The organism is Streptomyces marinisediminis, assembly GCF_026262575.1.
Classification (GTDB): domain Bacteria; phylum Actinomycetota; class Actinomycetes; order Streptomycetales; family Streptomycetaceae; genus Streptomyces; species Streptomyces marinisediminis.
On the sequence record NZ_JAPKFL010000015.1, the window covers coordinates 1 to 162,081 of the forward strand.

Annotated in this window: 145 protein-coding genes, 1 pseudogene and 1 riboswitch; of the genes and pseudogenes, 92 read left to right on the plus strand and 54 right to left on the minus strand. The window is 74.8% G+C overall.

The annotated features are described in order from the left end of the window. Positions 1-98: 98 nt before the first annotated feature. Positions 99-1,325 carry a DUF349 domain-containing protein gene (locus OSB71_RS13910; RefSeq protein ID WP_265948087.1) on the minus strand — a complete coding sequence of 409 codons (1,227 nt, stop codon included), beginning with the start codon at positions 1,323-1,325 and terminating at the stop codon, positions 99-101. Between the two features lie 406 nt (positions 1,326-1,731). Next, a complete protein-coding gene (locus OSB71_RS13915; protein ID WP_265948088.1) occupies positions 1,732-2,544 on the minus strand; it encodes a peptidylprolyl isomerase in 813 nt (270 codons plus the stop codon). A 272-nt stretch (positions 2,545-2,816) separates the two neighbouring features. Here OSB71_RS13915 and OSB71_RS13920 point away from each other — a divergent pair, with 272 nt between their 5' ends. From OSB71_RS13920 to OSB71_RS13935, 4 genes are read left to right on the plus strand one after another with little or no spacing between them, the layout of a single operon-like run. Continuing rightward, complete coding sequence (locus OSB71_RS13920; RefSeq protein ID WP_265948090.1) at positions 2,817-3,530, plus strand: MBL fold metallo-hydrolase; 714 nt, start codon at positions 2,817-2,819, stop codon at positions 3,528-3,530. 14 nt (positions 3,531-3,544) lie between these two features. Next, positions 3,545-4,804, plus strand: coding sequence for a histidine--tRNA ligase (hisS, locus tag OSB71_RS13925; RefSeq protein ID WP_265948091.1), 1,260 nt, complete (start codon positions 3,545-3,547; stop codon positions 4,802-4,804). 59 nt (positions 4,805-4,863) lie between these two features. Further along, entirely contained in the window at positions 4,864-5,514 is a 651-nt protein-coding gene (locus OSB71_RS13930) for a vitamin K epoxide reductase family protein (protein WP_265948343.1), read from the plus strand. A gap of 41 nt (positions 5,515-5,555) precedes the next feature. Next, positions 5,556-6,911, plus strand: a complete 1,356-nt coding sequence (locus OSB71_RS13935; protein ID WP_265948092.1) for a replication-associated recombination protein A — start codon at positions 5,556-5,558, stop codon at positions 6,909-6,911. Positions 6,912-6,957: 46 nt separating this feature from the next. On the opposite strand, the gene OSB71_RS13940 is transcribed toward OSB71_RS13935, so the two are convergent. After that, the gene (locus OSB71_RS13940) at positions 6,958-7,839 is read right to left on the minus strand and encodes a DUF2470 domain-containing protein (RefSeq protein WP_265948094.1); all 882 of its coding nucleotides are present in this window, start codon (positions 7,837-7,839) and stop codon (positions 6,958-6,960) included. 55 nt (positions 7,840-7,894) lie between these two features. On the opposite strand from OSB71_RS13940, the gene rpsD reads away from it, so the two are divergent. The 15 genes from rpsD to nusB all read left to right on the plus strand — a co-directional run bounded on the left by rpsD (position 7,895) and on the right by nusB (position 22,097). Continuing rightward, the gene (gene rpsD, locus OSB71_RS13945) at positions 7,895-8,506 is read left to right on the plus strand and encodes a 30S ribosomal protein S4 (RefSeq protein ID WP_265948095.1); all 612 of its coding nucleotides are present in this window, start codon (positions 7,895-7,897) and stop codon (positions 8,504-8,506) included. A gap of 162 nt (positions 8,507-8,668) precedes the next feature. After that, entirely contained in the window at positions 8,669-9,106 is a 438-nt protein-coding gene (locus OSB71_RS13950) for a DUF948 domain-containing protein (RefSeq protein ID WP_265948096.1), read from the plus strand. A 9-nt stretch (positions 9,107-9,115) separates the two neighbouring features. Continuing rightward, positions 9,116-9,496, plus strand: coding sequence for a DUF6167 family protein (locus tag OSB71_RS13955; protein ID WP_265948098.1), 381 nt, complete (start codon positions 9,116-9,118; stop codon positions 9,494-9,496). After that, positions 9,483-12,161 carry an alanine--tRNA ligase gene (alaS, locus tag OSB71_RS13960; RefSeq protein ID WP_265948100.1) on the plus strand — a complete coding sequence of 893 codons (2,679 nt, stop codon included), beginning with the start codon at positions 9,483-9,485 and terminating at the stop codon, positions 12,159-12,161. Before OSB71_RS13955 ends, alaS begins: the two co-directional genes overlap by 14 nt. Then, entirely contained in the window at positions 12,161-12,625 is a 465-nt protein-coding gene (ruvX, locus tag OSB71_RS13965; RefSeq protein ID WP_265948102.1) for a Holliday junction resolvase RuvX, read from the plus strand. The genes alaS and ruvX overlap by 1 nt, the downstream gene beginning before the upstream one ends. A gap of 93 nt (positions 12,626-12,718) precedes the next feature. Continuing rightward, positions 12,719-14,560 carry an endolytic transglycosylase MltG gene (gene mltG, locus OSB71_RS13970; protein ID WP_265948104.1) on the plus strand — a complete coding sequence of 614 codons (1,842 nt, stop codon included), beginning with the start codon at positions 12,719-12,721 and terminating at the stop codon, positions 14,558-14,560. Further along, the gene (locus OSB71_RS13975; RefSeq protein ID WP_265948106.1) at positions 14,557-15,384 is read left to right on the plus strand and encodes a shikimate dehydrogenase; all 828 of its coding nucleotides are present in this window, start codon (positions 14,557-14,559) and stop codon (positions 15,382-15,384) included. The genes mltG and OSB71_RS13975 overlap by 4 nt, the downstream gene beginning before the upstream one ends. A gap of 109 nt (positions 15,385-15,493) precedes the next feature. After that, positions 15,494-16,678, plus strand: a complete 1,185-nt coding sequence (aroC, locus tag OSB71_RS13980) for a chorismate synthase (protein ID WP_265948108.1) — start codon at positions 15,494-15,496, stop codon at positions 16,676-16,678. Next, a complete protein-coding gene (locus OSB71_RS13985; protein WP_265948110.1) occupies positions 16,675-17,190 on the plus strand; it encodes a shikimate kinase in 516 nt (171 codons plus the stop codon). The genes aroC and OSB71_RS13985 overlap by 4 nt, the downstream gene beginning before the upstream one ends. Beyond that, complete coding sequence (aroB, locus tag OSB71_RS13990) at positions 17,187-18,278, plus strand: 3-dehydroquinate synthase (RefSeq protein ID WP_265948112.1); 1,092 nt, start codon at positions 17,187-17,189, stop codon at positions 18,276-18,278. Before OSB71_RS13985 ends, aroB begins: the two co-directional genes overlap by 4 nt. Further along, positions 18,275-18,745, plus strand: coding sequence for a type II 3-dehydroquinate dehydratase (gene aroQ / locus OSB71_RS13995; RefSeq protein ID WP_265948114.1), 471 nt, complete (start codon positions 18,275-18,277; stop codon positions 18,743-18,745). Before aroB ends, aroQ begins: the two co-directional genes overlap by 4 nt. A gap of 133 nt (positions 18,746-18,878) precedes the next feature. Beyond that, on the plus strand, positions 18,879-19,805 hold the full coding sequence (locus OSB71_RS14000; RefSeq protein ID WP_265948116.1) for an AAA family ATPase: 927 nt from the start codon (positions 18,879-18,881) through the stop codon (positions 19,803-19,805). Positions 19,806-19,911: 106 nt separating this feature from the next. Next, on the plus strand, positions 19,912-21,033 hold the full coding sequence (locus tag OSB71_RS14005) for a M24 family metallopeptidase (RefSeq protein WP_265948118.1): 1,122 nt from the start codon (positions 19,912-19,914) through the stop codon (positions 21,031-21,033). Positions 21,034-21,103: 70 nt separating this feature from the next. Beyond that, entirely contained in the window at positions 21,104-21,670 is a 567-nt protein-coding gene (efp, locus tag OSB71_RS14010; protein ID WP_265948120.1) for an elongation factor P, read from the plus strand. A gap of 1 nt (position 21,671) precedes the next feature. Then, positions 21,672-22,097 (plus strand): transcription antitermination factor NusB, encoded by a 426-nt coding sequence (nusB, locus tag OSB71_RS14015; RefSeq protein WP_265948122.1) that lies wholly within the window; start codon positions 21,672-21,674, stop codon positions 22,095-22,097. 209 nt (positions 22,098-22,306) lie between these two features. Here nusB and bldD read toward each other — a convergent pair whose 3' ends face one another. Beyond that, positions 22,307-22,807, minus strand: coding sequence for a transcriptional regulator BldD (gene bldD / locus OSB71_RS14020; protein ID WP_191208980.1), 501 nt, complete (start codon positions 22,805-22,807; stop codon positions 22,307-22,309). Positions 22,808-22,994: 187 nt separating this feature from the next. Between bldD and pyrR the strand changes: the two genes are divergently transcribed. The 14 genes from pyrR to OSB71_RS14090 all read left to right on the plus strand — a co-directional run bounded on the left by pyrR (position 22,995) and on the right by OSB71_RS14090 (position 39,828). Then, positions 22,995-23,576 (plus strand): bifunctional pyr operon transcriptional regulator/uracil phosphoribosyltransferase PyrR, encoded by a 582-nt coding sequence (gene pyrR / locus OSB71_RS14025; protein WP_265948126.1) that lies wholly within the window; start codon positions 22,995-22,997, stop codon positions 23,574-23,576. 102 nt (positions 23,577-23,678) lie between these two features. Continuing rightward, positions 23,679-24,707, plus strand: coding sequence for an aspartate carbamoyltransferase catalytic subunit (locus OSB71_RS14030; RefSeq protein WP_265948128.1), 1,029 nt, complete (start codon positions 23,679-23,681; stop codon positions 24,705-24,707). Continuing rightward, a complete protein-coding gene (locus tag OSB71_RS14035; RefSeq protein ID WP_265948130.1) occupies positions 24,704-25,996 on the plus strand; it encodes a dihydroorotase in 1,293 nt (430 codons plus the stop codon). Before OSB71_RS14030 ends, OSB71_RS14035 begins: the two co-directional genes overlap by 4 nt. Continuing rightward, positions 25,993-26,601 carry a PH-like domain-containing protein gene (locus OSB71_RS14040; protein WP_265948133.1) on the plus strand — a complete coding sequence of 203 codons (609 nt, stop codon included), beginning with the start codon at positions 25,993-25,995 and terminating at the stop codon, positions 26,599-26,601. Before OSB71_RS14035 ends, OSB71_RS14040 begins: the two co-directional genes overlap by 4 nt. Beyond that, a complete protein-coding gene (carA, locus tag OSB71_RS14045) occupies positions 26,598-27,740 on the plus strand; it encodes a glutamine-hydrolyzing carbamoyl-phosphate synthase small subunit (protein ID WP_265948135.1) in 1,143 nt (380 codons plus the stop codon). Before OSB71_RS14040 ends, carA begins: the two co-directional genes overlap by 4 nt. Beyond that, complete coding sequence (carB, locus tag OSB71_RS14050; RefSeq protein ID WP_265948137.1) at positions 27,733-31,044, plus strand: carbamoyl-phosphate synthase large subunit; 3,312 nt, start codon at positions 27,733-27,735, stop codon at positions 31,042-31,044. The genes carA and carB overlap by 8 nt, the downstream gene beginning before the upstream one ends. 152 nt (positions 31,045-31,196) lie before the next feature. Further along, positions 31,197-32,318, plus strand: a complete 1,122-nt coding sequence (locus tag OSB71_RS14055; protein ID WP_265948138.1) for a quinone-dependent dihydroorotate dehydrogenase — start codon at positions 31,197-31,199, stop codon at positions 32,316-32,318. Continuing rightward, positions 32,315-33,154: an orotidine-5'-phosphate decarboxylase gene (gene pyrF / locus OSB71_RS14060; RefSeq protein WP_265948139.1), complete on the plus strand. Its 840-nt coding sequence runs from the start codon at positions 32,315-32,317 to the stop codon at positions 33,152-33,154. Before OSB71_RS14055 ends, pyrF begins: the two co-directional genes overlap by 4 nt. 253 nt (positions 33,155-33,407) lie before the next feature. After that, positions 33,408-33,728, plus strand: coding sequence for an integration host factor, actinobacterial type (gene mihF / locus OSB71_RS14065; protein WP_265948141.1), 321 nt, complete (start codon positions 33,408-33,410; stop codon positions 33,726-33,728). 75 nt (positions 33,729-33,803) lie between these two features. After that, complete coding sequence (gmk, locus tag OSB71_RS14070; protein WP_265948143.1) at positions 33,804-34,391, plus strand: guanylate kinase; 588 nt, start codon at positions 33,804-33,806, stop codon at positions 34,389-34,391. 93 nt (positions 34,392-34,484) lie between these two features. After that, entirely contained in the window at positions 34,485-34,757 is a 273-nt protein-coding gene (gene rpoZ, locus OSB71_RS14075) for a DNA-directed RNA polymerase subunit omega (protein ID WP_219049669.1), read from the plus strand. 168 nt (positions 34,758-34,925) lie between these two features. Then, positions 34,926-36,161: a bifunctional phosphopantothenoylcysteine decarboxylase/phosphopantothenate--cysteine ligase CoaBC gene (gene coaBC / locus OSB71_RS14080; protein WP_265948148.1), complete on the plus strand. Its 1,236-nt coding sequence runs from the start codon at positions 34,926-34,928 to the stop codon at positions 36,159-36,161. A gap of 178 nt (positions 36,162-36,339) precedes the next feature. Continuing rightward, positions 36,340-37,548, plus strand: coding sequence for a methionine adenosyltransferase (metK, locus tag OSB71_RS14085; protein WP_265948150.1), 1,209 nt, complete (start codon positions 36,340-36,342; stop codon positions 37,546-37,548). 120 nt (positions 37,549-37,668) lie between these two features. Continuing rightward, entirely contained in the window at positions 37,669-39,828 is a 2,160-nt protein-coding gene (locus tag OSB71_RS14090) for a primosomal protein N' (RefSeq protein WP_265948152.1), read from the plus strand. Between the two features lie 63 nt (positions 39,829-39,891). On the opposite strand, the gene OSB71_RS14095 is transcribed toward OSB71_RS14090, so the two are convergent. Beyond that, positions 39,892-40,443, minus strand: coding sequence for a hypothetical protein (locus OSB71_RS14095; RefSeq protein ID WP_265948154.1), 552 nt, complete (start codon positions 40,441-40,443; stop codon positions 39,892-39,894). A gap of 327 nt (positions 40,444-40,770) precedes the next feature. Here OSB71_RS14095 and fmt point away from each other — a divergent pair, with 327 nt between their 5' ends. The 12 genes from fmt to OSB71_RS14155 all read left to right on the plus strand — a co-directional run bounded on the left by fmt (position 40,771) and on the right by OSB71_RS14155 (position 55,499). Further along, a complete protein-coding gene (gene fmt / locus OSB71_RS14100) occupies positions 40,771-41,703 on the plus strand; it encodes a methionyl-tRNA formyltransferase (RefSeq protein WP_265948156.1) in 933 nt (310 codons plus the stop codon). Positions 41,704-41,825: 122 nt separating this feature from the next. Next, complete coding sequence (locus OSB71_RS14105; RefSeq protein ID WP_265948158.1) at positions 41,826-43,268, plus strand: RsmB/NOP family class I SAM-dependent RNA methyltransferase; 1,443 nt, start codon at positions 41,826-41,828, stop codon at positions 43,266-43,268. Between the two features lie 34 nt (positions 43,269-43,302). Next, complete coding sequence (gene rpe, locus OSB71_RS14110; protein ID WP_265948160.1) at positions 43,303-43,977, plus strand: ribulose-phosphate 3-epimerase; 675 nt, start codon at positions 43,303-43,305, stop codon at positions 43,975-43,977. Between the two features lie 174 nt (positions 43,978-44,151). Further along, positions 44,152-45,168 carry a sugar-binding transcriptional regulator gene (locus OSB71_RS14115; protein WP_265948162.1) on the plus strand — a complete coding sequence of 339 codons (1,017 nt, stop codon included), beginning with the start codon at positions 44,152-44,154 and terminating at the stop codon, positions 45,166-45,168. A gap of 34 nt (positions 45,169-45,202) precedes the next feature. After that, on the plus strand, positions 45,203-45,718 hold the full coding sequence (locus OSB71_RS14120) for a cation:proton antiporter regulatory subunit (protein ID WP_265948164.1): 516 nt from the start codon (positions 45,203-45,205) through the stop codon (positions 45,716-45,718). 4 nt (positions 45,719-45,722) lie between these two features. Further along, positions 45,723-46,952 (plus strand): cation:proton antiporter, encoded by a 1,230-nt coding sequence (locus OSB71_RS14125; RefSeq protein WP_265948166.1) that lies wholly within the window; start codon positions 45,723-45,725, stop codon positions 46,950-46,952. Positions 46,953-47,106: 154 nt separating this feature from the next. Then, positions 47,107-48,546, plus strand: a complete 1,440-nt coding sequence (locus tag OSB71_RS14130) for a GuaB1 family IMP dehydrogenase-related protein (RefSeq protein WP_265948168.1) — start codon at positions 47,107-47,109, stop codon at positions 48,544-48,546. Between the two features lie 417 nt (positions 48,547-48,963). Beyond that, on the plus strand, positions 48,964-50,439 hold the full coding sequence (locus OSB71_RS14135; protein WP_265948170.1) for an amino acid permease: 1,476 nt from the start codon (positions 48,964-48,966) through the stop codon (positions 50,437-50,439). A 10-nt stretch (positions 50,440-50,449) separates the two neighbouring features. Beyond that, positions 50,450-50,905, plus strand: a complete 456-nt coding sequence (locus OSB71_RS14140) for an Lrp/AsnC family transcriptional regulator (RefSeq protein ID WP_265948172.1) — start codon at positions 50,450-50,452, stop codon at positions 50,903-50,905. Between the two features lie 205 nt (positions 50,906-51,110). Beyond that, positions 51,111-51,935, plus strand: coding sequence for a carbon-nitrogen hydrolase family protein (locus OSB71_RS14145; RefSeq protein WP_265948174.1), 825 nt, complete (start codon positions 51,111-51,113; stop codon positions 51,933-51,935). Beyond that, a complete protein-coding gene (locus tag OSB71_RS14150; protein WP_265948176.1) occupies positions 51,932-53,650 on the plus strand; it encodes a flavin monoamine oxidase family protein in 1,719 nt (572 codons plus the stop codon). Before OSB71_RS14145 ends, OSB71_RS14150 begins: the two co-directional genes overlap by 4 nt. Before the next feature lie 445 nt (positions 53,651-54,095). Beyond that, positions 54,096-55,499 (plus strand): uracil-xanthine permease family protein, encoded by a 1,404-nt coding sequence (locus OSB71_RS14155; protein ID WP_265948177.1) that lies wholly within the window; start codon positions 54,096-54,098, stop codon positions 55,497-55,499. Between the two features lie 109 nt (positions 55,500-55,608). Here OSB71_RS14155 and OSB71_RS14160 read toward each other — a convergent pair whose 3' ends face one another. Further along, complete coding sequence (locus tag OSB71_RS14160) at positions 55,609-56,871, minus strand: MFS transporter (protein WP_265948179.1); 1,263 nt, start codon at positions 56,869-56,871, stop codon at positions 55,609-55,611. Positions 56,872-57,072: 201 nt separating this feature from the next. Here OSB71_RS14160 and OSB71_RS14165 point away from each other — a divergent pair, with 201 nt between their 5' ends. Continuing rightward, positions 57,073-58,278, plus strand: a complete 1,206-nt coding sequence (locus tag OSB71_RS14165; RefSeq protein WP_265948344.1) for an ROK family transcriptional regulator — start codon at positions 57,073-57,075, stop codon at positions 58,276-58,278. Positions 58,279-58,339: 61 nt separating this feature from the next. Here OSB71_RS14165 and OSB71_RS14170 read toward each other — a convergent pair whose 3' ends face one another. After that, positions 58,340-60,685, minus strand: coding sequence for a chitinase C-terminal domain-containing protein (locus OSB71_RS14170; RefSeq protein WP_265948181.1), 2,346 nt, complete (start codon positions 60,683-60,685; stop codon positions 58,340-58,342). A gap of 408 nt (positions 60,686-61,093) precedes the next feature. After that, a riboswitch (FMN riboswitch) is annotated at positions 61,094-61,224 on the plus strand. A gap of 169 nt (positions 61,225-61,393) precedes the next feature. Between OSB71_RS14170 and ribD the strand changes: the two genes are divergently transcribed. From ribD to OSB71_RS14210, 8 genes are all read left to right on the plus strand, one after another. Continuing rightward, positions 61,394-62,500, plus strand: a complete 1,107-nt coding sequence (gene ribD, locus OSB71_RS14175; protein WP_265948346.1) for a bifunctional diaminohydroxyphosphoribosylaminopyrimidine deaminase/5-amino-6-(5-phosphoribosylamino)uracil reductase RibD — start codon at positions 61,394-61,396, stop codon at positions 62,498-62,500. Continuing rightward, positions 62,501-63,130 (plus strand): riboflavin synthase, encoded by a 630-nt coding sequence (locus OSB71_RS14180; RefSeq protein ID WP_265948183.1) that lies wholly within the window; start codon positions 62,501-62,503, stop codon positions 63,128-63,130. Then, positions 63,127-63,792: a nicotinamide mononucleotide transporter family protein gene (locus tag OSB71_RS14185; RefSeq protein WP_265948184.1), complete on the plus strand. Its 666-nt coding sequence runs from the start codon at positions 63,127-63,129 to the stop codon at positions 63,790-63,792. Before OSB71_RS14180 ends, OSB71_RS14185 begins: the two co-directional genes overlap by 4 nt. Continuing rightward, on the plus strand, positions 63,789-65,105 hold the full coding sequence (locus tag OSB71_RS14190; protein WP_265948186.1) for a bifunctional 3,4-dihydroxy-2-butanone-4-phosphate synthase/GTP cyclohydrolase II: 1,317 nt from the start codon (positions 63,789-63,791) through the stop codon (positions 65,103-65,105). Before OSB71_RS14185 ends, OSB71_RS14190 begins: the two co-directional genes overlap by 4 nt. 59 nt (positions 65,106-65,164) lie before the next feature. After that, positions 65,165-65,650 (plus strand): 6,7-dimethyl-8-ribityllumazine synthase, encoded by a 486-nt coding sequence (ribH, locus tag OSB71_RS14195; protein ID WP_265948188.1) that lies wholly within the window; start codon positions 65,165-65,167, stop codon positions 65,648-65,650. 76 nt (positions 65,651-65,726) lie between these two features. After that, positions 65,727-65,999 carry a phosphoribosyl-ATP diphosphatase gene (locus tag OSB71_RS14200; RefSeq protein WP_265948190.1) on the plus strand — a complete coding sequence of 91 codons (273 nt, stop codon included), beginning with the start codon at positions 65,727-65,729 and terminating at the stop codon, positions 65,997-65,999. A gap of 65 nt (positions 66,000-66,064) precedes the next feature. Beyond that, positions 66,065-66,913 carry an ATP phosphoribosyltransferase gene (hisG, locus tag OSB71_RS14205; protein ID WP_265948192.1) on the plus strand — a complete coding sequence of 283 codons (849 nt, stop codon included), beginning with the start codon at positions 66,065-66,067 and terminating at the stop codon, positions 66,911-66,913. Positions 66,914-67,033: 120 nt separating this feature from the next. Further along, the gene (locus tag OSB71_RS14210; RefSeq protein WP_265948194.1) at positions 67,034-67,501 is read left to right on the plus strand and encodes a PH domain-containing protein; all 468 of its coding nucleotides are present in this window, start codon (positions 67,034-67,036) and stop codon (positions 67,499-67,501) included. Positions 67,502-67,571: 70 nt separating this feature from the next. Here OSB71_RS14210 and OSB71_RS14215 read toward each other — a convergent pair whose 3' ends face one another. Beyond that, positions 67,572-69,560, minus strand: coding sequence for an AAA family ATPase (locus OSB71_RS14215; RefSeq protein ID WP_265948196.1), 1,989 nt, complete (start codon positions 69,558-69,560; stop codon positions 67,572-67,574). A gap of 426 nt (positions 69,561-69,986) precedes the next feature. Next, a complete protein-coding gene (locus tag OSB71_RS14220; protein ID WP_265948348.1) occupies positions 69,987-70,610 on the minus strand; it encodes a uridine kinase family protein in 624 nt (207 codons plus the stop codon). A 278-nt stretch (positions 70,611-70,888) separates the two neighbouring features. On the opposite strand from OSB71_RS14220, the gene OSB71_RS14225 reads away from it, so the two are divergent. The 3 genes from OSB71_RS14225 (at position 70,889) to qcrB (ending at position 75,120) form a co-directional block, all read left to right on the plus strand. Beyond that, complete coding sequence (locus OSB71_RS14225; RefSeq protein WP_265948198.1) at positions 70,889-72,274, plus strand: C39 family peptidase; 1,386 nt, start codon at positions 70,889-70,891, stop codon at positions 72,272-72,274. Positions 72,275-72,365: 91 nt separating this feature from the next. Then, positions 72,366-73,394: an SDR family oxidoreductase gene (locus tag OSB71_RS14230; RefSeq protein WP_265948200.1), complete on the plus strand. Its 1,029-nt coding sequence runs from the start codon at positions 72,366-72,368 to the stop codon at positions 73,392-73,394. Positions 73,395-73,440: 46 nt separating this feature from the next. Continuing rightward, positions 73,441-75,120 carry a cytochrome bc1 complex cytochrome b subunit gene (gene qcrB / locus OSB71_RS14235; protein WP_265948203.1) on the plus strand — a complete coding sequence of 560 codons (1,680 nt, stop codon included), beginning with the start codon at positions 73,441-73,443 and terminating at the stop codon, positions 75,118-75,120. Positions 75,121-75,320: 200 nt separating this feature from the next. On the opposite strand, the gene ctaF is transcribed toward qcrB, so the two are convergent. Both ctaF and ctaD read right to left on the minus strand, forming a co-directional pair. Beyond that, a complete protein-coding gene (gene ctaF / locus OSB71_RS14240) occupies positions 75,321-75,710 on the minus strand; it encodes an aa3-type cytochrome oxidase subunit IV (RefSeq protein ID WP_265948205.1) in 390 nt (129 codons plus the stop codon). Next, positions 75,710-77,392, minus strand: coding sequence for an aa3-type cytochrome oxidase subunit I (gene ctaD / locus OSB71_RS14245; RefSeq protein WP_441005703.1), 1,683 nt, complete (start codon positions 77,390-77,392; stop codon positions 75,710-75,712). The genes ctaF and ctaD overlap by 1 nt, the downstream gene beginning before the upstream one ends. 296 nt (positions 77,393-77,688) lie before the next feature. On the opposite strand from ctaD, the gene OSB71_RS14250 reads away from it, so the two are divergent. The 4 genes from OSB71_RS14250 to OSB71_RS14265 all read left to right on the plus strand — a co-directional run bounded on the left by OSB71_RS14250 (position 77,689) and on the right by OSB71_RS14265 (position 85,568). Further along, entirely contained in the window at positions 77,689-78,795 is a 1,107-nt protein-coding gene (locus tag OSB71_RS14250; RefSeq protein WP_265948207.1) for an enolase C-terminal domain-like protein, read from the plus strand. A 146-nt stretch (positions 78,796-78,941) separates the two neighbouring features. Then, complete coding sequence (locus OSB71_RS14255; protein ID WP_265948209.1) at positions 78,942-80,744, plus strand: thiamine pyrophosphate-requiring protein; 1,803 nt, start codon at positions 78,942-78,944, stop codon at positions 80,742-80,744. 4 nt (positions 80,745-80,748) lie between these two features. After that, entirely contained in the window at positions 80,749-82,488 is a 1,740-nt protein-coding gene (locus tag OSB71_RS14260; RefSeq protein ID WP_265948212.1) for a glycoside hydrolase family 15 protein, read from the plus strand. Positions 82,489-82,529: 41 nt separating this feature from the next. Next, positions 82,530-85,568 (plus strand): FAD-binding and (Fe-S)-binding domain-containing protein, encoded by a 3,039-nt coding sequence (locus OSB71_RS14265; RefSeq protein ID WP_265948214.1) that lies wholly within the window; start codon positions 82,530-82,532, stop codon positions 85,566-85,568. A gap of 60 nt (positions 85,569-85,628) precedes the next feature. Here OSB71_RS14265 and OSB71_RS14270 read toward each other — a convergent pair whose 3' ends face one another. After that, on the minus strand, positions 85,629-86,678 hold the full coding sequence (locus tag OSB71_RS14270; protein WP_265948215.1) for a glucose 1-dehydrogenase: 1,050 nt from the start codon (positions 86,676-86,678) through the stop codon (positions 85,629-85,631). Positions 86,679-86,951: 273 nt separating this feature from the next. Between OSB71_RS14270 and OSB71_RS14275 the strand changes: the two genes are divergently transcribed. Then, complete coding sequence (locus tag OSB71_RS14275) at positions 86,952-88,124, plus strand: acyl-CoA dehydrogenase family protein (RefSeq protein WP_265948217.1); 1,173 nt, start codon at positions 86,952-86,954, stop codon at positions 88,122-88,124. 526 nt (positions 88,125-88,650) lie between these two features. On the opposite strand, the gene OSB71_RS14280 is transcribed toward OSB71_RS14275, so the two are convergent. Next, the gene (locus OSB71_RS14280) at positions 88,651-89,028 is read right to left on the minus strand and encodes a hypothetical protein (RefSeq protein ID WP_265948219.1); all 378 of its coding nucleotides are present in this window, start codon (positions 89,026-89,028) and stop codon (positions 88,651-88,653) included. A gap of 211 nt (positions 89,029-89,239) precedes the next feature. Between OSB71_RS14280 and OSB71_RS14285 the strand changes: the two genes are divergently transcribed. From OSB71_RS14285 to fxsA, 5 genes are all read left to right on the plus strand, one after another. Beyond that, positions 89,240-89,680 (plus strand): Lrp/AsnC family transcriptional regulator, encoded by a 441-nt coding sequence (locus OSB71_RS14285; RefSeq protein ID WP_265948221.1) that lies wholly within the window; start codon positions 89,240-89,242, stop codon positions 89,678-89,680. A 72-nt stretch (positions 89,681-89,752) separates the two neighbouring features. Beyond that, positions 89,753-91,393 (plus strand): amidohydrolase, encoded by a 1,641-nt coding sequence (locus OSB71_RS14290; protein WP_265948223.1) that lies wholly within the window; start codon positions 89,753-89,755, stop codon positions 91,391-91,393. 448 nt (positions 91,394-91,841) lie between these two features. Beyond that, entirely contained in the window at positions 91,842-93,785 is a 1,944-nt protein-coding gene (lnt, locus tag OSB71_RS14295; RefSeq protein ID WP_265948225.1) for an apolipoprotein N-acyltransferase, read from the plus strand. Continuing rightward, positions 93,778-94,572, plus strand: a complete 795-nt coding sequence (locus OSB71_RS14300; RefSeq protein WP_265948229.1) for a polyprenol monophosphomannose synthase — start codon at positions 93,778-93,780, stop codon at positions 94,570-94,572. The genes lnt and OSB71_RS14300 overlap by 8 nt, the downstream gene beginning before the upstream one ends. Beyond that, a complete protein-coding gene (fxsA, locus tag OSB71_RS14305) occupies positions 94,559-95,230 on the plus strand; it encodes an FxsA family membrane protein (RefSeq protein WP_265948230.1) in 672 nt (223 codons plus the stop codon). The genes OSB71_RS14300 and fxsA overlap by 14 nt, the downstream gene beginning before the upstream one ends. A gap of 226 nt (positions 95,231-95,456) precedes the next feature. On the opposite strand, the gene OSB71_RS14310 is transcribed toward fxsA, so the two are convergent. The 3 genes from OSB71_RS14310 to OSB71_RS14320 all read right to left on the minus strand — a co-directional run bounded on the left by OSB71_RS14310 (position 95,457) and on the right by OSB71_RS14320 (position 98,291). Continuing rightward, on the minus strand, positions 95,457-95,831 hold the full coding sequence (locus OSB71_RS14310) for an RNA polymerase-binding protein RbpA (protein ID WP_265948232.1): 375 nt from the start codon (positions 95,829-95,831) through the stop codon (positions 95,457-95,459). 257 nt (positions 95,832-96,088) lie between these two features. Continuing rightward, the gene (locus tag OSB71_RS14315) at positions 96,089-97,435 is read right to left on the minus strand and encodes an MFS transporter (RefSeq protein WP_265948234.1); all 1,347 of its coding nucleotides are present in this window, start codon (positions 97,433-97,435) and stop codon (positions 96,089-96,091) included. Positions 97,436-97,523: 88 nt separating this feature from the next. Then, positions 97,524-98,291 carry a glycerophosphodiester phosphodiesterase family protein gene (locus OSB71_RS14320; protein ID WP_265948236.1) on the minus strand — a complete coding sequence of 256 codons (768 nt, stop codon included), beginning with the start codon at positions 98,289-98,291 and terminating at the stop codon, positions 97,524-97,526. Positions 98,292-98,537: 246 nt separating this feature from the next. On the opposite strand from OSB71_RS14320, the gene yczR reads away from it, so the two are divergent. Then, a complete protein-coding gene (gene yczR, locus OSB71_RS14325) occupies positions 98,538-100,043 on the plus strand; it encodes a MocR-like transcription factor YczR (protein ID WP_265948238.1) in 1,506 nt (501 codons plus the stop codon). Between the two features lie 34 nt (positions 100,044-100,077). Here yczR and OSB71_RS14330 read toward each other — a convergent pair whose 3' ends face one another. From OSB71_RS14330 to OSB71_RS14340, 3 genes are all read right to left on the minus strand, one after another. Continuing rightward, on the minus strand, positions 100,078-101,700 hold the full coding sequence (locus tag OSB71_RS14330) for a hypothetical protein (protein ID WP_265948240.1): 1,623 nt from the start codon (positions 101,698-101,700) through the stop codon (positions 100,078-100,080). Positions 101,701-101,717: 17 nt separating this feature from the next. Continuing rightward, positions 101,718-101,912, minus strand: a complete 195-nt coding sequence (locus OSB71_RS14335; RefSeq protein ID WP_265948242.1) for a hypothetical protein — start codon at positions 101,910-101,912, stop codon at positions 101,718-101,720. Positions 101,913-102,132: 220 nt separating this feature from the next. After that, complete coding sequence (locus tag OSB71_RS14340; protein WP_265948244.1) at positions 102,133-102,327, minus strand: hypothetical protein; 195 nt, start codon at positions 102,325-102,327, stop codon at positions 102,133-102,135. Between the two features lie 634 nt (positions 102,328-102,961). Between OSB71_RS14340 and OSB71_RS14345 the strand changes: the two genes are divergently transcribed. Beyond that, entirely contained in the window at positions 102,962-103,660 is a 699-nt protein-coding gene (locus tag OSB71_RS14345; RefSeq protein WP_265948246.1) for a phosphatase PAP2 family protein, read from the plus strand. Here the strand turns inward: OSB71_RS14345 and OSB71_RS14350 are convergent. Beyond that, positions 103,657-103,800 carry a hypothetical protein gene (locus OSB71_RS14350; RefSeq protein ID WP_265948248.1) on the minus strand — a complete coding sequence of 48 codons (144 nt, stop codon included), beginning with the start codon at positions 103,798-103,800 and terminating at the stop codon, positions 103,657-103,659. The genes OSB71_RS14345 and OSB71_RS14350 overlap by 4 nt on opposite strands. 309 nt (positions 103,801-104,109) lie before the next feature. After that, a complete protein-coding gene (locus OSB71_RS14355) occupies positions 104,110-104,472 on the minus strand; it encodes a DUF427 domain-containing protein (RefSeq protein ID WP_265948250.1) in 363 nt (120 codons plus the stop codon). A 155-nt stretch (positions 104,473-104,627) separates the two neighbouring features. Between OSB71_RS14355 and OSB71_RS14360 the strand changes: the two genes are divergently transcribed. After that, positions 104,628-105,848: a cytochrome P450 gene (locus tag OSB71_RS14360; RefSeq protein WP_265948252.1), complete on the plus strand. Its 1,221-nt coding sequence runs from the start codon at positions 104,628-104,630 to the stop codon at positions 105,846-105,848. Between the two features lie 146 nt (positions 105,849-105,994). Here the strand turns inward: OSB71_RS14360 and OSB71_RS14365 are convergent, their stop codons facing one another. The 6 genes from OSB71_RS14365 to OSB71_RS14390 all read right to left on the minus strand — a co-directional run bounded on the left by OSB71_RS14365 (position 105,995) and on the right by OSB71_RS14390 (position 111,466). Next, complete coding sequence (locus tag OSB71_RS14365) at positions 105,995-107,257, minus strand: cytochrome P450 (RefSeq protein WP_265948254.1); 1,263 nt, start codon at positions 107,255-107,257, stop codon at positions 105,995-105,997. Continuing rightward, positions 107,254-107,865: a GTP-binding protein gene (locus tag OSB71_RS14370; protein ID WP_265948256.1), complete on the minus strand. Its 612-nt coding sequence runs from the start codon at positions 107,863-107,865 to the stop codon at positions 107,254-107,256. The genes OSB71_RS14365 and OSB71_RS14370 overlap by 4 nt, the downstream gene beginning before the upstream one ends. Then, entirely contained in the window at positions 107,846-108,205 is a 360-nt protein-coding gene (locus OSB71_RS14375; RefSeq protein ID WP_265948258.1) for a DUF742 domain-containing protein, read from the minus strand. The genes OSB71_RS14370 and OSB71_RS14375 overlap by 20 nt, the downstream gene beginning before the upstream one ends. Continuing rightward, positions 108,202-108,621, minus strand: a complete 420-nt coding sequence (locus OSB71_RS14380) for a roadblock/LC7 domain-containing protein (protein ID WP_265948260.1) — start codon at positions 108,619-108,621, stop codon at positions 108,202-108,204. The genes OSB71_RS14375 and OSB71_RS14380 overlap by 4 nt, the downstream gene beginning before the upstream one ends. 133 nt (positions 108,622-108,754) lie before the next feature. Continuing rightward, positions 108,755-110,332, minus strand: coding sequence for a sensor histidine kinase (locus OSB71_RS14385; RefSeq protein ID WP_265948262.1), 1,578 nt, complete (start codon positions 110,330-110,332; stop codon positions 108,755-108,757). A 717-nt stretch (positions 110,333-111,049) separates the two neighbouring features. Continuing rightward, positions 111,050-111,466 (minus strand): CBS domain-containing protein, encoded by a 417-nt coding sequence (locus OSB71_RS14390; protein WP_265948264.1) that lies wholly within the window; start codon positions 111,464-111,466, stop codon positions 111,050-111,052. Positions 111,467-111,995: 529 nt separating this feature from the next. Here OSB71_RS14390 and OSB71_RS14395 point away from each other — a divergent pair. Beyond that, positions 111,996-112,835, plus strand: coding sequence for a SigB/SigF/SigG family RNA polymerase sigma factor (locus OSB71_RS14395; RefSeq protein WP_265948266.1), 840 nt, complete (start codon positions 111,996-111,998; stop codon positions 112,833-112,835). Positions 112,836-112,923: 88 nt separating this feature from the next. Here the strand turns inward: OSB71_RS14395 and OSB71_RS14400 are convergent, their stop codons facing one another. Next, on the minus strand, positions 112,924-113,325 hold the full coding sequence (locus OSB71_RS14400; protein ID WP_265948268.1) for an RNA-binding S4 domain-containing protein: 402 nt from the start codon (positions 113,323-113,325) through the stop codon (positions 112,924-112,926). Positions 113,326-113,436: 111 nt separating this feature from the next. On the opposite strand from OSB71_RS14400, the gene OSB71_RS14405 reads away from it, so the two are divergent. The 3 genes from OSB71_RS14405 to OSB71_RS14415 all read left to right on the plus strand — a co-directional run bounded on the left by OSB71_RS14405 (position 113,437) and on the right by OSB71_RS14415 (position 116,397). Beyond that, positions 113,437-114,846 carry an FAD-dependent oxidoreductase gene (locus tag OSB71_RS14405; RefSeq protein WP_265948269.1) on the plus strand — a complete coding sequence of 470 codons (1,410 nt, stop codon included), beginning with the start codon at positions 113,437-113,439 and terminating at the stop codon, positions 114,844-114,846. A 204-nt stretch (positions 114,847-115,050) separates the two neighbouring features. Further along, positions 115,051-116,025, plus strand: a complete 975-nt coding sequence (locus OSB71_RS14410) for an LLM class F420-dependent oxidoreductase (RefSeq protein WP_265948271.1) — start codon at positions 115,051-115,053, stop codon at positions 116,023-116,025. A 66-nt stretch (positions 116,026-116,091) separates the two neighbouring features. Further along, positions 116,092-116,397, plus strand: a complete 306-nt coding sequence (locus OSB71_RS14415; RefSeq protein ID WP_265948273.1) for a hypothetical protein — start codon at positions 116,092-116,094, stop codon at positions 116,395-116,397. 114 nt (positions 116,398-116,511) lie between these two features. Here the strand turns inward: OSB71_RS14415 and OSB71_RS14420 are convergent, their stop codons facing one another. Beyond that, complete coding sequence (locus OSB71_RS14420; RefSeq protein WP_265948275.1) at positions 116,512-117,486, minus strand: YihY/virulence factor BrkB family protein; 975 nt, start codon at positions 117,484-117,486, stop codon at positions 116,512-116,514. Between the two features lie 236 nt (positions 117,487-117,722). On the opposite strand from OSB71_RS14420, the gene OSB71_RS14425 reads away from it, so the two are divergent. After that, positions 117,723-118,232: a metallophosphoesterase family protein gene (locus OSB71_RS14425; protein ID WP_265948276.1), complete on the plus strand. Its 510-nt coding sequence runs from the start codon at positions 117,723-117,725 to the stop codon at positions 118,230-118,232. Between the two features lie 4 nt (positions 118,233-118,236). Here the strand turns inward: OSB71_RS14425 and OSB71_RS14430 are convergent, their stop codons facing one another. From OSB71_RS14430 to OSB71_RS14445, 4 genes are all read right to left on the minus strand, one after another. Further along, on the minus strand, positions 118,237-119,076 hold the full coding sequence (locus OSB71_RS14430) for an MBL fold metallo-hydrolase (RefSeq protein ID WP_265948278.1): 840 nt from the start codon (positions 119,074-119,076) through the stop codon (positions 118,237-118,239). A gap of 149 nt (positions 119,077-119,225) precedes the next feature. Continuing rightward, a complete protein-coding gene (locus tag OSB71_RS14435; RefSeq protein ID WP_265948280.1) occupies positions 119,226-120,446 on the minus strand; it encodes an FUSC family protein in 1,221 nt (406 codons plus the stop codon). A 528-nt stretch (positions 120,447-120,974) separates the two neighbouring features. Beyond that, on the minus strand, positions 120,975-122,210 hold the full coding sequence (locus OSB71_RS14440; protein ID WP_265948282.1) for a cation:proton antiporter domain-containing protein: 1,236 nt from the start codon (positions 122,208-122,210) through the stop codon (positions 120,975-120,977). Between the two features lie 263 nt (positions 122,211-122,473). Next, the gene (locus OSB71_RS14445) at positions 122,474-123,397 is read right to left on the minus strand and encodes a hypothetical protein (RefSeq protein ID WP_265948284.1); all 924 of its coding nucleotides are present in this window, start codon (positions 123,395-123,397) and stop codon (positions 122,474-122,476) included. A 678-nt stretch (positions 123,398-124,075) separates the two neighbouring features. On the opposite strand from OSB71_RS14445, the gene OSB71_RS14450 reads away from it, so the two are divergent. Beyond that, positions 124,076-124,981, plus strand: a complete 906-nt coding sequence (locus OSB71_RS14450) for an endonuclease/exonuclease/phosphatase family protein (RefSeq protein ID WP_265948286.1) — start codon at positions 124,076-124,078, stop codon at positions 124,979-124,981. A 527-nt stretch (positions 124,982-125,508) separates the two neighbouring features. Here OSB71_RS14450 and OSB71_RS14455 read toward each other — a convergent pair. Then, positions 125,509-125,868: a MerR family transcriptional regulator gene (locus OSB71_RS14455; RefSeq protein ID WP_265948288.1), complete on the minus strand. Its 360-nt coding sequence runs from the start codon at positions 125,866-125,868 to the stop codon at positions 125,509-125,511. 59 nt (positions 125,869-125,927) lie between these two features. On the opposite strand from OSB71_RS14455, the gene OSB71_RS14460 reads away from it, so the two are divergent. After that, positions 125,928-126,257, plus strand: coding sequence for a putative quinol monooxygenase (locus OSB71_RS14460; protein ID WP_265948289.1), 330 nt, complete (start codon positions 125,928-125,930; stop codon positions 126,255-126,257). A gap of 178 nt (positions 126,258-126,435) precedes the next feature. On the opposite strand, the gene tpg is transcribed toward OSB71_RS14460, so the two are convergent. The 3 genes from tpg to OSB71_RS14480 form a co-directional block, all read right to left on the minus strand. Beyond that, positions 126,436-126,993, minus strand: coding sequence for a telomere-protecting terminal protein Tpg (tpg, locus tag OSB71_RS14465; RefSeq protein WP_265948291.1), 558 nt, complete (start codon positions 126,991-126,993; stop codon positions 126,436-126,438). 9 nt (positions 126,994-127,002) lie between these two features. Continuing rightward, on the minus strand, positions 127,003-129,288 hold the full coding sequence (gene tap / locus OSB71_RS14470; protein ID WP_265948293.1) for a telomere-associated protein Tap: 2,286 nt from the start codon (positions 129,286-129,288) through the stop codon (positions 127,003-127,005). A gap of 322 nt (positions 129,289-129,610) precedes the next feature. Next, on the minus strand, positions 129,611-130,510 hold the full coding sequence (locus tag OSB71_RS14480) for a UbiA family prenyltransferase (RefSeq protein ID WP_416237260.1): 900 nt from the start codon (positions 130,508-130,510) through the stop codon (positions 129,611-129,613). Between the two features lie 6 nt (positions 130,511-130,516). Here OSB71_RS14480 and OSB71_RS14485 point away from each other — a divergent pair, with 6 nt between their 5' ends. Genes OSB71_RS14485 through OSB71_RS14495 form a run of 3 tightly spaced genes read left to right on the plus strand, consistent with a single transcriptional unit; the run spans position 130,517 to position 133,245 of the window. Further along, positions 130,517-131,692: a type III polyketide synthase gene (locus tag OSB71_RS14485; RefSeq protein WP_265948296.1), complete on the plus strand. Its 1,176-nt coding sequence runs from the start codon at positions 130,517-130,519 to the stop codon at positions 131,690-131,692. A gap of 9 nt (positions 131,693-131,701) precedes the next feature. Further along, complete coding sequence (locus OSB71_RS14490) at positions 131,702-132,217, plus strand: isoprenylcysteine carboxyl methyltransferase family protein (protein ID WP_265948297.1); 516 nt, start codon at positions 131,702-131,704, stop codon at positions 132,215-132,217. Then, entirely contained in the window at positions 132,214-133,245 is a 1,032-nt protein-coding gene (locus OSB71_RS14495; protein WP_265948299.1) for an NAD(P)/FAD-dependent oxidoreductase, read from the plus strand. The genes OSB71_RS14490 and OSB71_RS14495 overlap by 4 nt, the downstream gene beginning before the upstream one ends. 527 nt (positions 133,246-133,772) lie before the next feature. On the opposite strand, the gene OSB71_RS14500 is transcribed toward OSB71_RS14495, so the two are convergent. The 3 genes from OSB71_RS14500 to OSB71_RS14510 all read right to left on the minus strand — a co-directional run bounded on the left by OSB71_RS14500 (position 133,773) and on the right by OSB71_RS14510 (position 135,529). Continuing rightward, positions 133,773-133,913 carry a DUF6126 family protein gene (locus OSB71_RS14500; RefSeq protein ID WP_265948300.1) on the minus strand — a complete coding sequence of 47 codons (141 nt, stop codon included), beginning with the start codon at positions 133,911-133,913 and terminating at the stop codon, positions 133,773-133,775. 4 nt (positions 133,914-133,917) lie between these two features. After that, positions 133,918-134,586 (minus strand): helix-turn-helix domain-containing protein, encoded by a 669-nt coding sequence (locus tag OSB71_RS14505; protein ID WP_265948302.1) that lies wholly within the window; start codon positions 134,584-134,586, stop codon positions 133,918-133,920. A 214-nt stretch (positions 134,587-134,800) separates the two neighbouring features. Beyond that, positions 134,801-135,529, minus strand: coding sequence for a TetR/AcrR family transcriptional regulator (locus tag OSB71_RS14510; protein WP_265948303.1), 729 nt, complete (start codon positions 135,527-135,529; stop codon positions 134,801-134,803). A 123-nt stretch (positions 135,530-135,652) separates the two neighbouring features. Here OSB71_RS14510 and OSB71_RS14515 point away from each other — a divergent pair, with 123 nt between their 5' ends. The 4 genes from OSB71_RS14515 to OSB71_RS14530 all read left to right on the plus strand — a co-directional run bounded on the left by OSB71_RS14515 (position 135,653) and on the right by OSB71_RS14530 (position 138,091). Beyond that, a complete protein-coding gene (locus OSB71_RS14515) occupies positions 135,653-136,102 on the plus strand; it encodes a nitroreductase family deazaflavin-dependent oxidoreductase (RefSeq protein ID WP_265948305.1) in 450 nt (149 codons plus the stop codon). A 470-nt stretch (positions 136,103-136,572) separates the two neighbouring features. Beyond that, positions 136,573-136,728 (plus strand): hypothetical protein, encoded by a 156-nt coding sequence (locus OSB71_RS14520; RefSeq protein WP_265948307.1) that lies wholly within the window; start codon positions 136,573-136,575, stop codon positions 136,726-136,728. Beyond that, positions 136,725-137,279, plus strand: coding sequence for an RNA polymerase sigma factor (locus OSB71_RS14525; protein WP_323055290.1), 555 nt, complete (start codon positions 136,725-136,727; stop codon positions 137,277-137,279). The genes OSB71_RS14520 and OSB71_RS14525 overlap by 4 nt, the downstream gene beginning before the upstream one ends. Continuing rightward, positions 137,276-138,091: a hypothetical protein gene (locus OSB71_RS14530; protein WP_265948308.1), complete on the plus strand. Its 816-nt coding sequence runs from the start codon at positions 137,276-137,278 to the stop codon at positions 138,089-138,091. Before OSB71_RS14525 ends, OSB71_RS14530 begins: the two co-directional genes overlap by 4 nt. Positions 138,092-138,203: 112 nt before the next feature. Here OSB71_RS14530 and OSB71_RS14535 read toward each other — a convergent pair whose 3' ends face one another. After that, positions 138,204-139,280, minus strand: coding sequence for a chitinase (locus OSB71_RS14535; RefSeq protein WP_265948354.1), 1,077 nt, complete (start codon positions 139,278-139,280; stop codon positions 138,204-138,206). 802 nt (positions 139,281-140,082) lie between these two features. Here OSB71_RS14535 and OSB71_RS14540 point away from each other — a divergent pair. Then, positions 140,083-140,991, plus strand: coding sequence for a hypothetical protein (locus OSB71_RS14540; protein ID WP_265948309.1), 909 nt, complete (start codon positions 140,083-140,085; stop codon positions 140,989-140,991). Positions 140,992-141,536: 545 nt separating this feature from the next. Here OSB71_RS14540 and OSB71_RS14545 read toward each other — a convergent pair. The 8 genes from OSB71_RS14545 to OSB71_RS14580 all read right to left on the minus strand — a co-directional run bounded on the left by OSB71_RS14545 (position 141,537) and on the right by OSB71_RS14580 (position 149,650). Further along, positions 141,537-142,448 (minus strand): NAD-dependent epimerase/dehydratase family protein, encoded by a 912-nt coding sequence (locus OSB71_RS14545; protein ID WP_265948311.1) that lies wholly within the window; start codon positions 142,446-142,448, stop codon positions 141,537-141,539. Beyond that, positions 142,445-143,608, minus strand: coding sequence for a cytochrome P450 (locus OSB71_RS14550; RefSeq protein ID WP_265948313.1), 1,164 nt, complete (start codon positions 143,606-143,608; stop codon positions 142,445-142,447). The genes OSB71_RS14545 and OSB71_RS14550 overlap by 4 nt, the downstream gene beginning before the upstream one ends. 20 nt (positions 143,609-143,628) lie before the next feature. After that, positions 143,629-144,405, minus strand: coding sequence for a glycosyltransferase family 2 protein (locus OSB71_RS14555; protein ID WP_265948314.1), 777 nt, complete (start codon positions 144,403-144,405; stop codon positions 143,629-143,631). Next, positions 144,402-145,880, minus strand: a complete 1,479-nt coding sequence (locus tag OSB71_RS14560) for a class I adenylate-forming enzyme family protein (protein WP_265948316.1) — start codon at positions 145,878-145,880, stop codon at positions 144,402-144,404. The genes OSB71_RS14555 and OSB71_RS14560 overlap by 4 nt, the downstream gene beginning before the upstream one ends. Next, positions 145,880-146,620 (minus strand): glycosyltransferase, encoded by a 741-nt coding sequence (locus tag OSB71_RS14565; protein ID WP_265948317.1) that lies wholly within the window; start codon positions 146,618-146,620, stop codon positions 145,880-145,882. The genes OSB71_RS14560 and OSB71_RS14565 overlap by 1 nt, the downstream gene beginning before the upstream one ends. Continuing rightward, complete coding sequence (locus tag OSB71_RS14570) at positions 146,617-147,645, minus strand: 3-oxoacyl-ACP synthase III family protein (protein ID WP_265948318.1); 1,029 nt, start codon at positions 147,643-147,645, stop codon at positions 146,617-146,619. Before OSB71_RS14570 ends, OSB71_RS14565 begins: the two co-directional genes overlap by 4 nt. Before the next feature lie 359 nt (positions 147,646-148,004). Continuing rightward, complete coding sequence (locus OSB71_RS14575) at positions 148,005-148,139, minus strand: lasso RiPP family leader peptide-containing protein (RefSeq protein WP_265948320.1); 135 nt, start codon at positions 148,137-148,139, stop codon at positions 148,005-148,007. 446 nt (positions 148,140-148,585) lie between these two features. Further along, complete coding sequence (locus OSB71_RS14580) at positions 148,586-149,650, minus strand: serine hydrolase domain-containing protein (RefSeq protein ID WP_265948321.1); 1,065 nt, start codon at positions 149,648-149,650, stop codon at positions 148,586-148,588. Positions 149,651-149,979: 329 nt separating this feature from the next. Here OSB71_RS14580 and OSB71_RS14585 point away from each other — a divergent pair, with 329 nt between their 5' ends. The 6 genes and pseudogenes from OSB71_RS14585 (at position 149,980) to OSB71_RS14610 (ending at position 154,663) form a co-directional block, all read left to right on the plus strand. Further along, positions 149,980-150,834, plus strand: coding sequence for an aminoglycoside adenylyltransferase family protein (locus tag OSB71_RS14585; protein WP_265948323.1), 855 nt, complete (start codon positions 149,980-149,982; stop codon positions 150,832-150,834). Between the two features lie 678 nt (positions 150,835-151,512). Continuing rightward, positions 151,513-151,893 carry a VOC family protein gene (locus OSB71_RS14590; RefSeq protein ID WP_265948325.1) on the plus strand — a complete coding sequence of 127 codons (381 nt, stop codon included), beginning with the start codon at positions 151,513-151,515 and terminating at the stop codon, positions 151,891-151,893. A gap of 1,166 nt (positions 151,894-153,059) precedes the next feature. Beyond that, on the plus strand, positions 153,060-153,380 hold the full coding sequence (locus OSB71_RS14595; protein ID WP_265948327.1) for an ArsR/SmtB family transcription factor: 321 nt from the start codon (positions 153,060-153,062) through the stop codon (positions 153,378-153,380). Further along, positions 153,377-153,768: pseudogene (locus OSB71_RS14600) on the plus strand (VOC family protein). The gene OSB71_RS14595 and the pseudogene OSB71_RS14600 overlap by 4 nt, the downstream one beginning before the upstream one ends. Before the next feature lie 383 nt (positions 153,769-154,151). Next, positions 154,152-154,424: a hypothetical protein gene (locus tag OSB71_RS14605; RefSeq protein ID WP_265948328.1), complete on the plus strand. Its 273-nt coding sequence runs from the start codon at positions 154,152-154,154 to the stop codon at positions 154,422-154,424. Then, positions 154,421-154,663 carry a hypothetical protein gene (locus OSB71_RS14610; RefSeq protein WP_265948330.1) on the plus strand — a complete coding sequence of 81 codons (243 nt, stop codon included), beginning with the start codon at positions 154,421-154,423 and terminating at the stop codon, positions 154,661-154,663. Before OSB71_RS14605 ends, OSB71_RS14610 begins: the two co-directional genes overlap by 4 nt. A gap of 232 nt (positions 154,664-154,895) precedes the next feature. Here the strand turns inward: OSB71_RS14610 and OSB71_RS14615 are convergent, their stop codons facing one another. The 5 genes from OSB71_RS14615 to OSB71_RS14635 form a co-directional block, all read right to left on the minus strand. After that, positions 154,896-156,203 (minus strand): ABC transporter ATP-binding protein, encoded by a 1,308-nt coding sequence (locus OSB71_RS14615; RefSeq protein WP_265948332.1) that lies wholly within the window; start codon positions 156,201-156,203, stop codon positions 154,896-154,898. A gap of 49 nt (positions 156,204-156,252) precedes the next feature. Beyond that, positions 156,253-156,609: a hypothetical protein gene (locus OSB71_RS14620; protein WP_416237261.1), complete on the minus strand. Its 357-nt coding sequence runs from the start codon at positions 156,607-156,609 to the stop codon at positions 156,253-156,255. Positions 156,610-156,911: 302 nt separating this feature from the next. Then, positions 156,912-157,568, minus strand: a complete 657-nt coding sequence (locus tag OSB71_RS14625) for a lytic polysaccharide monooxygenase auxiliary activity family 9 protein (RefSeq protein ID WP_265948336.1) — start codon at positions 157,566-157,568, stop codon at positions 156,912-156,914. 94 nt (positions 157,569-157,662) lie between these two features. Then, a complete protein-coding gene (locus tag OSB71_RS14630) occupies positions 157,663-158,058 on the minus strand; it encodes a DoxX family protein (RefSeq protein WP_416237262.1) in 396 nt (131 codons plus the stop codon). A gap of 151 nt (positions 158,059-158,209) precedes the next feature. Then, positions 158,210-160,435, minus strand: a complete 2,226-nt coding sequence (locus OSB71_RS14635; protein WP_265948339.1) for a family 49 glycosyl hydrolase — start codon at positions 160,433-160,435, stop codon at positions 158,210-158,212. A 920-nt stretch (positions 160,436-161,355) separates the two neighbouring features. Here OSB71_RS14635 and OSB71_RS14640 point away from each other — a divergent pair. Beyond that, positions 161,356-162,081, plus strand: a 726-nt coding sequence (locus OSB71_RS14640) for an ROK family transcriptional regulator (RefSeq protein WP_265948341.1), incomplete at its 3' end; no start/stop codon positions are given.

The following is a 162,081-nucleotide window of genomic DNA, read 5'->3' on the forward strand; positions in this document are numbered from 1 at the left end:
GGGCCGGGGGGGGCCCCGGGGCCCCCCCCCCCCGGGGCCCGCCGCGTCGTCTCCGCGCGGGGCCGGCCCGCCGACGGACGGCGGACCGGCCCCGGCCGTCAGCCCAGCTCCTCCAGGCCCTTGAGCGCCTGGTCCAGCAGCGCCTTGCGGCCGGCCAGCTCCTTCTCCAGCTTCTCCGCCTTGGCGGTGTTGCCCGCCGCGCGGGCGGACTCCGCGTCGGCGCGGAGCTTGTCGACCGCGTCCTGGAGCTGGCCGGTGAGCCCCGCCGCGCGGGCCCGCACCTCGGGGTTGGTGCGCCGCCACTCCGCGTCCTCGGCCTCCTGGATGGCCTGCTCCACCACACGCATCCGGCCCTCGATGCGGGGGCGGGCGTCCCGCGGGACGTGCCCGATCGCGTCCCACCGCTCGTTGACGGAGCGGAACGCGGCGCGCGCCGCCTTCAGGTCGGTGACCGGCAGCAGCTTCTCCGCCTCGGCCACCAGCTCCTCCTTGCGGGTGAGGTTCTCCCGCTGCTCGGCGTCGCGTTCGGCGAAGACCTCGCCGCGCGCCTGGAAGAAGACGTCCTGCGCCGCGCGGAAGCGCTGCCACAGGTCCTCCTCGTGCTCCCGCTGGGCCCGCCCGGCGGCCTTCCAGTCCTGCATCAGCTCGCGGTAGCGGGCCGCCGTCGCGCCCCAGTCGGTGGAGCCGGACAGGGCCTGCGCCTCGGTGACGAGCTTCTCCTTGCGCTGCCGGGCCTGCTCGCGCTGCGCGTCCAGCGCCGCGAAGTGCGCCTTGCGCCGCTTGGAGAAGGCGGAGCGGGCGTGCGAGAAGCGGTGCCACAGCTCGTCGTCGGACGTGCGGTCGAGGCGGGGCAGGCCCTTCCAGGTGTCCACCAGGGCCCGCAGCCGCTCACCGGCCACCCGCCACTGGTCGCTGCGCGCGAGCTCCTCGGCCTCGGCGACCAGCTCCTCCTTGGCCCTGCGGGCCTCCTCGGCCTGCCTGGCCTTCCTCGCCTTGCGCTCCTCCTTGCGGGCCTCCACCCGCTCGGTCAGCGCGTCCAGCCGCGTGCGCAGGGCGTCCAGGTCGCCCACGGCGTGGTGGGCGTCCACCTGGTCGCGCAGGTGTCCGATGGCGGCCAGCGCGTCCTTGGCGGACAGGTCGGTCGTCTTCACCCGGCGTTCCAGGAGGCCGATCTCCACGACGAGGCCCTCGTACTTGCGCTTGAAGTAGGCGAGGGCCTCCTCGGGGGTGCCGGCCTGCCACGACCCGGCCACCTGCTCGCCGTCGGCCGTCCGCACGTATACGGTCCCCGTCTCATCGACGCGGCCCCACGGGTCGCTGCTCACAGCGCCTCCTCCACATGACGCCCGACGGGGCACCGCGCGCCCCCGGCATCGTCCACGGTTTTCGTCCGGCATCCGATGTTCACCGTGCTGGTCACCTGGCCGGAGCAGGAACCCTGCACACCGCCAACATAGGCGAGAGGGGGGCGGGCTGTCCGCACCCGGAGCCGAACAGCCTCCCCCGCGCACGGTGTGTTCCATGGCGGAGACGGAAGCCGGCGTCCGGCACGGGCCCGGCCGCGCGCACCCGCCCGGGGTCCGCGCGCACCCGCCCGGGGTCCGCGCGCACCCGCCCGGGGTCCGCGCGCACCCGCCCGGGGTCCGCGCGCACCCGCCCGGGGTCCGCGCGCACCCGCCCGGGGTCCGCGCGCACCCGCCCGGGGCGCCCGCGCACCGCCCGGCGGCGTCGTCAGCCCTCGCGGACGACGGCGTCCTCGATCACGACGGTGGCGCGCGGGACGGTGGCCTGGATCTGCGGGTCCGGCTCGGAACCGGCCTGTGCGATCTCGGTCAGCACGTCCATGCCCTCGGTGATCTTCCCGAACGGCGTGTAGTCGGCCGGCAGCGGGCTGTCCTGGTACACCAGGAAGAACTGGCTGCCCCCGGTGTCCGGACCGGCGTTGGCCATGGCCACCGTGCCCGCCGGGTAGGTGCCGTCGGCGACGTCGGCGTCGTCCAGGTTCTCGTCCGGGAGCGAGTAGCCCGGACCGCCCTGCCCGTTGCCCTGCGGGTCGCCGCACTGGAGCACGAAGATGCCCTGGTCCACCAGGCGGTGGCAGCGGGTGTGGTCGAAGTAGTCCTCACCGGCCAGGAAGTGGAAGGAGTTCACGGTCTCGGGGGCGTGCTCGGCGTCCAGGGCGATCTCGATGGAGCCGCAGGTGGTCTCCAGCGCCATCGTGTAGGAGGCCGAGGTGTCGATGGTCAGCTCCGGCTTCTCCTCCCACTGCTTGCCGTTCGGCTCGCCCTCCGCCGGCTTCTCGCAGGGGTCGTCGAACGGGCTGGGCGACGCGGTGGGGGCGGCGGTGTCGTCGCGCTCCCGCCCGTCGTCACCGCCCAGGGCCAGCGCGACCACGGTGCCGCCCCCGCCCACGACGAGCACCAGCACGACCGCGATGACGGCGTTGCGCAGCTTGGCCCGGCGGTCGGCGGTGGCCCGCCGTTCGAGCTGCCGCCGGCGTTTGCGCCGCGCCAGTTCCTTGCGCCGCTGCTCCTTGCTGACCACGTGCGTGTCTCCTTCCGCTTCGCCTAGCCCGGCCGCCGCGTCCTGCCCGCGCCGCCGCGCCGGGCCCGCGGCCCGCGCGCCGCGCCGGACGGCCGCGCTCCGCGCCGGGCCGGGCGCCGCCAGGCCGTACCGTATACGGGTTCGCGGCCCGCGCCACCGCGCCGGTAGGCTTCGTGCCGACCTGTCCCGCGCCGCCCGAGGGCCGAGGACCGGCGGGCGAACGCCCGACGGCCGACGCCCGAGGACCGGCACCCGACGACTGAAGGACGATCGTGCTCATTGCCGGGTTCCCCGCCGGGGCCTGGGGGACCAACTGCTACCTGGTCGCCCCCGCCGCAGGCGAGGAGTGCGTGATCATCGACCCCGGCCACCAGGCCGCCGACGGCGTCGAGGAGGCCATCGCCAAGCACCGGCTCAAGCCCGTGGCCGTCGTCCTCACCCACGGCCACGTGGACCACGTCGCCTCGGTGGTGCCCGTCTGCGGCGCCCACGACGTGCCCGCCTGGATCCACCCGGACGACCGCTACATGATGAGCGACCCGGAGAAGGCGCTCGGCCGCTCGATCGGCACCCAGCTCATGGGCGACCTGACCGTCGGCGAGCCCGACGACGTGCGCGAGCTGAGCGACGGCGCCCGGCTGAGCCTGGCCGGCCTCGACCTGTCCGTCGCGCACGCCCCGGGCCATACCAAGGGGTCGGTGACCTTCGCGATGCCCGGACAGGCCGACGTCCCCCCGGTCCTCTTCTCGGGCGACCTGCTCTTCGCCGGCTCCATCGGACGCACCGACCTGCCCGGGGGCGACCCGGACGAGATCATGCAGTCGCTGGCCCGCGTGTGCCTGCCGCTGGAGGACTCGACCGTGGTGCTCGCCGGGCACGGCCCCCAGACCACCATCGGCCGCGAACGCGCCGCCAACCCCTTCCTGCGGGAAGCGGCCGCCGGCAGCGGAGCCCCGGGCACGGCGGCTCCCCGACGAGGAATGTGAACCAAGACCTCCCCATGAGCACCTTCTCGGCCCCCAAGGGCACCTACGACCTGCTTCCGCCGGAGTCCGCCGACTTCCTGGCCGTGCGCGAGGCCATCTCCGCGCCGCTGCGCCGCGCCGGCTACGGCTACGTCGAGACCCCGGGCTTCGAGCACGTGGAGCTCTTCGCCCGCGGGGTGGGCGCGTCCACCGACATCGTCACCAAGGAGATGTACACCCTCACCACCAAGGGCGGCGACGAGCTCGCGCTGCGCCCCGAGGGCACCGCCTCCGTCCTGCGCGCCGCGCTCCAGGCGAACCTGCACCGCGGCGCCCTGCCCGTGAAGCTGTGGTACTCCGGCTCCTACTACCGCTACGAGCGCCCGCAGGCCGGCCGCTACCGGCACTTCTCCCAGGTGGGCGCCGAGGCCCTGGGCGCGGAGGACCCGGCGCTCGACGCCGAGCTGGTCATCCTGGCCGCCGACGCCTACCGCTCGCTGGGCCTGCGGAACGTGCGGCTGCTGCTCAACTCCCTGGGCGACGCCACCTGCCGTCCCGTCTACCGGGCGGCGCTGCAGGACTTCCTGCGCGGCCTGGACCTGGACGCGGAGACGCTGCGCCGCGTGGAGATCAACCCGCTGCGCGTGCTGGACGACAAGCGGGAGTCGGTGCGCGGCCGGCTCGCCGGGGCGCCGCTGATGCGCGACCACCTGTGCGCGGCGTGCACGGACTACCACGAGCAGGTGCGCGAGCTGCTGACCGCGGCCGGGGTCGCCTTCGAGGACGACCCGCGCCTGGTGCGCGGCCTGGACTACTACACCCGCACCACCTTCGAGTTCGTCCACGACGGGCTGGGCGCCCAGTCGGCCGTCGGCGGCGGCGGCCGCTACGACGGGCTGTCGGAGATGATCGGCGGCCCGGCCCTGCCGTCGGTGGGCTGGGCGCTCGGCGTGGACCGCACCGTGCTGGCGCTGCGGGCCGAGGGCGTGGAGCTGGACCTGCCCGCCCGCACGCAGGTGTTCGCCGTGCCGGTCGGCGAGGAGGCCCGGCGCGCGCTGTTCGGCGTCCTGACCGCCCTGCGCAGGGCGGGCGTGGCGGCCGACTTCGCCTACGGCGGCAAGGGCCTGAAGAACGCGATGAAGTCCGCGGGCCGCTCCGGCGCCCGGTACGCGCTGGTGCTCGGCGAGCGGGACCTGGCCGAAGGCGTCGTCCAGCTCAAGGACCTCGACAGCGGCGAGCAGACCCCCGTGCCGCTCGATGCGGTGGTCACCGAGGTCCGAACGAAACTGGGCTGACCGGCCCTTCGTTGGTGCACAATGAGCAGCAGATCACCGACGACGGGACCACGAGCGCGATGATGACCGAGACGGCACCCCCCGCAGCGGACGGCACCGCACACCACGGCAGCCCCAAGGGCACCGTCGCGGCCACGCGCGGCTACGCCTGGACGCTGATCGTCAGCGCCCTGGCGGGCCTGCTGGCCGCCTGGGTCATCACGCTGGACAAGATCAAGATCATGGAGGCGGAGCTCGCGGGGGAGACGTTCACCCCCGCGTGCAGCCTCAACCCGGTCGTCTCCTGCGGCAATGTGATGGAGAGCGCGCAGTCGGAGGCGTTCGGCTTCCCGAACCCGATGCTCGGCCTGGTGACGTACCCGGCGGTGCTCACCATCGGCGTCGCGGTGCTGGCCGGGGCCCGGTTCGCGCCCTGGTTCTGGCGCGGGCTGCTCGGCGGCACCTTCTTCGGCGTCGCCTTCTGCACCTGGCTGATGTACCAGTCGCTGTACCACATCAACGCGCTGTGCCTGTGGTGCTGCCTGGCCTGGGTCGGCACGCTGGTGATGTTCTGGTACACCCTCGCGCACACCCTGCGCCACCGCCTCGTCCCGGCTCCGGAAGGGCTGCGCCGCCTGGTGCTGGAGTTCCCCTGGGTGCTGCCCGTGGCGCACGTGGGCGTCATCGGCATGCTGGTCCTGACCCGCTGGTGGGACTTCTGGCTGCGCTGAGGCCGGCGGGGTTGTCGGTGGCGTGACCTAGGCTCGGGGGCGTGGAGCCCGATCTGTTCACCGCCGCCGCAGAGGAACGCCAGTCCAAGGACCCGGCAGCCAGCCCGCTCGCCGTGCGCATGCGCCCGCGCACACTGGACGAGGTGGTGGGCCAGCAGCACCTGCTGCGCCCCGGCTCGCCGCTGCGCCGCCTGGTGGGCGAGGGCGCGGGCGGCCCGGCGGGCGCGTCCTCGGTCCTGCTGTGGGGCCCGCCCGGCACCGGCAAGACGACGCTGGCCTACGTGGTCAGCCGGGCCACGGACAAGCGGTTCGTGGAGCTGTCGGCGATCACCGCGGGTGTCAAGGAGGTGCGCGCGGTCATCGACGGCGCCCGCCGCTCCTCGGGCGCCTACGGCAAGGACACCGTGCTGTTCCTGGACGAGATCCACCGCTTCTCCAAGGCGCAGCAGGACTCCCTGCTGCCGGCCGTGGAGAACCGCTGGATCACGCTCATCGCCGCCACCACGGAGAACCCGTACTTCTCGGTGATCTCCCCGCTGCTGTCCCGCTCGCTGCTGCTCACCCTGGAGCCGCTGACGGACGAGGACGTGCGCGGCCTGCTGCGCCGCGCCGTGGCCGACGAGCGGGGCCTGGCCGGCGCGCTCACCCTGCCCGAAGACGCGGAAGGGCACCTGCTGCGCATCGCCGGGGGCGACGCGCGCCGGGCGCTCACCGCGCTGGAGGCGGGCGCGGGGGCCGCCTCGGCCAAGGGCGAGGAGGCCGTCACCCTGGCCACGCTGGAGGAGGCCGTCGACCGCGCCGCGGTCACCTACGACCGCGACGGCGACCAGCACTATGACGTGGCCAGCGCGCTGATCAAGTCCATCCGGGGCTCGGACGTGGACGCGGCGCTGCACTACCTGGCGCGGATGATCGAGGCGGGGGAGGACCCGCGCTTCATCGCCCGCCGGCTGATGATCTCCGCCAGCGAGGACATCGGCCTGGCCGACCCCACGGCCCTGTCCACCGCGGTCGCCGCCGCCCAGGCCGTCGCGATGATCGGCTTCCCCGAGGCCCGCATCACGCTCAGCCAGGCGACGATCGCCCTGGCCCTCGCGCCGAAGTCCAACGCCGCCTACACCGCGATCGACGCCGCGCTCGCCGACGTCCGGGCCGGGCACGCGGGGCCGGTGCCGGCCCACCTGCGCGACGGCCACTACGGCGGCGCCAGCAAGCTCGGGCACGGGCAGGGCTACCAGTACCCGCACGACCTGCCCGGCGGCGTCGCGGCCCAGCAGTACGCGCCCGACGCCGTCCACGGCAAGCGCTACTACGAGCCGACCCGGTACGGGACCGAGGCGCGCTACGCCGAGGTGGCGGACCGCGTGCGGGCGCGGCTGCGCGGCGAGAACCCCTAGCCGCCCGGGCGCCGCCTTGCCCGGGCGCCGCCCCGGTGGGCGGGCGTCAGTCCACGCCGGCCGCGTCGAACAGGCCGTGCATCGCGTGGCGGAGCTGCGCGACGTCGGTGACGGCCTGCGGGAAGGGGAAGTGCGCGTCGAACGCCGCGGAGGCGCCCGGCGCGGCCGTCGGCCCGGTCGGGCAGTAGCGCACGCGCAGCCCGAAGCGGTCCAGCGCCAACGGCACTCCGCGCAACCCGGCCGCGCACCGCTCCGCCCGCTCGCCCAGCAGGGCGCACAGGGCCAGCACCTGGTCCCCGTGGGCCGACGCGAGGTGCTGGAGCAGCTCCGCCTCGTGGGCCGCGAGCGGGTCGGGCCGGGCGGCGGCGAACTCCTCCGGCTCCACGTGGCCCTCCCCCCACAGGTCCTCGACCACGGCCTCGCCGAACTCCAGGCGCAGCATCACCCGGTCGGGACCGAAGGGCAGCGGACCGTAGGGCTCGCGCTCGCGCAGCAGCGCGGCGGCGGCTTCCCCGGCGTCGGCGTCGGCGCCGGCGTGGGCGCCGGCGGGGGAGGCCGTCAGCCAGCCGGCGACCTGGGCGCGGCCGCGGATGCGGTGCGGCACCGAGACAGGCGCCACATCGGTGATCTCCATCACAGCGGCCACGTCGTCGCCGGGTGCGTGGACGGCCGCCCGGGCGACCGGGGAGTCGGCGCTGACCAGCACAATCACGTCTCCCCGCGGGGTGACGGCCCGGGCCGTCGAGGTGGTGGCGGCGCCGGAGGACTCGGCGCCCGCGATGCTGAGCCGGGCGGATACGCTGGACTCCACGAGGGTTCGTACGCGCTCGGCCGCTCCAGGCCGACCGGCGCTTTCTTCCACGGGACGCGGCTGATCCGTCCCGGCCTCAGCACGGGCGCCGGGCACGGGACTCCCTGGTCGAAACATGCGTTCTCCTCCGCTAAGGTAAGCCTCACCTAACTTACACGGAGGTTCGTTCAACGTGAACCAGTCGCGTCCCAAGGTCAAGAAGTCGCGGGCGCTCGGCATCGCGCTGACCCCGAAGGCGGTCAAGTACTTCGAGCAGCGCCCCTACCCGCCGGGCGAGCACGGCCGCGGCCGCAAGCAGAACAGCGACTACAAGGTCCGTCTGCTGGAGAAGCAGCGGCTGCGCGCCCAGTACGACATCAGCGAGCGCCAGATGGTCCGCGCCTACGACCGCGCGCAGAAGGCCGAGGGCAAGACCGGCGAGGCGCTGATCGTCGAGCTGGAGCGCCGACTGGACGCGCTCGTGCTGCGGGCCGGCCTCGCCCGCACCATCTACCAGGCGCGCCAGATGGTCGTCCACGGCCACATCGCGGTCAACGGCCGCAAGGTCGACAAGCCCTCCTTCCGCGTGCGTCCCGACGACGTGGTGACGGTGCGCGAGCGCTCCCGGGAGAAGTACCCCTTCCAGGTGGCGCGCGAGGGCGGCTACGCGCTGGACGGCGAGACCCCGCGCTACCTGGAGGTCAACCTCCAGGCGCTGGCGTTCCGCCTGGACCGGGACCCCAACCGCAAGGAGATCCCGGTCATCTGCGACGAGCAGCTCGTCGTCGAGTACTACGCGCGCTGACGCCGCGCACGGCTACGGCGGGCCCCGGAGGACCGGGAGCCCGCCGTCGGCGTCCGCGGCCCGGGCAACACCCCCGCGGCACGGCACAATCCGGTACGGCACACCGATCGCGGCGCGATAGGGTCGGTCCCTGGACTTGAACCCCAAGGGAAGCGGTGCGTCGTGTCCGGTGGAGAGGTGGCCGGCCTGCTGGTGGCCGTGTTCTGGGCGATCCTGGTGTCGTTCCTCGCCGTCGTGCTGGTGCGGCTCGCGCAGACGCTCAAGGCCGCCACCGAGCTGGTGGCGAACGTGACGGAGCAGGCCGTTCCCCTGCTGGGCGAGGCCTCCGCCACCGTGCGCTCGGCGCAGTCCCAGCTCGACCGGGTGGACGCCATCGCCTCCGACGTGCAGGAGGTCACCGCGAACGCCTCCGCGCTGTCCTCCACCGTCTCCACCGCGTTCGGCGGCCCCCTGGTCAAGGTGGCCGCGTTCGGGTACGGAGTGCGCCGCGCACTCGGCCGCAAGGGAGAAGCGCCCCGCACCCCGGCCACCGTCGTCGTGGGCCGCTCCGTGCCCCGCGCCCGGCGGGGCGGCTGGCGGCGCCGGGGCGGAAAGGACTGAGCACCCCCCATGTTCCGCCGCACGTTCTGGTTCAGCGCCGGCGCCGCCGCCGGCGTGTGGGCCACCACCAAGGTCAACCGCAAGCTGCGCAGCCTCACGCCCGAGTCGCTGGCGGCGCGCGCCGCCGACCGGGCCGTCGACACCGGGCACCGGCTGCGCGAGCTGGCCGTCGACGTCCGGGCGGGAATGGCGCAGCGGGAGCGCGAGTTGACCGAGGCACTGGGGCTGAGCGCCGCGCCCCCGGAGCCCGGTCCCGCGCCCGCGTCCCCCGCGGCCCGGACGCTGCCCGCGCAGGCCGCCCGCCCCCGCGTCACCGGAACCGACCGGCAGGCCGAACTGGCCCGCCCCACCACAGGAACGGAAAAGAGGACCACTGATGGAGTCGGCTGAAATCCGCCGCCGCTGGCTGAGCTTCTTCGAGGAGCGTGGGCACGCCGTCGTGCCGTCGGCGTCGCTGATCGCGGACGACCCGACGCTGCTGCTCGTCCCCGCGGGCATGGTCCCCTTCAAGCCGTACTTCCTCGGTGAAGCCAAGCCGCCCTACCCGCGGGCCGTGAGCGTCCAGAAGTGCGTGCGGACCCCGGACATCGAGGAGGTCGGCAAGACCACCCGGCACGGCACCTTCTTCCAGATGTGCGGCAACTTCTCCTTCGGCGACTACTTCAAGGAGCGCGCCGCCCAGCTCGCCTGGGAGCTGCTGACCTCCTCCGTCGCCGACGGCGGCTACGGCCTCGACCCGCAGCGCCTGTGGATCACCGTCTACAAGGACGACGACGAGGCCGAGCGCATCTGGCGCGACGTCGTCGGCGTCCCCGCCGAACGCATCCAGCGGCTGGGCAAGGCCGACAACTTCTGGTCCATGGGCGTGCCCGGGCCCTGCGGCCCGTGCTCGGAGATCAACTACGACCGCGGCCCGGAGTTCGGCGCCGAGGGCGGGCCGGCCGTCAACGACGAGCGGTACGTGGAGATCTGGAACCTGGTCTTCATGCAGTACGAGCGCGGCCCGGGCACCGGCAAGGACGACTTCGAGATCCTCGGGGACCTGCCCGCCAAGAACATCGACACCGGTCTCGGCCTGGAGCGCCTGGCGATGATCCTCCAGGGCGTCCCGAACATGTACGAGACGGACACCCTGCGCGTCGTCATCGACAAGGCCACCGAGCTGACCGGGGTGCGCTACGGCGCGGACGTGGACAGCGACGTCGCGCTGCGCGTGATCGCCGACCACCTGCGCACGTCCGTGATGCTCATCGGGGACGGCGTCACGCCCGGCAACGAGGGCCGCGGCTACGTGCTGCGCCGGATCATGCGCCGCGCCATCCGCAACCTGCGCATCCTCGGTTCCACCGAGCCGGTGATCGGCACCCTGGTCGACGTCGTCGTGGACACGATGGGGCTGCAGTACCCGGAGCTGGTCACCGACCGCGAGCGCATCCAGGCCGTCGCCCGCGCCGAGGAGGCCGCCTTCCTCAAGACGCTGCGGGCCGGCACGAACATCCTGGACACCGCCGTCAGCCAGGCCAAGGCCCAGGGCGGCACCGTCCTCTCCGGCGACCAGGCCTTCCTGCTCCACGACACCTGGGGCTTCCCCATCGACCTCACCCTGGAGATGGCCGCCGAGCAGGGCCTGACGGTGGACGAGCCCGGGTTCCGCCGCCTGATGGCCGAGCAGCGCGAGCGCGCCAAGGCCGACGCGCAGGCCAAGAAGACCGGCCACGCCGACCTGTCCGCCTACCGCGAGGTCGCCGACGCCGCCGGGGCCACCGAGTTCACCGGCTACCTCCACACCGAGGGCGAGGCGACCGTCGTCGGCCTGCTGGTCAACGGGGCCTCCGCCCCGGCCGCCCACGAGGGCGACGAGGTGGAGGTCGTGTTGGACCGCACCCCGTTCTACGCCGAGGGCGGCGGCCAGCTCGCGGACACCGGGCGCGTGCGGCTGGAGAGCGGCGCCGTCATCGAGGTACGCGACGTGCAGCAGCCGGTGCCCGGCGTCAGCGTGCACAAGGGCGCCGTCCAGGTCGGCGAGGTCGTCGTGGGCGCCCGGGGCTACTGTGTGATCGACGTCGTGCGCCGCCGGGCCATCGCCCGCGCCCACAGCGCCACCCACCTCACCCACCAGGCGCTGCGCGACGCGCTCGGCCCGACCGCCGCCCAGGCCGGGTCGGAGAACGCCCCCGGCCGCTTCCGGTTCGACTTCGGCTCGCCCGCCGCCGTCCCCGGCACGGTGCTCGGGGACGTCGAGCAGAAGATCAACGAGGTGCTGGCCCGGGAGCTGGACGTCACCGCCGAGGTGATGTCGATGGACGAGGCCCGCAAGCAGGGCGCCATCGCGGAGTTCGGCGAGAAGTACGGCGAGCGAGTGCGCGTGGTGACCATCGGGGACTTCTCCAAGGAGCTGTGCGGCGGCACGCACGTGCACAACACCGCCCAGCTCGGCCTGGTGAAGCTGCTGGGCGAGTCCTCCATCGGCTCGGGCGTGCGCCGGGTGGAGGCGCTGGTGGGTGTGGACGCCTACCAGTTCCTCGCCCGCGAGCACACCGTGGTCTCCCAGCTCACCGATCTGGTCAAGGGCCGTCCCGAGGAGCTGCCCGAGAAGATCTCCGGCATGCTCGCCCGGCTGAAGGACGCCGAGAAGGAGATCGAGCGCTTCCGCGCCGAGAAGGTGCTCCAGGCCGCCGCCGGACTCGCCCAGGGCGCCGCCGACGTCCGCGGGACGGCCGTGGTCACCGCCCGGGTCCCGGACGGCACCGCCGCCGACGACCTGCGCAGGCTGGTGCTGGACGTGCGGGGCCGCATCCCCGGCGACCGGCCCGCCGTCGTCGCGCTGTTCAGCGTCGTGAAGGGCCGCCCGCTCACCGTCATCGCCACCAACGAGGCCGCCCGCGAGCGGGGCCTGAAGGCCGGCGACCTGGTGCGCACCGCCGCCCGGACGCTCGGCGGCGGCGGTGGCGGCAAGCCCGACATCGCGCAGGGCGGCGGCCAGGACCCGGCCGCCGTCGACGAGGCGCTGGCCGCCGTCGAGCGGCAGGTCGGCGAGAGCCTGGTGGGCGGCTGATGCGCCGTGGTCGGCGGCTGGCCGTCGACGTCGGGGACGCCCGCATCGGGGTCGCCTCGTGCGACCCCGACGGGCTCCTGGCGACCCCGGTGGAGACGGTGCCCGGCCGCGACCGGCCCGCCGCCCACCGGCGGCTCGCCGAACTCGTGGCCGAGTACGAGCCACTGGAGGTCGTCATCGGGCTGCCCCGGTCGCTCAGCGGCGGCGAGGGGCCGGCGGCCGAGAAGGTGCGCGCCTTCGCCCGGGAGGCCGCACGCCGCGTCGCGCCGGTACCGGTGCGGCTGGTGGACGAGCGCCTGAGCACCGTCTCGGCCGCGCAGTCCCTGCGTGCCTCGGGGGTGAGCGCCAAGAAGGGGCGCTCGCGCATCGACCAGGCCGCCGCCGTCGTCATCCTGCAGAGCGCGCTGGAGACTGAACGGGTGTCGGGGGAGCCGCCTGGGCAGTGCGTCGAAACGGTTGTCTGATCGACGTACGGTAACGTTCCGCGCGTTACGGCCCCGCCAGGAGAGCGAACGCCGTACGCGCACGGGCACGCTGCCGACGCGGCAAGGGGAACGATGACTGAGTACGGCCGGGGCTCCCAACCGTGGCACCCCGAGGACCCGCTCTACGGAGACCGGGAGTGGGACGGTGCCACCGCCGCCCCGCAGCCGGAGGGCTGGGACGCCTACGGGCAGCAGCCGCACTACCCCCAGCAGCAGGACGCCTACGGGAACTGGCAAAACCCGCACCCGCCCCCGCCCCCCGGGCTCGGCGAACCCTACGGCCAGCAGTACGGCCAGCAGCCGCCGCAGCCCTACGGCGACCCCGCCGACTACGCGGGCTACCCCGACTACTCCACCTACTACCCCGCGCCGGACGCCTACCCGCCCCCCCAGCCGCAGCACACACGCCCCCCGGAGCACCCCGGCGGCCCCGGCCACCCGGGCCAGGGTCCCGGCCACCCCGGCCAGGGTCCCGCTCACCCGGGTCAGGGTCCGGGCGCGGGCTGGGGCCAGGCGGGCCCCGGCCCGGGCGGCCCGGGGCAGGGCCCTGGTCCGGGCTGGGACGAGGCGGCTCCCGACCCCGGCGGCCCACCGCACGCTCCAGGCCACCCGGGCCAGGACACCGGCGCGGGCTGGGACGACGCGGCGCCCGACGCCCCGGACACGGCGTGGGGCCAGGCGGGTCCCGACGGGGCCGGGCACGCCTTCTTCGAAGCCCAGGACGGCGACGAGACCCTCGACGACCCGCAGCCGCGCGGCGGCGGCCGGGGCCCGGACGACGACGAGGAGCCGCGCGAGCCGTCCACCCGGGCCGAGCGCCGCACCGCACGCGGCCGGCGCGACGGCGCCAGACGCCGCAACCGGGCCGCCTGCCTCATCGTCGGCCTGGTCCTGGTCGGCGGCGGCGCGGCGGTGGCCTACGGCGGCTACAGCTTCTACCAGAGCCGCTTCGCCTCGGCGCCCGACTACTCCGGCGCCGGCACCGGCGAGGTCACCGTCACCATCCCCGAGGGCGCCATCGCCGCGGACATGGCCAAGATCCTGGCGGCCGAGGACGTGGTGAAGAGCGAGGCCGCCTTCATCGAGGTGAGCAACGCGGACGAGGCGTCGAAGTCGATCCAGCCCGGTATCTACACGCTGCGCCAGCAGATGTCGGCCGCCGAGGCGCTCAAGCTCATGCTCGACCCGGCCAGCCAGACGGGCCTGATCATCCCCGAGGGCCTGCGCGCCACGCGCATCTACGAGCTGATCGACGAGCAGACCGGCTCGGCCGAAGGCACCACCGAGAAGGTCGCCGAGAGCGCCGACCTGGGCCTGCCGGAGTGGGCCGACGGGAACGTGGAGGGCTTCCTCTTCCCCTCCCGCTACTCGGTGAGCGAGGACTCCGACCCGGAGGCCGTCCTGAAGGAGATGGTGCAGCGGGCCAAGGACGAGTTCGCCGGCGTCTCGCTGGAGGCCGAAGCCGCCAAGGTGGACCGCACCCCCTACGAGGTCCTCATCATCGCCTCGCTCATCCAGGCTGAGGCCCAGGAGAAGGACGACTTCGGCAAGGTCTCCCAGGTGATCTACAACCGGCTCCAGCCGGACAACACGGCCACCAACGGCAAGCTCGACTTCGACTCCACCATCAACTACGCGCTCGATCGCTCCACGCTGGACGTCTCCGTCGACGACACCAACATCGACCACCCCTTCAACACCTACAAGTACCCCGGCCTGCCGCCCGGCCCCATCGACAACCCCGGCCACCAGGCCCTGGAGGCCGCGCTCAACCCCACCGACGGGCCGTGGTTCTACTTCGTCACCGTCAAGCCCGGCGACACCCGCTTCAGCGAGTCCTACGAGGAGCACCAGGAGCACGTGCTGGACTTCAACGCCGAGCAGGCGAAGAAGCGCGAGGAGGGGGGCGAGTGACGCGGGCCCGCACGCGCGCCGCGGTGCTGGGCTCCCCGATCGCCCACTCCCTCTCCCCGGTGCTCCACCGCGCCGCCTACGCCGAACTCGGGCTCACCGGCCACACCTACGAGCGGTTCGAGGTGGACGAGGCGGGCCTGCCCGCCTTCCTGGACGGTCTGGGACCGGGCTGGGCGGGCCTGTCGCTGACCATGCCGCTCAAGCGCGCCGTCATCCCGCTGCTGGACCGGGTCAGCCCCACGGCCGTCGCCGTGGAGGCCGTCAACACCGTGGTCTTCACCGAGGACGGACAGCGGCACGGGGACAACACCGACATCCCGGGCCTGGTGGCCGCCCTGCGCGAGCGCGACGTGGCCGAGGTGCCCTCGGCGGCCGTGCTCGGCGCGGGCGCCACCGCCTCGTCCGCGCTCGCCGCCCTGGCCCGCGTCTGCCCCGGCACGGTGACCGCCTACGTGCGCAGCGCCGCGCGCGCCGAGGAGATGCGCGGGTGGGGCGACCGCCTCGGGGTGCGCGTGCGCACCGCGCCGTGGGAGCGGGCGGCCGAGGCGCTGCGCGAGCCCCTGGTGATCGCCACGACCCCGGCCGGCGCGACGGACGCCCTGGCCGCGCGGGTGCCCGAGCGCCCCGGCACGCTGTTCGACGTGCTCTACGAGCCGTGGCCCACCCCGCTGGCCCGCGCGTGGCAGGCGGCGGGCGGGCGCCTGCTGGGCGGCCTGGACCTGCTGGTCCACCAGGCCGTGCTCCAGGTCGAGCAGATGACCGGACGCGCCCCCGCGCCGCTGGCGGCGATGCGGAAGGCGGGCGAGGCGGCGCTGGGCGGGTAGCCCGCACGTCCGCTGCCGGGCCCCGGCGGTCCGCAGGCTGGACCGGCGCGATACGCCGCCCGGCGCCCGTGGGAAGATCGGTGCAAGCACTGGCGATTGAGGAGCACCGTTGAGCAGGTTGCGCTGGCTGACGGCCGGGGAGTCACACGGTCCCGCACTCGTGGCGACACTGGAGGGCCTGCCCTCCGGGGTGCCGATCACCACGGAGGTGGTGGCCGACGCCCTCGCCCGGCGACGGCTGGGCTACGGCCGCGGTGCCCGGATGAAGTTCGAGCGCGACGAGGTCACCTTCCTCGGCGGCGTCCGGCACGGGCTCACCCTCGGCTCCCCGGTCGCGATCATGGTCGGCAACACCGAGTGGCCCAAGTGGGAGCGGGTGATGGCCGCCGACCCGGTGGACGCGGCCGAGCTCGCCGAGCTCGCCCGCAACGCCCCCCTCACCCGCCCCCGCCCCGGTCACGCGGACCTCGCCGGCATGCAGAAGTACGGCTTCGACGAGGCCCGCCCGGTGCTGGAGCGCGCCTCCGCCCGGGAGACGGCGGCCCGCGTGGCGCTGGGCGCCGTCGCCCGCTCCTACCTCAAGGAGACGGCCGGGATCGAGATCGTCTCGCACGTCGTGGAGCTGGGCGCCGCGCGCGCGCCCCACGGCACCGTGCCCGTGCCCGAGGACGTCCCCCGCCTGGACGCCGACCCGGTGCGCTGCCTGGACGCGGCCGCCGGCGAGGCGATGGTCGCCGAGATCGACCAGGCGCACAAGGACGGCGACACCCTCGGCGGCGTCGTGGAGGTCGTGGCGCACGGCGTGCCCGTCGGCCTGGGCAGCCACGTCCACTGGGACCGCCGTCTGGACGCCCGGCTGGCCGCCGCCCTCATGGGCATCCAGGCCATCAAGGGCGTCGAGCTGGGCGACGGGTTCGGCCTCGCCCGGGTGCCCGGCTCCCAGGCGCACGACGAGATCCTCACCACCGCCGACGGCATCCGCCGCGCGTCGGGCCGCTCGGGCGGCACCGAGGGCGGCCTGTCCACCGGCGAACTGCTGCGGGTGCGCGCGGCGATGAAGCCGATCGCCACCGTGCCGCGCGCCCTGGCCACCGTGGACGTGGCCACCGGAGAGCCGGCCAAGGCCCACCACCAGCGCTCGGACGTGTGCGCCGTCCCGGCCGCCGGGATCGTGGCCGAGGCCATGGTGGCCCTGGTGCTGGCCGACGCGGTGGCCGAGAAGTTCGGGGGCGACAGCGTCGTCGAGACCCGGCGCAACGTGCGCGGCTACCTCGACCACCTGGCCATCCGATGAGCGGCCCGGTCGTCATCCTGGTCGGCCCGATGGGCGTCGGCAAGACGACGGTGGGCCGGCTGCTCGCCGAGCGGCTGGGCGTGGCCTTCCGCGACACCGACGCCGACATCGTCGAGCGCGTCGGCAAGCCGGTGGCCGACATCTTCGTCGACGACGGCGAGCCGCGCTTCCGCGAGCTGGAGCGGGAGGCGGTGCGCGCCGCCCTCGCCGACCACGAGGGCGTCCTCGCCCTCGGCGGCGGCGCCGTGCTGGCCGCCGAGACCCGGGCCCTGCTGGCCGGCCGGCCGGTGGTGTTCCTGGAGATGGGCGTCGCCGAAGCCGTCCGGCGCGTCGGGCTCGACGCGCCGCGGCCGCTGCTGGCCGTCAACCCGCGCCAGCGCTGGCGGACCCTGATGGACGAGCGCCGCCCGCTGTACACCGAGGTCGCGCGGGCGGCGGTCAGCACGCAGGGCCGCGACCCCGACGACGTGGCCGACGCCGTCCTGGACGTCCTGGAGCTGAGGAAGGCATGACTGAAACCACCCCCGTCCGCATCACCGTCTCCGGCACCGGGCACGACCCCTACGACGTACTGGTCGGACGCCGCCTGCTGGGCGAACTGCCCGGCCTGATCGGCGAGCAGGCCAAGCGGGTGGCGGTGCTCCACCCCGAGGCGCTGGCCGAGACCGGCGAGGTGCTGCGCGAGGACCTGGCCGAGCAGGGCTACGAGGCCATCGCCGTCCAACTGCCCAACGCCGAGGAGTCCAAGACCGCCGAGGTCGCCGCGTACTGCTGGAAGGCGCTCGGCCAGACGGGGTTCACCCGCACCGACGTCATCGTCGGCGTCGGCGGCGGGGCCACCACCGACGTCGCGGGCTTCGTCGCCGCCACCTGGCTGCGCGGCGTGCGCTGGATCGCGGTGCCCACCACCGTGCTGGGTATGGTGGACGCCGCCGTGGGCGGCAAGACCGGGATCAACACCGCCGAGGGCAAGAACCTGGTCGGCGCCTTCCACCCGCCGGCCGGCGTGCTGTGCGACCTCGCCGCGCTGGACTCCCTCCCCGTGCACGACTACGTCAGCGGGCTCGCCGAGGTCGTCAAGGCCGGCTTCATCGCCGATCCGGTGATCCTGGACCTCATCGAGCGGGACCCGCAGGCGGCGCGCCGACCCGACGGCGCGCACACCACCGAGTTGATCGAGCGCTCCATCCGGGTCAAGGCCCACGTCGTCTCCGCCGACCTGAAGGAAGCCGGGCTGCGCGAAATCCTCAACTACGGGCACACCCTCGGCCACGCCATCGAGAAGAACGAACGCTACAACTGGCGGCACGGCGCGGCCGTCTCCGTCGGCATGGTCTTCGCCGCCGAGCTCGGCCGCATCGCCGGACGGCTGGACGACGCCACCGCCGACCGGCACCGCGCCGTCCTCCAGGCCGTCGGACTGCCCGTCACCTACCGTGGCGACCAGTGGCCCAAGCTGCTGGAGACGATGCGGGTGGACAAGAAGACCCGCGGCGACCGGCTGCGCTTCATCGTGCTCGACGGTCTGGCCAAGCCCGCCGTGCTGGAGGGCCCCGACCCGGCCATGTTGCTCGCCGCGCACGCGGAGATCGCCGCGTGAGCGCCCCCGCGCCCCGGCGCGTGCTCGTGCTCAACGGCCCGAACCTGGGGCGGCTCGGCTCGCGCGAACCGGACGTCTACGGCTCCACCTCGTACGCCGGGCTGGTGCGCGCGTGCACCGAACTCGGCGCCGAGCTGGGCCTGGCCGTCGAGGTGCGCGAGACCAACGACGAGGGCGAGCTGGTGCGGTGGCTGCACGAGGCCGCCGACGGCTCGCTGCCCGTCGTCATCAACCCCGGCGCTTTCACCCACTACTCCTACGCCATGCGCGACGCGGCCGCCCAGCGCACCGCACCGCTGATCGAGGTGCACATCTCCAACCCCTACGCGCGCGAGGAGTTCCGGCACACCTCGGTGCTCGCCGCCGTCGCCAGCGGCACCGTCGCCGGGTTCGGGATCGGCTCCTACCGGCTGGCCCTGCGCGCGCTCGCCGAGGAGAGCGCCGCGCCCGGCCGCGCCGGGGCCTGACGGGCGGGCACCTTCCGCCCGCCCGCCGCGTTCACACACTGACCGCCGCCGCGGCGCCGGACACGGTACCGTGCGGTGAACTGACCGGCGGGCGCCCGTGGACGGGCGTCCACGAGGACGGAAATGGGACCGGATGCAGCACTACGTGGGCCACGGCGCACCGCCGCCCGCCCCCTCCGGCCGACCCCCGCACCCGGCCCCGCCCGCCCCCGCCCCGGGCTCCGGCTGGGCGGGCGGCCACGCCGGGCAGGGCGTCCCGCCCGCCGGGCCGCCGCACCCGCCCGCAGGCCCCCCGCGGCCCCCCGCGGCCCCGCCCCGGCCCGCCGCCGCGCCCCGGCCCGCCGCACCCCAGTCCGCCGGGCCCCCCGCCCCGCAGGCCCCACCCGTCCCGCCGCAGCCGGGCGGCGAGCCCACCGGCCAGGTCCGGCTCCCGGCCGGGGCGCCCGTCCAGCTCCCCGCGCCGCCCGCCGAGCCGCGCGGCGCGGCGCCGCTGGACGCCACGCGCACGTCCGTGGCCGTGCTCCTGATCGGCCCCGCCGGGGCCGGCAAGACGACCGTGGCCCGGCACTGGGCCGAGCGCCGCAGCGTCCCCACCGCCCACATCAGCCTCGACGACGTGCGCGAATGGGTGCGGGCCGGGTTCGCCGACCCGCAGCAGGGCTGGCACGAGGGCTCGGAGACCCAGTACCGGCTGGCCCGCCGCACCTGCGGCTTCGCCGCGCGCAACTTCCTGGCCAACGGCATCTCCTGCATCCTGGACGACGCGGTCTTCCCCGACTGGCCCGTGGTCGGCCTCGGCGGCTGGAAGCGCCACGTCGGCCCCGGCCTGATCCCGGTCGTCCTGCTGCCCGGGCTGGACGTCGTGCTGGAGCGCAACGCCGAGCGCACCGGCAACCGCCGCCTGGCGGACGAGGAGGTGGCGCGCATCCACGGCCGCATGGCCGGCTGGTACGGCTCGGGCCTGCCGATCATCGACAACACCCGGCACGACGTGGAGACCACCGCGCGGCTGCTGGACGAGGCGGTGGCCCGGGCGCTCGCCAGCCCGCCGGCGTGGTGAGGCGGCCGTCCACCGCAGCGGCGGTCAGCCGCGCCCCGGGGCGCGGCTGACCACGTTCGGCCCCGCCGGAGCGGCCGGGGCGCCCGCGCGCCCTTAGGCTCGGCACATGTCCGAGGTGCACATGGCCCGACGCTCCCGGCTGCGGGAGCGGTCCGCCGCGACCGGGGGTGCCGACAGGACGGCCGTGCTGGTCACCGCACCGGCGAACCTGCGCTACCTCACCGGCTGCGCCCCGCGCGGGGCGGCCCTGCTGCTCGATCCCGACGGCACCGACACCCTGCTGGCCCCCGCCGCGGCCACGCCCGCCCCGCCCGGCCTCGGTGACGCCGCCGACGAGCTGCGGGTGCGGGCCCTGCCCGCGCCCGCGGCCGACCCGGTGACGGCCGCGGGCGAGCTCGCCGCGCGCGGCCGGGCCGGCGCGCTCGCCGTCGAGGAGCACCACCTGACCGTGGCGCGGCACCGCGCGCTGGCCGCGGTCGCCCCGGCGCTGCGCCTGACCGATCTGGGCTGGGCCGTGGAGCAGCAGCGCCTGGTCAAAGACGACGAGGAGATCGCCGCCCTGCGCATCGCCGCCGAGATCACCGACCAGGCGCTCGGGGAGCTGCTGGAGTCCATCCTCGTCGGCCGCACCGAGCGGCACCTGGCGCTGGAGCTGGAGCGGCGGCTGATCGACCACGGCGCCGACGGACCGGCCTTCCCCACCTCCGTGGGCACCGGCCGCCACTCCGGGCTCGCCGACCACGTCCCCAGCGACCGCCGGGTCGAGGAGGGCGACTTCCTCACCGTGCGGCTGGGCGCGTGCTACCGCGGGTACCGCTGCCGCATCGGCCGCACCTTCGTCATCGGCACCGCACCCGCCGACTGGCAGATCCACCTCCACGACCTGGTCTTCGCCGCCCAGCGGGCCGGCCGCGAGGCGCTCGCGCCCGGCACCCAGTACCGCGCGGTGGACCGGGCGGCGCGCACCCTGCTGGACGCCCAGGGGTACGCCGACGCACTCGGCCCGGCCGTCGGCGGCGGCGTCGGACTGGAAATCGGTGAGGACCCTCTGCTGGCCCCGGAGGCCGTGGGTAAACTGGACGCTTGTGTGCCGGTCACCGTCGAACCCGGGGTACACCTCCCGGGTCGGGGCGGCGTCCGGATCGATGACACACTCGTCGTCCGCTCGCAGTCGGACGGCGGGCCGGAGCTACTCACCATCACGACCAAGGAGCTGCTCGCGCTATGAGCCCCAGCCGGGTCCGTGCGGCCTGGGCGCCCTTGGTACCAAAGCAGCGTCTGTAGGAGATTCCGCGACCGTGGCCACCACGAACGACCTCAAAAACGGCATGGTGCTCAAGCTCGACTCGGGCCAGCTCTGGTCCGTCGTCGAGTTCCAGCACGTCAAGCCCGGCAAGGGCCCTGCCTTCGTGCGCACCAAGCTCAAGAACGTGCTGTCCGGGAAGATCGTCGACAAGACGTTCAACGCGGGCACGAAGGTCGAGACCGCCACGGTCGACCGGCGCTCGATGCAGTTCTCGTACATGGACGGCGAGTACTTCGTCTTCATGGACATGGACACCTACGATCAGCTCCACGTCGACCGCAAGACGGTCGGGGACGCCGCCAACTACCTCGTCGAGGGCTTCGAGGCGACGGTGGCCATGTACGAGGGCAACCCGCTCTCGGTGGAGCTCCCGGCGTCCGTGGAGCTGACCATCGAGCACACCGAGCCCGGCGTGCAGGGCGACCGCTCCACCGGCGGCAGCAAGCCCGCCACCCTGGAGACCGGCTTCGAGATCGGCGTGCCGCTGTTCATCACCACCGGCGAGAAGATCAAGGTCGACACCCGCTCCGGGGAGTACCTCGGTCGGGTGAACAGCTAACGTGGCTGCCCGCACCAAGGCCCGCAAACGCGCCTTCCAGATCATCTTCGAGGCCGACCAGCGGGGCACCGGCGTCACCGAGGTGCTGGCCGACTGGATACGGCACGCCCGCAGCGACAGCCGGCAGCCGCCGGTCAGCGACTACACGATGCGGCTCGTCGAGGGCTACGCGGACCACATCGCGCGCATCGACGAACTGCTCTCCGAGCACGCGGTGGGCTGGACGCTGGACCGCATGCCCGCGGTGGACCGCAACCTGCTGCGGCTGGGCGCCTACGAGCTGCTGTGGGAGGACGAGACCCCCGACGCCGTGGTGCTGGACGAGTGCGTCCAGCTCGCCAAGGAGTTCTCCACGGACGAGTCGCCCGCGTTCGTCAACGGCCTGCTGGGCCGGCTGAAGGACCTCGGGCCGGGCCTGCGCGGCTGAGGCCCCCCCCGCGCCGGGGCCCGGCCTCAGCGCGCGGCGACACCAGACGGCGAAGGCCCCGGAGCACGCGCTCCGGGGCCTTCGCCGTGCCCGGGCCGGGCCGGGTCCGTACCGGCGCCGGGCCCGGGGCGCGGCGCCGGCACGGTGGCGCGTCACACCGGCGTCACCGCGCCACCGCGTCACCGGCGTCCCGCGTCACACCGGCGCCGTCAGGCGTCCTCGTGGGCGACTGCGCGCCGGGCGTCGGCGTCCAGGACGCCCCAGCTGATGAGCTGCTCGGTCAGCACGGAGGGGGACTGGTCGTAGATCACGGCGAGCGTGCGCAGGTCGTCCTGGCGGATCGAGAGCACCTTGCCGTTGTAGTCACCGCGCTGACTCTGGATGGTGGCGGCGTACCGCTGCAGCGGGCCCGCCTTGTCGGCGGGGACGTGGGCCAGCCGCTCCAGGTCGAGGACGAGCTTCGGCGGCGGCTCGGCGGCCCCGCCCGGCGTGCTGCCCGGCAGCAGCTCCTGCACCGGGACGCCGTAGAAGTCGGCCAGCTCGGCCAGGCGCTGCACGGTCACGGCGCGGTCCCCGCGCTCGTACGAGCCGACCACGACCGCCTTCCAGCGGCCCTGGGACTTCTCCTCGACGCCGTGGAGGGAGAGGCCCTGCTGGGTGCGGATGGCCCGGAGCTTGGCTCCGAGCTGTTTGGCGTATTCGCTGGACATGTGGCTCCCCGGAAGAGGCGTTGGTAACTCACTGTGAGGTTACGCAGCGTAATGTGCGCCGTCAAGCTGGGGCCATGATCGACTCCGGCGGCCGCGGCGGGGCCACCCGCCCCTGGTAGGGTGTACGCGCACCACCAGGCGTCCTTTAAAGCCCGTCCCGTGAGGCGGGGAAGGAGGTCCGTTTCGTATGGACAGCACCACCGGCGACGACGCCGCCGCACGGCCCGTACTCGAAGGGCCGGACATCGCGCGGGTCCTCACCCGCATCGCCCACGAGATCGTCGAGCGCGCCAAGGGCGCCGACAACGTGATTCTCCTCGGCATCCCCACCCGCGGCGTGCACCTCGCGCGGCGCCTGGGGGACAAGCTCGCGGACATCACCGGCCGGGCCGTGCCCGTCGGCTCGCTGGACATCACCATGTACCGCGACGACCTGCGGCTGCGTCCGGCCCGCGCGCTCGCCCGCACCGAGATCCCCGGTGACGGCGTCGAGGGCGCGCTGGTCGTCCTCGTCGACGACGTGCTCTTCTCCGGCCGCACCATCCGCGCCGCGCTGGACGCGCTGGGCGACATCGGCCGCCCGCGCGCCGTCCAGCTCGCCGTCCTGGTCGACCGCGGCCACCGCGAACTGCCGATCCGCGCCGACTACGTGGGCAAGAACCTGCCCACCTCCCTGCGCGAGACCGTCCGCGTCCAGCTCACCGAGGAGGACGGCCGCGACGGCGTGCTGCTCGGCCTGCGCGAACCCGCGCAGCACGACGGCCGGTAGCACCCGCCCGCACCGCCGCCGACCCGCCGAGCCCGGCGGGCGGGCCCTCCGCCGCGCCCGCTCGCCCCGGCACGCCCCTCCTCCACCCACGGAAGGCAACAGATGAAGCGCCACCTCATCTCGGCCGCCGACCTCACCCGGGACGACGCCGTCCTCGTCCTCGACACCGCCGAGGAACTGGGACGGCTCGCCGACCGGCCGATCAAGAAGCTGCCGACGCTGCGCGGCCGCACCGTCGTCAACCTCTTCTTCGAGGACTCCACGCGCACCCGGATCTCCTTCGAGGCCGCCGCCAAACGGCTGTCGGCCGATGTGATCAACTTCTCCGCCAAGGGCTCCTCGGTCTCCAAGGGCGAGTCGCTGAAGGACACCGCGCTCACCCTGGAGGCGATGGGCGCCGACGCCGTCGTCATCCGCCACCACGACTCCGGCGCGCCGCACCGCCTGGCCACCTCCGGCTGGATCGGCGGCTCCGTGGTCAACGCGGGCGACGGCACCCACGAGCACCCCACGCAGGCGCTGCTGGACGCCTTCACCCTGCGCCGCCGCCTGGGCGCGGGCGCCGGGCACGACCTCGGCGGCCGCCGCGTCACGATCGTCGGCGACATCCTGCACAGCCGCGTCGCCCGGTCCAACGTCCACCTGCTGAGCACGCTCGGCGCCGAGGTCACCCTCGTCGCGCCGCCCACGCTCGTCCCGGTGGGCGTCGAGCGCTGGCCGTGCGAGGTCTCCTACGACCTCGACGCCGTGCTGGCCACCTCCGACGCGGTGATGATGCTGCGCGTCCAGCGGGAGCGGATGAACGCGGCCTACTTCCCGACCGAGCGCGAGTACGCCCGGCGCTACGGCCTGGACGGGACGCGCATGGCGCGCATGCCGGAGCACGCCCTGGTCATGCACCCCGGGCCGATGAACCGCGGCATGGAGATCACCGCCGACGTCGCCGACTCGCCGCGCTGCACCGCCGTCGAGCAGGTGACCAACGGCGTGTCCACCCGCATGGCCGTGCTGTACCTGCTGCTGGGCGGCGCGGCGCTGGGCACCGAAGAACCCGCCGGGCCCACCGGCCGGCACACCGAGAGCGCCGAGCAGGGCGAGAACGCACAACCGCACGCCGAGGAGAACACGTGAGCACCGACAAGACCCTGATCCGCGGCGCCCGGGTACTCGGCGGCCCGCCCACCGACGTGCTGCTCGACGGCGAGACCATCGCCGAGGTCGGCGCCGGGTCGGGCGCCGCGGGCGCGCGCGTCGTCGAGGCCGACGGGCTGGTCCTGCTGCCCGGCCTGGTCGACCTGCACACGCACCTGCGCGAGCCGGGCCGGGAGGACTCCGAGACCGTCCTGACCGGCACCCGCGCCGCCGCCCGCGGCGGCTTCACCGCCGTGCACGCCATGGCCAACACCTTCCCCGTCGCCGACACCGCCGGCGTGGTGGAGCAGGTGTGGCGGCTGGGCCGGGAGTCCGGCTACTGCGACGTGCAGCCGGTCGGCGCCGTCACCGTGGGGCTGGGCGGGCGGCAGCTCGCCGAGCTGGGGGCCATGCACGAGTCCGCCGCCGGTGTGACCGTCTTCTCCGACGACGGCAAGTGCGTGGACGACGCGGTGATCATGCGGCGCGCCCTGGAGTACGTGAAGGCCTTCGACGGCGTCATCGCCCAGCACGCCCAGGAGCCGCGGCTGACCGAGGGCGCCCAGATGAACGAGGGCGTCGTCTCCGCCGAACTGGGGCTGGGCGGCTGGCCGGCCGTCGCCGAGGAGTCGATCGTCTCCCGCGACGTGCTGCTGGCCGCGCACGTCGGCTCCCGGGTGCACATCTGCCACCTGTCCACCGCGGGCTCGGTGGAGATCGTGCGCTGGGCGAAGTCCAAGGGCTGGCGCGTCACCGCCGAGGTCACCCCGCACCACCTGCTGCTCACCGACGAGCTGGTGCGCTCCTACGACCCCGTGTACAAGGTGAACCCGCCGCTGCGCACCGAGGCCGACGTGCTGGCCCTGCGCGCGGCGCTGGCCGACGGCACGATCGACTGCGTCGCCACCGACCACGCCCCGCACCCGCACGAGGACAAGGACTGCGAGTGGGGCGCCGCCGCCATGGGCATGGTCGGCCTGGAGACCGCGCTGTCGGTGGTGCAGCACACCATGGTCGACACCGGGCTGCTCGACTGGGCGGGCGTCGCCGACCGCCTGTCCTTCCGCCCCGCGCACATCGGCCGCCTCACCGGCCACGGCCGTCCCGTCTCGCCCGGTGAGCCCGCCAACCTGACCCTGGTCGATCCGGCTTACCGTGGTCCCGTGGACCCCGCGGGCTTCGCCTCCCGCAGCCGCAACACCCCCTACCGGGGCCGCGCGCTGCCGGGCCGCGTCACACACACCTTCCTGCGGGGCCGGGCCACGGTGACAGACGGGAAGCTGGCGTGAACACGATCGCATGGACCCTCCTCGCCGAAAGCGGGGTCGAGCGCAAGTCCCAGGAGGTGACCCACCTCGCCGAACGGATCGGCTGGGTGGTGGGCCTGCTGCTGTTCGTGGCGCTGGTGTACTGGCTGATGCGGCGGGGCTGGCGCCGGCGCGGCGCCGCGCAGGGCGGCATCCCGGCCCCGGCCGGCATCCCGGGGGAGGCGGGCACCACCCGGCTCACCCTGACCGGCCGCTACCACGGCACGACGGTCGCCGGGCAGTGGCTGGAGCGGATCGTCGCCCACGGCCTGGGCCTGCGCAGCCGCGCCGAGCTGACCCTCACCGACCGCGGCCTGCTCGTCACCCGACCCGGCACCCGCGACTTCTTCGTACCCGCCGACACGCTGCGCGGTGCCCGCCTGGACACCGGCATCGCGGGCAAGGTGGTCACCGAGGGCGGCCTGCTCGTCGTCACCTGGACGCTGGGCGAGCACACCCTGGACTCCGGTTTCCGCTCCGACCACCCCGCCGAGCACGCCGCCTGGGTCGCGGCCCTCACCGAACCCACCCCACCCACCGGCGACAGCGCCGTCGCCGCCCAGCACGACCGGGAAGGCGCCCGATGACGACCTCCGCCCGCACCCCCGCCCCCGCCCCCGCCGTACTCGTCCTGGAGGACGGCCGCATCTTCCGCGGCCGCGCCTACGGGGCGGTGGGGGAGACCTTCGGGGAGGCCGTCTTCTCCACCGGCATGACCGGTTACCAGGAGACCCTCACCGACCCGTCCTACCACCGCCAGGTGGTGGTGATGACCTCGCCGCACGTGGGCAACACCGGCGTCAACGACGAGGACCCGGAGTCGGCGCGCATCTGGGTCGCCGGCTACGTGGTGCGCGACCCCGCCCGCGTCCCGTCCAACTGGCGCTCGGCGCGCCCGCTGGAGCAGGAGCTGGCCGCGCAGGGCGTGGTGGGCATCAGCGGCGTCGACACCCGGGCGCTCACCCGGCACCTGCGCGAGCGCGGGGCGATGCGGGTGGGCGTGTTCTCCGGCGACGCGGTCGAGCCCGACGCGGCGCTGCTGGCCCGCGTGCGCTCGGCGCCGCAGATGGCCGGCGCCGACCTGTGCGGCGAGGTGGCCACCACCGAGCCCTACGTCGTCCCCGCCGAAGGCACCAAGCGGTTCACGGTGGCCGCGGTGGACCTGGGCATCAAGGGCATGACGCCGCGCCGCATGGCCGAGCGCGGCATAGAGGTGCACGTCCTGCCGGCGACCGCGAGCGTGGCGGACATCTACGCCGTCCGCCCCGACGGCGTGTTCTTCTCCAACGGGCCCGGCGACCCGGCCACCGCCGACCACCCCGTCTCGCTGGTGCGGGGGGTGCTGGAGCGCGGCACCCCGCTGTTCGGCATCTGCTTCGGCAACCAGCTCCTCGGTCGCGCCCTCGGCTTCGGCACGTTCAAGCTCCGGTACGGCCACCGGGGGATCAACCAGCCGGTGCAGGACCGCGCCACCGGCAAGGTGGAGATCACCGCGCACAACCACGGATTCGCCGTCGACGCCCCGCTGGACGGGCCCGCCGACACGCCGTTCGGGCCGGCCGAGGTCAGTCACGTCTGCCTGAACGACAACGTGGTGGAGGGCCTGCGGCTGCTGGAGCGGCCCGCGTTCTCCGTCCAGTACCACCCCGAAGCGGCCGCCGGACCCCACGACGCCGCCTACCTGTTCGACCGCTTCGTTTCCCTCATGGAGGCCCAGCGTGCCTAAGCGCACCGATATCCAGTCCGTCCTGGTCATCGGCTCGGGCCCGATCGTCATCGGCCAGGCCGCCGAGTTCGACTACTCCGGCACCCAGGCGTGCCGCGTGCTGAAGGCCGAGGGCCTGCGGGTCATCCTGGTCAACTCCAACCCGGCCACGATCATGACCGACCCGGAGATCGCCGACGCCACCTACGTGGAGCCGATCACCCCCGAGTACGTCGAGAAGATCATCGCCAAGGAGCGCCCGGACGCGCTGCTGCCCACCCTGGGCGGCCAGACGGCGCTGAACACCGCGATCTCCCTGCACGAAGCCGGAACGCTGCGCGAGTACGGCGTGGAGCTGATCGGCGCCAACGTCGAGGCCATCCACAAGGGCGAGGACCGCGAGCAGTTCAAGGACGTCGTCGAGGCCGTCCGCGCCCGGATCGGCCACGGCGAGTCCGCCCGCTCGGTCATCTGCCACTCGATGGAGGAGGTCCTCGCCGGCGTCGACGGCCTCGGCGGCTACCCCGTCGTCGTGCGGCCCTCGTTCACCATGGGCGGGGCCGGGTCCGGGTTCGCGCACGACGAGCGGGAGCTGCGCCGCATCGCGGGGCAGGGGCTCGCGCTCTCGCCGACCACCGAGGTGCTCCTGGAGGAGTCCATCCTCGGCTGGAAGGAGTACGAGCTGGAGCTGATGCGCGACGGCCGGGACAACGTCGTCGTGGTGTGCTCCATCGAGAACTTCGACCCGATGGGCGTGCACACCGGCGACTCGATCACCGTCGCCCCGGCGATGACGCTCACCGACCGCGAGTACCAGGTGCTGCGCGACATCGGCATCGCCGTGATCCGCGAGGTCGGCGTGGACACCGGCGGCTGCAACATCCAGTTCGCCGTCAACCCCGAGGACGGCCGGGTCATCGTCATCGAGATGAACCCGCGCGTCTCGCGCTCCTCCGCGCTCGCCTCGAAGGCCACCGGCTTCCCCATCGCGAAGATCGCCGCCAAGCTGGCCGTCGGGTACACCCTGGACGAGATCCCCAACGACATCACCGCGCAGACCCCGGCCTCCTTCGAGCCCACCCTGGACTACGTGGTGGTCAAGGTCCCGCGGTTCGCCTTCGAGAAGTTCCCGGCCGCCGACAGTACCCTCACCACGACGATGAAGTCCGTCGGGGAGGCCATGGCGATCGGGCGCAACTTCCCCGAGGCGCTGAACAAGGCGCTGCGCTCGCTGGAGAAGACCGGCAGCCAGTTCGACTTCACCGAGCCCGCCGGCGACAAGGACGCCCTGCTCGCCGAGGCCCGCCGGCCCACCGACGGGCGCGTCAACACCGTGATGCGGGCCATCCGCGCCGGCGCGAGCCCGCAGGAGGTCTTCGACGCCACCCGGATCGACCCCTGGTTCGTCGACCAGCTCTTCTTGATCAAGGAGACGGCCGACGAGCTGGCCGCCGCCGAGCTGCTCGGCCCCGAGCTGCTCGGGCAGGCCAAGCGCTACGGGTTCTCCGACGCCCAGATCGCCGCCGTGCGGGGCCTGCGCGAAGACGTGGTGCGCGAGGTGCGGCACGCGCTGGGCGTCCACCCCGTGTACAAGACCGTCGACACCTGTGCCGCCGAGTTCGCCGCGCGCACCCCGTACTTCTACTCCTCCTACGACGAGGAGAGCGAGGTCGCGCCGCGCGAGAAGCCCGCGGTGATCATCCTGGGCTCCGGGCCGAACCGCATCGGCCAGGGCATCGAGTTCGACTATTCCTGCGTGCACGCCTCCTTCGCCCTGTCCGCGGCGGGCTACGAGACCGTCATGGTCAACTGCAACCCCGAGACCGTCTCCACCGACTACGACACCTCCGACCGGCTCTACTTCGAGCCGCTCACCCTGGAGGACGTCCTGGAGGTGGTCCGCGCCGAGACCGAGGCGGGCCCGGTCGCCGGGGTGATCGTCCAGCTCGGCGGGCAGACCCCGCTGGGGCTGGCCCAGGCGCTCAAGGACAACGGCGTGCCGATCGTGGGCACCCCGCCGGAGGCCATCCACGCCGCCGAGGAGCGCGGTGCCTTCGGCCGTGTGCTGGCCGAGGCCGGCCTGCCCGCGCCCAAGTACGGGACCGCCTACTCCTTCGCCGAGGCCAAGGACATCGCCGCGGGCATCGGCTACCCGGTGATGGTGCGCCCCTCCTACGTGCTGGGCGGCCGGGGCATGGAGATCGTCTACGACGAGCCCTCGCTCGGCGCCTACCTGGAGCGCCACGCCGGGCTCGTCTCCGAGCACCCCGTGCTCATCGACCGCTTCCTCGACGACGCCATCGAGATCGACGTCGACGCCCTCTACGACGGCCACGAGCTCTACCTCGGCGGCGTCATGGAGCACATCGAGGAGGCCGGCATCCACTCCGGCGACTCCGCCTGCGCGCTGCCGCCCATCACCCTGGGCGGCCACGACGTCAAGCGGCTGCGCGCCTCCACCGAGGCCATCGCCCGGGGCGTCGGCGTGCGCGGGCTGATCAACATCCAGTTCGCCCTGGCCGGGGACATCCTCTACGTGCTGGAGGCCAACCCGCGCGCCTCGCGCACCGTGCCGTTCACCTCCAAGGCGACGGCCGTGCCGCTGGCCAAGGCCGCCGCGCGCATCTCGCTGGGCGCCACCGTCGCCGAGCTGCGCGCCGAGGGCCTGCTGCCGGCCGAGGGCGACGGCGGCACGCTGCCGCTGGACGCGCCGATCTCGGTCAAGGAGGCCGTCATGCCCTGGACGCGCTTCCGGGACGTGCACGGCCGCGGCGTGGACACCGTGCTGGGCCCGGAGATGCGCTCCACCGGCGAGGTCATGGGCATCGACTCCGTCTTCGGCGCGGCCTACGCCAAGTCGCAGGCCGGCGCCTACGGGGCCCTGCCCACCAAGGGCCGCGCCTTCGTCTCCGTCGCCAACCGCGACAAGCGCTCGATGATCTTCCCGGCCCGGGAGCTGGTCAACCTCGGCTTCGAGCTGCTGGCCACCTCCGGCACCGCCGAGGTGCTGCGCCGCAACGGCATCAGCGCCACCGTCGTGCGCAAGCAGAGCGAGGGCGAGGGGCCGGACGGGGAGAAGACGATCGTCCAGCTCATCCACGCCGGGGAGGTCGACCTCATCGTCAACACCCCCTACGGCACCGGCGGCCGCCTGGACGGCTACGACATCCGCACCGCCGCCGTCGCCCGCTCCGTGCCCTGCCTGACCACGGTGCAGGCCCTGGCAGCGGCCGTGCAGGGCATCGAGGCGCTCGGCCGCGGCGAGGTGGGCGTGCGCTCCCTGCAGGAGCACGCCGAGCACCTGGGCGCCGCCCGCGCCCGCTGAGGCACCGGCCGGGGAGCCGCCCGTGCGGCGCTCCCCGGCCCGGCCCGCTTCGGTCCGGTCCGCTCCGGTCCGGCCGCCGCGGGCCCGCCCGGACCCGTCTCCCGCTCCCCGCCCGCCGTCGGACACCCACCCCGGAAGGCCCGCACCGCCGCATGTACCGCCTGCTCTTCGCTCTCCTCCTCCGGCGCCTCGACCCCGAGCGGGCGCACCACCTGGCCTTCGCCTGGATGCGCGCCCTGGCCCGCGTGCCCGTCCTGCGCACCTGCGCCGCCGCCTTCCTCGCCCCCCGCCACCGCTCCCTGCGCGTGACCGCGCTCGGGCGCCGCATGCACGGGCCGTTCGGGCTCGCCGCCGGGTTCGACAAGAACGCCGTCGGCATCGACGGGCTGACCATGCTGGGCTTCGACCACGTGGAGGTCGGCACCGTCACGGCCCAGCCGCAGCCGGGCAACCCGCGCAAGCGGCTCTTCCGGCTGGTGCCGGACCGCGCGCTGATCAACCGCATGGGCTTCAACAACGACGGCTCCGCCGCCGTCGCCGAGCGGCTGGCCGCACGCGCCGCGGGCCGCCCGCCCTTCCGCGCGGTGGTCGGCGTCAACATCGGCAAGACCAAGGCCGTCCCGGAGGCCGAGGCCGTCGCCGACTACGTCACCTCCGCCGAGCGCCTGGCCCCCTGGGCCGACTACCTGGTCGTCAACGTCTCCTCGCCCAACACCCCCGGGCTGCGCGACCTGCAGGCCACCGAGGCGCTGCGCCCGCTGCTGACGGCCGTGCGCGCGGCCGCCGACCGGGTCGCCACCGGGCGCCGCGTCCCCCTGCTGGTCAAGATCGCCCCCGACCTGGCCGACGCCGACGTCGACGCCGTGGCCGACCTCGCCCTGGAACTCGGCCTGGACGGCATCATCGCCACCAACACCACCATCGCCCGCGAGAACCTGGGCCTGCTCTCGCCGCCCGGGCTGACGGCCGAGACCGGCGGCCTGTCGGGCGCACCGGTCAAGCGGCGCGCCGTGGAGGTGCTGCGCCGCCTGTACGCCCGCGTCGGCGACCGGCTCGTCCTCATCGGCGTCGGCGGCGTCGAGACGGCCGACGACGTGTGGGAGCGCATCCTGGCCGGGGCCACGCTCGTGCAGGGCTACAGCGGCTTCGTCTACGCCGGGCCGCTGTGGAACCGCCGCATCCACCGGGGCCTGGCCGAGCGCCTGGCCGCCAGCCCCCACCAGACCCTCGCCGACGCCGTCGGCGCCGACACCCGTGAGGCGGACGCCGCATGAGCCAGCACCCCGAGCCCTTCGGCGCCCGGCTGCGCCGCGCCCTGGACACCCGCGGGCCCCTGTGCGTCGGCATCGACCCGCACCCGGCCCTGCTCACCGACTGGGGCCTGGGCGACGACGTGGCCGGGCTGGAGCGCTTCACCCGCACCGTCGTCGACGCGCTCGCCGACCGGGTCGCGCTGTTCAAACCGCAGTCCGCCTTCTTCGAGCGCTTCGGCTCACGCGGCGTCGCCGTGCTCGAACGCGCGCTGGCCGACGCCCGCGCGGGCGGCGCCCTGGTGCTGATGGACGCCAAGCGCGGCGACATCGGCTCCACCATGGCCGCCTACGCCGCCGCCTACCTGGACCCGGCCGCGCCGCTGTTCAGCGACGCCGTCACCCTCAGCCCCTACCTGGGCTTCGACTCCCTGCGCCCGGCGCTGGACGCCGCCCGGGCCGCCGGCTGTGGGGCCTTCGTCCTCGCGCTCACCTCCAACCCCGAGGGGCCCCAGGTCCAGCGCGCGCAGACCGCGGACGGCCGTACGGTGGCGCAGACCGTGCTGGACCACCTCGCGCGGGAGAACGCCGGCGCCGTGCCGCTGGGCTCCTTCGGCGCCGTGGTGGGGGCGACGCTGGAGGAGGCGGGGGCCGACCTGGCGATCAACGGCCCGCTCCTCGCCCCGGGGCTGGGCGCGCAGGGCGCGAGCGCGGCGGACCTGCCTCGGGTCTTCGGCGCGGCCGTGGGCCAGGTCGTGCCGAGCGTCAGCCGCGCGGTGCTGCGGCACGGGCCGGACGCCGACGCGCTGCGGCGTGCCGTGCGGGCCGAGACGGAGGCGCTCGCGGACGTCCTGGGCTGACCTGCGGCGCCGCGGGGGAGGCGGGCGGTGCGGCCCGAACCGAACCTACTCGTTGGTATTGTCCGGAAAAGTCCTGTTCAGTTTGAGTCTGACCAGGACTTTTCCGCTGTTCTCGCTGACTTATGCGCGCCCCGCCCGCTAGTCTCCGGGCAGAGCGCGTGAACAGGCGCGTTGCTCGTTGCCCCGCACTTGCGGGGCTACTAGGTTCCACACCGACCTATCCGACCAGTTCGACATCCGAGGTGACGAAGGCGTGGCTCTTCCGCCCCTTACCCCTGAACAGCGCGCAGCCGCGCTTGAGAAGGCCGCCGCGGCTCGCCGGGAGCGCGCCGAGGTCAAGAACCGGCTCAAGCACTCGGGCGCGACCCTGCACGACGTCATCGAGCAGGGCCAGAAGAACGACGTCATCGGCAAGATGAAGGTCAGCGCGCTCCTGGAGTCGCTGCCCGGCGTCGGCAAGGTCCGGGCCCGCCAGATCATGGAGCGGCTCGGCATCTCCGAGAGCCGCCGGGTCCGCGGCCTCGGCTCCAACCAGATCGCGGCACTGGAGCGCGAGTTCGGCCAAGCGGGCTGACCCCTCGCGGCCGGGTGCCACCGGCTCCCGCGCCCCCGGGCCACCGGCACGCCGGGAAACCGGGATAATCGCTGCATGACTACTCCTGTCTCCCGGGGGGAAACCCCGGTGCCCCCGGACAGACAACCACGGCTGACCGTGCTCTCCGGCCCCTCCGGGGTCGGCAAGAGCACGGTCGTCGCGCATCTGCGCAGGGCCCACCCCGAGGTGTGGCTCTCGGTCTCGGCCACCACCCGCAGACCCCGCCCCGGCGAGCGGCACGGCGTCCACTACTTCTTCGTGGACGACGAGGAGTTCGACAAGCTCGTCGCCAACGGCGAGCTCCTGGAGTGGGCGGAGTTCGCGGGCAACCGGTACGGGACGCCGCGCCGGGCGGTGCTGGAGAAGCTGGCGGCCGGCGAGCCCGTCCTGCTGGAGATCGACCTGCAGGGCGCCCGGCTGGTGCGCTCCTCCATGCCCGAGGCGCAGCTCGTCTTCCTCGCCCCGCCGAGCTGGGAGGAGCTGGTGCGCCGGCTGACCGGCCGGGGCACCGAGGCCCCCGAGGTCATCGAGCGACGGCTCACCGTGGCGCGCACCGAGCTCGCCGCCGAGTCGGAGTTCGACACCACCTTGGTCAACACCTCCGTCGAGGACGTCGCCGCGGAACTGCTAGCCTTGCTCTGATGGCCTGGGGCCAGCGCGGGGACGGGCGGCAGCCCGCTCGCCCCGTCCGCGCCCCGGTCAGCGCAACCTCTCTCCACACTCGGAAGGCAGAGCGTGTCCTCTTCCATCGCCACGCCCGAGGGCATCATCAATCCGCCGATCGATGAGCTGCTCGAGGCCACCGACTCCAAGTACAGCCTGGTGATCTACGCGGCCAAGCGGGCCCGGCAGATCAACGCCTACTACTCGCAGCTCGGCGAGGGCCTCCTGGAGTACGTCGGCCCGCTGGTGGACACCCACGTCCACGAGAAGCCGCTGTCGATCGCGCTCCGCGAGATCAACGCGGGTCTGCTCACCTCCGAGGCCGTCGAGGCCCCGGTCCAGTAGGCCCCGGGCCGGCAGGCCCCGCCGCCCGGTCCCGGCACCGGACGCGGAGCCGCGCCGGGGCCTCTGCGGCCTCGGCGCCATCCCCACGAGACGGGCCCGGCAGCACGGCTGCCGGGCCCGTGGTGTGTCATAGGCGGGTACGCGACGAGCGCAGGCGGGAGTGGCTCCATGACGGCCAAGGCGGACCGGCCCACGGTGGTTCTCGGGGTGAGCGGCGGGATCGCCGCCTACAAGGCGTGCGAGCTGCTGCGCCGCCTCACCGAGTCCGGACACGACGTCCAGGTGGTGCCCACCGCCGCGGCGCTGGAGTTCGTCGGCGCGCCCACCTGGGCCGCCCTGTCCGGCCGGCCGGTCGCCCACGAGGTGTGGGAGACGGTGCACGAGGTGCCGCACGTGCGCATCGGCCGCGAGGCCGACCTCGTCGTCGTCGCCCCCGCCACCGCCGACCTCCTGGCCCGGGCCGCGCACGGCATCGCCGGGGACCTGCTCACCAACACCCTGCTGACCGCGCGCTGCCCCGTCGTCTTCGCCCCGGCGATGCACACCGAGATGTGGGAGCACCCGGCCACCCGGGAGAACGTCGCCACCCTGCGCCGCCGGGGCGCCCTGGTCGTCGAGCCCGCCGTGGGCCGGCTGACGGGCGCCGACACCGGCAAGGGCCGGCTCCCCGAGCCGGAGGAGATCTTCGCCCTGTGCCGCCGGGTGCTGGCCCGCGGCGTGCCCGGGGCCGACCTCGCCGGGCGGCACGTCGTCGTCAGCGCGGGCGGCACGCGCGAGCCGCTGGACCCGGTCCGCTTCCTGGGCAACCGCTCCTCGGGGCGGCAGGGGTACGCCTTCGCCGCCACGGCCGCCGCCCGGGGCGCCCGCGTCACCCTCGTCGCCGCGCACACGGCGCTGCCCGACCCGGCGGGCGTGACGGTCGTGCCCGTGGGCACCGCGCGGGAGCTGCGCGCGGCGGTGCTGGCGGCCGCCGCCGACGCCGACGCCGTGGTCATGGCCGCCGCCGTGGCGGACTTCCGGCCCGCCCACTACGCCGACGGCAAGATCAAGAAGCGGGACGGCCACGACCCCGACCCCGTCGCCCTCGTCCGCAACCCCGACGTCCTCGCCGAGCTCTCGGCGCACCGGGCCCACCCCGGCCAGGTGGTCGTGGGCTTCGCCGCCGAGACCGACGACGTGCTGGCGGCCGGCCGCGCCAAGCTCGCCCGCAAGGGCTGCGACCTGCTCGTGGTCAACGAGGTGGGCGAGCACAAGACCTTCGGCTCCGCGGACAACGAGGCGGTCGTCCTCGCCACGGACGGTACCGAGGTCCCGGTGCCCTACGGCCCCAAGGAGACCCTCGCCGACCGGGTGTGGGACCTGGTCACCGCCCGCTTCGGCGCCCCGGCGGCGCCCGCCGGGTGACCCCGGCCGCCGTGCCGGCCGCCCGCCGGGGCGGGCGCGCCCGAGGTCGCTGGGTGAGACACCTTGACCAGCACCGTAGGGCGTGCGGATAAACTGTCGGCGGAACCCGAAGGGGCGCAGCTCCCCTGACCGGTCCGCCCATGATCAGCCAGCAGCCGCTGCAACCCCAGGGAGCGATGTGTCCCGCCGCCTGTTCACCTCGGAATCCGTGACCGAGGGCCACCCTGACAAGATCGCCGATCAGATCAGCGACACCATCCTCGACGCGCTGCTCAGCGAGGACCCGGCGTCCCGCGTGGCCGTCGAGACGCTCATCACCACCGGCCAGGTGCACGTCGCCGGCGAGGTGACCACCAAGGCGTACGCGCCCATCGCCACCCTCGTCCGCGAGAAGATCCTCCAGATCGGGTACGACTCCTCCAAGAAGGGCTTCGACGGCGCCTCCTGCGGGGTCTCCGTCTCCATCGGCGCCCAGTCCCCGGACATCGCGCAGGGCGTCGACTCCGCCTACGAGAACCGGGTCGAGGGCGACGAGGACGAGCTGGACCGCCAGGGCGCCGGCGACCAGGGCCTGATGTTCGGGTACGCCTGCGACGAGACGCCCGAGCTGATGCCGCTGCCCATCACGCTGGCCCACCGCCTGTCGCGGCGGCTGACCGAGGTGCGCAAGAACGGCACCATCCCCTACCTGCGGCCCGACGGCAAGACGCAGGTCACCGTCGAGTACGACGGCGACAAGGCCGTGCGGCTGGACACCATCGTCGTCTCCAGCCAGCACGCCTCCGACATCGACCTCGACTCCCTGCTCGCGCCCGACGTCCGCGAGTTCGTCGTCGACCACGTCCTGGCCCAGCTCGTCGAGGACGGCATCAAGCTCGACACGGAGGACTACCGCCTGCTGGTGAACCCCACCGGGCGGTTCGAGATCGGCGGCCCGATGGGCGACGCCGGGCTGACCGGGCGCAAGATCATCATCGACACCTACGGCGGGATGGCCCGCCACGGCGGCGGCGCCTTCTCCGGCAAGGACCCCTCCAAGGTGGACCGCTCGGCCGCCTACGCCATGCGCTGGGTCGCCAAGAACGTCGTCGCCGCCGGGCTCGCCGCCCGCTGCGAGGTGCAGGTGGCGTACGCGATCGGCAAGGCGGAGCCGGTCGGCCTGTTCGTGGAGACCTTCGGCACCAACACGGTCGAGGAGGCACGCATCGAGGAGGCCATCACCGAGGTCTTCGACCTCCGCCCGGCCGCCATCATCCGCGACCTGGACCTGCTGCGGCCCATCTACGCCCAGACGGCCGCCTACGGCCACTTCGGCCGGGAGCTGCCCGACTTCACCTGGGAGCGCACCGACCGCACCGCCGCCCTGCGGGCCGCGGCCGGACGCTGACCGCCGCGCACGGCCCCACCGCGACGCACGCCCCGGCCCCGGTCGGCGCGTGCGTCGCGCCGGTTCGGGGTGTCCGAGCGCCCGGTCAGGGTGTCCGAGGCGTCTGCTAAGACTGGAGCCGTGAGCAGCGAGGACGCGTCCGGCAGCGGCGGCACGGCACCGCCGCCCGAGCAGCTCGCGCTCATCCGGGAGGCGGTGCGCGGCAGCCGTGCCGCGGGGACGCCGCGGGCCAGGCCGCGCACCTGGCGGGGTGCCGCGCTCGCCGACGAGCTGCCCGTCGCCCGGGTGCTGGTGGACAAGGGGCTGGTCCACCTCGACCGCTACTTCGACTACGCCGTGCCCGCCGCGCTGGCCGACGACGCCCAACCGGGCGTGCGGGTGCGCGTCCGGTTCGGCGCCGGTGAGCGGGAGGGCCGCCGCGAGGGCGGCCGGCTGATCAACGGCTTCGTCGTCGAGCGGCGCGCCGAGAGCGACTTCCCCGGCACCCTCGCCCCGCTGGCCCAGGTCCTCTCGCCCGAACGCGTCCTCACGCCGAACCTGCTGGCCCTGTGCCGCGCCGTGGCCGACCGCTACGCCGGGGCCCTGGCCGACGTGGTCCAGCTCGCCGTGCCGCCCCGCATGGCCCGCGCCGAGAAAAGCGCGCCGCCGGCGGCGGACCGGGTGCCGCCCCCGCCCGCCCCGCCGCCCCCGGGCGGGTGGACGCGCTACCCGCGAGGCACCGCGTTCCTCGACGCCCTCGCCACCGGCGGCGCCCCCCGGGCGGTGTGGACGGCGCTGCCCGGTCCCGGCTGGCCCGCGGAGCTGGCCACGGCCCTGGCGGCCACGTACGCCTCGGGGCGCGGCGCGCTCGCCGTCCTGCCCGACGGCCGCTGCGCCGCCCGTCTGGACGCCGCGCTGACCGCGCTGCTGGGCGCCGGTCACCACGTCGTGCTCACCGCCGACGCCGGCCCCGAGGCGCGCTACCGGCGGTGGCTGGCCGTCAGCCGCGGCGCCGTCCGTCTGGTGATCGGCACCCGGGCCGCGATGTTCGCGCCCGTCGCGCGCCCGGGCCTGGTGGCGCTGTGGGACGACGGCGACGCCGCGCACCGCGACGACCACGCCCCCCAGCCGCACGCCCGCGAGGTGCTGATGCTGCGCGCCGCGCACGAGGGCACCGCCCTGCTGCTCGGCGGCCACAGCCGCACCGTCGAGGCCGCCCGCCTGCTGGAGACGGGGTGGGCCGGGGCGCTGACGGCCTCGCGGGAGACGGTCCGGGCCACCGCTCCGCTGGTGCGCACCGTCTCGGAGCTGGACGAGGCGCGCGACGCGGCCGCCCGTACCGCCCGCCTGCCCACGCTGGCCTGGCGCGCCGCCCGCGACGCGCTGCGCACCGGTCCGGTGCTCGTCCAGGTGCCGCGCCGCGGGTACGTGCCCCGACTGGCCTGCGCGCACTGCCGCGAACCGGCGCGGTGCGCGCACTGCCACGGGCCGCTCACCGCCCCCGGCGCCGCGGAGGAACTGTGCTGCGGCTGGTGCGGTCGGGCGGCGCCCGGCTGGCGCTGCCCGGAGTGCGGCACGACGCGCCTGCGGGCCAGCGTCGTCGGGGCGCGGCGCACCGCCGAGGAGCTGGGCCGCGCCTTCCAGGGGGTGGCCGTGCGCACCTCGGGCCGGGACCACGTGCTGGCCACCGTGCCCGACCGTCCGGCGCTGGTCGTCAGCACCCCGGGCGCCGAGCCCGTGCCGGAGGGCCCCGGCTACGCGGCGGCGCTGCTGCTGGACGGCTGGGCCCTGCTGGGCCGCCCGGACGTGCGGGCCGAGGAGGAGGCGCTCCGGCGCTGGCTGGCGGCCTCGGCACTGGTGCGCCCGCAGTCCGAGGGCGGGACGGTGGTCGCCGTCGCGGAGCCGACGCTGCGCCCGGTGCAGGCGCTCGTCCGCTGGGACCCCGACGGGCACGCCGCGCGCGAGCTGGCCGACCGTGCCGAGCTGGGCTACCCGCCCGTCTCCCGGATGGCGTCCGTCAGCGGCCCGCCCGAGGCGGTGGCCGCGTTCCTGGCCGCCGCCGAGCTGCCACCGGGCGCGGAGCTGCTGGGGCCCGTGGAGCTGCCGGTGACCGAGCCCGGCCGCCCGCGCCGGACCGGCGATCCGCCGCCGGGCGAGCGCTGGGAGCGCGTGCTCGTCCGCGTCCCGCCGGGCCGGGGGGCGCCGCTGGCCGCCGCGCTGAAGACGGCGCAGGCCGCGCGGCTGACGCGCCGGGAGGGGCCGCCGGTGCGGATTCTCATCGACCCGGCGGACCTGGGCTGACGCCGCGGGGGCGCGCGCTCGCCGGGGCGGGACGGCGTCCGCCCGCCGGACGGGCCCGGAAGGTCAGGCGTTGCGCGGGCCGGGCAGGGCGCCGGGGCGGGGCTCGCGGGCGGGGGAGCCCTGGGCGGGCACCCCCCGGGCGGCCGGCACGGCGGGCACCGCCTCCGCGGCCGCCGCGGGGGGCTGCCCGGCCCGGGCCGCGACCGCGGCCGCCGAGCGGTCGGCGGCCAGGGCCGCCGTCTCCCCGGCACCGGCCCGCTCGCCCGAGCGCCGGGCCCCGCCGTACCGGCGGTGCACCGCCTGCTTGGTCACCCCGAGCGCCGAACCCACCGCGTCCCAGGAGAAGCCCAGCGAGCGGTCGAACTCCACGGCCGCCGTCACCAGGTTCTCCACGTTCTCCCGCAGCTCCTGGGCCAGCCGCACCGTCGGCGCCGGGGCCCTGCCGTAGACCACGAAGCCCGCGGACGGGCCGGTGCGGCGCGGCCGGTAGACGTTCCCGAGCTGCGCGGTCAGCGTGCGCAGTGCGTCCACCTGTCGGCGGACCCGCTCGATGTCCCGTACCAACAGGTGCAGACTGGCGCGTGCCTGGGCGTCGTGGGTGGCGTGGTCGGCCATGGACAAGCCTCTCGAACCGGCGTGGAAGGACCGCTGAACGGTCCGCCGCCCAACGCTCCTACGGTCACATCGCCTTGACCAACGCCGTACCGGGGGCCGGGGTCACGCCCGGGGGCGCGCGGGATGGCCCCTCACGACGCCCGCCGCGCCCCCGCCGCCGCGTCCCGCGCCGTGCCGCCGCCCCCCGCGCCCCGTGGCGCGTGCCCGGTGGCGCGGTGGGATGGTGACGGACCGTAGACTGATGCGCCGTGCGCCGACGCCCGCGCGAGCGGTCCGTCCCGTTCGCGGCCCAGCCAGGACCCAGCCAGGAGAGGTAGTCCGCCACCGATGAAGCTCGTCTTCGCCGGCACCCCCGAGGTCGCCGTGCCCGCCCTGGACGCCCTGCTCGCCTCCGAGCGGCACGAGGTCGCGGCGGTGGTCACCCGGCCGGACGCCCCCGCCGGGCGCGGCCGGCGGCTGGTGGCCAGCCCGGTGGCCGAGCGGGCCGCGGAGGAGGGCATCGAGATCCTGCGTCCGGCCAGCCCGCGCGACGCCGACTTCCAGGCCCGGCTGCGCGAGATCGCCCCCGACTGCTGCCCGGTCGTCGCCTACGGCGCGCTGCTCCCCCCGAGCGCCCTGGCCATTCCGGCGCGGGGCTGGGTGAACCTGCACTTCTCGCTGCTGCCCGCCTGGCGCGGCGCGGCCCCCGTGCAGCACGCGGTGCTCGCCGGGGACGAGGTCACCGGGGCCTCGACGTTCCTGATCGAAGAGGGGCTGGACTCCGGCCCCGTCTACGGCGTCGTCACCGAGGAGGTCCGCCCCACCGACACCAGCGGCGACCTGCTCACCCGGCTCGCCCTGGCCGGGGCCGGGCTGCTGGCGGCCACGATGGACGGCATCGAGGACGGCACGCTGACCGCCGTGCCGCAGCCCGCCGAGGGCGTCAGCCTCGCCCCGAAGCTGGGGGTGGACGACGCCCGCGTCGACTGGTCGGCCCCGGCGCTGCGGGTGGACCGGGTGGTGCGCGGCTGCGCCCCCGCCCCCGGCGCCTGGACGGTCTTCCGCGGCGAGCGGCTCAAGCTCGTGCAGGCCGTGCCCGATCCCGACGTCACCGGTCTGGCGCCCGGGGAGGTGCGGGCCGGCAAGCGCCACGTGCACGTGGGCACCGGCTCGCACGCCGTCGAACTGCGCTGGGTGCAGCCGCAGGGCAAGAAGCCGATGCAGGCCGCCGACTGGGCCCGCGGCGCCCGCATCGTCTCCGGCGAGCGGCTGGCGGACTGACCGCGCCGCACACCGAGGTCCGGCGCGCGTAAGCTGGGTCCTTCCGCCCGCGCGGCGGGCAGCAAGGCGAACCCGGCCGTCCGCCGGGGGAGCGCGATGCGAACCACCGGAGCACCTTTCCCGTGACCGACCCGTCACCCCGCCGCGGCGGACCGCCGCGCCGCCGTCCGCGCCCGCCGGCCCGCCCCCGCAAGGACCCGGTGCGGCTGGTCGCCTTCCAGGCCCTGCGCGCGGTCGACGAGCGCGACGCGTACGCCAACCTCGTCCTGCCGCCGCTGCTGCGGCGCGCGCGCGGCGGGGACGGCTTCGACGCCCGGGACGCGGCGCTGGCCACCGAGCTGGTCTACGGCACCCTGCGCCGCCAGGGCACCTACGACGCCGTCATCGCCGCCTGCGTGGACCGCCCGCTGCGCGAGGTGGACCCGCCGGTGCTGGACGTGCTCGCGCTCGGCGCCCACCAGCTCCTGGGCACCCGCATCCCGCCGCACGCCGCCGTCAGCGCCACCGTGGAGCTGGCGCGCTACGTGCTCAGCGACGGCCGCGCCCGCTTCGTCAACGCGGTGCTGCGCCGCGTCGCCGCGCACGACTGGGACGCCTGGCTCGCCCGCGTCGCGCCGCCGTTCGAGGAGGACCCCGTCGAGCACCTGTCGCTGGTGCACGCGCACCCGCGCTGGGTCGTCACCGCCCTGTGGGACGCGCTGGGCGGCCCCGGGCGCGGCCGGGAGGAGATCGAGGCGCTGCTCGCGGCCGACAACGAGCGCCCGGAGGTCACCCTGGTGGCCCGGCCCGGCCGGGCCACCGTGGCGGAGCTGCTCGCCGAGGACGCCGTGGCCGGACGCTGGTCGCCCTACGCGGCCCGGCTCGCCGACGGCGGTGAACCCGGCCGCCTCACCGCCGTCCGCGAGGGGCGGGCCGGAGTGCAGGACGAGGGCAGCCAGCTCGTGGCCCTCGCGCTCGCCCGCGCCGGGCTCCAGGGCGAGGACCGCACCTGGCTGGACGGCTGCGCCGGCCCCGGCGGCAAGGCGGCCCTGCTGGGGGCGCTCGCCGCCGAGCGCGGGGCCGCGCTGGTGGCCGCGGAGAAGCAGCCGCACCGCGCCCGGCTGGTCGCCAGGGCGCTGTCGGGCAACCCGGGCCCCTACCAGGTGGTCACCGCCGACGGCACCCGGCCGGCCTGGCGGCCCGGCTCCTTCGACCGGGTCCTGGTGGACGTCCCCTGCACCGGCCTGGGCGCCCTGCGCCGCCGCCCCGAGGCCCGCTGGCGCCGCCGCCCCGAGGACCTGGCGGGCTTCGCCCCGCTCCAGCGCGCCCTGTTGGCCGGGGCGCTGCGCGCCGCCCGGCCCGGCGGCGTCGTCGGCTACGCCACCTGCTCCCCGCACCCGGCCGAGACCCGCGTCGTGGTCGAGGACGTGCTGCGCGGGCCGGAGGGGGCGGGCGCCGCCTGGCTCGACGCCCGCCCGCTGCTGCCCGGCCTGCCCGGCCTGGGCGACGGCCCGGACGTCCAGCTCTGGCCGCACCGCCACGGCACGGACGCCATGTACCTGGCGCTGCTGCGCAAGGGCGGCTGATCGCCCGTCCGGCGGGAGGCGACATACTGGGGCCATGGCTCAGATCAACCCCAGCATCCTGTCCGCCGACTTCGCCCGTCTGGCCGAGGAGGCGAAGGCCGTCGAGGGCGCCGACTGGCTCCACGTCGACGTCATGGACGGCCACTTCGTCCCCAACCTCACCCTCGGCGTCCCCGTGGTCGAGGCGCTGGGGAAGGCCACCGGCACGCCGCTGGACTGCCACCTGATGATCGAGGCGCCGGACCGCTGGGCCCCGCAGTACGCGGAGGCCGGCGCGGGCTCCGTCACCTTCCACGCGGAGGCCGCCGCCGCCCCGGTGCGGCTGGCCCGGGAGATCCGCGCGCAGGGCGCCCGGGCCTCGCTGGCGCTCAAGCCGGCGACGCCGATCGAGCCGTACGAGGACCTGCTGCCGGAGCTGGACATGCTGCTGGTGATGACCGTCGAGCCCGGTTTCGGCGGGCAGGCGTTCCTGGACGTCATGCTGCCCAAGATCCGCCGCACCCGGCAGCTCATCGACCGGCACGGTCTGGACCTGTGGCTCCAGGTGGACGGCGGCGTCTCGGCGGACACGATCGAGCGGTGCGCCGAGGCGGGCGCCGACGTCTTCGTCGCCGGTTCGGCCGTCTACGGCGCCGACGACCCGGCCGCGGCCGTGGCGGCGCTGCGCCGTCAGGCAGCGGAGGCGGCGGCACGCGGCCGGGAGCGCTGAGCGGCGCCCGCGCGCACCCGGAGGGCGCCGCGCCGCTTCGCGTCAGGCCGGTGTGCCGCGCACGCAACGGATCGAACGCGCCGCTCGATCTGCGAGGATGAGCACGCGGCGCGAAGGCGAGTACGGCAGACAGTGAGGTGAGTTGCGGTGTCGACGGGTCGGGCGGCTTCGAGAATGGGGCCCGCCGAGCTCATGCAGGCCGCGGCCATGGCCCGCCGCTTCTACCTGGAAGGCAAGTCCAAGATCCAGATCGCGGACGAGTTCGGGGTCAGCCGCTTCAAGGTGGCCCGCGTCCTGGAGACCGCCCTCGAACACGACCTGGTGCGCATCGAGATCCGTGTGCCGGCCGAGCTGGACGCCGAGCGCTCCGACGCGCTGCGGGCCCGGTACGGGCTGCGGCACGTCGTCGTCGCCGAGTCCCCCTCGTCCCCCGCCGCCCCGGCCGACGTCGCCGAGCCCGGGGAGAGCATCGCCGACCCGGAGAACCTCGGCGAGGTCGCCGCCGACCTGCTGGGCGAACTGGTGACCGAGGGCGACGTGCTCGGGCTGGCCTGGGGCCGCTCCACCATCCACATGGCGACCGCGCTGCGCGGGCTGCCGCCGTGCACGGTCGTCCAGCTCACCGGCGTGTACGACGCCGGCACGGCCGACCGCGGCTCGGTCGAGGCGGTGCGCCGGGCCGCCGAGGTCGCCGGGGGCCAGGCCCACCCCATCTACGCGCCCATGCTGCTGCCCGACCCGGCCACCGCCGCCGCCCTGCGGCACCAGACCGGCATCGCGGCCGCGTTCGAGTACTTCGACAAGGTGACCGTCGCGGCCGTCTCCATCGGCTCCTGGGAACCGGGCATCTCCACCGTCCACGACATGCTCGGCGAGCGCGAGCGCGCGCACTACGCCTCGCTCGGCGTGGCCGCGGAGATGTCCGCCCACCTCTTCGACGCCGAGGGCCGCCGCATCGGCCGGGACCTGGGGGAGCGGTGCATCACCGTGGAGGCCGGGCGGCTGCGGCGCATCCCGGAGGTCGTCGCCATCGCCGGCGGCCGCCGCAAGGCCGCCGCCATCGGCGCGGTGCTGCGCTCGGGGCTGGTCACCAGCCTGGTCACCGACACCGCGGCGGCCGAACAGCTCCTGGCGGACCGGCGCCCCGTGCTGCGTCCCGCCCTGGAGCGCGCCGACCCCGACGAGTCCTAGCCGTGCTGTCCACGCGGCCCGCCCCGGAGGCACCATGACCCTGCGACGCACGCCGCTCCCCGGCGTCGGCACCCAGTACGACCTCAGCACGCGCGAGGGGCGGCACCTCTCGGTCGTCGCCCACCAGGACGGGCGGCGCTTCCTCGGCTTCTACCGGCCCGACGACCCCGACGCCTGCCAGGCCACCGTGCCCCTGGAACCGGCGGAGGCCGCCGCCCTCGCCGGACTGCTGCGCGACCAGGACGAGCCGGGCGCCCCCGCGCACCCGAGCGAGCTGGAGCTCGACCTGGTCAGCGAGCGCGTCCAGGTCGGGCCGCAGTCGCCCTTCCGGGGCCGCACGATCGCCGACACCCTCGCCCGCCGGCGCACCGGGGCCTCCGTCGTGGCCGTGCTGCGCCGCACCGGCGCCGTCCCCTCCCCGCGTCCGGACTTCCGCCTGGAGGCCGGTGACGTGCTGCTGGCCGTCGGCACCTCCGAGGGCGTCGCGCTGCTGACGGAGCTGATCTCCGGGGGCGCGGCCGACGGCGGCCCCGGCGGCGACGAGGACTGAGGGCGTGGAGCACACCACCATCCTGCTCATCGAGCTGGGCGCGGTCATCCTCGGCCTGGGGCTCGTCGGCCGCTTCGCCGGGCGCCTGGGGATGTCCCCCATCCCGCTCTACCTGCTGGGCGGCCTGGCCTTCGGCCACGGCGGGCTGCTGCCGCTGTCCACCAGCGAGGGCTTCATCGAGGTGGGCGCCGAGATCGGCGTCATCCTGCTGCTGCTCATGCTGGGCCTGGAGTACAGCGCGTCGGAGCTGGTGACCAACCTGCGCACCCAGTACCCCTCCGGCCTCGTCGACCTCCTGCTCAACGCCACGCCGGGCGCGCTGGCCGGGTGGGCGCTGGGCTGGGAGCCGGTCGGCGTGATCGCGCTGGCGGGCGTCACCTGGATCTCCTCCTCCGGCGTCATCGCCAAGGTGCTCACCGAGCTCGGGCGCCTGGGCAACCGGGAGACGCCGGTGGTGCTCGGCGTGCTGGTCATGGAGGACCTGGCCATGGCCGTCTACCTCCCGCTGCTGACCGCGCTGCTGGCCGGGGTCTCGCTGGCCGGTGCCGGCCTGACCCTGACCATCGCCCTGGGCACCGCCGGGCTGGTGCTGTTCCTCGCGCTGCGGCACGGGCGTCTGATCAGCCGCGCGGTCTCCTCGGACAACCCCGAGATGCTGCTGCTGGTCGTCCTGGGTCTGACCCTGCTCGTCGCGGGCATCGCCCAGCGGTTGCAGGTCTCCGCCGCGGTCGGCGCGTTCCTGGTGGGCATCGCCATCTCCGGGGAGGTCGCGCACAGCGTGCGGGCGCTGCTGACGCCGCTGCGGGATCTGTTCGCGGCCGTCTTCTTCGTCTTCTTCGGCCTGTCCACGGTGCCCGCGAACATCCCGCCGGTGCTGCTGCCCGCGCTGCTGCTGGCGGCCGTCTCCCTGGCCACCAAGATCGCCACCGGCTGGTACGCCGCCCGGCGCGCGGGGATCGGCGCGCGGGGAAGGGCCCGCGCGGGCGGGGCGCTGGTGGCCCGCGGCGAGTTCTCCATCGTCATCGCCGGTCTCGCCGCGGGCGCCCAGCCGGGCCTCGCCCCGCTGGCCACGGCCTACGTGCTCCTCCTGGTCATCGCCGGGCCGCTCGCCGCCCGCTGGACGGAGCCGGTGGCGCGCCGGCTGCGCGGCGGCGGCCCGCCCGGCGCACCGCCCGCGCCGGCATCACCCGCGCCCACGCCGCCGACGGCCGACCGGACGGGACGGCTGCCGTGACGGCGCTCTCGTAGCTTCCGCCCGGCCCGGCCGCGGACGACTGGCGGATCACACGGGGGTGCCACGGGAGGCGGCCGTGGGAGAATGAAGTACGTGCGTTTTCCCCGGCCGGATTCCGCCGGGGTCCCCTCCGATCGACTGGGATGTTCTGCACGTGCGATTCCTCAACGACCAGCGGCCCCCGTACGACCTGACGTACGACGACGTGTTCATGGTCCCGCGCCGCTCGGCGGTCGGCTCCCGGCAGGGCGTCGACCTCTCCAGCCACGACGGCAGCGGCACCACCATCCCGCTGGTGGTGGCGAACATGACCGCCATCGCGGGCCGCCGGATGGCCGAGACCGTCGCCCGGCGCGGCGGCCTGGTGGTGATCCCGCAGGACATCCCGCTGGACGTGGTGACCGAGGTGGTCTCCTGGGTCAAGCGGCGCCACCTGGTGCTGGACACCCCCATCGTCCTGGTCCCGCAGGCCACCGTGGCCGACGCGCTCTCCCTGCTGCCCAAGCGGGCGCACGGCGCGGGCGTGGTGGTCGCCGACGGCCGCCCCGTCGGCATCGTCACCGAGTCCGACCTCACCGGCGTGGACCGGTTCACCCAGCTCAGCCAGGTGATGTCGAAGGACCTGCTGGTGCTGGACGCCGCCATCGACCCCCGCGAGGCCTTCAACCGGCTGGACGCCGCCCACCGCAGGCTCGCCCCGGCCGTGGACGCCGACGGGCGCCTGGTGGGCCTGCTCAGCCGCAAGGCCGCGCTGCGCGCCACCCTCTACACCCCGGCCACCGACGCCGCGGGCCGGCTGCGGGTGGCCGCCGCCGTGGGCATCAACGGCGACGTCGCCGGCCGCGCGAAGGCCCTGCTGGACGCGGGCGTGGACACCCTCGTGGTGGACACCGCGCACGGCCACCAGGAGGGCATGCTGGAGGCGCTGAAGGCCGTGCGCGCACTGGACCCCGGGGTGCCCGTCGCCGCGGGCAACGTCGTCGCCGCCGAGGGCGTGCGCGACCTGATCGCCGCGGGCGCCGACATCGTCAAGGTCGGCGTCGGCCCGGGCGCGATGTGCACCACCCGCATGATGACCGGCGTGGGCCGTCCGCAGTTCTCCGCGGTGCTGGAGTGCGCGGCCGAGGCCCGGCGGCACGGCCGGCACGTGTGGGCCGACGGCGGCGTCCGCCACCCGCGCGACGTGGCGATGGCGCTGGCGGCCGGCGCCTCCAACGTCATGATCGGCTCCTGGTTCGCCGGGACGCACGAGTCCCCCGGCGACCTCCAGCAGAGCGCCGACGGGCGGCTGTACAAGGAGTCCTTCGGCATGGCCTCCGCCCGCGCGGTGCGCAACCGCACGGCCGAGGAGTCCGCCTACGACCGGGCCCGCAAGGGGTTGTTCGAGGAGGGCATCTCGCACTCGCGGATGTTCCTCGACCCCGCCCGGCCGGGGGTGGAGGACCTGATCGACTCGATCATCGCCGGGGTGCGTTCGGCGTGCACCTACGCGGGGGCGGGCTCCCTGGAGGAGTTCACCGAGCGGGCGGTCGTCGGCGTGCAGAGCGCGGCGGGCTACGCCGAGGGCAAGCCGCTGCACGCGAGCTGGAGCTGAGCCGGGCGCGGCGCACGCCGCGCGGGCTCCGCCGCGGGCGCCCGGCCGGGCACGCCGGGCCCCCGCGGCCGCCGCGTGCCCCTCCCGCGGGGCTGGTTCCGCCGTCCCGGCGCCCGGCACGGCCCTGCTCCGGGCCGTAAGCCGTTCGGGGGCGTTACCACAAGAATTCCATCGGGGGAAGTCAACGAACGTGCGAACATGGCGGGAACTGCGCAACGAATCGCCATGAGTGCGCAAGGGTGGCCCGTTACGTGCCGTGGTGCCCCACTCGTAGAGTCATGCGCTGTACGAGGAGTGGCGGAGACCGCCTGCTCGACGGTCTTCCGCTGCCGCGCGGGCCAGCCCGGCCCGGCAGGGGCGTCGCGCCGTGCCGGCCTTCGCCGCAGACCCGCAGCGACATCGGCAAGGAGCCACCCCGTGCTGGACCCGAACACCGCGCCCTCCGCACCACACTCGCCGCCGGGGGCCCGGTTCCTGCGGCGCAAGCCCGTGGAGAGGCTGGTGGCCGAGAGCGGCCACGGCAGCGGTGGCGGCAGCCTGCGCCGCACCCTGTCCATGTGGCAGCTCACGATGATCAGCATCGGCGCCACGCTGGGCACCGGGATCTTCGTCGTCCTGGGCGAAGCCGTGCCGCTGGCCGGGCCCGCGGTCACGATCTCCTTCGTCATCGCCGGTCTGACCGCGCTGTTCTCCGCGCTGTCCTACGCGGAGCTGGCCGGCACCATCCCCGCTTCCGGCTCCTCCTACTCCTACTCCTACGCGACGCTGGGCGAACTGGTCGCCTGGGTGTGCGGGCTGTGCCTGATCCTGGAGTACGGCGTCTCCGTGGCGGCCGTCGCCGTCGGCTGGGGCCAGTACCTCAACGAGCTGCTCGACGGCACCATCGGGGTGACCATCCCGGCGGCGCTGTCCAACCCGCCGGGCGACGGCGGCTACTTCAACCTGCCGGCCCTGCTGGTCGTGCTGTTCGCCATGGCGTTCCTGATGGGCGGGGCCAAGGAGAGCGCCCGGGCCAACACCATCATGGTGGCGGTCAAGATCGGCGCGCTGCTGATGTTCTGCGCCGTCGCCTTCACCGGCATCCGTGCGGGCAACTACGAGCCGTTCATGCCGCTGGGCCTGGCCGGCGTCAGCGCCGCTGGCGCCTCGCTGTTCTTCTCCTACATCGGCTTCGACGCCGCCTCCACCGCGGGCGAGGAGGCCAAGAACCCCCAGCGCGACCTGCCGCGCGCCATCATGCTCTCCCTGCTGATCGTGACCACCCTGTACGTCCTGGTCGCGGCCGTCGCCGTCGGGGCCGTGCCGTGGGAGGGTTTCGAGGGGTCCGAGGCGGCGCTGGCCGGGGTGCTCAGCGACGTGACCGGCACGGAGCTGTGGGCCGTGCTGCTGTCCGCCGGCGCCGTCGTCGCGATCGCCAGCGTCGTGCTCGCCGTCCTCTTCGGCCAGACGCGCATTCTGTTCGCCATGTCCCGCGACGGCCTGGTGCCCGGCGTCTTCTCCCGGGTCAACGCGCGCACCGGCACCCCGCGCGCCAACACCGTGCTCGTCTCCGCGTTCTGCGGCATCCTGGCCGCCGCGATCCCGCTGGGCGAGCTGGCCAACGCCACCAGCATCGGCACCCTCTTCGCCTTCGGGCTGGTCAACATCGCCGTCGTCGTGCTGCGCCGCACGCGCCCGGACATGCCGCGCAGCTTCCGCGTCCCGCTCTCCCCGGCGCTGCCCCTGCTGGGGCTGGGCTTCTGCGTCTACAACATGCTGAACTTGCCCGCCGTCACCTGGCTGGTGTTCGGCCTCTGGATGGCCGCCGGGCTCGTGTTCTACTTCCTCTACGGGCAGCGCCGCTCCCGGCTGGCCGTCGAGGCCCACGAACCCCCCGCGACCGCAGAGAAGTGACCCACCCCCAGTGCGACTGAACGAGCTCGACGAACGCATCGTCCACGCCCTCGCCGAGGACGCCCGCCGCTCCTACGCCGACATCGGCGCGGAGGTCGGGCTCTCCGCCCCCGCCGTCAAGCGCCGGGTGGACCGGCTGCGGGCCGAGGGGGCCATCACCGGCTTCACCGTCCGCGTGGACCCGGCGGCCCTCGGCTGGGAGACCGAGGGGTTCATCGAGATGTACTGCCGCCACAACACCTCGCCCGAGGACATCCGGCGGGGCCTGTCGCGCTACCCGGAGGTGGCGTCCGCCTCGACCGTCACCGGCGACGCGGACGCCGTCGTGCAGATCTTCGCCTCCGACATGCGGCACTTCGAGCGCGTGCTGGAGCGGATCGCGGGCGAGCCGTTCGTGGAGCGCACCAAGTCGGTCCTGGTGCTCTCCCCGCTGCTGCGCCGCTACACCGCCGGACCGCCCGGGTAGGACCCGGCGGACCGCCCCTCCCGCGCGCCGGGGGAGGGGCGGGTGCCGGGGGAGGCCGCCGCGCGCAACGAATCGCCGCCCGGCGGCGGACCGGCGCAACGAATACGTCCAGGGTGCGCAAAGGACACCGCTTGTCCGCCGCGGGGCGCGAAACGTACCGTCGAAACATCCCCCTTGTCCGGTCGACGGAAAGTCGCGAGGTCCCATGACGCCCCTGCGCACCGCGCTCTACCAAGGTCCCGGCGGCACGCCCACGCCGCGGCAGGCCGTCGAGGCCTTCGCGCGCGCCGCCCGGCGCGCCGCGGCCGCCGGGGCGCGGCTGCTCGTCACCCCGGAGCTGTCCCTGACCGGGTACGCGCGCACGCCACGGGAGCTGGCCGAGCTCGCCGAGCCGGCCGACGGCCCCGCCGCCCGGGCGATCGGGGAGATCGCCGCCGAGCACCGCCTCGCCCTCCACTACGGCTACCCCGAGCGCGGTGAGGACGGCGCCGTGCACAACGCCGCGCAGCTCATCGGGCCCGACGGCACGCCGCTGGCCAACTACCGCAAGACCCACCTGTTCGGGGACTTCGAGCGGGGCTGTTTCACCCCCGGCCGGGAGCCCGTCGTCCAGGCCGACCTCGACGGCGTCCGCCTCGGCCTGCTCGTCTGCTACGACGTCGAGTTCCCCGAGGCGGTGCGCGCCCACGCGCTGGCCGGAACCGAGCTGCTGCTCGTGCCCACCGCGCTGATGCGGCCGTACGAGATCGTGCCGCAGGCCGTGGTCCCGGTGCGGGCGTGGGAGAACCAGCTCTACCTGGCCTACGCCAACCGCCACGGCCGCGAGGGCGACCTGGACTTCGCCGGGATGAGCTGCCTGGTCGCCCCCGACGGCACCGTCCGCGCCCGCGCCGGGGCGGGGGAGGACCTCGTCCTCGCCGACGTCGACCGCGACGCGCTGGCCGCCTTCCGCGCCGAGAACACCTACCTGACGGACCGCCGCCCCGAGCTGTACCCGTCCCTGTCCCGCCAAGGAGAACCGCGCCGATGACCTCCACCGTGCCCGCCGCCGTCCACGACGAGCAGCACGCAGAGGCCCAGTCCGCGCCGCCCATCACCATGTTCGGCCCGGACTTCCCCTTCGCCTACGACGACTACCTGGCCCACCCCGCCGGACTCGGCCAGGTGCCCGCCACCGCGCACGGCACCGAGGTCGCCGTCATCGGCGGCGGCCTGTCGGGCATCGTGGCCGCCTACGAGCTGATGAAGATGGGGCTGCGGCCGGTCGTCTACGAGGCCGACCAGATCGGCGGGCGGCTGCGCACCGCCGCCTTCGAGGGGTCCGACGACGGCACCGGCCGGCCGCTGACGGCCGAGATGGGCGCCATGCGCTTCCCGCCGTCGTCCACGGCCTTCCAGCACTACGTCGACCTCGCCGGCCTGGAGGTCGAGCCCTTCCCCAACCCGCTGGCCCCCGACACCCCCTCCACCGTCGTGGACCTCAAGGGCGAGAGCCACTACGCGCGCACCCTGGAGGATCTCCCCGAGGTCTACCACCAGGTGATGGAGGCCTGGAACACCTGCCTGGAGGAAGGCGCCGACTTCTCCGACATGCAGCGCGCCATCCGCACGCGCGACGTGCCGCGCATCCGCGAGATCTGGTCGGCGCTGGTGGAGAAGCTGGACAACCAGACCTTCTACGGCTTCCTGTGCGACTCGTCGGCCTTCACCTCCTTCCGGCACCGGGAGATCTTCGGCCAGGTCGGCTTCGGCACCGGCGGCTGGGACACCGACTTCCCCAACTCCATCCTGGAGATCCTGCGCGTCGTCTACACCGGCGCCGACGACGACCACCGGGGCATCGTCGGCGGCAGCCAGCAGCTCCCGCTGCGGCTGTGGGAGCGCGCACCGAAGAAGCTGGTGCACTGGCCGCAGGGCACCTCGCTGGCGTCCCTGCACGACGGACGGCCGCGCCCGGCCGTGACGCGGCTGCACCGCACCGCGGGCAACCGCATCACCGTCACCGACGCGCACGGGGAGATCCGCACCTACCAGGCGGCCGTCTTCACCGCGCAGTCCTGGATGCTGCTGTCGAAGATCGACTGCGACGACGAGCTGCTGCCCATCGACCACTGGACCGCCGTCGAGCGCACCCACTACATGGAGTCCTCCAAGCTGTTCGTCCCCGTCGACCGGCCGTTCTGGCTGGACACCGACGAGGAGACCGGCCGGGACGTGATGAGCATGACGCTCACCGACCGCATGACGCGCGGCACCTACCTGCTGGACAACGGCCCGGACCGGCCCGCGGTCATCTGCCTGTCCTACACCTGGTGCGACGACAGCCTGAAGTGGCTTCCGCTGGACGCGAACGAGCGCATGGAGGTCATGCTCAAGTCGCTGCGCGAGATCTACCCGAAGGTGGACATCAGGAAGCACATCACCGGCAGCCCGGTGACCGTCTCCTGGGAGAACGAGCCCTACTTCATGGGCGCGTTCAAGGCGAACCTGCCCGGCCACTACCGCTACCAGCGGCGCCTGTTCACCCACTTCATGCAGGACCGGCTGCCCGACGACAAGCGCGGCCTCTTCCTGGCCGGCGACGACATCTCCTGGACGGCGGGCTGGGCCGAGGGCGCGGTGCAGACCGCGCTGAACGCCGTGTGGGGCGTCATGCACCAGTTCGGCGGCACCACCGACCCGGGCAACCCGGGCCCCGGCGACGTCTACGACGAGATCGCCCCGGTGGAACTGCCGGAGGACTGACCCGCGCGTACGCGCAGAGCGGGGCGGACCGGCGCGGTCCGCCCCGCCCAGCCGTCCCCGGCGCGCCGGTCGGCGTCGCCGGCGAGCGGCGCGAGCCGGGGACGGCCGTGCCACCCGGGCTTGGCCGGTACCCGCGGGACGCGCGGCTCGACGCGGGCACGGACCGGTACGGCTCCGCGGCGCTTCCCGCGTGCCTCCGGCCCCGGCCGACGGCCCCGCCGAGCCGTACGCTCCCGTCGGCCGGCCCCCGGCGCCCCGCCCGGGCTCGCGGCCCCGCGCCGGCCGTCGCCCGCCGGGTCCGGCGCGGCGCGGCCGACCGCCCGCCTCGGCCTCGCCCCGGCACGGCCGGCGGGTCGGGCCCGGGGCGGGGCGGCCCGGTGACCGTCCCACCCCGCCCCTCCACTAGCCTTGGCTCGTTTTGTTCGGTGGTGCAGGGAGCGGGAGCATGCGGCTCGGTGTCGGGTGGAAGGTGCACGGGGACGGGCGCAGCCCCGCGCCTGGCGCGGTGGTGCGGCCGGACGAGCGGCTGTCCTGGCTGCGCACTCTGGGCCTGGGGGCGCAGCACGTGGTGGCCATGTTCGGCGCCACGTTCGTCGCCCCGGTGCTGATGGGCCTGGACCCGAATCTGGCCGTCCTGGTGTCCGGGGTGGCCACCATCTTCTTCCTGCTGGTGACGCGCGGCGCCATCCCCAGCTACCTGGGCAGCAGCCTGTCCTTCGTCGGCGTCGCCGCGATCATCGCGAACGAGGGCGGCACGCCGGGCACGCTGACCGGGGCGCTGCTGGTGGTCGGCGTGGTGCTGCTCGCCTCCGGCCTGGTGGTGCGGGCGCTGGGCGCGCGCGTCGTGCACGCCGTACTGCCGCCGGCCGTCACCGGCGCCGTCGTCATGCTCATCGGCTTCAACCTCGCGCCCGTCGCCGCCGGGACGTACTGGCCGCAGGACCAGTGGACGGCGCTGGCCACCCTGCTGTTCACCGGCTTCGCGCTGGTCGCGCTGCGCGGCTTCTGGAGCCGGATCGCGATCTTCCTCGGGCTCGCCTTCGGGTACGGCCTGTCCTGGCTGCTGGACCGGGTCTTCGGCCCGATCACCTCCCCGACGGCCGCCGGGGAGGTCGCGCCGCACTGGCGGCTGGACCTCGGCGGGGTCGCCGAGGCGGACTGGATCGGCCTGCCCAGCCTGCACGCGCCGAGCTTCGAGGCGTCGGCCGTGCTGGTCGCGCTGCCCGTGGTCGTCGCGCTGATCGCGGAGAACGCCGGGCACGTGAAGGCCGTCGGCGAGATGACCGGGGACCCGCTGGACGACCGCATGGGCACCGCCATCGCCGCCGACGGCGCGGCCACGGTGCTCGCCACCTCCGTCGGCGGCCCGGCCACCACCACCTACGCGGAGAACATCGGCGTGATGGCCGCCTCCCGCGTCTACTCCACCGCCGCCTACTGGGCCGCCGCGGCCTTCGCCATCCTCTTCGGCTTCTGCCCGAAGTTCGGCGCGGTGGTGGCGGCCATCCCCGGCGGCGTGCTCGGCGGCATCACCGTCATCCTCTACGGCATGATCGGTCTGCTGGGCGCGAAGATCTGGATCGAGAGCGGTGTGGACCTGGGCAACCCGGTCAACCTGGTGCCGGTGGCGGCGGGCGTCATCGTCGGCATCGGCAACGTCTCGCTGGAGTTCACCGACGCCTTCTCGCTCAGCGGCATCGCCCTGGGCACGCTCATCGTGCTCACCGGCTACCACGCCCTGCGCGCCTTCGCCCCGCCCCACCTGCGCGAGAGCACCCCGCTGTTCGACGCGGGGGTGCCCGGCGAGGAGGCCCGGGCCCCCCGGTCGAGCCCGGGGCCGGGAGCCTGAGCGGGGCGGGCCCCGGCGGGCGCCGGGCCCACCGGGGTCCGCCGTTCGTCGCGCCCGTTCGTCGCGGTGACCCGCCGGCGTCGGCTCCGGCGCCGCTGCCGGGGTCCGCTCAGTCCCTGGGCACGGCCGCCCCGGGCACACCGGCCGGGAGCTGCCCGGAGCCGCCGGAGGCCGCCGGGCCGCCGGACCGGGGACGCAGCACCCCCGCGCCCAGCACCAGCCCGAAGGCCAGGACGGTGACCAGGGTGAAGGAGGTCGTCAGCGAGGTGGCCTCGGCGATGGAGCCGATCAGCGACGGCGCGATCAGGCCGGAGGTGTAGGTGATCGTGGCCACGCCGGCGATCGCCTGGCTGGGGTTGGGCCCGCTGCGCCCGGCCGCGGCGAAGGCCAGCGGCACCACGACGGCGATGCCCAGGCCGAGCAGCGCGAAACCGCCCATCGCCGCGCCCGGGTGCCGGGCGGTGACGACGAGGACGCCGCCCGCCGTGGCGAGCACGCCGCCGACGCGCACGGTGCGCACCGCGCCGAAGCGGTCCACGATCGCGTCCCCGGCCAGCCGGGCGATGGCCATGGTGCAGGCGAAGGCGGTGGTGGAGGCGGCCGCCGCACCCGCCGACGTGCCCAGCACGTCCCGCAGGTAGACCGCGGACCAGTCCAGGCTCGCCCCTTCCGCGAACACCGCGCAGAACCCCACAGCGCCGATGATCAGCGCCGACTTCGGGGGCAGGGTGAAGCGCGGCGGCGGATGCTCGTCCGGCGCGCTGCGCAGGTCCAGCACACCCTGGCAGGCGACCGCGCCCAGGACGGTGAGGACGGCGGCCACGAGCGCGAAGTGCGCCAGCGCGTCGAGCCGGGCGTGGGCGGCGACCGTCCCGCCCGCCGAGCCGAGCAGTGCGCCCACGCTCCACATGCCGTGCAACCCGGACATGATGGACCGGCCGAGCCGGTGCTCGACCTCCACCCCGAGCGCGTTCATCGCGACGTCCGACATGCCCGCCGTCGCGCCGAAGACGAACAGCGCCGCGCAGAGGCTGAGCAGGTTGGGGGCGAGCGCCGGGAGCACCAGCGCGGCCGTCCACAGCGCCAGCAGCCAGCGCAGCGCGGTGCGGGCCCCGAAGCGGTGGCTGATCCGCCCGGCGAGCGGCATGGCGAGGGAGGCGCCGATCGCGGGGAAGGCGAGGGCGAGCCCGAGTTGGCCGGCGCTCAGGCCGGCGTGGTCCTGCACCCAGGGGATCCGGGTGGCGAAGCTGCCGGTGACGGAGCCGTGCACGGCGAAGACCGCCGCGACGGCCACCCGGGCGCGCCGCAGTTCTCGCGGCGCGCCGGGCGCGTCGTGCGCCGCCTGGCGCTCCAGCCCGTTGTCGTCGGCCATGTCGGCCCAGCCTCCCGCAGTCCGTGGTTGGTCGCGCGCGGCACGGGACGCGCCGCGCGCCGCGCGGGTCCCGCGGGACCCGGTGCACGGGCATAAACTATCAGGAAGGTAACCTGAAAGATATCTCTGAAAGGATTTCCCGGTGTGAGACCTCTCCACGCACCGCCCGCCACGGGCCGCCCGGGCGGGCCGCCCGCCACCGTGCGCTCCGGCTCCGGCTTCGGCTCCGCCTCGCCGAGCACCGCGCGCGCCATCAACGACCGGCTGGCCCTCGACCACCTTGCGCGGGAGGGGCCGCTGACCGCCGGGCAGCTCAAGACCCGCACCGGCCTGTCCCGGCCCAGCGTCGCCGACCTGCTGGAGCGCCTGGGCGCCGCCGGGCTCGTCGCGGTGGTGGGGGAGACGGGCGCCGAGCGCCGCGGGCCGAACGCGAAGCTGTACGGGATCGTCGCCGAGCGGGCCCACCTGGCGGGCCTGGACGTGCGCACCGGCGGCGTCACGGTGGCGGTGGCCGACCTGCTGGGGCAGCCGCTGGCCGAGGCCGCGCTGCCCGTCGCACCCACCGCGCCCCCCGCGCAGGTCACCGGCGCCGCGGTGGACCTGGTGCGGCGGACGGCCGCCGACGCGGGCGTCGGCGCCCTGCACACCCTGGCCGTCGGGGCCCCGGGCCTGGTCGACCACGCCACCGGGCGGCTGCGCGACCTCGGCACCCCGCCCGGCTGGCACGGCGGCCTCGTCACCGCGCTGCGGCGCGGCTTCGGCGTGCCGGTGCTGCTGGAGAACGAGGTCAACCTGGCCGCGCTGGCCGAGCAGCGGCTCGGGGCCGCGCGGGACCGCGACACCTTCGTACTGCTCTGGCTCGGCCACGGGGTCGGCGCGGCCGTCGTCCTGGACGGAGCGCTGCGCCGCGGGGCCTCCGGCGGCACCGGTGAGATCGGCTTCCTGCCGGTGCCGGGGACCACGGAGCAGCCCACCGCGGGCGGCTGCGCGGGCGGCTTCTTCTCCCTGGCCGCCAGCGCCGCCGTCACCGCGCTCGCCCGGCGGCACGGCGCGTCGGCGCCCGGCGACGCGGCCGAAGACGCCGCTGGCGCCGTGGCCGCCGCGGTGACCGGGCGCACGCCGCGCGACGAGGAGTTCCTCGACGAGCTGGCCGGGCGGGTCGCCGTGGGGGCGGCCGCCATCTGCGCCGTGCTCGACCCCGGCTGCGTGGTGCTCGGCGGGGAGACCGGCCGGGCGGGCGGCGGCGCGCTCGCGGACAGGGTGGCCGACCGCCTCGCCCGGATGGTGCCGCTGCCCACCGAGGTCCGGGCAGGCACCGTCGGCGGGGGCGCGGTCCTGCGCGGGGCGGTGCTCACGGCCATGGACGCGGCGCAGCACGCGCTGTTCGGGCCGGGCGTCCCGGCATAGCGGCGGCCCTGGCGGGCGGCGTCGAGCGCGGCGCCCGCCAGGGCCGGGTCAGCGGAGGGGCTCAGCAGGCGCCGAGGTCCTCCCACACGCCCCACTGGCCGGTGGTGCCGGGCTCGTCGCCCTGGGTCCACCACTTGGCGCGCCAGGTGCGGCCGTCCCACGCGACGGTGTCGCCGCTGTTGTAGACGTCGCCGGCCACCCACGCCGGGGCGGAGCACTCGCCCGGCTCACCGGGGTCGCCCGGGTCACCGGGGCCGCCGGGGTCGCCCGGGGTCGTGCCGCGCGCCAGGTCGCCGGGGATCGCGTACCGGGTGCCGTCCACCGTCACCGTCCAGTTGGACGGCGTCGAGACGGGCAGGTAGTAGACGAAGTCCAGGGCCACCGTGGCGCCCGGGGCCAGCGACTGCCAGCCCGGGAGCTTCAGCGACACCCGGTGGTACTCGCCCTTCAGCCCGCCGACGTTGTCGCCGGTGTGGTCGCTGCGCACGATCGTCGAGCCGAAGCCGGACTGGTCGCGGGCGTTGCCCGGGGCGGAGGTGGCGTAGTCGAACTGGAACTCCGTGCCGCCCGGGAGCGTCACGTCGGAGTTGTTGGTGATGCTCAGCTTGGGGTTGATCGGGTAGTTGGAGTCGCCGAGCGCGAAGTCGGAGAACGCCACGTCCACGTCGATGGTCTCGGTGGGCATGTCGGTCGTCGCCCGCGTGGCGCCGTAGGGCGTGGCGTCGGCGAACGCCTCGTGCATGAGCGTGGTGAGCGTCTCGCCCTGCTCGTACTGGCCCTTGGCCTCGTTCCAGGCGTAGTCACCGGCCAGCTCCCACATCATGGTGCCGCCGATGCCCTCGTCCACCACGTACTGGGCCTTGGCCCGGACCGACTGCTCGTCCTCGGTGGACAGGAACACCTTCTTCTGCGGGTTCCACAGCCACGGCGAGGTCAGGGTGGAGTCGTAGTGCCGCTCGTAGGTGCCGGTGAGCTCGGTGTCGGCGGGGAAGCCGTACTGGCCGAGGTAGTCGCCGACGATCCCCTTCTCCAGGTTCTTGGCGTGCCACATCGGGTTGGAGCCGGCCGGCGACTCCTTGCCCTCGGTGTCCAGGTCGTGCCACAGGTTGTCGATGCCGACGGCGCCATCACCGCACTTGGTCAGGCCCGCGCCGGCCGGGCACTCGCTGGCCGGGGCCTTGCCCCACAGCCCGTTCGTGCCACCGGTGACGTTCTTCCAGCCGCGCGTGTAGTACGGCAGGCCGATGTTGATGCGCCCGGCGGGCATGGAGCCGCGGAAGTAGTGGTACGCCCAGTCGGCGTTCAGGTAGCCGATGCCGCCGTACTGCGCGGCGTCGTAGATCCCCGCGGCGGCCAGCTCGCCGTCCCTGCCGTCGTCGAACAGCGCGGCGTTGGGCCCCACGTACTCGTTCCAGGCGCCGTGCAGGTCGTAGGACATGATGTTGACGTAGTCCAGGTACTTGGCCGTCTGGTACGTCTCCATGCCGCGCAGCAGGTAGCCGGAGGAGGGCGCCGCGACGGTCAGCAGGTAGTGCTGGTCGTCGGCCGCGCCGGCCCGGTCGAGCTTCTCGCGCAGCACCTTCATCAGCTCGGCGTAGCCCTTGTTCAGCCCCGCCCGCCGCGGATTGGCGATGCCCCAGTCCAGCGGGTTGCCCGCGTCCTTCATCGACGTGGCGTACTCGTAGTCGATGTCCACGCCGTCGAAGCCGTACTCGCGGATGAAGTCCACGGCCGAGTCGGCGAACGTCTCGATGCCCGCGTGGTTGACCGAGCCGTCGGCGTTGGTGGCCATGGTGTAGAAGCCGCCGGAGTCCACCCGCTCGCCGTCGGGCTTGAAGTAGCCGCCCGTCTCGGCCCAGCCGCCGACGGAGACCAGCGTCTTCACGTCCGGGTGCTGCTTCTTGAACTTGTTGAGGAGGTTGAAGTGCCCCTGGTAGGAGAACTCCGGGTCCATCTCGGCGCCCTCGACGCCGGGCCAGGTCATGCCGGTGGAGGGGTTGTCCGGGCTGTCCGGGCCGACGGACAGCTTGTTGGCCCCGTCCACGTGGGCGAACGCGTAGTTGAGGTGGGTGACCTTGTCCCACGGGATGTCGGAGGCGAGGTAGGCGTCGCGCCCGTCCTTGCCGGTGCGCCAGCTCGTGAAGTAGCCGATGACGCGGCGCTGGTGGTCCGCGCCCATCTGCTCACGGCCGTCGCTGTCGTAGACGGTGCAGTAGGGCACGTCCACGCCCGGCGTGGCGTAGAGCCCGTCGGGGCGGCAGGACGCGTGGTCGGTGGCGGCCTGGGCCGCGGACGCGGCCGGAGCGGCCTGGACCGGCGCGGCGGAGAGCGCGCCGAGCAGCAGCCCGGCGACGGCCGTCGCGGCCGCCCCGAGCTGGGCTCTGGCGCGGTTGCGTTGGGGGAACACGGTGAGGTCCTCCTGGTGAGGGCAGGCGGATGTGGAGGGCAGGTGGCGCTGAGCGTAAGAGGACTAGACCAGTCGGTCAATAGGTATGGACCAATGACTTGGACGCGCCAACTGGCCCCCGGACCCCGGCAGATGTCCCGCCCACCCCACGCGCCGCCCCCGCCCCGGGAACGCCCGCCCCGCCCCGCACCCGCTTCCGCGCGCACCGGCTCGCTCCCCGGGGCGCGCGGCGCGAGGCCCCGGGGCGCGCGGCGCGAGGCCCGGGGGCGTCCGGGGCGGCCCGGGGGAGTGGAGGCGGGGCGCGCCCGGCCCGTGCCGGGGGCGGACGTGGCCGATCACACAGCGCCGGGAGCCCTCCGCCCCTCCCACCGCGGCGCGGTCGTGGCACACTGGGCCCAGAAGTGACGTCAGCGCACTCCGGGGTCGGTGAAAGTCCGAACCGGCGGTTACAGTCCGCGACCCGTCCGCAGCCAGCGGCCGGTTGACCAGGTGAAACTCCTGGACCGACGGTGAAAGTCCGGATGGGAGGCAGTGCGCGGCGGCCGCAGGCAGCAGGTGCCGCCGACCCGCGCCCCGCACGGGGCCCGGCGAGCGCACCCCGTCGCCGACGCGTCCGCCGGTCGTGCCACGCGCCCCGGAGTCCGCCCGAAGAGGCAGGAGGACCCGGTGGCCGCCACCGCACTCGCCGCGCCGCACGAGCGGGACGCGATGCGCCGCGCGATCGCGCTCTCCGCCCGCGGCCTCGGCCTCACCAGCCCCAACCCGGTCGTCGGCTGCGTCGTCCTGGACGCTGACGGGCGCACCGTCGGCGAGGGCTGGCACAAGCGCGCGGGCGGCCCCCACGCGGAGGTGCACGCGCTCGCCGAGGCCGGGGACGACGCCCGCGGCGGCACCGCGGTGGTCACCCTGGAGCCGTGCGACCACACCGGGCGCACCGGCCCGTGCACCCGGGCGCTCCTGGCTGCCGGGATCGCCCGCGTCCTGTACGCGGTGGCCGACCCCACGCCGACCGCGGGCGGCGGCGCCACCGCCCTCGCCGCCGCCGGGGTCGAGGTGCGCGCCGGTCTGCTCGCCCAGGAGGCCGCCGACGTCAACGCCCCCTGGCTGACCGCCGTCCGGCTGGGCCGCCCGCACGTCCACTGGAAGTACGCCGCGACCCTCGACGGCCGCACCGCGGCCGCCGACGGCAGCAGCCGCTGGATCACCTCGGCCGAGGCCCGCGCCGACGTGCACCGGCTGCGCGCGCGGTGCGACGCCGTGCTCGTGGGCTCGGGCACCGCCCGCGCCGACGACCCGCACCTGGCGGTGCGCGGCGTGCCCGGCGCCCGCCAGCCGCTGCGGGTGGTGGTGGACACCGAGGCCCGCGCGGTCACCGCGGGCGCGCGGGTGCTCGACGCCGCCGCCCCCACCCTCGTCGCGGTGGCCGAGGACGCCGACGCGGGAGCGCTGGAGGGGCGCGCCGACCTGCTGCGCCTGCCCCGCGCGCGCACCGGCCGCGGTGTGGACCTGGCCGCCCTGCTCACCGCCCTGCACGCCCGGGACGTGCACGGCGTGCTGCTGGAGGGCGGCGCCACGCTCGCCGGGGCGTTCGCCGCCGCCGGCCTGGTGGACCGGGTCACCGGCTACCTCGCGCCCGCGCTGCTGGGCACCGGCCCGCCCGCCCTGGCCGACGCGGGTGTCACCACCATCGCCCAGGCCCTGCGCCTGCGCCTGACCGAAGCCGTCCCCGTGGGCCCCGACCTGCGGGTGACCGCCGTGCCCGTGCCGGGCCCCGCCGCCCGTCCGTCCGCCCCCACCATGGCCGAGGAGCGCTGAGTGTTCACCGGAATCGTCGAAGAACTGGGTGAGGTCACCGCCATCGAGGACCTCGGTGACTCCTCCCGCCTGACCCTGCGCGGGCCGCTGGTCACCAAGGACGCCGCGCACGGCGACTCGATCGCCGTCAACGGGGTGTGCCTGACCGTCGTGACCGCCGTGGACGGCGAGTTCACCGCCGACGTCATGGCCGAGACGCTGCGCCGCTCCAGCCTGGGCGCCCTCGCCGTCGGCTCCCGGGTCAACCTGGAGCGGCCCATGGCGCTGGGCGGGCGGCTGGGCGGCCACCTGGTGCAGGGCCACGTCGACGGCACCGGCACGCTCGCCGCGCGCACGCCCGGCGAGCACTGGGAGGTCGTGCGCGTCACCCTGCCGGCCGACCTGGCCCGCTACGTGGTGGACAAGGGCTCGATCACGGTGGACGGCGTCAGCCTCACCGTCGTCGAGGCCGGTCCCGACTGGTTCACCGTCAGCCTCATCCCCACCACGCTGGACCTGACCACCCTGGGCACCAAGGGGGTCGGCGACCCGGTGAACCTGGAGGTCGACGTCCTGGCCAAGTACGTCGAACGGCTGCTGGCCCACCGGGGCCAAGGCGAAGCGGCCGCCGGGGCGGGCGGCGTCCGGTGAGCGCCCTGGACGGGCTCAACGCCGTCGCCTTCGAGGCGTTCGGGCAGCCGGTGATCTGGTCGGACATGGTCGGCAACCTCTTCGGCCTGGCCGCCCTGGCGCTGGGCTGGCGCCGCTCGGTCCTCACCTGGCCGGTGCAGGTCCTGGCCGGGGCGATCCTGGTGGCCGCCTACCACTCGGCGTCCCTGACCGGTGGGGTCGGCAAGCAGGTGCTGGTCGTCCTGGTCGGCCTGTGGGGCTGGTGGCAGTGGCACGGTGGCCGCCGCGACGCCGAGGACGGGCAGGTCGCCGTCCGCTTCGCCACCGGCCGCGAGCGGCTGGCACTGCTGGCCGCGACCGCGCTGGGCACCCTGGCCGTCGGCGGGCTGTTCACGGCCGTGCCCACGCTGTCGTGGAACCCCTGGCCGGACGCCTACATCTTCGTCGGCACGCTCGCCGCCATGTACGCCCAGGCCCGCGGACTGGTGGAGTTCTGGTTCGCCTGGCTGCTGGTCGACCTGGTGGGCGTGCCCCTCGCCTTCGCCAGCGGCCTGGCCTTCTCCGGCCTGGTCTACCTCGTCTACCTCGTCCTGGTCCTGTGGGGCCTGCGCGCGTGGTGGCTGCGCTCGCGCGCCGCCGCGTCGGCCGGGCGGCCCACGCAACTGGAAGGAACGGCCGTATGACCGCAACGCAGACCCGGCCCGGCGCCCCCGTCCCGGCGCGCGCCGAGGACCTCGCCCTGGACCCCGTCGAGCGGGCGGTGGCCGACCTGGCCGCCGGGCGCCCGGTCGTGGTCGTGGACGACGCCGACCGGGAGAACGAGGGCGACCTCGTCATCGCCGCGGAGACGGTCACCCCCGAGGTCGTCGCCTTCATGATGAGCGAGTGCCGCGGCCTGATCTGCGTGCCCATGGAGGGCGCCGAGCTGGACCGGCTCGCGCTGCCGCAGATGGTCGCGCAGAACACCGAGGCCATGGGCACCGCGTTCACCGTCTCGGTGGACGCCGGCCCCCGCCACGGCGTCACCACCGGGATCAGCGCCGCGGACCGCGCCACCACGATCCGCCTGCTCGCCGACCCCCGCGGCGTCGCGGGCGACTTCGTGCGCCCCGGGCACGTCTTCCCGCTGCGCGCCCGCGAGGGCGGCGTGCTGACCCGCCCCGGGCACACCGAGGCCGGGGTCGACCTCGCCCGGCTGGCGGGCCTGCGGCCGGCCGCCGCGATCGTGGAGATCGCCGCCGAGGACGGCACCATGCTGCGCCTGCCCGAGCTGGTGCCCTTCGCCCGCCGGCACGGCCTGGCGATCATCTCCATCGAGGACCTCGTCGCCTACCGGCGCACCTCCCGGCCCACGGGCCTGCCCGCGCCCACCGTCCGGCGCGAGGCCGTCACCGCCCTGCCCACCGCCCACGGCCCCTTCCGGGCCCACGGCTACCGCTCGACCGTCGACGGCGTGGAGCACGTCGCCCTGGTCGCCGGTGACCTCGGTGACGGCGAGGACGTCCTGGTGCGCGTCCACTCCGAGTGCCTGACCGGCGACATCTTCGGCTCCCAGCGCTGCGACTGCGGCCCGCAGCTCCAGGAGTCCCTGCGCCGCGTCCAGCAGGAGGGCCGCGGGGTGGTGGTCTACCTGCGCGGCCACGAGGGCCGCGGCATCGGCCTGCTGTCCAAGCTGCGCGCCTACGAACTCCAAGAGCGCGGCCGCGACACGCTCGACGCCAACCTCGAACTCGGCCTGCCCGCCGACGCCCGCGACTACGCCGCGGGCGCGCAGATGCTCACCGACCTCGGTGTCCGCTCGGTGCGGCTGCTGACCAACAATCCCGACAAGAGCGACGCGCTGGCCCGGCTCGGCCTGCGCGTCACCGGGCGCGAGCCCATGCCCGTCCAGGCGGGCGAGCACAACATCCGCTACCTGCGCACCAAGCGGGACCGCATGGGCCACGACCTGCCCTGGCTGGAGGACGCGGCCGTCTCGGCCTGCGCGACCCAGTAGCCCGCGGCCGACGCGCGGCACCCTTCGAACCAGCCCCACCCACCGACGAGGAGCACACCGTGAGCGGCAAGGGCGCACCCGAGCTGACCGTGAAGAACTGCGAGAACCTGCGGGTGGCCGTCGTGGCCGCGCAGTGGCACGAGACGGTCATGGACGGCCTGACCAGGGGAGCCCTGCGCGCCCTGCGCGAACTGGGCATCGACGAGCCCACGCTGCTGCGGGTGCCCGGCAGCTTCGAACTGCCCGTGGTCGTCAAGGCGCTGGCCCAGCGCGGGTACGACGCCGTGGTGGCCCTCGGCGTCGTCGTCCGCGGCGGCACCCCGCACTTCGACTACGTGTGCCAGGGCGTCACCCAGGGGCTGGTGCAGGTCTCCGTGGAGACCGGCGTGCCGGTCGGCTTCGGCGTGCTGACCTGCGACACCGAGGAGCAGGCGCTGGAGCGGGCCGGGCTCGCGGGCTCCCGCGAGGACAAGGGCCACGAGGCGGTCACCGCGGCCGTCGCCACGGCCACCACCCTGCGCACCCTGGCCGAGCCCTGGCGCTGACCCGCCCCGCCGGGGCGCCCACTACCCGGACGCCCCGGCACGCCGTGCCGCCGCACCCCGTAAGGTAAGCACCACCATGGCCAACAAGACTTTCGACGAGCTCTTCGCCGAGCTCCAGCACAAGGCCGCCCACGGCGACCCGTCCACCTCCCGCACCGCCGAGCTGGTCCACGCCGGGGTGCACACCATCGGCAAGAAGGTCGTCGAGGAGGCCGCGGAGGTGTGGATGGCCGCCGAGCACGAGGGCGCCGAGCGCACCGCGGAGGAGATCTCCCAGCTCCTCTACCACCTCCAGGTGCTGATGGTCGCCCGGGGCCTGTCCCTGGACGACGTCTACGCCCACCTCTGACCGGCGGCCGCCCCCGGCCCGCCCCGCTCCACCCCACCCCGTCTCACGTGAAGGAAGACCGCACCATGCTGCGCATCGCCGTCCCCAACAAGGGTTCACTGTCCGAGCCTGCGTCGGCGATGCTGCATGAGGCCGGCTACCGGCAGCGCAAGGACCGCCGGGAGCTGGTCCTGGTGGACTCGGCCAACGACGTGGAGTTCTTCTTCCTGCGCCCGCGCGACATCGCCGTCTACGTCGGCTCCGGGCGGCTGGACATCGGCATCACCGGCCGCGACCTGCTGCTGGACTCCGGCGCGGACGCCGAGGAGATCCTCCAGCTCGGCTTCGCCGGCTCCACCTTCCGCTACGCGACGCTGCCCGGCACCGCGGCCCACGTCACCGAGTTCGGCGGCATGACGGTGGCCACCTCCTTCCCCGGCCTGGTCACCCAGCACCTGGCCGAGCACGGCGTGGACGCCTCCGTCGTCCGCCTCGACGGCGCCGTGGAGACCGCCATCAAGCTCGGCGTCGCCCAGGTCATCGCGGACGTGGTCGAGACCGGCACCACGCTGCGCAACGCCGGGCTGGAGATCATCAGCGAGCCCATCCTCGTCTCCGAGGCCGTGGTCGTGCGCGGCCGGGACACGCCGGGCGACGACCCCAAGGTGCGGCAGTTCCTGCGCCGCATGCAGGGCGTCCTGGTGGCCCGCGAGTACGTGATGATGGACTACGACATCCGCGCCGAGCACGTGGAGAAGGCCGTGGAGCTGACCCCGGGCCTGGAGTCGCCGACCGTCTCCCCGCTGCACGACAAGGGCTGGGTGGCCGTCCGCTCGATGGTCCCGGCGCACAAGGCGCAGCGCATCATGGACGACCTCTACGACCTGGGCGCCCGCGCGATCCTCACCACCAACATCCACGCCTGCCGCCTGTAGGACCGCCCGCCGCGCCTTCCGACGCCGCGCTCACCGCGCGCCGCGCGTCCACCGCGCCGCGCGCGCCGAGCGCGGCGTCCGAAGGGGCCCGGCACCGCACAAGGAGACCGAGGAAGACCCGTGCCACCCGCCGCCAGCCCCGCGCCACCGCCCCTGCCGGTCACCTTCCGCCCGACCCGCACCCGAGCCGTCCTGCTGGGCGTGGGCCTGGCGATCTTCGCCGTCCTGGCGGTGATCGGGCTGCTGCTGGAGCACCTCTCGGCGGGGGAGCGGACCAGCTTCGTCGGTACCGGGGCGCTGTTCTTCGGCGTGCTGGCGCTGCTGGCCCGCCCGCACGTCAGGGCCGACGGCGGCGGGGTCACCGTCGTCAACCTGACCCGCACCCGGCGCCTGGAGTGGGCCGAGGTCGTCGACGTCCACCTGCGCTCGGGGGACCCGTGGGTCACCCTCGACCTCGCCGACGGCACGAGCCTGCCCGCGATGGGCATCCAGCCCGGCATCGCCCGGGCGCACGCCCTGCGCGACGCCGCGGCCCTGCGCGCCCTGGCCGACGCCCACGGCTTCGGCGCCCCGCCCGCCGGGCACTGAACGCCCGGCGCGCCCCGGGAGGCACAGCACCGGCGCGGCCGCCCCGCGGGGTTTCCGCCTGCTCGGCGGTTCACGGCGGCGGCTGGGGCCGCGCCTGCGGGCCGCCGCGGCCGGAGAGGACCTCGCCGTAGGCCTGCATGAGATCCGGCAGCCGCAGCGTCGACAGGTCCGCGCGGGTCGGCTCCCCGGGCCAGCCGGACAGGCGCAGGTCCCGGTAGGCGCAGCTCTTCTCGTACAGGGTCCGCAGGAACCGGCCGTTGCCCAGCTCGTCGATCCACCCCTGGTCCACCACGTGCCCGCTGATGCTGCGCAGCTCCTCCAGCGACTCCTCGTCCCAGGCGTCGCCGTTCTCCGCCGCCAGCGCCTGGCCGATCGCGGTCAGCTCCACCGGCCGGTAGCTGGGGAAGTCGATGCGGGTGGTGAAGCGCGACCCCAGGCCCGGGTTGACGGCCAGCAGCCGGTCCATGCCCTCGGGGTATCCGGCCAGGATCACCACCAGCCGGTCGCGGTTGTCCTCCGCGCGCTTGAGCAGCACCTGCAACGCCTCGTCCCCGTACGCGTCCCCCTTGGCGTACCCGGAGTTGGACAGGCTGTAGGCCTCGTCGACGAAGAGGACGCCGCCCAGCGAGGAGTCGATCAGCTCGTTGGCCTTCACCGCCGTCTGCCCGAGGAACTCGCCCACCAGGTCCGAGCGCTGTGCCTCCACCAGATGGTCTCCGCCCAGCAGCCCGAGCGCGTAGAAGACCCGGCCGAGTATGCGTGCCACCGTGGTCTTCCCCGTGCCCGAGGGGCCGGAGAAGACGAAGTGCCGCTTGGGCGGCTGCACCGGGAGCCCCCGCCGGGCCCGCAGCCGGGCCATGTCCAACTGCGCCGAGAGCGCCCGCACCTGACGCTTGACCGGCTCCAGGCCGACCATGCGCTCCAGCTCCTCCAGCGCCTGCGCGAGCAGCACCGGGTCGGTCGGCCCCTGCGGCCAGCGGCCCGCCCGCTCGCCCGCGCCGTCGGCGCCGCCTCCCGGGCCGGCCGCGTCGGCGCCGCGCGCCGCGCGCCCGGACCGCGCCGGGTCCGCGTCCTCCTCCACGGGGGCGGCCGGAGCGCCGGCGGGCTCGGCCGGCCACAGCGCGTCGAAGGCGGGATCGCCACCGGACCCGGCGTCACCGAGGTCGCGCCCGTCCGGCCCGGCGCCCTCGGTCTCCGGCCCGCCCTCGCCCACCAGGCCGCCGCCGGGACCCGCGGCGGCCGCGGTGAGCGGCCCGGCCCACGAGGGGACCATCGGGTCGGCGGTGCCGTCCGCGTCGGTGATGGCCGTCAGCCGCGCCGCGGTGTCCATGAACGCCGGGTCGGCCCGGTGCACCGCCCGGTACAGCGGCAGCGCCGCCGCGCTGCGCCCGGTGCCCTCCCGGGCCCGGGCCAGCCAGTACCGCAGCTCCTTGCGCTGCGGCTGCTCGCTGCGGCAGCGCATCAGCGCGCGGCCGAGCAGCGGCTCGGCCTGTCCGTACATCTCCAGGCGCACCCGCGCCATGCCCGCGAACAGCCCGGCCTCGATGCCCAGCACCGGGTCGTCGACGAGGGTCTCGGTGTGCCGGACCAGGCCGTCCCAGTCCTTGACCAGGTAGGCGCGGCAGGCGTGCAGGAAGCGCACCTGCGGGTCGGTGTCGGGCGGCGGGCAGCCGGCCAGCGCGCGGTCCAGCTCCGCGACGTGGCGGCCGTCCAGCCAGTGCGAGGCGTGCGCCAGCAGCAGGTCGCGGCCGTTCTCCAGCACGGGCTGCACCCACCAGCCCAGCCAGTACCAGGAGTTCAGGCTCCGGCCGTGCCGGGAGCGCTGCTCGCCGAACCGGTCGCGGTACTCGAACATGCGCAGCAGCGCGGTGGTGGTCTCCACCCGCAGCGCGTGCAGGCCGAGCCAGGCGTCGGCCATGCCCGCGTCGATCCGGACACAGGCGCGGAACTCCTCCTCGGCCTGCGCGTAGTGGCCCATCGTGTAGGCGTCCAGCCCGCGCAGCCACGCCAGGTCGGCCGGTGCGCGCGGCTCCCGGGAATCCCGCGTGCCGAAGTCCATCCCGCCCCCAGCCGTTCCCGTCGACTCCAGCCGGGCCCGCCCCGCCCGGCCAACTGCCGTGTCGTAAAGGCGCGTTGCTGATCGTGGTCGGCCATCACCCGGCGCCTCGCGACGCTCGCATCGTACCCGCGCGGCACGCTGCGTCGAAGAGGGCCGCACGGACCGTGCCGACGGTCTTCGCACGCGCGTTCCCGACCCGAGGCCGCATTCGGTGACCGGGTGCCGCCGCGCGGGGCCCGCGCCCGGGCGCCGCAGGACGGAACGAAGCCCTCGGTCACGGGGGAACAACCGAGGGCTTCGCGCTCACCGGCGGCCTGCCCAGGCCGCCTGCCGAAAACGTAATCCGTCCCAGCTCCGCAGGTCAAGCGCCTGCCACGGGCAGGCGACACCTCGTCGGGGCGGCGGCCCGCCCCGCCCGCCGCACGGCTACGTCCGGGGAGCCCACCAGGCGCGGCGGCGGGCGCCCGGGCCCGGCAGGACCCGGTATCCGCGCGCCCCCGGCGCGCCCGCGGCCCCGGGCGCGCGCTGCCGCACCAGCACGTCGGCGTGCGGACGCGTGGGGTCGGCCGCGAAGTGGGCGCTCTCGGCGGCGGTCCAGCCGTCCCAGAACCCGGCCAGTTCCGGCCCGTCCCGCCGCCGGCCGCGGGCCCACGCCAGCGCCGCCGGCACCTCCAGCCACGCCACCGCCGCCAGCGCCGGCCGCAGCGCGCGCCGGCCGGCGCCGACCCCCTCCACCAGCACCACCGGCGCGGGCGGCACGGACAGCGGACGGACGAAGGCGCGCCGCTGCCAGTCGTAGCCGCGGAAGCGCGCGGTCCGCCCGCGCTCCAGCGGGTCCAGCACGCGCGCGCCCAGCCGCTCCGTCCAGTCGAAGAACGCGCCGTGGCGGGCCAGGTCGTCCAGGTGCAGCACCGGAGCGCCGCCCAGGGCGTCGGCGAGCAGCCCGGCCAGCGTGCTCTTGCCCGAACCGGCGTGCCCGTCGACGGCGACGAGCCGCACCGGGCCGCAGGAGGGCGGCAGTCCGCGCAGCCGCCGGGCCAGCCCGCGCAGGTCCGGGTCCGCCCCGGGACGGGCGCCGCGGTCGGCGGGCGGCGGCGCGGCGCCCGGGAAGTGGTCCCTCACCCGGCCAGCCTACGGTCGGGCGCCCCCGCCGGCGCGGCCCGGCCCGTCCGGGCGACACCGCCAGGCGGCCCCGGGCCGGGTCACTGGTGTGCCACCGGCCGCACCGGGATAGTGGGGGCCGTGCCACCCCACCGCAGCACCCGGGCCGGCGCACCACCGACCGCACCGCCGACCGCGCCCCGCGACCTCGACAGAGGGGACCTTCCATGAGCCGCCCCGCGCCCACCCGCCGCGCCCTCCTCGCCGCCTCCGCCGCCGTCGCCGCCACGGCGGCCACCACCGCCACCGGCGCCTTCGCCGCGTCCGCGGGCGGCCGCCTCCCGGCGTCCGCCAAGCCCGCCGGCGGCCCCGGCGGACCGGTGGACTACCAGGCGTGGACCAGCGCCGACGACTGGCGGTCGGGCGCCGCCGAGGGCGCCCGGGTCACCGGCGGCCGCCGTCCGGGCATCGTCATCGGCCGCCCGCACGGCACCGTGGAGTACCGCGACCCGCACGGCGGCACCGACCGCACCCGGTGGGAGTACGCGCGCTGGACCTCGCCCACCTACCGTCCGCACACCGGCGCCCGCGAGCTGATCGCCTCCTGGAACGCCCACACCCCGCCCGGCACCTGGCTGCGGGTGGAGGCGCGCGGCACCTACTCCGGCGGCGGGCGCACCCCCTGGTACACGCTCGGCGTCTGGGCCGCGGGCGACGGCCCCGACGTGCCCCGCCGCACCTCCCTGGACGGCCAGGGCGACGGGCGCAGCACCGTGTGGACGGACACCCTCGCCGTCACCGAGGACGGCCTGCGCCTGACGGAGTACCAGCTCCGCGCCACCCTGCTGCGGGCCCCCGGCGCCGTCGCCACCCCGACGCTGTGGCGGCTGGGTGCGATGACCTCCGACGTGCCCGACCGCCACGAAGTGCCCGCCACCGCTCCCGGCGTGGCCGCCGGCGTCGAACTCACCGTCCCCTTCTACTCCCAGAACATCCACATCGGCCGCTACCCCGAGTACGACAACGGCGGCGAGGCCTGGTGCAGCCCCACCTCCGCGCAGATGGTCATCGAGTCCTGGGGCCGGCGCCCGTCCCCGCGGGACTACGCCTGGGTCGACCCGTCCTACGACGACCCCCAGGTGTGCCACGCGGCCCGCTCGACCTACGACTACGGCTACGAGGGCTGCGGCAACTGGGCGTTCAACGCCGCCTACGCGGCCACCTACCGCGACCTCCAGGGCGTCGTCACCCGGCTGGGCTCACTGCACGACGCCGAACGGCTGATCCGGGCGGGCATCCCGCTGATCACCTCGCAGTCCTTCCGCGCCGAGGAGCTGGACGGCGCCGGGTACGGCACGGCCGGGCACCTGATGACGGTCATCGGCTTCACCCCGGACGGCGACGTCATCGCCGGGGACCCCAACGCCGACGACAGCGACGGCGTCCGCCGCGTCTACCGGCGCCGCCAGTTCGAGACCGTGTGGCTGCGCACCCGGCGCACGCTGGCCGACGGCAGCACCGGCGGCGGCACCGGCGGCGTCTGCTACCTGTTCTTTCCCACCCGCCTGGGGCACACCCAGCTCCGGGCGCTGGCGTCCGTCGGCGTGGAGTGAACCGGGCAGGCGGCGGCCCGTGTGGGACGGGCGACGCGGGGTACTGGGTCACGCGCACGGACCCCGAGCGCCGGAGAGGAAGGCCGTAGCGGTGAGCGAGAAGGGCCAGGTGGTGGTGGTCACGGGCGCCAGTGCCGGCATCGGGCGGGCGTGCGCCCGCGCGTTCGGCGCCCGTGGGGCGAAGGTGGCGCTGCTGGCGCGCGGCTCCGTGGGGCTGGCGGGCGCGGCGCGCGAGGTCGAGGAGGCGGGCGGAACGGCGCTGCCGCTGGAGGCGGACGTCGCCGACGCCGCGGCCGTGCGGGAGGCCGCCCGCCGGGCCGAGACGGAGCTGGGGCCGGTCGAGGTGTGGGTCAACTGCGCGTTCACCTCCGTCTTCGCCCCCGTGGCCGAGATCAGCCCGGAGGAGTACAAACGGGTGACGGAGGTGACCTACCTGGGGTTCGTGTACGGCACCAAGGCGGCCCTGGAGCTGATGCGGCCGCGTGATCGCGGCGCCGTCGTCCAGGTCGGTTCGGCCCTGGCCTACCGGGGCATCCCGCTGCAGTCGGCGTACTGCGCGGCCAAACACGCCACCCAGGGCTTCACCGAGTCGCTGCGCTGCGAACTGCTGCACGAGGGCAGCGGCGTCAAGGTCACCATGGTGCAGATGCCGGCGGCGAACACCCCGCAGTTCGACTGGGTGCTCTCCCGCCTGCCGCGCCGCGCCCAGCCCGTGCCGCCCATCTACCAGCCCGAGGTGGCCGCGCGGGCCGTCGTGCACGCCGCCCGGCACCCCCGGCGCCGCGAGTACTGGGTGGGCGGATCCACGGTCGGCACGCTGCTGGCCAACACCTTCGCCCCGGGCGTCCTGGACCGCTACCTCGCCCGCACCGGCTACGACTCCCAGCAGACCGAGGAGTCCGCCCGGGCCGACCGGCCCGCCAACCTCTGGGAGCCGGCCGACGGCCCCGGCGGCCGGGACTTCGGCACCCACGGCCGCTTCGACGACCAGGCGCTCAACAGCAGCCGCCAGCAGGCGGCCTCCCGCCACCACGTCGCGACCGCGGGCGTGGCCCTGGCGGGCGCCGCGCTCGTCGGCACCGCGGCGCGGGGCCTCGCGCGCCGCCTGACCCGCCGTTGACCACCGCCCCCGGACCCCGCACGCGAACCCCAGGAGGAAGCCGCCGGTGTTGCCCTCGCGGAAGAAGGCGAGAATCGCCCAGCGGACCGAGCGGGCGGCCCTGCGCTCCTTCGACGCCCTGGACGCGCGACTGCCGTTGGCCGAGGGCGCCAAGGAGACGCTGCGCAAGGCGTTCCCCAAGCACTGGTCCTTCCTGCTGGGCGAACTGGCCCTCTACAGCTTCGTGGTGCTGCTGCTGACCGGCGTCTGGCTCACCTTCTTCTTCAAGCCCAGCATGGGGGAGGTCGTCTACCAGGGCTCCTACCTGCCGCTGCGCGGTGTACGCATGTCCGAGGCGTACGCCTCCACCCTGGAGATCAGCTTCGACGTGCGCGGCGGGCTGCTCATCCGGCAGATCCACCACTGGGCGGCGCTGCTGTTCGTCGCCGCCATCGCCGTCCACCTGCTGCGGGTGTTCTTCACCGGGGCGTTCCGCAAGCCGCGCGAGCTGAACTGGATGGTGGGGGTGACGCTGTTCCTGCTCGCCCTGCTGGAGGGCTTCGGCGGCTACTCGCTCCCCGACGACCTGCTCTCGGGCACCGGGCTGCGCATCGCCCAGGGCATCATGCTCTCGCTGCCGGTCGTGGGCACCTACGTCAGCTTCTTCGTCTTCGGCGGCGAGTACCCCGGCGACGACATCATCTCGCGCCTGTACACCGTCCACGTCCTGCTGGTGCCCGGGCTGCTGCTGGCGCTGGTCACCGTGCACCTGCTCCTGGTCTTCCGGCTCAAGCACACCCAGTGGGCGGCCAAGGGGCACACCAACCGCAACGTCGTCGGCGAGCCGATGGTGCCGAACTTCGTGTCGAAGTCCACCGGGCTGTTCTTCGCCACCTTCGGCGTGCTGGCCCTGCTCGGCGCCGTCGCCCAGATCAACCCCGTGTGGGCCTACGGCCCCTACCGGCCCGACCAGGTCTCCACCTTCGCCCAGCCCGACTGGTACGTCGGCTTCCTGGAAGGCGGGCTGCGGCTCATGCCCCCGTGGGAGACGACGCTGTGGGGGCACACGGTGGTCTGGAACGTCCTCGTCCCGGCCGTGCTGCTGCCCGCGGCGCTGTTCGCCGTGCTGTACCTGTACCCGTTCTTCGAGCGCTGGGTGACCGGCGACCGCGGCGAGCACCACCTGTGCGACCGGCCCCGCAACCGGCCCGCCCGCACCGGCCTGGGCGTCGCGGGCATCACGTTCTACGGCGTCCTGCTGTTCGCCGGCGGGCAGGACATGGTGGCCTTCGTCTTCCGGCTGCCGGTGGAGGGCGTGGTGTGGTTCTTCCGCGTGGCCGTCCTGGCCGGCCCCGTCCTGGCGTTCTTCGTCACCAAGCGGATCTGCCTGGCCCTCCAGGAGAGCGACCGGCACCGGCTCAGCGAGGGCGAGGAGACGGGCGCGGTGGGCCAGACCGTGGCCGGCGGCTTCCGGGCCGCGCACACCCCGCTGTCGGCCGAGGAGCGCTACCCGCTGCTCGTCCGCGACGTCCCCACCCCGCTGGAGGCCGCGCCGGGCGCCCGGCGGCGGGACCGGCTGCGCGTCGCCCTGAGCCGCTGGTTCTACCGGCAGCGCGTCGAACTGCCCGCCACGCCCGGCCAGCGCCGGGAGATCGCCGCCCGGACGGCCGCCCCGCGGCACCCCGGGGACGAGGCCGGACGAGCGCCGGGCGACGACCGCGCGGGAGCCGGCCCGGACGACCGCTGACGGCCCGTCCGCCACGCGCCCCCGGCCGGACGCACCCCCGCGCGGCGTCGCGTGCGTCCGGCCGGGGGCGCTTCGGGGCCCGCCGCGGCCGCCCCGGGGCTCGTGCCAGCCGTGGGGTGTCCGCCGCAGCCGCCCGGGGCCGCCGCAGGCGCCCGTCGCGCCCGCCGGGGACGCCAGGCGCCCGCCGGGGCGCGCGGGGGCTACCGCTCGTCGTGGGCGTACTGGAAGACGAACGCCAGCACGCCACCGGCCAGCACCGCGAACCCGATCAACCCCAGCCACAGGCCGAACACGAAACCGGCGGCCACCAGCGCGAACCCGGCCGCGGTGAGGACGGGCGCCGTGCTGTGCGGCGGGAAGAAGTCCAGCGGCCCGGCGCGTTCGACGATCTCGCCCTCGCGCCGGTCCTCCGGGCGGCGGCCCCGCTGGCGGAACTGCGTCCACAGGAAGAACGCGACCAGGGCGGCCATCATGCACGCCACCACCACGATGGCGCCACCGGCCGGATCGTCCCCGTACACCAGGTACGGCACCGAGACGACGCCGAAGAAGACCGCCACCCCCGTGAAGTACAGCGCCTCGGCCCGCATCACAGATCCCTCTTTTCCCGCTCGGAGGAGACGATCCTCGGATGGTGCAGCCCGAAGGCCGGGTCGTTGGAGCGCACGCGCGGCACGGCGACGAAGTTGTGCCGGGGCGGCGGGCAGGAGGTGGCCCACTCCAGCGACCTGCCGAAGCCCCACGGGTCGTCCCCGGTCACCCGCTCGGCGTAGTGGCTGCTCCACCACACGTTGTAGAGGAACACCAGGGTGGACACGCCCAGCAGGAACGCTCCGACCGTGGAGATGAGGTTCAAGGTGGTGAACCCGTCGGCCTCCAGGTAGTCGACGACCCGGCGCGGCATGCCGGTCTCGCCCAGCCAGTGCTGCACCAGGAACGTCGTCTGGAAGCCCACCAGCGTCAGCCAGAAGTGGGTCTTGCCGAGCCGTTCGTTGAGCATGCGGCCGGTGAACTTCGGCCACCAGAAGTAGAAACCGCCGAACATCGCGAACACCACGGTGCCGAAGAGCACGTAGTGCAGGTGGGCGACCACGAAGTAGCTGTCGGTCAGGTGGAAGTCCAGCGGCGGGGAGGCGACGAGGACGCCGCTGAGGCCGCCGAGCAGGAACGTCACCAGGAAGCCGATCGACCACAGCATCGGCGTCTCGAAGCTCAGGGAGCCCTTCCACATCGTGCCGATCCAGTTGAAGAACTTCACCCCCGTGGGCACGGCGATCAGGAAGGACATCAGCGCGAAGAACGGCAGCAGCACCGCCCCGGTCGCGAACATGTGGTGGGCCCACACCACGGCCGACAGCATGGTGATGGCGATCGTCGCGCCGATCAGCCCGAAGTAGCCGAAGATCGGCTTGCGGCTGAAGACGGGCAGGATCTCGGTGACGATGCCGAAGAAGGGCAGCGCGACGATGTAGACCTCCGGGTGCCCGAAGAACCAGAACAGGTGCTGCCACAGGATGGCGCCCCCGTTCGCCGCGTCGAAGATGTGGGAGCCGAAGGTCCTGTCCGACTGGAGCGCCAGCAGCGCGGCCGTCAGCACCGGGAACGCCAGGAGCGCCAGGATCGAGGTGAACAGCACGTTCCAGGTGAAGATCGGCATCCGGAACATCGTCATGCCCGGGGCGCGCAGGCAGATGATGGTGGTGATGAAGTTGACCGCGCCCAGGATCGTGCTGGTGCCCGCGACGACCAACCCGGTGGTCCACAGGTCGGCACCGTAACCGGGGGAGTAGGCCGCGCTGTTCAGCGGCGCGTACGCGAACCAGCCGAACGACGCCGCGCCGCCCGGGGTGAGGAACCCGGAGATCACCATCAGGCCGCCGAAGAGGAACACCCAGTAGGTGAACGCGTTCAGCCGGGGGAAGGCCACGTCCGGCGCGCCGATCTGCAACGGCATCACGGCGTTGGCGAACCCGGCGAACATCGGCGTCGCGAACAGCAGCATCATGATCGTGCCGTGGATCGTGACGAACTGGTTGTACTGGTGCGGCGTGGTGATCTGCAGGCCGGGAAGGGCCAGCTCGGTGCGCATCAGCAGCGCCAGCAGGCCGCCGAAGAGGAAGAACCCGAAGGCCGTGACCATGTACAGGTTGCCGATGACCTTGTGGTCGGTGGTCCGCAGCCAGCCCAGCACCAGCGTGCCGAGCCGGTGGCCGCCCTCCTCGCGTGCCGCGGGGTCGGGCCGCGTGCGGGTGTCACTGTCCTGATCGGCCATCAACGCCTCACTTTCCCGGGGGTACCGCGCTGTCCCGTAACCCACGGGGCAGCGCCTAAACCCTGCTGCACCCGCGCCGGGCGCGCCCGATCCGACACACCGGGCTTTACCACCCGGCCGATCCGGGTACCGCGTCCCTCCGCACCCGCCGCGCGGCCCGCGCCACGCGCCCTGTGCCGCGCGCACCGGTGTGCCCCGGTCCGCGGCCGCCACCTCGCGGTGACGGGCGCGGTGCCGGGCGGCAACCGCCCCGCGGCGACCGACACCCCGACGACCCAGCGACGGAAAGGCAGCGCATGCCCGGCACCCCGCAGGCCCCCGTGGACTCCGTACGGGCCCGCGCCTGGACGATCCCCACCGACGCGCCCGAGTCCGACGCCACGCTGGCCTGGGACTCCACCACGGTCGTGGTGGTCGAGGCCAGCGCCGCCGGCCGCACCGGCACGGGGTGGACCTACGGCCACCGCGCCGTGTGCGACCTGGTCAACGACACCCTCGCCGGCCTCGCCACCGGGGCGGACGCGCTGCGCCCGGGCCGGGTCTGGTCCCGCGCGCAGGACGCCTGCCGCAACCTGGGCCGGCCCGGCGTCGCCGCGATGGCCGTCTCGGCGCTCGACACCGCCCTGTGGGACCTCAAGGCCCGCGTCCTGGACCTGCCGTTGGTGGCCGTGCTGGACGCGGTGCACGACACGGTGCCGCTCTACGGCAGCGGCGGGTTCACCTCCTACGCCGACCGGCGGCTGGAGGAGCAGCTCGCCGGCTGGGTGGCCCAGGGGATCCCTAGGGTCAAGATGAAGATCGGACGCGACCCGGGGGCCGACGCGCACCGCCTGGCGGTGGCCCGTGCGGCCATCGGCCCCGACACCGAGCTCTACGCCGACGCCAACGGCGCCTACCGCCGCAAGGAGGCGCTCCGGTGGGCCGAACGGCTGCACGCGGCGGGCGTGACCTGGCTGGAGGAGCCGGTCAGCTCCGACGACCTGGCCGGGCTGCGCCTCCTGCGCGACCGGGGCCCGGCCGGAGTGGACATCGCCGCGGGCGAGTACGGCTTCGACATCGGCTACTTCCGCCGCATGCTGGAGGCCGGGGCGGTGGACTGCCTGCAGGCCGACGTCACCCGCTGCGGCGGCGTCTCCGGCTTCCTGCGCACGGCCGCCCTCACCGACGCACACCGCCTGGAGCTGTCCGCGCACTGCGCGCCGCAGCTCAGCGCGCACGTGTGCACCGCCGTGTGGCACCTGCGCCACCTGGAGTACTTCCACGACCACGTGCGCGTCGAGGGCCTGCTGTTCGACGGCGTCCTCACCCCGGAGCCCGGCGGCGTGCTGCGCCCGGACCGGGACCGGGCCGGACACGGCCTGCGCCTGGTGCCCGAGCGCGTCGAGCGCTACCGCGTGGCCTGAGCGCGCCCGCGCCACCGGGCCCCGGGCCCGCGCCGCCTGGGCGGCCCGCCCACGCCCGGGCGGGGACGGCCCCGGGGTTTACCGCCCCGCCGTCGCGGTAACCCCGCTGGACGGCCGCCCGTCCGCACGCTTTTGGGAGGAACGACGTGAGCCAGGTTGCCGACTACGTGCTGGAGCGCCTGAAGGCCTGGGGTGCGCACCGCGTCTACGGATATCCCGGGGACGGCATCAACGGGCTGTTGGGGGCCTTCGACCGTGCCAAGGGCGACCCGGAGTTCGTCCAGGCGCGGCACGAGGAGATGGCGGCCTTCATGGCGTGCGGCCACGCCAAGTTCACCGGGGAGGTCGGCTGCTGCGTGGCCACCTCGGGGCCGGGCGCCATCCACCTGCTCAACGGCCTCTACGACGCGAAGCTGGACCACCAGCCCGTCGTCGCCGTCGTCGGCCAGCAGAAGCGGCTGTGCCTGGGCTCGCACTACCAGCAGGAGATCGCGCTGGAGAACCTCTTCAGCGACGTCTCCGAGTACTGCCAGATGATCACCCACCCGGGCCAGGCCCGGCACGTCATCGACCGCGCCTTCAAGACGGCGCTCACCCGGCGCGGCGTCGCGACGATCATCATCCCGGACGACATCCAGGAAGACGACGCGATGCCCTCGCCCCCCAAGGAGCACGGCTCGGTCTACTCCAGCGTCGGCTGGAGCCAGCCGCGCATGCTGCCCAACGAGGACGAACTGCGCCGCGCGGCCGACGTGCTGAACGAGGGCCGCAAGGTCGCCATGCTCATCGGCCAGGGCGCGGCGAACGCCGAGGCCGAGGTCAAGGAGGTCGCCGAGCTGCTCGGCGCGGGCGTCGCCAAGGCGCTGCTGGGCCGCGAGGTACTGCCCGACGACCTGCCCTGGGTGACCGGCCCCATCGGGCTGCTCGGCTCCAAGGCCAGCGACGAGATGATGCAGCACTGCGACACGCTGTTCATGATCGGCTCCAGCTTCCCCTACTCGGAGTGGCTGCCGGACGAGGGCAAGGCCCGCGGCGTCGAGATCGACATCGACGGCCGCATGATCGGCATCCGCTACCCCATGGACGCCCACCTGGTCGGCGACGCCAAGGAGACCCTGCGCGCGCTGATCCCGCTGCTGCGCCGCAAGGAGGACCGCTCCTGGCGCAAGCAGGTCGAGAAGGACGTCGAGGAGTGGAACCGCATCTGCGAGCGCCGCGCCCAGCAGCACTTCGACGGCACGATCAACCCCCAGGCCGTCGCCGCCGAGCTCACCCCCCGGCTGCCGGACCGCGCCATCGTCACCGCCGACTCCGGCTCCGGGACCAACTGGTGGGCCCGCCACCTGAAGCTGCGCGAGGGCATGCGCGCCTCGCTGTCCGGCACGCTGGCCACCATGGGCCCCGGCGTCCCCTACGCCATCGCCGCGCGGTTCGCCTACCCCGACCACCCGGTCATCGCCTTCGTCGGGGACGGCGCGTTCCAGATGAACGGCATGAACGAGATGATCACCGTCCAGCGCTACCTGCCCCAGATGGCGACCGGCGCGCCGCTGATCTTCTGCGTGCTCAACAACCAGGATCTCAACCAGGTCACCTGGGAGCAGCGCGCCATGGGCGGCGACCCCAAGTACCCCGGCTCCCAGGACATCCCGGACGTGCCCTACGCGGCCTACGCCGAACTGCTGGGCCTGAAGGGCATCCGCTGCGAGTCGCCGAAGAAGATCGGGGCCGCCTGGGACGAGGCGCTGGCGAGCAGGGTGCCGGTGGTGCTGGAGTTCAAGGTCGACGCCGAGATCGCGCCGATCCCGCCGCACATCATGTTCGACCAGGGCAAGAAGGCGGCCAAGGCCGCCGTCCACGACCCGCAGCGCACCGGCATCGCCACCCGCGGCGTGCGTCAGAAGCTGGCCGAGTACGCCGAGCGCCTGCCCGGCCGGGGCCACGACTGACGCGATGCCGCAGACCCTCACCCCCTGGACCCTGCGCAACTACGCCCTGCTGGCGGACGGCGAGCGCGGCGCGCTGATCGACCCGCGCGGCGCGGTGGTGTGGATGTGCGCCCCGCGCTGGCACAGCGACGCCGTGTTCTCCGTCCTCATGGGCGGCCCCGGCCAGTTCACCGTCTCCCCGGACGACGCGTGGAACGTGTGGGGCGGCTACTACGAGGACCGCTCCCTGATCCGGGTCAGCCGGTGGGTCATGGGCGACGCCCTCACCGAGTGCCGCGAGGCGCTCGCGCTGCCGGGCGAGGCCTCCCGGGCGGTGCTGCTGCGCCAGGTGCGCGCCGTGCGCGGCGACGCCCGCGTGGTGGTGCGGCTCGCGGCGCGCGCCGGGTTCGGCGCGCACCCCATGGCCGACGTCCGCCGCCGGGGCGACGCCTGGCACGCGCGCAGCGGGCCGCTGCACGTGCGGCTGGCCGGCGCGCCGGAGGCCGCCGTCGGCCCGGACGGCACCCTCACCGCCCACCTGCGCGTCCCCGAGGGCCACACGCACGACCTGGTCCTGGAGATCGCCGAACACGCGCCCCACACCGAGCCGCCGGAGCCCGGCCCGCTGTGGCGGCGCACCGAGCGCGCCTGGCGCGAGTCGGTGCCCGACTGCACCGACCTGCCGGCCGCCGAGGACGCCCAGCAGGCCTACGCCGTCCTGCGCGGGCTCACCAGCCACTCCGGCGGCATGGTGGCCGCGGCCACCACCTCGCTGCCGGAGCGGGCGGCCACCGGGCGCGACTACGACTACCGCTACGCCTGGCTGCGCGACCAGTGCTACGCGGGTCTGGCCGTCGCCGCCCACGGGGCGCACCCGCTGCTGGCCGACGCCGTCCGCTTCGTCACCGAACGCCTCGGCGAGCACGGCGCCGAGGTCCGCCCGGCCTACGCCGTCGACGGGTCCACGCTGCCCGGCGAGCGCGCCCTGCCGCTGCCCGGCTACCCCGGCGGCGGCAACCGCGTCGGCAACCACGCCGGGGGCCAGTTCCAGCTCGACGTGTTCGGGGAGGCCCTCCAGCTCTACGCCGCCGCGGCCCGGCTGGACGCGCTGGACCGGGACGCCGAGCGGGCCGCCCACACCGCCGCACGGGCGGTCGAGGAGACCTGGCAGCGCCCCGACGCCGGCGTCTGGGAGCTGGAGACCGCCTGGTGGAGCCACTCCCGCCTGTCGGCCGCGGCCGGGCTGCGGGCGGCCGCCGACGCGCTGGGCGGCCCCGCCGCACGCCGCTGGCGGGAGCTGGCGGACACCATCCGGGGCGCCACCGACCGCGCCTGCCGCCACCCCTCGGGCCGCTGGCAGCGCACCCCCGACGACCCCCGCGTCGACGCCGCCCTGCTGCGGCCCCTGGCGCTGGACCCGCCGCCCCCGGGGGACCCGGGCCTGACGGCCACCCGGGAGGCCGTCGAACGCGACCTGTCCGTCGACGGCTACGTCTACCGCTTCCGGTACGGCGACGACCGGCTCGGCCACCACGAGGGCGCCTTCCTGCTGTGCGGCCACCTGATGGCCGCCGCGTGCCTGGCCGAAGGCCGCACCGTCCAGGCCGCCCGCTGGTTCGAGCGCACCCGCTCCGCCTGCGGCTCGCCCGGGCTGTACGCCGAGGAGTACGACGTCAAGGAGCGCCAGTTGCGCGGGAACGTGCCGCAGGCGTTCGTGCACGCGCTCGTCCTGGAGAACGCGGTGCGCCTGTCCCGGGCGCCGTGACGCGGCTCCCCAAGCCCCTCATCCCACGGAAAGGAGCCCAGGTGGCCACCACCGACCTGCCCGATCCCGTCGTGCCGCAAAGCCCCGCCGAGGTCGACCCCGCGGCGCTGGAGCGCGACCTGCGCCGGGCGGTGGACGGCGAAGTGCGCTTCGACGCCGGCTCCCGCGCCACGTACGCCACCGACGCCTCCAACTACCGGCAGGTGCCCCTCGGCGTCGTCCTGCCGCACACCGTGGAGGCCGCCGTCGCCGCCGTCGAGGTGTGCCGGGAGCACGACGCCCCGCTGCTGTCCCGGGGCGGCGGCACCAGCCTGGCCGGCCAGTGCTGCAACGAGGGCGTCGTCATCGACTGGAGCAAGTACTGCGACCGGCTCGTCTCCGTCGACCCCGAGGCGCGGAGCTGCGTCGTCGAACCCGGCATCGTGCTCGACGAACTCAACCGCCGCCTCGCCCCGCACGGCCTGCACTACGGGCCGCGCCCGGCCACCCACCCCAACTGCACGATCGGCGGGATGATCGGCAACAACTCCTGCGGCTCGACCGCCCAGGCCTACGGCAAGGTCGCCGACAACATCCGCCGCCTGGAGGTGCTCACCTACGACGGCACCCGCATGTGGGTGGGGCCCACCGACGACGCCGAACTCGCCCGGCTCACCGCGGGGCCGGACCGCGCCGCCGAGATCCACCGGCAGCTCGTCGCGCTGCGGGAGCGCTACGCCGACCTGGTGCGCGAGCGCTACCCCGACATCCCGCGCCGTGTCTCCGGCTACAACCTCGACGCGCTGCTGCCCGAGAACGGCTTCGACCTCGCCGGACTCCTGGTCGGCTCCGAGTCCACCCTCGTAACCGTCCTGCGGGCCGAACTGGAGCTGGTCCCGCTGCCGCGGGCCACGGTCCTGGCGGTGCTGGGCTACCCCGACGTGGCCACCGCCGCCGACCACGTCCCGGCCGTCCTGCGGCACCGGCCGCACGCGCTGGAGGGCATCGACGAGCAGCTCATCAGCTACCAGCACGAGAAGCGGCTCAACACCGAGGGCCTGGGCCTGCTCCCCGAGGGGGGCGCCTTCCTCATGGTGGAGCTCGCCGCCGACAGCCCCGAGGAGGCCGAGGAGAAGATCGCCCGCCTGCTGGACGACGCGCCGGGCGCGGTGGGCACCAGGCGCTTCACCGATCCGGGCGACGCCGCGCTGCTGTGGGCCGTGCGCGAGTCCGGACTCGGCGCCACGGCCCACGTCCCCGGACAGCGCGAGAACTGGCCGGGGTGGGAGGACTCGGCCGTCCCCGTGGACCGGCTCGGGGAGTACCTGCGCGCGCTGCGCGAGCTGTTCGAGGAGTTCGACTACAACCACCCGTCGGTCTACGGCCACTTCGGCGACGGCTGCGTGCACTGCCGCATCCCCTTCGACCTGGCCACCACCGAGGGCATCGCCACCATGCGCGCCTTCACGGAGCGCGCCGCCCGACTCGTCAAGCGCCTGGGCGGTTCGCTCTCCGGCGAACACGGCGACGGACAGGCGCGCGGCGAGCTGCTGGAGACGATGTTCGGCCCCGAACTGGTCGAGGCGTTCGGCCGCCTGAAGGCCGTCTTCGACCCGCGCGACCGCATGAACCCCGGCAAGGTCGTCCGGCCGCGCCGCCTCGACGACGACCTGCGGCTGGGCGCCGGGTTCACCCCGCCCGACCCGCCCACCGCCTTCACCTTCCCGCCCGACCGGAACTTCGGCCAGGCGGCCCTGCGCTGCGTGGGCATCGGCAAGTGCCGCTCGCTGGAGGGCGGCGTGATGTGCCCCAGCTACCGCGTCACCCGGGAGGAGGAGCACTCCACCCGGGGGCGGGCCCGGCTGCTGTACGAGATGACCCGGGGCGACTCGCCCGTCACCGACGGCTGGCGCTCCACCGAGGTCAAGGACGCCCTCGACCTGTGCCTGGCCTGCAAGGGCTGCAAGAGCGACTGCCCGGTCGACGTCGACATGGCCACGTACAAGGCCGAGTTCCTGCACCAGCACTACGCCGGGCGGCCGCGCCCGCGCACCCACTACTCGCTCGGCTGGCTGCCGCTGGTGGCGCGGCTGGCCACGCGGGCGCCCCGCGTCGTCAACGCGCTCTCCCAGGCCCCCGGGCTGGGCCGCGTGGCCAAGGCCGTCGCGGGCGTCGCGCCCGAGCGCGACGTCCCGCTCTTCGCCGGGCAGACCCTCACCGACTGGTGGCGCGAGCGCGGCGGCACGCGCGGCAGCGGGCACCGCGGCGAGGTGGTGGTGTGGCCGGACACCTTCACCAACTCCTTCCACCCGGCCGTCGGCCGCGCCGCCGTGGAGGTGCTCGAAGCGGCCGGCTTCCACGTCAAGGTGCCCACCGAGGCGGTGTGCTGCGGCCTGACCTGGATCTCCACCGGCCAACTGGACGTGGCCAAGCGGGTGCTGCGCCGCACGGTGGACGTACTCGCCGACGACCTGCGGCGCGGCACGCCGGTCGTCGGACTGGAGCCGAGCTGCACCGCCGTCTTCCGCGCCGACGCGCCCGACCTGCTGCCCGAGGACCCCGGCGTCGCCCGGCTGCGCGAGCTGACCCGCACCTTCGCCGAGGTGCTCACCGAGCGCGCCCCCGACTGGCGGCCGCCGCCCGTCCGGGCCCGGGCCGTTGTGCAGCGCCACTGCCACCAGTACGCGATCATGGGGTTCGAGGCCGACCAGGAGCTGCTGCGGCGTGCCGGGGTCGAGGCCGAGGTGCTGGACGTGGGCTGCTGCGGCCTCGCGGGCAACTTCGGATTCGAACGCGGCCACTACGACGTCTCCCGGGCCTGCGCCGAGGAGGGCCTGCTCCCGGCGGTCCGGGAGGCCGACCCGGACACGCTCGTCCTCGCCGACGGCTACAGCTGCCGCACCCAGGTGGAGCAGTCCGACACCGGGCGCGTCCCGCTCCACGTGGCCGAGGTGCTCGCCGCCGGGCTGCACGCACGGCACCGGGCGCGGGCGCAGCGGCCCACCGGCCCCTCGCCACGGGCCCGGGGCGCCGCCCTGGCGGCCACCGGGGCGGCGGTCCTCACCGCCCTGGCCGCCGCCCGCCGGGCCCTGCGCCGCTGACCACCCCCTGCCCCGGCGCCCGGCCCGCCCGGGCGCCGGCCGGCCGGCCGCGCGGTGGCCTCAGCCGAGTTCCAGGACCGTCTTGACCCCGTCGGGCTGCCGCTCGAACGCCTCCCGGAAGCGGGCGAGCGGCACCCTGCGGGTGATCAGCGCGTCCAGCCACCCCGCGTCCGCCGCGCCCAGCGCCCGCGCGGCGTCCTCGTAGTGCCGCTTGCCCGCGTTCACCGAGCCGACGACGACCGAGTTCTCCAGCACCAGCTCCCGGTTGATCGCCCCGGCGTCCACCCGGAGCGTGCGCCCGGTGGGGGAGACCCCGGTCAGGCACAGCACGCCGTACGCCCCCAGGCCGATCATGGCGTCGAACGCGACGGAGGGCGCACCGGTCGCCTCGATGACGACGTCGGGCCGCACCTCGCGGAGCACGTCGGAGACGGAGCCGCTGTGGTACGTCCCGCCCAGCGACCGCACCAGCTCGGGCTTGCGCCCGCCGGTCACCCGGTCCAGCACGTGCACCTGGAGCCCGCGCTGCCGCCCCAGCAGGGCGGCCAGCAGGCCGATCGGCCCCGCACCCGTGACCAGCACCGCACGCGGCGCGAACCAGGCCCGCCCGCCGACGGCCGTCACCTGGTCCCAGGCCTTGGCCACCACCGTGGTCGGCTCCATCAGCGCGCCCACCCGGGCCAGGGAGGCGTCGACCCGGACGGCGTAGTCGGCCTCCACCGTCCACAGCGTCGAGCCGTAGCCGTCGCGCTCCTTGATGCCGCGCTCGGTGTAGCGGCCGTTGCGGCACATGTCGAACTGGCCGTGGGCGCAGGCGCCGCACGGCACCGGGTCCGGGCGGCGCACCACGCCCGTCACCAGGTCACCGGGGGCGAAGCCGCTGTCCGGCGGCGCGTGCCGCACCCGGCCCAGGGACTCGTGCCCGAGCACCAGCCGCTCCCGGCCCGGCGGAGCCCAGCCGTAGTCCCCGGCCGCGATCTCCCGGTCGGTGCCGCACACCCCGAGCGCCACCCCCTCAACCAGCAGCTCGCCGGGGCCGGGGGAGGGGTCGGGCAGGTCCTCCACGCGCAGCGAGTCCGGCTCCTGCGGGGCGACGGTCAGCGCTTGCATCGGCACTCCAGGGGGTACGTCGTCGACAGCGGGCCCCGTCCCCGGTTCCCCTCGCGCCCGCCCCGCTAACGCCCGCCCGGGCTCCCGCGCCAGGAGCGTTCGCCGTGACACCAGTGACGGGAGGCCGTCGATCGGGCATACTCCACACGCACAGTCGCTGGTCAGCCGCCTTTGTAACCCGGAGGAGCACCGCCGCGGCTTGTCATACCCCCGGCGGCGCCGCCACACCCCGGCGTCACCGCCGTAGCGCCCGACAGGGAGGAGAGCGCCGCGATGTCCGAGTACATCCCTCCGCCGGTGGAACGCCGGCTGCCCACGGAGGAAGCCCGGGACCTGCTGGTCCTGGTCCGCGACCTGGTGGAGCGGGAGGTCCGGCCCGCCGCGGCGGCGGAGGAGGACGCCGGCCGCTTCCCCCGGGAGACCTTCACGCTGCTCTCGCGCTCCGGCCTGCTCGGCCTGCCCTACCCCGAGGAGTACGGCGGCGGCGAGCAGCCCTACGAGGTCTACCTCCAAATGCTCGAAGAGCTGGCCGCGGCCCGGCTCACCGTCGGCCTGGGCGTGAGCGTGCACAGCCTGGCCTGCCACGCGCTCGCCGCCTTCGGCACCAAGGAGCAGCTCACCGAACACCTGCCCGCCATGCTCGGGGGCGGACTGCTGGGCGCCTACTGCCTGTCGGAACCCGCCTCCGGGTCCGACGCCGCCGCGCTGCGCACCCGCGCGGTACGCGACGGCGACGCCTGGGTGCTCGAGGGCACCAAGGCCTGGATCACCCACGGCGGCATCGCCGACTTCTACACCGTGCTCGCCCGCACCGGCCCCGACGGGGCGCGCGGCGTCACCGCGTTCCTGGTGCCGGGCGACGCGCAGGGGCTGAGCGCCGCGGCGCCGGAACGCAAGATGGGCATGAAGGGCTCGCCCACGGCCCAGGTCCACTTCGACGGCGTCCGCGTCCCCGACGCCCGGCGCGTCGGCGAGGAGGGCCAGGGCTTCTCCGTCGCGCTGGCCGCGTTGGACTCCGGCCGCCTGGGCATCGCCGCGTGCGCGGTGGGGCTGGCCCAGAGCGCGCTGGACGAGGCGCTGCGCTACGCCAAGGGCCGCGAGCAGTTCGGCCGTCCCGTCGCGGACTTCCAGGGGCTGCGCTTCCTGCTGGCCGACATGGCCGCCCGCGTCGAGGCCGGGCGCGCGCTCTACCTGGCCGCCGCCCGCCGCCGCGACGACGGCCTGCCGTTCGGCAAGGAGGCGGCCATGGCCAAGCTCGTGTGCACCGATGCGGCCATGCAGGTGACCACCGACGCCGTGCAGGTGCTCGGCGGCTACGGCTACACCGCCGACTTCCCCGCCGAGCGCTACATGCGCGAGGCGAAGATGCTGCAGATCGTCGAGGGCACCAACCAGATCCAGCGCGTGGTCATCTCCCGCGCCCTGCTCGGGCCCGAGACCCGGTAGCCGCCGCGGCGCCGTACCGGGTGGGGACGCGGGGACGCGCGTCCCTCCTCGGCGGGCACCCGGACTGTCCGCGGACCCCGCCCGACGAGGGCGGACGGCGGCGAGGAGAGCCGCCAGCACCGCCCGCGCCGCCGCGACCGCGCGGGTACCGCGCCCCCACCGCCGCCCACACGGGCGCACCCGCGCCCGCCGGCCTGCCGCGCGGAGCCCATGCGGCAGCCCCCGGACGGGCAGCCCCCGGACGGTGAGCGCCGCGGCCGCCCCGTCGGACACCGCGTGCGGGCCGCCGTCCCCGCCCGCTCCGGCCCGCGCACGCCCTGGTCACGGGCGTGGCGCGCGACGAACGGACGGGCGGCGACGTCAGCCGGGGTCGGCGCGCGCGTGCCGCGTACACCGCGGCCGTGCGTCACGCCGACACAGCGGGGGCCGTGCGGTGCGCGTCCGGGGCGCCGTGCGGTGCGCGCCGGGGGAGTGGACCACCGGCTGCGCGCGGCCAGCGTGCGGGCGCCGGTGCGGCCCCCAGGCGTCAGCGGCCGGGCCCGGCGGCGTGCGAGAAGGGCTGCGTGCGCCAGTCCAGACCGGCGGGCAGCGTCAGCAGGGCGGCGGCGTCGAACTCCTGGGCCGTGCCGTCGTCGGCCGGCGGGGCGTCGGTCACCGGCAGGCCCGAACCCCGGCACACCGTGAGCCCGAACGGGTTCCACGGCGTCGCGCACAGCGCGTGCTCCGGGAGCCTCTCCTCGTCCGCGAGCAGCGCGATCGGCTGCGCGCACCGGGGGCAGGACACCCGGTAGATCTCCACGGAGTCGTACGGATCGTCCGGCTCCTCGGCGCCCTGCTCGGCTCCCTCGGCGGGATCGGGCGCGGCCTGCGGGGCCTCGGAGCGAAGCGGCTTGGTCTTACGCATGCATCCCCCTCGGATGGACCGGCCGGACGGTGCCCTGGGACGGCTGGTCTCGGCCACAGCAAGCATTTCCCGTCCGGGCCCGCGGGTAATCTCCGCCACCCCGCGGACTGCGCAGCACTCGGTGTGGCCTTGCTCACAACCCGCGCGTTCACGGGCCCGGAACCCGCGCTTCCCGTGCCGGAGTGCGCCGGGGGGAGTAGGTTGAGCTGCTGTGGAGGAGCTGGACCGGCAGATCGTGCAGTTGCTCGTCAAGGACGGGCGGATGAGCTACACCGACCTGGGCAAAGCCACGGGCCTGTCCACGTCGGCCGTGCACCAGCGGGTACGGCGGCTGGAGCAGCGCGGCGTGATCCGCGGCTACGCGGCGCTCGTGGACGCCGAGACCGTCGGCCTGCCCATGACCGCGTTCATCTCCGTCGCCCCCTTCGACCCCAGCGCCCCGGACGACATCGCCGAGCGGCTCGCCGACGTGCCCGAGATCGAGGCGTGCCACAGCGTGGCGGGCGACGAGAACTACATCCTCAAGGTCCGCGTGGGCACCCCCATCGAGCTGGAGCACCTGCTCGCCCGCATCCGCACCCTCGCGGGCGTCTCCACCCGCACCACGGTCGTCCTGTCCACCCCGTACGAGGCGCGCCCCCCGCGCCTGTGAGCCCCCGGCGCCCCGCGCCCGGTGGCGGACCCCGCGCGGCGCCCGCGCGCACCCGGGCGGGAGACTGGCCCCATGAGTGAGCGCGCCACCTCCCGCGAGAAGCCCCGCACCGTCCTCCTGTGCGGCGGGCACGTCTACAGCCCGGCCGACCCCTTCGCGACCGCGATGGTGGTGGAGGGCGACCGCGTCGCCTGGCTCGGCTCCGAGGGCGCCGCCGACTCCTTCGCGGACGGCGTGGACGAGGTGGTCCCGCTCGACGGCGCGCTGGTCACCCCCGCCTTCACCGACGCGCACGTGCACACCACGGCCACCGGCCTCGCACTGACCGGGCTCGACCTGACGTCCTGCACCTCGCTCACCGCCGCCCTCGACCGCGTCCGCGAGCACGCCGCCGCCCGGCCGGACGACCGAGTGCTGCTCGGCCACGGCTGGGACACCACCGCCTGGCCCGAGGGACGCCCGCCCACCCGCGCGGAGCTGGACGCGGCCGCCGGTGGCCGCCCGCTCTACCTCACCCGCGTCGACGTCCACTCCGCGCTCGCCACCACCGCCCTGCTGGACCAGGTCACCGGCGTGCGCGAGCTGCCCGGCTTCGCCGCCGACGCCCCGCTCACCGCGGCCGCCCACCACGCGGTGCGCGAGGCCGCCCACGCCGCCGTCAGCCCCGCCCAGCGCGCGGCCGCCCAGCGCGCCGCCCTGCGCCGCGCCGCCACCCTGGGCATCGGCTCGCTGCACGAGTGCGCGGGCCCGGACATCTCCAGCGCCGAGGACCTGACGGCCCTGCTGGCCCTGGCCGCCGAGGAGGACGGCCCCCGGGTCTTCGGCTACTGGGCCGAGGCCGTCACCGGCGCCGAGGACGCCCGGCGGGTCCGGGAGCTGGGCGCGGTCGGCGCCGCCGGGGACCTCTTCGCCGACGGCTCCCTCGGTTCCCACACCGCCCACCTGCACGCCCCCTACGCCGACGCCCCGCACACCGGCGCCGCGCACCTCGACGCGGACGCCGTCGCCGCCCACGTCGCCGCCTGCACCGAGGCCGGCCTGCAGGCCGGTTTCCACGCCATCGGCGACGCCGCGCTGAGCGCCGTCACCGACGGCGTCCGCGCCGCCGCCGAGCGCCTGGGGGCCGGCCCCGTGCGCGCCCTGCGCCACCGGGTCGAACACGCCGAGATGCTCACCGCCGCCCACATCGGCGCGTTCGCCGAGTTCGCGCTGATCGCCTCCGTGCAGCCCGGCTTCGACGCCGCCTGGGGCGGGGAGACGGGCATGTACGCCCAGCGCCTGGGCGCCGACCGGGCCCGCGGCCTGAATCCGTTCGCCGCGCTCAGCCGCGCCGGCGTCCCCCTCGCCTTCGGGTCCGACAGCCCGGTGACGCCGCTCGACCCCTGGGCCGCGGTGCGCGCCGCCGCCTTCCACCGCACCCCCGAGCACCGGATCTCCGCGCGCGCCGGCTTCGCCGCCCACACCCGCGGCGGCTGGCGGGCGCTCGGGCGCGACGACGCCGGGACGCTGGTGCCGGGCGCCCCGGCCGACTACGCGGTCTGGCGCACCGGCGAGCTGCTCGTGCAGGCGCCCGACACCCGGGTCGCGGGCTGGTCCACCGACCCGCGCTCGGGCACCCCGGGCCTGCCCGACCTGAGCCCCGGGGCCCAACTGCCGCTGTGCCTGCGGACCGTGGTGGGCGGCCGGACCGTCTTCGCGCGGCCGAACGAGTGATCTGCGCCGCGCGCCGTACGCCCGAAGGTGCGGCCCCGGGCCGGGCCTGCCGGCCGCCCGTCGTACCGCCTGAGCTGCCCGTTCGCCACCGCGTTCGGCCAAGACACAGGTCAAACGACTGTTGACAGGCGGGCGTCGTGGCCCGGTAGGTTCGGCGGAGTCCACCACAGGACGTCCGGTCGGGGGTCCCCCCGCGCAGCGGAGCCAGGGCCAGCGCCCGCGGCACGGGGGCGGAAGGTTTCGTTCGACCGGCAGGTGGGACCCGGGTGGGGCCCGGACGCTCAGTAGACAACGGCTTTCGGTAGATCCGCAGCCAGCGGGTCCCAGGTCGGCCCGAAGGGCGCCGGGCCCCGACCGCAGCTCCCACCGCGCCCGCCTGGCACTCACGGCTCCCGCCCGTCGTTGTACGGTCACCTCAGATCTCCTCCGCTGCAGGAAGGCCGCAACCGTGGCACCGGGCCCCGACACCACCTCCGGACCGCTCCCCGCCGGGGCGTCCGCCGACGCTCCCGGCGGGGCGGCCGAGCCTGCCGGGCGCCCGCCCGCGCCGCAGGCCCTCCCGGACGGCTCCCCCGCCCCCGCCTCCGGCGCCCCGGGCGACGCCGCACCGCCGCCCGCGCCCGCCACCGGGCCGTCGCCGGCCGGTGCGAAGCAGCCGCCCGCTTCCGCCCCCGCCTCCGCGCCCTCGGCAGCGCCGCACGGCGCTCCGCCGGAGACGCCCCCCGGCGGAGCGCCGGAGGGCGGACCGCGCCGGCGGTCCGCCCTGCGGCCCAGCCGCCCCGGGCTCCTGCGCTGCGCGGCCGCGGCCGCCGGCGGACTCGCCCTGGCCGCCGCCTTCCCCCCGGTCGGCCTGTGGCCCCTCTCCCTGGTCGCCGTCGCCGCCCTCGGCCTGCTCACCCGGCACCGCACCGCCCGGCAGGGCGCTGCCGCCGGGCTCGTCTTCGGCCTGGCCTTCTTCGTCGGTCTCCTGCAGTGGCTGCGGGTGATCGGCTGGGACGCCGTGCTGGGCCTCTCGCTGCTCCAGGCCCTCTTCCTGGCCCTGCTGGGCTCCGGCCTGGCCGTCACCTCCCGGCTGCCGCTGTGGCCCCTGTGGGGGGCCTGCCTGTGGGTCGCCGAGGAGTGGGCCAGGGACCGGGTGCCGCTGGGCGGCTTCCCGTGGGGGCGGCTGGCCTTCGCCAACACCGGCTCGCCCTTCACCCCGCTCGCCGCGCTCGGCGGAGCGCCGCTGGTCACCTTCGCCGTCGCCCTCGCCGGGACGCTGCTGGCCGCGGCCGCCCTGGCCGCCCACCGGCTGCGCCGGGCGCGGCGCGGCGCCGGGCCGGAACGTCCGCGCACCGCCCCGGCCCCGGCCGACGACCGCGCCGACGCTCCCGCCCCCGCACCGGGCCGCCCGGCCCGGGCCCTGTGCGGTGCCGCCGGGCTGGCCGCCGCGGTCACCCTGGCCGGATACGCCGTCCCCATACCCACCGACGCGGACGACACCGTGGACATCGCGGTCGTCCAGGGCGACGTCCAGCAGCCCGGCATGGACTTCCTCGGCCGGCCCATGCTCATCCTGAACAACCACGTCGAGGCCACGCTCGACCTGGCGGCCGACGTGGCGGCGGGCCGCGCCCGCCAGCCGGACCTGGTGATCTGGCCGGAGAACGCCTCCGACCTGGACCCGCACCGGTCGCCCGAGGCGTACGCGGCCATCGACCGCGCCGCCGACGCCGTGGGCGTGCCCATCCTCGTCGGCGCCCTGGTCGACCACCCCACCGAGGAGGGGTACGTCGAGAACCAGGGCATCGTGTGGGACCCGCGCACCGGCCCGGGCGACTCCTACACCAAGCAGCACCCCGTGCCCTTCGGCGAGTACGTGCCCTTCCGCGAGCAGCTCAGCACCGTCATCACCCGCCTCGAACGCGTACCGCGCGACTTCTGGCCCGGCCGCCAGGCGGGGGTGCTGCAGGTGGGCCCGGCCCGGCTGGGGGACGTGATCTGCTTCGAGGTCGCCTACGACGAGATCGTGCGCGACACCGTGACCGCCGGGGCCCGCGCCCTGGTGATCCAGACCAACAACGCCACCTACGGCCGAACCGGCCAGCCCGAGCAGCAGCTCGCCATGTCCCGGCTGCGCGCCATGGAGCACGGCCGCGCCGTCGTCACCGCCGCCCCCAGCGGCATCAGCGCCATCGTCGCCCCGGACGGCACGATCGAGCAGCGCACCGAGGAGTTCACCCGGGACGTCCTCACGGCCGAACTGCCCCTGCGCGACGACGTCACCCTCGCCGACCGCGTCGGCTCCGCGCCCGAGTGGGCCCTCGCTATGGTGGGCCTCCTTGCCTGGGCCGCCGCCATCCTCCACGGCCGCCTGCGCCGTCCGGACGAGAAGGGGAACAGCCGTGAGTGACCGCGAACGCGTCGAGGTGCGGCGCTTCAGCCCGCCGGGTCCGGCCCTGGTGATCATCCCGACCTACAACGAGGTCGACAACATCGCCTCGGTCGTCCGCCGCACCCGCGCGGCCGTGCCCCAGGCGCACATCCTGGTCGCCGACGACAACAGCCCCGACGGCACCGGCAAGCTCGCCGACGAACTGGCCGCCGGGGACGAGCGGGTGCGGGTGCTGCACCGGCCCGGCAAGGAGGGCCTGGGCGCCGCCTACCTCGCGGGGTTCCGCTGGGGCATGGAGCACGGCTTCGACGTGCTGGTGGAGATGGACGCCGACGGCTCCCACCAGCCCGAGGAACTGCCCCGGCTGCTCACCGCGCTGCGCGGCGCCGACCTGGTGCTCGGCTCCCGCTGGGTGCCCGGCGGCCGCGTGGTGAACTGGTCGACCGGGCGCGTCCTCCTCTCCCGGGGCGGCAGCACCTACTCGCGCCTGGCGCTGGGCATCCCCATCCGCGACGTCACCGGCGGCTTCCGGGCCTTCCGCGCCGACACCCTGCGCGGCATGGGCATCGACACCGTCGCCTCCCAGGGCTACTGCTTCCAGGTCGACCTCGCCCACCGCGCCGTGCGCGCCGGCTACCACGTCGTCGAGGTGCCCATCACCTTCATCGACCGGGAGCTGGGCGACAGCAAGATGAGCCGGGACATCGTCGTCGAGGCCCTGTGGCGGGTGACGGCGTGGGGCGTGCGCTCCCGTTTCGAGCAGGCGGTGCGGCCCAGGCACACTGGGAACCATGAGCACGCGTGACCCGAGCCGGTACGAACCGCCCGGCCGGCGGTCCGGCGCCCGAGACGGCGGCCCCGCCACCGGCGGCCCGCGGACCCGCCCACGGGCCCGGGTGCGCGCCCTGCTGCCGCTGGCCGTGGCCGCCTGGGCCGTGCTGGAGGTGTGGCTGCTCCTCCTCGTCGGTGACGCGGCCGGCGGACTGACCGTCTTCCTCCTGCTGGCCGCCACCTTCGTCCTGGGCGCCGCCGTCATCAAGCGCGCCGGCCGCCGCGCCCTGCGGACGCTGACCGAGGCGCTCCAGCCCCCCGGCACCGCCCCGGGGCCCGCCGCCCCGCGCCCGTCCCGCACGCCGTCCGGCGGGCACGCCCCGGCCGTGCTCGGCGGGCTCCTGCTGATGCTGCCGGGCCTGCTGTCGGACGCCGCCGGGCTGCTGTGCCTCTTCCCGCCGACGGCCGCCCTGCTGCGCCGGGGCACCGACCGCTGGCTGGCACGGCGGGCGTCCGCCGCCGGAACCGGCTCCCTGGGGGAAGCGCTGCGCCAGGCCCGCACCGCCGGGGACCAGGCGCGCATGCGCCGTCCGGACGGGAAGGTCGTCCAGGGCGAGGTCGTGCGCGACGACGACGGCGAGGGCGACCGCGACGACGGGGGCCCCGGCGGCCCGCCCCGCCCGGCTCCGTGACCCCCGCGCGGCCCGCACCGGCCCGCTGAAACCCCCGCGCGGGCTCCGGGGCGGCACGGCGCCGCCCCGAGGCGTACGGCTTCGGTGCCCGGCGCCGCCCGGCCCGCCGGCCCGGCTGCGCATCCCCGCGCACGACGGCGCGGAGGCCGGTGGGAACCCGCCCTCAGGGCGGCCCACCGGCCTCCGCGCCGTGTGTGTGCCGTACGCCGGTCCAGCCCGCCGGGGGCTAGGCCGACTTGCGGCTGTCGCGAGGGTGCACCGCGATGTTCATCGCACCGGAGCGCAGGACGGCCAGCCGTTCGGCCAGCACCTCCTCCAGCTCCTCGCGCGTGCGCCGCTCCATCAACATGTCCCAGTGAGTACGCGCCGGCTTCGTCTTCTTCTCCTCGGGGCCCTCGCCGTCCACCAGCAGGGCCTGGGAGCCGCAGACCTTGCACTCCCACTCCGGCGGGACTTCCGCCTCGACCGAGAACGGCATCTCGAACCGATGTCCGTTCTCGCATGCGTACTCCACGGCCTGGCGGGGTGCCAGGTCGATGCCGCGGTCCGTCTCGTAGCTGGTCACCACGAGTCGCGTGCCGCGCAGAGCTCGCTCACTCATGAATCGTGCCTCCCGGGCTTGTCGCCCACAGGACAGGTGTCGCTGTCGTCGTCATCCGGTCAACGTCCGGTCGGCGGTGAAGATTCCCGAATCGGGACATGCGTCGCCCGTCGTAGCCGCCCTTGTTGTACCCGCCAGTGCCCGCTTTGTCACATCTGTAGCGGAGATGTCACCCGGCGTTCCTGCCTGGTATACGCGTGGTAGCGGTTCGACGCGGCGGGCCGGAGGAGTACACTACCGCCCGCGCCGCACGGGGGCTAAATCCGGCCGGGATCGGTGTTGCCGACGGCCGCCGCGGCCCGGCGCACCGGCACCCGCAGCAGCAGCACGAATCCCAGCACGAAGAAGACCACGAGCGAGATGATCGCGTCCCGGTAGCTGCCGGTGAGCTGGTACGTCAGCCCGAACAGCAGCGGCCCCAGCCAGCTCGTCCCCCGGTCGCTCACCTCGTAGAGCGAGAAGTACTCCGCCTCCTTGCCGCGCGGCACGAGCTGGGCGTACAGCGAGCGCGAGAGCGCCTGCGTGCCGCCCAGCACCATCCCGATCGCCGCCGCGAGGCAGAAGAACCACACCGGCTCGCCGGCCGGCAGGACGTACCCGCACCCCACGACCACCGTCCACGCCACCAGCGAACCCAGGATCGTCCGCTTGGCCCCGTGGCGCTCCGCCAGCCGGCCCAGTCCCAGCGCGCCGAAGATCGCCAGGACCTGGACCAGCAGGATCGCGCCGATCAACGTCTCCTGCTCCATCCCCAGCTCCTCGGAGCCGAACACCGAGGCCTGGGTGATCACCGTCTGCACGCCGTCGTTGTAGAGCAGGTACGCCAGCAGGAACAGCAGCGTCAGCGGGTAGCGGCGCAGCTCGCGCACCGTCTGCCCCAACTGCCGGAAGCCCCCGGTCAGCGACAGCCGCGCCCCGGCCACCGTGCCCGGCCGGTCCCGCAGGCGCGTGAGCGGCACCAACGTGAACAGCGCCCACCACAGCCCCGCCGAGGACAGGCAGATGCGCACCGCCGTCCCCTCCTCGACGCCCAGCGCGTCGTGCCCCAGGAACAGCCCCAGGTTCGCCACCAGCACCAGCGCGCCGGCCGCGTACCCGAAGGCCCAGCCGCGGGAGGAGACCGCGTCGCGCTCGTGCGGCTCGGCGATCTGCGGCAGGAAGGCGTGGTAGACGACGATCGAGGCCGCGTAGGCCACGTTGGCCGCGATCAGCAGCAGGCCGCCCAGCAGGTAGCGGTCGCCGTCGAGGAAGAACATGCCCAGCGTCGCCGCCGCGCCCAGGTAGGCGAACGTGCCCAGCAGCGGCTTCTTGCGCCCCGTGCGGTCCGCGACCGCCCCCACCAGCGGCATCACCAGCACCGACAGCAGCACCGAGGCCGAGATGACGTAGGCGAAGTAGGAGCCGTCGCGCACCGGGATGCCCAGCGGGTAGACGTACCCGTCCGCGTCCGCCGCCGCCTTGGCGACCGTCGTGAGGTACGGCCCGAGGAACACGGTGAGGACGCTGGTCTGGAAGACCGAGTTCGCCCAGTCGTACCAGTACCAGCCCCGCTGCTCGCGGCGGCGCGCGCCCGCGTCACCCGAGCCGCCCGCGGGCTCGCTCACGACCCTGGACTCCACCTGCGTCCCCCTCGTCCGCCCCGCCCGGCCCCGTGCGGACCGGCTGTGGCCGAAACCGTATCCCGGCCCCCGCTCACCCCGTCCAGGCCCCGCGTTCGGCCAGCACCTCGCGCAGCAGCTCCAGGCGGTCGGTCATGATCCCGTCCACGCCGAGGTCCAGCAGCTCGCGCATGTGGGCGGCGTCGTTGACGGTCCACACGTGCACCTGGAGGCCCAGGCGGTGCGCGGTGCGCACGAAGGCCCGGTCGGCGACGGGCACCGGACCGTGCCGGCGCGGCACCTGCGCGGCCAGCGCGCTCGGCCGCACCGGCGCCGGCAGCCGCCACGAGCGCAGCCGCAGCGCCAGGACGCCGCACGTGCCCAGCGACGTCGCCAGCCGCGCCCCGGCCAGCCCGCGCGCCCGCACCACCCGCCTCTCGTCGAACGAGCCGACGCACACCCGGTCCCAGGCGTCCTGCTCCCGGAGCACCCGCAGCAGCGGCTCGACCGCGGCGTCGGCCTTGACGTCGATGTTCCACCGGGTGTGCGGGAACTCCCGCAGCAGGTCCGCGAAGAGCGGCACCGGCTCCCGCCCGCCGACGCGGGCCGCGGCGACCGCCGACCACGGCAGGTCGGCGATGCGGCCGCGGCCGTCGGTCACCCGGTCCAGGGTGTCGTCGTGGAAGGCCACCAGCGCGCCGTCGGCCGTGGCGTGGACGTCGGTCTCCAGGTACCGGTAGCCCAGGTCCACCGCCCGGGCGAACGCGGACCGGCTGTTCTCCAGGCCCTCGGCGGCCCCGCCCCGGTGGGCGAAGGCGAGCGGGCGGGGGTGGTCGAAGTAGGGGTGCGCCGCAGTCGTCACGGGCGCAGTATCGCCTGCCGCCCCGGCGCGCAGGACACCGGAGTCGCCGCCGGGCCCACCGGGTGCGGCGGGCACGGCGCCCGCGGTGCCCCCGCGCGCGGCGCCCACCGGGCCGCCCCCGGCAACCCAGGCGTGGGGCCGCCGCCCGTCCGCGCCCCGCCCTTGAGCCGCGTCCCGGGCGGGTGGCATCCTGAACCCACCGATCAGGCCAATTCGGTGGCCAATCCCGGAAAGGTGGCCCTTGCGATGCCCGAGTGGACCTCAGCGGTCGGCGCCCCCCAGCTCGTGCGGCTCCTGCGTTCGCAGCGCACCGCGCAGGCCGCGCCGCGTTCCGGCACGCCCGCCTACCGGGCGCTGGCCGACGGCGTGCGGCTGCTCGTCCTCGAAGGCCGCGTTTCGGTCGGCGCCCGGCTGCCCGCCGAGCGCGAACTGGCCGGAGCCCTGGCCGTCAGCCGCACCACCGTGGCCGCCGCCTTCGAGGCGTTGCGCGCCGAGGGCTTCCTCGCCTCCCGCCGCGGCGCCGGTAGCTGGACGGCCGTCCCGGCGGGCAGCCCGCCGCCCAGCCGGAGCCTGGAGCCGCTGCCGCCGGAGTCGGCGGGCACCGTCATCGACCTCGCCTGCGCCGCCCTGCCGGCTCCCGAACCGCACGTGAGCCAGGCCTTCACCAGTGCCCTGGCCGACCTCCCGCCCTACGCCTCGACCCACGGCGACTACCCGGCCGGACTGCCCGATCTGCGCCAGGCCATCGCCGACCGGTACACCGCCCGCGGCCTGCCGACGATGCCGGAGCAGGTGATGATCACCACGGGGGCGATGGGCGCCGTCGCCGCGATCTGCCGCCTGCTGGCGCCGCGCGGCGAGCGGGTCGCCGTCGAGCACCCCAGCTACGCCAACGTGCTGCACCTGATGCGGGACGTGGGCGTCCGGCTGGTGCCGGTGGCGATGGCCGACCGGCTCGCCGGGTGGGAGCTGCCGGCCTGGCGGCAGGCGCTGCGCGCGGCCGCCCCCCGCATGGCCTACGTCGTCGCCGACTTCCACAACCCCACCGGCGCGCTCGCCGACGACGCCCAGCGCCGGGACCTGGTCGCCGCGGCCCGCGCCGCCGGCACCACGCTCGTCGTCGACGAGACGATGGCCGACCTGGCGCTGGAGGAGGCCACCGCCGCCGCGCCGCCCCGCCCGGTGGCCGCCTTCGACCCCGGCGGCGCCACCGTCATCACCATCGGCTCGGCCAGCAAAGCGGTGTGGGCCGGGCTGCGCATCGGCTGGGTGCGCGCCACCCCGGACGTGATCCGCAACCTCACCGCCGCCCGCGCCTGGGCGGACCTGGGCAGCCCGGTGCTCGAACAGCTCGCCGTCACCCGCCTGCTGACCGACGGCGGCTGGGAGCGCGCGGTGGCCCTCCGCCGCGCGGAGGCCCGCGCGCACCGGGACGCGCTCGTGGCGGCGGTCGGCGAACACCTGCCGGACTGGGAGTTCACCGTCCCGCGCGGCGGACTGACGCTGTGGGTGCGCACCGGCGGCCTGTCCGGCTCGCGCATCGCGGAGGCGGGGGAGCGGCTCGGGGTCCGGGTGCCCTCCGGCCCGCGCTTCGGCGTGGACGGCGCGTTCGAGGGCTACGTGCGGCTGCCGTTCACCGTGTCCGGCCCGGTGGCCACCGAGGCGGCCGTCCGGCTCGCGGCCGCGGCCCGGGTGGTCGCGGGCGGCGGGGTACACGCCGGGCCGGAGATCCCGCGCAGCTTCGTCGCCTGAGCCCGTGGCGGCGGCCGGGTCGGCCGACGCGCCGTCACCCGCCGGCCGGCCGCGCCGCCTGCGCCGCGGTGCCCGCGCCGCTGCGGGCCCGGGGCTCCGGCCCCGCGCCGTCCGCCTGTCCGGTGGCGCCGCCCGCCGGGTCGGCGTCGCACTCCTCGACGCCGACGACGTGGCCGGGCAGCAGGCGGGCCACCGCCTCGCGCTCCGCCTCGCCGGCCAGCTCGTCGTGCGGGTCGGGCGTGGCCGGCACCTGCAGCCGCAGCACCGGTCCGGTGCCCAGCCGGGCGTAGCCGCGGCCCGGCGGCACGTCCCGCACCGGGGTGGTCTGCGGCGGTTCGCCGAGCACCGCGCGCACCTGCTCCGGCGTGGCGGGTCCGAGCACCACCCGTGCCCGGGTGTAGGCCCGCACCACCTGGGCCAGCGCCTCGGCCCCCTCGAACTGCTCGGCCACCGCGACCGAGACCCGTGCCGCGCGCCCGTGCCGCAGCGCCACCTGGAGCAGCTCCTGCGGATCACCGCGGCCCTCGCCGAGCGCGAGGTGGCTGAGGACGGCCGGCCGGTCCACGAGCACCCACAGCGGCCGGCACGCCTCCCGCGCCGGCGCCCCGGCCTGCTGCGCCCGCACCGCGGCCAGCAGCCGCCGCTCGGTCTCGTGCGCCGCCCACTGCAGCGAGGCCAGCGCGCCCACCAGCGTCGTCTCCACCGACAGCACGCCCCGGCGCCCGGCCAGGCCCGCGTACTCCCCGGACCCCGAGCCGTCCACGACGAGCACGTCGCCGTGGCGCAGCGCCTGGAGCGCCAGCGACCGCAGCAGCGTCGTCGTCCCCGCCCCGGGCTGACCGAGCGCCAGCAGGTGCGGCTCGGTCGAGCGCGGCCCCGTGCGCCACACCACCGGCGGCACGTCGAGCGTCCCGTGGGCGCCGCGCACCGGCAGCGTGCGCTGCACCGACTCGCCGTCGGTGAACCCGAGCACCATCTCGCCCGGCGCGACGACGAACCGCTGGGCGCACACCCCGGTCGGCAGCGGGGCGAGCGCGGTGAACGCCAGCTCGTTGGCCTCCTCGTCCCAGTCGAACCGGAACTCCCGCCCCCGTCCCGCCTTGGCCGCCAGCACCCGCTGCACCCGCAGCCGCGCCTCCGGCTCCCCGTCGGGGAAGGAGGGCGGGTAGCGCAGCACGAGGCGTGCCACGCGCCCGTCGGAGTCGAAGACCTGCCCGGTGAACGCCTGCTCGAAGGGGCCGCCGGGTGCGTACAGCGGCTCGGGGCACGGGTCTCCGGGGACGGCGAAGACCGGCACCAGCGCCTCGTACAGCGCCCGCAGCCGCGCCGTCCGCTCCTCCGGCGCCGCACCGGCCTCCTCCGGGGGTGCGTCCGCCTCCGCGGGCTCCCGCCCGTACCAGGCGGCGGCCGCGAGCAGCGCCGCACCCGCCAGCCACGGCCCGTACGGCATGAGCCACAGGAACAGCGCGCACGAGCCGGCCAGGAACAGCGCGGGACCGTGCTGCTCCTGGGTGGTGCGGCCCCACCAGTCCCGCGCCAGCGCCACGAGCCGGGCCGCGCCGCGCGCGAGCACGCGCAGCGGCCGCAGCGCGTCGCCGGCGCCGTGGGGCAGCGCGCGCAGCGGGACGCGGACCTGGGCGAGGGAGCGCAGCGCCACGTGAACCTCCCGCGCCGCTAGAGGGCGATCCCGCCGAGCAGGGCGGCGAGCTTGTCACTGCCCGCCTGGATGCCGGGGCCGATGGCGGTGCCCGCCAGGTAGAAGCCGAACAGCGCGCACACCACGGCGTGCGACGGCTTGAGGCCGTGCTTGCGGAACAGCAGAATTCCGATCACTCCGAACAGGACGACGCCGGAGATGGACAGCACCATGAGTTCTCCTGGAGTGGAGGCGTTCATCACTTTCTGTCACGCAAGCTTCACAGAAAGCGTCGGACCATCCAACAGGCGAACGAGTGAATCAGCATTTCATCAGCCCGATGCGGCCCGCCGGCGTCACCGGTTCGTGCTCAACGGCCGCCCCTCGCGCGGCTCCCGGGGCGACGCCGGTCCCCTTCCGGCGGGGCGGGGGGCGGCCGGAGGCGCCGACCCGTCACAGGCTCAGCCCGGAGACCAGCGACGCGATCATGTTGCCGCCCGCCTCGATCCCCGGTGCCATCGTCGAGCCCGCCAGGTAGAAGCCGAACAGGGCGCAGACGAGGGCGTGCGAGACCTTCAGCCCGCCCTTGCGGGTCAGCAGGAAGATGACGATGCCGAGGAGGACGACGCTCGATACGGACAGGGCCATGAGGTGCTCCAGGAGGGGGTGTCCAAGCGGGCTTCCCCAGGTTCACCAGCCGCCCGCACGGCGGGCAAAACGGGCTGGACCGGATGGCTGACCACCGATCGGCTTCGCCTGCCACCGCCCCCGGCGGTGCGAGCGCGCGCCGGGCCGAATCCGCTCGCGGCGGCGGCCCCGCGGTCCGCCGGCTCCCGCGGCTCGCCGGCCCCCGGACCCGACCGCGTCCGCGGCCCGGTCAGTCCCGCGACGACGGCGCCACCGCGCTCGACGCCCCCGGGTCGGGGCGGCGCAGAGCGTCGCCGCCCCGGGCGTGCCGAGACGGTGTGCGCCCCGGCCCGGGGGAGCGCCGCCGAGCGAACGCGCCGCCGTCGCGACCGTCCGTGCCGCGACGGGGGCGGTGGGCCACCGCTCCGGCGACGTCTGTTCGACGCAGCCTTTCGGCCACCGTGCGCGAGATGCCGGCCCGGCGCCACCGCACCAGGGGCGGCGGGGCCCGCTCCGCCTGGTCGCCGCACCGGGGTCCGCGCGTGCCGAACGCGCAAGCGCGGCGCGTGCGACCTCCGCCGTGGCCCGCCGGGGTGGCGTACGATCGACAGTCAGTCACCTGCCGGACACGCGATGTTCAGGAGGACGGCAGCCCGTGCGCCCCAAGCCCCCGCTGTGGTCGGCCGGAGCCCTCACGGCCGCCGGGCTCGTCCTGCTCGTCCTGGTGCTCGCGCGCTGGGACCCGTTGTGGCGGGCCGACCAGCACCTCGCGCAGCACCTGCACCGCCTCGCCCACGCCGAGCCCGGCCTCACCGGCGTCGTGCGGGTCCTGTCCGACTGGGTGTGGGACCCGGTCACGATGCGGCTGGTGGCCGCCCTGGCCGTCGTCGTCCTCCTGGTCAGGGGGGCGGTGCGGCTCGCCGCCTGGGTGGCCACCGCCACGCTCGGCGGGGTGGCGGCGCAGTACGTGCTCAAGGCGACCGTCGGCCGCGCCCGGCCCGAGTGGGCGCAGCCCGTCGACAGCGCGCACTACCACGCCTTCCCCTCCGGGCACGTGATGACGGCCACCGTCGTGTGCGCCGTGCTGCTGGTGCTCGTCCTGCGCCACGGGCCGCGGTCGGCGGCGGTGCGGGTGTCGGCCTGGGCGGTGGCGCTCGGCTCGGTGGCCGGCGTCGGGTACACCCGGGTCCACCTCGGCGTCCACTGGCCCACCGACGTGCTCGGTGGGTGGCTGTTCGGCGCCGCCGTCGCGGCCGCCTCGGCCCTGCCCTTCCGCCGCGGGCCGCGCCCCGCGGCCGTTCCGGCGCCGGGCGGGCCCGCGCGGACCGGCGCCGCGCGCGGCGCCGGAGGCTAGGCGCCCCCCTGCTCCGGGTGCTGCGGCGGCTCGACGGTGTGGTAGCACTGCCCGCACACGTAGCCGCCGCTCGGACCTTCGAAAACGACGCTTCCGCAGTGCGCGCAGTGCATGGCGGGGGCCGGGAGCGGGCTGTTCATCCGCTGGCTCCGCAGTTGTTGCACGCCCAGCCCCCATCGGGACCCTGGATCACGGCGGCTCCACAGTTCGTACAGTTCACGTGCCCTCCTCGCTCCTGGGAGGACGTGCTGACCCCACCACGGTAGACGCCCGCGCCCGCGCGGCCCAGGGCCGGACGGGCGGCGGCGCGTCTTTGTCCGTAAATCGCCCGCTCCCGCCGCGCGGCCCGGGCGGCGTCCCCGGCCCGGACGGCGAGGGCGGTCACCGGGCGCGGCGGTCACCGGGTGCGGCGGCGCCGCGTCGGCGGGTGGCCGCTCCCCGGCGCGCCCTCAGTCGGTGACGACCTGCGTGTCGTAGAAGCACAGGCGGTCCTTGATCGCCGCGACGTCCGGCAGGGGCTCGGGGTACGCCCACGCGACGTCGGCCGGACCGCCGGGCAGGGACCAGTAGGACGCCGTGCCCTTGAACGGGCAGACGGTGTGGCTCGCGGAGGGCACGAGCAGCTCCAGGCGCACGTCGTCGGGCGGCAGGTAGTACCGCACCGGCAGCCCCGTCTCGTGCAGCAGCAGCGGCCGCCGGCTCTCCGCGAGCACTTGCCCGTCCCGCTCCACGCGCACGTGCCGATCGCTCTCCTCCAGCCGGATCCGGTGGCCGTCGCCCCCGGTTCCCTGCGGATGCGTGCTCGCGTCCATGAACGCTCCTCGTGGTGTGACCGAATGCGGACAGTGATCGTCTCCGTCACTCTACGCGCTCGTCGCTCAGCTCCGTGTGCGCACGAGGTCTGGTGGCGCTGACAAACGATCAATAACCTACAGGAGTACGCACGTTACTGACTTCAGGGAGCACGATGGCCACGGCCCAGCAGGTCCCCGACATCCTCTCGCCGGAGTTCGCGGCAGATCCGTATCCCGTCTACCGGCAGATGCGCGAGCACACCCCGCTCCTCTGGCACGAAGCCACGAACAGCTACGTCATCTCCCGGTACGAGGACGTCGAGCGGGCCTTCAAGGACTCCGTCTTCACCACCGACAACTACGCCTGGCAGATAGAGCCGGTGCACGGCCGCACCATCCTCCAGCTCAGCGGCCGCGAGCACGCCGTGCGCCGCGCGCTGGTCGCCCCGGCCTTCCGCGGCACCGAACTCCAGGAGAAGTTCTTCCCCGTCATCGAGGGCAACTCCCGCGAGCTGATCGACGCCTTCCGCGGCGAGGGCCGCGCCGACCTGGTCGCCCAGTACGCCACGCGCTTTCCCATCAACGTCATCGCTGACATGCTCGGACTGGACAAGGCCGACCACGACCGCTTCCACGGCTGGTACACCTCGGTCATCGCCTTCCTCGGCAACCTCTCCGGGGACCCGGCGGTCGTCGCGGAGGGCGAGCGCACCCGCGTGGAGTTCGCCGAGTACATGATCCCGATCATCCAGGAGCGCCGGGAGAACCTGGGGGACGACCTGCTCTCCACCCTGTGCGCCGCCGAGGTCGACGGCACGTCCATGAGCGACGAGGACATCAAGGCCTTCTGCAGCCTGCTGCTGGCAGCCGGCGGCGAGACCACGGACAAGGCCATCGCGAGCATCTTCGCCAACCTGCTCACCCACCCCGAGCAGCTCGCCGCCGTCCGCGAGGACCGCACCCTGATCGACCGGGCCTTCGCCGAGACCCTGCGCTACACCCCGCCGGTGCACATGATCATGCGCGAGACCGCCCAGGAGGTCGAGGTCAGCGGCGGCACCATACCCGCCGGAGCCACCGTCACCTGCCTGATCGGCGCGGCCAACCGCGACACCGGCCGGTACGCGGACCCGGACACCTTCGACATCTTCCGCGACGACCTGACCACCACGCGGGCCTTCTCGGCGGCCGCCGACCACCTCGCCTTCGCCCTCGGGCGCCACTTCTGCGTGGGCGCCCTGCTGGCCAAGACGGAGGTGGAGGTGGGCGTCAACCAGCTCCTGGACGCCCTGCCCGGCCTGCGCCTGGCCGAAGGCTTCGACCCGCACGAGGAGGGCGTCTTCACCCGCGGTCCGGCCCGCCTCCCGGTGGAGTTCACCCCGACCGCACGCTGACGCGGCCGGGTCCGGCGGTGTCGCGGCGGAACCGGGGTTCCGCCGCGACACGCCCCGAGCGAGCAGCAGCCGGACGGGTCGACGAGTCGACGAGCTTGCGGGTCCGCGAGTCGCCCGACTGACAAGCCGACCAACCGACAAGTCGACTAGCCGACGTACGCCGGGGTGAAGGACACCGGGAGGTCCACCAGCCCGCGCATCCACACCGAGGGCCGCCAGCGCAGCTCCGGCGGCTCGACCGCCAGCACCACGTCCGGCAGCCGCTCCAGCAGCGCCTCGATCGCGGTGCGCGCGATGACCTCCGCGAGCTGGGGCGCCGGGTAGGGGCACCGGTGCTCGCCGTGGCTGAACGACAGGTGTGCGGAGTTCCCGGCCGCGCCCACATGTCCCTGCGGCCAGATCTGCGGATCGGTGTTGGCGGCGGCGAACCCGAGCACCAGGCAGTCGCCCTCCCGGATCAGCCGCCCGCCGAGCTGGGTGTCGCGGACCGCCCAGCGGCCGATGAAGTTCTGGGTCGGGGTGTCCAGCCACAGCACCTCGGTGAGCGCCTGGCCGACGCTCAGCCGCCCGCCCGCCACGTTCAGCGCGAACCGGTCGTCGGTCAGCATCAGCCGCAGCGCGTTGCCGATCCAGTTCGCGGTGGGCTGCTGGGCGGCGGCGATCACCGAGATCAGGTCCTGGACGATCTCCTCGTCGGTGAGCCCGGCCGGGTGGGCCAGCATCCGCGAGGTCACGTCCGCCCCCGGCTGGGCGCGTTTGTCCCGCACCAGCGTCTGGATGCGCTCGCCCACCCGCCCGTACGCCGCCACCGGGTCGTCGCCCTCCCCGGCGTCCAGCGACACCCGCAGGTCCCGCACCAGGTCGTCGGTGTCCGCGCTGCCCAGCGGCATGCCGCACATCCCGACCGCCGCGAGCATCGGCAGCGGGTGCGCGTAGGCCGCCTTGAGATCGGCCGTGCCCCGCCCGGCGAACACGTCGATCAGTGTGTCGGCGATGCGGCGGCACGTCATCTGCAGCTCGAACTGGTCGATGGCGGCCAGCGCCTCGCTGATCACCCCGGCCCGGCGCTGGTGCTCGGCGCCCTCGGTGAACAGCACCGAGGGCTGGTAGCCGACGTACGGCAGCAGCGGCCAGTCCGGCGGGATGGAGCCCCACGCGTGCCAGCGCCGCGAGTCCCGCGCGAACAGCTCGTCGTGACTGGTGACGTAGCGCACCTCGCGGTAGCCGAGCACCAGCCACGCCGGGATGCCGCCGTCCAGGATGATCGGCGCCACCGGGCCGTGCCGGTGCCGCAGGCCCCGGTACAGCTCGGCGGGCGTCTGCTGGTACTCCAGGCCGCTCAGCGCGGTGGCGTCCGGATGCGCGGGGCAGCCGGAGGCGGGCGCGTCGGCGGTCAGCGGGTCGGTCACGGCGTCATCTCCCGGGCCATGGACAGGTCGTACAGGTGGTTGACGAGCCCGATCAGCACCGACTTGCTGGACTCGCGCTGCCGCGCGTCGCACTCCAGCATCGGCACGTCATCGGAGAGGGACAGCGCCTCCCGCAGCTCCTCCAGGCTGTGCGAGGCCGCGTCCGAGAACCGGTTGACGGCCACCACGAACGGGGTGCCGTGGTGTTCCAGCCGGTCGATGGCGTACCAGGAGTCGGCGACCCGGCGGGTGTCGACGAGGACGACCGCCCCCAGGGTCCCGCTGAACAGGCGGTCCCACAGGAACCAGAACCGCTCCTGCCCCGGCGCGCCGAACAGGTACAGCACCATACGGTCGTTGAGGCTGATCCGGCCGAAGTCGAACGCCACCGTGGTGGTGTTCTTCTCACTCACCTTCGCGTTCTCGTCGATGCCGACGCCGGCCTGGGTCATCACCTCCTCGGTGTTCAGCGGCCGGATCTCGCTCACCGACCGCACCAGCGTGGTCTTCCCCACGCCGAACCCACCGACGATGACTATCTTCAGCCCGGTGTCGGCCGCCGCGCCCAGCGGGACCCGGGCGTCCGGCTCAGAGATTGTGGAGTCCATCGAGTACCTGTTTCAGCAGTGCGGAGTCGGGGAGCGCGTGGCGGGCGGGGGCCGGTCGCGGGTGTCGGGCCGTGATGCGGCCGGTGGCGAGCAGGTCGCCGAGCAGGATGCGCGTCACCGTCACCGGCAGCTTCAGCTCGGCGGACACCTCCACCACCGCCGTGGGGCGGCGGCACAGCTCCAGGATGCGCACGTGTTCCGACTGCATCCCCGGGGTCGGCTCGCACTCGCTGACGATGAGCGTCACCAGGTCGAAGGAGGTGTCGTCCGTGCGGTGCCGGCCGCCGGTGACGATGTAGAGCCGGTCGGGGTCGCCGAGATCGACGGGCCGCCTGATCATGCCGGTCGGCTCTCCTGGTGCGGTGCCCGCGGCGCCGCGCTCAGGTGGTCGCCGAGCTGCTCGACCATCTCCGCCATGTGGTGCCCGATGATGCCCGGGTCGGCGTCGTCGGCGGCCAGCACGGCCAGGTGGGCGCCCTCGCCCGCCTCGACGATGAACAGCAGTCCGCCGTGGAACTCGGTCATCGACTGGCGCACACCGCCGGTCCCGTCGCCGAACTCGATCGACGCGCCGTGCGCCAGGCTCTGGATGCCCGAGGCGATCGCCGAGAGCTGGTCGGCCTTGTCGACGGTGAGCTGCTCACTCCAGCACAGTTTGAGGCCGTCCCGGGAGAGCACCAGCGCGTGCCGGGTGCCGGGGGTCCTGGCCAGGAGGTTCTCCAGGAGCCAGTCGAGGCTGCGGTCAGTGGTCTGCATCGTGGTCTGGGGCTGACCGGGGCGGGGGCCCGGTGGCGTCAGCCCGTGCCTCCAATCTGGTGCGGGGGACGGGGGCGCCGGACGGCGGGGGACACCGTCGCGGCGCGGTAGTCGACTGCCGGTGCGACGGGGGTCACCGCGTCGTCGGAGGTTCGCCGCGCGGATCGTTCGGGTAGGTCCCGAGCTCGTCCGCACCGCCGAGCGGGTCGGCGCCCTCGTCACCGGCGCGGCCCCGGCTGGCCTGCCGGAAGGCGCTGAACCGGCTGCCCGCCTCGTTCGGCGGACGCGGAGGCGCCGGGGCGGACGGCTCGACGGGCGCGGCCTGCTCGGACGCCGCCAGCGTGCGGCCGCGCGGCCGCTTGGGCAGCGCCCCGCTCGCGGTCGTGTCCAGGCCCCCGGCGCCGTGCACGGTGCCGGGGGACGCCGCCGTGGCCGGGTACCCGGTGGCGGACTGCTCGACCGCCGGGGCCGGGGCCGGCGGGGGCACCGCCGCCCGCGCGGCGGCCTGCGGAGCCGCGTCCTGCGGCGGCGCGGCCGGTGTCCCGCGCGGCGGCGCGGTCGGCGCGGGCGCCCGGTGCTGGGCGATCAGGTGCTGCGGGACGAGGACGACGACGCCGGTGCCACCGCGCGAGGACGGCCGGAAGCTGACCGTCATCTGGTACTTGGCGGCCAGCCGCCCCACCACCGCCAGCCCGAGCCGGGTGCCCTGGAGCGTGGCGAGGTCGTTGGAGGCGCCCGAGACCGACTCCTCGGCCCGGCGCAGCGCCGCGTCCGCCATCTTCAGACCGCTGTCCTCGATGGTGACCACGAGCCCCGCCGTGCGCTCCTCGACGTAGACGTGGACCTCGTCGGTCGGCGGGGAGAAGTTCGTGGCGTTGTCCATCAGCTCGGCCAGCAGGTGCATGACGCCCTCGGCCGCGTGCCCGTTGATGGCCATCGTGCTCGTGCAGTGCAGCCGCACCCGCTGGTACGCCGCGATCCGCCCGGCCGCGCCGCGCAGGATGGACTCCATCACGATCGGCTTGTTCCACTGGCGGCTGGAGCGGCCGCCCATCAGCACCGCCAGCCGGTCGGCCAGCAGGCTGAGCTGCGAGGTGTTGTGGTCCAGCGTCAGCAGGTCGCCGAGCACGTCCTCGTCGTAGCGGTCCTGCATGTCCCGCAGGTGCGCCAGGATCGTGTTGGCCTGCGCCTGGACGCGGTCCACGCCCTTGACGCTGGCGGCCATCGCCGCGACGCTGCGCCGCTCACCGACGGCTACCTCCCGCGCGCACAGCTCCAGCAGCCGCGCCAGCCGCGGGCTCTGCGGGGCCCGGGCCCGGTCCAGCGCGGTGTCGGCGGCCGCGCCGTCCCGGAGCTGTTTGAGCACCGCGGGCAGCGTCACCTCCGCGAGCTGCGCCGCCTCGGCGTCGGTGTGCGCCAGGTGCGCGTTCACCTGCTCGACCTGGGCGCGCAGCCGCTGGGCGGTCTGCTCGGCGGACGCCTGGCGCAGCTTCGCCCGGCGCAGCGCCACCACGGTCACGCTGGCGGCCACCACCACGGCCACACCCGCGGCGACGGCCGTGGTGGTCACCCACACCCGCCCCGGCTCGGGCGCGAGGATCGTCACTCCCGCGCACGCCGCCGCGGTCACCAAGACGATGCCCGCCAACGCGAGAAGTCCCGGACGTGCCGACGCTATCGCCGGCTGGTGAGTGGTCACTGGCACTGACATGCAATCGGTCCTCAGGGGCTGAAGGGCGGTGCGAGGAAGGCGGACTGACCGGCGATCGCAGGCCGGACAGGTGGACGGCACCGTTGGTCCACGGTGATCTTCCGCTCCACACTCGGCCTCATGTTAGCCACGTAGCAGGCGAGTTGAGGACGCCACTCGATCTGGGGACGCGCGCGGGTGACGTCGCGCCGTTCCCCGAACGGCTGTCGACGTCGCGTGGTAAAGGCGCAACAGTGGACCGGGTACGGGTGCCGCCCCCGCCCCCGCGCCGCTCGGCCGCCGGCCGGCGCACCCCGCGTTCGCACCCGCGACGGCAAAGCCCGCACGACGGCACGCGCGCGAACCGGGCCGGATTTCTTCCGTCCGCATCACCCGGGCCGCCGGCGCCACCCGGGCCGTCCGTATCCCCCCGACCTGTCCGCGTCGCCGGTCCCTCCGCGTCGCCCGGGCGGTCCGGTGGTCCATGCGGTCCGGCCGCGCCGCCGGTCCGGCCGGCCGGACGGCCCGCGCCGGCCGGAGGCAAAGAACCACCGCACCGCCGTCCGCCCGTGGCGGCCCGCCCCCGTTCGCGCGCATCCCGCGCCGCGCGGCCCCGCGCACAGGAAGGCCCGCCCGGTGCGACGGGGGATGCGCACCGGGCGGGCTCGTCCTTCTTCTACCTCGGCCGGCGGGTTCCATGCCCGAATCCACCGACGTGTTTCCCGTGGGGGAGGGCCGTCAGTCCGTCGACAGCGCTTCCACCAGGTCGCCGACCTGCGGGTCGGGCAGCGCCCGGGCGACGTCCGCCTGGGCCACCATGCCGACCAGCTCCCTGCCGTCGATGACCGGCAGCCGCCTGACCTTGTGGTTCGTCATCGTCACCATCACCTCTTCGGCGTCGTCGTCCGCGCCGATGGTGACGGCCTCGCCCTGGGCGAGATCCCCGGCCAGGGTCTGCGCCGGGTCCTTCCCCGCGCCCAGCACCCGCACGACGATGTCGCGGTCGGTCAGGACCCCCTTGAGCTTGTTGTCGGTGCCACAGATCGGCAGCGCGCCGACGCTGAGTTCGGTCATCTTCCGCGCGGCCTGGAGCGCGCTGTCGTTGGCGCCGATGCACTCGGTGCCCGGCGACATGATGTCGCGTGCCGTGGTCATGGCTCCTCCTGTCTCGCGTGTTTCCCGCCTCGGTGGGCCCGCCGTCGCGGCGGGCCCACCGAAGGCCGCAGCTCGGGTGCCCAGTCCACCGGTGGCCTAACACCGCGTACGCGATCCGCCGCCGTCCGGGTGATCGTCGGTCGCCCCGGCGTCTGAGCGCGGTCGGAAGGGGTACCACCGCGCGGCAGGCGCCCCCGCCCGCGGTCGACGCCCCCGCCGCAACCGGTGAGCGGCCGTCCGGGTGATGCTCGCGTGCCGCGCCGCGTGCCGGGCTGCCTGCGTTTGCGGTCGGCACCACCCGGGCGCAAGGTGGAAGAGCAGATGGCTCGCATCACAGTTCGGTCACGGGCTGCCCTGAAGGCGGTCACGGGTGCTTCGGCCAGGAGGCCCCCCCCCGCCGCAGCCGCCCACCGTGACCGGTGCGGCCTCGACCAGCCGAGCCCCTTCCCCCGGAGGGATCCCTGCGCGTGCCTGCTCCCGCGGTCACCGCTTCCACCGTCGACAAGCGTGTTCTGGGAGAGCGAAGCAGATGAGCACCGTAGTTTCCCGCACCAAACGGGCCCGCCACCCCCACGACGACGCGCCCGACACCGCCGCCGACCTCGAACGGCTCGCCACGCTGCCGCCCGGCTCCGAACGCGAGCGGCTCCAGCAGGAGGTGGTGCGGGCCTGGATGCCGATGGCCTACCGCCTCGCCCATCGCTACCGCAACCGCAGCGAGAGCATCGAGGATCTCCAGCAGGTCGCCGCCCTCGGTCTGGTCAAGGCCGTCGACCGCTACGACCCGGCCCGGGGCTGCGCCTTCGAGAGCTACGCCGTCCCCACCATCGTCGGTGAGCTGCGCCGCCACTTCCGGGACAACCTGTGGGACCTGCACGTGCCGCGCCGGGTGCAGGAGCTGCGCAACAAGGTGCGCGCCAGCCGCCGGGAGCTGAGCCTGACCCTCGACCGGCGCAGCCCCACCGTCGCCCAGATCGCCGAACACACCGGCCTGTCCGAAGAGGACGTGCAGTTGGGCATGGAGGCGCTGGAAAGCTACCGCACCCTGTCCCTGGACTCGCCCTACCCGCACGCCGAGGACGCCTTCACCCGCGCCGACACCCTCGGCGACTTCGAGCCCGGCTACGACCGCGTCATCTACCGCGAGTCCGTCAAGCCGCGGCTGCGCCGGCTGCCCGAGCGCGAGCGGCGCATCCTCTACCTGCGGTTCTTCTGCGACATGTCGCAGAGCCGCATCGCCGCCGAGGTCGGCATCTCCCAGATGCACGTCTCGCGGCTCATCAGCTCCACCTGCCAGCGCATCCGCCGCGAGGTCGAGGCGGAGGCCGCCGCGGGCGAGCACCCGGGGTCCGCCGGAACCCCGGCCTGACCCTCACCCCCGCCCGGTGCGGGAAGGACCTCGCCCCGCACGCCCCCGTCCAGCCGCACCGGCCCGGCGCAGGGCCCGTCGCCCGCCCTCAGAGCTCGTCCGGCGGGGGAGGGGCCGAGCGGGCGCGCAGGCGGTCCAGTTCGCGCCGCTCCCGCTTGGTCGGCCGCCCCGCCCCGCGGTCCCGCCGCGGAGCGACGGGCACCTCCAGCGGCGTCGGCGGCGCCGGGGTGTTGTCGACGTAGCAGGTGACCGCCTCCGGCGCACCCACCCGCTTGCGCACCAGCTTCACCACCTCCACGATCCGCTCCCGGCCCGCGTGCCACACCCGCACCTCGTCGCCCGGCCGCACCGGCTGCGCCGCCTTCGCCCGGTCGCCGTTGATCCGCACGTGCCCCGCCCGGCACGCCGTCGCCGCCTGCGAACGCGTCTTGATCAGCCGCACCGACCAGATCCAGCTGTCGACGCGCACCGAACCCTCACCACCAGCCATACCGCAACCTTAAGCACCGGCGCGGACACCGCTCCACCGCCCGCCCGGCATGGGCGGCCCCGGAAGGGGGCAGGTGTAGGCGGCAGCACCTGAGGAGAGGGAGCGCACGGTATGGCGGCGGCTTCGCGCATGGTGGTCATCGGCGGCAACGCGACGGGCATGGCCGCCGCGTCCCAGGCCCGCAGGCTCAAAGGCCCAGGGGAGCTGGAGATCGTCGTCGTCGAACGCGGCGACGTCACCTCCTACTCCTCCTGCGGCATCCCGTACTGGGTCGCCGGGGACGTCACCGACGAGGCGGACCTCGTCGTGCGCACCCCCGAGGAGCACCGCGAGCGCGACATCGAGGTGCGGCTGTGCACCGAGGCCGCCGAGCTCGACCCCGCCGCGCGCCGGGTGCGGGTGCGCGGCGCCGACGAGAGCTCGGGACCGGGGGAGTGGCTGGCCTACGACCAGCTCGTCCTGGCCACCGGGGCGCGCCCGCTGCGCCCCCCGCTGCCGGGCATCGACGCGCCCGGCGTCCACGGCGTGCAGACCCTCGACGACGGCCGCGCCCTGATCCGGGCGCTCGAAGGCGGCGAACTCGAGTCCGCGCGGGGCCCGCGCCGGGCCGTGGTCATCGGCGCCGGGTACATCGGCGTGGAGATGTCCGAGGCGCTCGTCCGCCGCGGCTACGAGGTCACCGTGCTCGACCAGGCCGAACAGCCGATGACGACCCTCGACCCGGACATGGGCGCCCTGGTGCACGAGGCGATGGACGCCCTGGGCATCCGCACCCTGACCGGCACCGCCGTCACCGCCATCCGCACCGGCGCCGACGGCCGCGTCCGTGCCGTGGCCACCGAGGACGCCGAGCACCCGGCCGACATCGTCGTCCTCGGCCTGGGCGTGCGGCCGGAGACCGGCCTCGCCCGCGCGGCCGGGCTGCCGCTGGGCGAGTCCGGCGGCCTGCTCACCGACCTCTCCCTGCGCGTGCGCGGCCACCACTACATCTGGGCCGGCGGCGACTGCGTCGAGGTCCTGGACCTGGTCGGCGGGCGCACCCGGCACATCGCCCTGGGCACCCACGCCAACAAGCACGGCCAGATCATCGGCGCCAACATCGGTGGTGACTACGGCACCTTCCCCGGCGTCGTCGGCACCGCGGTGAGCAAGGTCTGCGACCTGGAGATCGCCCGCACCGGGCTGCTGGAGCGGCAGGCGGCCGACCTCGGACTGCGGTACGTGTCCGTCACCGTGCGCTCCACCAGCCGCGCCGGGTACTTCCCCGGCGCCACGCCGCTGCACGTGAAGATGACGGCCGAACACCGCACCGGCCGCCTGCTGGGCTGCCAGATCGTCGGCCGGGAGGGCGCGGGCAAGCGGGTGGACGTCGCCGCCGTCGCCCTGACCGCCCGGATGACCGTCGAGCAGCTCGTGGCCCTCGACCTGGGGTACGCGCCCCCGTTCTCCCCGGTGTGGGATCCGGTGCTCGTCGCCGCCCGCAAGGCCGTCAAGGCCGTCCGCGAGGCCGCCGCCGACTGACGTCCGCGCCCGGCCCCCCGGGACGGGCGCCCCGGGGGCCGGGGAGCTCGCCCACCTCGGGACGGGCAGGCCCGTGGGGCGGTGTGCCGGTCCACGCCTCCCCGCCGCTGCGCGTCGTCCGCGTCCGCCGCTGCCCGGCCCGCCGTCACCCGCCCGGCTCTCGCCCGCGTTTCCCCCTGCCGGGCCGGGGGAACCGCGAGGCGAATGGTGCACTTCGGATACACGATGATGACCGAGCAGGCCGGCCCCACCGACCTCGTCGACCACGTGGTGCTCGCGGAGGAGGCGGGCTTCGACTTCTCCGTCACCTCCGACCACTACTTCCCCTGGCTCACCTCCCAGGGCCACGCACCCCACGCCTGGACGGTGCTGGGCGCCGCCGCGCAGGCCACCTCCCGCATCCCCCTGATGACCTACGTGACCTGCCCGTCCATCCGCTACCACCCGGCGGTCGTCGCGCAGAAGGCCGCCACCTTGCAACTTCTGTCCCGCGGCCGCTTCCGGCTGGGCCTGGGCGCGGGCGAGAACCTCAACGAGCACGTCGTCGGCGGCGGCTGGCCCCCGGTGGACGTGCGCCACGAGATGCTCGACGAGGCCGTCCACATCATCCGCAGCCTCTTCGCCGGCGGCTACGTCAACCACCACGGCACCCACTTCGACGTGGAGTCCGCCAAGCTGTGGGACCTGCCCGAGCAGGCCGTCCCCATCGGCATCGCCGTCTCGGGGGAGCAGTCCTGCCGCCTGGCCGGCCGCCTGGCGGACCTCCTCATCGCCACCGAGCCCAAACCCGACCTGCTGGCCGCCTTCGACCGCCACGGCGGCAGCGGCAAACCCCGCGTCGGGCAGCTCCCGGTCTCCTTCGACACCGACCGGGAGGCCGCCATCAACCGCGCCCACGACCAGTTCCGGTGGTTCGGCAGCGGCTGGAAGGTCAACTCCGAACTTCCCGGCCCCGCCGCCTTCGCCGCCGCCACCCAGTTCGTCCGGCGCGAGGACGTCGCCGAGTCCATCCCCTGCGGGGACGACCCCGACCGCTTCATCGCCGCGGTCAAGCCCTACGTCGACGCCGGGTTCACCGAGGTCGCGCTCGTCCAGATCGGCGGCGAGACCCAGCCGCGGTTCCTGCGCTGGGCCGAGGAGACCCTGCTGCCCGCCCTGCGCAGCACCTGGCCGAGCTGACGTGTGCCCGGCCGGGCGGCGGGTACCGCGAGCAGGGTAGGAGCCACACGATCAGGAGGTGCCGCCATGGCCCACGACGACCGGGAGCCCGACGACCCCGACGACAGGGAAGCGGCCGCGGAGACACCCGACGAGGGCGAGGAACCCTCCCACATCGGCAAGGCCGACAGCTCCGCCGTGGCCGGCAGCGACATCCAGCAGCCCGAGATCGCCGAGGGCCCCGTCGAAGGGCTCCAGCCCGGCGAACGCGTCGAGCGCGGCCCCTGGCACCCCCCGGTGGAGGTGGACCCGCCCACCGACACCGACGTGCCCCGCGACGCCGCGGGCGAGCCCGACGCCGTCCGCCGCCAGCAGCGCGAGGGCGGCCCCTGAGCCCCGCGCGGCGCGCGGGCGGCCGGCGGCGACCCGGCCGCGGAGGCGATCCGGGCGGCGGCCCCACACCGCGGGGCCGCCGCCCGGATCGCGCCGTGCGGCCAGGCGGACGGCCTAGTCGAACTTCCGGGTGTCCCGGGGCTCGGCGTACGGCTCCTCCTGCGGCGGGTGACCCGCCTCGATCGCCCGTCCGCGCTCCAGCTCGGCGTTGAGCTCCAGCCCCAGCAGGAGCGCCGTGTTGGAGATCCACAGCCACACCAGGAAGATGATCACCGCGGCGAGACTGCCGTAGGTCTTGTCGTAGTTGCCGAAGTTCGCCACGTACAGGGCGAAGAGCGCCGACGCGAGCAGCCACAGCAGCACCGCCAGCAACCCGCCCGGCGTCACCCACCGGAACGGCCGCTTGACGTTCGGCGCCGCCCAGTACAGCACCGAGAACACGAGGCTCACCAGCAGCACCAGCACCGGCCACTTGGCGATGCTCCACACCGTGACGGCCGTGTCGCCCACCCCCAGCACGTCACCGGCCCGCTGCGCCAGCCCGCCGGTGAACACCACGCCCACCGCCGTCACCGCCAGCAGCAGCACCGTCACCAGCGTGATGCCCAGCCGCGTCGGAATGGTCTTCCACACCGGGCGGCCCTCCCGGATGTCGTAGACCGCGTTGCCCGCCCGCATGAACGCCGCGACGTACCCCGACGCCGACCACAGCGCCACGGCGAGCCCCAGCACCAGCGCCAGTCCCGCCTGCCCCTGGCCGTCCCGCAACTGCTCCAGCATGCTGGTCAGCACGTCGCGCACCGCCCCGGGCGCCATGCTGCCCACGTTGTCGATCAGCGGCTGGATGGCCGGACCGCCCACCAGGCCAAGCACCGACACCAGCGCCAGCAGCGCCGGGAAGATCGACAGCACGCCGTAGTAGGTCAGCGCCGCCGCCCAGTCCAGAAGGTTGTCCTCCTTGAACTCCCGGCCCGTCTGCTTCAACGCGCTCTTCCACGACCGCCGCGGCAGATCCGTCGGCTTCCTCGGCGCCGCCTCCCGGTCCTCCGGGGGCCGCGCCTCCCGGCCGCCGTCTCGGTCTCCCGCCATGGCACTCTCCTTCCGCCGGACCGACGCGTCCCGGCCGCCAGCGCGACCGGGCGCACTGACGCGCCGGGTAACCGTGCTCGCCCGGCGGAAACGGACGGTCACACCCCCGCGCGCCTGGGCCCCGCCCACCCGTGCCGCCCGCGCCGTCCGGCCGTGCCGTCTGTGCTGTGCCGTCTGTGCTGCGCCGTCTGTGCCGGGCCGCCCGCCGCGCCGGCGGCCCCGCTACCGTGGTGCGGGTGCTGCTCCTGCTGACCTCCGACACCCACGTCCCCCGCCGCGCCCGTCGGCTGCCCGACGAGCTGCTCGCCCGGGTCGAGGAGGCCGACGTGGTCGTGCACGCCGGCGACTGGGTCGACACCGCCACCCTCGACCTCCTCCACGCCCGCGCCCGCCGGCTGATCGCGGTGTACGGCAACAACGACGGCCCCGAGCTGCGCTCGCGCCTGCCCGAAGTGGCCCGCGCCGAGCTGGCCGGGCTGCGCCTGGCCGTCGTCCACGAGACCGGACCCGCCCGCGGGCGCGAGCAGCGCTGTGCCGCACGCTTCCCCGACACCGACGTCCTCGTCTTCGGCCACAGCCACATCCCGTGGGACACCCACGCGCCCGGCGGTCCGCGTCTGCTCAACCCCGGCTCACCCACCGACCGGCGCCGCCAGCCGTACTGCACCTACCTCACCGCGCGCGTCGCCGACGCCCGCCTCACCGACGTCACCCTCCACCGCCTGCCCCCGCGCCGTCCACGCTGAGCGGTCACCCCCCGTCCCCGCCCACCTCCACGTACTCCCCGCGGCGGCAGCGCAGCACCCGCCCGGCGGTGCCGTGGGCCCGGGTCGCGGCCAGGAAGTCCGCCAGCGGCGAGCGCATCACCCGGTACTCCTCGTAGTGCACCGGCAGCACCTTCCGCGGCGCCACCACATCCACCCAGCGCGCGCCCTGCTCGCCGTCCATCGTCACCGTCCACCGCCCCGCCAGCTCCGTGCCTCCCAGGTGCACCGCCCCCACGTCCAGGGCGGGAAACCGCCGCGCCACCTCCCGCAGCCCGTCGAACACCAGCGTGTCGCCCGACAGGCAGACCCGCACGCGCGGCCGCCCACCCGCCGGCCCGAACTCCAGCACGCTGCCCATCACCGGGGGCAGCGCCGCCCGCAGCAGCCGGTTCCCCGCGTGGCGGCCCGGCAGCGAGGTCACCCGTACGGCCGTCCCGTCCTTCACCAGCGTCCGCGCCTGCCACGTCCGCAGCCCCACCGCGCGCGGGAAGCCGTGCCGGCCCCGCAGCCGCCGCGCCGCGTGCGGCGTGGTGACCACCGGCACCCGGCGCGGCAGCCCGCGCCGCGCCCGCCGGTCGAAGTGGTCGCCGTGCAGGTGCGAGAGCACCACCGCGTCCGCCCCCGCCACCTCCGACACCCCCACCGCCGGTTCCACCAGACGCGGCGAGAACAGGCCCTTCCCCAGATAGGCCCGCTCCCCGCGGTGCAGGAAGTTGGGGTCCGTCAGCAGCGTCAGCGGCCCGTACCGGATCAGCAGCGTCGCGTTGCCCACGAAGAAGATCTGCGCCCGGCCCTCGGCCGGGGGCTCGCTCGGTACAGGCATGTCGACACCTCGCTTCCTGGACGCCCGGGTCGCCGCTCGGCGCCCCCGGCCGGAGTACCCCGCGCCCGCTCCGCTACCCCCGCGCCCGGAGCCTCGCGCTCCGCGCCGCCTCGTCCCGCGCCGCCGCCTGGCCCCGCCCGCCGCGCCGCTCAGCGCCCGGCGCGCCGCAGCGCTCCGGCGGCCCGGTCGCGCAACCGCCGCGCCCGCCGCTGCAAGCGGTCCCAGCGCGGATACCGGTCCCGCCGCTCCGTCGAGTAGCGGTCCAGCTCCTCGGCCAGCCGCATCGACCGCTTCTCCACGTCCAGCTCGTCCAGCACCCGGTCGACCTCGGCCAGCAGCGCGCCGTGCAGTTGCCACTGCCGCGGATGCTCCCGGACCGTGGCCAGCAGCAGCTCCGCCACGTGCTCCCGGCTCGTCCGCGCCGCCGACAGCTCCGTCACCAGGAACGTCTCGGCCTCCTCGGCGCTGGTGCTGATCTGCGTCGTGATCAGCACCGCGTAGCTGTCCACCGCCCCGGCCATGTGCAAGAACAGCTCCCGCAGCGCCGACGCGACCGCGGGCGGGAAGAGGGGCTCGTCGGTGCGCTCCTTGGCCAGATCGGTCAGGCTGCGCGCCGTCACCCGCAGCACCACGGCGCAGATCTCCAGCGTGTCCAGCCCCGTGCGCAGCACGATCCGCGACAGCAGCCCCTCCTTGACCCGCGGGTTGAGCCGCACGCTCTCCTCCGCGCGGATCAGCGACGCGTCCACCTGGACGACGTCGTGATCCAGCCGGCGCGCCTGGTGCAACCGGGCCGCCGCGCGCTCCACCGTGGTGTGCCCCCCGATCTCGTCGGCCAGGTCCAGCAACAGCGCCCGCATGCGCCCCGCCAGCTCCTCGATCGCCTCCCCGGCCGACTCCACCCACACCGGCGGCAGGAAGACCGTGTTGAACAGCAACCCCACCGTCGCGCCGATCACCGTCTCCAGCACCCGCGACAGCGCCAAGTCCGTCGCGTGCGACACCCCCAGGACCAGCATCGCCGAGATCGCCACCTCGGGCACGAACTCGTTGACCCGCACCACGTGGCCCAGTACGAGCGCCGAGATGATCAGCAGTCCCAGGCTCCACCAGCTCAGCCCCACCAGGGCGCTGAACCCCACCGCGATCAGCACCCCCGCCACCACCGCGTTCACCCGCCGCACCCCGCTGGTCAGCGTCGCGTACAGCGTCACCTGCACCACCAGCAGCGCGGTCAGCGGCGCGAGCAGCGGCGGCGGGCTGTCGCCCAGCAGCCACAGCGCGGCGACGTAGGCCAGCGTGGCCGCGGTGGCCGACCGCACCGTCTGCACCACCACCGGCTCATGCCGGCGCTGGACGAGCTTCACCATGGGTTCGGGCACTACCTGCGACACACTCAGCCTGTTCCCGCTCCGGGCGCACCCAGACCCCACCCCGGGCCAGGCGCCACCCGTATGCCACCCGTCCGGCCGCACCCGACGCCGCGCCACCCGCGCCCCCGCGCCTGGGAGAGGCGGCGGCACCGGCGGGAAGCTCCGCAGGGCAGGCGTCGGCCCCCGCCCGTCCCACGCGGCGGCCGGGGCGTCGAGGGGCCCGGCGGCCCGGCCCCCTCCGCGGTGCTCCGGCCAGAGCGTCGCCCGCCGCGACCCGGCGCGGACGCCCCGCCCCGCGACCTCGCCGCCGGGGCGCGCCCCCGCCCCTCCGCCGAGGCCACCGGGAACCGCCCGAGCCCCGCCACCCTCTCGTTGACCGGCTCCACCGCGCCCGGCTGCGGGCGCCGGCCGTTCCCGTCGGGCCGCACCGCCCCCACAGCCGTCCGTCCGGAGCGGCGAGGAGCCGGTGCGGGACGGCGCCCGTCCTCCGGCCGGCGGTCCGCCGGCCCGGCAGCCGGGCGTGCCTCACCCCGCCTCGCGCGGGCGCCCCCCGCTCTCGCGCTCCTCGTTCTTGCGGTAGAGGGTGAGCGCGGGAGTGGTGGTCATGCCGTGCACGACGGTGCTGACGGCGACCACCAGGCAGCCCACGGCCAGCACGGAGTGATGGGTGCCCAGGCGGTGGGCCTCCATCGTCAGGTAGAACAGCGCGGAGACACCGATGGGGCCGAACCAGCCGAGGAACAGCGCGTCCCGCCAGGCCAGTGACAGCGGCTTCTTCAGGGCGAGCACGATCGGCAGGCGGCGGAGCAGCAGCACCCCCACCGCCAGCAGTGCCAGCTTCCCGTACCCGATTTCGCTCCACTCCCGCCACGGAAGCATCGCTCCGAAGACGGTGAACAGCGGCAGGACGATGAAGCGGTTGACCGCTTCGTCGTTGTCGTTCTCCGCCGCTCGTTCGCTGACCGTGCTGGTCGCGTTGAACGCCAGCCCGGCGACGAAGACCGCCAGGACCCCGTCCATCCGCATCAGCCCCGCCGCGCCGAGCACGAACAGCGCCAGCAGCAGCGTGTACACCAGCAGCGGGCCGGACTGGATGGTGCGCTGCTTCTCCGCCGTGCGCAGCGCCGCCCCGGCCAGCGCGCCGGCCACCACTCCGAAGACGACCGCCCCCAGCACCTGCCACAGCGACTCCGCCAGCGCCGCCCCGCCGTGGGTGGTCCCGGCGATGGCCACCGCGGCCAGCACCAGGGGCAGGGCCAGACCGTCGTTGGCGCCCGACTCCAAGGACAGCAGTTGCCGCGTCCGCCCGGTGATCTGCCGCTCGGCCGGTTCCCCGGTCACCACGCTGGACGCGAGCACCGGGTCCGTCGGGCACAGGGCCGCACCCAGCAGCGCCGCCGCTCCCAGGCCGACGCCCAGGACGGCCGCGGAGAGCGCGGTGGTCACCAGCGCCATCCCCAGCATCGCCACCACCAGCAGCACCACCACCGGCCGGATCCGCGACCGCGCGACCCGGAAGGGATACCGCAGCGCCACCGCCATCACCGAGACCGCCAGCAGCACGCGGGTCGCCTCGTGCAGCGGGCTGTGCTCCGTCATCACGGTGGGCACATCCACGATGCCCAGCACCTCGGGACCCACGCACACCCCCACCAGCAGAGCCAGCAGGGGCCCGCTCACCGGCCCCCGCTGCACCTGCGAGGAGAGCACCGCCACCACCAGCGCCAGACCCGCGGCGATCGTGAGGAGTTCGTCGAGCATGCCCGTGCGGCTGCCCCGCGCCGCTCCCTCTCACGCCTCCGCGCCCACCAGGTACCCCCGATGGCCCACCCCCGCCAGACGACGTTCTCGTCCCCAGCGAAACCACCACGCCACCGCGCGAACGGCGCCGTGTCGGCCCCCACCCGGCCGACGCGCTCGCCCGGGTGCCGGCTCGGACGGGTCCGGTGTACGGCCACGTGGAGCGGCGCGCGGGCGGCGTGTGGCGGCACCGCGTGCCGAAGGGCGGTGCGCGGGGCGCCCGTTCACCGCCGCGTCGGCAGCTCCGTCAGGCCGGCGAGTTCGGCGTCGGTGGCCGGTCTGAGGGTGGACAGGAGGTGCCGGGCCGCGGGCAGGTCGGCGTGCGGGCCGTCGACCGTCACGGTGTAGACGAGGCCGCCGTGACGCAGGCGCAGTTCGTGGCGCTCGTAGGCGCCGTGGTAGGTCACGAGCTGGCGGCCCGCACCGTCGTCCGTGCAGTGGATCGGCTCACCGAGGGGGGCCGGGCAGCCGTGCGCGTCGACGCGCCGGGTGTCGTACCCCGCGCGGCGCACGCCGAGGTGCAGCCGTGCGGACGGCGAGCGCTCGTACTCGGCGCCGAATCCGTCCTCGCTCGCGCCCAGGACGTGCAGGGTGTAACCCGGCGGCGGCTCACCGACCCGCAGCATGGCACGGTCCACGCCGTTGGCGGAGAGCCACTCGCTCAGCGTGGGAGGCTGCGTGGCCGCCCACGCGGCGTACGCCCCACCGGCGGCGAGGGCGGTCGCCGCCCCGAGGGCGGCCAGCCGGACCCGGGTGCCGGGGAGGAAGAGCGCGGCCGCGAGCGCGTAGCAGGCGCCCCCGGCCGGGTAGAACAGCACGCCGATCTGCCAGCGGTCGATCGTGAGGCTGACGACTGCGGCCGCGAAGGCACCGGCCGTGCCGAGCGTGTAGACGCACGCCGCCCACGCCCACGCCCCGCGCGCCCGGCGCGTGAGCGGCACGAGCGTGCGGACGGCCCGGCCGAGCCCCGCGAGCGCGGCCACCGCCAGCAGGACCACGCCGACCACGGCGGCGACGAACGGCGCCGCCCCACCGGAGAAGAGGGCGGCGGACACCGCCGAGAACTGCACGCCGGTCAGGACGCAGCCGACCAGCCACACAGCCGACAGGTGTGCGAGTACGCGCCCCCGCTCCTTCTCCCGCGTCACCCCCACCACCACGCCACCCGGCCCGGTCGCGGTTCCGCTCCCCCCGATTCCGGCACCCCGATTCCGGCAACCGACACAGTCCTCACCGGACGCCCTGCCGGACCGCCCGACGGGCCCGCGCACGGCCGGTTCGGGCACGCGACGCGGCCCAGCACGGACGTGCGCTGCGGGACAGCGGGCGAGCAGGGCGAAGGCGCCGGCACCGGTGCCGCGGCCCAGGCCCACGTCGCGCCGCGACACGACGAGGGAGCGTGCGTGCAGCCACTCGCTGCGGGACGCGGTGGGCTCGGCCACGACCTCCGCGCCGAGGCCGAGGACCCCGACCCGCCGGTCGGCGTCGGCGTCCGCCTGGGGGCGAAGGCGCGGGTCACCGAGGGCCGGCGCCGCACGACCCCGCGCCCGACCGGGCCGACACGGAGGACAGGCCGTGCCGCCATGACGGAGCCGACCGCCGCCGCGCACCCGACCGGCCCGCTGCCGCGGTGCCGGCGGGAGCCGGGTAGGCGGAACTGACCGGCCTGGTGACTCGTCTGGGGCAGTGAAGGCCGAGCAGACGGCAAGCCAGGGCGAGGGGGGAAGGCGGCAGTGTTCCGGTGGACGCCCCGCCGTCCCGGGCCGTGGACGGCGGGGGACGCGAAGCGGGCCCCACGGGGCCGGACGGCCTGGACGCGGGGCCGGGTGCCCGCCGCGCTCGCGGTGCTGACCGCCGGGCTCCTGGCCTTCCACCGAGCGGTGCCCAACTCCCCAGGCCGCCTGGGCAGTGTGCTGGAAGCGTTCCTCCCGTGGCTCGGCGTGGTCGTCGTGGTGTTGCTCGCGGTGGCCCTGCTGCGCCGCTCGGCGACCGCGCTGGTGGCCCTGCTGCTGCCGGCGGCGGCCTGGACGCACCTCTTCGGCGGACTGCTCCTGCCCGGGTCGGCCCCCGGCGCCCACGACCTGATCGTCGTCCAGCACAACGTCAGCGACGAGAACCCCGACCCGGCGGGCACGGCCCGCGCCCTGGCCGACGCCGACCCCGACCTCGTCGCACTCCAGGAACTGGTGCCCACGGCGCTCCCGGTCTACGAGCGGACGCTGGCTCCGCACTACCCGTACCACGCCGTCCGGGGCACGGTCGGACTCTGGTCGAAGCACCCGCTGACCGGAGCCCGGCCGGTGGACATCAAACCCCGGCACGCCGATAAGTCCTGGCGCCGCGGGATGCGGGCCGTGGTCCACACGCCGCGCGGCGAGATCGCCGCATACGTCGCGCACCTGCCCTCGGTCCGCCTCCGAGCGAGCGGCCTCGCCTCCGCGTGGCGGGACGAGAGCGCCGACCTGCTGGGTCGGGCCATCGCCGGGGAGGAGGTGGAGACGGCCCTCCTGCTCGGGGACCTCAACGGCACGGTCGACGACCGCGGCCTGGCCCCCCTGACCTCGCGGCTGAACACGGCGGAGCGGGGCTTCGCCCTCAGCTTCCCCACCGCCTTCCCCGTCGTCCGGATCGACCAGGTCATGGCCCGCTCGGCCACCGTCGCCCAGATCCGCACCCTGCCGCCCACCGGCAGCGACCACCTGCCGGTCATCGCCCGGATCACACCGGGCTGACGGCACGACCGCGCTGCCGCCGCGCCCGCCCGGCCCGACGCCGCCCCACCCACCCGGGCGGCGACCGTCGCACCCCGGCCCGCGCGCGGGTGCCCAGGCACGGTAGCCGTCGTCATCGGCCACCACCGACCCGCGGCCTCGGCGCGGCGACACACCGTGGTGGGCACCGGGCCGGCACGCCACCTGGCACCAGCGGCGCCGAGAGCACGGCAGCCGTCACCGGCTCCGGTGCCCGCCGGCCGTCTGATCCGCCCGGCGGCTTCCGCCTGCCCCGTCGCGTTCCGGGTGCGGGGAGCAAGGCGCCGACCTCGTGGGGCCGGCAGTCGACGTGGGAACGCGAGGTGGTGCCGCGCACGGACGGGCTGTGTCGGCCTTCGCGGAATCGGGCCTGCGGTTTGCAGGGGACCGGGGGACGGCTTACCCGCAGACCGAAGTGCCTTGGCCGGGACGGCGGCCCAGAGACCGTCCGCGCCTCCGCGTTGTCGCGGCGAGGGGACCGACGTCACCGCGGACGCGCGGTGGCGGCCTTACCCGAGTGCCGGTTCGCGGGCCTGGGTGGCGGAGATCAGTGCGGCCAGGGAGGTGCGGGTTTCCGACAGTGCGCAGATCCGGTCGTCCAGACCTCGGAGGTGCTCTTGCAGGGTCTCCAGCTTGCATGCGGCGACCGTGCCGTCCTGGCGAACGCACGGCAGCAGGTCGCGGATGACCCGCGTCGGCAGGCCGGCGTCCAGCAGCGCGCGGATGCGGCGGACCACGGCTGGGGCCATGTCGTCGTAGCGGCGGTGGCCGCTGTCGAGGCGGTAGGACTCCAGGAGGCCTTGTTCCTCGTAGTAGCGCAGCAGCCGGACTGAGGTGTCCGTCGCGGCGGCGAGCTCGCCGATCTTCATGTGGTGCTCCTCACAACTCCTTGAACCTCACATTGGTGTGAGATCTTAGCGTGGTGGCCATGACGAACACAGAGCGCCCCATCGCCCTCTACGGTTTCCTGCGGCCCAGGCCGGAGCGCGCGGACGAGGTCCGGCGCACCCTCTCCTCCTTCGTGGAACCCACCCGGCAGGAGCCCGGCAACCTGCAGTACCACCTACACGAGCACGAGGACGGCCGCTTCTTCCTGTACGAAGTCTGGCGCTCCCAGGAAGACCTGGACCGGCACAACGCGACGCCCCCGCTGCGCGCCTTCCTGGACAACCTGTCGACTTTCCTGGAGGAAGCCCCGGAAGGCTACTTCGACACCATGCTCAGCCCGTACCCCGACTCCGCACCGGCTCCCGCCTGAGGGGACGCCCGCGACAGGAGCCGTGCGGCGAACCGCGCGCGGAGCGGGACTCGGCCCCCACGCTTCCGAGGTGCCCGGGTGACACGCCGTCGAGCTTGGTGACCACCAGCCTGCTGTTGTGACAGCCACCGCGCTCCGGCTCGGCGCCCCGGCGGACCGCTGGCCCGCCGGGCGGCCCCTACAAATCGAAGTCGAGGTGCTCGATGTCGGTGATGTGCACTTCTTCCAGGCTGCCGGCGCGGCGACCGCTGTCCTGGAAGTAGACCTCCTTCAGCGCCTCGGCCGTGATCCGCTGGAGCTGCTGGTCGCTGGCGCCGGACTGCTGGGCGTCGAAGAGGCGGGCGGCGTACCGCGGCGGCAACGCCACGGTCAGGTGGCGGAGCCGGCTGTCGTCGGTCGAGCCGATCGGCGCGGTGTAGCCCAGGCGGGCGCGGGTGTCGACGACGATGCCGCCGGTCGTCGCCGCCCTCTGGCGGGCTCTGGCGCGGATCTGCGGCTGCCAGCGCTTGTTCACCTCGCGCTCCAGGCGCGCGGCGAGGTCCGGGCGCGGCTTCTTGAACTGCCCCCTCACGTACCGCTCGACGGTGCGCTGGGAGACGCGCAGGAGCTGGGCGACCGCCCTGGTGCCCTTCATCCGCCTGACCAGGTACCGCATCTGCGCGCCCGCGCTCTTGGGCGCCGGGCGGGTGAACGCCCGCTGCACCGCGGCGTCCAGACCGTCCCCGAACCTGTTCATCGCCTGTCCCTACTCCCCGTTGTCGACACCGGTGACGGTGCCGTCCTTGATGTACCGGGCGAGGTTGAGCTCGGGCGCGTCGAACCGCTCGCGGACCTCCTCACCCCACAGGACGGTCTGGGTGCCCTCCCACTTCACCAGGCCCGGGTTGACCCCGAGCCGGAAGCCGCCCGGCAGCGGCTTGCCGTCCCGGTGGGGCAGGAAGTCCAGCGGCGACGTCCCGTCCGTGGCGTACACGACGCAGTCGGACAGCACCGCGACCGGGTACTGCCCGGTGAAGGCCGCGTGCTTGACGATCTTGCGGTGCAGGTTGGTCCGCGTGCGGGAGATGACCGCCGCGCGGATGTCCGGCCGCCAGGTGGGCCGGGACAGGGCGCGCCACGGCCGGCCGGGCCGCCAGCCCTCGCCCCGTGGTCGCTCGCGCAGCTTGCCCAGGCCGCCCTTCACGGTCGCCTTGATCGCCGAGACGACGATCGCGAGCTCCGGGTCGCGGCTCGCGTGGCCGTCCATCGCGGCGAGGAAGTCGGCCGGCGCCAGGTCGGCGTCGACGCCGAGGTCGGCCATCGTGGCGAGGTAGGCGTCGCGCAGGCGGTGGTACCAGCCGTCCAGGTAGCGGCCGGACTCGTGGCGGACGTACGCCTCGATCGGCGCGACGTCGTACCCGAGCTCCACCGCGTAGGCGACGGTCGGCGTCGCGTACCAGGCCGGCCCCTGCGGGCGCTCGCCCTTCGGCGTGAACGGACTCGGCAGCAGTGCGCCGTCCAGCTCCGCCCACTCCTTGCCGACCTTCACCCGGGAGAGGTCGACGTGGGAGAGGTCCACCAGCCACGCGCCGGGCAGCTTCGCGTCGAACACCGGCGCCTTGACGTGCGTGGGCGCGCCGAGACCGACGACCAGGCCGTTGGCTCCGGCGGCGAAGGCCATGTTCACGTCGATGCCCACGAGGTGGCGGTGCAGGCACTCGGCGTCGGTGAGCGGACGTGCCCAGTCGTACGCCTCCTCGAACAGCTTCTCCGCCGGGCCGCGGACGTGGAAGCGCGGCAGGTCCGCCAGCAGCGGATGCCCGTCGGGAGCCTCGCACGGCGCGCAGTCGACCGGGTCCTTGCCCAGCGAGCCGGGGTTGTGCTGGGGGTGCCGCCTGCCGTCGGCGTCGGGCTCGGAGGCCCGGGTCGGCGGGCGCAGCGCGGTCATCAGCTCCAGGCCGGTGACGGCCGTCGAACCGCGCGGTGTCATCACCCGGGACGCGTACACGCCCAGCACCCGGGCGAGTTCCGCCGGCGGAAGCCGTGCGGCCTCGCCCCAGTGCCGGGGATCGAGCGCGTGCCAGGACGGGACGCAGAGCTGGACGCAGGAGCGCTCCGCGCCCCGGGCGGGGCGGTAGATCCGTGCCCACGGTCCCAGCCCGCGCTTGGTCAGCTTCCAGTCGGCGCGCGCGAGCTGCCTGACGACCTTGTGCTTCTCCGGCAGCCGGCCGGCCAGGCGCTCCTCGTCGCTGAGCGCGACCGGGAGGCCGTAGCGCTCCAGCGCGGCCTCGGTGAGCACGAGCAACGGATCGGCGTCCTTGCCCGGGCCGGACAGCTTCGGCTGCCCCAGCCCGGCCTCCCCGAGCGCCCAGTCGACCAGGGCCGGGAGCGACCTGGCGGGCACGTCCAGAACCAGGCCACCGGTGCAGTACGCCAGCACCTGCCCGTCCTCGACGTCGAGGACCGCCAGCGGCCCGTTCTCGAACCGCGGATCGGCGCCGCCCGCCGGTGCGCCGACCGGTGCCGCCCTCCGCGCACCCGGCCGCCGCGACGTCGACGCCGGCCCGGAACCACGCGCCGAACGCGGCCCGCGCTGCGCGGCAGCGGAGGCAGGAGCCCGGGCGTCCTCGGGAGCGGCGCCGGTCCCGGCGTCCGACACGTGCTCGCAGGCCGCAGGCCCGGCTTGCCGGGCCGGTGCGGCCGTGCCGGCGGACGGGGCGGGCGCCGCCGCCGGGGCGGTGGTGCCGGTGGACGGGGCGGGCGCACCGGCCGGGGCGGGCGGCTCCTGCGCCGGGGCGGGCGCGGGTGCGGGGTAGAGCGTGGCGAGCTTGTCCAGCAGCCGGGCGTACGCCTCGCGTTCCGGACCGCGCGGCTCGGTCGGCTTCCTGGCCGACTCCCAGCCGGACACCGTGGCCCGGCGCACCTTCAGCGCGGCGGCCACCTCCTCCAGCGTCAACCCGTGCGCCTGCCGCAGCCGCTTGCGCTCCTCCGGCGGCGGCAGCGCAGAGCGGGACGCGACCAGCGCGTCGACCGCGTCGAACAACTCGGACACCAAGGCACCTCCCGGACCGCCACCTTACCCGGCCGACCGTACCGGCACCGTACATATGCCGTACGAACGGCGTGCGAGAAGCGCAACCCAGCCTTCCAGGGCCCGGCCCGCGCGGTGTCACCCCGCGGGCGACGCGGCGTCAGCGCTGCCCACTCGGCCAGGCTCGGCAGGCCGTCGGCCGCTGCCTTGTGCAGCGCGGGTAGAGCGTGGATGCGGGCGGCAGTGATGTCGGGGACGCTGCCGGGCTCGACGTCGGAGACCCAGAGCGGGGTGCCGTCTGGGGCGGTGGAGCTGGAGACGTGCCGCACCTCCGCGGTCTGGGTCAGGCCATGTCCGGCCCTCGCAGCAGGATCTGTGTCACGGCCGTGCCCGCCACCACGATGGCCGCCCGGAACGGCCACCGGCTCCGGGCCTCCGTGGGCGAAGCCGTCCCCGAAACGGCGACGGCCCCGGCCGCCACCGTCAGCGTCCAGCCCGTCGTCCCGACCGGCCCGGGCGGCCCCGCGACGAGGACGCCGATGGCCGCCAGCATCACGAGCGGGGCCAGCCGCCGGCAGGCCGCCCGACCCAGTTGCTGCGGCAGTCCGCGCACGCCGGTGGCGAGATCGTCCTCGATGTCCGGAAGGACGTTCACCAGGTGCGCGCCCACGCCCAGGAGAGCGCCCGCTGCCACGGCCCACCAGGGCGGCCAGGACTGCGAGGGCAGACCGAGGGTGACGAAGGCCGGCAGCGAGCCGAAGCCCACGGCATAGGGCATGGGGGAGAACACGGTGTGCTTCAACCGAAGGTTGTACGCCCAGCCCGCCGCGATGCCTCCCAGGTGTGCCGCTCCCGCGACGGCCCCGCTCAACAGCGACAGCGGCACGCACAGCCCCAGGGCCGCCCAGGCCGCGACGGCCAGCGTCCGGGGCGGGAGGTCACCGGTCGCCGCTGGCTTATCGCGGCGTCCGCAGACCGTGTCGCGGTGTACGTCGACCGCGTCGTTGCACCAGCCCACCGAGAGCTGGCCGGCCAGCACGGCCGCGGCCACCGCCGCCGAGCCCGCCGGTCCACGGCCCGCCGCCACAGCCAGCGCCGTGGCGAACACCGTCACCGCAAGCGCCGGCTCCGGGTGGCAGGAGCGCAGCAGCGCCGGGACACGGTGTGTCGTGCGGGAGGGAACGCCAGACGGGTGGAGAGCCACGTATGCACGGTAATCGGGCATTCGTGGCGAGGAAGGCATGACGGCATGCGTGTCCCTGTGATCGCCGATGACGCCCCGCCCGCGCTCTCCCTGTCTCCGCCCCCGTCCGCCGCGCCGCGCCGGACGACCGTGCCCGCCACGGCCACCACGATCGCGGCCGTCCGCACCGCACTGCCGGCGCACCGTTACGCCCAGGAGGACCTCACCGAGCCGATCGGCGACCTGTGCCTGGCCCCGGGGGCCGACCGAGCGTTGTTGCGCCGCCTGCACGCGTCCGCCGATGTGCGCACCCGTCATCTCGCCCTGCCGATCGAGCGGTACGCCGGTCTCGGCGACTTCGGGCAGAGCAACGACGCGTGGGTGACGGCGGGCCTCGATCTGGGCGAGGAAGCTCTGGTCGGTGCGCTGCAGGAGGCGGGGCTCGAGCCGGCCGATGTCGACCTGCTGGTATGCGCATCCATCACCGGCATCGCCGCCCCGTCGCTCGATGCCCGTCTGGCCGGGCGCGTGGGACTGCGGCCGGACGTCAAAAGGCTCCCGGTGTTCGGCCTGGGCTGCGTGGCGGGCGCCGCCGGCCTCGCCCGACTGCACGACTACCTGCGCGGGCACCCCGGCGACACGGCGGTGCTCCTCACCGTCGAGCTGTGCTCACTGACCCTCCAGCAGCGCGACGACTCCCACGCCAACCTCGTCGCCGGTGCCCTGTTCGGTGACGGCGCGGCAGCGCTCGTCGCACGCGGCCACGCCGACAACAGCGGCGGCGGCGGCGTCAGCCCGGGTGCCGCCGGTCCCTCGGTGGTTGCCACGCGCAGCCGCCTGTATCCGGGGACGGGACAGCTCCTGGGATGGGACATCACTGCCGGTGGGTTCCGTGTCGTGATCGGTGCCGGTATCCCGGGCATCGTGCGTGACCACTTCGGCCGGCACCTGCGTGCCTTCCTGGCCGAGCACGGCCTCACCACCGACGACATCGGGTCCTGGGTGTGCCATCCGGGAGGCCCCAAGGTGCTCTCCGCCGTGACCGAGGCCCTCGGCCTGCCCGCCGAGGCCCTGGACACCGCGCGGCGCTCGCTCGCGACGGTGGGGAACATGTCGTCCGTCTCCGTCCTGCACATCCTGCAGAACATCCGGGAGTCCCCTCGGCCCGAGCCAGGTACCTGGGGGCTGCTGATGGCGATGGGCCCGGGGTTCTGTTCCGAGCTCGTCCTGCTGCGCTGGTGAGTGGTCTCCATGCTCTGGTACACGCTTCTCGTCCTCGCCGTCGCCGCCGAACGGGTCGTCGAGCTGGTCATCGCCCGGCGCAACGCGGCCTGGACCCTGACCCGCGCCGGTCTGGAGCACGGCCGCGGTCATTACCCGGTCATGGTCGCCCTGCACACGGCCCTGCTGGCTTGCTGCCTTCTGGAGCCCGTGCTCGCCCACCGGACGTTTCTGCCCGCCTTGGGGTGGCCCATGCTGGCGCTGGCCGTACTGGCGCAGGTGCTGCGCTGGTGGTGCATCACCACGCTCGGGCCGTACTGGAACACCCGGGTCATCGTCGTTCCCGGAGCGCGCCTGGTAGGCGCCGGTCCGTACCGCTTCCTGCGCCATCCCAACTACGTCGCCGTCGTGGTGGAGATGGCCGCACTGCCGCTGGTGCACTCCGCGTGGCTGACCGCAGCGGTGTTCACCATCGCCAACGCGGTCTTGCTCACGGTCCGTGTCCGCTGCGAGAACACGGCCCTCACCCAGGCGGTGCGCGCATGAACGGCGGCCACGACCTGCTGATCGTCGGAGGCGGTCCCGCCGGCCTCGTGACCGCCCTGCACGCGGCGCGCGCCGGTCTGGACACCGTCGTGGCCGAGCCGCGCCAGGCTCCGGTCGACAAGGCGTGCGGTGAGGGCCTGATGCCCGGCGCCGTCCGCCACCTCGCCACCCTCGGCCTGCAGGTCGCCGGGCACCCCCTCACCGGCATCCGCTACGTCCAAGGCCCCCGCCGGGTCCAGGCGGCGTTCCGGCACGGCCCCGGCCTCGGTGCGCGCCGAACCCACCTGCACAGTGTCCTGCAGCACGCGGTGTCGGAGGCGGGAGTGCCCGTAGTGCCCCTGCGGGTGGAGGAAGTACGGCAGGACACCACCGGTGTGACCATCCCCGGCACGGGTCTGCGCGCCCGGTGGCTGGTGGCCGCGGACGGCCTGCACTCACCGGTGCGCCGCTGTCTCGGCCTGCGAGCCGAATCCCGTGGGACACCCCGATACGGGCTGCGCCGTCACTACGCCGTGCCCCCGTGGTCGGCCTACGTCGAGGTGCACTGGGGACCGCACGGGGAGGCGTACGTCACCCCGCTCGGCCCCGAACTCGTCGGCATCGCCCTGCTGACCGGCCAACGGGCCCCCTTCGCCACCCATCTGCAGCGCTTCCCCGAGCTGGCGGCCCGCCTCCCTGCGGAAGCGGCCGTCACCGCGGTGCGAGGCGCGGGGCCGCTCCGCCAGCAAGCACGCGCCCGATGCCATGGGCGGGTCCTGTTCGTCGGCGACGCTGCCGGATATATCGACGCGCTGACCGGCGAAGGCATCTCCCTGGCCCTCACCGGCGCCCAAGCCCTGGTCGGTAACGTGCGCAGCGGTACACCGGGCCGCTACGAGACCGACTGGAAGCGCGCTACTCGCCGCCACCGGCTTCTGACAGAGCTTCTGGTGCGGGCCCGGCAGAAGCCCGCGCTCGCGCCGCGCATCGTGCCCACGGCCGAACGCCTGCCGCTCCTTTTCGCTGCCGCCGTGAACGCCCTGGCATGAGACCCTGCCCGTGCCGGAAGGGCCATGGCCCGCTCGGTTGCCGGCCCATTTCCGGAGTCCGTGCCGAAGACCTTCTCCGCGCCGAGGAACATCGCGACCCGCGCGCAGAGCTGGTCGAGCGGGCCGAGTCCAGGAAGCGGTCCGGGACAGCTTCGGGGGCCTCGGCAGGGACGAACGTGTCGATGACACCGACCGCGAGGTCCTTGCCGGACGCTGTGGACGGTCCGTACAGCCCAGAGAGCGGTGGTGTGACCGCCGTCGCCGGCGGAGACGGTGGCGAGCATCACCGCCACCGCCGGCCGCCTTCGCAGCCCGGCAGGGAACGCCGCATCGCAGGCGGCATCCCACAGGACTCCGGCCGCGACGCAGGGGCAGGTCCGTCCACTCCGCTCTTGGCTCATGATCTTGTGGTGAGACCTGTCCTACCAGGGGCTCTACGTCTGCTCGAAGCCGGGGCCGCACGGCCCCGCCCCTCCGGGCACGGACCGATCAGCCCGCTTCACGGAGATCATTCCACTGAGAAAACCTCACTGGGCTCCGAGTTCGAACAGCAGGTAGAGGAAGAAGGCGAAAAGGTGGCCCGCCACCACGTAGGCGAACAGGCGCAGGGCCAGTCCGCGGGGGAAGCGGCCGTCGCCGCGCTCGTCGCCGGTTCTCCCACGCAGCATGGGGTCACCTTCCTTCCGGGGGGTGCGGGGCGTGCGGGAGGTTGGCGCCGTGCCGCGGAGCGCCTCGCCGGGCCGGGTCGTCCGTGCCGTCCAGGCACAGGTCGCCGGTGGGGGAGCGCAGCAGGGTGTGGACGAAGAGCAGGTCGGCGCCGTGTGCGGAGGCGGCGGTGATGCGGTGGGGGGTGAGGCTGTCGTAGTGGGCCGCGTCGCCCGGGTCGAGGACGTGCTCGTCGCCCCCCAGGGCGAGGCGGAGGCGGCCGGTGAGGACGTACAGCCACTCCTCGCCCGCGTGGGCGCGGACCAGGTCGCTCTGGGCGTTCGGAGGGACGTGCACGCGCAGCGCCTGCAGGGCCCGGCGCGACCCGCCGGCCTGCCGGTAGGTCCAGCCACCCGCCTCGACGGCCGCCTGCCCCGACCGGATCACCTGGTCCCGCTCGGGCGGTGTCTCGCCCAGCAGGTCGGAGACCGTGGTGCCGTAGGTGCGGGCCAGGGCCAGCAGCAAGGGCAGCGACGGCTGCCGCTGTCCGGTCTCCAGGCGGGACAGGTGCGCGGGGGACAGTTCCAGCCTCCTGGCGGCCGCCTCCAGGGTGAGGCCGCCGCGCCTGCGCAGGTCACGCAGGCGCGGCGGGACCCCGGTCAGGTCCACGCTCGTATCGGGGAGTGCTCGGCCCATGCCTTCATTCAGCCACGGCTGTGCCCCGCGGGCAAATAATGTGCCTCACGGGTAAAAGCGCCGCAGTGGCTCCCCGGTGCCGGGCAGCGGCCTCTGCCCCTCACCCGTGGTCAGTCCGGGCCCGCGCGGTGCCCCGCTCGAGTCCGGTCGCCGCCGCGGCCCCGCGGTCACCGACCGTACCGCGTGGGGCTTTCCGCGGCGGTGTGCGTGGTGCTCACTGCCCGGCGCCGTCGGCCGCGGTGTGGTGGTGGTCGGTCAGTCCCGCGGCGTGGGCCAGCCGGGCGGCGGCGTGGTCGAAGAACGCGTCACGGGCGTCGATCACTTGCTCGAACTGGCCGAACACCTCGAAGCCGACCAGCCCGAAGAGCTGGGCCCAGGCGGCCACGGCAGCCGCCAGGACGGGCGCGGGCAGCCGTACGTCGAGCCGCTCGCGCAGCCGTTCCGCGTCGCGCAGTACGGCCCGCGGCGCGGGGGCGTCGGACGTGCGGAGCAGCCCGGACGCGTGGGCGTCGACGACCACCGCGATGAGGGCGAGGCCGACCCGGGAGGCGGGCCCCACGGTGGCACGGGGCGCCGAGTAGCCGGGCACCGGGGAGCCGTGGATGAGGGCGTACTCGTGCGGGTGGGCGAGCGCCCAACCGCGGACGGCGCGGCAGACGGCCGTCCACCGGACCACGGGGGGTGCGCCCGCGCGCTCGGCCAGCGCGCGCTCGGCGGCCTCACCCACGGCGTCGTACGCGTCGATGATCAGCGCGGTCAGCAGCTCGTCCCGGCTCGGGAAGTACCGGTACAGGGCTGATGAGACCATGCCCAGCTCCCGGGCGACGGCGCGCAGCGAGAGCCGGGCGGCGCCCTCGGCGGCGAGTCGGCGCCGGGCCTCGTCCTTGATGGCCGCCGTCACTTCGTCCCGCGCGCGCTCCCTGGCTCCCCTGACCACCGTCATGGACCCAGTCTGCCAGTGAACAGAGCGGCGACCAAGAACGAGAGCGCTGCTCTTGCGTGGAGTGGGTATCGATGCAACGCTGCTCTGAAACGAGAGCACTGTTCACATCACGGAGGTCCCGCCATGCCCGCCCACGTCATCAAGCCCGGCCGGATCACCGTGCGCCTGCTCAACCCCTCGGTCGCCTGGCTCACCCGCCGGGGCATCAGCGTGTGGGGTTCGCGGGTCCTGGCCGTGCGCGGGCGGAAGACCGGTACCTGGCGCACCACCCCGGTCAACCCGCTCACGGTGGGCGGGCAGCGGTACCTGGTCGCACCCCGCGGGCACGTCCAGTGGACGCACAACATGCGCGCCGCGGGCGGCGGCGAACTGCGCCTGGGCGGGCAGACCGAGCGCTTCACCGCCGTCGAGGTGCCGGACGAGGAGAAGCCCGAGCTGCTGCGCGCTTACCTCAGGCGCTGGAAGGCCGAGGTCGGCGCCTTCTTCGGCGGCGTCGGCCCCGACGCGACCGACGACGCGCTGCGAGCCATCGCCGCCAACCACCCCGTCTTCCGCATCACCCTCCGCCCGTGACCCACCGAGGGCCCAACGGACCGTGCTGCGCAGGGCTGCGAAGCTCGCCGCACGGCGGCCGGCACCCCACGGCCTTCGGGGCCTTGAGCCGGGGGCCGTCGAGGGCGTGGCGCCGCGCCGGCCGCGCCACCGCACGCCGTACCCGCGCGCATCCCTGACCGCGCGACAGGTGGCGTCGGTCGCCGGCGCGTGGGGCACCGCGGGCCTTGCGCCACGGCCCGCGCGGCGCGTGCGTGCGGGCCCGCCGCCGGCTGGTGGGCCGTCCACGCCACCGGTTGGTCGGCAGCCACGGAGCCTCATATGCGGGTGGACTATGCGAAGTAACGAATTGCTCGAGACCGGTAGTTTTTCGAACCCGCAGATGCACGAAACGGCCCTCCTGCACGCCATGGAGGGCAGAGACGCACACCAGTGCTCTCCCGGGGCAAGGGGGGCCTCGCTCAACCACCCGAGGAAGGACCCGAAGGGTCGTGAACCACGAACTCGCGAGAGACCTGGCGCTGGCCGTCATCCTGCTGCGTGTCTTCGGCCGCGACGCGATAGCGCTGCTGCGCCGCGCCGCCGCGGCCGGAGTACGGGCCGGGGTCACCCAGTTGCACCGTGAGCGGAACGGGGAGGGGCGGTGACCGAAGAACAGCCGCACGAGGCGCCGCCGATGACCACGCTCCCGCTGGACCTGCTCGCCTTCCACCGCCAGCGCCGCCCCGCCTACGTGCGCTGGGCCGAGCGCGAACTGAACAACCGGGCGGACGCCGAAGAGGTCGTCGACCTCGCCTTCGAGCAGATCGCCCTGTCCTGGCACCGGGTGCTGGCGATGGACAACCCCGCCGCCTACGCCTGGGCCATCATGCGCAACCGCACCAAGGACCGCATCACGGCCCGTGGCAACGACCGCCCCGTCCTCTACGACAACCTCGCGTTCGAAACCGTCGCCCTGCGCAGCGCCGTCGACCCGATCGGGGAGCTGGAGGAGAGCCTGGCCCTGGCCGAAGCCGTCGCCTCCCTTCCCGAGCGCCAGCACGACGTGATCATCCTCCGCTACTACGAGCGTTATGACGTCGCCGAGATCGCCGAGTACCTGGGCATCGCCCGCGCCACCGTCCGTTCCACCGAACGCAACGCCCTACGCCGCCTGAAGGCCGTGCTCACCCGTGAGAAGGAGGGACAGACCCCATGACGTCCCACGTGGAACGCCTGCTGTCCAAGGCTGCGCTGGAACCCACCGGCCCCTACACCGAAGCGGACCTCGACGCCGCCGAGGAGCGCCTGGCCCTCCGCGTCGCCGCGCGCCTGGCCCCAGCGGGTCTCCTCGCCACCGCCACCGAGCCACCCGCCCCCGCACCCCGCCGGGCCCGGCCGTCCGGCCGCAGCCGGCAGCAGTACGCCGCCGACCTGAGGACGCTGTGCGAGGTCGTCGTCACCCGACCCGCGGCCCTGAACTGCCTCCACGACTTCCTCGCCTGCTTCCTGCCCGAGCCGGACGGCGCGGCCGTCCTCGGCAGCGTCCTGCACCTGGCCGGCGCCGAAGACAGCGCCCGCTTCTGGTGGCAGTACGCCGCCGGTGCCGGAGACCAGCCCGCCGCCTACTGCCTCTACCTCCACCACCAGGCCCACGGCGAAGACCTCGAAGCCCGCTGGTGGTACCACCAGGCCGACCTCACCCTCCCGCCGAGGAACGAGGAGACCACCGAACTCGAACGCGCCACCGCCCTGCGCGTCCTGCGCGCACTCCGCGGCGAGCGAACCTTTCCGCAGATCGTCAGGGCCGTCCTGGACTACGTGCCCGCCGCCGTCGGCTACGTCGACGACGACATCGAACTGCCCCTGCCCGACGCCGACTTCGCCGACCGCATCGAAGCCCTGCTCGCCTTCGTCCACGGCGCCCAGCCCCGCAGGTCGCCCCCGACCGAACCGCTGCCCGAGCGCAAGCCCGCGCCGGGCGCCCTGGCCGCCAGGGACGAGGCCGACTCCCGCAGCCTGCCCGCCTGACCCCTGGCTCCGGCAGGACGACGCACCAGCCCGCACCGCCCCGCCCGCCGTACGCGCCGCAGGAGTGCGGGGGCGCCCGCCGGGCGCCCCCGCAGGAAGGACTCGGAGCCGGTCAGCGGCCCTGGAGCCGGCGGACGTTGTCGCCGAAGGTCCAGTCCCTGGAGCCGTCCCAGTTCAGGGACCAGGTCATCAGCCCCTTGAGACCGCCGCGGTAGTGATTCCACGCCTGTGAGACCAGGCCGGTGGACATGTAGCCGCCGCCGGCCCCGGGCTGCGCGGGCAGGCCGGGCACCTGCTTGGCGTAGGGGACGGTGATGGTGGTGCCCTGGATGGTCAGCCCGTCGTTGAGGCAGTCGGTCTGCGCCGTGAAGCCCTGAACGGTGCCGGCCGCGTAGGAGTCGCCCGAGCAGCCGTACATGCTGCCGTTGTAGTACTGCATGTTCAGCCACCACAGCCGACCGTTGTCCGCGTACTTCTTGATGATGGGCAGGTACGCGCCCCAGATCGAGCCGTACACGACGCTGCCGCCGGTGACGTACGCCGTCTCGGGGGCCATCGTCAGGCCGAAGCCGGGCGGCATCTGCGCGAGCACGCCGTCGATGATGCGGACGAGGTTGGCCTGCGAGGGCGAGAGCTGGTTGATGTTGCCGCTGCCGACCAGGCCGGTCTCGATGTCGATGTCGATGCCGTCGAAGTTGTACTTCCGCAGGATCGGCACGATGGTCTCGACGAACCGGTCGGCCACGGCGCGCGAACTGAGGTCGATGCCGGCCGCCGCACCGCCGATGGACATCAGGATGGTGAGGCCGTTCTCCTTGGCCTCGCACATCTCGGCGGGGGTGGGCACCTTCACCGTGCGGTCCATGCCGTCCTCCCACAGCACGGTGCCGTCGGAGCGGATCACGGGGAAGGCGGCGTTGACGACGTTGTAGCCGTGCTGCCGGATGCGGGGGTCGGTGATCGGGGTCCAGCCGAACGGCGGGTGGACGCCGTTGGCGGCGCCGTCCCAGTTCTCCCAGTAGCCCTGGAGCACCTTGCCGGCGGGCTTGGACTGCACCGCGCAGGTCTCGGCGGCGGGGGGAGCGGCCACGCCGGAGCGCGGGACGGCGCCGGGCGACGCGGCGGTCAGCAGGGGGACGACGCAGGCGGCGGCCACCGCGGCGCCGAGCAGCCGGGCACGGCGGCCCAGGTTTCCGAGCATTCCTTGCCTCCGGGGTGAGTGGGGGAGTCACCCGGCCGGCACCGTGGGGACGTGTGCGGGAAGCGGCGGCGGAGCTCCGCGCGGGGGCGCGATCGGCCGCTTTCCGGAAGGAGCTGCGGTGCGGGCGCGCCGACGGACCGGCGTGCCGGTGGAGCTGCGGTGCGCGGCGGGCGGGGAGTGGGGGCGTTGAGCGGGAACTTCACGCACAAGGTAGGGAGGTCCGCACCTGTGGTCAACAGGTCTGGACCAAATCCCCGGCCCCGCGAGGACGCCCGCACCGGCTCTCCGTCGGCCACGTGAGACCGCTGTGCGCAGCGCTCGTCAGACCGCTGGTGGGGGCGCCGGGCGTCTCCCGGCTCATCGCGCCCGGCGGGCCCTGGGACCGACCCACCTCGCCCTCTTCCCGAAGCCCACGGGAGGCCGCAGGACCGCCGCCGCTCCCTCGGCCCACGGCGGGCGGGAGCCGCAGCGCCCCTCCCGCGACCCGTTCGAAGTAGCGAGAGTCGCGCCGCAGCGCGCCGGGCCCTGGACCGCAGGCGCGGCCATGCACGGCACGGCACCCGGAACAGGGCGGACGGGGCCCGCCACCCGGAGCCCCGCGTCCGGGAGCGGCGCAGCCCGTAACCGCCGGGCCGCCCGGGGCGGCGGGCGGCCGCGCTGCCGTGTTCCGGCAAGCCGGCGGCGCGGCCGCTGCCACGCCCGGGCCTGCTCCCACGGTCCAACGCCGGGCAGGATACGGCCTGTTGGGGACCCAGCCGTACCCAGCGCGCACCGGACCGAGGAGCCGCCGATGACCACCACGACACGGCCCCCGCGACCGCCGTCCCTGGTCGTGCGGGGCGGGGGCACGACCCTCCGGCTCGCACCGACCGAGATCCTGTGGACCCGGGCCGACACCGTCGCACGCATCCCCTACGCGGCCGTCGGGGACATCGACGCCGAGTTCGAAGCCTCGTCCCGGATGCGGTTGCGGATCTGGGCTCCGGAGGGCACCGGTGACGGCGTGCCGCTCACCTACGAGGTCCGGTGCGCGCGCCGCTCCGGGGCGGCCTTCACGGACGCGCTGGCCCGGCAGTTGAGCGGCGTGTCCCGACCGAAGGGCCGCGTCCCCTCCGGCCGCGCCCACGCGGTACCACCGGTGACCCTCGAGCCGCGCAGCGCCCACCTCCCGGTCGTCCACCCGTACAGTCGGGAGCAGCTCGGGCTGCGCGCCCTGACCGCCGTCTTCGTCCTCAACTCCCTGGCGCTGGTGCTGCTGGGCCAGTTCCTGCTGGCCGTCATGACCTGGCTCGGCTTCCTGGGCTGGTGGGGCTTCGCCGACGTGCTGTCCCTTCTCGTGAGCACGGTCAAGACGAGCGCGGCCGCGGTGACCAGAGGCGTGCGGATGGAGGCGCGGCACGTGGGCAGGGGCCCCCACTCCGGCCCGGACGGGGGCGCCGGCGACCACACGTACGAGTACACGGACACCGAGGGGCGGGTCCGCACCTACGTGCACGTCCCGTTCGGCAAGGGGCCGCCCCCGCCACGTCTCACCGTCGTCGTCGTGCCCGGGTCCAGTGACCCCGCGAAGACCCCTGGCGAGCTGGTCGCCCTCAGCGTCACCGTGCTGCCCATGGCCCTGGGGGCGCTGTTCGCGGGCGCGGTCGGAGGCATCGCGTTTCCCGGCGCACTTCTGGCCGTCGTGCTGATGGGCCTCTGACTCCCTTCACCGGACGTGCCCAGCGCACGGCCGTAGCGCGCACGAGCACACCGGCGCTGTGGCCCGACGCCGACGACCAGGTGCCGCCGAGCGCCCGGTGGAGGCCCGGCGCGGCGTGCCCGGCACCGGGCAGGGCCGGCGCCCGGGCCCGGACGCGGGCCGTGGGGGCCGGCGCGCAGCCCCGGCGGGTGCGCGCCGGCCGGCTCCCGGTCACGCCCGCCCGTCTCCGCCGCGGGACCACGCACGCCGTACCGGCCCGCCGGTCCGGCGCAGGCCGTGCCGCGGTGCCGTCGGGTCAGTCGCCGCTTCGTCGGGCACCGCTCGCGCCGGCGCCCCCTACGGCGTGCCCTGCCGTGACGGGGGACCGGTGAGCACCCCACTGGCGCCCTCGACGCGCACCGGCCACCTGCACCGCTCAGCCGCACCGGAGCCGGGGCGGCTGGCGGACCGCCTGCGTCAGCGCGGACTCCGGGCGTGCGCCGTCGGCGAAGCCGGCCTCCTCCACGCCCCCCCGGAGCGCCGGCCGCCGTCCGGGTCACCGCCGCTCACCCGCTCAGCAGGGCAGTCGCGTAGTCCTCGAGGGTGCGACCGGCCACCCACCCCTGGGCCTCGGCCCTGGACACGTCCAGGACCACGGAGTGCGCTAGCTGGTCGACGGCGTAGCGGGTGAGCCGCGGCTGCGCGAGCGGGCGCGGCCGGGCCAGCGTCTGGGCGGCGCCCGCCACGGCCCAGGCCAGCGGCAGCGGGATGTGACCCAGGCGCGCCCGTACGCCGTGGGCCCGCAGGACCGTCCGCACCGCCTCGTCCCGTTCGTAGGGCGCCGGGTCGGCGATGTTGTACGCGCCCGGCGGCCAGCCGGCGGCCATGAGGCAGGCGTCGGTGAGGTTCTCCACGGCCGTCAGGCTGAGCCGGACGCTCGGCCCCGGCAGCATGAGCAGCCCGCGGCGGACGCGGGACAGCAGCCGGGGCACCAGGTGCGGGTCCCCGGCGCCGTAGACCGCCCGCGGCCGCAGCACCACGGCACCCGCGGCGAGCGCCAGCCTCTCACCGGCGGCCTTGGTGCGGCCGTAGGCGTTCAGGTGCCCGCGCACCGGACGGTCCTCGGTGATCCGGGTGCGTCCGGGGCCGGGCGCGTAGACGCTGGCGCTGCTCACCCACACCACCGGACGGCCGGCGGCCGCCTCCAGCAGCCGCGCCGTGCCGTCGACGTTGACGGCGTGCATGGCCGCCTCGGCCGGGCGGCCGGGCACCGGGTCGCCCACGGCCGCCGCGCAGTGCACGACGAGGTCGGCGCCGGACAGGTCCGGCACCTCGCGCGCGGCGTCCCAGGGCACGTGCCGGCCGACGGGGCCGGGACGTCGTCCGACGCACAGGACGTCGGCGCCACGCGCGGCGGCCGTGGCGGCGACGTGGGAGCCGCAGAAGCCGCTCGCCCCGGTGACGGCGATCGTGGTCATCGGCTCTTTCGGGCTCGGCGGTCGTCGGCCGCCCGGACGGTGAGGGAGCGCCAGCCGGGCAGGGCCGCGCCCCGGTCCACGCGGGCGCGCCGGACGGTGGGGCGGTGGGGGGCGAGCGCGGCCAGGGTGTCGTCGAGCTGAGCGCGGGCAAGGCGCGCGCCGGGACAGGCGTGGGAACCGGCGCCGAAGACGAGCCCGGCCACGGCGGCCGGCGCCGGATGACGGGCGTCCGGGGGCTCGTCGTGGGCCCGCGCGGCGTGCCGTGCCACCAGGATCAGGCGGTCCCCGGCCCGTACCGGGCAGCCGCCCAGGTCGGCGTCGGCCGCCGCCACGCGGGGCAGCAGCGGCGAGGGGGCGATCACCCGCAGCAGCTCGCCCACCAGGGCCGGGCGCAGCCGGTCGTCGGCCGCCTCCCCCCACAACCGGGCGTCGGCGCACCAGGCGGCGGCGCGGGGGAGGGCGGCCGCGGTGGTGTTGACGGCGGCGACCGCGAGCATGGCCCGCAGCGCCGCGTCCGCCGCCGGGCCCGGCCCGCCGGCCGGGGCGAGCAGGGCCTCCAGCCGCGCCGTCGCCGCGGCGGCCGCCTGAGCGGCGCCGGGCCGCCGGGGGCCGGGCAGGTGGTCGCGGACGGCGGCGGCCGCTGCCTGGGCGGCCGCCTCGGCGACGCCCTCCGGGTCGCCCGCGGCGTCCAGGAGCGCGCAGACGGTGGCCCCGGCCAGCTCGCGGGCCAGCGGTACGAGGTCGACGTCGCGGCCCTCGGCGAGCGGGGCGAGGCGGCGGGCCAGGACCCGGCGCCACACCGGGCGCAGCCGCTCCACCCCGGCCGCGCCGAGGCCGTCGGCGACCGCGCGCCGGGTGGCGCGGTGACCGGTGCCCTCCTGATCGAACAGCGCCCCGCCCGTGGACAGGCCCCGGGCGGCGCCGCCGGTGGTGCCGGCGGCGGCGCGGTCCAGCGGGACGCGGGTGAGGGCCTGGCGGTACGGCGCGGTGCCGTGCACCAGCACCGCGCCGCCGACGCGGGTGACCGCCCGGTGACGGGTGGCGGCGAGAAGGGCGAACAGCCCGGGGTGGGAGCGGGTGTACACCCGCCGGTCGCGGCGCCGGGCGCGGGCCGTCGCGGCCCGTGCCGTCGTGGCGCGTGCCGGCGTGACCCGGGCCACGGCAAAGGACGGTCGACCGGTCAACGGACGTGCACCTCCCGGGGATCGGCGGGGCGGTAGCGGCGGTCCCAGCACCACAGCAGGGTCCGGCGGGCGCCCCACGCCCGCAGCCGCCGCAGGCTGGTGTGCACCACCATCCGCTCCGCCCGTGCGATCCGCTCGCTGTGCTCGCGCGCGCGGTTGAGCAGGACGACGTCCTCGGGCGGCCCCTCCAGCGGCGTGCGGGGCGTGCCCCCGCAGCGCAGGTAGAGCGCGGCCGTGATGGCGAGGTTGTGCCCGTGGCACAGCACGTACGGCGCGCGGTAGCGGGGGTGCCGGTGCTCCGCGCGGTAGCGCCCGTACAGCGCGGCCGCCCGCACGACCGCCGGGAGCAGGCGGCGCTCGGCGAGCGAGGGAAGCTCGTCGCGACGCGGAAGGCTGCGGCCGCAGGCCATCTCCGTGCCCCGGGCGAACTCCCCGCGCGCGGCGGCGACCCAGTCCCGGGCGGGCAGGCAGTCGGCGTCCGTGCGCGCGAGCAGCTCGGCGCCGTGCGCGACGGCGTAGCGGAACCCGGTGTCGGCGGCGGCACCGGTGCCCCGCTCCCGCTCCCGGACGACATGGACGGGGAAGGGCGCGGTGGCGGCGAAGCGGCGCACGAGGCCGGCGGTGGCGTCGGTGGAGGCGTTGTCGACGACGACCAGCGCGAAGCCGGTGTCGGACTGGGAGGCCAGCGCGGCGAGGGTGGCCCCGATCCCGGCCTCCTCGTTGTAGGCGGGCACCACCACCCACAGCGGCTCTCCGCCGCCCGGCGCGCTCATCCCCGGCTCCGGCCGGCCAGGCGCCGGGCGGCGAGGCGAGCGGCGGCGGCGCGGTCGGGCTTCAGGGAACGGCCGGACAGCGGGACGTCGGCGAGCAGCACCGCGTCCGGCCGGGCGGAGCCCATGCGCTCCAGCGGCCCGGCCAGCGCCGCCCGCACCGCGCCGCGGCCCGCGCCGGGGCTCGGCTGTACGACGGCGACCAGCCGTTCGTCGCCGTCGCCTGCCGGTACGCCCACGAGCAGCGCCAGTTCGACGCCCGGTACGTGCAACGCCGGCTCGTACAGCCCGGGGTAGATGTTCTCCGCGCGCCGCAGGACCATGTCCTTGCGGCGGCCCTCCAGCACGATCCGGCCTTCGTCGAGGCGGGCCCGGTCGCCGGTGGCGACCCACGGGTCCGGCTCTTCGCCCAGGTAGCGGTCGCGCGCGGCGGGGCCGGACAGCAGCAGCTCACCGGACGCGTCGGTCCTGGCCACCACGCCGGGAAGGGGCGCGCCCACCACGTCCCCCTCGCCGGTGAAGGCGGCCTTGTCGGCCTGCTCGACCGCCGCGGCGGGGAACAGCTCGGTCAGCGCGTAGACGCCCCACGCCTCCTCGGCGCCCGCGCGCCTGACCCGGGTGAGCAGATCGGCGCTCGCCGGCGCCGACCCGGTCCACACGCGTCCGGTGAACCGGCCGCCGTCCGCCAGCAGCCGCTGGAGCTGCGGCGGCGTCAGGTAGGTGGCCTGCGGGGCGAGCCGGTGCGACTGCCGGGCCAGCACGCGCGCGGATCGGGCCGGCAGCGCGACCGGCGCCCCGCTCGCGAGGGACGGTACGAGGACGAAGAAGGTGCCGCCGAGTACGGGCCGTCCGGCCTCGGGCCGTACCAGACCGGCCACCGTGGCCATGCCGGCGGCGAGCGAGGAACGGGTGTGCACCACCGCGCGGGGCCGCGACGTGGTGCCCGAGGTGAACACGATGACCGCGTCGCCGTCCTCGTCCACCGGGCGCGGCAGCGGTACGGCCCGGACATCGGCGTCCAGGGCGGGGGCGCAGCCGGGCAGCCGCGCACCGACCGTGGCCACCGGGCCCAGTTCCGCGAGGTCCGGCAGGGCCAGGCGGACCCGGCGGGCGAGCGGCCGGGCCCACCCGGCGACCGCCTGGGCGGACGCGTCGGCGAGGACGACGCCGGGACGGGCCAGGGCGAGGCGGGCGCGCAGCACGTCGGGCCCCGCGCCCGGATCGAGCACGGCGGCCCGTGCGCCGAGCCGGTGCACGGCGAGCAGCACGGCCAGGGCCCGGGGCCCGGGCCGCACGGCGACGCCGACGGTGGCGCCGCGTCCGGTGCCCCGCGCGTGCAGGGCGGCCGCGTAGCGGTCGGCGAGGTCGGCCAGGTGGCCGAAGGTCGCCCTGGTGCGTACGGCCCCGGTCCGGGTGGTGCCGAGCACGGCGGGCCGGTCGGGGTGGCGCCGCAGGGTGTGGGCGAGAGCGTCGAGCATCAGCGCGGGTCCTCCCCGTGACGGCCCGGACCCTTGTCGAGGTACCAGCGGGCGGTGCCGACGAGGCCGTAGGCGCGCAGCCGGCGGGTGGAGTTCTCCACGACCATGTCGCGGGCGTGGACGATGGCGGTGGTGTGGCGGCGCACCCGGTTCAGGAAGAGGCGGTCGGTGGGGGAGGGGCGGCGCGGCATTCCGCCGACGGCTTCGTACAGCGCCGCGGTGATGGCCATGTTGTTGCCGGCGTGCATCCGGTAGGGGGCGAGGTAACCGTGGCGGCGGCGGTGGGCCGGGCGTACCCGGCCGAAGAGCGCGGCGAGGCGGACCAGCGCGCGGAAGGCGGCCCGCCCCAGCGGCCCGTGCTCGTCGCGGCGCGCGTCGAGGCGACCGCACACCAGACCCGCGCCGCGCCCCAGCGCGCCGCGGGCGCCGGCCGTCCAACCGGGGCGCGGCAGGCAGTCGGCGTCGGTGCGGGCCAGCAGCGTCGCACCGCGCTCGATCGCGTACCGGAAGCCGGTGTCCACCGCGCAGCCCACGCCCTTCACCGGCTCGCTGAGGACGTGCACCGGGAACGGCGCCCAGCGGGCGAAGTCGTGGGCGAGCGCGGCGGTGCCGTCGCGGGAGGCGTTGTCCACCACGACGAGGGAGAAGTCACGGTCGCGCTGGCCCGCCAGCGCCTCCAGCGTGGCGCCGATGCGCGCGGCCTCCTGGTGCGCGGGCACCACCACCCACAGGGCGCTCACGCCTTCTCCCACACCATGGTCATGATGCTCACGCCGCCGCCCAGGCCCACGAACAGGACCCGGTCGCCGGTTTGCAACCCCGCGTGGACGCGGTCGAGTTGCACGCCCAGCGTGGCGCTGGCCAGGTTCCCGAGCTCGGGCACCGTGACGACGAGCCGGTCCCGGGGGACGCCGGTGAGCTCCACGAACCGCTCCAGGTACGGCACGGTGACCTGGTGCACCAGGACGTGCCGGAAGTCGCTCCACGCCAGTCCCGTGCGCAGCCGCATGCGGTCGAGCACCGAGGTGCCGACCTTCTCGAACACCTCACGCAGCTCGCCGCCGTCACCGTGGAAGTACGTGTGCTCGTCCCCGCGGGGGTGGCGCGAACCGCCACCGAAGACGCCCCCGACCGACCAGTGCTCGGAGTGGGTCTCGGTGTCCACGTCGAGGATGCCGCCCCGCTCCACCGCCTCCAGGACGACCGCGGCTCCCGCGTCGCCGAAGGTGTACCCGGCGAAGCCGGCGCGGAACTGGTCGGGGCCGGGCGGGGCGTGCCGCACCGCGCGGCTCGGGGTCTCCCCGGTGACGACCAGGGCCCGGCGGGCACGGCCGGCCAGGATCATCGCCCGTGCCGTGTCGATGCCGTTGACGAAGCTGTTGCACGCGTTGGTCACGTCCAGCGCGTGCGCCCGGGAGCCCAGTTCGGCCTGGACGATGTGCGCGGTCGCCGGTTCGGCCACGTCCCGCGTGGCGGAGGCGAACACCAGGAGGTCCACGTCGTACGGGGCGAGCCCGGCCCGGTCCAGCGCCGTCCGTGCCGCCCGCACCGCGAGCGTCGAGGCGTACTCGCCGTCCGCGGCCGCCCGGCGCGCGGCGATGCCGGTGACCCGTTCGAGCAGCCGTGGCGGCAGGGGCAGTCCGCAGGCCGCGGCGATCCGCTCCTGGAGCTGTCGCGAGGTCACTTCGCGCTCCGGCAGGCAGGAGGCCACCGCGGTGATGCCCGCCCGGCGCGCCGGCTCGGCAGCGGCGTGGTCTATGTGCATGGGCTGGACGCTACGAGCGAACCGGGAGGTCCGCCTGAGCACCGGTACTCAACCGGAAGTAGGTAGTCGGCCCACCAGCGCCTCGGGCGCGACGGCGGCAGCCCACGGCCGACCTGCCGGTGAGCACGCTCGACCTCCGGCGCCACAGGCCACCGCCCCCCGCCCGCGGCGTGCCACCGGGCCGACCGGTTCCGGCGGGGCCAGCCACCCGGCCGCGTGCCGCTGCGGCAGGCGGGTGCCGGGGCGCCGGACGGCGGTGGTGCGGCATCCTCGTCCCGCTCCTCCGCCGCGGTGGGCCGTCTACCGACGCCCCACCGAGGGCTCGTCGGCGGGAGGGGCGGGACCGCGGTGGGCGACCGTCAGCGGTCGCGCCGGAACCAGCACTCCCCGCAGGTGTCGAAGCCGCCTCCGCCGTTGCCCATGGTGACGTGCGTGAACCCGCCGAGCTCCACCAGGACCGGCGGCTCGTACACCGTGGCCCTCTTCTCGTTCACGAGCGGTTCCTCCTTCCTCTCGGTCTTCTCCGAGGACGACCGGACCACCTGTCGGGCGCCAGCGGGGTTTCTCAGCGCACGTCATCACCACGCGTGGCTGCGGACGAGGACGGCGTGGGCCCATGGTGTCGACGAGGCGGGGGCGATCGTGGTGTGTGGGCGTACGGGTTCAGCGCTCTTCGCTCCCGCGGCGGCCCGTGCACCGATGCACGGCTGCCGCGCGGGAGCTGAACGTTGGGTGCGGTCGTCCGCCGCGAGCGGTGAGGGGAGGTCGACGGCGGGTGCGGTGGGCCACACCGTGTCCGGTCCGCGCCATGGGCTGCTGAGCTTTCGCCACACGCCGCCGTGCCGCCCACCGGCGCAGGATCGACCGCGTCCGGGCCCGTCAGCCCCTACTTCCCCTCCTCGCCGCCCACGTCGAAGGACGCCACGAGCGCCGTGCACGGTCACGTGGTGCGGCACAGAGCGTGGTCGACGAGGTCGCGCAGGGCGTCTTCCTGACGGGCCGCGGTCTGCGGGTCCGCGGCGCGGCTGTGCGCGGAGACGGTGACCGTGCGTCGACCGTCCGTGGTTGCCGCTGCCCGGAGGACGTAACCGAAACCGCTCCCTCCGTGCCCGAGGTAACCGCCGCCGCAGGACAGCGGGGTGTGGAACAGGCCCAGACCGGCCTGCGTGCCTGCCGGGAGCCCGCTGTCCTGCGGCACCGGGACGGTGGGGTGCATGGCGGCGAGCTCGGTGGGCTTCAGCAGCCGCCCGCTGACCAGGGCGGTGAAGAAGCGGTTGAGGTCGCGAGCGGTGCCGGTCATCGAACCGTCGGACCCGCTGTCGAAGGGACGGTAGGGGATCGTGGTGTCGACGAACGGGCCGTCCACCGCGAACTGCTGGTAGTTGGTGGTGTGCGGATGCGGGAGGAAGGGCTGCGTGCCCGGGGTGTCGGTGTGCCGCAGGCCGAGGGGGCGCAGGATGCGGTCGTTGACCTGCTGTTCCCAGGTGTGGCCGGTGACTTTCTCGATGATCATTCCGGCGAGTACGTAGTTGGTGTTGGAGTACGCCCAGCCGGTGCCCGCCGGGAAGGCGGGCTCGTGGCGCACGGCCAGGGCGACCAGCTCTTCGGGCGTGTAGGCACGCCACCGGTCGGCGAAGTAGGCCCGGGCGCTCGGGTCGGGGAAGACGTCGTGGACGTAGTCGGACAGGCCGCTGGTGTGCTGCAGCAGATCGCCGACGGTGATGGTCCGGCCGTCGTTCCCCGCACCCGCGACGACCCCGGGCAGCAGTTGCTCCACCGTCTGGCTAAGGGCGACCCGCTTTTCGCCCACCAGTTGCAGCACGACGGTGGCGACGAACGTCTTGGTGGTGCTGCCCAGTCGCAGGTAGCCGCCCTCCGGGACCGGGCGGCGCGTGACCAGGTCCCCCACCCCGGAGCGGGCCGTGCTGGTCCCGCGCGGGCTCTCCAGGCGGACCGCCACGCCGGTGACCCCGGCCTCCCGCAGCGCGTCGGCGCCACGCTGCACGGACCACCCCGAGCGGGAGGGGCGTGGCGGACCCGCGGCCGCGACGGACGGCGGAGACGACACGACCAGGGCCGGCCCCGCGGACGACAACTTCACACGACGAAAGACCATGGCCCGAGGCTAGGAACGGCAAGGGCCACCAGCCATCCGGGAGCCACCCCCTCGCCACCGGGTGGCACCCGGATGGACAAGCGCACCAGCCACCCGGCTGCCACCCCAGGCCGCGCGCCCGAGCACGCCCCTGACCAGCAGGGCGGCCGCCGGGTTCCGGCGAGGAGCAGCGACGACGGCCGCGTGCCCACGCAGGGACGGTGCCGGAGAATGACGTGATGGACCAACTTGAGCGGACCGTGGGACTCGTCCGCGGCCTCCTGGAACCGGAGCTCCTCGGCACGTACCTCCACGGCTCCGCCGTGCTCGGGGGCCTCAACCCTGCCAGCGATCTGGACGTTCTCGTGGTCACGCGGAAGACCATGGAGGAGCGGACGAGGCGGGCGCTCCTTGAGGGCTTGCTGGAGATTTCCGGCGTCACGGCGGGCATCCGGCCGGTGGAACTCACCGTCGTGGTCCAGTCCGAGGTCCGCCCCTGGCGGTTCCCGCCGATCGGCGACTTCCTGTACGGCGAATGGCTGCGCGACGACGTGCGGGTCAGCGAACCCCCGCAGCCGGGCCCCATGCCGGACCTGGCCCTCGTACTCACCATGACCCTGGCAGGCGACCACCCGCTCACCGGCCCGCCTCCCGCCCAGCTCGTCGGCCCCGTGCCGCCCGCCGACCTCGTGCGGGCGAGCGTCGCCGGCGTCCCCGAACTCCTCCACGACCTGGCCGACGACACTCGCAACGTCGTGCTGACTCTCGCCCGCGTCTGGACCACCCTCGCCACGGGCGAGATCAGGCCCAAGGACGCTGCCGCGGACTGGGCCCTCGCCCACCTCCCCCCGGAACACCGCCCGGTACTGGAGCACGCCAGAGATCTGTACCGCCACTGCCGTTACGAGGACGAGGTCTGGAGCCACGATCTGATGCGTCGAGTCGGCCCCCACGTGGACGAAGTGCTCGCCCACATCGACGGTCTCCGCCGCCGGGCCGGACCCGCACGCTGGGCCGTGACTGCCGGCCACCCCTCTGCCCCGGCCTCCGACGCCCCACCACGTCGCCGAGTGCGATCGCGGCGACGACCTTGATCGACGCCGGGACCTCAGCGGCACCTCAGGGAACGACACTGGCGTCGTCCCCTGACGCGGCCCGGACGGGACTCGCGGAGGGAGGCTGACGAGCCGGTGCGTGACAGCGGGCGCGGCTGCCGCCCCGCGTGAGCACCACCGACGGTCGGGCTTGGGCGGTGCGGTCAAGACGGGACCGGCGATGGCGCGGTAGGTGCCGGACAGGCGGTCGCGACGGTGGGTCCAGCACCTCAGTCGCTTCCCGCGTGCGCGATCCGGGCCGGACGTGTACGACCGTGACGCGGTCGGACGAGTGCCCGTGACGGCCCCGCCCCACGGCTCGGTCCTCCCGGGCAGCGCTCCGTGCCGCGGCCTTCTCGGCGGGACGACCGCCTGGCCTGCGTGATCCGTCTGAGCCCGAGGCAGCCGTCATCCAGCACGGCCTCCACGACCGGTAGGCGCGGCAACCAGTCGGCGATCACGGCGCCCTTCACGGCGTTCCGCTTCTGCGCTTCCCGGCTCGGCCGAGGGAGCCGCCCTCGGTGCGGTCCAGGGCGCGCGGGTTCGGCTTCGCGGCCGTCGCGGGCCGCGTCCGCCCGTAGGGCGAGGTGAGCGCGGCGCGCCGCCGGAGCGGGCCGGGGCGACACGCCCGGCGGCGCCGTCCCGTACCGGACGGGGCCGCTTCCTACCATGGCGCTCATGGCAATCAAACGCTCGTTCGCGAACATCCTGTCCGACCGGCTTCCCGAGACGAGGGACTTCTTCTCCGAGCTGCTGGGCCTGACCGTCGTGTACGACAGCGACTGGTTCGTCAGCCTCCAGGACCCCGACGACCCCCGGCACGAACTGGGCGTCTGGCGCCGCGACCACGAACTGGTGCCCGAGCCCTACCGGACGGCCCCCTCCGGCACGGTGCTCACCTTCGTCGTCGACGACGTGGACGCGGTGCACAGGGCCGCGCGGGAGCAGGGCCGGGAGATCGTGGCTCCCCCGCGGGACACCTTCTACGGACAGCGCAGCATGCTCGTGAAGGACCCCAACGGCCAACTCCTCGACGTCTGCACCCCGGTGGCTGGATGACCTTGCCCTTGGCGCGCCGTGTGAGCCGTACCGAGTCAGACCACGCCGGTCGGCGTGCGCGAACGCGAGGCGGTAGGGGGCCCCGGCCCGCCGGCGCTTGGGGGAAGACGCCCTCGTGCCGAGCCGTGCGCCAACGCCGCCTGCGTGCCTGTCGGCACCGCGCCCCGGGGTCGGCCGCGTGTCACCGAGCCCGTCGACGACCTGGTGCACAGCGGCTGCACCGACCGGTTGGAGCTTCTGGAACCGCAAGCCGACACGAGTAGGGCGCAGACGAGGCGGGGCGCGGCGGCGCACGCCTACCTGCCCCGTGGCCACGCCTCTATCCGGCGACCGACCGGGAGGCTACGTGCCGCCGGCGTCCGAGTGCACCGGGAAAGACCGCCGCACAGCACGTCAGCCGGACACGGCTGGAGCAGGCCACCCGGAGCGGCGAGCCCGCCCCCGCCGGACCGCGTGCAGCCCCTCGCCCTCGGGATCGTCCAGGACCTCGCGCACCATCCGCCACTCACCGCGCCCGAGCCTAAGCCACACGACCGCGCGGTCATCGCCGCCCGCGTCCTCACCACCCGGCCGCGCACCGCCCGCCGCACCGGCCCGAGGTGCGACGACGGCGTGGTGCACCGGCGGGCCGCGATGCCCGAGCAGCTCCCCATCCCGTTCCCGAACGCCGACGCCGACGCCGGGCCTCGGTCGGCGCTCGGCATGACGGCCGCTGCGGGCCTTGCCGGAGCCCCGCGCGGACGCAGGAAGCCTCGGCCTCACCACCGAGCGTGGCCGAACCCGCACCGCGGGCAGGAAGCCCGCCGCTGAGCTCACCACGGGAGTGCCCACCCGATGTCCGGCATCCGATGCGGACGACGCGCACCGGGCGCCTCCGGCCGTGCGCACCGCTTCCGTTCACGCGCACCGGGCCGGTGCGCGCACGGGACGTGACGAACGTCGATGCCGTGTACCCGGTGCACATCCCTCGACCAAGTGCGCGCACCGAATGAGCACCCCCTTGTCCCAGGCGCGCGTCTGCCGCGTTCCCCTGGGATCGCGCCTCGCCGCCACCCCCGGAGATGTCGCGTACCGGCATGCGGTGGGCCGGATGGGAAGCGAGATCTCCCCCGCAGGCCGCCGCCCTCGACTTGATAGGCAAGTAAATGCTTGCCTATTCTGTGGTTGTGGCCGACGACCTCTTCAAAGCCCTGGCCGACCCCACCCGCCGCACCATCCTCGACGAGCTCACGGAGAAGTCCGGACAGACACTGTTCGAGATCTGCTCGCGACTGAGCATGAAGCACCAGCTCGGTATCTCACGTCAGGCGGTCTCCCAGCATCTCGCCTTGCTGGAGGCCGCCGGGCTCGTCGAGACCAGACGGGACGGCCGCTGCAAGTTCCATGACCTGAACACGGCCCCACTGCGGCGGATAGCCGAGCGATGGCCCCTGCCCGACCCATCCGACCCATCCGACCCATCCGGACGAGAGAAGAGCAGCCCATGAAGATCCATCTGACCAGCGTATTCGTCGACGACCAGGCCAAGGCGGAGCACTTCTACACCGAGATCCTCGGCTTCGTGAAGAAGCACGACCTCCCACTGGGTGAGGGGGCCGGTGGCTGACCGTCGTCGCGCCCGACGAGCCCGACGGCACCGAGCTCCTCCTGGAGCCCGCCGGCCACCCGGCCGTCAAGCCCTACCGCGATGCGCTCGTCAAGGACGGCATCCCGCTCGCCCAGTTCGCCGTCGACGACGTAGAGGCGGAGTACACGCGCCTGCACGCCCTCGGCGTTCGCTTCACGCAGGAGCCCCTGGCGATGGGCCCTGTCACCACTGCCGTCTTCGACGACACCTGCGGCAACCTGGTCCAGATCGCAACACAGTCGCAGTAGGCGGTCGGCCTGGGCCGGGCTCCGGCTGCCGCGGCGACCGGACCCTCGCCCTGGAGCCCGTCAGCAGCCACGTGGTCCCGGGGCCATCGGCCCGTGCTCGTGCTGCGGGAGACGTCCGGGCCCCGCGGTGGCGGGCTGGTAGGTGCTGCGCACTAGGCAAGCGGAAGCGGTCGCTGCGCTCCCGCCCGACCTCGCGATGCGAAGGCGGTCACCTCCGCTGCGCTTCGGTGACCCGGCGAAACCGGCAAGGCTCCAGCCGCCCCGGTTTCGGCCCGCCACCCCCGCCTCACCCTTTCGAAGTCTTCTGCACCGATCGGCAGCGGCGGTCACCGCTGCGCCGCTACCGTGAACGGAGACGTCCCGCCCTGCGCCGGAGGCCGCCGATGGAGTCTGATCCCGCCCCCACCATGACCACCTACGTCGACGGACAGCCGGTCGCTGTCCCGGCCACGATCGCGGCCGTCCGTGCCCAGCTCGGCGCCGGGGACCGCGAACGGTTCGACGCCGAGATCGAGCGCACTCCCGCTCTCCAGGTCCCAGCCGTCCTCATCGCCTGGGCCCTCCCGCCCGAAGTCCGCGCCGCCGACGAGGAGGCGTTCCAGCGGCTGGCTCGTGGCGACCACTCCGGCATGCACCCCGGAGCCGACGCCGCGTGAGCCGCTACCGCGTCCAGTACGGCAACGAAGCCCTCACCGCCTTGAGCGCCATGACGGCTGCGCGGCGAAGCGGCTACGAAGCCGGGATGACCCGCCTGGCTTCCGCCCCCTACGGCCACGGCTCCACCCCGGCAGGACGCGACCGGGACCGCCGCCAGGCCGCCGTGGCCGGCACCATCACCCTCTACCGGGTCAGCCACAGTGCCATGACCGTCAGCGTCGTCCGCATCGTCCACTGAACCACCCGAGGGAAGACCCTCGCCCCGGTCGACACCGTGCCGGAGGCCCACGACGTTCCGGGCCGGGCGGGGACGTGTGCGTCGCGGAGAGCCTCTGACGGGTTCTGTGTCGTGCTTGGTGGTATGCCTCGCTGCGCCCAGCCTCGGGGCCCGCGCTTCAGGTCTGCTGCCCGTCACCGGCGGGGTGGGGTTCGCCGGTGCCCAGCGCGCACGTCACCCGGGGGCGGTGGTGTCACAGGTCCTGCCGGTGTGTGGGGTGGGGGAAGATGCGTTGGCCTTGTGCGCTGAAGAGCATGAGCGCCCGCATATCGACGAGGAGTGTGACGCGGTCGCCGGGCCGGCTGCGCGCTCTGTGGCGGGCTCGGAGGACGAGTTCGCCGACGCTGTAGTGGTCGGGCAACGGCGGTGCGGGCTGAGGCGGTGGGCTGGGGTGGTGGGGGAGGGCGCCGCGGACGCGGCTGATCGTGGTGCGGACGGCTCGTGTGAGGGGGTTGCCGAGGCGGTGCCGTTCGTCGTGGACGGACGTCGTGTGGGGCACGTCCGCTGTTCGGGCGCCGATGGTGACATGGAGGAGGATCTCGTGGCCTTGGTACTCGACGTGCGTCACGGTGGCTGTCAGAGGGTGTTCGTAGGGTGTGGGGGTGGTGTTGACGCGTAGTGCCTCGGGGCGCAGGCCGACGAGGAGCTGCTGACCCTGGACGACACGCAGAAGTTGGTGGGCCTGTGCCATTTCTTGTGGCAGGACGAGTCTTTGTGGTCCGAGGCTGATGGTCATGGCCCCGTCGATCGGCGCGTACAGGGCGCCGTGCACGAGGTTGATGCGCGGTGTGCCCACGAAGGAGGCGACGAAGGCGTTGGCGGGCAGGGCGTACAGCTCTTCCGGGGTGCCGATCTGCTGCAGGGTGCCGTCATGCAGGACGGCGATGCGGTCGCCCAGCGCCATGGCTTCGGCCTGGTCGTGGGTGACGTGGACGGTGGTCGCGCCGGTGCGTCGCACCACGGAGAGGATCTCGGTGCGTAGCCGCACGCGCAGGCGGGCGTCGAGGCTGGAGAGTGGTTCGTCCATGAGGAAGACGGAGGGTCGGCGGATGACGGCCCGGCCCATGGCGACGCGCTGGCGTTCTCCACCGGACATCTGGGCGGGGACGCGGCTGAGCAGGGACCGGATGCCCAGCCGGTCGGCGACGGTGTTCACCGCCTGGGCGGTGGCGTGTTCGTCGTCGCCGCGAGCGGCGAGGGGGAAGGCGATGTTCTCGGCGGCGGTCATGGTGGGGTAGAGGGCGAAGTTCTGGAAGACCATGGCCACGTCGCGTTCGCTGGCGGGCAGGTCGTTGGCCGGCTGCTGATCGAGGAGGAGCTCGCCGCTGGTGATGGTCTCGAGCCCGGCGATCATGCGCAGGAGGGTGGATTTTCCGCAGCCGGAGGGCCCGAGGAGGACGAGGAACTCGCCGGCGTCCATGTGGAGGGAGACGTCGTGGACGGCTCGGTGGCCGCTGGGGTAGGTCTTGCTGAGACGGTGCAGGGTGATGGTGCTGCCCACGGCGTGCTCTCCTGGGGTTCGTGCGGTGGTTCGCTGGGGGACGCGGTCTTCACCGGCTGAGTTCGTCGGCGGTGACGGCCAGGCAGGCGGTTACCAGGACGAGGTTCTTCAGCACGTACTGGCCTTCGAGAGTGGGGGTGCCGTGGTGCCACATGGCTTCGGGCACGAGGAGCAGTGAGGCGAAGACGCCGGCCATGTGGACGCAGAAGAGCGCTAACGCGCACCGCAGCAGCAGGCCGGTGATGAGGGCGAGTCCGATGAGGGTCTCCGCGGCGCCCAACACGGGCATGGACACCTGCGCGGGGAGCAGACCGCCGGTCATCTTCGTCATGGCGAGGGCTGCGACCTCTTCGGCCGGGCTGGCGGCCGGGAAGAGTTTCAGGATGCCGAATCCGCAGAAGAGCACCCCGAGGCTGACGCGCAGAACTGCGATACTGCGCGGCTGGTAGAAGGCCGCCGCCCGCCGGACTGTCGCCCCGCGTGGCCGGTACGCGCGCACCGGTGGGGAAGACCGGCGGCGCGGGAGGTGACGGTGGCGGTCGGGCGGAGCGGGGCGGGTTCGGGGCATCCGGCGTCTCCAGGGGGACACCGGCCCGGCGGCGTCCGCGACGGCGGCCGGGCGGTGGAGTGGATGAAGGCCCCGCGAGAGCGCTGCGGCTCTCGCGGGGCGGGTGCGGTGGCTGCGTGCTCAGCCCGCGCGGGCCGAGGTCAGTTGAAGTCGACGTCGCTGCACAGGAAGTACTTCTGGTCCATGTGCGACGCCTTCCAGACGGTCACCACGACGTGCCGTCCGTTGTATCCGGACGTGCTGACGTCTGTGGTGTAGTGCGCCTGGTAGGGGTAGCTGCCGGTCTTCTTCACCAGTTCGAGGTCGTCCCAGCCGATCAGCTGGGTCTGTGGGTCGAAGCCTTGCTTGGTGACGTAGATCTCCAGCCAGTCCGCGCCGTGCCGCGCCTCGTCGTAGACGTCGACGGTGAAGTCGGAGTCGAGGCTGGTGGTGGTCCATGGACCGGGGCGGTCGAGCGCACCGTAGTTGGTCTCGCCCTGGCCGCCGGCGCTGCAGATCTGCCCGTCGGGGATGACCTGCTGGTAGTTGTCCCCGGTGTTGTTGGCGTAGACGGCCTTCCACGCGGTGATGGCGTTCGGGTTCTCGTGGTAGGTGCGGTAGCACATGGGGTCCTGCGCCTCGTCGGGTTCGCTGGAGCCCCAGCGCTGCAGGCAGCCGTAGTTGCGGGTCTCGGGGGCGATGACCGTGCCGTGTGCGGAGACGGCCGGCGCCTGGGCGAGCAGGCCCAGCATGCTGGTGGCCAGGACGGTGGCGCCCAGCGCGGTACGGCGGGATGTGGTTGCGGGTGCGAGGTTCATGGTGCCTTTTCCTCCGTGTGTCGGGGGATCACCGGCCGCTGTCGTCGGCCGGGCGGTCATTGCGTGCACATGAGGTCTTGCTCGCGTTGCGGGTTCATTCGGCGATCCGGTCCATCACCTCCTTCCGGCGGAGGGCTCGGTGCGCGTCGCGACCGAGCAGGGCGGACAGTGCCCAGTGGCCGGGCCCGATGGCGGCGATGAGCAGGAAGGCCCAGCAGTAGAGGGCGGCCGTTTCACCGCCGTTCTCCAACGGGAACAGTCCGTCGCCCTGGTGGTGGACGAAGTAGGCGTAGGCCATGGACCCCGAGCACAGGAGTGCCGTCGGACGGGTCGCCAGGCCGAGCAGCACCAGCGTGCCGCCGACCAGCTGGATCACCGCGGCCCACCATCCCGGCCACTGTCCGGCGCCGGGCGGCGCTCCGTGGGGCCCTCCGAGGACGCCGAGGAGCGTGGCCGCCCCGTGGCAGGCGAACAGCAGCCCGATCACCATCCGGAACAGGCTCAGGACCGGACCCTGGTACCTCCATGGCTCCACTGCGGTTCCCTTTCTCGACGAAGCGCGCGGGCTGTCTTCCGGAGGCCGACGGCGTGCGGGGTGGGGTGGCCGCCGGCACGAGGGTCCGCCGGCCACCCCTGGCCGGTCAGGAAGTGACGGTCCACTTCTGGCTGTCCCAGCCGCCGCACTCCCACAGGTGTGCCTTGGTGCCGTTCGCGGTGGCTCCGCCGACGACATCGAGGCACTTGCCTCCCGACGTCAGCTGCTGTCCGTCGGGCGTCCACGTCATCGACGGCACGTCGGCGCAGGTCCACTGCTGGATCGCGGTGCCGTCGGCCGTGCCGCCGCCGGCGCGGTCGACGCACTTGCCGGTGGCGTCGTTGACGATCCGGCCGCTCCCCGGGACCGGGTCGGGGTCGGGGCTGCCTCCGCCCGGGCCCCACGCGTTCCAGTTGTCCCAGGTCTCCGCGTCGAAGCCGATCCGCCCCAGCTGGTCCGCGGACCAGTTGTCGCCGGACTTCTGGATGACCGTTCCCCCAACGGTGTAGTTCTCCAGCTTCAGCCCCCGGCTGTCACGGGTCTCGTTGCCAAGGGTGACCTTCTGGCCGCCGGCGTTGCTGTGGCGCTTGAGCAGGTTCACCTGGGAGCTGGGGTCCAGGCCGTTCCAGGCGCCGATCTTGAGGTTCTTGATGTGGACGTTCTCGGTGCTGGAGAGGGCGAAGACGCGGATCGCGCAGTTCGTCATGCCCTCGACGGTGATGTTCTCGAAGGTCATGTTCTTGACCCAGGCGTTCGGGTCGGCCTTCGTCGTCGATCCCGTGTCCTCCCAGTGGGAGGAGGAGTTGAGGATGCAGGTGTTGTACTTGACGTCCTTCCAGTACATGCGGTTGTGGATGACGTGGGTGTTGGTCACCCGCACGTTGTCGATGTTGCGCGGTGTCCAGCCCCACTGGATGACGGGGCCGTTCTCGTTCTTCCAGATGACGGTGTTATCGATGGTGACGTCGCTGTGGTACATCTTCAGCACGTCGTCGTTGGCGTTGAAGAACGTGTTCTTCATGGTGCTGCCGCGGTAGAGCTCGATGCCGTCGGTCTGCCAGTACCAGCTGCCGACCTGCTTGTAGTTGTCGACCCGCATCTGGAAGCGCTGCTCGTCGCCGTAGACGACGAACGAGTGGTACGGCGGCTCGTTGATGGTCACGCCCTGCAGGTCCAGGTACTGCTGGCGGTCCGAGGACTGGAACTGGAGCATCTTCACGCACGACTCGTGGCAGTTCGACGCCCCGCTGAGGTGGTCGTAGTTGTTGTTGGTGTCGGCCTCGTAGACGTACTGCTCACCGGAGAGCACCCCGTGGCCGGTCACTTTGTACAGGCCCTGGTTGTCGTGGAAGAAGCGGAACGCTCCCTTCACATACGCCCCGGGAGCCAGGTACACCCACTTGACGTTCTCCGGCAGCACGGCGTGGTACTTCGAGCCCATGGAGTAGGTGCCCGGGCGGAAGTAGATGATCTCCTGGCTGATGTTGTTCAGGTTGGAGACCTGCCCCGGCTCGGGGTAGTGGATGCTGCCCGAGTCGGCTGTGGGGACCAGCCGGTCCCGCTCCGCGCCCGACGGAGTCGGCTCGGCGAAGATCATCATGGAGTTGCGGGGCTCGGTGTGGACCGGGCGGCCGCTCGGGTCCGTGGTCAGCTTGCCCGCGTCGCTCGCCGGGCCGGACATGTCGTTGTACGCGGTGTACAGCTGCGGATCGAACTCGACAGAGAAACGGTACCCCGTGGCGTCGTAGGGCACCTTGATGCGGACGGTACTGTCGTTGACGAGCTCCTTGGCGAAGTCGAGGCTGCTGGGTTTGATCTTGACCTGGTCGGCGGAGGAGATGGTCTGGCCCGTGCGCAGGGAGACATCGACCCACACGTCGGTGGAGTACTGGAAGGACGACCAGCTCATCGTGAGGTTCGCGGACGAGGCGAACTCGGCTCCGTCCTCCTTGGTGTAGCCGATCTTGCCCTTCCCGCTGCGCGGGATGCTCATGTAGGCGAACGAGTCGTACCTCGTCGTCGGCGCGGCCGTGGTGGCCACCTGCACGTCGTAGTGGGACGAGCGGCGGACCGTGTCGTTCTGCACGGGGCTGGTGGTGTTGAACTCGTGGTTGTCGTGCCACCAGGTCTTCAGCTCGGCGCTGTCCGCCGTCGCCACCCGTGCCGATTCGGCCATCGTGGCGCCGCGGGTCTGGGCGGCCGGACGCGTGTCCTGCGCCGCCTGGCGCTTGGCGTCAGCGCCCGTGTCGGGAGCGTCGGTGGCGGCCGTGGCGCTGGCGGGCACCACGAGGGCGGCCAGGGCAAGGACCAGGCCGGCGGCGGCTGCCGTCACTCGTCCTCGTGGTCGTGGTCGTGATCTGGGCATGGAAGGTGTGTCCTCTCCTTCGTGGTCGTCGGGCGATGCCCCTGACAACGCCTCCGCGGGTGCGATGCGCCGCAGAGAACAGGTGATGCGGCGCGTGGTGCCGCGGTTGGGAACGCGCCGGGGGGATCTCCTGGGGCGTTCTGTGCGGCACGCCGGTACGCCGGTACGCCTCTAGGGGCCGGGGCCCGCTGCGGTGGGGTGCGCACCACGGGCGGCGTCGGGTGCCGTCGGCGTGATACCGCCGACGGCGCACCGCGTGAGGTGCTGCACCGCGCGACGGGCAGGTCGTGTCGTCATTGAGTCCTCGCTTCGTGCGGTGCTCAGAGAGGGCGAGCGAGCTGGGAGGAGGCCGGACGTCATCCGTGGCACCGGAAGGACGCCTCCGGCCCCACGGGCCCGCCGGCTCCATGGCATCGGCAGATACGCCCGAGGGCGCGGTGGACGGACGCGGGGCGCCGTCGCGGTGCCGTGGCCGGTGGCCCCAGCGCTCCTCGGTCGCCGATAACGTCCCGTCATTTCTTCGATGTGTCAATGAAATGAACAGGATTCGCGCCTGACGGGGACTCAGCCACCCACGGGTGGAGCACTAAGGCAGTGACAATCGAAACAAAAGGGGCGAATCGGTGAGTGGTCACGGTTGCGTAACACGCTGTTTTATTTCTTGACGCACGAAAACAGGGGGGACACACTCCCGTCATACGCAGTTGCCCAGCGCCTCGCGCCGGGCGGCAGCGAGGTAAGGAGTCACGATGACGATCTCCCCCTCCGCCCACGGCGACGGGCTCCCCGCACGCTCGGGTTCCGGGGATCAGACACCAGTCGAACCCGGGCCGACAGCGGTTGCCGCCGCCCGCCCCTGACCGACCGCCACCTGGAGGTAGCGCGTGATGAGTCCGCCGAAGATCCGGTTCTCGGAACTGGTGAGTGAACAGACCCGTGCGGAGATCTTCGCGACCGTGCTCACCGCGGGACCGATCTCGCGCACCCAGCTCGCCCAGCGTTTGGGCCTCGTGCCCTCCAGCGTGACCCGGATGCTGCCGCCGCTCCTGGAGCACGACTACCTCCGCGAGAGCGAGACCGCTCCACAGGGCAGGGGCCGGCCGCAGAAGATGCTGCACGTCAACCCCGACAAACACGTCGTCGTCGGCCTGAAGATCGGCCCCGCCCAGGTCTCCGGAGTGGTCACCGACATGGCGGCGAACGTCCTGGTCCGTGCCGAGGCGCCCCTCGCCGACTGCACACCTACGACTGCCCTGTCCGCCGCAGCTGCCCTGACCAGCCGGCTCCTCGCGGAGGTACCCGGCGCGGCGGACAGGGTATTGGGCCTGGGAGTCGGGGTCAGCGGCCACGTCGACTCCGACGCCGGGATCTGCCGCTACTCGGCCCTTCTCGACTGGAACAAGGTCGACGTGGCCGGCCCTCTCCAGCAGGCGACCGGATTGCCGGTCGTCGTCAACAACGACGTCAACACCCTGGTCATCGCCGAGCGGTGGTTCGGCGAAGGCCGCGACCTGGACTCCTTCGCGGTGGTCACCGTCGGCCCCGGCATCGGCTGCGGCCTCCTCCTGGACGGCGCCCTGTTCTCGGGCACCAGCGGAATGGCCGGTGAACTC

What these genes read in the sequence shown, in the direction of transcription:
- OSB71_RS14625 (WP_265948336.1), bottom strand. Translation starts at nt 157,568, where the DNA reads ATGAACCTCGCACCCGCAACCACATCCCGCCGTACCGCGCTGGGCGCC.
- OSB71_RS14555 (WP_265948314.1), bottom strand. Translation starts at nt 144,405, where the DNA reads ATGAGCGCGCCGGGCGGCGGAGAGCCGCTGTGGGTGGTGGTGCCCGCC.
- OSB71_RS14385 (WP_265948262.1), bottom strand. Translation starts at nt 110,332, where the DNA reads ATGTCAGTGCCAGTGACCACTCACCAGCCGGCGATAGCGTCGGCACGT.
- OSB71_RS14505 (WP_265948302.1), bottom strand. Translation starts at nt 134,586, where the DNA reads ATGGGCCGAGCACTCCCCGATACGAGCGTGGACCTGACCGGGGTCCCG.
- OSB71_RS14200 (WP_265948190.1), top strand. Translation starts at nt 65,727, where the DNA reads ATGGCCAACAAGACTTTCGACGAGCTCTTCGCCGAGCTCCAGCACAAG.
- coaBC (WP_265948148.1), top strand. Translation starts at nt 34,926, where the DNA reads ATGACGGCCAAGGCGGACCGGCCCACGGTGGTTCTCGGGGTGAGCGGC.
- OSB71_RS14275 (WP_265948217.1), top strand. Translation starts at nt 86,952, where the DNA reads ATGTCCGAGTACATCCCTCCGCCGGTGGAACGCCGGCTGCCCACGGAG.
- fxsA (WP_265948230.1), top strand. Translation starts at nt 94,559, where the DNA reads ATGAGCACGCGTGACCCGAGCCGGTACGAACCGCCCGGCCGGCGGTCC.
- alaS (WP_265948100.1), top strand. Translation starts at nt 9,483, where the DNA reads ATGGAGTCGGCTGAAATCCGCCGCCGCTGGCTGAGCTTCTTCGAGGAG.
- OSB71_RS14485 (WP_265948296.1), top strand. Translation starts at nt 130,517, where the DNA reads ATGCGTGTCCCTGTGATCGCCGATGACGCCCCGCCCGCGCTCTCCCTG.
- OSB71_RS14030 (WP_265948128.1), top strand. Translation starts at nt 23,679, where the DNA reads ATGAAGCGCCACCTCATCTCGGCCGCCGACCTCACCCGGGACGACGCC.
- OSB71_RS14150 (WP_265948176.1), top strand. Translation starts at nt 51,932, where the DNA reads ATGACCTCCACCGTGCCCGCCGCCGTCCACGACGAGCAGCACGCAGAG.
- OSB71_RS14335 (WP_265948242.1), bottom strand. Translation starts at nt 101,912, where the DNA reads ATGGTGCTGTCCATCTCCGGCGTCGTCCTGTTCGGAGTGATCGGAATT.
- OSB71_RS14380 (WP_265948260.1), bottom strand. Translation starts at nt 108,621, where the DNA reads ATGCAGACCACTGACCGCAGCCTCGACTGGCTCCTGGAGAACCTCCTG.
- OSB71_RS14290 (WP_265948223.1), top strand. Translation starts at nt 89,753, where the DNA reads ATGAGTGAGCGCGCCACCTCCCGCGAGAAGCCCCGCACCGTCCTCCTG.
- OSB71_RS14145 (WP_265948174.1), top strand. Translation starts at nt 51,111, where the DNA reads ATGACGCCCCTGCGCACCGCGCTCTACCAAGGTCCCGGCGGCACGCCC.
- OSB71_RS14460 (WP_265948289.1), top strand. Translation starts at nt 125,928, where the DNA reads ATGACGAACACAGAGCGCCCCATCGCCCTCTACGGTTTCCTGCGGCCC.
- OSB71_RS14570 (WP_265948318.1), bottom strand. Translation starts at nt 147,645, where the DNA reads ATGCACATAGACCACGCCGCTGCCGAGCCGGCGCGCCGGGCGGGCATC.
- OSB71_RS14350 (WP_265948248.1), bottom strand. Translation starts at nt 103,800, where the DNA reads ATGAACAGCCCGCTCCCGGCCCCCGCCATGCACTGCGCGCACTGCGGA.
- tpg (WP_265948291.1), bottom strand. Translation starts at nt 126,993, where the DNA reads ATGAACAGGTTCGGGGACGGTCTGGACGCCGCGGTGCAGCGGGCGTTC.
- gmk (WP_265948143.1), top strand. Translation starts at nt 33,804, where the DNA reads ATGACTACTCCTGTCTCCCGGGGGGAAACCCCGGTGCCCCCGGACAGA.
- OSB71_RS14360 (WP_265948252.1), top strand. Translation starts at nt 104,628, where the DNA reads ATGGCCACGGCCCAGCAGGTCCCCGACATCCTCTCGCCGGAGTTCGCG.
- OSB71_RS14115 (WP_265948162.1), top strand. Translation starts at nt 44,152, where the DNA reads ATGGGGCCCGCCGAGCTCATGCAGGCCGCGGCCATGGCCCGCCGCTTC.
- OSB71_RS13930 (WP_265948343.1), top strand. Translation starts at nt 4,864, where the DNA reads ATGATGACCGAGACGGCACCCCCCGCAGCGGACGGCACCGCACACCAC.
- OSB71_RS14400 (WP_265948268.1), bottom strand. Translation starts at nt 113,325, where the DNA reads ATGGCTGGTGGTGAGGGTTCGGTGCGCGTCGACAGCTGGATCTGGTCG.
- OSB71_RS14630 (WP_416237262.1), bottom strand. Translation starts at nt 158,058, where the DNA reads ATGGTGATCGGGCTGCTGTTCGCCTGCCACGGGGCGGCCACGCTCCTC.
- ctaF (WP_265948205.1), bottom strand. Translation starts at nt 75,710, where the DNA reads ATGCGGGCCGAGGCGCTGTACTTCACGGGGGTGGCGGTCTTCTTCGGC.
- OSB71_RS14455 (WP_265948288.1), bottom strand. Translation starts at nt 125,868, where the DNA reads ATGAAGATCGGCGAGCTCGCCGCCGCGACGGACACCTCAGTCCGGCTG.
- OSB71_RS14435 (WP_265948280.1), bottom strand. Translation starts at nt 120,446, where the DNA reads ATGGTGAAGCTCGTCCAGCGCCGGCATGAGCCGGTGGTGGTGCAGACG.
- OSB71_RS14410 (WP_265948271.1), top strand. Translation starts at nt 115,051, where the DNA reads ATGGTGCACTTCGGATACACGATGATGACCGAGCAGGCCGGCCCCACC.
- hisG (WP_265948192.1), top strand. Translation starts at nt 66,065, where the DNA reads ATGCTGCGCATCGCCGTCCCCAACAAGGGTTCACTGTCCGAGCCTGCG.
- OSB71_RS14585 (WP_265948323.1), top strand. Translation starts at nt 149,980, where the DNA reads ATGGACCAACTTGAGCGGACCGTGGGACTCGTCCGCGGCCTCCTGGAA.
- OSB71_RS14260 (WP_265948212.1), top strand. Translation starts at nt 80,749, where the DNA reads ATGCCGCAGACCCTCACCCCCTGGACCCTGCGCAACTACGCCCTGCTG.
- yczR (WP_265948238.1), top strand. Translation starts at nt 98,538, where the DNA reads ATGCCCGAGTGGACCTCAGCGGTCGGCGCCCCCCAGCTCGTGCGGCTC.
- OSB71_RS13940 (WP_265948094.1), bottom strand. Translation starts at nt 7,839, where the DNA reads ATGTTTCGACCAGGGAGTCCCGTGCCCGGCGCCCGTGCTGAGGCCGGG.
- OSB71_RS14605 (WP_265948328.1), top strand. Translation starts at nt 154,152, where the DNA reads ATGGAGTCTGATCCCGCCCCCACCATGACCACCTACGTCGACGGACAG.
- OSB71_RS14280 (WP_265948219.1), bottom strand. Translation starts at nt 89,028, where the DNA reads ATGCGTAAGACCAAGCCGCTTCGCTCCGAGGCCCCGCAGGCCGCGCCC.
- rpe (WP_265948160.1), top strand. Translation starts at nt 43,303, where the DNA reads ATGGCTCAGATCAACCCCAGCATCCTGTCCGCCGACTTCGCCCGTCTG.
- OSB71_RS14540 (WP_265948309.1), top strand. Translation starts at nt 140,083, where the DNA reads ATGACCACCACGACACGGCCCCCGCGACCGCCGTCCCTGGTCGTGCGG.
- OSB71_RS14250 (WP_265948207.1), top strand. Translation starts at nt 77,689, where the DNA reads ATGCCCGGCACCCCGCAGGCCCCCGTGGACTCCGTACGGGCCCGCGCC.
- OSB71_RS14225 (WP_265948198.1), top strand. Translation starts at nt 70,889, where the DNA reads ATGAGCCGCCCCGCGCCCACCCGCCGCGCCCTCCTCGCCGCCTCCGCC.
- aroB (WP_265948112.1), top strand. Translation starts at nt 17,187, where the DNA reads ATGACTGAAACCACCCCCGTCCGCATCACCGTCTCCGGCACCGGGCAC.
- carA (WP_265948135.1), top strand. Translation starts at nt 26,598, where the DNA reads ATGACGACCTCCGCCCGCACCCCCGCCCCCGCCCCCGCCGTACTCGTC.
- OSB71_RS14515 (WP_265948305.1), top strand. Translation starts at nt 135,653, where the DNA reads ATGCCCGCCCACGTCATCAAGCCCGGCCGGATCACCGTGCGCCTGCTC.
- bldD (WP_191208980.1), bottom strand. Translation starts at nt 22,807, where the DNA reads ATGTCCAGCGAATACGCCAAACAGCTCGGAGCCAAGCTCCGGGCCATC.
- pyrR (WP_265948126.1), top strand. Translation starts at nt 22,995, where the DNA reads ATGGACAGCACCACCGGCGACGACGCCGCCGCACGGCCCGTACTCGAA.
- OSB71_RS14405 (WP_265948269.1), top strand. Translation starts at nt 113,437, where the DNA reads ATGGCGGCGGCTTCGCGCATGGTGGTCATCGGCGGCAACGCGACGGGC.
- OSB71_RS14155 (WP_265948177.1), top strand. Translation starts at nt 54,096, where the DNA reads ATGCGGCTCGGTGTCGGGTGGAAGGTGCACGGGGACGGGCGCAGCCCC.
- pyrF (WP_265948139.1), top strand. Translation starts at nt 32,315, where the DNA reads ATGAGCCAGCACCCCGAGCCCTTCGGCGCCCGGCTGCGCCGCGCCCTG.
- ribD (WP_265948346.1), top strand. Translation starts at nt 61,394, where the DNA reads ATGCGCCGCGCGATCGCGCTCTCCGCCCGCGGCCTCGGCCTCACCAGC.
- OSB71_RS14560 (WP_265948316.1), bottom strand. Translation starts at nt 145,880, where the DNA reads ATGCTCGACGCTCTCGCCCACACCCTGCGGCGCCACCCCGACCGGCCC.
- OSB71_RS14395 (WP_265948266.1), top strand. Translation starts at nt 111,996, where the DNA reads ATGAGCACCGTAGTTTCCCGCACCAAACGGGCCCGCCACCCCCACGAC.
- OSB71_RS14190 (WP_265948186.1), top strand. Translation starts at nt 63,789, where the DNA reads ATGACCGCAACGCAGACCCGGCCCGGCGCCCCCGTCCCGGCGCGCGCC.
- OSB71_RS14545 (WP_265948311.1), bottom strand. Translation starts at nt 142,448, where the DNA reads ATGACCACGATCGCCGTCACCGGGGCGAGCGGCTTCTGCGGCTCCCAC.
- OSB71_RS14370 (WP_265948256.1), bottom strand. Translation starts at nt 107,865, where the DNA reads ATGGACTCCACAATCTCTGAGCCGGACGCCCGGGTCCCGCTGGGCGCG.
- OSB71_RS14440 (WP_265948282.1), bottom strand. Translation starts at nt 122,210, where the DNA reads ATGCTCGACGAACTCCTCACGATCGCCGCGGGTCTGGCGCTGGTGGTG.
- OSB71_RS14000 (WP_265948116.1), top strand. Translation starts at nt 18,879, where the DNA reads ATGCAGCACTACGTGGGCCACGGCGCACCGCCGCCCGCCCCCTCCGGC.
- OSB71_RS14420 (WP_265948275.1), bottom strand. Translation starts at nt 117,486, where the DNA reads ATGGCGGGAGACCGAGACGGCGGCCGGGAGGCGCGGCCCCCGGAGGAC.
- ruvX (WP_265948102.1), top strand. Translation starts at nt 12,161, where the DNA reads ATGCGCCGTGGTCGGCGGCTGGCCGTCGACGTCGGGGACGCCCGCATC.
- OSB71_RS14160 (WP_265948179.1), bottom strand. Translation starts at nt 56,871, where the DNA reads ATGGCCGACGACAACGGGCTGGAGCGCCAGGCGGCGCACGACGCGCCC.
- mltG (WP_265948104.1), top strand. Translation starts at nt 12,719, where the DNA reads ATGACTGAGTACGGCCGGGGCTCCCAACCGTGGCACCCCGAGGACCCG.
- OSB71_RS14375 (WP_265948258.1), bottom strand. Translation starts at nt 108,205, where the DNA reads ATGATCAGGCGGCCCGTCGATCTCGGCGACCCCGACCGGCTCTACATC.
- OSB71_RS14355 (WP_265948250.1), bottom strand. Translation starts at nt 104,472, where the DNA reads ATGGACGCGAGCACGCATCCGCAGGGAACCGGGGGCGACGGCCACCGG.
- OSB71_RS14415 (WP_265948273.1), top strand. Translation starts at nt 116,092, where the DNA reads ATGGCCCACGACGACCGGGAGCCCGACGACCCCGACGACAGGGAAGCG.
- OSB71_RS14590 (WP_265948325.1), top strand. Translation starts at nt 151,513, where the DNA reads ATGGCAATCAAACGCTCGTTCGCGAACATCCTGTCCGACCGGCTTCCC.
- OSB71_RS13985 (WP_265948110.1), top strand. Translation starts at nt 16,675, where the DNA reads ATGAGCGGCCCGGTCGTCATCCTGGTCGGCCCGATGGGCGTCGGCAAG.
- OSB71_RS14480 (WP_416237260.1), bottom strand. Translation starts at nt 130,510, where the DNA reads ATGCCTTCCTCGCCACGAATGCCCGATTACCGTGCATACGTGGCTCTC.
- OSB71_RS14055 (WP_265948138.1), top strand. Translation starts at nt 31,197, where the DNA reads ATGTACCGCCTGCTCTTCGCTCTCCTCCTCCGGCGCCTCGACCCCGAG.
- OSB71_RS14340 (WP_265948244.1), bottom strand. Translation starts at nt 102,327, where the DNA reads ATGGCCCTGTCCGTATCGAGCGTCGTCCTCCTCGGCATCGTCATCTTC.
- OSB71_RS14120 (WP_265948164.1), top strand. Translation starts at nt 45,203, where the DNA reads ATGACCCTGCGACGCACGCCGCTCCCCGGCGTCGGCACCCAGTACGAC.
- OSB71_RS14095 (WP_265948154.1), bottom strand. Translation starts at nt 40,443, where the DNA reads ATGGCCGACCACGCCACCCACGACGCCCAGGCACGCGCCAGTCTGCAC.
- OSB71_RS14495 (WP_265948299.1), top strand. Translation starts at nt 132,214, where the DNA reads ATGAACGGCGGCCACGACCTGCTGATCGTCGGAGGCGGTCCCGCCGGC.
- hisS (WP_265948091.1), top strand. Translation starts at nt 3,545, where the DNA reads ATGAGCACCTTCTCGGCCCCCAAGGGCACCTACGACCTGCTTCCGCCG.
- OSB71_RS14390 (WP_265948264.1), bottom strand. Translation starts at nt 111,466, where the DNA reads ATGACCACGGCACGCGACATCATGTCGCCGGGCACCGAGTGCATCGGC.
- OSB71_RS14510 (WP_265948303.1), bottom strand. Translation starts at nt 135,529, where the DNA reads ATGACGGTGGTCAGGGGAGCCAGGGAGCGCGCGCGGGACGAAGTGACG.
- OSB71_RS14005 (WP_265948118.1), top strand. Translation starts at nt 19,912, where the DNA reads ATGTCCGAGGTGCACATGGCCCGACGCTCCCGGCTGCGGGAGCGGTCC.
- fmt (WP_265948156.1), top strand. Translation starts at nt 40,771, where the DNA reads ATGAAGCTCGTCTTCGCCGGCACCCCCGAGGTCGCCGTGCCCGCCCTG.
- OSB71_RS13955 (WP_265948098.1), top strand. Translation starts at nt 9,116, where the DNA reads ATGTTCCGCCGCACGTTCTGGTTCAGCGCCGGCGCCGCCGCCGGCGTG.
- OSB71_RS14430 (WP_265948278.1), bottom strand. Translation starts at nt 119,076, where the DNA reads ATGCCTGTACCGAGCGAGCCCCCGGCCGAGGGCCGGGCGCAGATCTTC.
- OSB71_RS14215 (WP_265948196.1), bottom strand. Translation starts at nt 69,560, where the DNA reads ATGGACTTCGGCACGCGGGATTCCCGGGAGCCGCGCGCACCGGCCGAC.
- OSB71_RS14500 (WP_265948300.1), bottom strand. Translation starts at nt 133,913, where the DNA reads ATGCTGCGTGGGAGAACCGGCGACGAGCGCGGCGACGGCCGCTTCCCC.
- OSB71_RS14490 (WP_265948297.1), top strand. Translation starts at nt 131,702, where the DNA reads ATGCTCTGGTACACGCTTCTCGTCCTCGCCGTCGCCGCCGAACGGGTC.
- OSB71_RS14530 (WP_265948308.1), top strand. Translation starts at nt 137,276, where the DNA reads ATGACGTCCCACGTGGAACGCCTGCTGTCCAAGGCTGCGCTGGAACCC.
- OSB71_RS14270 (WP_265948215.1), bottom strand. Translation starts at nt 86,678, where the DNA reads ATGCAAGCGCTGACCGTCGCCCCGCAGGAGCCGGACTCGCTGCGCGTG.
- OSB71_RS14310 (WP_265948232.1), bottom strand. Translation starts at nt 95,831, where the DNA reads ATGAGTGAGCGAGCTCTGCGCGGCACGCGACTCGTGGTGACCAGCTAC.
- ctaD (WP_441005703.1), bottom strand. Translation starts at nt 77,392, where the DNA reads ATGGCCGATCAGGACAGTGACACCCGCACGCGGCCCGACCCCGCGGCA.